At 61.8% G+C, this 229,781-nt stretch carries 216 protein-coding genes and 2 pseudogenes (2 of these 218 only partly in view); 110 read left to right on the top strand and 108 right to left on the bottom strand.

Annotation, left to right across the window (positions count from 1 at the left end; translation table 11 throughout):
- The 3 genes from AC3D24_RS22025 to AC3D24_RS22015 all read right to left on the bottom strand — a co-directional run.
- Positions 1-457: the beginning of an FAD binding domain-containing protein gene (locus tag AC3D24_RS22025; protein ID WP_489033685.1), read on the bottom strand. It extends 563 nt beyond the left edge of the window; only the first 457 of its 1,020 coding nucleotides appear in the window; the start codon lies at positions 455-457; its stop codon lies off the left edge, out of view.
- On the bottom strand, positions 457-1,065 hold the full coding sequence (locus tag AC3D24_RS22020) for a (2Fe-2S)-binding protein (RefSeq protein WP_489033683.1): 609 nt from the start codon (positions 1,063-1,065) through the stop codon (positions 457-459). Before AC3D24_RS22020 ends, AC3D24_RS22025 begins: the two co-directional genes overlap by 1 nt.
- A gap of 219 nt (positions 1,066-1,284) precedes the next feature.
- Complete coding sequence (locus AC3D24_RS22015; RefSeq protein WP_489033682.1) at positions 1,285-1,545, bottom strand: DksA/TraR family C4-type zinc finger protein; 261 nt, start codon at positions 1,543-1,545, stop codon at positions 1,285-1,287.
- 144 nt (positions 1,546-1,689) lie between these two features.
- On the opposite strand from AC3D24_RS22015, the gene AC3D24_RS22010 reads away from it, so the two are divergent.
- The 4 genes from AC3D24_RS22010 (at position 1,690) to AC3D24_RS21995 (ending at position 4,793) form a co-directional block, all read left to right on the top strand.
- Positions 1,690-1,995: a hypothetical protein gene (locus AC3D24_RS22010; protein ID WP_489033681.1), complete on the top strand. Its 306-nt coding sequence runs from the start codon at positions 1,690-1,692 to the stop codon at positions 1,993-1,995.
- A 130-nt stretch (positions 1,996-2,125) separates the two neighbouring features.
- Complete coding sequence (locus AC3D24_RS22005; protein ID WP_489031911.1) at positions 2,126-3,325, top strand: IS256 family transposase; 1,200 nt, start codon at positions 2,126-2,128, stop codon at positions 3,323-3,325.
- Positions 3,326-3,407: 82 nt separating this feature from the next.
- Positions 3,408-4,208 carry a catalase family protein gene (locus tag AC3D24_RS22000; protein WP_489033679.1) on the top strand — a complete coding sequence of 267 codons (801 nt, stop codon included), beginning with the start codon at positions 3,408-3,410 and terminating at the stop codon, positions 4,206-4,208.
- A 105-nt stretch (positions 4,209-4,313) separates the two neighbouring features.
- Positions 4,314-4,793, top strand: a complete 480-nt coding sequence (locus tag AC3D24_RS21995) for a GFA family protein (protein WP_489033678.1) — start codon at positions 4,314-4,316, stop codon at positions 4,791-4,793.
- An 81-nt stretch (positions 4,794-4,874) separates the two neighbouring features.
- Here AC3D24_RS21995 and AC3D24_RS21990 read toward each other — a convergent pair whose 3' ends face one another.
- Genes AC3D24_RS21990 through AC3D24_RS21970 form a run of 5 tightly spaced genes read right to left on the bottom strand, consistent with a single transcriptional unit; the run spans position 4,875 to position 10,774 of the window.
- Positions 4,875-5,873, bottom strand: a complete 999-nt coding sequence (locus tag AC3D24_RS21990) for an SDR family oxidoreductase (protein ID WP_489033676.1) — start codon at positions 5,871-5,873, stop codon at positions 4,875-4,877.
- Positions 5,870-8,134 carry a xanthine dehydrogenase family protein molybdopterin-binding subunit gene (locus AC3D24_RS21985; RefSeq protein ID WP_489033675.1) on the bottom strand — a complete coding sequence of 755 codons (2,265 nt, stop codon included), beginning with the start codon at positions 8,132-8,134 and terminating at the stop codon, positions 5,870-5,872. The genes AC3D24_RS21990 and AC3D24_RS21985 overlap by 4 nt, the downstream gene beginning before the upstream one ends.
- 10 nt (positions 8,135-8,144) lie before the next feature.
- Entirely contained in the window at positions 8,145-9,158 is a 1,014-nt protein-coding gene (locus tag AC3D24_RS21980) for an FAD binding domain-containing protein (protein WP_489033674.1), read from the bottom strand.
- Positions 9,155-9,682, bottom strand: a complete 528-nt coding sequence (locus tag AC3D24_RS21975) for a (2Fe-2S)-binding protein (RefSeq protein WP_277983593.1) — start codon at positions 9,680-9,682, stop codon at positions 9,155-9,157. The genes AC3D24_RS21980 and AC3D24_RS21975 overlap by 4 nt, the downstream gene beginning before the upstream one ends.
- 9 nt (positions 9,683-9,691) lie before the next feature.
- Positions 9,692-10,774 (bottom strand): catalase family protein, encoded by a 1,083-nt coding sequence (locus AC3D24_RS21970; protein WP_489033672.1) that lies wholly within the window; start codon positions 10,772-10,774, stop codon positions 9,692-9,694.
- A 241-nt stretch (positions 10,775-11,015) separates the two neighbouring features.
- Between AC3D24_RS21970 and AC3D24_RS21965 the strand changes: the two genes are divergently transcribed.
- The 3 genes from AC3D24_RS21965 (at position 11,016) to AC3D24_RS21955 (ending at position 13,179) form a co-directional block, all read left to right on the top strand.
- Positions 11,016-11,315 (top strand): hypothetical protein, encoded by a 300-nt coding sequence (locus AC3D24_RS21965; RefSeq protein WP_489033670.1) that lies wholly within the window; start codon positions 11,016-11,018, stop codon positions 11,313-11,315.
- A 159-nt stretch (positions 11,316-11,474) separates the two neighbouring features.
- Positions 11,475-12,452: an SDR family oxidoreductase gene (locus tag AC3D24_RS21960; RefSeq protein WP_489033669.1), complete on the top strand. Its 978-nt coding sequence runs from the start codon at positions 11,475-11,477 to the stop codon at positions 12,450-12,452.
- A gap of 100 nt (positions 12,453-12,552) precedes the next feature.
- Complete coding sequence (locus tag AC3D24_RS21955) at positions 12,553-13,179, top strand: class I SAM-dependent methyltransferase (protein WP_489033668.1); 627 nt, start codon at positions 12,553-12,555, stop codon at positions 13,177-13,179.
- Positions 13,180-13,278: 99 nt separating this feature from the next.
- Here the strand turns inward: AC3D24_RS21955 and AC3D24_RS21950 are convergent, their stop codons facing one another.
- Positions 13,279-13,644, bottom strand: coding sequence for a DUF4440 domain-containing protein (locus AC3D24_RS21950; protein WP_489033666.1), 366 nt, complete (start codon positions 13,642-13,644; stop codon positions 13,279-13,281).
- A 237-nt stretch (positions 13,645-13,881) separates the two neighbouring features.
- Between AC3D24_RS21950 and AC3D24_RS21945 the strand changes: the two genes are divergently transcribed.
- Positions 13,882-14,406, top strand: coding sequence for a DUF937 domain-containing protein (locus AC3D24_RS21945; RefSeq protein ID WP_489033665.1), 525 nt, complete (start codon positions 13,882-13,884; stop codon positions 14,404-14,406).
- Positions 14,407-14,777: 371 nt separating this feature from the next.
- Here AC3D24_RS21945 and AC3D24_RS21940 read toward each other — a convergent pair whose 3' ends face one another.
- From AC3D24_RS21940 to AC3D24_RS21920, 5 genes are all read right to left on the bottom strand, one after another.
- Positions 14,778-15,605: an IS5 family transposase gene (locus tag AC3D24_RS21940; protein WP_489033663.1), complete on the bottom strand. Its 828-nt coding sequence runs from the start codon at positions 15,603-15,605 to the stop codon at positions 14,778-14,780.
- Positions 15,606-15,681: 76 nt separating this feature from the next.
- On the bottom strand, positions 15,682-16,767 hold the full coding sequence (locus AC3D24_RS21935; RefSeq protein ID WP_489033662.1) for a catalase family protein: 1,086 nt from the start codon (positions 16,765-16,767) through the stop codon (positions 15,682-15,684).
- A 43-nt stretch (positions 16,768-16,810) separates the two neighbouring features.
- Positions 16,811-18,493, bottom strand: a complete 1,683-nt coding sequence (locus AC3D24_RS21930) for an FAD-dependent monooxygenase (RefSeq protein ID WP_489033661.1) — start codon at positions 18,491-18,493, stop codon at positions 16,811-16,813.
- Entirely contained in the window at positions 18,490-19,053 is a 564-nt protein-coding gene (locus tag AC3D24_RS21925; protein WP_489033660.1) for a MarR family winged helix-turn-helix transcriptional regulator, read from the bottom strand. The genes AC3D24_RS21930 and AC3D24_RS21925 overlap by 4 nt, the downstream gene beginning before the upstream one ends.
- 184 nt (positions 19,054-19,237) lie before the next feature.
- The gene (locus AC3D24_RS21920; protein WP_489033659.1) at positions 19,238-20,008 is read right to left on the bottom strand and encodes an IS5 family transposase; all 771 of its coding nucleotides are present in this window, start codon (positions 20,006-20,008) and stop codon (positions 19,238-19,240) included.
- 158 nt (positions 20,009-20,166) lie between these two features.
- Here AC3D24_RS21920 and AC3D24_RS21915 point away from each other — a divergent pair, with 158 nt between their 5' ends.
- On the top strand, positions 20,167-21,591 hold the full coding sequence (locus tag AC3D24_RS21915; RefSeq protein WP_489033657.1) for a carboxylesterase/lipase family protein: 1,425 nt from the start codon (positions 20,167-20,169) through the stop codon (positions 21,589-21,591).
- Between the two features lie 12 nt (positions 21,592-21,603).
- Here the strand turns inward: AC3D24_RS21915 and AC3D24_RS21910 are convergent, their stop codons facing one another.
- Positions 21,604-22,152 (bottom strand): DUF3237 domain-containing protein, encoded by a 549-nt coding sequence (locus AC3D24_RS21910; protein ID WP_489033656.1) that lies wholly within the window; start codon positions 22,150-22,152, stop codon positions 21,604-21,606.
- Between the two features lie 97 nt (positions 22,153-22,249).
- Between AC3D24_RS21910 and AC3D24_RS21905 the strand changes: the two genes are divergently transcribed.
- Genes AC3D24_RS21905 through AC3D24_RS21885 form a run of 5 tightly spaced genes read left to right on the top strand, consistent with a single transcriptional unit; the run spans position 22,250 to position 27,750 of the window.
- Complete coding sequence (locus AC3D24_RS21905) at positions 22,250-23,638, top strand: aldehyde dehydrogenase (RefSeq protein WP_489033654.1); 1,389 nt, start codon at positions 22,250-22,252, stop codon at positions 23,636-23,638.
- Positions 23,639-23,661: 23 nt separating this feature from the next.
- Positions 23,662-24,498 carry a p-hydroxycinnamoyl CoA hydratase/lyase gene (locus AC3D24_RS21900; protein WP_489033653.1) on the top strand — a complete coding sequence of 279 codons (837 nt, stop codon included), beginning with the start codon at positions 23,662-23,664 and terminating at the stop codon, positions 24,496-24,498.
- Entirely contained in the window at positions 24,495-26,630 is a 2,136-nt protein-coding gene (locus AC3D24_RS21895; RefSeq protein WP_489033806.1) for an acetate--CoA ligase family protein, read from the top strand. Before AC3D24_RS21900 ends, AC3D24_RS21895 begins: the two co-directional genes overlap by 4 nt.
- Positions 26,631-26,641: 11 nt before the next feature.
- Positions 26,642-26,989, top strand: a complete 348-nt coding sequence (locus AC3D24_RS21890) for an MFS transporter (protein ID WP_489033652.1) — start codon at positions 26,642-26,644, stop codon at positions 26,987-26,989.
- The gene (locus AC3D24_RS21885) at positions 26,965-27,750 is read left to right on the top strand and encodes an MFS transporter (RefSeq protein WP_489033651.1); all 786 of its coding nucleotides are present in this window, start codon (positions 26,965-26,967) and stop codon (positions 27,748-27,750) included. Before AC3D24_RS21890 ends, AC3D24_RS21885 begins: the two co-directional genes overlap by 25 nt.
- Here the strand turns inward: AC3D24_RS21885 and AC3D24_RS21880 are convergent.
- From AC3D24_RS21880 to AC3D24_RS21870, 3 genes are read right to left on the bottom strand one after another with little or no spacing between them, the layout of a single operon-like run.
- Positions 27,724-28,677: a PhnD/SsuA/transferrin family substrate-binding protein gene (locus AC3D24_RS21880; protein WP_489033649.1), complete on the bottom strand. Its 954-nt coding sequence runs from the start codon at positions 28,675-28,677 to the stop codon at positions 27,724-27,726. The two genes, AC3D24_RS21885 and AC3D24_RS21880, sit on opposite strands and share 27 nt — an antisense overlap.
- 5 nt (positions 28,678-28,682) lie before the next feature.
- Positions 28,683-29,681 (bottom strand): cupin domain-containing protein, encoded by a 999-nt coding sequence (locus AC3D24_RS21875; RefSeq protein WP_489033648.1) that lies wholly within the window; start codon positions 29,679-29,681, stop codon positions 28,683-28,685.
- The gene (locus AC3D24_RS21870) at positions 29,678-30,589 is read right to left on the bottom strand and encodes a VOC family protein (RefSeq protein WP_489033647.1); all 912 of its coding nucleotides are present in this window, start codon (positions 30,587-30,589) and stop codon (positions 29,678-29,680) included. The genes AC3D24_RS21875 and AC3D24_RS21870 overlap by 4 nt, the downstream gene beginning before the upstream one ends.
- Before the next feature lie 125 nt (positions 30,590-30,714).
- On the opposite strand from AC3D24_RS21870, the gene AC3D24_RS21865 reads away from it, so the two are divergent.
- The 9 genes from AC3D24_RS21865 to AC3D24_RS21825 all read left to right on the top strand — a co-directional run bounded on the left by AC3D24_RS21865 (position 30,715) and on the right by AC3D24_RS21825 (position 41,816).
- Positions 30,715-31,599, top strand: coding sequence for a LysR family transcriptional regulator (locus AC3D24_RS21865; RefSeq protein ID WP_489033646.1), 885 nt, complete (start codon positions 30,715-30,717; stop codon positions 31,597-31,599).
- Positions 31,600-31,772: 173 nt separating this feature from the next.
- Entirely contained in the window at positions 31,773-33,317 is a 1,545-nt protein-coding gene (locus AC3D24_RS21860) for a bifunctional 3-(3-hydroxy-phenyl)propionate/3-hydroxycinnamic acid hydroxylase (RefSeq protein WP_489033804.1), read from the top strand.
- A gap of 27 nt (positions 33,318-33,344) precedes the next feature.
- A complete protein-coding gene (locus tag AC3D24_RS21855; RefSeq protein WP_489033645.1) occupies positions 33,345-34,172 on the top strand; it encodes a fumarylacetoacetate hydrolase family protein in 828 nt (275 codons plus the stop codon).
- Between the two features lie 51 nt (positions 34,173-34,223).
- The gene (locus AC3D24_RS21850; protein ID WP_489033643.1) at positions 34,224-36,578 is read left to right on the top strand and encodes a TonB-dependent receptor; all 2,355 of its coding nucleotides are present in this window, start codon (positions 34,224-34,226) and stop codon (positions 36,576-36,578) included.
- Positions 36,578-38,215 carry a carboxylesterase/lipase family protein gene (locus AC3D24_RS21845; protein WP_489033642.1) on the top strand — a complete coding sequence of 546 codons (1,638 nt, stop codon included), beginning with the start codon at positions 36,578-36,580 and terminating at the stop codon, positions 38,213-38,215. Before AC3D24_RS21850 ends, AC3D24_RS21845 begins: the two co-directional genes overlap by 1 nt.
- Positions 38,212-39,087 carry an alpha/beta hydrolase gene (locus AC3D24_RS21840; protein ID WP_489033641.1) on the top strand — a complete coding sequence of 292 codons (876 nt, stop codon included), beginning with the start codon at positions 38,212-38,214 and terminating at the stop codon, positions 39,085-39,087. Before AC3D24_RS21845 ends, AC3D24_RS21840 begins: the two co-directional genes overlap by 4 nt.
- Positions 39,084-40,394, top strand: coding sequence for a family 1 glycosylhydrolase (locus AC3D24_RS21835; protein ID WP_489033640.1), 1,311 nt, complete (start codon positions 39,084-39,086; stop codon positions 40,392-40,394). The genes AC3D24_RS21840 and AC3D24_RS21835 overlap by 4 nt, the downstream gene beginning before the upstream one ends.
- The gene (locus AC3D24_RS21830) at positions 40,391-41,353 is read left to right on the top strand and encodes an alpha/beta hydrolase (RefSeq protein ID WP_489033639.1); all 963 of its coding nucleotides are present in this window, start codon (positions 40,391-40,393) and stop codon (positions 41,351-41,353) included. Before AC3D24_RS21835 ends, AC3D24_RS21830 begins: the two co-directional genes overlap by 4 nt.
- A gap of 1 nt (position 41,354) precedes the next feature.
- Positions 41,355-41,816 carry a hypothetical protein gene (locus tag AC3D24_RS21825; protein ID WP_489033638.1) on the top strand — a complete coding sequence of 154 codons (462 nt, stop codon included), beginning with the start codon at positions 41,355-41,357 and terminating at the stop codon, positions 41,814-41,816.
- On the opposite strand, the gene AC3D24_RS21820 is transcribed toward AC3D24_RS21825, so the two are convergent.
- A complete protein-coding gene (locus tag AC3D24_RS21820; protein ID WP_489033637.1) occupies positions 41,753-42,763 on the bottom strand; it encodes a helix-turn-helix domain-containing protein in 1,011 nt (336 codons plus the stop codon). The two genes, AC3D24_RS21825 and AC3D24_RS21820, sit on opposite strands and share 64 nt — an antisense overlap.
- Before the next feature lie 127 nt (positions 42,764-42,890).
- On the opposite strand from AC3D24_RS21820, the gene pobA reads away from it, so the two are divergent.
- From pobA to pcaF, 8 genes are read left to right on the top strand one after another with little or no spacing between them, the layout of a single operon-like run.
- Entirely contained in the window at positions 42,891-44,072 is a 1,182-nt protein-coding gene (gene pobA / locus AC3D24_RS21815; RefSeq protein ID WP_489033636.1) for a 4-hydroxybenzoate 3-monooxygenase, read from the top strand.
- Positions 44,069-44,779 (top strand): CoA transferase subunit A, encoded by a 711-nt coding sequence (locus AC3D24_RS21810; RefSeq protein WP_489033635.1) that lies wholly within the window; start codon positions 44,069-44,071, stop codon positions 44,777-44,779. The genes pobA and AC3D24_RS21810 overlap by 4 nt, the downstream gene beginning before the upstream one ends.
- The gene (locus AC3D24_RS21805) at positions 44,779-45,423 is read left to right on the top strand and encodes a 3-oxoacid CoA-transferase subunit B (RefSeq protein ID WP_489033633.1); all 645 of its coding nucleotides are present in this window, start codon (positions 44,779-44,781) and stop codon (positions 45,421-45,423) included. Before AC3D24_RS21810 ends, AC3D24_RS21805 begins: the two co-directional genes overlap by 1 nt.
- Positions 45,420-46,133 carry a protocatechuate 3,4-dioxygenase subunit beta gene (pcaH, locus tag AC3D24_RS21800; RefSeq protein WP_489033631.1) on the top strand — a complete coding sequence of 238 codons (714 nt, stop codon included), beginning with the start codon at positions 45,420-45,422 and terminating at the stop codon, positions 46,131-46,133. Before AC3D24_RS21805 ends, pcaH begins: the two co-directional genes overlap by 4 nt.
- Positions 46,126-46,818 carry a protocatechuate 3,4-dioxygenase subunit alpha gene (pcaG, locus tag AC3D24_RS21795; RefSeq protein ID WP_489033630.1) on the top strand — a complete coding sequence of 231 codons (693 nt, stop codon included), beginning with the start codon at positions 46,126-46,128 and terminating at the stop codon, positions 46,816-46,818. The genes pcaH and pcaG overlap by 8 nt, the downstream gene beginning before the upstream one ends.
- A complete protein-coding gene (locus AC3D24_RS21790; protein WP_489033628.1) occupies positions 46,815-47,954 on the top strand; it encodes a lyase family protein in 1,140 nt (379 codons plus the stop codon). The genes pcaG and AC3D24_RS21790 overlap by 4 nt, the downstream gene beginning before the upstream one ends.
- Before the next feature lie 3 nt (positions 47,955-47,957).
- Complete coding sequence (pcaDC, locus tag AC3D24_RS21785) at positions 47,958-49,157, top strand: bifunctional 3-oxoadipate enol-lactonase/4-carboxymuconolactone decarboxylase PcaDC (protein ID WP_489033626.1); 1,200 nt, start codon at positions 47,958-47,960, stop codon at positions 49,155-49,157.
- Positions 49,157-50,359, top strand: a complete 1,203-nt coding sequence (gene pcaF, locus AC3D24_RS21780) for a 3-oxoadipyl-CoA thiolase (RefSeq protein ID WP_489033625.1) — start codon at positions 49,157-49,159, stop codon at positions 50,357-50,359. The genes pcaDC and pcaF overlap by 1 nt, the downstream gene beginning before the upstream one ends.
- A 62-nt stretch (positions 50,360-50,421) precedes the next feature.
- On the opposite strand, the gene AC3D24_RS21775 is transcribed toward pcaF, so the two are convergent.
- The gene (locus AC3D24_RS21775) at positions 50,422-50,811 is read right to left on the bottom strand and encodes a hypothetical protein (RefSeq protein WP_489033624.1); all 390 of its coding nucleotides are present in this window, start codon (positions 50,809-50,811) and stop codon (positions 50,422-50,424) included.
- 64 nt (positions 50,812-50,875) lie between these two features.
- Here AC3D24_RS21775 and AC3D24_RS21770 point away from each other — a divergent pair, with 64 nt between their 5' ends.
- Positions 50,876-51,331, top strand: coding sequence for a MarR family winged helix-turn-helix transcriptional regulator (locus AC3D24_RS21770; protein WP_489033622.1), 456 nt, complete (start codon positions 50,876-50,878; stop codon positions 51,329-51,331).
- A 333-nt stretch (positions 51,332-51,664) separates the two neighbouring features.
- Here the strand turns inward: AC3D24_RS21770 and AC3D24_RS21765 are convergent, their stop codons facing one another.
- Both AC3D24_RS21765 and AC3D24_RS21760 read right to left on the bottom strand, forming a co-directional pair.
- Positions 51,665-52,624, bottom strand: coding sequence for an IS481 family transposase (locus tag AC3D24_RS21765; RefSeq protein WP_489033621.1), 960 nt, complete (start codon positions 52,622-52,624; stop codon positions 51,665-51,667).
- Between the two features lie 177 nt (positions 52,625-52,801).
- A complete protein-coding gene (locus AC3D24_RS21760; protein ID WP_489033620.1) occupies positions 52,802-53,698 on the bottom strand; it encodes a LysR family transcriptional regulator in 897 nt (298 codons plus the stop codon).
- 91 nt (positions 53,699-53,789) lie between these two features.
- On the opposite strand from AC3D24_RS21760, the gene AC3D24_RS21755 reads away from it, so the two are divergent.
- Positions 53,790-54,284, top strand: a complete 495-nt coding sequence (locus AC3D24_RS21755; RefSeq protein ID WP_489033618.1) for an ester cyclase — start codon at positions 53,790-53,792, stop codon at positions 54,282-54,284.
- Positions 54,285-54,559: 275 nt separating this feature from the next.
- Here the strand turns inward: AC3D24_RS21755 and AC3D24_RS21750 are convergent, their stop codons facing one another.
- On the bottom strand, positions 54,560-55,453 hold the full coding sequence (locus AC3D24_RS21750; protein WP_489033617.1) for a LysR family transcriptional regulator: 894 nt from the start codon (positions 55,451-55,453) through the stop codon (positions 54,560-54,562).
- 92 nt (positions 55,454-55,545) lie between these two features.
- On the opposite strand from AC3D24_RS21750, the gene AC3D24_RS21745 reads away from it, so the two are divergent.
- A complete protein-coding gene (locus tag AC3D24_RS21745; protein ID WP_489033615.1) occupies positions 55,546-55,929 on the top strand; it encodes a nuclear transport factor 2 family protein in 384 nt (127 codons plus the stop codon).
- 362 nt (positions 55,930-56,291) lie between these two features.
- Here the strand turns inward: AC3D24_RS21745 and AC3D24_RS21740 are convergent, their stop codons facing one another.
- Complete coding sequence (locus tag AC3D24_RS21740; protein WP_489033613.1) at positions 56,292-56,852, bottom strand: TetR/AcrR family transcriptional regulator; 561 nt, start codon at positions 56,850-56,852, stop codon at positions 56,292-56,294.
- 139 nt (positions 56,853-56,991) lie between these two features.
- Between AC3D24_RS21740 and AC3D24_RS21735 the strand changes: the two genes are divergently transcribed.
- The 3 genes from AC3D24_RS21735 to AC3D24_RS21725 all read left to right on the top strand — a co-directional run bounded on the left by AC3D24_RS21735 (position 56,992) and on the right by AC3D24_RS21725 (position 58,894).
- Positions 56,992-57,456, top strand: coding sequence for an SDR family NAD(P)-dependent oxidoreductase (locus tag AC3D24_RS21735; RefSeq protein WP_489033611.1), 465 nt, complete (start codon positions 56,992-56,994; stop codon positions 57,454-57,456).
- A gap of 87 nt (positions 57,457-57,543) precedes the next feature.
- Positions 57,544-58,008: an Rrf2 family transcriptional regulator gene (locus AC3D24_RS21730; protein WP_489033609.1), complete on the top strand. Its 465-nt coding sequence runs from the start codon at positions 57,544-57,546 to the stop codon at positions 58,006-58,008.
- The gene (locus AC3D24_RS21725; protein ID WP_489033802.1) at positions 57,998-58,894 is read left to right on the top strand and encodes an NAD(P)/FAD-dependent oxidoreductase; all 897 of its coding nucleotides are present in this window, start codon (positions 57,998-58,000) and stop codon (positions 58,892-58,894) included. The genes AC3D24_RS21730 and AC3D24_RS21725 overlap by 11 nt, the downstream gene beginning before the upstream one ends.
- Positions 58,895-59,116: 222 nt before the next feature.
- Here AC3D24_RS21725 and AC3D24_RS21720 read toward each other — a convergent pair whose 3' ends face one another.
- The 3 genes from AC3D24_RS21720 to AC3D24_RS21710 all read right to left on the bottom strand — a co-directional run bounded on the left by AC3D24_RS21720 (position 59,117) and on the right by AC3D24_RS21710 (position 60,181).
- Positions 59,117-59,278 carry a hypothetical protein gene (locus tag AC3D24_RS21720; protein WP_489033608.1) on the bottom strand — a complete coding sequence of 54 codons (162 nt, stop codon included), beginning with the start codon at positions 59,276-59,278 and terminating at the stop codon, positions 59,117-59,119.
- A 184-nt stretch (positions 59,279-59,462) separates the two neighbouring features.
- A complete protein-coding gene (locus tag AC3D24_RS21715; protein WP_489033606.1) occupies positions 59,463-59,714 on the bottom strand; it encodes a GCG_CRPN prefix-to-repeats domain-containing protein in 252 nt (83 codons plus the stop codon).
- A 161-nt stretch (positions 59,715-59,875) separates the two neighbouring features.
- Positions 59,876-60,181, bottom strand: a complete 306-nt coding sequence (locus tag AC3D24_RS21710) for a hypothetical protein (RefSeq protein WP_489033604.1) — start codon at positions 60,179-60,181, stop codon at positions 59,876-59,878.
- A gap of 239 nt (positions 60,182-60,420) precedes the next feature.
- Here AC3D24_RS21710 and AC3D24_RS21705 point away from each other — a divergent pair, with 239 nt between their 5' ends.
- The 6 genes from AC3D24_RS21705 to AC3D24_RS21680 all read left to right on the top strand — a co-directional run bounded on the left by AC3D24_RS21705 (position 60,421) and on the right by AC3D24_RS21680 (position 64,909).
- The gene (locus AC3D24_RS21705; RefSeq protein ID WP_489033602.1) at positions 60,421-60,852 is read left to right on the top strand and encodes an EF-hand domain-containing protein; all 432 of its coding nucleotides are present in this window, start codon (positions 60,421-60,423) and stop codon (positions 60,850-60,852) included.
- Positions 60,853-60,888: 36 nt separating this feature from the next.
- On the top strand, positions 60,889-61,458 hold the full coding sequence (locus tag AC3D24_RS21700; protein ID WP_489033601.1) for an RNA polymerase sigma factor: 570 nt from the start codon (positions 60,889-60,891) through the stop codon (positions 61,456-61,458).
- The gene (locus AC3D24_RS21695; protein WP_489033599.1) at positions 61,442-61,837 is read left to right on the top strand and encodes a hypothetical protein; all 396 of its coding nucleotides are present in this window, start codon (positions 61,442-61,444) and stop codon (positions 61,835-61,837) included. The genes AC3D24_RS21700 and AC3D24_RS21695 overlap by 17 nt, the downstream gene beginning before the upstream one ends.
- Positions 61,838-61,840: 3 nt before the next feature.
- Complete coding sequence (locus AC3D24_RS21690; protein ID WP_489033598.1) at positions 61,841-62,287, top strand: periplasmic heavy metal sensor; 447 nt, start codon at positions 61,841-61,843, stop codon at positions 62,285-62,287.
- A gap of 62 nt (positions 62,288-62,349) precedes the next feature.
- Positions 62,350-63,756: a DUF1800 domain-containing protein gene (locus AC3D24_RS21685; RefSeq protein WP_489033596.1), complete on the top strand. Its 1,407-nt coding sequence runs from the start codon at positions 62,350-62,352 to the stop codon at positions 63,754-63,756.
- Positions 63,757-63,760: 4 nt separating this feature from the next.
- Positions 63,761-64,909, top strand: coding sequence for a DUF1501 domain-containing protein (locus AC3D24_RS21680; protein ID WP_489033595.1), 1,149 nt, complete (start codon positions 63,761-63,763; stop codon positions 64,907-64,909).
- Positions 64,910-65,149: 240 nt separating this feature from the next.
- On the opposite strand, the gene AC3D24_RS21675 is transcribed toward AC3D24_RS21680, so the two are convergent.
- Together AC3D24_RS21675 and AC3D24_RS21670 are read right to left on the bottom strand one after the other, a co-directional pair.
- A complete protein-coding gene (locus AC3D24_RS21675; RefSeq protein WP_489033593.1) occupies positions 65,150-66,181 on the bottom strand; it encodes a cache domain-containing protein in 1,032 nt (343 codons plus the stop codon).
- Between the two features lie 37 nt (positions 66,182-66,218).
- Positions 66,219-66,581, bottom strand: a complete 363-nt coding sequence (locus tag AC3D24_RS21670; RefSeq protein ID WP_489033591.1) for a response regulator — start codon at positions 66,579-66,581, stop codon at positions 66,219-66,221.
- A gap of 376 nt (positions 66,582-66,957) precedes the next feature.
- Between AC3D24_RS21670 and AC3D24_RS21665 the strand changes: the two genes are divergently transcribed.
- From AC3D24_RS21665 to AC3D24_RS21650, 4 genes are all read left to right on the top strand, one after another.
- A complete protein-coding gene (locus AC3D24_RS21665; RefSeq protein WP_489033589.1) occupies positions 66,958-68,040 on the top strand; it encodes a hypothetical protein in 1,083 nt (360 codons plus the stop codon).
- A 454-nt stretch (positions 68,041-68,494) separates the two neighbouring features.
- Positions 68,495-69,004: a GAF domain-containing protein gene (locus AC3D24_RS21660; RefSeq protein ID WP_489033587.1), complete on the top strand. Its 510-nt coding sequence runs from the start codon at positions 68,495-68,497 to the stop codon at positions 69,002-69,004.
- Positions 69,001-71,061 (top strand): putative bifunctional diguanylate cyclase/phosphodiesterase, encoded by a 2,061-nt coding sequence (locus tag AC3D24_RS21655; RefSeq protein WP_489033585.1) that lies wholly within the window; start codon positions 69,001-69,003, stop codon positions 71,059-71,061. Before AC3D24_RS21660 ends, AC3D24_RS21655 begins: the two co-directional genes overlap by 4 nt.
- Before the next feature lie 18 nt (positions 71,062-71,079).
- Positions 71,080-71,865 carry an EAL domain-containing protein gene (locus AC3D24_RS21650; protein WP_489033583.1) on the top strand — a complete coding sequence of 262 codons (786 nt, stop codon included), beginning with the start codon at positions 71,080-71,082 and terminating at the stop codon, positions 71,863-71,865.
- A gap of 128 nt (positions 71,866-71,993) precedes the next feature.
- Here AC3D24_RS21650 and AC3D24_RS21645 read toward each other — a convergent pair whose 3' ends face one another.
- The gene (locus AC3D24_RS21645) at positions 71,994-72,437 is read right to left on the bottom strand and encodes a BLUF domain-containing protein (protein WP_489033581.1); all 444 of its coding nucleotides are present in this window, start codon (positions 72,435-72,437) and stop codon (positions 71,994-71,996) included.
- A complete protein-coding gene (locus tag AC3D24_RS21640; RefSeq protein WP_489033579.1) occupies positions 72,427-74,052 on the bottom strand; it encodes a putative bifunctional diguanylate cyclase/phosphodiesterase in 1,626 nt (541 codons plus the stop codon). The genes AC3D24_RS21645 and AC3D24_RS21640 overlap by 11 nt, the downstream gene beginning before the upstream one ends.
- A gap of 344 nt (positions 74,053-74,396) precedes the next feature.
- On the opposite strand from AC3D24_RS21640, the gene AC3D24_RS21635 reads away from it, so the two are divergent.
- Positions 74,397-74,537 (top strand): hypothetical protein, encoded by a 141-nt coding sequence (locus tag AC3D24_RS21635; RefSeq protein WP_489033577.1) that lies wholly within the window; start codon positions 74,397-74,399, stop codon positions 74,535-74,537.
- A 153-nt stretch (positions 74,538-74,690) separates the two neighbouring features.
- On the opposite strand, the gene AC3D24_RS21630 is transcribed toward AC3D24_RS21635, so the two are convergent.
- On the bottom strand, positions 74,691-74,867 hold the full coding sequence (locus AC3D24_RS21630; protein ID WP_489033575.1) for a hypothetical protein: 177 nt from the start codon (positions 74,865-74,867) through the stop codon (positions 74,691-74,693).
- 214 nt (positions 74,868-75,081) lie between these two features.
- On the opposite strand from AC3D24_RS21630, the gene AC3D24_RS21625 reads away from it, so the two are divergent.
- Positions 75,082-77,478, top strand: coding sequence for a bifunctional diguanylate cyclase/phosphodiesterase (locus AC3D24_RS21625; RefSeq protein WP_489033573.1), 2,397 nt, complete (start codon positions 75,082-75,084; stop codon positions 77,476-77,478).
- Here AC3D24_RS21625 and AC3D24_RS21620 read toward each other — a convergent pair.
- Complete coding sequence (locus AC3D24_RS21620) at positions 77,468-78,394, bottom strand: GGDEF domain-containing protein (RefSeq protein ID WP_489033571.1); 927 nt, start codon at positions 78,392-78,394, stop codon at positions 77,468-77,470. The genes AC3D24_RS21625 and AC3D24_RS21620 overlap by 11 nt on opposite strands.
- 353 nt (positions 78,395-78,747) lie before the next feature.
- Here AC3D24_RS21620 and AC3D24_RS21615 point away from each other — a divergent pair, with 353 nt between their 5' ends.
- Entirely contained in the window at positions 78,748-79,458 is a 711-nt protein-coding gene (locus tag AC3D24_RS21615) for a hypothetical protein (RefSeq protein WP_489033570.1), read from the top strand.
- 18 nt (positions 79,459-79,476) lie between these two features.
- On the opposite strand, the gene AC3D24_RS21610 is transcribed toward AC3D24_RS21615, so the two are convergent.
- The 3 genes from AC3D24_RS21610 to AC3D24_RS21600 form a co-directional block, all read right to left on the bottom strand.
- Positions 79,477-80,364, bottom strand: coding sequence for an amidohydrolase family protein (locus AC3D24_RS21610; protein ID WP_489033568.1), 888 nt, complete (start codon positions 80,362-80,364; stop codon positions 79,477-79,479).
- Positions 80,364-81,386, bottom strand: a complete 1,023-nt coding sequence (locus AC3D24_RS21605) for an amidohydrolase family protein (protein WP_489033566.1) — start codon at positions 81,384-81,386, stop codon at positions 80,364-80,366. Before AC3D24_RS21605 ends, AC3D24_RS21610 begins: the two co-directional genes overlap by 1 nt.
- 80 nt (positions 81,387-81,466) lie before the next feature.
- Positions 81,467-82,717, bottom strand: a complete 1,251-nt coding sequence (locus AC3D24_RS21600) for a LysR family transcriptional regulator (RefSeq protein ID WP_489033565.1) — start codon at positions 82,715-82,717, stop codon at positions 81,467-81,469.
- A 105-nt stretch (positions 82,718-82,822) separates the two neighbouring features.
- Here AC3D24_RS21600 and AC3D24_RS21595 point away from each other — a divergent pair, with 105 nt between their 5' ends.
- From AC3D24_RS21595 to AC3D24_RS21565, 7 genes are all read left to right on the top strand, one after another.
- Complete coding sequence (locus AC3D24_RS21595) at positions 82,823-83,494, top strand: 4-carboxy-4-hydroxy-2-oxoadipate aldolase/oxaloacetate decarboxylase (protein WP_489033564.1); 672 nt, start codon at positions 82,823-82,825, stop codon at positions 83,492-83,494.
- The gene (locus AC3D24_RS21590; RefSeq protein WP_489033562.1) at positions 83,487-84,557 is read left to right on the top strand and encodes a 4-oxalomesaconate tautomerase; all 1,071 of its coding nucleotides are present in this window, start codon (positions 83,487-83,489) and stop codon (positions 84,555-84,557) included. The genes AC3D24_RS21595 and AC3D24_RS21590 overlap by 8 nt, the downstream gene beginning before the upstream one ends.
- Before the next feature lie 32 nt (positions 84,558-84,589).
- The gene (gene dctA, locus AC3D24_RS21585; protein ID WP_489033560.1) at positions 84,590-85,906 is read left to right on the top strand and encodes a C4-dicarboxylate transporter DctA; all 1,317 of its coding nucleotides are present in this window, start codon (positions 84,590-84,592) and stop codon (positions 85,904-85,906) included.
- Between the two features lie 95 nt (positions 85,907-86,001).
- The gene (locus tag AC3D24_RS21580; RefSeq protein ID WP_489033559.1) at positions 86,002-87,474 is read left to right on the top strand and encodes a carbohydrate porin; all 1,473 of its coding nucleotides are present in this window, start codon (positions 86,002-86,004) and stop codon (positions 87,472-87,474) included.
- A gap of 140 nt (positions 87,475-87,614) precedes the next feature.
- Complete coding sequence (locus tag AC3D24_RS21575) at positions 87,615-88,991, top strand: transposase (protein ID WP_489033557.1); 1,377 nt, start codon at positions 87,615-87,617, stop codon at positions 88,989-88,991.
- 197 nt (positions 88,992-89,188) lie between these two features.
- A complete protein-coding gene (locus AC3D24_RS21570; RefSeq protein ID WP_489033556.1) occupies positions 89,189-89,773 on the top strand; it encodes a recombinase family protein in 585 nt (194 codons plus the stop codon).
- Between the two features lie 101 nt (positions 89,774-89,874).
- Positions 89,875-90,390, top strand: a complete 516-nt coding sequence (locus AC3D24_RS21565) for a DUF1697 domain-containing protein (protein ID WP_489033555.1) — start codon at positions 89,875-89,877, stop codon at positions 90,388-90,390.
- Here the strand turns inward: AC3D24_RS21565 and AC3D24_RS21560 are convergent.
- On the bottom strand, positions 90,387-90,839 hold the full coding sequence (locus tag AC3D24_RS21560) for a DUF3224 domain-containing protein (RefSeq protein WP_489033553.1): 453 nt from the start codon (positions 90,837-90,839) through the stop codon (positions 90,387-90,389). The genes AC3D24_RS21565 and AC3D24_RS21560 overlap by 4 nt on opposite strands.
- Before the next feature lie 144 nt (positions 90,840-90,983).
- Here AC3D24_RS21560 and AC3D24_RS21555 point away from each other — a divergent pair, with 144 nt between their 5' ends.
- A complete protein-coding gene (locus AC3D24_RS21555) occupies positions 90,984-91,370 on the top strand; it encodes a hypothetical protein (RefSeq protein WP_489033552.1) in 387 nt (128 codons plus the stop codon).
- 702 nt (positions 91,371-92,072) lie between these two features.
- Here the strand turns inward: AC3D24_RS21555 and AC3D24_RS21550 are convergent.
- Complete coding sequence (locus tag AC3D24_RS21550; RefSeq protein ID WP_489033551.1) at positions 92,073-92,495, bottom strand: hypothetical protein; 423 nt, start codon at positions 92,493-92,495, stop codon at positions 92,073-92,075.
- 331 nt (positions 92,496-92,826) lie between these two features.
- Between AC3D24_RS21550 and AC3D24_RS21545 the strand changes: the two genes are divergently transcribed.
- From AC3D24_RS21545 to AC3D24_RS21535, 3 genes are all read left to right on the top strand, one after another.
- Positions 92,827-93,237 (top strand): hypothetical protein, encoded by a 411-nt coding sequence (locus AC3D24_RS21545; protein ID WP_489033550.1) that lies wholly within the window; start codon positions 92,827-92,829, stop codon positions 93,235-93,237.
- 71 nt (positions 93,238-93,308) lie between these two features.
- The gene (locus tag AC3D24_RS21540) at positions 93,309-93,491 is read left to right on the top strand and encodes a hypothetical protein (RefSeq protein ID WP_489033549.1); all 183 of its coding nucleotides are present in this window, start codon (positions 93,309-93,311) and stop codon (positions 93,489-93,491) included.
- Positions 93,481-93,954, top strand: coding sequence for a type II toxin-antitoxin system death-on-curing family toxin (locus tag AC3D24_RS21535; RefSeq protein WP_489033548.1), 474 nt, complete (start codon positions 93,481-93,483; stop codon positions 93,952-93,954). The genes AC3D24_RS21540 and AC3D24_RS21535 overlap by 11 nt, the downstream gene beginning before the upstream one ends.
- Before the next feature lie 474 nt (positions 93,955-94,428).
- Here AC3D24_RS21535 and AC3D24_RS21530 read toward each other — a convergent pair whose 3' ends face one another.
- From AC3D24_RS21530 to AC3D24_RS21520, 3 genes are all read right to left on the bottom strand, one after another.
- Positions 94,429-94,614 carry a hypothetical protein gene (locus AC3D24_RS21530; protein WP_489033547.1) on the bottom strand — a complete coding sequence of 62 codons (186 nt, stop codon included), beginning with the start codon at positions 94,612-94,614 and terminating at the stop codon, positions 94,429-94,431.
- 157 nt (positions 94,615-94,771) lie between these two features.
- Positions 94,772-95,671: a hypothetical protein gene (locus AC3D24_RS21525; RefSeq protein WP_489033546.1), complete on the bottom strand. Its 900-nt coding sequence runs from the start codon at positions 95,669-95,671 to the stop codon at positions 94,772-94,774.
- Between the two features lie 57 nt (positions 95,672-95,728).
- The gene (locus AC3D24_RS21520; protein WP_489033545.1) at positions 95,729-96,043 is read right to left on the bottom strand and encodes a hypothetical protein; all 315 of its coding nucleotides are present in this window, start codon (positions 96,041-96,043) and stop codon (positions 95,729-95,731) included.
- A 261-nt stretch (positions 96,044-96,304) separates the two neighbouring features.
- Between AC3D24_RS21520 and AC3D24_RS21515 the strand changes: the two genes are divergently transcribed.
- The 4 genes from AC3D24_RS21515 to AC3D24_RS21500 all read left to right on the top strand — a co-directional run bounded on the left by AC3D24_RS21515 (position 96,305) and on the right by AC3D24_RS21500 (position 99,921).
- Positions 96,305-96,598, top strand: coding sequence for a hypothetical protein (locus AC3D24_RS21515; protein ID WP_489033543.1), 294 nt, complete (start codon positions 96,305-96,307; stop codon positions 96,596-96,598).
- Positions 96,599-97,488: 890 nt separating this feature from the next.
- The gene (locus AC3D24_RS21510; RefSeq protein WP_489033542.1) at positions 97,489-99,021 is read left to right on the top strand and encodes a putative bifunctional diguanylate cyclase/phosphodiesterase; all 1,533 of its coding nucleotides are present in this window, start codon (positions 97,489-97,491) and stop codon (positions 99,019-99,021) included.
- A 28-nt stretch (positions 99,022-99,049) separates the two neighbouring features.
- Complete coding sequence (locus AC3D24_RS21505; protein WP_489033540.1) at positions 99,050-99,553, top strand: flagellar basal body-associated FliL family protein; 504 nt, start codon at positions 99,050-99,052, stop codon at positions 99,551-99,553.
- Positions 99,554-99,675: 122 nt separating this feature from the next.
- A complete protein-coding gene (locus tag AC3D24_RS21500) occupies positions 99,676-99,921 on the top strand; it encodes a hypothetical protein (protein WP_489033539.1) in 246 nt (81 codons plus the stop codon).
- 461 nt (positions 99,922-100,382) lie between these two features.
- Here AC3D24_RS21500 and AC3D24_RS21495 read toward each other — a convergent pair whose 3' ends face one another.
- Entirely contained in the window at positions 100,383-101,117 is a 735-nt protein-coding gene (locus tag AC3D24_RS21495; protein ID WP_489033537.1) for a TonB family protein, read from the bottom strand.
- Between the two features lie 544 nt (positions 101,118-101,661).
- On the opposite strand from AC3D24_RS21495, the gene AC3D24_RS21490 reads away from it, so the two are divergent.
- Together AC3D24_RS21490 and AC3D24_RS21485 are read left to right on the top strand one after the other, a co-directional pair.
- Positions 101,662-101,874, top strand: a complete 213-nt coding sequence (locus tag AC3D24_RS21490; protein WP_489033535.1) for a hypothetical protein — start codon at positions 101,662-101,664, stop codon at positions 101,872-101,874.
- Between the two features lie 18 nt (positions 101,875-101,892).
- Positions 101,893-102,462, top strand: coding sequence for a recombinase family protein (locus AC3D24_RS21485; protein WP_489033534.1), 570 nt, complete (start codon positions 101,893-101,895; stop codon positions 102,460-102,462).
- Positions 102,463-102,607: 145 nt separating this feature from the next.
- Here the strand turns inward: AC3D24_RS21485 and AC3D24_RS21480 are convergent, their stop codons facing one another.
- The gene (locus AC3D24_RS21480) at positions 102,608-103,114 is read right to left on the bottom strand and encodes a Ros/MucR family transcriptional regulator (RefSeq protein WP_489033533.1); all 507 of its coding nucleotides are present in this window, start codon (positions 103,112-103,114) and stop codon (positions 102,608-102,610) included.
- Between the two features lie 238 nt (positions 103,115-103,352).
- Between AC3D24_RS21480 and AC3D24_RS21475 the strand changes: the two genes are divergently transcribed.
- The 4 genes from AC3D24_RS21475 (at position 103,353) to AC3D24_RS21460 (ending at position 122,158) form a co-directional block, all read left to right on the top strand.
- On the top strand, positions 103,353-105,545 hold the full coding sequence (locus AC3D24_RS21475) for a type I secretion system permease/ATPase (RefSeq protein ID WP_489033532.1): 2,193 nt from the start codon (positions 103,353-103,355) through the stop codon (positions 105,543-105,545).
- Positions 105,542-106,936 carry an HlyD family type I secretion periplasmic adaptor subunit gene (locus AC3D24_RS21470; protein WP_489033530.1) on the top strand — a complete coding sequence of 465 codons (1,395 nt, stop codon included), beginning with the start codon at positions 105,542-105,544 and terminating at the stop codon, positions 106,934-106,936. Before AC3D24_RS21475 ends, AC3D24_RS21470 begins: the two co-directional genes overlap by 4 nt.
- A gap of 43 nt (positions 106,937-106,979) precedes the next feature.
- On the top strand, positions 106,980-107,465 hold the full coding sequence (locus AC3D24_RS21465; RefSeq protein WP_489033529.1) for a toxin-activating lysine-acyltransferase: 486 nt from the start codon (positions 106,980-106,982) through the stop codon (positions 107,463-107,465).
- Positions 107,466-108,361: 896 nt separating this feature from the next.
- Positions 108,362-122,158 (top strand): calcium-binding protein, encoded by a 13,797-nt coding sequence (locus AC3D24_RS21460; protein WP_489033528.1) that lies wholly within the window; start codon positions 108,362-108,364, stop codon positions 122,156-122,158.
- Between the two features lie 116 nt (positions 122,159-122,274).
- Here the strand turns inward: AC3D24_RS21460 and AC3D24_RS21455 are convergent, their stop codons facing one another.
- Positions 122,275-123,618 (bottom strand): alpha/beta hydrolase, encoded by a 1,344-nt coding sequence (locus tag AC3D24_RS21455; RefSeq protein ID WP_489033526.1) that lies wholly within the window; start codon positions 123,616-123,618, stop codon positions 122,275-122,277.
- On the bottom strand, positions 123,615-124,610 hold the full coding sequence (locus tag AC3D24_RS21450; protein ID WP_489033524.1) for an acyltransferase family protein: 996 nt from the start codon (positions 124,608-124,610) through the stop codon (positions 123,615-123,617). The genes AC3D24_RS21455 and AC3D24_RS21450 overlap by 4 nt, the downstream gene beginning before the upstream one ends.
- 499 nt (positions 124,611-125,109) lie before the next feature.
- Here AC3D24_RS21450 and AC3D24_RS21445 point away from each other — a divergent pair, with 499 nt between their 5' ends.
- On the top strand, positions 125,110-125,814 hold the full coding sequence (locus AC3D24_RS21445; RefSeq protein WP_489033523.1) for a hypothetical protein: 705 nt from the start codon (positions 125,110-125,112) through the stop codon (positions 125,812-125,814).
- A gap of 252 nt (positions 125,815-126,066) precedes the next feature.
- On the opposite strand, the gene AC3D24_RS21440 is transcribed toward AC3D24_RS21445, so the two are convergent.
- On the bottom strand, positions 126,067-126,717 hold the full coding sequence (locus AC3D24_RS21440; protein ID WP_489033521.1) for a recombinase family protein: 651 nt from the start codon (positions 126,715-126,717) through the stop codon (positions 126,067-126,069).
- A 476-nt stretch (positions 126,718-127,193) separates the two neighbouring features.
- On the opposite strand from AC3D24_RS21440, the gene AC3D24_RS21435 reads away from it, so the two are divergent.
- Complete coding sequence (locus tag AC3D24_RS21435; RefSeq protein ID WP_489033520.1) at positions 127,194-128,537, top strand: DUF5623 domain-containing protein; 1,344 nt, start codon at positions 127,194-127,196, stop codon at positions 128,535-128,537.
- 121 nt (positions 128,538-128,658) lie between these two features.
- Here the strand turns inward: AC3D24_RS21435 and AC3D24_RS21430 are convergent, their stop codons facing one another.
- The 3 genes from AC3D24_RS21430 to AC3D24_RS21420 all read right to left on the bottom strand — a co-directional run bounded on the left by AC3D24_RS21430 (position 128,659) and on the right by AC3D24_RS21420 (position 134,295).
- The gene (locus AC3D24_RS21430) at positions 128,659-132,477 is read right to left on the bottom strand and encodes a hypothetical protein (RefSeq protein WP_489033519.1); all 3,819 of its coding nucleotides are present in this window, start codon (positions 132,475-132,477) and stop codon (positions 128,659-128,661) included.
- Between the two features lie 217 nt (positions 132,478-132,694).
- Positions 132,695-133,474 carry a trypsin-like peptidase domain-containing protein gene (locus tag AC3D24_RS21425; RefSeq protein WP_489033518.1) on the bottom strand — a complete coding sequence of 260 codons (780 nt, stop codon included), beginning with the start codon at positions 133,472-133,474 and terminating at the stop codon, positions 132,695-132,697.
- A complete protein-coding gene (locus AC3D24_RS21420) occupies positions 133,471-134,295 on the bottom strand; it encodes an AbiJ-NTD4 domain-containing protein (protein WP_489033517.1) in 825 nt (274 codons plus the stop codon). The genes AC3D24_RS21425 and AC3D24_RS21420 overlap by 4 nt, the downstream gene beginning before the upstream one ends.
- A gap of 41 nt (positions 134,296-134,336) precedes the next feature.
- Here AC3D24_RS21420 and AC3D24_RS21415 point away from each other — a divergent pair, with 41 nt between their 5' ends.
- Together AC3D24_RS21415 and AC3D24_RS21410 are read left to right on the top strand one after the other, a co-directional pair.
- Entirely contained in the window at positions 134,337-135,404 is a 1,068-nt protein-coding gene (locus AC3D24_RS21415; protein WP_489033516.1) for a hypothetical protein, read from the top strand.
- Positions 135,401-136,201 carry a hypothetical protein gene (locus tag AC3D24_RS21410; protein ID WP_489033515.1) on the top strand — a complete coding sequence of 267 codons (801 nt, stop codon included), beginning with the start codon at positions 135,401-135,403 and terminating at the stop codon, positions 136,199-136,201. The genes AC3D24_RS21415 and AC3D24_RS21410 overlap by 4 nt, the downstream gene beginning before the upstream one ends.
- 252 nt (positions 136,202-136,453) lie before the next feature.
- Here AC3D24_RS21410 and AC3D24_RS21405 read toward each other — a convergent pair whose 3' ends face one another.
- The 4 genes from AC3D24_RS21405 to AC3D24_RS21390 form a co-directional block, all read right to left on the bottom strand.
- Entirely contained in the window at positions 136,454-138,145 is a 1,692-nt protein-coding gene (locus tag AC3D24_RS21405; RefSeq protein ID WP_489033514.1) for a hypothetical protein, read from the bottom strand.
- A gap of 57 nt (positions 138,146-138,202) precedes the next feature.
- Positions 138,203-139,258, bottom strand: coding sequence for a dsDNA nuclease domain-containing protein (locus AC3D24_RS21400; protein ID WP_489033512.1), 1,056 nt, complete (start codon positions 139,256-139,258; stop codon positions 138,203-138,205).
- Between the two features lie 248 nt (positions 139,259-139,506).
- Positions 139,507-139,995 carry a hypothetical protein gene (locus tag AC3D24_RS21395; protein WP_489033510.1) on the bottom strand — a complete coding sequence of 163 codons (489 nt, stop codon included), beginning with the start codon at positions 139,993-139,995 and terminating at the stop codon, positions 139,507-139,509.
- Positions 139,904-140,185, bottom strand: a complete 282-nt coding sequence (locus tag AC3D24_RS21390) for a type II toxin-antitoxin system Phd/YefM family antitoxin (RefSeq protein ID WP_132834004.1) — start codon at positions 140,183-140,185, stop codon at positions 139,904-139,906. Before AC3D24_RS21390 ends, AC3D24_RS21395 begins: the two co-directional genes overlap by 92 nt.
- A 416-nt stretch (positions 140,186-140,601) precedes the next feature.
- Between AC3D24_RS21390 and AC3D24_RS21385 the strand changes: the two genes are divergently transcribed.
- From AC3D24_RS21385 to AC3D24_RS21355, 7 genes are all read left to right on the top strand, one after another.
- Positions 140,602-141,657, top strand: coding sequence for a site-specific integrase (locus AC3D24_RS21385; protein ID WP_489033507.1), 1,056 nt, complete (start codon positions 140,602-140,604; stop codon positions 141,655-141,657).
- Between the two features lie 616 nt (positions 141,658-142,273).
- On the top strand, positions 142,274-143,464 hold the full coding sequence (locus tag AC3D24_RS21380; protein WP_489033505.1) for a DUF2252 family protein: 1,191 nt from the start codon (positions 142,274-142,276) through the stop codon (positions 143,462-143,464).
- Positions 143,465-143,654: 190 nt separating this feature from the next.
- Positions 143,655-143,894, top strand: coding sequence for a DUF6894 family protein (locus AC3D24_RS21375; RefSeq protein ID WP_489033504.1), 240 nt, complete (start codon positions 143,655-143,657; stop codon positions 143,892-143,894).
- Between the two features lie 37 nt (positions 143,895-143,931).
- Complete coding sequence (locus AC3D24_RS21370) at positions 143,932-144,636, top strand: Crp/Fnr family transcriptional regulator (RefSeq protein WP_489033502.1); 705 nt, start codon at positions 143,932-143,934, stop codon at positions 144,634-144,636.
- Between the two features lie 165 nt (positions 144,637-144,801).
- Entirely contained in the window at positions 144,802-146,313 is a 1,512-nt protein-coding gene (istA, locus tag AC3D24_RS21365; RefSeq protein ID WP_489033500.1) for an IS21 family transposase, read from the top strand.
- Positions 146,300-147,028 (top strand): IS21-like element helper ATPase IstB, encoded by a 729-nt coding sequence (gene istB / locus AC3D24_RS21360; RefSeq protein ID WP_489033499.1) that lies wholly within the window; start codon positions 146,300-146,302, stop codon positions 147,026-147,028. The genes istA and istB overlap by 14 nt, the downstream gene beginning before the upstream one ends.
- A gap of 570 nt (positions 147,029-147,598) precedes the next feature.
- The gene (locus AC3D24_RS21355) at positions 147,599-147,823 is read left to right on the top strand and encodes a DUF6894 family protein (protein WP_489033497.1); all 225 of its coding nucleotides are present in this window, start codon (positions 147,599-147,601) and stop codon (positions 147,821-147,823) included.
- A 40-nt stretch (positions 147,824-147,863) separates the two neighbouring features.
- Here the strand turns inward: AC3D24_RS21355 and AC3D24_RS21350 are convergent, their stop codons facing one another.
- Genes AC3D24_RS21350 through AC3D24_RS21340 form a run of 3 tightly spaced genes read right to left on the bottom strand, consistent with a single transcriptional unit; the run spans position 147,864 to position 150,367 of the window.
- On the bottom strand, positions 147,864-148,229 hold the full coding sequence (locus AC3D24_RS21350) for a hypothetical protein (protein ID WP_489033495.1): 366 nt from the start codon (positions 148,227-148,229) through the stop codon (positions 147,864-147,866).
- 6 nt (positions 148,230-148,235) lie between these two features.
- Entirely contained in the window at positions 148,236-150,170 is a 1,935-nt protein-coding gene (locus AC3D24_RS21345; RefSeq protein WP_489033491.1) for a hybrid sensor histidine kinase/response regulator, read from the bottom strand.
- Positions 150,167-150,367: a ribbon-helix-helix domain-containing protein gene (locus AC3D24_RS21340; protein ID WP_489033488.1), complete on the bottom strand. Its 201-nt coding sequence runs from the start codon at positions 150,365-150,367 to the stop codon at positions 150,167-150,169. Before AC3D24_RS21340 ends, AC3D24_RS21345 begins: the two co-directional genes overlap by 4 nt.
- A 94-nt stretch (positions 150,368-150,461) precedes the next feature.
- Between AC3D24_RS21340 and AC3D24_RS21335 the strand changes: the two genes are divergently transcribed.
- Positions 150,462-151,049, top strand: a complete 588-nt coding sequence (locus AC3D24_RS21335; RefSeq protein ID WP_489033487.1) for a YciE/YciF ferroxidase family protein — start codon at positions 150,462-150,464, stop codon at positions 151,047-151,049.
- A gap of 83 nt (positions 151,050-151,132) precedes the next feature.
- Here AC3D24_RS21335 and gntA read toward each other — a convergent pair whose 3' ends face one another.
- The 3 genes from gntA to AC3D24_RS21320 form a co-directional block, all read right to left on the bottom strand.
- Positions 151,133-151,846 carry a guanitoxin biosynthesis heme-dependent pre-guanitoxin N-hydroxylase GntA gene (gntA, locus tag AC3D24_RS21330; protein WP_489033485.1) on the bottom strand — a complete coding sequence of 238 codons (714 nt, stop codon included), beginning with the start codon at positions 151,844-151,846 and terminating at the stop codon, positions 151,133-151,135.
- Between the two features lie 137 nt (positions 151,847-151,983).
- Positions 151,984-152,814: a Brp/Blh family beta-carotene 15,15'-dioxygenase gene (locus AC3D24_RS21325; RefSeq protein ID WP_489033483.1), complete on the bottom strand. Its 831-nt coding sequence runs from the start codon at positions 152,812-152,814 to the stop codon at positions 151,984-151,986.
- 96 nt (positions 152,815-152,910) lie between these two features.
- Positions 152,911-153,720 (bottom strand): bacteriorhodopsin, encoded by an 810-nt coding sequence (locus AC3D24_RS21320; RefSeq protein WP_489033482.1) that lies wholly within the window; start codon positions 153,718-153,720, stop codon positions 152,911-152,913.
- 135 nt (positions 153,721-153,855) lie between these two features.
- On the opposite strand from AC3D24_RS21320, the gene AC3D24_RS21315 reads away from it, so the two are divergent.
- Complete coding sequence (locus AC3D24_RS21315; protein WP_489033481.1) at positions 153,856-154,935, top strand: sodium:calcium antiporter; 1,080 nt, start codon at positions 153,856-153,858, stop codon at positions 154,933-154,935.
- Between the two features lie 101 nt (positions 154,936-155,036).
- Entirely contained in the window at positions 155,037-155,891 is an 855-nt protein-coding gene (locus AC3D24_RS21310; RefSeq protein WP_489033479.1) for a manganese catalase family protein, read from the top strand.
- Positions 155,892-155,968: 77 nt separating this feature from the next.
- Here the strand turns inward: AC3D24_RS21310 and AC3D24_RS21305 are convergent, their stop codons facing one another.
- The 3 genes from AC3D24_RS21305 to AC3D24_RS21295 all read right to left on the bottom strand — a co-directional run bounded on the left by AC3D24_RS21305 (position 155,969) and on the right by AC3D24_RS21295 (position 161,876).
- On the bottom strand, positions 155,969-157,054 hold the full coding sequence (locus tag AC3D24_RS21305; RefSeq protein ID WP_489033477.1) for a catalase family protein: 1,086 nt from the start codon (positions 157,052-157,054) through the stop codon (positions 155,969-155,971).
- Between the two features lie 58 nt (positions 157,055-157,112).
- Positions 157,113-159,233 carry a PAS domain-containing protein gene (locus tag AC3D24_RS21300; RefSeq protein WP_489033475.1) on the bottom strand — a complete coding sequence of 707 codons (2,121 nt, stop codon included), beginning with the start codon at positions 159,231-159,233 and terminating at the stop codon, positions 157,113-157,115.
- 96 nt (positions 159,234-159,329) lie between these two features.
- Positions 159,330-161,876, bottom strand: coding sequence for a response regulator (locus AC3D24_RS21295; RefSeq protein WP_489033474.1), 2,547 nt, complete (start codon positions 161,874-161,876; stop codon positions 159,330-159,332).
- A gap of 262 nt (positions 161,877-162,138) precedes the next feature.
- Between AC3D24_RS21295 and AC3D24_RS21290 the strand changes: the two genes are divergently transcribed.
- Positions 162,139-163,407 carry a GAF domain-containing sensor histidine kinase gene (locus AC3D24_RS21290; RefSeq protein ID WP_489033472.1) on the top strand — a complete coding sequence of 423 codons (1,269 nt, stop codon included), beginning with the start codon at positions 162,139-162,141 and terminating at the stop codon, positions 163,405-163,407.
- 515 nt (positions 163,408-163,922) lie between these two features.
- Here the strand turns inward: AC3D24_RS21290 and AC3D24_RS21285 are convergent.
- Positions 163,923-164,366, bottom strand: coding sequence for a hypothetical protein (locus AC3D24_RS21285; RefSeq protein ID WP_489033470.1), 444 nt, complete (start codon positions 164,364-164,366; stop codon positions 163,923-163,925).
- A 106-nt stretch (positions 164,367-164,472) separates the two neighbouring features.
- A complete protein-coding gene (locus tag AC3D24_RS21280; RefSeq protein ID WP_489033800.1) occupies positions 164,473-164,610 on the bottom strand; it encodes a DUF5818 domain-containing protein in 138 nt (45 codons plus the stop codon).
- Here AC3D24_RS21280 and AC3D24_RS21275 point away from each other — a divergent pair.
- The gene (locus AC3D24_RS21275; protein ID WP_489033813.1) at positions 164,569-164,700 is read left to right on the top strand and encodes a hypothetical protein; all 132 of its coding nucleotides are present in this window, start codon (positions 164,569-164,571) and stop codon (positions 164,698-164,700) included. The two genes, AC3D24_RS21280 and AC3D24_RS21275, sit on opposite strands and share 42 nt — an antisense overlap.
- Before the next feature lie 85 nt (positions 164,701-164,785).
- On the opposite strand, the gene AC3D24_RS21270 is transcribed toward AC3D24_RS21275, so the two are convergent.
- Entirely contained in the window at positions 164,786-164,968 is a 183-nt protein-coding gene (locus tag AC3D24_RS21270; protein WP_489033468.1) for a hypothetical protein, read from the bottom strand.
- A 372-nt stretch (positions 164,969-165,340) separates the two neighbouring features.
- Between AC3D24_RS21270 and AC3D24_RS21265 the strand changes: the two genes are divergently transcribed.
- Positions 165,341-166,249 carry a tyrosine-type recombinase/integrase gene (locus tag AC3D24_RS21265; RefSeq protein WP_489033467.1) on the top strand — a complete coding sequence of 303 codons (909 nt, stop codon included), beginning with the start codon at positions 165,341-165,343 and terminating at the stop codon, positions 166,247-166,249.
- Positions 166,250-166,255: 6 nt separating this feature from the next.
- The gene (locus AC3D24_RS21260; protein WP_489033465.1) at positions 166,256-167,449 is read left to right on the top strand and encodes an IS91 family transposase; all 1,194 of its coding nucleotides are present in this window, start codon (positions 166,256-166,258) and stop codon (positions 167,447-167,449) included.
- Positions 167,450-168,145: 696 nt separating this feature from the next.
- Here the strand turns inward: AC3D24_RS21260 and AC3D24_RS21255 are convergent.
- From AC3D24_RS21255 to AC3D24_RS21240, 4 genes are all read right to left on the bottom strand, one after another.
- Positions 168,146-174,166, bottom strand: coding sequence for an AAA family ATPase (locus AC3D24_RS21255; protein WP_489033463.1), 6,021 nt, complete (start codon positions 174,164-174,166; stop codon positions 168,146-168,148).
- 214 nt (positions 174,167-174,380) lie between these two features.
- A complete protein-coding gene (locus AC3D24_RS21250; RefSeq protein WP_489033461.1) occupies positions 174,381-174,794 on the bottom strand; it encodes a hypothetical protein in 414 nt (137 codons plus the stop codon).
- A gap of 180 nt (positions 174,795-174,974) precedes the next feature.
- Positions 174,975-175,355 carry a hypothetical protein gene (locus tag AC3D24_RS21245; RefSeq protein WP_489033460.1) on the bottom strand — a complete coding sequence of 127 codons (381 nt, stop codon included), beginning with the start codon at positions 175,353-175,355 and terminating at the stop codon, positions 174,975-174,977.
- Positions 175,356-175,373: 18 nt separating this feature from the next.
- Entirely contained in the window at positions 175,374-177,842 is a 2,469-nt protein-coding gene (locus AC3D24_RS21240; RefSeq protein WP_489033459.1) for a hypothetical protein, read from the bottom strand.
- Between AC3D24_RS21240 and AC3D24_RS21235 the strand changes: the two genes are divergently transcribed.
- The gene (locus AC3D24_RS21235) at positions 177,816-177,944 is read left to right on the top strand and encodes a hypothetical protein (RefSeq protein ID WP_489033458.1); all 129 of its coding nucleotides are present in this window, start codon (positions 177,816-177,818) and stop codon (positions 177,942-177,944) included. The two genes, AC3D24_RS21240 and AC3D24_RS21235, sit on opposite strands and share 27 nt — an antisense overlap.
- On the opposite strand, the gene AC3D24_RS21230 is transcribed toward AC3D24_RS21235, so the two are convergent.
- The 4 genes and pseudogenes from AC3D24_RS21230 to AC3D24_RS21215 all read right to left on the bottom strand — a co-directional run bounded on the left by AC3D24_RS21230 (position 177,941) and on the right by AC3D24_RS21215 (position 181,088).
- Positions 177,941-178,804, bottom strand: coding sequence for an AAA family ATPase (locus tag AC3D24_RS21230; protein WP_489033456.1), 864 nt, complete (start codon positions 178,802-178,804; stop codon positions 177,941-177,943). The genes AC3D24_RS21235 and AC3D24_RS21230 overlap by 4 nt on opposite strands.
- Positions 178,805-179,330: 526 nt before the next feature.
- On the bottom strand, positions 179,331-180,053 hold the full coding sequence (locus AC3D24_RS21225; protein WP_489033454.1) for a DUF2252 family protein: 723 nt from the start codon (positions 180,051-180,053) through the stop codon (positions 179,331-179,333).
- A 104-nt stretch (positions 180,054-180,157) separates the two neighbouring features.
- A pseudogene (locus tag AC3D24_RS21220) lies at positions 180,158-180,460 on the bottom strand (DUF2252 family protein); the annotation flags it as partial.
- Positions 180,461-180,839: 379 nt separating this feature from the next.
- Positions 180,840-181,088 (bottom strand): response regulator, encoded by a 249-nt coding sequence (locus AC3D24_RS21215; RefSeq protein ID WP_489033452.1) that lies wholly within the window; start codon positions 181,086-181,088, stop codon positions 180,840-180,842.
- A gap of 139 nt (positions 181,089-181,227) precedes the next feature.
- On the opposite strand from AC3D24_RS21215, the gene AC3D24_RS21210 reads away from it, so the two are divergent.
- Complete coding sequence (locus AC3D24_RS21210; protein WP_489033450.1) at positions 181,228-182,475, top strand: HD-GYP domain-containing protein; 1,248 nt, start codon at positions 181,228-181,230, stop codon at positions 182,473-182,475.
- A 190-nt stretch (positions 182,476-182,665) separates the two neighbouring features.
- On the top strand, positions 182,666-184,411 hold the full coding sequence (locus AC3D24_RS21205; protein ID WP_489033448.1) for a sensor domain-containing diguanylate cyclase: 1,746 nt from the start codon (positions 182,666-182,668) through the stop codon (positions 184,409-184,411).
- A 165-nt stretch (positions 184,412-184,576) separates the two neighbouring features.
- On the opposite strand, the gene AC3D24_RS21200 is transcribed toward AC3D24_RS21205, so the two are convergent.
- Positions 184,577-185,242 carry a VC0807 family protein gene (locus AC3D24_RS21200; RefSeq protein ID WP_489033446.1) on the bottom strand — a complete coding sequence of 222 codons (666 nt, stop codon included), beginning with the start codon at positions 185,240-185,242 and terminating at the stop codon, positions 184,577-184,579.
- On the bottom strand, positions 185,239-186,636 hold the full coding sequence (locus AC3D24_RS21195) for an 8'-apo-carotenoid 13,14-cleaving dioxygenase (protein WP_489033444.1): 1,398 nt from the start codon (positions 186,634-186,636) through the stop codon (positions 185,239-185,241). The genes AC3D24_RS21200 and AC3D24_RS21195 overlap by 4 nt, the downstream gene beginning before the upstream one ends.
- A 54-nt stretch (positions 186,637-186,690) precedes the next feature.
- On the opposite strand from AC3D24_RS21195, the gene AC3D24_RS21190 reads away from it, so the two are divergent.
- Both AC3D24_RS21190 and AC3D24_RS21185 read left to right on the top strand, forming a co-directional pair.
- Positions 186,691-187,227: a TetR/AcrR family transcriptional regulator gene (locus tag AC3D24_RS21190; protein ID WP_489033443.1), complete on the top strand. Its 537-nt coding sequence runs from the start codon at positions 186,691-186,693 to the stop codon at positions 187,225-187,227.
- A gap of 290 nt (positions 187,228-187,517) precedes the next feature.
- Positions 187,518-187,703: a hypothetical protein gene (locus AC3D24_RS21185; protein ID WP_489033442.1), complete on the top strand. Its 186-nt coding sequence runs from the start codon at positions 187,518-187,520 to the stop codon at positions 187,701-187,703.
- Positions 187,704-187,785: 82 nt separating this feature from the next.
- Here AC3D24_RS21185 and AC3D24_RS21180 read toward each other — a convergent pair whose 3' ends face one another.
- The 4 genes from AC3D24_RS21180 to AC3D24_RS21165 are packed head-to-tail and all read right to left on the bottom strand — an operon-like array spanning position 187,786 to position 189,390.
- Positions 187,786-188,076 carry a hypothetical protein gene (locus AC3D24_RS21180; RefSeq protein WP_489033441.1) on the bottom strand — a complete coding sequence of 97 codons (291 nt, stop codon included), beginning with the start codon at positions 188,074-188,076 and terminating at the stop codon, positions 187,786-187,788.
- A 5-nt stretch (positions 188,077-188,081) separates the two neighbouring features.
- On the bottom strand, positions 188,082-188,369 hold the full coding sequence (locus AC3D24_RS21175; RefSeq protein WP_489033440.1) for a hypothetical protein: 288 nt from the start codon (positions 188,367-188,369) through the stop codon (positions 188,082-188,084).
- Between the two features lie 27 nt (positions 188,370-188,396).
- Positions 188,397-189,068, bottom strand: a complete 672-nt coding sequence (locus AC3D24_RS21170; RefSeq protein ID WP_489033439.1) for an SOS response-associated peptidase — start codon at positions 189,066-189,068, stop codon at positions 188,397-188,399.
- Positions 189,069-189,120: 52 nt separating this feature from the next.
- Positions 189,121-189,390, bottom strand: a complete 270-nt coding sequence (locus tag AC3D24_RS21165) for an HU family DNA-binding protein (RefSeq protein ID WP_489033438.1) — start codon at positions 189,388-189,390, stop codon at positions 189,121-189,123.
- A gap of 41 nt (positions 189,391-189,431) precedes the next feature.
- On the opposite strand from AC3D24_RS21165, the gene AC3D24_RS21160 reads away from it, so the two are divergent.
- Entirely contained in the window at positions 189,432-189,608 is a 177-nt protein-coding gene (locus tag AC3D24_RS21160; RefSeq protein WP_489033437.1) for a hypothetical protein, read from the top strand.
- On the opposite strand, the gene AC3D24_RS21155 is transcribed toward AC3D24_RS21160, so the two are convergent.
- On the bottom strand, positions 189,605-190,051 hold the full coding sequence (locus AC3D24_RS21155) for a hypothetical protein (protein WP_489033435.1): 447 nt from the start codon (positions 190,049-190,051) through the stop codon (positions 189,605-189,607). The genes AC3D24_RS21160 and AC3D24_RS21155 overlap by 4 nt on opposite strands.
- A gap of 276 nt (positions 190,052-190,327) precedes the next feature.
- Between AC3D24_RS21155 and AC3D24_RS21150 the strand changes: the two genes are divergently transcribed.
- The 5 genes from AC3D24_RS21150 to AC3D24_RS21130 all read left to right on the top strand — a co-directional run bounded on the left by AC3D24_RS21150 (position 190,328) and on the right by AC3D24_RS21130 (position 196,702).
- Complete coding sequence (locus AC3D24_RS21150; protein WP_489033798.1) at positions 190,328-191,008, top strand: ImuA family protein; 681 nt, start codon at positions 190,328-190,330, stop codon at positions 191,006-191,008.
- Positions 190,923-192,707, top strand: a complete 1,785-nt coding sequence (locus AC3D24_RS21145; protein ID WP_489033433.1) for a Y-family DNA polymerase — start codon at positions 190,923-190,925, stop codon at positions 192,705-192,707. Before AC3D24_RS21150 ends, AC3D24_RS21145 begins: the two co-directional genes overlap by 86 nt.
- The gene (locus AC3D24_RS21140) at positions 192,704-195,967 is read left to right on the top strand and encodes an error-prone DNA polymerase (RefSeq protein ID WP_489033431.1); all 3,264 of its coding nucleotides are present in this window, start codon (positions 192,704-192,706) and stop codon (positions 195,965-195,967) included. The genes AC3D24_RS21145 and AC3D24_RS21140 overlap by 4 nt, the downstream gene beginning before the upstream one ends.
- On the top strand, positions 195,954-196,259 hold the full coding sequence (locus tag AC3D24_RS21135) for a hypothetical protein (RefSeq protein WP_489033429.1): 306 nt from the start codon (positions 195,954-195,956) through the stop codon (positions 196,257-196,259). The genes AC3D24_RS21140 and AC3D24_RS21135 overlap by 14 nt, the downstream gene beginning before the upstream one ends.
- A gap of 68 nt (positions 196,260-196,327) precedes the next feature.
- Positions 196,328-196,702 carry a hypothetical protein gene (locus tag AC3D24_RS21130; protein ID WP_489033427.1) on the top strand — a complete coding sequence of 125 codons (375 nt, stop codon included), beginning with the start codon at positions 196,328-196,330 and terminating at the stop codon, positions 196,700-196,702.
- 33 nt (positions 196,703-196,735) lie between these two features.
- Here the strand turns inward: AC3D24_RS21130 and AC3D24_RS21125 are convergent, their stop codons facing one another.
- Positions 196,736-197,545: a SirB1 family protein gene (locus tag AC3D24_RS21125; RefSeq protein WP_489033425.1), complete on the bottom strand. Its 810-nt coding sequence runs from the start codon at positions 197,543-197,545 to the stop codon at positions 196,736-196,738.
- Positions 197,546-197,814: 269 nt separating this feature from the next.
- Between AC3D24_RS21125 and AC3D24_RS21120 the strand changes: the two genes are divergently transcribed.
- The 6 genes and pseudogenes from AC3D24_RS21120 (at position 197,815) to xth (ending at position 203,901) form a co-directional block, all read left to right on the top strand.
- A complete protein-coding gene (locus tag AC3D24_RS21120; protein ID WP_353468476.1) occupies positions 197,815-198,306 on the top strand; it encodes a nucleoside deaminase in 492 nt (163 codons plus the stop codon).
- A 107-nt stretch (positions 198,307-198,413) separates the two neighbouring features.
- Positions 198,414-198,929 (top strand): YciE/YciF ferroxidase family protein, encoded by a 516-nt coding sequence (locus AC3D24_RS21115; protein ID WP_056415662.1) that lies wholly within the window; start codon positions 198,414-198,416, stop codon positions 198,927-198,929.
- 66 nt (positions 198,930-198,995) lie between these two features.
- Complete coding sequence (locus AC3D24_RS21110) at positions 198,996-199,262, top strand: hypothetical protein (protein WP_489033423.1); 267 nt, start codon at positions 198,996-198,998, stop codon at positions 199,260-199,262.
- A gap of 338 nt (positions 199,263-199,600) precedes the next feature.
- Positions 199,601-200,590, top strand: coding sequence for an ATP-dependent DNA ligase (locus AC3D24_RS21105; RefSeq protein WP_489033421.1), 990 nt, complete (start codon positions 199,601-199,603; stop codon positions 200,588-200,590).
- Positions 200,587-203,078 (top strand): annotated as a pseudogene (ligD, locus tag AC3D24_RS21100) (DNA ligase D). Before AC3D24_RS21105 ends, ligD begins: the two are co-directional and overlap by 4 nt.
- 25 nt (positions 203,079-203,103) lie before the next feature.
- The gene (gene xth / locus AC3D24_RS21095) at positions 203,104-203,901 is read left to right on the top strand and encodes an exodeoxyribonuclease III (protein ID WP_489033419.1); all 798 of its coding nucleotides are present in this window, start codon (positions 203,104-203,106) and stop codon (positions 203,899-203,901) included.
- 194 nt (positions 203,902-204,095) lie between these two features.
- Here the strand turns inward: xth and AC3D24_RS21090 are convergent, their stop codons facing one another.
- The 6 genes from AC3D24_RS21090 to tnpA form a co-directional block, all read right to left on the bottom strand.
- A complete protein-coding gene (locus tag AC3D24_RS21090) occupies positions 204,096-204,296 on the bottom strand; it encodes a DUF3606 domain-containing protein (protein ID WP_489033417.1) in 201 nt (66 codons plus the stop codon).
- A gap of 240 nt (positions 204,297-204,536) precedes the next feature.
- Entirely contained in the window at positions 204,537-204,821 is a 285-nt protein-coding gene (locus AC3D24_RS21085) for a hypothetical protein (RefSeq protein WP_489033415.1), read from the bottom strand.
- A gap of 34 nt (positions 204,822-204,855) precedes the next feature.
- Positions 204,856-205,086, bottom strand: a complete 231-nt coding sequence (locus AC3D24_RS21080; RefSeq protein WP_480966409.1) for a hypothetical protein — start codon at positions 205,084-205,086, stop codon at positions 204,856-204,858.
- Positions 205,087-205,088: 2 nt separating this feature from the next.
- On the bottom strand, positions 205,089-206,738 hold the full coding sequence (tnpC, locus tag AC3D24_RS21075; protein ID WP_489033413.1) for an IS66 family transposase: 1,650 nt from the start codon (positions 206,736-206,738) through the stop codon (positions 205,089-205,091).
- 75 nt (positions 206,739-206,813) lie between these two features.
- The gene (gene tnpB, locus AC3D24_RS21070; protein ID WP_056489367.1) at positions 206,814-207,161 is read right to left on the bottom strand and encodes an IS66 family insertion sequence element accessory protein TnpB; all 348 of its coding nucleotides are present in this window, start codon (positions 207,159-207,161) and stop codon (positions 206,814-206,816) included.
- Positions 207,158-207,505, bottom strand: coding sequence for an IS66-like element accessory protein TnpA (tnpA, locus tag AC3D24_RS21065; RefSeq protein WP_489033411.1), 348 nt, complete (start codon positions 207,503-207,505; stop codon positions 207,158-207,160). The genes tnpB and tnpA overlap by 4 nt, the downstream gene beginning before the upstream one ends.
- Positions 207,506-207,597: 92 nt before the next feature.
- Between tnpA and AC3D24_RS21060 the strand changes: the two genes are divergently transcribed.
- On the top strand, positions 207,598-207,927 hold the full coding sequence (locus AC3D24_RS21060) for a hypothetical protein (protein WP_489033410.1): 330 nt from the start codon (positions 207,598-207,600) through the stop codon (positions 207,925-207,927).
- Positions 207,928-207,929: 2 nt separating this feature from the next.
- On the opposite strand, the gene AC3D24_RS21055 is transcribed toward AC3D24_RS21060, so the two are convergent.
- The 21 genes from AC3D24_RS21055 to AC3D24_RS20955 form a co-directional block, all read right to left on the bottom strand.
- Entirely contained in the window at positions 207,930-208,547 is a 618-nt protein-coding gene (locus tag AC3D24_RS21055; RefSeq protein WP_489033409.1) for a hypothetical protein, read from the bottom strand.
- Positions 208,483-210,702 (bottom strand): conjugal transfer protein TraG N-terminal domain-containing protein, encoded by a 2,220-nt coding sequence (locus AC3D24_RS21050; protein ID WP_489033407.1) that lies wholly within the window; start codon positions 210,700-210,702, stop codon positions 208,483-208,485. Before AC3D24_RS21050 ends, AC3D24_RS21055 begins: the two co-directional genes overlap by 65 nt.
- Positions 210,703-210,714: 12 nt before the next feature.
- The gene (locus AC3D24_RS21045; protein ID WP_489033405.1) at positions 210,715-212,070 is read right to left on the bottom strand and encodes a conjugal transfer protein TraH; all 1,356 of its coding nucleotides are present in this window, start codon (positions 212,068-212,070) and stop codon (positions 210,715-210,717) included.
- Between the two features lie 104 nt (positions 212,071-212,174).
- Entirely contained in the window at positions 212,175-213,101 is a 927-nt protein-coding gene (locus tag AC3D24_RS21040) for a conjugal transfer protein TraF (protein ID WP_489033403.1), read from the bottom strand.
- Positions 213,082-213,432: a hypothetical protein gene (locus AC3D24_RS21035; RefSeq protein WP_489033401.1), complete on the bottom strand. Its 351-nt coding sequence runs from the start codon at positions 213,430-213,432 to the stop codon at positions 213,082-213,084. The genes AC3D24_RS21040 and AC3D24_RS21035 overlap by 20 nt, the downstream gene beginning before the upstream one ends.
- 34 nt (positions 213,433-213,466) lie before the next feature.
- A complete protein-coding gene (locus AC3D24_RS21030; protein WP_489033400.1) occupies positions 213,467-215,260 on the bottom strand; it encodes a conjugal transfer protein TraN in 1,794 nt (597 codons plus the stop codon).
- The gene (gene trbC, locus AC3D24_RS21025; RefSeq protein WP_489033399.1) at positions 215,261-216,001 is read right to left on the bottom strand and encodes a type-F conjugative transfer system pilin assembly protein TrbC; all 741 of its coding nucleotides are present in this window, start codon (positions 215,999-216,001) and stop codon (positions 215,261-215,263) included. It abuts the gene before it with no gap.
- Positions 216,002-216,013: 12 nt separating this feature from the next.
- Positions 216,014-217,003, bottom strand: a complete 990-nt coding sequence (gene traU / locus AC3D24_RS21020; protein ID WP_489033797.1) for a conjugal transfer pilus assembly protein TraU — start codon at positions 217,001-217,003, stop codon at positions 216,014-216,016.
- Positions 217,004-217,026: 23 nt separating this feature from the next.
- Positions 217,027-217,305 carry a hypothetical protein gene (locus tag AC3D24_RS21015; RefSeq protein WP_489033397.1) on the bottom strand — a complete coding sequence of 93 codons (279 nt, stop codon included), beginning with the start codon at positions 217,303-217,305 and terminating at the stop codon, positions 217,027-217,029.
- On the bottom strand, positions 217,305-217,943 hold the full coding sequence (gene traW, locus AC3D24_RS21010; RefSeq protein ID WP_489033395.1) for a type-F conjugative transfer system protein TraW: 639 nt from the start codon (positions 217,941-217,943) through the stop codon (positions 217,305-217,307). Before traW ends, AC3D24_RS21015 begins: the two co-directional genes overlap by 1 nt.
- Positions 217,940-218,452, bottom strand: a complete 513-nt coding sequence (locus AC3D24_RS21005) for a S26 family signal peptidase (protein ID WP_489033393.1) — start codon at positions 218,450-218,452, stop codon at positions 217,940-217,942. Before AC3D24_RS21005 ends, traW begins: the two co-directional genes overlap by 4 nt.
- Before the next feature lie 19 nt (positions 218,453-218,471).
- On the bottom strand, positions 218,472-219,125 hold the full coding sequence (locus tag AC3D24_RS21000) for a TrbI F-type domain-containing protein (RefSeq protein ID WP_489033392.1): 654 nt from the start codon (positions 219,123-219,125) through the stop codon (positions 218,472-218,474).
- A complete protein-coding gene (locus tag AC3D24_RS20995; protein ID WP_489033391.1) occupies positions 219,122-219,463 on the bottom strand; it encodes a hypothetical protein in 342 nt (113 codons plus the stop codon). Before AC3D24_RS20995 ends, AC3D24_RS21000 begins: the two co-directional genes overlap by 4 nt.
- A 5-nt stretch (positions 219,464-219,468) precedes the next feature.
- Positions 219,469-222,051, bottom strand: coding sequence for a type IV secretion system protein TraC (gene traC / locus AC3D24_RS20990; protein WP_489033389.1), 2,583 nt, complete (start codon positions 222,049-222,051; stop codon positions 219,469-219,471).
- Complete coding sequence (locus tag AC3D24_RS20985) at positions 222,048-223,001, bottom strand: TraV family lipoprotein (protein WP_489033388.1); 954 nt, start codon at positions 222,999-223,001, stop codon at positions 222,048-222,050. Before AC3D24_RS20985 ends, traC begins: the two co-directional genes overlap by 4 nt.
- The gene (locus AC3D24_RS20980; RefSeq protein ID WP_489033387.1) at positions 222,998-223,864 is read right to left on the bottom strand and encodes a DsbC family protein; all 867 of its coding nucleotides are present in this window, start codon (positions 223,862-223,864) and stop codon (positions 222,998-223,000) included. The genes AC3D24_RS20985 and AC3D24_RS20980 overlap by 4 nt, the downstream gene beginning before the upstream one ends.
- On the bottom strand, positions 223,851-225,188 hold the full coding sequence (locus AC3D24_RS20975; RefSeq protein WP_489033385.1) for a TraB/VirB10 family protein: 1,338 nt from the start codon (positions 225,186-225,188) through the stop codon (positions 223,851-223,853). Before AC3D24_RS20975 ends, AC3D24_RS20980 begins: the two co-directional genes overlap by 14 nt.
- 3 nt (positions 225,189-225,191) lie before the next feature.
- Positions 225,192-226,010: a type-F conjugative transfer system secretin TraK gene (locus AC3D24_RS20970; RefSeq protein ID WP_489033384.1), complete on the bottom strand. Its 819-nt coding sequence runs from the start codon at positions 226,008-226,010 to the stop codon at positions 225,192-225,194.
- The gene (locus AC3D24_RS20965; RefSeq protein ID WP_489033382.1) at positions 226,007-226,579 is read right to left on the bottom strand and encodes a type IV conjugative transfer system protein TraE; all 573 of its coding nucleotides are present in this window, start codon (positions 226,577-226,579) and stop codon (positions 226,007-226,009) included. The genes AC3D24_RS20970 and AC3D24_RS20965 overlap by 4 nt, the downstream gene beginning before the upstream one ends.
- 1 nt (position 226,580) lies before the next feature.
- Positions 226,581-226,871: a type IV conjugative transfer system protein TraL gene (gene traL / locus AC3D24_RS20960; RefSeq protein ID WP_031439148.1), complete on the bottom strand. Its 291-nt coding sequence runs from the start codon at positions 226,869-226,871 to the stop codon at positions 226,581-226,583.
- Positions 226,872-226,930: 59 nt separating this feature from the next.
- Positions 226,931-227,251 carry a TrbC/VirB2 family protein gene (locus tag AC3D24_RS20955; protein WP_489033380.1) on the bottom strand — a complete coding sequence of 107 codons (321 nt, stop codon included), beginning with the start codon at positions 227,249-227,251 and terminating at the stop codon, positions 226,931-226,933.
- Between the two features lie 345 nt (positions 227,252-227,596).
- On the opposite strand from AC3D24_RS20955, the gene AC3D24_RS20950 reads away from it, so the two are divergent.
- The 3 genes from AC3D24_RS20950 to repC all read left to right on the top strand — a co-directional run.
- On the top strand, positions 227,597-228,076 hold the full coding sequence (locus tag AC3D24_RS20950; RefSeq protein ID WP_489033378.1) for a hypothetical protein: 480 nt from the start codon (positions 227,597-227,599) through the stop codon (positions 228,074-228,076).
- 81 nt (positions 228,077-228,157) lie between these two features.
- Positions 228,158-228,676, top strand: coding sequence for a hypothetical protein (locus AC3D24_RS20945; protein ID WP_489033376.1), 519 nt, complete (start codon positions 228,158-228,160; stop codon positions 228,674-228,676).
- 536 nt (positions 228,677-229,212) lie between these two features.
- Positions 229,213-229,781, top strand: the beginning of a protein-coding gene (gene repC, locus AC3D24_RS20940) for a plasmid replication protein RepC (RefSeq protein WP_489033375.1). The gene runs 781 nt beyond the window's last position; only the first 569 of its 1,350 coding nucleotides appear in the window; the start codon lies at positions 229,213-229,215; its stop codon lies beyond the right edge, outside the window.

Raw genomic sequence — 229,781 nt, 5'->3', positions numbered from 1 at the left:
GTCCACCGATTGCCGCGCAACCCGAGCCTGGCTCCCGCTTGTTGCAGGGGTAGGTGTTGCCGACCGACGTTCCGCCCGCACCGTTTCGGAAATAGAGACAGCGGGTCCGCTGGAGCAGGTTACCGCCGACCGTCGCCATGTTGCGCAACTGCTGCGAGGCAGCCTTCCACAACGCCTCGGCAAGGACGGGGTAATCGCGTAGAACGACCTTGTCGGTGGCGACCGCGCTCATTGGTGCGAGTGCCTCGAAGCGTAGCCGCTTGCCGTTCGTCTCAATTCCATCGAGCCCTCGGATCGCGGTGACGTCGATGAGGTGCTGAGGCTTCTCGATGTCGAGCTTCATCAGGTCATAGAGCGAGGTGCCGCCTGCGATGTAGCGCGCACCGGCTCCCGCGGCTGTGAAGGCCTGGACTGCCGCTACGGCGCTTTCGGGTCGTGCATAGGTGAAGGGGCGCATCAGGCTTTCTCCCTTCCCGCAAACTGCTCGATCGCCGCGACGATGCCGACATAGGCCCCGCAGCGGCAGATGTTGCCGCTCATATATTCGCGAATGCGGTCCTTCGATGTGGCGTTGCCTTCGCGCACGCACGCGACTGCCGCCATGATCTGCCCCGGTGTGCAATAGCCGCATTGCAGCGCATCGTGATCGATGAAGGCCTGCTGCATCGGATGCAGCGTCTCGCCATCGGCAAGCCCTTCGATCGTCGTCACCGCACGTCCGTCGACCTTGGCTGCTAGCGTGAGGCAGGACGCTACGCGCCGACCATCGACGTGAACGGTACATGCGCCGCACTGGCCATGGTCGCAGCCCTTCTTGGCGCCAGTCAGATGCAGTTGCTCACGCAGGAGATCGAGCAGCGATGTCCGCACATCGATCTCTACCGGTACCGCCTTGCCGTTGACCGTCGTCCGGATCGCCAATCGGACGCCCACAGGCTTGGCTGCACGCGGAGCGACTGCAGCATTGCCCTCGGAAATAAGCGTAGATGCTGTAAGCACTGCAGTGCCACCCAGTGCGGTGCGCCGCGTCAGCGGCACTCCCAGCAAATGATCCATATCAGCCATCTACATCTCTCCGGACGGGCGCCTGCCTCGCCGGGCATTCGTAGCCTAAACAGATGGTTAGCCAAAGCGCTCAGATGGGTCGTGCAGCCGTCGCTACCATCGACGCGTGCCAGCTAAGGGGGCCAGCTCCGGAAGCTTCGCTTACATTCTCAGAGGAGTCTGACCTTGTCGATACGCGGCGCAGTTGTGAGAAGGGTACAACCCTGCGGTGTGCCTAAACTATTTCAGTTGGCTGTCCTTGCTCCCACGTCGGTTCATGCCGGTCGCCACGGGGCGGTCCCGGCCGCTCTGACAGGCTACGCAGGTGTGTACGCCCGGTAGCGCGCGTCGGCGCCCTTCGGGAATATCGTCCCCGCACAAGGTGCAGGTCAGCCGGCTTTCACCCGCCGGCATCTGCGCGCGGGCCGCCAGAACGGCATCGGTAATGGTATCATCAATCTGGTCCTGCACCGCGCCGTCGCGGCTCCATCCACCGGCCACTTATCTTCTCCTGTTACTGTACCTCACCATGTAGGAACGGTTCGCACCCACGCCATGAATGTCGCGAGCCAGCGGAAGCACAAAAAACACCGTTGGATGAGGGAGTTTATGCGTCCATGGACGATCCCAGAACGTTTCAAGTGAATGAGCAAAACCCAATTTCCGCTTCGCTTCGACCCTAGTTTCGAAAACGTGCCGGATGACGAGGTGGAGACGCAGCGCGGCCTTACCGAGGCGATGCTGGCGATCCAGCGCAAGACGCACGCAGATACAGGTTATGCTCACCGGGCGGTACACGCCAAAGCTCACGGCTATCTCAAAGCCAAGTTCGAGGTCCTGCCCGATCTTCCGACATCTCTTGCGCAGGGACTGTTCGGGAGCCCTGCTACATACAATACCATTCTGCGTTTCAGCACGACACCAGGGGTCGTGTCCCCGCTGGTGGTGTAGCTCAGCGGTAGTGAAGCTGACCGGCCGCGCGCTATCATCCAGCGCCGTAGCGGCCGGTCAGGTTCACGGGTGGCCATCGAAGATCTTCGGATAGGATTGGGTTGCAAGACTCAACCAACGGAGACCTTCGATGACCGACGATACAATGAACCTGCAGGCGCTTGTGGGAAAGAGCGCGGATGCGGAATTTCTACGTGAGATGATTGGCTTTGCCGCGCAGCGGCTGATGGATCTGGAGGTCGGCAGTCTGACCGGCGCTGGCTATGGCGAGAAGAGCAGTGACCGGCTCGCCCAGCGCAACGGCTACCGCGAGCGGGACTGGGAAACGCGGGCTGGCACCGTTGAGCTGCGGATCCCCAAGCTGAGAACCGGCAGCTACTTTCCCGCCTTCCTGGAGCCTCGGCGCCTTTCGGAGAAGGCGCTGACCGCGGTTGTCCAGGAGGCATACATCCAGGGGATCTCGACCCGGTCGGTCGACGACCTGGTGAAAGCGATGGGAATGTCGGGCATCTCGAAAAGCCAGGTGAGCCGGCTGTGCGAGGAGATCGACGTCCGCGTGAAGGCGTTTCTCGACCGGCCTATCGAGGGCGACTGGCCGTACGTGTGGATCGACGCGACGTACCTGAAAGTGCGTCAGGCTGGTCGGATCGTCTCGGTCGCGGTCACCATTGCGGTCGGCGTGAACAGTGACGGCAGGCGCGAGGTGCTCGGCATGGCAATCGGTGCGTCGGAGGCCGAGACGTTCTGGACAGACTTCCTCCGCGGCCTCGCGCGGCGGGGCCTACGCGGCGTGAAACTCATCATCTCGGATGCCCACGAGGGCATCAAAGCTGCCGTCTCACGCGTGTTCAGCGCCACGTGGCAGCGGTGCCGCGTACATTTCGCGCGCAACGCTACGGCCCATGCCGGCAAGAGCGGGCGGCGCGTCGTCTCGGCCTTCATCGCCACCGCGTACGCACAGGAGACGCCCGAAGCCGCCAAGGGTCAGTGGCGCAAGGTCGCCGATCAGCTCAGGCCCAATGTCCCCAAGCTCGCGAAGCTCATGGACACTGCCGAGGAGGACGTGCTCGCGTACATGTCGTTCCCGCCACAGCATCGCACCAAACTACATTCGACCAATCCGCTCGAACGCCTCAACGGCGAGATCAAGCGGCGCACCAATGTCGTCGGCATCTTCCCCAACGAGGATGCCATCACCCGGCTGGTCGGGGCCATTCTGCTAGAACAGAATGACGAGTGGGCGGTCCAGCGGGGGCGCTACATGACACTGGAAAGCGTGACGCAATTGAGCGATGATCCCACCGTCACGTTGTCGTCCATGGCGGCGTGATCGACCCGGCCATGTCCGGAGATCAAAGCGGCTACGCCGCTGAAGCTACACCACGCGGTGGGACACGATCACACCAGGCGACGTGCTCGACGACAATGTTTCGACCCCGCGCGGTGTGGCACTGAAGGTGTTAGGGGTAAGCGGCGCACGTTTGCCCGGAAGCGAAAGCGATACGACGCAGAACTACGTTCTCGGCAATTCGCCATCGTTTCAAGTGGCAACTGCTGCCGGCTTTCTAAAGCAATTGAAGGTGTTGGCTGCCACGACGGGGCATGCCGAGCCGGTCAAGGAAGCACTCTCTGTTATCTCACGTACGACAAATGCTGGCTTGGAGAAGGTCGGCCTGAAGTCGGCAACATTGACCACCCTGGCCGGCCAAGCGACCACCGAATTGCTTGGTGACAGTTTCTATTCGCAGGCAGCAATCCTCCACGGCGATTATTTTGCAAAGGTGGTTCTTGCACCCGTGGCGACCGAGTTGGTCGCACTATCTGGCAAGTCGCTTGAAGTTTCCGGCCATCCCGACGCAATCCGAGAGTCGATTCAGCGCTACTTTGCCACGCTTCCAGCAGTATGGGAGTTAAGGGTTCAGTTGGCGACGGACATCAAGACGATGCCCGTCGAAGACTCCTCTACCGAATGGCCCGAGGACGAAAGTCCTTACGTCGCTGTAGCCCGCGTTACTGCCAACCCGCAGCAGTCATGGTCAGAAGAGCTGTGGGCCGAGGTCGAAAGCGGATTAGCGTTCAACCCCTGGATCGGTTTGGCCGCGCATCGGCCGCTGGGATCGATCATGCGTGCTCGGAGACCAGCCTACGCCGCAGCGCGAGAATATCGTGGGCAAGCGAATGGCATCAGGATCGAAGAACCTACGATACCATAGGCATTTGGCCCCGCTGGCAGGCAAGCTGGAGTGATGGTCGCTCTGCTCATGCCTTGGTGAACGATTTGGCTTCTCAAGCGGTTGGAAGGTCAAGGAGATCTATCAATGCGCGACGCTGACGGGACTTACGCAATCACGGGCGGTTGCCGCTGCGGGGGCATCCGATACCGCATCACGAAGGCGCCGCTATTCGTTATGGCCTGCCACTGCACAGACTGCCAGGAGCAGACGTCGAGTGCCTTCTCGCTGGGCATGCCTGTAGATAAGGACGGCTTTTCGCACACGGGTGAACCAGTTGTCATCACCAAGACGGCCGAAAGCGGAAACGAGAGCCGCGCATATCGGTGCCCCATGTGCGCAGTGTGGACGCACACGATAACGGACGGAACTCCGGACACAATCGTGGTGCGTCCCTCGACCCTTGACGACGCAGAGTGGGTCAAACCAGTTGCTCAGATTTTCGTCCGAAGTGCGATGCCTTGGGCAAAGCTCGACGTACCGCACAGCTACGAGAAGGAATTCGATGATCCGACCGAGATCGTGGAAACCTTCCAGTCATCGGGGATCCTCGACAAACTGTCATGATCTGCCGCAGGAGATAAATCTCGTGCCGCTCAAGTCTCAACTCATGGCGGCACAGGACAAATCACGACCCTGCTAAGGTAATCATTCGCGCTTCGAGCCTAACGTGGCGAGGATGGCACCCAGACCAAACAAGGCAATGGCGCCTATCGCAACCGGATGGCGCTCCGCAGCAGTATAGAGGCTCGTACGTCGTCCAGGCTGGACCCCAGACCGTTCCTGGCCGAGCTGGTTCGGCTCGAAGATCGACGTCTCCGTCGTTTTCTTGGCTGTGGGATCCGACATGGCAGGTGTGAGGATACCGGAGAGTTTGTCGAGGATCGCTGGAAAGTGCGTGCCAAGCAGGACTTGGAGCCGTCCCATACCGCCTACCGTGATATCGCGGCGAACGTGCTGCGCGGCGTCCAGGATTGCTTCCGCCACTAGCGTTGGATCGTAGACGGGCGGTGGGATCAGCGCTTCACCGTCGACATGGTTCGCCGCGTGCTGGGCGATGGGTGTGTCAATGCCAGCTGGCTTGATAAGCGTGATCGCGATCGGCAGTTTGTCGGCGGTGATCTCCATCCGCAGCGCATCGACGAAGCCCTTCACCGCGTGCTTCGAGGCCGAATAGGCGCTGAGGACTGGAGAAGGGAGGTCCGATGCGATCGACCCGATCGTGATGATCGCGCCGCCCTTGTTACGCAGATGCTCGATCGCCGTCAGACTGCCGTGGACGGCACCGAAGTAATTGGTCTGAAACAGTCGCCGATGTTCGTCGAGCGGCGTGTCGATGAGCTTGGCGTAGATCGCGGTACCTGCGTTATTCACCCAGGTATCGATGCGGCCATAGCGAGCGATGGCGACCTTTGCGGCCGCTTGGACCTCCTCAATAACACCAACGTCTGCGACCGCGAAGCTCGCGTCACCACCCTCGGCCCGAATGTCCTCGACGGCTTTCTCAAGTGCTGCTTCGTTGCGCGCAACGAGTACGACCTTGGCCCCCCGACCGGCTGCCAGCTTTGCCGTGACCAGCCCAATGCCCGAACTGGCACCGGTGATCACGACGATCTGGTCCGCGAGGGATTTTAGCGAGACGGTCATGCCGAGACCTCCGTTTTGAGCAGCTTGTCGATTGTAATGGGTAGGCTGCGAACACGCTTGCCGGTCGCGTGATAGATTGCGTTGGCGACCGCTGCAGCCGTGCCGACGATGCCGATCTCGCCTAGTCCCTTGACGCCAAGCGGGGTGACTTCGAGATCCGGTTCGTCGACGAAGATGACCTCGATATCTTGAATGTCGGCGTTCGCAGGCACGTGATATTCGGCATAATTGTGGTTGATCCACCGGCCCATCTTCACGTCGGCAAACGTCTCCTCATGTAGTGCCATGCCAATCCCCATGACGACGCCGCCTAGGATCTGACTCCGGGCGGTCTTGGGGTTGATGATCCGGCCGGCTGCGACCGCGTTGACCACCCGGGTCACACGGACGACGTCCAGCTCTTCGTCGACCTTCACTTCGACAAAGACGGCGCTGTGCGTGTTGCGCGCCTTCTGCATCATGCTGATCATGCCGGAGATTCCAGGAGAAGCGGTCTCCTCCTCTTCAATTACGGTCAGATCCGCAGCACGCATCACGTCGGTGATCGACACGCGCTTGGTGACGTCGGACTTGAGCGACATATGACCGTCGGCAAACTCAATGTCCTCGATCGACTTGGCGCCCCACAATGGCCGGTTCTCGACCTTGTCAGCCGCTTTCAGCAGCTTCTTGGCAACCGCTTGGCAGGCGAGCTGGACCGCTGCGCCGCCCGACGCCGCGCCCCACGATCCGCCCTCGACAGGAGAAGTTGGCAGGTCGCTGTCGCCGAGCTTTGCCGTGATCTGATCCACCGGCAGGCCAAGCGTGTCAGCAGCTACCTGCGTCAGCACGGTGTACGTGCCCGTGCCGATGTCAGATGCTGCCGTCGCCACCTCAAGATGGCCGTTTGCAGTCAGCTTCGCGCTGGCGGCAGTTTTGCTGAATTGTGCGTCCCACATGCCGGTGGCGACGCCCCAGCCGATCAGTTCCTTGCCCTCGGTCATTGATCGCGGTTCGGAGGTGCGCTTCGACCAGCCGAACTTGTCCGCACCTTCTCGGTATGCCTCGCGCAGCGCCTTTGACGTGAAGGGCAACTCGTTCATTGCGTCGATTTCCGAATAGTTGATCATCCGGAACTCAAGCGGATCGACCTTCGCCTTATACGCCATCTCGTCGACCGCGATTTCGAACAGGGCCATGCCGGTCGCCGCACCCGGAGCGCGCATATCCGCCGACGTGTAGGTATCGCGCGGCGCGATCGTGTATTCGCCGCCTGCGTTGGGACTGGCATAGTTCATAATGCCCCAGGTAACGATATCCTCCATGTTGTTCTCGAACCGTGACGTCGACGTTGTTGCGTCGCCGTAGATCGAGGTGAACATGCCGGTCGTCTCGGCGCCAAGCTTGATACCGTAGGTACATTCCGGCCTGTGAGCGTGCGTAAACATCTGCTGGCGCGTCATTACGACCCGCACCGAGCGCTCGAGCTTCTTGGCGGCGAGTACCGCGAGCTGCACCTGATATTGCGGCCGCAGCCCCGAGCCAAAACCGCCCCCCACATAGGCGTTGACGACGCGGACGTCTTTCTTCGAGAAGCCGAACGCGCTGGCGATATAGGCCTGGACGCCCTGCGACCCCTGCGTCTTGTCATAGACGGTAATCTTGCCATCGCCGTGCCATTCGACGGTGGACGCATGCATCTCCATCGGATTGTGATGCTCGGGCGCTAAATGATAAGTCTCGCTCAGCTGCAGGGCCGAGGCTTCGAAGGCCGCATTGGGCTCGCCCCGGGTTTTTGGCGGATGGTAGGTGTTGCGCTTCTTCTTGGGCAGAAACTTCTCTTCGAGCGATGCCTCGAAGTCGATATTGTGCGCCTCGTTCTCGTACTGCACACCGAGCAGGCTGGCCGCATAGCGGGCAGCCTCGAACGTCTCGGCGAGAACCAGAGCGACAGGTTGGCCGCTGAACATGATCGTCTCGTCATGCAGCGCCTTGAACGGCTCACCTGGGATATTGAGTTCGTCCTTGTAGCTATGGTCGAACCATGCCTCCTTCGGACGGTTCTCATGCGACAGGATCTCGACGACGCCGGGCACACTGCGCGCTGCAGCGTCATCAAAGCCGGTGATCTCGCCCTTCGCGATCGCGCTAGAGACGATCACGCCGTAGAGCATGTCCGGGACGGCATATTCAGCGGCATATTTGGCGGCGCCGGTGACTTTATCACGGCCGTCGACGCGGCTAAGCGGGGTGCCGATACCGACTTTCATTTGAGTTGCCATGTCGGGTTCCTTACGCGACGCGCTTGTCGATCTGGGATTGCGGGGTGCCTGCAGCGGCCTGTTCGAGCGCACGGACGATCGCCTTGCGGGCAAGCGCGACCTTGAAGTCGTTCTCACCCTGGCCGACGGCACCTGCAAGCAGAGCGCTTGCTGCCGTCTCGAACGCCTGGACCGTGGGGGCTTCGTTCTTGATCGCCTCTTCGACTTGGCTGCGGCGCCACGGTTTGTGCGCCACGCCGCCAAGCGCGATGCGGACGTCGGCGATGCGGCCGTTCTCCAGTTTCATCGCTACCGCGACCGAGACAAGTGCGAAGGCATAGGACAGCCGGTCGCGAAGCTTCAGATAGGTGTAGTTGGTGCTGAAGTCCTCGGATGGCAGGTCGATCGCGGTGACAAGCTCACCGGGTTTCAAGGTGTTGTCGCGCCAAGGCTCGTCGTCCGGGAGGCGATGGTAGTCCTCGAATGCGATCGTCCGGTCACCTTCGGGCCCCGTGACCTGCACCTGCGCCTGTAGCGCTGCGAGGGCGACGCACATGTCAGACGGGTGCGTAGCGATGCAGGACGAGCTTGCGCCGAGGATTGCGTGGATACGGTTCACGCCTCCGATCGCACCGCAGCCTGATCCCGGCTCGCGCTTGTTGCACGGTGCTGCAGTGTCGTAGAAATAGTAGCAGCGGGTACGCTGATTAAGGTTGCCACCATTGGTCGCGGCATTGCGTAGCTGCGGGCTTGCCCCTGCGAGGATCGCGGATGCAAGCAGTGGATAGCGCTGCTCGACCCGCGCGTCGTACGCGGTATCTGCATTGGTCGCGAGCGCGCCGAGACGCAGTCCGCCATCGTCACGCTCGGTAATCCTGTGAAGATCAAGCCGGTTGATGTCGACGATGCGGGAAGGGCGTTCGACATTCTCCTTCATCAGATCGATCAGGTTAGTGCCACCAGCCAGGTAACGGACATGATCCCCCGATCCTTCACGGACTGCCTCGGCAACGTCCCCGGCGCGGGCATAATCGAAGCGGTTCATCGCGCTGCCTCCGTTTCGAGCACGTCCATCACTGCGTCGGTGATGTTCGTGTACGCACCGCAGCGGCATAGATTGCCGCTCATGAGTTCGCGAACATCCTCGCGCGATTTGGCGCGGCCTTCGTTGATGAGGCCTTGGGCGGAGCAGATCTGCCCGGGCGTGCAATAGCCGCATTGGAATGCGTCACGCTCCACGAATGCGGCTTGCAGCGGGTGGAGTTCGCCGCCTGTTGCCATCCCCTCGATCGTGGTGATCTCGGCACCGTCGCGCACTACCGCGAGCGTTAGGCACGAGTTGATCCGCTTGCCGTCGATAAGGACGGTGCAAGCGCCGCACTGGCCGTGATCGCAGCCTTTCTTCGTACCGGTCAGATCAAGCTTGTCGCGAAGCAGGTCGAGCAAAGTTGTCCAGGGTTCGACCTGCAGAGCACGCTCTTCGCCGTTGATTGTAAGCGTGATCGGGAGGGTGCCTATAGGTTTGGCGGCATCCTGATGAGACGGGCGTGGGGGAGCAATGGTGGCCATGACGGATCCTCAGGCTGGAATTTGGCTGATATCGGCAGTGTTCTGTGCAGCGACGCCGTTCTCGCGGTGACGGAAGTCGGACAGGGCATTGTAGACCTGCAGCCGCGCTCGCATCACCGAGCCCAGCGGACGGTGCGCCGCGAGGCTATGCGCCGGGCGAAAGGTCATCACCTCGTCGAAATAACGGACGCGCTTGGCGCTGTATGCTTCCTGGCGCGGAATACGGATCGTCGCGACGGTGCGATACTGGCTGTCGTTTGCCGGCCATTCGACCGACGTATCTTCGATCGGCTGGCTTTCCGCGTTCGCCCAGAGCTGTACGCGGACCTCAAATACCGCTTCGTGCTCGCTGAAATACCGGACGGTGGCATGACGAAAGCCATCCTCGTCCTCGTGCGGATCCAGCAGCCAGTCCTTCAATTGATCCTGATAGACCGAAGCCGGGAACGCCGCGAGCTTGGCCACGTAATCACCGTAGCGGACAGGTGCCTGGCTGAAATAGCTGTCGAACAGCGGGTGACTGTAAGGATGCCCGAAGAAGTCCGCCTTGGGGCTTGGCGTCGCCACCTTCGTCAGCACCTTGTTCATGTTGCGCGCGAGGCTGGAGACCACACTCTTGAACCCTTCCGGCAGCGGCGTCGCGGCACCGATCTGCTTTGCGTCGCGCAGGAAGCCTTGAGCGGTACCCGATGGAAAGGTTGGTCCGGTCGCAAACACAAAGTCCTGCGTATTGGCGTCGTGGCCAAGCAGCTTCTCTCCATCCACGCCGAACACCTTGATCGCCATCCCGCGGTGGGTGGACACGCGGTCGCCCAACGTCTCGCCGGGGCCCTGCGCGAGCCGGATAGCGACCGGATGCGTGCCGGGCTTGGCGAACAGGCCTTGTGCAAGTTCGGGGGGCAGGTCGTTCGCGATCGTCAGTTCGCCGGTAACGCATGCAGAGCTTTTCGCGTGGCTCGCGCGAACGGCATGGCGTTCTCGCTTCTCGACCGTCTCGGTCTGCTGGGTCATGCCCTTGATGATGCCGTCGATTGACTCTTGCTCGTCCGGCTGGATCGTCTCGATGTCGTCGCTATACCGCAGATATGCCAAGCTATGCCTCCCAGATCTCAATGCGAGAGGAAGGCGACGCGTGTGGACGCCTACCACAGTCGCAAACAATCAGAGCGGTAACCATTTTCAGTACGGATCCGTTCCCGACAACCTACTGATCTCACGCCGAAAGGCGCTGATTCTGAGATCGGCTATTTCCACGATGAAATCGGAGAACTCGTTGAAGATCGGGGAGACTATATCCGGTTGAAGGGTTTTAGAGCGAGCAGAGGAGATCGACATGGCAATTGAACAGCCGAAAATTGCACCTGACGAAGAGAAGCCGGAGCCGAACGACGCGGATAGCGCTGCGACTGTTTTAGACGATGCGCAGTTGACCAAAACGCCTGGTGGTGGGGGGCTGGGCGGTGCCGATGCCGCGGATGTGTTGAGCGGATGGGGAAAGCTCAGCGGTGGTGCGACGCCGAACAGCGCTATCGATGTGCCAGTTCCCCATGGCGGTGGTGGTGACCCAACTCGCGAAGCGCAGCTCAGATCTTTGAACGATGGCCCCAAGGAGCCGCACACCAATCCGAACTGATCATCCGGGGATCTCTTTTAAGGAACATCGCGCGGTCTCGGGGGACACCCCGGCGCCTCCGAGACGTTGAGTGCCTATGCATGATGATAGGACAGTTCGTCTAATGCGACCGCGTTGTCTTCCCGTAGGTGTAGAGGCAGCCGCCTTGAGCATTGTCCGATGAGCGCTAATCGTAATCTGGCCGGGCGCCGCGTGGTAATTACCGGTGCATCGAGCGGCATCGGCGCGGCAACGGCGGTGGCTTTCGCAAAAGCGGGAGCACGACTTGTCCTGGGGTCTCGCGGCAAGGAAGGGCTGGACGACGTCGCGCAGCGCTGCGTCGAAGCTGGCGGTAGCGCAATCGTCCGACAGGTAGATTGCACCGACGCAGGCGCAGTGGCCATATTCGCCGCTCAGGCGCGCGATCTGCTCGGCGGCATTGACCTGTGGTTCAGCTGCGAAGGCGTCGGTGTGCTTGGCCGGTACGAAGACGTCCCGATCGCGGATCATGCCCGTGTCGTCGATGTGAACCTCGTCGCCCACATGAACGACGTCCATGCAGTACTGCCGATCTTTCTCGCGCAGGATCACGGCACTTGGGTAAACATGATTTCGGCGGGCGGTTTTGTCGCCACGCAGTATGCTGCGGCGTATTCGGCGAGTAAGTTCGGGTTGCGCGGGTTCAGCGCGGCTTTACGCGGTGAGGTGTCGAAGCGCCTGCACATTCACATATGCGACGTCTGCCCGACCTTCGTCGATACGCCCGGCGTGGACCATGCTGGCAACTATACCGGTGCCCGGCTTTCGCTTCCCCCCGGTTCGCTCGCACCGGAGACGGTGGCGAAGGCAGTCGTGCGGCTTGCCACGCACCCTCGTAACCTTACCGCCGTCGGCGCGCCGGCAATCGCATTCAAACTCGGCGAGTTCGCGGCGCCGAACCTGCTGGCGGCGATCATGAGTGGCTTCCTCGACACCTGGTCGGCCCGCGCGGCCGACGGCAACGACAACGATGGGGTGTTGTTCGAACCTGGCGTCCCCGCCGGTCCAGATGGTGGCCGGCGCGATCCACACCGGGGGCGCAAGGTGGCAGCCGCGGCGGGCGGTATGGCGGTTCTTGGCCTTGCGGGGGTCAGTGTATGGCTCGGCCGTCGTCGGTGATTGAGGACGATCGCTACCTCGCGTTGCGCTCGGGCATACGGGTACGAACGGACGCTGCGGTTGCAAATACCGGCTGGTTTACTTGGCAGGGGTTCACCGCGTGACCGAAGCGATCGAGTTGGGACTGCCGGCGCAGGCCTTCGACCGACAGGATGATGGCGACGACCTTGGCTTCTACGCGCCCCCGCGTTTGGTCACGCACATTGACGAGGCAGCAGTAGATGCACTGACCAGCCTGTACCGCGAGGCGATCCCCGCTGGCGGGCGGGTGCTCGACCTCATGTCGAGCTGGGTCAGCCACCTGCCGGACGACGTCGCCTATGGCGAGGTCGTCGGCCACGGCATGAACGCAGAGGAACTCGCCGCCAATCCGCGCTTCGATCGCTGGTTCGTCCAAGACCTTAACGATGTGCCTGACTTGTCCGAAGGGGACGCGCGCTACGATGCCGTACTGATCTGTGTCGGGGTTCAATATCTGCAACACCCCCTGGCGGTACTGCGCGAGGTTCGTCGTGTGCTGAAGCCGGGAGGCCGCGTCATCATAAGCTTCTCAAACCGCTGCTTCCCGACCAAGGCCGTGGCGGTCTGGCGCGCTCTCGATACGCAGGGCCACGCCTCGCTTGTCCGCCTCTATTTGGAGACGGCAGGGTTCCGCGATGCCACGGCTTCCCTACTAGCAGACGGTCGCCTGGGCGATCCATTGGTCGCGATAACTGGTCGCAGTTGAGGCTGTCGGGATCACACCCGCAATGGGGGAGCCGACTTCCCGGTTTAGTACCGTTGCGCCTGTTACAGGTATGTATCAGGCGCAACGGCAAGCCCGCGGTCAGGCTTCGACGCTGGCGGTCAAGGGTGGTGTCTGCTGATGTTGGACGACCAGCCAATCGTCGTGTCCCCGCATCCGCAAGGTCGAGGTGCAATGCGCCTCGTACTTCTCGTCGCCGCTCGCGCATCGCGCGGTGTACGCAACGACGATGAGGCCCTCTTGAGGGCGTGACACTCGTCGATCCGATAGGTCGATCGTATCCCAATCGGGCGTAGCCTTGACCGCATCCTTCGCTTCCTGCCCCTGGAAGACATAAGGCGGCCGGGGCAAGACCATGACGATCTCCTCGTCGATCCGGTCCTGGTAATGCTCGTCGCTGGCATCCCATAGGCTGCCTTCGAATTCCCACACGCGCTGGTCGTCCATGCCGTCTCTCCTTCATGGCTCAAGCGCGAGAGGATGGGGGAGGGTTCCGGTGTCTCGGCACCATCGCGTCAAGATCTACCGACGGATAAGACGTTTTGGCGCCCGTACGCCCGAGCTCCCTGACTAACATTGCGCAGACAGCGCATGCCTGCCGATCCAAGGTCCAAGCGCGATTGAAGGGGACCGGACCTATAGGTCGCAGCATCTGTTGGTACCCGTCGCAACAAGGGAGCTGACATGAACCTCAATGACCTCCTCCCAGATGGTGGCATCGATGCACTCGCCGCCCAACTAGGCATACCGCGCGAGCAAGCTCAGCGCGGCGCAGAGGCGCTGCTGCCGTCAGTTCTGGGCGGCATGGGGAATAACACGACGCAGTTAGACGCCCATGTGAACACGCTTGGCGGCGCAGACCTTGCTTCGAACGTGTTGGGCAACGAGCCGACGCAGATCGATCGCGGTAATCAGATCCTCGGCGGTATCTTCGGATCGAAGGACGGCAGTCGGGAGGTCGCCGACAACGCGGCGCAGAGCAGCGGCCTGGCGCCTGAGCTTCTCAAGCAGATGCTGCCGATCCTGGTCATGCTGGTGGCCGGCCATCTGACAGGGCGCTCGGGCGGGCAGCAAGGTGGCCTTGGCGGAATCCTTGGATCTGTACTGGGCAGCCTGGGTGGCGCTGGAGTCGCAGGCGCTGCGCCCGGGGGCGGTCTTGGCGGTGGCCTCGGGGGTATTCTTGGTTCGGTCTTCGGCGAGCGGCGATAGAGACGTCCGGACGTAAGACCGTCTTGCCCGATCAAACCGGTGGACTTGAGGTCCACGATCATCTCGTCGCCACGTGGCTACGGCACGGTGATAACATCGATGGCATGACTGGGGAGCGCATGTGATGCGGAGACGAGGAAACAAGCGAGCCGGTCCTGTGGCAATTGCCACCTTCGTGATGATCGTGGCACTCGTCGTCACGATATGCTGGCTCGCCGCGCGTGGCTTTCAGAAGCAGCCGAATGGACCACCGCGTGGTAGTCAGACGCTGCCAGCTCAGGCAGCGCAGGGGAGCGTAGCTGCGACGCCTCCGAACGCTAGTCCAGCTCGCTAAATTGAGGACGGTTAAGCCAGCAGTCTAAGAGCCCGACTCATAATTCGAGTTTAGCTATACGGCGCGTCATTCGCCGGATGGATGAGACGACCATCCAGGCTTCGGACGAGGCGATGGAGGCTCCCCAGTCCTTGGCGAGACGCCGGCATCGGCTGAGCCACGCCAGGGTGCGTTCGACGACCCAGCGCCGGGGCAGAATGACAAAGCCCGTCAGGTCGGAACGTCTGATGATTTCGATTGTCAGCCGATCAATGTGCGCGACCGCTGCTTCAAGCTTCTGGCCGGCATAACCGCCATCGGCGAACAGTCTGGTGAGCGCGGGATACGCGTCGCAGGATCGCTCGATCAGACCGGGCGCCCCGTCGCGGTCCTGCACATCGGCGCCATGCACCACGCCTTCGAGCATGTTGCCGAGCGTGTCGGTCACGATGTGGCGTTTACGCCCCTTGATCTTCTTGCCCGCGTCGTAGCCGCACGGCCCACCCGCCTCGGTGGTCTTGACCGACTGGCTATCAATGACGCCTGCGGTCGGCGCCGGCGTGCGACCTTCCGATACCCGCACCCATGCCACCAGCACTGCGTTGATGAAATCGAGCAGGCCGTTGTCGCGCATCCGGTAGAAATGGTACTGCACCGTTGTGAAGGGCGGAAAGTCCTTGGGCAGTTGCGCCCACTGGCACCCGGTCGCCGCGATATACTGGATCGCATCCCACAAGGTCCGCGCCTTGTGCTTGCGCGGCCGTCCCACCCTAGAGGTCCGCCTCAACAACGGGCGGACGACAGCCCATTCTTCATCGGTGCAGTCGCTTGCATAGCGCAGCCTGCTTCTGTCATGCTCGCGCCGAGCGGTTTCAGTCCAGCTCATGTGATCCTCGTGGTCTTCGCACCCCCCGGTGAATCACAAGCTACTGAAATCGCTCAACTCAATTTTCGGTCGGGCTCTAAGAAGGCACCTCGTCCAAGGAACGAGGCTCTGCTGGGGCAGCGCCGTTCTCGAATCTACGGAACGCAGTCGTATGTTTATATACCTCCATCCGTGCGCGCATTATCGACCCCAACGGGCGGTGTTCATCAAGCGCATTCGCTGGATTGAATGACAGCCGATCGTCGAAGTACTGCTCGCGGGCGGCACTGAAAGCCACTTGCCGAGGAATAACCAGCCTTCCAACCGTCCGGTATGGGCTTTCGGTTTCGGGCCACGTAACACTTGCATTCTCGATAGGCATTGCATCAAGATCAGTACATAGCTGAACCTTCACGTCGTACATGGCTTCGTGAGTTTGGTAGTAGGCCTCGGTAACGTGCCGAAATACATTGTCATCGGAAACGTCTACGTCTTGTTCGCCGACGTTCTCCAGAGTTTCTTCAGATGGAAAGACCGCGACTTTCGCCACATAATCCCCGAACCGGATAGGTGCTTGACTATAATACGGATCGCTCACCGGGTGGCGCGGTGGCCGGCCAATGAACTTCAGGTTCGAACTCTCCAAACCTACCGCTTCCAGCAAAGCCTCTGCACCGCGTGCGACGTGCGATAGCGCAATGATGCCGCGCTCAGGAACGCGGGGAGCCTGCGCGCCAGTCAGCCGAAAGGCTTTAAGAAAGCTTTTCGCGGTCGACGCATTGAATGCGGGATCGACTGCAAGCACGAAGTCCTGAGTAGTCGTTTCGTCGCTTTCCGGTAAACGATGTCCCGCGACGTTCAGGACTTTGATGGACATGCCGCGTTGCCCTGATGCTTTGTCAGAAAGCTTCTCAGGCGGGCCCGGTGCGTAGCGAACCAGTGCTTCAAAGGTGTGCGGGCGGGCGAACAGACCTTGAGCCAGTTCCTCCGGCAGATCCGGATCAACGGTTAGAAAGGCTTTGACGAGCCCGACCGCCTTCGCGTGCGTCCCCTTCATCGCCATACCATGCTTCTGACGAACCCGCTCCGCAAGTTGCAGCATCATTTCACGGATTTGATTGATCGTCTCTGCCTCGTCTGCAGAAATCGTCTCGATGTCGTGCCTGTAGTGAACGTATGTCATTACGCTGCCGTCCCCTTGAACAACGGACTGTGATCGGAGACGCTCACGCGTCGGGCTCAGAGGTGCTGTGGAAAACGCGTCTGCAGTACTCGACTAGTGCATCAGGCTGATCAAGCGGGGCTCGAAACGCTATGTGTCCGTCCGGCCGGATCAAAACGTAGGCCGGTCGACCATCCAAGCCAAATGCCCGATGTGCCTGTCCGTCTAGGTCGAAAAGTGTCTCGACGCCCGGCTCTGGGATGCCCTTGCCATATCCCATCACCAGCTTTGGACGCACAAACGGCCATGGCCCTACTTGATTGACAAGGATCCGAGGCTGCGCAGACCGCTCTTCCTGCCGACCGTCGAAGACAAGCAACGACCAACCCCAACTGCGGCCGTCCGGGTTGTATATGTGCTCGAACAACGAAACCACTGCGCCATCCTGCTGGGTTACTTGAGCGTCAGGCGCACGGTCGCCCGACCTTGGTTCGTTCCGGTGCAATACCTTGTCCAAAAATCCCATTCGATCAATGCTCAACGGACTGTCTGGATAGCTCACGTTGATCTGTTGAGGATCAGTAGTCCCTTGAATGAAAGTACCCATGTACGGGACGATATGCGATGATGCGCGAAGCGCCGCATCGCCTATCGCGCCGCGATACATGATTTGCCGGAAGCCCTGGGCCTGCTGTTTGTCGAGGCGGGCGTGCTCGTTCTGGCGTTCCCCCCCGTAGGATTCCAGTACAGTCTTTGCGGAGGAGCCGTTGATCTCCATTGCCAGCCTCCAGGCGATCTCCACGGCATCGTGGAACCCGGCGTTCATACCTTGCCCTCCTATGGGCAAGGTGAAATGCCCAGCATCTCCCACCAGGAAAACGCGGCCCTCGGCATACTTGGGTGCGACACCGTGTTTGAACCTGCTGTGAGTTAGCCAGATCGGATCGGTGAGGGTCACGGTATTGTCGCCGGTTACCTTACGGGCAAGGTCCTGTATCTCCCCGATCGTTGGATCGCGGTCCGGCACGCCCTCGTCATTCTCGAGAAAGAACAGCCTGTGATAGCCGCCCCATACGGGCATCACGCCGCAGAAGCCTTCCTTATAGTAGAAAAACCAGAGCTGATCGGGATCCGTCGGACGTCGCCACGACAGTTTGGCGTCGGCTTGGCGGTTCATCCGTCCCTCGAACGCTGTAGTCTCGTGCTCAGCGTCAATCGAGCGGCGGATCGTGCCTTCATTGCCGTCCGCCCCAACAAGATAACGACATCGCAGCTTCTGGTTGGGCTGGTCGCTATCAAGATCATCAGTGATATGAACCCATACCCCGGTCTCATCCTGGTCTACAGCAAGGACCTTCACGCCACGCGTTAATCGACCACCTCGCGCGACATACGTGTCGTTAAGGGTCGTCTCGATGACATCCTGACCACTGTAGATCACGTGACCAAATGGACTCGACTGTTCTTCGACTGGCATGGGCTTGTCGGGTCTATCGAACACAAACGTGCTGATCTTATCGACGACATAGGATTTCTCGACGATAGCGTCACGCAAGCCGATGCTATGCAAAAGCTCCTGCGGTCTCGCCCATACATTGTTTGCGCGGGAGTTAGCCTTGGGGCCGTCACGTTGTTCCAAAACAATGCAATCAACGCCATGATGGCGTAACGCACATCCGGTGGTCAGCCCAATCGGTCCAGCCCCCACAACGATAACATTAGCGTCGAACTTTTCGTTCGGACTCATCGGGCTTCCTTAGACATTGTGGAGTATTTCGTTCTTCCGCTGTGGGCTAGCGCCAGGGAAAGATCTGAGTTCGAGTCATTGGGACAAGCGAGTTCGGCCATTTCGCACCGGCGCGCTTCTAGACGATCGCGCACGCCGGCCAGAAGACGGCTCGTCACCTCGATAGCCTCTGCGGAAAATTCAGCGAGCAACTCGTTCGCGGTCGACAACCATTGTCGATTTGCCTCGTTTAGCACAGTGCGTCCGGTGGACGTTAGTTGTACAAGTTTGGCGCGGCGATGGTGAGGATTGTCGGTAAACTCCGTAAAACCTTCGGCGGTGAGTTCATCGGCCAGGCGCTGCACAGATTGACGTACAAGCCCCATATTTCGCGCGATCCCGGCTACCGGTAAGGAACCGTTCGCCTCCTGAATCGCGCCCAACACTTGCCAACGCGCACTTGTCAGGCCGAGCGGACGCACGAGCTCATCGCCATAAGCGATCATGGCACCATTTGCGCGAAACACGGCGAATGAGAGCACGCTGCCCAAATGCGTATATGGGTCGGCAGAGTCGGTCATAATGGGAGTCTGCTGTCATGTAAGGGAGCTACCCAAACTCATGTACCGCCCTCCGGTTCCAATATTTTAAAGGAATAAGCATCGCCGACCATGGCGTTCGCAGTAAGTGGGTAGCTAAGAGCCCGACTCATAATTCGAGTTTAGCGATACGGAGTGTCATTCGCCTGATGGATGAGACGACCATTCAGGCCTCGGACGAGGCAATGGAGGTTTCCCAGTCCTTGGCGAGACGACGGCACCGGTTGAGCCACGCCAGGGTGCGTTCAACGACCCAGCGCCGGGGCAGAATGACAAAGCCCGTCAGGTCGGAACGTCTGATGATTTCGATTGTCAGCCGATCAATGTGCGCGACCGCTGCTTCAAGCTTCTGGCCGGCATAACCGCCATCGGCGAACAGTCTGGTGAGCGCGGGATACGCGTCGCAGGATCGCTCGATCAGACCGGGCGCCCCGTCGCGGTCCTGCACATCGGCGCCATGCACCACGCCTTCGAGCATGTTGCCGAGCGTGTCGGTCACGATGTGGCGTTTACGCCCCTTGATCTTCTTGCCCGCGTCGTAGCCGCACGGCCCACCCGCCTCGGTGGTCTTGACCGACTGGCTATCAATGACGCCTGCGGTCGGCGCCGGCGTGCGACCTTCCGATACCCGCACCCATGCCACCAGCACTGCGTTGATGAAATCGAGCAGGCCGTTGTCGCGCATCCGGTAGAAATGGTACTGCACCGTTGTGAAGGGCGGAAAGTCCTTGGGCAGTTGCGCCCACTGGCACCCGGTCGCCGCGATATACTGGATCGCATCCCACAAGGTCCGCGCCTTGTGCTTGCGCGGCCGTCCCACCCTAGAGGTCCGCCTCAACAACGGGCGGACGACAGCCCATTCTTCATCGGTGCAGTCGCTTGCATAGCGCAGCCTGCTTCTGTCATGCTCGCGCCGAGCGGTTTCAGTCCAGCTCATGTGATCCTCGTGGTCTTCGCACCCCCCGGTGAATCACAAGCTACTGAAATCGCTCAACTCAATTTTCGGTTGGGCTCTCAGGGAATCCCAAGCGTCAGTTTTGCAACAAAGCCCTCTGCCTCCAGCCGGGCGTCGCGATCGCGCAGGACGCGACCCGCGTGAATGCACCCGCGGGTGCGCTTCAGGGTTTCGCAGCGGGAGATGCCGTCGCGTTCGAGGGCATCCCCTATGCTGCGCCGCCGGTCGGCGCGGACCGGTGGCGCGCCCCGCAGCCGGCCGCGCGCTGGTCGGGCGTGCGCATCGCGGACCATTACGGCGCCGACTGCGCGCAGGCGCCGTTTCCGCAGGCTGCCGCCCCGATCCGGACGCAGCCGGCCGAGAACTGCCTGTACCTGAACGTCTGGACACCGCGTGGCCCTGCCACGGGGCGGAAGCGGCCGGTGATGGTGTGGATTCATGGCGGCGGCTTCGTCAACGGCGGCAGTTCGCCCGCGATCTATTCGGGCGAGCGGTTCGCGCGCGATGGCGTCGTCTTCGTCAGCTTCAACTATCGGCTCGGCCGGTTCGGCTTCTTCGCGCATCCTGCGCTTGCGGCCGAGGGCGGCGGGGGAAATTTCGGGTTCATGGACCAGATCGCTGCGCTGAAATGGGTGCAGGCAAACATCGCGGCGTTCGGTGGCGACCCCAACAACGTCACGCTGATCGGCGAGAGCGCGGGCGGCATGTCCGTCAATGTCGCGATGACCGCGCCGGGCGCACGCGGGCTGTTCGCTAAGGCGATCATTGAATCCGGCGCCGGGCGTGACGGCGCGCTGCCGATGCGGCCGCTCGCGGTGGCGGCGCAGGCGGGGCAGGCCTTCCTGCCGGGCAGAACCGCCGCCGCGCTCCGCGCACTGCCGGCCGATCAGGTCGTCGCCGGGCTTAGCATGACGACGATGATGAGTCCGACCTTTTCCGACCCGATGATCGACGGCAAGACGATATGGCGCACGCCGTTCGCCAGCTACCTTGCGGGCGACTATGCCCGCGTGCTGCTGATCGTCGGCGCGAACAGCGCGGACGGCAGTCCCTTCGTCACCGACAAGGCGGCGATCTTCGCGTCCTACGGCAAGCTCGCCGACGAAGCGCGCGTGCTCTACGATTCCGGGGGCGCCGTGTCCGGGCTGCAACTCGGCATCGCGACCTGGGCCGATTGCAACATGATCGAACCCGCCCGCGCGATCGCGCGCGTCGCGAGCGCCACGCAGCCGGTCTATCTCTACCGCTTCGGCTACGTAACCCCGGCGCTGCGGACCGAGGTGGCGGGCGCGTCGCATGCAAGCGAGATCCCGTACGCGTTCGATACCGTCGACGTGCGGCGGCAGCCACCGTTCGCCGCGTCCGATCGGCCGATCGCTACCGCGATGCACCGCTACTGGGTCTCGTTCGCCACGACCGGGCGTCCGGTCGAAGACACCGCTTGGCCGCGGTACGACGCAGCCAAGGGCCTAGTGCAGGCGATCGACGCCGGCCATATCGGCCAGGCCGCCGATCCGCTCCAGCCGCGCCTCGATCTAAACGAACGCGCGTCGGACGGCGGCTGACGCGCGCCGCGATCAGGACACCGCGAAGACGCGGATGATCGCCCGGTCGGGCAGCCGCGCGCCAACGCCGACGAACACCGTCTCGTTCAGCCAGCGGTGCGGGCCGTCGCCGACCTCGAACTGCGGACTGGTCCGGAAATAATAGTCCTTGGCCGACACCGGCTCGCCGGCCATCAGCCGCTGCATCACCGCGGCGGGCGCGCGGCGGATGCCGGCATTCTCGATCCCGATCACGGCGCCGTCGTCGGCCTGTATCCAGTAGCGCGCCCACACCCGTGTCAGCCCGTCGCCCGGCCGGATCCCCTGCCAGTCCGCACCCCCGGGCAGTACGATTGCGCTTAACCGCGGCCCTGCGACGGCGCCACCGACAATCGGCACGATCCGCCGCCGCACGCCGTCGATCGTACCCAGTTCTTGGATCGGGCCGAGCAGCACATCGGCCTGGAAGGCGAAAGTGAGGCGTGGTTCGGGATAGTCGGACGGGATCGCCGCCGTGGTCGCTGCTCCGCTTGCGAGGCCGATGCCGGTTGCACCGGCCGCCAAAATATCGCGTCTGTTCATTCCCGTCCCCCCTGGTTGCGGCGCGTTTATACACTCGAAAGCCGCTTGCAGCCGAATACAACATGCTATTATACATAGCAATAATGGAGGAGTGTCTATGGCCGAAGCGGATCATCAGGACGCCATGTTCGCGCGGCGCAATCCCGTGAGCGGGGCGATCGCGACACAGGCATGTGCGATGACCCCGGCCGAGGCGAGCGCCGCTTGCGACGCGGCGGCCGTCGCGCTTTCCGGATGGTCGGCGCTCGGTCCCAATGCGCACCGGGCGATGCTGGGCAAAGCCGCCGAAGCGCTGGAAGCGCGTGCCGACGCGTTCATCGCCGCGATGATGGGCGAAACCGGCGCGACCGAGGGTTGGGCACGTTTCAACCTGATGTTGGCGGCCGGCTTGGTGCGCGAGGCCGCGGCGCTGACGACCCAAATCGGCGGCGAAGTGATCCCGTCGGACAAGCCCGGCTGCATCGCGATGGCGCTGCGCGAGCCCGCAGGCGTGGTGCTCGGCATCGCGCCGTGGAACGCGCCGATCATCCTCGGCGTCCGTGCTATCGCGGTGCCGCTGGCGTGCGGCAATACCGTTGTGCTCAAGGCCTCCGAACTGTGCCCGCAGACGCACACGCTGATCGTCGAGGCGTTCGCCGAGGCGTTGCCGCCAGGCACGATCCAGCTCGTCACCAACGCGCCTGCCGATGCTGGCGACGTCGTCGGCGTGCTGATCGACCACAAGGCGGTGCGCCGGGTCAACTTCACCGGATCGACGCATGTCGGGCGGATCGTCGCGCGGCGCTGTGCCGACAATCTGAAGCCGGCGTTGCTCGAACTTGGCGGCAAGGCGCCCTTGCTGATTCTAGAGGATGCCGATCTCGACGAGGCAGTGAAGGCGGCGGCGTTCGGCGCGTTCATGAACTCGGGGCAGATCTGCATGTCCACAGAGCGGATCATTGTCGTCGACAGCGTCGCCGATGCCTTCGCGCAGAAGTTCGCGGCGAAGGTCGTCACGATGGCGGCGGGCGCGGTGATCGACCGCAAGACGGTGGAGACCGTCGCGTCGCTGGTCGAGGACGCGCTGGCGCAGGGGGCGACGCGACTGACCGGCGGCGACGCGGATGGCGTGGTGATGGCGGCGCAGGTGATCGACGGCGTCACGCCCGCCATGAAGCTGTTCCGCGACGAAAGCTTCGGCCCGGTCGTCGGCATCGCCCGCGCGCGCGACGAGGCGCACGCCATCGAACTCGCCAACGACACCGACTATGGCCTGTCCGCCGCGGTGTTCACGCGCGACACCGCCCGGGGGCTGCGCATCGCGCGCCAGATCAAGTCGGGCATCTGCCACGTCAACGGGCCGACCGTGCATGACGAGGCGCAGATGCCGTTCGGCGGGGTCGGCGCGTCGGGCTATGGCCGCTTCGGCGGCCGCGCCGGGATCGACGCCTTTACCGAGCTGCGCTGGATCACGATCGAGACGCAGCCCGGCCATTTCCCCATCTGATTTTCCGCGGAGCCTTACCCTACATGACCGACCGTATTGAAGAAGACACCGTCGCCTACATGATCGAGGACGGCATCGCCTGGGTCAGCTTCAACCGCCCCGAAAAGCGCAATTGCATGAGCCCCAGGCTCAACCGGCAGATGATGCGCGTGCTCGACTTGCTGGAATATCGCGACGATGTCGGCGTGCTGGTGCTGACGGGCGAGGGCAGCGCGTGGTCCGCGGGCATGGACCTGAAGGAATATTTCCGCGAGACCGAGGCGCAAGGGCTCGGCGCGTCGCGGCAGGCGCAGCGCGAGAGCTATGGCTGGTGGCGGCGGCTGCGCTGGTATCAGAAGCCGACGATCGCGATGGTCAATGGCTGGTGCTTCGGCGGCGGCTATGGCCCGCTGTTCGCGTGCGACCTGGCGTTCGCCGCGGACGAGGCGCAGTTCGGGCTCAGTGAGATCAACTGGGGCATCCTGCCCGGCGGCGGCGCATCGAAGGTGGCGGTGGAATTGCTGCCGTTCCGCAAGGCGATGTACCACGCGATGATGGGCGAGAATGTCGACGGCAAGACCGCGGCCGAATGGGGCCTGGTCAACGAGGCGGTGCCGCTGGACGGACTGAAGGCGCGCGTGACCGCGGTCGCGAACGTGCTGCTCGGCAAGAACCCGGTGGCGCTGAAGGCGACCAAGGATGCGATCCGCCGCGTGCGCGAAATGACCTATGACAATGCCGAGGATTTCCTGATCCGCGCACAGGAGGCCGCCAACAGCTACGACAATGAGGGCCGCAAGGAGGGCATCCGGCAGTTCATCGACGACAAGACGTTCAAGCCGGGGCTCGGCGCGTACGACAAGTCTAAGCAGCAGGCCTGAGCGTGACGGGGGCGGTCGAGGAGTGGGTTGGAGCGCGGGTCGGGATCGAGCGGTTGCTGCGGCCGCGATCGGTCGCGGTGGTGGGGGCGTCGGACAAGCCGGGTGCGCTCGGCGCGTCGGTGATCGCCAATCTCGACCGCAACGGCTTTGCGGGCGAGGTCTATCCGATCAACCCGAACCGAGAGACGATCGCGGGGCGCCCGTGCCTCCCGCACATCGCCGAATTACCCGACGGCGTCGACGTCGCGGTGCTGGCGATTCCCCGCGCGGGCGTGCTGCCCGCGGTGCGCGAGCTCGCGGCGCGGGGCGTGGGCGCGGCGGTGATCTTCTCCGCGGGCTTTGCCGAAGGGGGCGAGGCGGGGCTGGCCGAGCAACAGGAGATCGCCGCGATCGCTGCCGAGGCGGGGATGGTGATCGAGGGGCCGAACTGCCTGGGGCTGGTCAACCATCTGTCTGGCGCGCCGCTGACCTTCGTCGAGACGCGCGTGTCGCCGCCGGCACCGGGGCAGCGCGGGATCGGCATCGTCTCGCAATCGGGGGCGATGGCGGCGGTCCTGGGCACGGTGTTCCAGGCACGCGACCTGGGGCTGACGGTATCGGTATCGACCGGCAACGAGGCGGCGAGCGGCGTCGAGGACTATGTCGAATGGCTCGTCGAGGAGCCCGGGACGCAGGTGATCGCGATGATCGTCGAGCAGTTCCGCAAGCCCGCGCGCTTCCTGGCGGCGGCGCGCGCGGCGCATGCGGCGGGCAAGACGATCGTGCTGCTCCATCCCGGCCGATCGGGCGCGGCGCGCGAGAGTGCGGCGACGCATACCGGCGCGATGGCAGGCGATTACGACCTCATGCGATTGCTGGTCGCGGGCGCGGGCGTGGTGTTCGCGGAGACGCTGGAGGAACTCGCCGACATCGCCGAGATCGCCGCGCGATGCCCGATGCTGCCCGAGGCGGGGGTCGCGGTGCTGGGCGAATCGGGGGCGTTCAAGGCGCTGATGCTCGATCTGGCCGAGAACCTCGCCTTGTCGCTGCCGGCGCTGGGCGATGCGGATTCGCCGGCGCTGCGCGCGGCGTTGCCTGACTTCGTAGGGGTGTCGAACCCGCTCGACATGACCGCGCAGGGGCTGGTCGAGCCGGACCTGTACGCGCGGACGCTGACGGCTCTGCTCGGCGACGCGCGTATCGGGACCGTGGTGATGGGGATCATCCAGACCGATCCGGTGACGACGGGGATCAAGGTGCCGCCGCTGCTTCGCGCGCTGGGTGAGGGAGCCGGCAAGGCGGTGATCTTCGCCGGACTCGACGAGGGCGCGCCGATCCCGGCCGCCGACGTCGCCGCGTTGCGCGCGCTGTCGGTGCCGTATTTCCCGTCGCCCGAACGCGCGCTGCGCGCCGTCGCACGGCTGGTGGCGCGGACCGCGCCGGTTATGACGGACGACGCGGCGGGGCCGATGCTCGACCTGCCGATGGCGGGGGGCGTGGTGCCCGAATATTGCGGCAAGGCGCTGCTGGCCAAGGCGGCGTTCGTGTTTCCGGTGGCGCAACTGGCGACCGATATGGCCGGCGCGCAGGCCGCCGCCGCGGCGATCGGCTATCCGGTGGTGCTCAAGGCGCAGTCGCCTCAACTCAGCCACAAGAGCGATGCCGGCGGCGTCGCGGTGGGGATCGCCGATGTGGGGGCGCTGGCGGCGGCATGGGAGCGGATGACCGCGGACGTCGGCGCGTATCTGCCCGGCGTCGCGCTGGACGGCATCCTGGTCGAGGCGATGGGTGCGCGTGGGCTGGAGATGATCGTCGGCGCGCGGCGCGACCCCGATTGGGGCGCGGCGGTGCTGGTCGGCTTCGGCGGGGTGCAGGCCGAAATCCTGAAGGATGTGACGCTGGTCGCGCCGGGAACGACGCGCGAAAAGATCGTCGCGGCGATCCGGGGCTTGCGCAGCGGCGCGCTGCTCGACGGCTGGCGGGGCGGCCCGAGGCTCGACGTCGATGCGCTTGCCGCGCTGGTCGAGCGGCTGGCCGCGGTGATGCAGGCCAATGCAGACGTGCGCGAAATCGACCTCAACCCCGTGATCCTCTATCCGCAGGGGCAGGGCGCGGTCGCGCTCGATGCGCTGATGCTGGTCGATCCGGCCTGAAGGAGCCCGCCATGACCGATCCGCGCCGCCTGCTCGACGAAGCGCCGATGACGGCGCCGCAGATCGTCGCGATCGGCCTGTGCGTGCTGCTCAACGCGCTCGACGGGTTCGACGTGCTGGCGATCAGCTTCGCCTCGCCGGGGATCGCAGCGGAATGGGGCATCGACCGCGCGGCCTTGGGCGTCGTGCTGTCGATGGAACTGATCGGCATGGCGGTCGGATCGGTGGCGCTGGGCGCGGTCGCCGATCGCGCGGGGCGGCGACCGACGATCCTCGGCTGCCTGATCGTCATGGCGCTGGGCATGGCGGCGACGACGCAGGTGGCTGGCGCAGCGTGTTCGCGCTGGGCGCGGGGATGACGGCGGTGTGCCTGCCGCTGGCGCTGTGGCTGCTGCCCGAATCGATCGGCTTCCTGGTGCAGCGCAGGCGGGCCGATGCGCTGGCGCGGGTCAATGCGGTGCTGGCGCGGATGCGGCATGCGCGGGTCGAGGCGCTACCGGTCGCGACGGGGACGGGCGGGGTGCCGGTCGCGGAGCTGTTCACGCCCGTACTCGCGCGCACCACGATCCTGCTGACGATCGCCTATTTCGCGCAGCTGATGACATTCTATTTCATGCTCAAATGGATCCCGAAGATCGTCGTCGACATGGGGTTCAGCGCGGCGCGCGCCGGGGGCGTGCTGGTTTGGGCGAATATCGGCGGGTTGGCGGGCGGCGTCGCGTTCGGGCTGGCGACGGTGAAGGCCGGGGTGAGGCCGTTGATGGCGGTGAGCCTGCTTGCCTCCGCGGCGATGGTGGCGGTGTTCGGGCGGGGTTACGGCGACCTGGCGACGCTGGCGCTGGTCGCGGGGATCACGGGGTTCTGCACCAATGCCTGCATGGTCGGGCTGTATGCGCTGGTGGCGCAGGGATTTCCGGCGGCGGTGCGCGGCGGCGGCACCGGCTTCGTCATCGGGCTGGGGCGCGGCGGCGCGGCGCTGGGGCCGATCGCGGCAGGCGCGATGTTCCAGGCGGGCTGGAGCTTGCAGGCGGTGGCGGTGGCGATGGCGGCGGGATCGCTGGTCGCGTTCGCCGCGCTGCTTATGCTGCCGCGGTCAGGCGAACAGCGCGTCCGGGGTTAGCCGCCGCGGCGTCAGCCCGTCGGCCTCGGCATAGCGCAGCATCGTCGCCAGCGTCGCGCGGTTCGCCTCCAGCCCATAGGTCCAGGGATCGCCGCCGAGCGCGGCACGCGCCGCATTGGCGTGATCGGACAGCCAGGGCAGCGCGACCTTGGGGAAATCGCGCGCGATCAGATCGGCGGCGGCGAGGCGGCGCGCCTCCTCGAACGCGGCGTGGAGCGCGTGCGGCAGGTCGGGATGCGCGTCCACCAGCGCGCGCCGCACGACCAGGACGTGCATGATCGGGAACAGCCGCGTGCGCCGCCAGTAACCGAGTTCGGCGATGCGCGGCTCGGGCCACATCCGTGCGACCGGCGCGGTGCCTTGGAGGAAGCAGCGCGGCGCGCCGGGGCTCATCACCGCGTCGATTGCGCCCTCCGCGAGCAGCGCGTCGAGCGTCCCGGCCGAGCGCTCGACCCGGATACCGTCTGGCAGCATCATCGCCGCACGGTTCTCGAGCACCGGCGCGTGGAGCCCCGCCGCGACCCAGTCGATCGATCCGCGGGTGACGCCGTGATCGTCGGCGAGCATCCCGCGCAGCCACAGCCCCGCGGTCTGCTGGTAATCGACGGTGCCGATGCGGCGGCCGGCGAGATCCTCCGGCCGGTCGATGCCGCGATCGGTGCGGACGTAGAGGTTGGCGTGGCGGAAGCTGCGCGACAGGAACACCGGCACGGCGACGTAATCGCGCTTGCCCGCCGCCACGCGCGCGATGTGCGATCCCATCGACAGCTCGGCGACGTCGTACGCCGCCTCGCGCATCACCTGGCGGAACAGCGTCTGCGCCTCGACGATGCGGATCTCGGCCGCGTGGCCTTCGATGGCGACGCGGCCGTCGAGCAATGCCTCGACCCGGTCGGAGAATGTGGTGCCGATCGAGAGCGTCGCCATGGCCGTCAGCCGGCCGTCACGTCGATGCCGTCGAGCCCCGCTAGCCGATCGCGATCGGCGGCAAGGTCGCCATCGAGCGCGAAGCTGAACGCGCGGCTCTCGGCGCCCGCGGTCCAGAAGGTGCCGCCATTGCCGCCGCTGCTCGTCGCCAGCCAGCGCGCGGTACCGCCCAGCACCTCGGTGGCGTAAGCCGTCCCCGCAGGGATGTTGACCGCATCGCCGCCCGAAAGGTCATGCGTAAGGCCGTCCAACGTGACGCTCAGCCGCCCCTCCAGCACGTAGACGAAGACATGGGTCGAGCTATGTCTGAGCGTCGGCAGCGCGGCACCGCGCCCCCCCTCGATTACGCGCATGTCAACCTTGCCGTCGCTCTGCGCCCCCGTCAGGATCGCGGTCGACAGATGACCGAGCAGACTGTGCCGCGAGCCGAATCCGGCCTCGAGGAAATAGGGCGACGGGCCCTCGGGCAGCCGCTGGTCACCCGCGCCGATCGGTGTCGCCTCGGCATAGACGGCGTCCTCGACGCGCATGATGCGGTGCTTGCCCATCGCCGGGCCCATGCGAGAGAAATCGAACGGATGGCCCTCAGGCGGCAGGCCGGTCATGCCCCAGACTTCGCCCGCATCCGCAAAGAACTGTTCCCAGCCGCCGGGTGCCACGATGCCGAAGAACTGCGTGCGCGGCGCGACGCTGCGATAGCTGTGGTGTACGCGCGGCGGGACATAGGCGAAGTCGCCGGGCGCGAGGACGCGCGATTCGCCGTCGCCCCATACCTGCAGGCGGCCGCGGGTGACGAACCAGGTGTCGTGCTCGCGTTCATGCCAGTGCATCGGGATGGGGCCGCGATCGAGCGGGCATTCGGCCACGACCGCGCCGAACCCGCCGGCGGTCTGATCGACCCCGGCGAGCGTGCGGATCACCTGTCCGGCGACGAGATGCGACAGGCCTTCGCCGGCGCGCAGAACATAAGGGATAGTGCCGGGTAGGGTGGTGGTGTCGGTCATTGTCTCTCTCCTTCGGGTCGGGCGAACGGGATGGCGAGCTGCGCCGCCTTACATTCCACCGTCTTGGGCGGGGCGATGCCCCATTGGTCGGTGCGGCCGGCGGGCCAGGTCCAGTCGTCCGGTCCTCCCGCGCGATAGCCGTCATCGACCTGCAGCACGTCTGCGGTATATTCGACAACGAAGCCGAACGGGTCGACGAAATAGGCGAACACGTTGTTGCCGGGGCCGTGGCGGCCGGGGCCCCAGCCGATCGGGAAGTGATGGCCGACCATTCGTCCGGCGGCGCGCATCACGCCCTCCCAGTCGGGAAGTTGGAACGCGATGTGGTTGAGCGTGTTAACCGGCGCGTCGGCGATCACGACCGAATGATGGTCACTGTTGGTGCGCACAAACGCCATCATCTTCGAACGGTCGGTTAGCGTGAAGCCCAGCGCCCCGGTATAGAAGTCGGCATCGCGCATCACGTCGTCGCTGTTGATGTTGACGTGCGCCAGCCGCTCAGGGCGATCCGGGTCGGGTGCGAGCGGTACGGCTAGAATGTCGTCATGGACGATGCGGATCGTGCGGCCCTGTGCGTCGCGCACCGCCAGGATCGTGCCGGCACCCGGCTCATCGGCTGTTTTACCAGCATCGAGCCGCTCTGCACCGCGGGCGACCATCGCGGCGACGAGCACGTGCGGATCGGTTTCCAGCGCGGCACGGAAGGTCATCGACCGGATTGCGCTCTCATCACCCGCATGCAGCGCGAAGATCTGCGCGTCGCCGCCGGTGCCGCGCAGCCAGACGCTCGTCCTGGTGCGGTCAGCGACGGTCAGGCCCCAGACATCGGTGTAGAATGCGGCTGCGGCGGCGAGATCGGGCACCATCACATCGACGCTGCGCAAGCCCGCGACCGGAAACTTGGCCATTTCAAATCCTCTCATCCTCGCCGTCGTCTGCGGCGCGGGCACGGTATGGCGTGCCGCGGCCATATCTGGCAAATACGCGATTCGTAGGGAAGCATAGGAATTGCCTATGCCTTCAGGAGAGCATGATGATCGATCCGCGGATCCTGCGCACGTTCCTGGCGGTATGTCGCGAGGGATCGATCAGTGGAGCGGCGCGGTGGCTCAACATTTCGCAGCCATCGGTGTCGGTCGCGATCGCGCAGCTCGAGCGGAGCCTGGGTGGCGGGCTGTTCGAGCGCGGGCGACAGGGCATCTCGCTGACGCCGGCGGGCGAGGCGCTGCTCAGGCGCGCGGAGATGATGGAGGTGCTGCTCGCCGATGCCGAGGAGGCGGTGGCATTGGCGCGCACCGGCATTCGCGGACCGCTCAGGATCGGCGGCACGCCCGGCGCGCTGGTCAGCCTGGTGCCCTCCGCGATCGCGCGGATGGAGCGCGCCGATCACATGGCGCTGACGGTGATCGAACAGGCCGATGCGCAGCTGACCGACCTCCTCCGCCGCGGCGAGATCGAGGTCGCGGTGGTGACCACGGGGCTGGAGCCGCCGCCGTCCGATATGATCGAGCGCTCGATCGCGCGCGATCCCTTCTCGCTGATCGTCGGGCGGGCGCATGCGCATCTGGGGCCGGTCGTATCGCTTAAGGAAGTGGCGTCGCTCGGCTGGGTGTTGCCGCAGGCGGCGGGCGCATTCCACCGCCAGATCGACGCGTTGTTCCTCGCCGCGGAGACGACCTTGCCCGCCGACGTGATTCGCTGCGATTCGCTGCTGACGTCGAAGGCGATCGTCCGTCGCGGCAAGCGCGTGACCGTGCTGCCGCGCGGCGTGGTGGAGGCGGAGCTGTCGATGGGCCTGCTCCGTGCGATCCCGATCGCCGACGTGCCGATCACGCGGACGATCGGCATCCGCACGCTGGCGGGGCGGCAATTGTCGGAACTCGGCAGCCAGTTCGTGGCAGCGATCGTCGCCGACTGACATAGCCTGATCCTATGGCCGTGCTAAAAACCAGTATTTTACATTATTGCTATGCCGGATCACACAGGCTCCACCGCCGGGAAGAGCGGATCTGGAGGGGTTTCGATGTCGTTCGACCATCACATTGCGAAGCGCTGCATGCGCCTTGGCCATAGCCGGTGAGCGACGCGTCCCTGTTCGATCTGGCGATCATTGGCTGCGGGCCGGTCGGTGCGCTGGCCGCCAACCTCGCCGCGAAGGCCGGGCTGTCGGTGCTGGTGATCGACCGCGACGCGACCGCGCATCCGCTGCCGCGCGCGGTGCACCTCGACCATGAGATGATGCGGTTGTTCCAGGCGGCGGGCCTTGCCAAGGCGATCGCACCGGGCATGCGCGAGACGCAGGGCCATCTGCACGTCGGTGCCGATCACGGCGTGATCCGCTATATGGGCACCGCGGGACGGCCGAAACCGTTCGGCTGGGCCAACGACTATTTCTTCTATCAGCCCGAACTCGAACAGCGACTGCGCGAGGGGCTGGCGCGCTTTCCGAACGTCACGCAGGCGATGGGCGTCGAACTCGCCGCGTTCGACCAGGATGCCGACGGCGTCACGCTGCATCTGAGCGGCGTCGATGGCCCGGCACAGATGCGCGCGCGCTGGGTGATCGCCGCCGACGGCGCGCGCAGTCAGGTGCGCAAGCTGCTCGGCATCGCGCTCGACGATCTCGATTTCGAGGAGCCGTGGCTGGTGGTCGATGCCGAGGTCGACGGGCCGGTGCGCTTCCCCGATCTGTGGGGCGTGCCAGAGGCGGCGGACATCCAGCAGCTGTCGGTGATGATGTGCGATCCGAAGCGGCCGGCGACGATCGTGCCGGGGCGTGGCAACATCCGCCGCTGGGAATTCATGCTGCTGCCCGGCGAGGACGATGCCGCGATGATGCGTGCCGACCGCGTCGCCGCGCTGATCGAGCCGTATCTGGGCGGCGTGCCGCACCGCATCGTCCGCGCGACGACCTATCGCTTCCACGGGCTGATCGCCGAGCGCTGGCGCGAGGGCCGGGTGTTCCTGGCGGGCGACGCCGCGCACCAGACCCCGCCCTTCTTCGGGCAGGGCATGTGCCACGGCATGCGCGATGCCGCGAACCTGGTGTGGAAGCTCGACCTGGTCGTGCGCGGGCTGGCCGATCCGGCGCTGCTCAACAGCTATCAGCCAGAACGCGATCCGCATGTGCGCAGCGTCGTCACCGCCGCGGTCGATGCCGGGCGCTATATCTGCGAACTCGATCCCGGCCTCGCCGCTGCACGCGACGAGGCGATGCGCGAGCGCGCGCGGTCCGGCGCGACCGGCACCGCGGCGGACCTGATCCCGGCCTATCGCGACGGCGTGATCGCCGCCGGCACGCCGGGCGCGGGCGAGCGGTTCGTCCAGCCCTGGGTCGACGGGCGATTGCTCGACGATGTCGTCGGCGGCGGCTGGCGGCTGTTCGTGCAGGGCAATGTCGCCGCCGCGCACACCGCCGCCGCACGGCTCGCGCCGATCGCGGTGTCGGTAGTCGACGTGGCCGATATCGCCGACGACGGCACGCTCGCGCGCTGGCTGGCGGAACGCGCCGCGACCGCGGTGCTGGTGCGCCCCGATTCCTATGCGTTCGGCACCGCACCGGGCGACGCCGCCGCGCTGATCGACGCGGCGCGCAATGCGCTTGCCCTCGCCCCGCTGGCGGAGATGGCGGCATGACCCAATCACCAGAAGGAACTCAGTAACATGGCGTATGTCAGCTTCCGCCGCGCGGACGGCACGGCGAGCTTCGGCCGCCTCGACGGCGACCGCATCCTGGACCTGGGGCACGCGGCGGCCAGCCTGAAGGCGGCGATCGTCGCGGGGGACCTCGACGCGCTTGAGGGCGGCGACACCGTCGCGCTCGCCGACGTCACGCTGCTGCCGGTGATCGCCGATCCCGCCAAGATCCTGTGCGTCGGCCATAATTACGAGAGCCATCGGCAGGAGACCGGCCGGGCGAAGGTGGAGCATCCGTCGATCTTCACGCGCTTCGCCGACACGTTGGTCGCCGATGGCGCGCCTATCCTGCTGCCCAAGGTGTCGGGCAATCTCGATTTCGAAGGCGAGCTCGCGATCGTGATCGGTCGCGGCGGGCGTCATATCAAAGAGGCCGACGCGCTGGACCACATTGCCGGCTATGCGTGCTTCAACGACGCCAGCATCCGCGACTGGCAGTGGCATACGACGCAGTTCATCCCGGGCAAGAACTTCCCCGGTACCGGCGGGTTCGGGCCGAAGCTCGTCACCGCCGCCGAGGCGGGCGACCTGAGCGACGTGCATGTCACGACCCGGCTCAACGGCGAGATCGTCCAGGATCAGCCGATCCGCGACATGATCTTTTCTATCGCGAAGATCATCGCCTACGTCTCCGCCTTCACGCCGCTGTCGCCGGGCGACGTGATCGCCACCGGCACGCCGGGCGGCGTCGGCGCCAAGCGCACCCCGCCGCTGTGGATGAAGGCGGGCGACACCGTGACCGTGGATATCGGGCCTGTGGGAACGCTGACCAACATCATCGCCGCCGGGGACTGAACAACGAGGGCGCCGCCGCAGAGTGCCGCCGACAACCGAAGGGAGAGGATTATGAAGATGATTTCGATGATGCCGCTGCTGGCCACCGCCAGCATTGCCGCGCTCGCGATGCCCGCGGCCGCGCAGACCGCGCCGACGCCCGATGCCGCCGCGCCCGGGCCGACCGCCGAGGTCGCCGCTGCGCCCGACAACCAGGGTGGCGATATCATCGTCACCGCGCAGCGCCGCGCGCAGCGCCTGCAGGACGTGCCGCAGTCGGTCACCGTGCAGACCGGTGCCGAGCTCGAACGCCAGCAGGTCAACACCGTGTCCGACCTGGCGCGCGTCGCGCCCTCGCTGGAAATCTCGGGCGCGCCGGGGCAGGGCGTCGGCGGCGGCGGTCAGATCCGCGGTATCGGCACGCAGTCGTTCCAGCAGGGCGCGGTCGGTGCGGTCGGCATCGTCGTCGACGGCGTCAGCCAGGGCAACACCAACATCGGCGATCTATTCGACATCAACCGCGTTGAAGTGCTGAAGGGGCCGCAGGGCACGCTGTTCGGGCTGACCACCTCGGCGGGTGTGATCAACATCTCGACCACGCCGCCCGAGTTCGGCGTGTGGTCAGTCCGTGCGCGCACCGAATTGTCGGACGCCGGCAAGGCGGGATCGGATTTCGGCCGCCAGCTGGTGCAGGCCGTCGTCAACGTGCCGATCGCCGCCAACGCCGCGCTGCGCGTGTCGGGCAACGTCAATCTGACGCAGGGCGTCGATCGCAACACGCTGACCGGCGACTATGATCCGCACCACACCTATAACGGCCGTGCGCGGCTGCGCTGGGAGCCGACCGACAAGGTCAGCGTGAACCTGATCGGCGATATCAGCCGCGTGCGCGACAAGGGCGTCGACTTCTTCGTGCTGTACCGCGGCGACACGCAGGCGATCGCGCCGGGCAACCCGATCTTCCCGCCCGGCACGGTCAGCGTCAACGCCGCCGCGGCAAGCTGTGGGGTGACGCCGGGTGCGGGCAACCGCGACTATTGCAGCGCCAATCCCGGATTCACCCGGTCGACGACCTGGGGCACTTCGTTGCAGGTCGATTACGAGGCGGCACCGTTCACGGTCACGTCGATCTCGTCCTATCGCCATCAGGATAGCTCGGGACTGCTCAACATCTTCCGGCTCGATCCGCTGCTCAGCCGCATCGGCGTCACGACGGTTCCGAGCCTGGGGCTGGTCCCCAATCCCGGTCCCGGCCAGATCCTCGACGGACCCAAGCCGTTCCAGAGCTCGCTCCTCACGCAGGAGTTGCGCGTCGCTTCGCCGACCGGCAGCACGGTCGAATATACCGGCGGCCTGTTCTATTCGCGCTACCGGCAGCATAATGATCCGGAGCGGGTGCTGGTGACGATCCCGATCCCGTTCGCGCCGCCGATCCAGTCGATCACGCCGGGCAACAACAGCGACATCTCCGACGATTCGATGGCGATGTTCGGGCAGGCGACGATCCATGTCGCGCCGCGCTTCAACCTGATCGCGGGCGGACGCTTCACCGCCGAGCGGCTGGGCGTCGAGGTGACGACGCTGGGCGCGCTGGCACCCTCGCGGCGGCCCAAGCTGAACACCACCAACGTGTCGTGGAAGGGCGGCGCGCAGTATGAATTCTCGCACGACCTGACCGCCTATGCGACGGTGTCGCGCGGCTACAAGGGCGGGCAGATCGCGCTTGGCGATCCGACCGACGTCAATGCCGTGCCGGTGATCATCCGGCCCGAGATCCCGACCGCCTACGAAGCGGGACTGAAGGCCAGCACGTTCGGCGGCAGGCTCGGCGCGGACCTCAGCGGATTCTACACGACGCTGAAGGACTATCAGGGTCAGCAATGCGTGCCTGCCGCTGCCGGCGGCATCAACTGCCTGCCGCAGAACATCTCGGGCGTGCATTCGCGCGGCGTCGAGATGAACCTGTTCGGTCGGCCGACGCGCCAGCTGTCGCTCAACCTCGGCGGGATATGGAACAAGGTGACCTATCCCGGCGGGTTCGCCGGGCAGGACGGCTCGCAGCTCGGCGGCCAGCAGCTGGCCAACGCACCCGAATGGAAGGTGACCGCGACCAGCGAGTTCACCCAGCCGATCGGCGGGCTGGAGGCGTTCGTCGCGGCGGATGCGGTCTACAAGTCCAAGCTGCGGCTGGCGGCATCGACCAACGCGGCGGCGATCTATGGCGATCACGCGACGGTCGGTGGCCGCGTCGGCATCCGCGATTCGGATGGTGCCTGGTCGCTGGGCGTGTTCGTCCGCAACCTGACCAACAACCACGAACCCGCGATCCGCTTCCTCAACTTCCCCGACGGCACCGCGGGCGTCGGGCAGATCCTGACCACCCAGTCGTTCCGGCAGGTCGGTCTGCAGGGCGAGGTGCGGTTCTGATGCGCGTGGCAGTTGGCATGATGAGCGTGGCCGCGGCACTGCTGGGGGCGGCGGCCGGTACCGCCGCGCCCGACAGCAGGCCGAGCCTGGTGGCGTCGGCGGATGTGGCGGTCGTGTCGACGGCGTCGGGTCAGGTGCAGGGCTTCGTGCGGCGCGGCGTATCGACGTGGCGTGGAATCCCCTATGCCCGCGCCGAGCGCTTCCTGCCGCCGCACGCGCCCGCGCCGTGGCAGGGCGTGCGCCCGGCCTTGTCCTACGGCAATATCTGCCCGCAGCCGGTGAACCCAGAGCTGCGCGAACCGCAGACGTTCATCTCCGACACGCATTTCTGGCCCGCGTCGGAAGCGTGCCAGAACCTCAATATCTGGTCGCCCGCCGCGGACGGGAAGAAACGCCCGGTGATGGTGTGGCTGCACGGCGGCGGGTTCTTCAGCGGATCATCGAACGAACTTGGCGTCTATGACGGCACCAATCTCGCGGCCAAGGGCGACGTCGTCGTTGTGTCGCTCAACCACCGGCTGAACGCGCTCGGCTTCATGGACCTGTCCGCCTATGGACCGGATTATGCCGGATCGGCGAACGTCGGCATGCTCGATATCGTCGCAGGGCTGCAATGGGTGCGCGACAACATCGCGCGGTTCGGTGGCGATCCGGCGAACGTCACGATCTTCGGCCAGTCGGGGGGCGGCGCGAAGGTGACGGCGCTGCTCGCCTCGCCGCTTGCCAAGGGGCTGTTCGGCAAGGCGGTGATCCAGAGCGGCGCACCGGGCGGCTTCGGCCCCGCGGCGCTCGACCAGGCGACCGCGCGGCGGGTCGCGGCGCTGACGCTCGCCAATGCCGGGCTGTCGGCGCGCGACGTCGGCAAGCTCGCGACGCTGCCGTACGACGCGCTGGTCGCGGCGTCGGACAAGGCGCTGCGCCAAGTCAGCGCCGAGCAGAACAAGGGCGGCGCGCCGCTCGGCTTTCCGACCGTCAACTGGTCGCCGGTCGTCGATGGCGGCTTCCTGACCGAAGCGCCGTTCGCCGCCGGCGCGCCCGCCGCGTCGAAGGGCGTGCCGCTGATGGTCGGCAGCACGCTGTCCGAATTCGGCAACGTCCCGAACCCGATGATCGCGGGGCACGAGCGGTGGACCGAGGCGGACGCGCTCGCCTGGCTGCGCAAGACGCGCGGCCCCCAGGCGGACGCGTCGGCGGCGGCGTATCGCAAGGCCTATCCGACACTTGCGCCGGGCGTCTGGCCGACGATCGACACGGGGCTGCGCGGTGCCGTGCTGCGGACCGCGGCGGCGAAGGCGGCGCAGGGCGATCCGGTCTATACCTATCTGTTCGCGTGGCGATCGCCGGTGCTCGACTATACATGGGCGGCGGGCCATTCGTCGGAGATCGGGCTGGTGTTCGCCAATCCGGACGAGGAGGAACAGGCATTGGGCGGCGGTCCCGTGGTCGGTCGGCTGGCGGATGAGATGAGCAGCGCGTGGATCGCGTTCGCGCGCACCGGCGACCCCAATGCGCGCGGCGTGCCGCGCTGGCCGCGCTACACCGCCGCGCAGCCCGCGACGCTGGTGTTCGATACGAAGAGCGAAGCGCGGATCGGCCACGATGCCGATCTCGTCCGGCTGTCGGCCCCGCCGCGATGATCGACGCGCCGGTGCCCGAGCATATTGCCATCGCGGCGATGGGCCGCGTGCTGGGCCCGGCGATGCTGGCGGCGGTGTACGACCTGTACCGCGAGGAGCAGGACCGGCTGGCCGCGCGCCAGCCGGTCTCCGCGGCGGACCTCGGCTATGGCGACGATCCGCGGCAGACGCTCGACCTGTACCGGCCCGACGGCAACGGCCCCGCGCCGATATTGCTCTGGGTGCATGGCGGCGGGTTCGTGCGCGGCGAGAAGCGCAGCGCGGACCATCCCTATGCCGCCAATGTCGGGCGCTGGGCGGCGCGGCACGGCATGCTGGGTGCAGTGATGAACTATCGTCTCGCGCCCGACCATCGCTGGCCCGCGGGGGGCGTGGATGTCGGTGCGGCGGTCGACTGGCTTGCCGAGCATGCGGCGGAACATGGCGGTGATCGCGCGCGGATCGTCGTCGCCGGCACGTCGGCGGGCGCGGTGCATGTCGCGACGCATCTGCGGCTGCGCGGCAGCGAAGCGGGGGTCGCGGGCGCGGTGCTGATGTCGGGGCTCTACGGGTTAACCCCGCTCGACGATCGCGACGGCGTCTATTACGGCGAGGCCGACGCCTATCCGACGCGCTGGCCGCGCGAGGCGGTGATCGAGACGACGCTGCCGCTGTTCATCGCCTGTGCCGAATATGATCCGCCGCGGTTCCAGGCGGAGACGATCGGGTTGCTGGCCGCGCGGCTCGAACGCCACGGCGCGCTGCCGGCCGCGCAGATCGTCGCCGGCCACAATCATTTCAGCCTCGCCAGCCATATCGGCACCGCCGATACCCGGCTGACCGACCAGATCCTCGGCTTCGTCGCCGACCTGTCTTCCAAGGAGCCTGCATGACCGTCGACCGTCGTACCCTGATCGCGGGGGGGCTTGCCACGGGCGGTGCGCTCCTCGCCGCGCCGGCCTTCGCGCAGGCGCGCAAGCGCTTCCCCACGGGCTTCCGCTGGGGTGCCGCGACCTCGGGCATCCAGACCGAGGGCAACATGGTCAACAGCGACCTGTGGCTGCTCGAACATACCAGACCGAGTGTGTTCGCGGTGAAGTCGGGCGATGCCGACAACAGCCTGGAACTCTGGCCAGCCGATCTCGATCTGGTAAAGGCGATGGGGCTGAACACCTATCGTTTCTCGATCGAATGGTCGCGGATCGAGCCCGCCGAGGGCGAATTCTCGGTCGCGATGCTCGATCACTACAAGGCGATGGTCGATGGCTGCCGCAAGCGCGGGATCGCGCCGGTCGTCACCTACAGCCATTATGCCGCGCCACGCTGGCTGGCGGCGAAGGGCGGCTGGCTGAGCCCCGACGCGCCGGCGCTGTTCGCGCGATTCTGCGAGCGCGCGACGCGGCATTTCGGCGCGGGGATCGACCATGCAATCACGCTGAACGAGCCCAACATCATGAGCGTACTGGGCGTCGTGCTGCCGCCCCAGGCTGCGTTCGGCATCGCAGCGATGCTCGACAGCGCGGCGAAGGCGCTCGGCACCGATCGGCTGGCGGTGTCCAACGCCACGAAGACGCAGGATATCCCCGCGCTGTCGGCAGCCCTGCTGGCGTCGCATCGCGCCGCGCGGAAGGCGATCAAGGCGGTGCGGCCCGATCTGCCGGTCGGCTTCTCGCTGTCGATGTTCGATGACGAGGCGGTGGGCGATCCCGCCGGCCGCGATGCTGCGCGCGCGCGGCTCTACGGCATGTGGCTCGACGCCGCGCGCGACGACGATTTCATGGGCGTGCAGAATTACGAGCGCGTGCTGTGGGGGCCGGAAGGGCGGCTGCCCCCGCCCAAGGGTGCGGTTCTCAACCAGAGTGGCGCGGAAGTGTACGGCCCGTCGCTCGCGAACGCCTGCCGTTATGCCTATTCGCGCGCGAAGGTGCCGATCCTGGTCAGCGAACACGGGGTGTCGACCGAGGACGACGCCGTCCGCGCGACGCTGATCCGCCAGGCGCTGCCCGAACTGCTTCGCGCGATCGACGAAGGCGTGCCGATCAAGGGCTATATCCACTGGTCGCTGCTCGACAATTGGGAGTTCGTCAGCGGCTATGAGGGCAAGCTCGGCCTCGTCGCGGTCGATCGCACCAGTTTCAAACGGACACCCAAACCTAGCGCCGCCGTGCTCGGCGCGATCGCCCGGAGGAATGCCCTGTGATTAAGACCGTCCGATACGCGCTGCTCGCCGCCGCGCTGACGCTGCCGACGCTGGCTGTTGCGCAAGGACCCGGGCCGGGGCCGCGTTTCGACATGAAGCCTATTCCCGTGCCGGCACAGCCCGATGCGATCGCGCTCTATCCCGGTGCCAACCTGCCCAAGATGCCGGTGCCCGAAAGCTGGGCGCGGCTGACTGCCGATTTCCCGGATGGTACGCATATGGACGCGCGCACCGCGCGCAACGTCGCGGTCCCGACGATGACACCGGTACTGCCCGATCCTGCCAAGGCGACGGGCGCGGCGGTGGTGATCGCGCCGGGCGGCGCATTCCTGTCGCTATCGATGGATTCCGAAGGGTTCCAGATCGCGCGCTGGCTGGCGGATCACGGCATCGCCGCGTTCGTGCTGAAATACCGGCTGAACCCCACGCCCGCCGACACGGGCGAGTTCATGGCGCTGGTCGGCCGGACGATGGGCGCCGCCGCCAGTTCGGACAAAGTGCCCGATCTCACCGCGCCGTATGCGGCCAAGGACGCGCTCCAGGCGCTGAAGCTGGTCCGCGACGGCGCCGCAAGGTGGAAGGTCGATCCTGCGCGCGTCGGCATGATGGGCTTTTCCGCGGGCGCGATGACCGAGCTGCAGGCGGTGCTGACCGGCGAGGGCACGGCGCGGCCGGCGTTCATGGGTTATATCTACGGGCCGATGGTCGCGGTGAAGGTGGCCGCGGGCGCGCCGCCGATGTTCGCGGCTCTGGCGATGGACGATCCGCTGTTCGGCAAGCAGGGCTTCGGCATCGTCGAGGCGTGGAAGAAGGCGGGCGTGCCGGTCGAGCTCCACGCCTATCAGCGCGGCGACCACGGCTTCGGCATCGGACGGCCCGGCACCACCACGACGCTGGTGATGGACGAATTCCGGCTGTGGCTGGAGACCAACGGCCTGCTCGGCCCCGTGAAGCACTGACGTGATAGCCGCGCCGCACCGGGGCTATGTCGCCACCGAAATGGCCGTCGCCGCGGTAATCAGCGCGGTGCTCAGCATCGTCTTCCTGCTGCTGGTGTTCGGCCTGCCGGTGACGATCCCGGTCGCGGGGCGCGGCGGGCTGGTAATGGATGCGGTGCCGCAGAGCGCGGTGATCGCGCTGATGAGCAGCCTGGTGCCCACGCTGCTCACCCGCCGGCGGGTGCGGGCGGGGGCGGTGGCGCCGCTGCCGGGCACGAACTGGCTGCCGCGTCATGCGCTGGTGCGGGCGCTCGTGATCGCGGTGACCGTCGCGGTGCTGGGGGTGGCGGCAAATGCGCTGCTGCTGCCGCTCGGCCCCGCGCACTGGCGGTTCGCCGCGGTGCTGGCGTACAAGCCGCTCTATGGCGCGCTGCTGGGGGCGGCGGTCGCGCGGATGGCGACCATCGCCGCGCTCAAGGACTGAGGGTCCGGCCTCCGCGCCTCACCGTCGCGGTCGTTCTCGCTCGCGATGGGTGGGCGATCGGCGGACGGCTCGGCCTGCGACCGCTCCCGCCGATAGCGCCGCGGCGAGACGCCGGCGTGGCGCGAGAAGAAGCGGGTGAAATAGGCGGGGTCGGCGAACCCCACCGCATAGCCGATCTCCGCCACCGACAGGTTCGAATAGAGCAGCGCGCGCCGCGCCTCCAGCATCGCGCGCTGGTCGAGCATCGCTGCGGGCGACAGCGCAGCGATCCGCGCGCAGGCGACGCGCAGGCTGGTGGAGCTGGTGCCAAGCGCGGCGGCGTGGCTGGCGATACCTTCGCGCAGGCGAAAGCGCTGTTCGATGCGCGCGCGGAATCGCGCGACCAGCGCGGCGTGCTGGCCGGGGGCGGGCGCGGCGTCGGCGCTGTCGGCGGGCAGCGCCCGCAGCGCGGCAACCAGCATCACCAGCAACGCCGCCTCCACCGCGACATGGTGCCCACGCGTCGACCAGCCAAGCTCGCGGCGCAGCGTCTCACTCGCCTGCGCCACCGCGGCGACGGTAGCCTCGTCCGGGTGCACCGCTAGCGATCGCGCGAACACCACCGCCAAGTCGGGGTGGCGGCCGACGATCTCGTCCAGATACGATCGCGCCAGCGTCAGCACCGCGCCGGTCGATTCGCTGGTCCACGCGAAACCGTGGACCACCCCGGCGGGCACCAGCAACAGCGCCGGCGCGTCGAAGAGCAGCGTCTTGTCCTCGACCTGCATCGCCCCGCCGCCGGTGTCAATCACGAACAGCTGCACCAGATCGGCATGGGCGTGCGGGCGGATCGTCCATTCGCTGGGGCGCGACCGATCGTCCAGCTGCTCGAGGTGGATGAACCCCTCGGCGACCGCTTGGTGAGGCTCCCCATAGAGATAGAAGCGGGGAACGGCGTCGATCGTCACGCTACCTGCATAGCCGACCCGGTCGGATCGTCCAAGTGTTCGGATGGGATCGGCATGGCGCGTCCGCCTGCCTCCGCGCACCTTCGAATCGCAGGCGGACGTACCGCCGACGGGAGGATGACGGACGGTGCGCACTCAAGTGGCGATTATCGGGGCGGGCCCCGCGGGCATGTTTCTGGCGCATCTTTTGCGCCGCGACGGGATCGACGCGGTGGTCATCGAACGCCGCGACCGCGACTATGTCGAAGGCCGGGTCCGCGCCGGCGTGCTGGAACAGGTGACGGTCGATCTGATGCGGCGGCTGGGGCTCGACGCGCGGCTGGACCGCGAGGGGCTGGTCCACCGCGGCACCAACATCGCGCTCGACGGGCGGCTGTTCCGCATCAATATGGCGGCGCTGACCGGCGGATCGACGGTGACGGTCTATGGCCAGCAGGAGGTGATGCGCGACCTGTTCGACGCCGCCGAGGCGCGCGACTTGCGGATCGTTTGGAACGCCGAGGAGGTCGCACTGGCGGGGCTGGACGGCGATCGGCCGAGCGTCGGTTGGCGCGAAAACGGCGTCGCGCAGACGCTGGACTGCGATTTCGTGGTCGGCTGCGACGGCTATCACGGGGTCAGCCGCGGGGCGCTCCCGGCATCGGTGCTGCGGACGTTCGAGCGGGTCTATCCGTTCGGCTGGCTTGGCATCCTCGCCGACGTGCCGCCCGCCGACCACGAACTGATCTACGCCAACCACGAACGCGGCTTCGCGCTCGCCTCGATGCGCTCGCCAACGCGCAGCCGCTATTACATCCAGTGCGGCGCCGACGAGGATATCGCCGACTGGTCCGACGACCGCTTCTGGGACGAACTGTGCCTGCGCCTCGGCCCCGATGCCGCGGCGAAGGTGACGCGCGGGCCCTCGTTCGACAAGAGCATCGCGCCGCTGCGCTCGTTCGTCGCCGAGCCGATGCGCTGGGGCCGGTTGTTCCTCGCCGGCGACGCCGCGCACATCGTGCCGCCGACCGGCGCCAAGGGCATGAACCTCGCGGTGTCGGACGTCACCATGCTGGGCGAGGCACTCGCCGAACATTATGCAGAGCGATCGAATGCCGGGATCGACGGCTATTCGGCGCGCGCGCTGGCGCGGGTGTGGAAGGCGGAGCGCTTCTCGTGGTGGTTCACCTCGGTCACCCACCGCTTTCCCACGATGGATGGCTTCGACAGGCGTATCCAGATGGCCGAACTCGATTATATCCGGGGATCAGAGGCCGCGCAGCGCACGCTGGCGGAGAATTACGTCGGACTTCCGCTGGAGGCAGCATGAAGAGCAAGATCTACGACAGCCCCGCCACCGCGCTAGACGGTGTGCTGTTCGATGGCATGACGATCATGTCGGGCGGGTTCGGCCTGTCGGGCAATCCCGAAAGCCTGATCCCCGAGATTCGCGCCGCCGGCGTCGGCAATTTGACGGTGATCTCCAACAATGCCGGGGCCGACGGCTTCGGCCTGTGGATGCTGCTGAAAAGCGGCCAGATCGCCAAAATGATCTCGTCCTATGTCGGCGAGAACAAGCTGTTCGAGCAGCAGTATCTGTCGGGCGACCTCGCGCTGGAGCTGACGCCGCAGGGCACGCTCGCCGAGCGGATCCGGGCGGGCGGCGCGGGCATCCCGGCGTTCTTCACCAAGACGGGCGTCGGCACCGTCGTCGCCGAGGGCAAGCCGGTCGAGACCTTCGACGGCGAGGAGTATGTCCGGGAAAGCTGGCTTCGCGCCGACCTCTCGATCATCAAGGCGTGGCGCGCCGATCCTGCCGGCAACCTGATGTTCCGCAAGACCGCGCGCAACTTCAATCCGGTGATGGCGACCGCGGGCAAGGTGACGGTGGTTGAGGTGGAGGAGATCGTCGAGGCGGGCAGCTTTAACCCCGATTGCATCCACACCCCCGGCATCTACGTCGACCGCGTCGTGCTCTGCACCGTCAACGAGAAGCGGATCGAGAAGCTGACCGTCCGCCAGCGGGAGACTGTGTGATGAGCTGGACCCGCGAGCAGATGGCGCAGCGCGCGGCGCGCGAGCTGCAGGACGGCTTCTACGTCAACCTCGGCATCGGCATCCCGACGCTGGTCGCCAATTACATCCCCGCCGGCGTCGACGTCACCTTGCAGTCGGAGAACGGCATGCTCGGGATGGGACCGTTCCCGTACGAGGGCGAGGCCGATCCCGACCTGATCAATGCCGGCAAGCAGACCATCACCGCGCTGCCGACCTCGAGCTTCTTCTCGAGCGCGGACAGTTTCGCGATGATCCGCGGTGGCCATATCGATCTCACCGTGCTCGGCGCGATGGAGGTGAGCGTGGCCGGCGACATCGCCAATTGGACGATCCCCGGCAAGATGGTGAAGGGGATGGGCGGGGCGATGGACCTCGTCGCCGGCGTCAAGCGCGTCGTGGTGGTGATGGATCACGCCAACAAGGCCGGCGAGCCCAAGATCCTGGAGCATTGCAGCCTGCCGTTGACCGGCAGGGGCTGTGTCGACCTGATCATCACCGATCTGTGCGTGCTGGCGTGCGACAAGCCTGGGCTGCGGCTGGTGGAGCTCGCCCCCGGCGTGGCGCTGGACGAGGTGCGGGCGAAGACCGGCGCGCCGTTCGCGGCCGAGGGCGTGGCGGCATGACCGAGGTGACGCCCTATCTCCGCGACGACGCCGCCGCGCCGCCGTCGCTGTTCGGCGACTATCGCTCCACCGTGCTGCGCGCGCCGGGCCAGCCGCCGGTGCGCGCGCCGCAGACGCTGACCGAGACGACCGGTCCTGGCGGGATGTGGGAGCGGCTGATGGGGCCCGCGCTCGCCGATCTCACCATCCAGCACCGGGGCACGCCGATCGGCCAGCGGATCGTCGTCTCGGGCCGGGTGCTCGACGAACAGGGCCGCCCGGTGCCCGACACGGTGATGGAGATCTGGCAGGCCAATGCCGCCGGCCGCTACGTCCATGTCCGCGATCAATGGGACGCGCCGCTTGATCCCAATTTCACCGGCGCGGGGCGCGTGGTGACCGATGCCGAGGGGCGCTATCGCTTCGTCACGGTGCGGCCCGGCGCTTACCCTTGGGGCAACCACCGCAACGCCTGGCGGCCGGCGCACATCCACCTGTCGCTGCTAGGCCCTGCCTTCGCGACCCGGCTGGTGACGCAACTTTATTTCCCCGACGATCCGCTGATCGAGATCGATCCGATCGCCAATGCCGTGCCGATGCCCTACCGCCAGCGGCTCGTCAGCCGGTTCGACATCCACACCACCGAGCCCAACTGGGCGCTCGGCTATCTGTTCGACGTGGTGCTGAAGGGCCGCGAACAGACCCCATTCGAGGACGACCACCATGACTGACCTCGAGTCGCTCGAGACGGCGCCGCGCCAGGACAATCTCGATCCTGCCCTGTTCGGTCAGACGCCCAGCCAGACGGTGGGGCCGTTCTTCCACTACGGCCTGCCGTGGAAGGGCGGCGCGGACCTGGTCGGCAAGTCCGACATGGGGGCGCGGCCGGAGCTGTTCGACGAGGCGCATTGGGTGCTCAACCTGTCGTCGCCCACCGGCACGCCCGCGGGCGAGACGATCGAGATCGCCGGCCGCGTGCTCGATGCCGAGGGCGCGCCAGTGATCGATGCGATGATCGAAGTCTGGCAGGCCAATGCCGCCGGCCGCTATCGCAGCGCCGACGATCCTCGCGACGATGTCGCGATCGACCCGCATTTCGTCGGCTTCGGTCGCGCCTCGACCGACGCCGGGGGTGTGTACCGGTTCCGCACCATCCGTCCCGGCCGCGTGCCGGGGCCCGGCCACAGCCTCCAGGCGCCGCACATCGCGCTGTCGGTGTTCGGGCGCGGGGTGATCAAGCGGCTGCCAACCCGGCTCTATTTCGCCGACGGCGAGGGGCTGGAGACCGATCCTGTGCTCGCCTGCGTCCCCCACGATCGCCGCGCGACGCTGATCGCCGAGCGCGGCGATGACGACGCTTGGTGGCTTGACCTGCGGCTGGGCGGCGCGGGTGAGACGGTGTTCTTCGACCTGTGAGCCTGCTCCGCACCCGGCCCGTTGCGACGCCCGCGATGATCGCGGTGTTCGACGATGCGCAGACGATCGCACACGCGCTAGCGTTTGAGACCGCGCTGGCCGACGCACAGGCGGCCGAAGGGGTGATCGACGCCGACAGCGCACGGGCGATCGCCGCAGCGGTCGAGGCGATCGTGATCGATCCCGGAGCGCTCGCCGAGGACGCAGCACTGGCCGGCACACTCGCCATCCCGCTGGTCAAGCAACTACGCGCGGCGCTGACGGGCGAGGCCGCGGCGGCGCTGCATAGCGGCGCGACCAGCCAGGACATCGCCGACACCGTGCTGATGCGTCAGGTCCGGGCGGCCGCGGCATTGCTGCTCGCCGACGTGGCGCGGGTCTCCGGCGCGCTCGCCGGGCTGGCGCGCGACCATGCGGCGACCCCGGCGATCGGGCGGACGCTGCTCCAGGACGCGCAGCCGATCGGCTTCGGCCTGCGGATCTCCCAGTGGCAGGCGGGGGTCGCCGTCGCCGCCGCTCGGCTGAGCCGGGAAGTCGCGACCGGCGCGGCGCTGCAATGGGGCGGGGCGGCAGGCACGCGCCCCGACCAGCAGGGCAAGGCGGCGGCGGTCGCGGCGCGGCTGGCGACGGCGCTCGACCTCGCCGACGCGCCGCCCTGGCACGCCCGCCGCGAGGGGCTGGCGGGGATCGCCGCCGCGCTCGGCATCCTGATCGGCGCACTCGCCAAAATGGCGCGTGACGTCGCGCTGCTCGCGCAGAATGCGGTCGGCGAGGCGCGCGAGCCCGCCGTCGCCGGGCGCGGCGGATCGTCGGCGATGGCGCACAAGCGAAACCCCACCGGCTGTCAAGTCGCGCTGTCGGCCGCCACCCGCGCGCCGGGCCTCGTCGCCGGCATCCTCTCCGCGCTCCCCGCCGAGGAGGAGCGCGGCGTCGGCGGCTGGCAGGCGGAGGGGCCGATGCTCACCGATCTGTTCCTACTCGCCTCCGGCGCCGCCGAGGCGATGGCGGCGGTCGCCGGGGGGCTGGAGGTCGACGCCGCCGGAATCGCGCGCAATCTCGCCGCGGCGGGGCAGGGCGACGATATCGGCGACAGCGTGGCGCTGGTCGCCGCGCTGCTCGCACCACGGGAAGACTAAACCATGCCCTTTGTCACGCGCGACGCCGTGCGGCTCTACTGGAAGCTGGAGGGCGACGGGGATGCGCCGCCGCTGGTGCTGCTTAACTCGATCGGCACCGACATGGCGCTGTGGGACGCATGCCTGCCCGTGCTGCGCCGCCGGTTCCGCCTGTTGCGGATCGACACCCGCGGCCATGGCGCCTCCGATGCGCCGCCAGGCGATTACGACCTGCCGATGCTCGCCGCCGACGTGGTCGCGGCGATGGATGCGGCAGGGATCGCGCGCGCCGCGGTGGCCGGGGTTTCGCTCGGCGGCATGATTGCGATGCAGATGGCGCTCGATCACGCCAATCGGGTCGCGGCGCTAGCGCTGGTCTGCACCTCGGCGACGATGGACGCCGCCGCCTGGGCGGACCGGATCGCGACCGTGCGCGCGCGCGGCACTGGGGCGATCGCCGATCTCGCCATGGGCCGCTTCCTGTCGCCGGGTTTCGTCCGCGCGCAGCCCGGCGTCGCCGCCTCGATCCGCCGCGGGCTGATCGACATGGCGGACCAGGGTTATGTCGGCGCCGGTGCGGCGATCCGCGACATGGCGGTAATCGACCGGTTGCCCGGACTGACGCTGCCGGGGCCGGTGCTGGTGGTGGCGGGCGACCGCGACACCTCGACGCCGTTCGCGGGCCATGGCGATCGCATCGCCGCCGCGATTCCCCAGGCGCAGGTCGCGCATCTCGCCGCCGCACACCTCGCCCCCGTCGAGGCGCCCGATGCGCTGGCGGCGCTGCTGGTCGGCTTCCTCTGCGCCGACGCCGCCACCGATGACGCCGCCGCGGCGCTGTTCGATGCCGGGCTGGCCAACCGCCGCCGTGTGCTCGGCGATGCCTGGGTCGACCGGTCGCTGGCGGCGCGCACTCCCTTCAATGCCGATTTCCAGGCGATGATCACCCGCATCGCCTGGCACGAAATCTGGGGCCGCCCCGGCCTCGACGACCGCACCCGCCGGCTGCTGGTCGTGGCAATCACCGCCAGCCTCGGCCGGTGGGAGGAATTCGGGCTGCACGTCCGCACCGGCCTGGCGCGCGACGGCTTCACCCGCGACGATCTCAAGGAGGTATTGATGCAGACCGCGATCTACGCCGGCGTCCCCGCCGCCAACACCGCCTTCGCCGAGGCGGGGCGGATCATCGCCGCGCTTGACGGCCCCGCCGGGGGCGCTGCGTGATGGCCGACGCCTTCATCTGCGATGCGATCCGCACGCCCGTGGGCAAGCTGAACGGCGCGCTATCGACGATCCGCGCCGACGATCTCGCTGCGCTGCCGATCAGGGCGCTGGTCGATCGCAATCCGGGCGTGGACTGGGGCGCGGTGGAGGATTGCCTGCTCGGCTGCGCGAACCAGGCGGGCGAGGACAATCGCAACGTCGCGCGGATGGCGACGCTGCTCGCCGGGCTGCCGATTGAGGTGCCGGGCGCCACCGTCAACCGGCTGTGCGGGTCGGGGCTCAACGCGGTCGGCATCGCGGCGCAGGCGATCCGCAGCGGCGATGCGGCGCTGATGATCGCCGGCGGCGTCGAGCAGATGACTCGGGCTCCCTATGTGCTCGGCAAGGCGGCGACGCCGTTCGACCGCGCGCAGAAGATCGAGGATACGACGCTCGGCTGGCGCTTCGTCAACCCGGCGATGCGCCATGCGTACGGCGTCGATTCGATGCCCGAGACTGCCGAGAACGTCGCCGCCAAATGGCAGGTCGGGCGCGAGGAACAGGATGCCTTCGCCCTCGCCAGCCAGCAGAAGGCCGCCGCCGCGCAGGCGAGCGGCCGGTTCGCGCGTGAGATCGTCGCGGTGACGATCCCGCAGCGCAAGGGCGACCCGATCGTCTTCGACACCGACGAGCATCCGCGCGCCACCAGCCTTGAGGCACTGGCAAAGCTGAAGCCGGTGGTCCGCCACGACGGCACCGTCACCGCTGGCAACGCCTCGGGCCTCAATGACGGTGCCGCCGCGATGCTGGTCGCGTCGCACGACGCCGCGATCCGCCACGGGCTGACGCCACGCGCGCGGATCGTTGCCATGGCCTCGGCGGGCGTCGCGCCACGGGTGATGGGGGTCGGTCCGATCGAGGCGGTGCGCAAGGTGCTGGCGCTCGGCGGGATCGGCACCGACCAGCTGGACGTAATCGAGTTGAACGAGGCGTTCGCGGCGCAGGCGATCGCGGTGCTGCGCGGGCTGGGGGTCGATCCCGCCGACCCGCGCGTCAATCCCAACGGCGGCGCCATCGCGCTGGGCCATCCGCTCGGCATGTCAGGCGCGCGGATCGCCATGACCGCGGTAGAGCAGCTTGCGGTCACCGGCGGCCATTATGCGCTGGCGTGCATGTGCATCGGCGTCGGGCAAGGGATTGCGCTGTTGCTTGAGCGCGCCTGACGAGAGACACGCTTCTGAACCGGGAGTAAATGATACACCGTTCGGACGGACAAAGCGTGTCTTCAGTAATTGCTCGCTGCTTCGCGTAGCCAGCGGATCAGCGCCAGATTGGCCTCGTCGACGGTAAACGCCGAGCGTTGGTAGTCATCATCTTCCGTTGCATCGGCCGCAGCAAGCCTCACCGCCGACCAGTTCGCCTGGTGCAACGCCAGTCGTGTCAGCAATGTCGAATACAGCCCGCTGAACGTCGACTGCGCCGCATAGTCCCTCTTGTCCAGCATCGGCCGCACGATGCCGGCGATCGCGCTTACCTCCGCCGACATTTGGCGACGCAACGACACCAGCGCCTTGCCCCGTTCGGCGTCGTGCCGGGTGCGGATGGTCGTCAGGTCGGCCATCAACCGTTCCAGCTTCACCGCTTCGTCGAGAAACAATCGTCGGTTGGCCTGCATTGGTCGCCTCCTATCTTTGGCGCAACAATGGACCAAGCAACGGCGTCTTGCTACAGCGCATAGCATGTCGCGACCGCATGAACTCGAGGCGCTGATCGGTTACCACCTGCGCCGGGCCTCGAGCGTTATGATGGCCGATCTCGCCGAGCGCCTTTCCCGGATCGGCCTCACGACCACCGAGGCCTCGATCCTCGTGGTGCTCCATGAGGAGGCTGGCATCTCGCAGAGCGAGATCGGTCGCCGTCTCGCCATCAAGCGCGCCAATATGGCGCCGCTAATCGCCGGGCTCGTGGCACGCGAGATTATCGGGCGGGGCGATCGGGTCGGACGCATACACCCGCTAACGCTCACATCTGCAGGAGGGAAGCTGGCGGCGGAGGCGCGGAAACGAATGGATGAGCATGACGCCAATTTCTTCGGTGAGTTGTCGACGGACCGTCGTGCGCAGTTTCAGGAGTTCCTGTCCGAACTGTGGCAGCGGCCGATAGTGCGTACGGTCGAGACGAACGCCAAGGCGTAGCGGCCAACGTACGCCGCTTGGCCCCAAGGACTAAGCAGCATGTCCGTGATCGCCAATCCACCTGATGCTGCCGATCACCGCGTGCTGCTACTATGAGCGACGCCTAACAGGCTGCTGAAAACGGCCGCTCCGGCCGGCGGCGAACTCGCCTTCTTCAAGACATGATGTCTGCCGACACGACCATAAAAACCATTGTTGGCGTGGAAGGGCATCGCTGGCGGAGCCGACAAAGTTCCAGTGATGCGTAGCACCGTTGGAATACCCGGCGGAAGGCATCGAGGACAGCTTCGGGCTCAAAGGCTGGCGATCACGACATGTCGATGCCCAAAAGAATTAGTTGTTTAGTCCCGGCATCTGGTGGATCGGATTGACGATGAACCGCTCAGGCTCTGAAGTCCAGATTTTGGCGATGTATTCGTAAGGCGTGAGGCCGCTGAGCGTTTTGAGCCGACGGGCGAAGTTGTAGGCAGCCATAAAGTCAGCGAGGTGCGTCCGTAGCTGTTCGTGGTTTTCGTAGTGGAAGCGTTTGACGGTCGCCTCCTTGATGGTGCGGTTCATCCGTTCGACCTGTCCGTTGGTCCACGGATGGTTCGGCTTCGTGAGGCGGTGCTCAATGTCGTTTGCCTCGCAGATCATGTCGAAGCGCATCTGACGCGACCAGGCGGTGTTACGGTTGCGCGGCTGGTCGGCGAACTGGATGCCATTGTCGGTCAGGATCGTGTGGATCCGGTACGGCACCGCTTTCAGCAGGTGCTCAAGGAACTCCCACGCCGTTCGCCTGTCAGCCTTGTCGACGAGCTGGGTGACCGCGAATTTACTCGTGCGGTCGATGCCGACGAACAGGTAGAGTTTGCCTTCGGCTGTCTGAACCTCGGCGATATCCATGTGGAAGAAGCCGATCGGGTAGCGCTTGAAGCGCTGTCGCTTCGGCTTGTCGCCCTCAATGTCCGGCAGACGGGATATACCGTGCCGCTGCAGGCATCGATGCAGCGCCGATCGGGTCAGATGAGGGATCGACGGCTGCAATGCGTAGAGGCAGTCGTCCAGCGGCAGCAACGTGTGACGCCGGAATGCGACGACCGCTGCCTCCTCGGCTTCGGTTAGGGTCGTGGAGTGAGGGGCCTTCGGCCCGGTCTTCAGATCCTCGACCGTCGCCCGCTTACGCCACTTCGCGACCGTCTTGGGGTTGATCCCCAGTTCCTGGCTCAACGTCGCGAGCGAAGCTTGCGATCGCTGTATTGCTGCTCTGACGGCGTGCGTGGTCGTGGCGCTCCCGTGACGTACCTGTCCCATATGGCTTCCTTCCATTCCAACGAAAGGATCGCACCATCAAACCGTGGGATCAAACATCTAGCGTTGGTCCAACCCAATCGACTGCCCGCTCGCATTCTCACCGAGGATGGTTGATCGGGAATGTAGCGGCATTCTCAAAAGCTACGGTTCGGGCGAAGTGAGAATAGACTAGCCGCCTCACGCAGCAACGAGCCCGTTGCGCGCTAGCTCTATGAGCGCGCGTAGCGCAGGCGGGGGCTGGCGGTGTCCGGGGTAGTAAAGACTTAAGCCAGGCTCGGGCGGACACCAATCGTCTAACACTGACACCAGCCGCTTCTCAGCCAGCGCCCGCCCTACGAGGCTTTCCATAACGTAGGCGAGGCCCGCTCCAGCCAACGCGGCATAGACCATCAACTCTGCTCGGTCCAACGTCAGCCGTCCGGGCACATGCACCGTCCGCTCCTCGCCAGCCCGCTCGAACTGCCAGCCATACAGCGCACCGGAAGGCAGCCTGATGCGGACGCACCTGTGCCGCGCCAGATCATCGGGGGTCTGCGGAACACCCGCGCTCCCAAGGTAATCAGGGGTGGCCACAACGATGAAACGAATGGGCGGACCGAGCGGCACTACGATCATGTCGATCGGCACGGCATGGCGTAGCCTAATGCCCGCGTCGCACCCGTCCGCGACGATATCCACGGTCCGGTCTTCGGCGCGCAATTCCAGGTTCACGTCGGGATAGCGTTCCTGAAATAGGGGGATCACCTCTTGCAAGAGCAGGCGAACGGCCGTTGTCGGCGCACTGATCCTAAGGGCGCCACTGACATGATCACCGGCCTCCGCCGCTGCCACTAACGCCGCGTCAATGACGTTCAATCCAGCAGTCGCCTGCTCGAGCAGACGTTCACCCGCTACCGTAAGAGCGACGCTACGGGTTGTCCGGTGCAGAAGGCGGACGCCGATGCGCTCTTCCAGGCGCCGAATGACATGGCTGGCCGACGATGGGGCCAAGCCGAGCGAGCCTGCCGCGCTTCTGAAGCTTCCCAACTTCGCCACGGCTGCCAGAAGGCGCAGTTCTTGAGGGTTCCAGTCCACCGATGGCGTTCCTCGAACAGGCTATACGGTCCGCGTGCCATAGTGCCCGCCAGCCTTTGATAGCACATGTCTTCCATCAGGAGACAAACCCATGGATACGTACATCAGTCCGGATGATCATCAGTTCAGCGAGCGTGCTCGCGGCCTTGTTCGGATCGGCAGGGAAGCGATAGCAAAACCAGACGACGCGGCTCTGAGTCGCTATTTTTCAGACAACTACGTACTGCACGGGCCGAGTGGTGATGCCGACGTGACGAGCGCCAAGGCGTTCTTCGCGATGATGCGCTCAGCATTCCGCAACTTCGCGTGCGAGCGGCTCCTGCTTGTGGAGCAAGGCCAAATGATTGGGGCACGCACGGTTATGACAGGCGTATTTACCGGACCATTGCAGGGGACGGCTGCCGGTACGATCGAGCCGAATGGCAAGCCCGTGCGGCGCGAACTGCTCAACTTGTTTAGGTACGACGACGATGGTCGTCTGGCAGAGGAATGGGTCCAATACGACGATCTCACCTTTCTGAGGCAACTCGGCATCGAAATGAAAGCCTTGAACCAAAGTTCAGCAGCCCGACCACCGTCGCCATAAGCAAGGTGGAGCGGCATTGCCGAGGAGGGCACGTCGCCTCAATGGCTCTTCTGGGCCCCGCCTTCGCAAAACCCGCTTGATTGCGATTTCGCGACGGAGATGGTGAACACTACCCGCCGCGTATATTCTGACATCTGGCCAGTTAGAGCGACGTCCGTTTCGCAACACAAGCCTCCCAGTGGGTTGACACTGTTTGATTACGCAACATATGATGTTGCATGACGCCGCCTTTCCTGAAATCCGAGGGTGTTTTGGGAATTCAGCACCGTGGCAACTTATTGACGATGGATGGCGCTAAGCCGCTCGCGTAGCCATCGATGTGCCGGATCTGCGTCCACCCTGGCATGCCATGCTGCGGCCAAGGTAAAAGACGGCAGCGACAAGGGCGGTTCGAACAGGCTTAGATCGTGTCTCCTTGCGGTCAACAAGGTATGCGGTAGCGTTGCCACCATGTCGCTCGTCGCAACCGCCTCGATCGCGAGAAGATAGTTCTGAACTGAAAGCGCAACCCGTCGCGCGCGGCCCTGGGCGGCAAGCGCACGGTCCACAAGGCCCTCGAAACCCCCTCCGTTTCCAGAAACGAGGACGTGGTCGCGTGCGCAATAATCGTCGAGATCGCTAACGCACGGTCCGTCGGCTCGCACCGCCGACACGAAGTGATCGCGTACAATGGTGCGCGCAATCAGCGCGGGCATGCGGTTGAACTGCGTCGGGGCGCCAAGCGCCAGGTCGATCTGGCCAGTCTCTAGATCGCCCAGCCGCGCTGTATCGAACTGATGAAGGGCGCTGCGGATGTTCGGCCCCGATCCGGCCCGCACGGCCTCGACGAGTGGCAGGCCGACTATCGCTGCGGCGTTATCATTCGCCATGATCGAGAAGGTCCGCGTGGCGTTCGCGGAATCAAAGACGCGCCCGGCGATGGTCGTGTCCAAATCGGTCAGCATCTGGCGCGCTGCCTCTGCGATACTTCTTGCCCTATCGGTTGCAATCAGGCCGCGCTTTCCGCTTGCTGACACCAACACCGGATCGTTTAAGGTCTTACGCAAGGTCGCGAGGCGCGCGGACATGCGAGGCTGGCTGATGCAGAGCCGCTTCGCTGCACGTCCGACACCGCCGTCCTCAACAAGCGCAACCAACGAGGGCAAAAGGGGTAACAGCGCATCATCCATCCGAATTGCGGATAACATGTATTCGACGGATCAGTATAGGCGATTGACGTAGCGCGACATACCTTTGGGCGACGTTGTCGAGGAGATCGTTCATGTTCACGCCCGAAGATATTGCCAAGGCCTTCCACGCGACGCTGGTAAACCGCGACTGGTCAGCGATGCGTGCTCTATTTCACGATGACGCCACGTGGACGCTGCCGGGCGACAACACGATCTCGGGCACCGCTGTTGGTGGCGATGCGGTTGTGAAGCGGGCACAGCTGATCGCAAGTTACGAGCTGTCGTTCAGGTTGGAGAACATTCTGCTGAGCCGTGACAACATGGCGCTTGGCTTGCACAACACCGCCGAACGGGACGGCGTGCGGCTGGACGAGAAGCTTGCCACTGTCTGCCGCCTGCGCGATGGGCGGATTGGGGAGATAGAGACGTTCCTGTCCGACGTGCCCGGCATGAACCGTTTTTTCACACGGAACTGATTGGCGGACACCTTCCGGCCGAAGCAGCAGAGGTGACCGTCACATCTCAAAAGAGCAAGCAGCAGTCACGATTAAACTATCCCATAAACGAAAGTCGAGAGGGGAAACCCAGCTTAACGCCCTGAAAAGCACTGGTGTTGGATGCCGTTTTCTCGAAACTGTTCCCAAATCGATTTACCCGAAATGGCCTAAACGACAGAGGAAAACGGGAATCCTTAGCTGACCGGTTTTGGCGACACGGAACGACGCCCAGTTTCGAACCTGACCGTCCTTCGTTGAGCGATCGCTGCCCTGCTTCAGTCGCGTATCTCCTGACTTCCGGACGTCGCGTATGTCCCAACCTTCTGCGACAGATCGCTTCCTCAGGCTGCTGCTTCCCTCAGATATGAGCGGCACATCAGCAGCAGCTGGACCTGCAAGGCATCATTCGCAGCCGCAGCCAGGTTCCGCTCAAAGGCGTTGCGCACGGCACCAAAGATGACGGTGACAAAAGTTAGGTTTACGCTCTGAATGTCGGCGAACGATGCGTCGGCCGCGCTGGCCAGCATGGCGGCGGTCGACGCATCGACGCGCCCTGCGAACGCCTCGATCAGCGCCGCATTGTCGAGCTCCACGACGGAGCGGTAGAGCGCACGGGTCACGTCAGCTCGCTCAGTCTTGGCCTGCCAGTAGGTGTCGATCAGCGCCTCGACCATTTCGTCGATCTTCGTGCCTTGATGAGCACGGCATGTGGCCTCGATCTTTAGCGCCAATGCCTCCAGGTAACGCTGGTTAAGTGCGTAGATCAGCGCCTGCTTATGGAGGAAATACTGGTACATCGTACCAACCGACACGCCCGCGCGCTTCGCCACGCGCGTCGTGGTCAGACGCTGGGGACCATCGGCCACTAAAAGCTGAATGGTCGCCTCGAAGATGGCGTCCAACGTCGCTGCCGCACGTGCCTGACGCGGCCTTTTGCGTGGGTTTAGATGGGCAGGCGCAACCGATCCCATATGCGAATCCTCAAACCGAACGATCCTTCATATCTTAGGTCTTGTGAAAACAGGATCGGAAGGATTGCTCATGACCGACAATATTCGTGTCGCCCTCGTTACCGGGGCCAACAAAGGGATCGGGCTGGAGATTGCCCGTCAGCTCGCCCAGGCTGGCGTTCGCGTCCTCATCGGGGGACGCGACGATGGCCGCGCACGCGCGGCCGTGGACGATCTGGCCTCACAGGGGCTGGTCGCGCATTCCGTACGGGTCGACCTCGACGACGAGGACAGCATCACGAACGCGGCGGCAACCATCGCTCAAGAGCATGGCGAGCTCGACATCTTGGTCAACAATGCCGGCATCTTCGACACCGCCGATGGTCCACCCGGCACGGCGTCGCTCGCCGCGGTGCGCCGGGTGAGGAAGGGGCACGGCTTCCGGTTCGCTATGCGCTCGGCGGCGACGAGTCCGGCCAATGGTTCGAACCCGAGGGGAAGACTCCCTGGTGACGTCGCCAATCTGATTACGGTGCCCCTGTCGCGAAACTGCTGAGTTTCGGATGTCACGAATATCGTCACTTTTGCAACATCGACCTGCCAGCGGATTGATTCTTTCAGGTCACGCAATATATGATGTTGCATGAAACGTGATAGCAAATTGTCGGGCGTGCTGCACGTCCTCCTCCACATGACTGAGGCAGCAAGGCCGGTCACATCGGAAACTATGGCAAAGGCGATGAACACCAACCCGGTGGTCATACGCCGAATCATGGCGGGCCTGCGCGATGCTGGCTTCGTCCGTTCGGCGAAGGGGCATGGGGGCGGGTGGACGATCGCCCGCGATCTTACCTCGATCACGTTACGCGATGTCTATGCTGCGCTTGGCAGTCCCGAGTTGTTCGCGCTCAGCAACCGCACGGACGCGCCCGGCTGCCTCGTTGAACAGGCGGTCAATGCTGCGCTGAACGAAGCTTTTCAGGACGCCGAAGCACTGCTCCTTGAACGCTTTGGTGCAGTGACGCTCGCTGAGCTCAGCGCCGACTTCCACGCCAGCATGATCGCGAGCGGCAAATCCATTGATCTGGAGATTGTTCATGCAGCATGACGCTATCGTCATTGGCGGCAGCTATGCTGGCCTGTCCGCCGCCATTCACATCGCTCGCGCACGCCGGTCCGTCTGCGTCATCGACGCCGGGTCCCCGCGCAACCGCTTTGCCGACGCCTCGCACGGCTTTTTCAGCCAAGATGGCGCAGAGCCGCATGCCATGATCGCCGGAGCGTTAGCGCAGCTTCAGCGCTACCCTTCCGTGCGGGCCGTGACAGGCGAAGCGATCGGCGCATCAGCCATCGGCGACGGGTTCGAGGTGAAGCTTGCTAACGGTGAGACGTTGACTGCGACCAAGCTGGTGCTGGCGTTTGGCATCTCCGACATACTGCCCGACGTGCCCGGTTTGGCAGAACGTTGGGGCAAGAGCGTGCTGCATTGTCCTTACTGCCATGGCTTCGAATATGGCGGTCAGCGACTGGGCGTCCTCCAAACGATGCCAATGTCGGCGCATCAGGCGTTGCTCATCGCTGACTGGGGGCCGACGACTTTGTACCTCAACGGCGGCGAGGTGCCGGATGCCGAGGTCCGGGCGAAGCTGGCGCGTCGTGATGTAACTATCGAACCTGCGCAAATCACGGCGCTTCACGGCAAGGGCATCGCCTTGTCATCACTCATCCTTGGCGACGGACGGGAGGTGCTGATTGATGCACTGTATCTCGCTCCGCGTTCCCGGCTTAACAGCCCCATTGCCGAACAGCTGGGTTGTGCGCTGGATGATGGCCCATTCGGACCGGTGATCCGCACCGATGCAGCCAAGCTGACGACGGTACCCGGCGTCTATGCCGCGCGCGCGCCGCACAATGCCAGCTGGGCGGCTGCCGATGGCGTAACTGCAGGCGTCTCGCTCCATCAGTCGCTGGTGTTCGAACCGCTCGCAGCCTGATGGAGGACGAGACATTGTTCTTCCGGACCTGATGCACATGGCGCTAGTCGTCTGGCTCTAGGCTAACGCGATGCCGCGCATAAATTTCAGACTGATAAGATCTATTTTGACCGATGAAGTAAGCCGATAGAAACGGAAACTCGGGTATAGAGCCCCACCGAACGCCTGAGGCTGATACATTAGACGGAGGTATGTTGCTGCACCATCGGCAATGTGCCGCTACTAGAATCTTTGGCTTTTCATTTCAGCAAGGGCGCCCATATCGCGGACCGCACTGATGATCTTCTTGGTAGTCACGCCGCGTTCTACGAAGGTCACGCTTGGCATCCTGCCGGTTTTCGCGAGCAGCTTGTTGATCGTACCCGTCACCGTACCGGTTGGCATCGCGAACATCCTGGCGCGCTCCTCGCAGATCCTGACGAGCATTTAGCACGTCGCCGCGTGTTGTGCATGCCGAGGTAACCGTAGCGATAGCACCCAGCGCAATCAAAGTGGCAATTCGTGTCATGCTTTAGCCTCTGCTCATTTTTGAGAATGAGTGAGGCTATGCGCCTCACTTTCTGGATGATCACCGATAACGCCAACCTCCGTGCCACCGGTAGCGGTTGGCATAATAGCGCCGCCCACCCCAGTACCCTCGACCGGGATAGAAAACTCCGATCCGCAGGGCAGGGCCACCAACAAAACGCCCACGGTTAGGCCGGCAGTAGCCGCCGGGACCGCGATGGGCGCCGACGCCGCAGCCTTGGCGGGCTTCTGCCGGCACGCTGATCGTCAGCGCCGCACCTGCAGCGAGGGTTGCGAGAATGATGCCTCTCATGTCTTTTTCCTTTTTATTATATTCTGTACTGTCGATCTGATCCTCGTCAGCCTGGATGGGCAATTCCGTCCGCGGCTTCGTTAGGGCGGTCGTCGCATATGTGACGAGTGCGCCAGATCCCGTGTCAGAACAGCTTCGACGCTACAGCTCGAAGGTTGATCTCAGTAGCCGCGACGATCATGCTTGTTCCGATAGATGCGGCCACTCGCCCGATCCTGCCGCGATTGCAGCCGTGATTTTTGCGTGTGCGACAAGCGACCACCGTTACGGTCACGCATACGGTCTTCGGTGCGGGCGATCCGGCCCTGCTGACGTTCGGCATGTGCCGCTTCGCCAGGGGTCAGTCGACCGCTGTTTACGCCATTGGCGATGCGGTCCTGCTGACGATCCTGACGCTGATTTACACTCTGTGCGTCAGCTGTGCCTGCCATCGTCAGTACGGCCAGTGCGGCAAGGATGAACTTCATGGCTGATCTCCTATTCTGAGAAGTCCGATCGCGCTTGATCGGACATATCCTCGCGACTTACACGCACGGGATCGCCGCTTCCGTCGTACCGTCGGCATTTTTTCGCTTGGGTGGGAAGTCGGTACAGCGGAGCTCCGTCTCGCCAGATATTGTCAGAGCGAGCGACGGATATCAGCGACGACGACGTTCAATGATCGTCGCTGGAGTATTGCGGCAGCAATCGCGAAAGGACCGAATTCATGATCATATCAAAAGCGCCCCAGCTGGGGACTTTGGTTGGTCTACTGCTGCTGCTACCCGCAGCAGCGTGCGGCCAGAGCCGACAGCTATCTGGCAGTATGAAGGCGGCAGTCGCAAAATCGACAGCGGGCATGACGGTGACGGACTTTACCGCCAGGCGCGAGCAACGGATACTCTCTGCTGATACCGATGGCGACGGCAAGGTGAGCAAGGCGGAGTTTCTGGCTTCCAGAAACTCCGGCAAAGGCGATCCCGCCCGGCGCTTTGGCCGGCTCGATCGTAACGCCGACGGTTGGCTCGACAAGCAGGAGATCACATCGGCGATGGCGCGCCGTTTCAGTCGATTGGATACGAACGGCGATGGCGTGGTGACCCCGGCAGAGCGGGCCGCAGCCAAGACAACCAAGAACGGGAATGATCCAGAAAGCTGAATTTGTAGCGGATGATGTTGGTAGGATATTTCAGGTTTGAGCGGGCACGATCCGGATACCGGACTAGTCAAGCGGATTGGACAGGGCGACCCGGTCGCGACCCGGCTGCTGGTCGCGGCCAAGTTGCCCCGCATCCTTGGACTGGCCACGCGGGTACTGCGCGATCCGGTTGCAGCGGAAGACGTCGCGCAGGAGGCCTTCGTCCGGATTTGGCGAACCGCTGGTCGGTGGCAGCCCGGCGTTGCACGGTTCGACACCTGGCTGCACACGGTCGTCCTCAATCTATGCCGCGACCGATTGCGCCGCCAGCGCGCCCTGACGGGCGAACCGGTGCCGGAGATGACGGACCCGGCACCGAACGCAGAGGCGGTACTGATCGAGGCCGAGCACGGCCGCGACGTGGCCGCTGCCATTGCAAGTCTGCCCCAGCGACAGCGCCATGCGATCCTGCTGGTTCATTATCAGGATATGTCGGGAGCGGATGCCGCCGCAATGCTGGACGTAAGCGTCGAAGCACTGGAGTCACTACTTGCCAGAGGACGGCGCGCACTGCGCGTCCGGCTATCGTCCATGCAGGAAGGAGAGACCGATGACCGAACCGTTTGACCCCGCACGCTTCCTTGCGTTGGCCGACGCCTATGGTGGCGTCGTGGCGCGCTGGCCTGAGCGTGAGCGCGAAGGTGCCGCCCGCTTCGGTGCCACGCTTGAAGGTGCGGCGGTGCTGGCACGAGCATCGGCACTGGATACGCAGCTGGATGCATGGCGATTACCGAGGCCATCGACTGAATTAGCGGCGCGTATCGTGGCAGGGGCCCCGGCGATAGCTGGTAGTGTGAGAGTCCAGCTACGTTGGTGGTGTTCGGGGCTGGGGTTCGCCGCTGCTTTGGCGGGAGCCGTTGCGGGCACGGCTGCGGTTGCGATGGTCGCGCCTGTTGATGTCAGCAGCAGCACCTCGTTCGGTGACGTCGCCGGCACGGACGGCTAGACCATGTCGAAGCTTCATTTCAGGCTTGTCGCCTCAGTCGTCCTCAACCTGTTCCTCGCAGGCGCGCTGATTGCTGGTTACGCGTCGCTCCGTACCGGCAAACGAATGCTGAATGCGGGGTCGCTCCGCATCGCCGGCGCCGAGCTGCCGGCGAGCGAGCAGCGTTCTTTTCGCCAGGCGCTTCGCCAAGCCCGGCAAACGCAGCGTTCGAGCATTGTCGCCTCGAGAATAGCCAAAATACGTGCGGCTGCACTTCTGCGAGAAGCTACGGTGAACCAATCAGCGGTGGTGGCCGAGCTCGACCGTGCCCGCGTCGCCGACATGATCGTCCGGGCTGCGGTAGAGCGACGCGCCGTGGCGTTTACTGCCAATCTTCCCACCAGCGACCGGGCCAAACTTGCCGATGCAATGGAACGCCGGGCGAAACGCCGCATGCCTGGCGCAGAATGATAGTGCGACGGAAAGCGGCGGGTGCGGCGTTCAACTGAGTACAGACGCCGTAAGGAATACCAGTGCTCAATCAGATTACCAAGCTGTCGACCGCTGCCATTGCGCTCAATCGTTTCGGGCTTGGTGCGCGGCCCAGCGATCCACCACCTGCCAATCCACAACGCTGGGTGATTGACCAGTTCAGTCGTTTCGAGGTCCGGCCCGCCCGCTTTGCCGTTCTTGATGATGCCGGACAGATCGTCGCTCGCTATCGCGAGCAGCAACAAGCGAACCGGCGCATGGCAAACGGTGCTGTTGCGACGGACATCAAGGCGACACTGAGGGCTGGGCGCCAGGACTTCCGGCAGGACGTGCAAGCGCTCTACGGCGATGGCGTACAGGCGCGCGCCGATGCAGCACTCGCAACCGAGGCGCCTTTTGTCGAGCGAATGGTGCATTTCTGGTCAAACCACTTCTGCGTGTCGGCCGACAACCCTCGCGTTACAGCTTTTGCCGCCGCATTCGAGCGCGATGCCATCAGGCCACACGTTCTGGGATGCTTCGCCGACATGCTGCTCGCGGTCGAGCGGCATCCGGCGATGCTTCTCTATCTCAATCAGGTTCAGTCGGTCGGGCCAGACAGTGTGGCCGCTGCACGCACGCCGATGCGAAAGCGCGGGCTGAACGAGAATTTAGCGCGCGAAATTATGGAGCTGCACACGCTCGGCGTCAGATCCGGATACACTCAGGTCGACGTGACCGAGTTTGCGCGCGCGTTGACCGGCTGGTCGATCGATGGCCTTGGTAGCCGGGGCGGACGAGGCGGTACGAATTACTTCGTCTTCCGTCCTGCACAGCATCAACCCGGCGTCCGCACCATCATGGGCAAGCGTTACGCCGATGGTGGCGAGGATCAAGCGAAGGCCGCGCTATCGGAGTTTGCGTTGGCGCCCGTAACCGCGACGCATGTTGCCACCAAGATTGCGCGACATTTTGCCGGGGACGAGCCTCCACCCGCGCTGATCGCACGGTTGGCGGCAACCTTCACGGCCACCAAGGGCGATCTGCCATCGCTGTACCGCACGCTTGCCGCGTCGCCCGAGGCGTGGGTGGCGGCGCCGACCAAGTTTAAGACCCCGTGGGAGTGGACTGTCTCGGCGCTGCGCGGGATTGGTTGGAGGAGTGTCGGCAAAATGCAGATCGCTGCGCTCCAAACGCAGCTCGGCCAGCGCGTGTGGAAGCCCGGGGCGCCTGCCGGCTGGGATGATGTCGCGGCAAGTTGGGCAGGCTCGGACGCACTGCTCCGCCGGGTCGAGATCGCTCAGCGTTTGGTGGCGCCGCTTGGCGAGACGGTGGATGCGCGGATCCTCGCCCCCAGGATCATGCCAGCGTCGCTTTCGCCTTCAACGGCCGACCAGATTGCCCGCTCCGAAAGCCCGGCAGGCGCCGTCGCGCTGATGCTGGTCTCCCCCGATTTCCTCAGGAGATGATCCGATGATCGCCCGTCGCCAGTTCCTCTCAACCGCCGCATGTGGTGTCGGCGCGCTGTTCGTCGCGCCTGGTCTTGCGCTCGCCACGGTGCCGACCGAGCGCCGTTTTGTATTCATCATCCAGCGCGGCGCGGCCGACGGCCTGGATATCCTCCGCCCGGTCGGGGATCCTGCCTTCGCTGGCTTACGTAGCCAACTGGTCGGTAGTGGCGTACCCGGCACCAAGCTTGACGCCATGTTCACGCTGCATCCGGCGCTCGACCAGATCGGCAGGATGTACGGGACGGGACAAGCACTATTTGTCCATGCTGTCGCCTCGCCGTACCGAGACCGGTCGCATTTCGACGGGCAGAACGTTCTCGAGACAGGCGGCATGCAGCCCTACGTGGTCCGCGATGGGTGGATGAATCGCCTCGTCGCGATGTTGCCGCGCACTACAGACGAAGCGATCGCCATTGCCTCGACGGTGCCGACCGCGCTGCGTGGGGCCATTCAAGTGGCGTCGTTCGCACCGTCCGCGTTGCCGCACGTCGCCGACGACCTGATGACGCGGGTGACCGCGCTCTACGATGCCGATCCGCAGCTCCACGCGCCATGGGCCGCTGCGCTCGAGACCCGGGGCCTTGGTGGCGATCTCGGCGCTAGGCAAGATCCGGCTAGCCTTGGGCGGCTGACAGCAAGCTTCCTGACCAAGCCGAACGGTCCGCGGATTGCCATGCTTGAAACGCTCGGCTGGGACACGCACAGCGCGCAGGCCAGGCGCCTGAGCAACCAGCTGAAGAACCTTGATGCGCTGGTGGCGGCACTTCGTGACGGGCTTGGCACTGCTTGGGCAACCACCACGGTGCTCGTCGCGACGGAGTTCGGCCGGACCGCCTCGGTGAACGGCACCGGTGGCACCGATCATGGGACGGGCTCGGTCGCGATGCTAGTGGGCGGGGCGGTTAAGGGTGGTCGCGTGATCGCTGACTGGCCGGGCCTGACCGCGTCCAGTCTTTATGAACAGCGAGACCTGCGTCCAACTAGCGCGCTTGACGCGCTGATCGCCGGCGCTGTTGCAGAGAGCCTTATGCTCGACCCAGAACGGGTCAGACGCGGCCTGTTCACGCAGGTAACTGGCGAGCGGCCAATGGGTGGGTTGCTCCACGTTTAGGCTGGCAGCCCTGTCGCATATGTCCTGTGTTTCGAACGTCGCGAAAATATCGCTCTTGCGACAGGAATGTCGAAAAGAGGGCCGTAGCCCCGCCTATTTCACGGGAACAGTATGAAATGCGAACACTTCCGACCTATATTGGAGAGTGCCGTGTCTTGTCCGAGAACGCACGCCTCAGCCGTAACATAACTCAACCGTCCGCCTTCTGCCAGCCTCAGCGGCGATGTGTTACGAGGCTGGTTACCTCGCCGTCAGTGCTGTGGCTATTTCGTCCTCCGTGGCAACACGATCCTCGATAACGCACCGGTATGCGAGACCCGGCATACCGAGGTCCGACGGGACCTTGGCCTGCGCGATGATCAAACCATCATGGGTGGCGAGCTCAGGTTTTGTCGACACGATGGCGTGCGGGTGGTGGGCGTGGAAGGCGTAGTTGCCCGTCGAAGCGACCACGCGCCCCGCTTGATCGACAATGGAGATAGTCGAGCAATCACCCTCACGGCGTGATACGTCCATGATCCGCTCGACTTGCCCCTCGAAGTCGTATTCGAGGTAGCAGACGCCGACGATCATGCCATTGACGATGACAGGCGCGACGTAGACGAGCACCTTGCGGTGGTTGGACCAGGGATTGTCCCAGACCTCGTCCGTCAGCCAACCATCCCGCTGGTCAAGGTGGCGGGCGCGCTCGAACTGCGCCTGTCCCTTGAAGTCGACCGATCGGACTGAGGCGTTCTCATGTGCACAGACGGTCACCGATCCGTCGGCGTCGACGAGAAATGCATTGAGGAAATACGGAGACAGACGGAGCAAGGATCGGAGCCGTTCCAACGCCTCCGCTTGATAGCGCCCCCCCGCACCCTGCATTACCAGCGCGTCCTGAATGGAACGATCCGCCGCCAGCATGCGGAGGTCGATCGAGCGATCGTATAGCGTGCGAGAAAGGCTGTCGGCGATGGATTGGGCGAGTTCGCGCAAGCGGCCGCCCTCGAACTCCTCAAGCAACTCATTGGCGATCGCGGCGCCGAGTTGCAGCCTGTCCATGACGCCGGCCCGGAAAGCGACGGATGCCTGCCGAGCGCTGCCGGCAAGCGATTTTACTTCTGTCGCGACAACTCCAAAGCCGCGCCCCGCCTCGCCGGCGCGAGCCGCCTCGATGGCGGCGTTTAGCGCCAGCAGGTTGGTCTGCGCAGCGATTGCCTCTGCCTTGCTGGCATGCGCGTCGACATCGCTGCCGAGCGCTGAAATGAGAGAGCGTAGACGACGAGGCATAATCCAGGCTGCTTAGCCAAAATTGATTAAAGTCCGATTAGGCCTTTCTGCTTTGCCACGTGGCTGCCTTTCGAAGAACGCGCGAAAGTTGCTCTACTGAATAGGGTTTATGAAGCAGCTCAAAGCCGTGCTTGTCGTTCTGCGCGGGCACATGACTATAGCCGCTTGTCAGGACCACCGGCACGGTTGGATGATCCATCCTGATGCGGGCGCCGAGCTCCAGGCCACTCATGCCGGGCATTACCACATCCGAGAAGACGATGTGGAACCTGCCGCAATCCGTATCCAGTTCGGAGAACGCCTGCTCGGCATCGAGCGCCAGCACACTGGCATAGCCCAGCTCCTTCAAGGCCTCGGTGGCGAACTCGCCGACGCTGACATTGTCCTCGACCACGAGCACACATGGGCCATCGCCTCCAACGGCGGGCTTAGCCTCGTCCAGTTCGATCGCCGGCCCTCCGGATTCGCACGAGGCAGGTACAGGGTGAACGTCGTACCCTTGTCCGGTTCGCTCTCGACCCGAATGTCCCCGCCGGACTGTTTGGCAAAGCCGATTATCTGGCTAAGCCCCCAACCCAATACCGCAAGGGCATGAAGCAACCGTAGCTCGCCTTTAATTCGACCACCACCTGCCAACCGCAGGAGATTCCTGGAGGGGTGTCCGGTTCAGGCCGCAGACCTCGCTGCCTCATTTACGCAATCCGCGCACTCACTCGGTAAAAGCATCTTGTTGGGGCTGAGCTTCGTACCTTGCGTGTAGCGCGAAGGGTGCGGCGATGAACGGCAGACTTCCGACGCGATTTACGGGCGCACTGCTCGCAGCACTGGTCTGCGCGCCCGGTGTGGCAGAGGCGCACGTGAAATGGTTTTGCGGGCCCATCGACGGCTCGGCACCACCACAACCCTTTGCTCAGGTCGTGACGCCGTTCTTCCTTGAGTTGCTCGCCGTGTTCCTCGGCCTCGTCATGGTTGGTGCAATGCTCGATGCCATGATCGCGCGCTTTGCCCGAACACCGATCGTCCCCATCGATCGTGCCGCAATGCTGAGCGATCCGCTCGTTCGGATTGGCGTCGCACTTTACGGCTTGTGCCTGTGGGGTAATCTTGCCGTCGTCATGTGGGCAGATCCATCGAGCGGATCGGTCCTGACGCCGGACCTGTACGGGACCAATCGCATGGTCGGCTACCTGCAGCTGTCAATGGCGGCATCGGTTCTAATCCCGCGCCTGTCGATAGTCGCGGCAGCGGTGCTCGTCGGTCTATACGCGGTGGGCGTCGCTAAGTTCGGCCCGTTCTACATGATCGACTATCTCTTCTTTCTCGGGCTTGCCGCCTACATCGCATTGAGCGATCCGCGGCTCGGCCGGTTCTCCGTCCATCATTTCCGTGTCTCCATCCTCATCGGTTCGCTCAGCTTCAGCCTGATGTGGACGGCAGTCGAGAAGTTCCTGTTTCCACAATGGACGATTGCCGTATTGCTGCTTCATCCCGGCGTCACCGCCGGGCAACCATTCCCCACCGTCGCTACCATTGCAGGCTTCGTCGAGTTCTCCCTAGCGTTCTATCTGCTGGCTGGACGGGAGATACTCGGCCGGGTTGGAGCAGTGTTGCTGGGAATCGTGTTCGTCGCCGCGATGCCGGAGTTCGGCATGCTTGACGTCGTCGGCCATATTCCCGTCCTTTTGATCCTATTGGTCGCGCTGATTACCGGCGAGACGCCATTGCAGGCCCTTTCACGGGGGATCCAACCGGGCATCCTCGTCTCTGGGTGGAGGGTTGGTCTCGCATATATCGTCGTGCTGACGACGCTGATGGCACTCTACTACGGGCTACATGCTTTGTCGGTTCGGCTCATCTGAACTGGGCTCGTCGCCTCGGCGTACCTTGCGCGCGCCGCCAGTCGATCGCGCGGTTCCGTGCGATCGTGCAAACCACGTGATCAGGCTCGATCTTCGCGGCTTCCATGCGTCCGCGGTGTGGATCGGCACCGAAAGCAGGACCCTAGAAAGTTTTACTTAAGCTGTTGTATTCGCGTCGAAGCTTGACGTAGCAGGGGTCCCGATCGGCGCCGATCGCGACCCCTTTCATTACCCATACTTCCCGAGAGGTAACAGGGTGTTGGCCCGCTTAAAACGGGGGGCCAGCTTTCGACGCCGATCCAAATGTCCTTAGTTCCATACCACCACCGGTGCGGCCAGGCATACAGTGAAACCACGTCAGGCGATCCGGCAGTCTGCGTCTGCCAAGGAGATAAGAACTCGCTAACCCTTTGCAGGATATGGAGGGTGCACCGAAGCTGTATAGTGGACGCCGATGTTCTGGAAAATGTTACGGGAACGCTCGCGCGTACGTGCTGTCAAACAGCTCGATATCGTAGGCAACCCAGCCGAGCCGGGGTTCGAGCGTTTCGTTCAACATGCCGCTGACGCCTTCGCCGCACCCATCTCTCTTCTCACCTTGATCCATGATGACACGCTATGGGTGAAAGCCGCCCTTGGTTTCGATCTGCGATGCGTGCCGCGTGAGAACGGCTTTTGCAGCTATGCCGTCGACCTTGGTGAACCGCTCGAAGTTTGCGATGCACGAGTGGATCCGCGCTTCAAAGAGTTTTCCTCTGTTACTGGGCCGCCGTACGTCCGGTACTATCTCGGCGCGCCATTGACGCTGATGAACGGCATTGATGTCGGAGCGCTGTGCGTCCTCGATACGCAACCGCGCCAGCCGGCATCACGCGATCAACGCGCCTACCTGATCGGCCTTGCGCGCCAGGCCACGCAGGCGCTGGAGCAGCGTGCTCATATCAAGGGCAGCCTGGCAGCATGATGGAAGTCGCAACCTGTATTGTGCAGGAACACGACCTCAGGCTTGTCGCGGTGGCCATCATCGTCGCCCTGATCGGCTCGGCCGCGACCGTGCAGCTGTTCTCCCGCATTCTGACCGCTCGGGGCAAGAGTAGGGCAGGGTGGATCGCACTATCGTCGGTGGGAACCGGCACGATGGTGTGGTGCACACATTTCGTGGCGATGATGGGGTTCAAGGCCGGCGTACCGGTCATGCTCGATCCCGTACTCACGCTCGGCTCGCTGGGCATTGCGATCCTGTTCGCAGCACCCGGGCTGGTGCTCGCTGCTGCGCGCAGGCGCAGCCTTGCGGTGCCAGGAGGCGCCATCGTCGGTATCGCCATTTCGGCGATGCATTATACCGGGATGGTTGCCTATCGCATCGATGGCTTCGTCGAGTGGCGCTGGTCCTACGTCGTCGCGTCGATCCTGCTCTCCTCAGCGCTCTCGGCTGCCGCGTTTCGGACGTTCCGAAGCGAGCGCCCACGGCGACGCATAGCGGGCGGTCTGCTGCTTGGCCTCGCGGTCGCGGCACTGCATTTCACTGGCATGGCCGCGATCAAAGTCGCCGCCTTGTCCTTACACCCAGAGCAGGGGCTTAGGGACACCGCGATGACCCAGCTTGCGCTGGGGACCGCCTGCGCGGGGCTGCTGTTCATCGGCTGCGCTGCGATCAGCGCACTGATCGACGGAGAGACACAGAACGATGCCTACCGGCGTATGCGACGCATGGCGCTGCACGACGGGCTGACCGATCTCCCGAACCGCCTGTGCTTCAACGAAGAGTTGGCTCTCCGCCGCGAGCGCAAGGGCGGCACACCGCACATGGCGGTGGTCATGGTCGACCTGTCGCGCTTCAAAAACGTCAACGACACCTACGGGCATCAAGCTGGCGACCAGCTGCTGATGGCCTTGGCCGCCCGAATGACCAGAGCCCTGATGCCTGGCGAGTGCATCTCTCGGCTTGGCGGTGACGAGTTTGCCGCCCTGGTATCCTATACTGATCGCACTGAACTCGATGCGTTTCTGACGCGGCTTGGGTCGGTGTTCGACGATCCGTTCGCATTCGAGCGGTTCTCGGCTTCTATCAACGCCAACATCGGCATTGCTCTGGCGCCTCAGGACGGCACCGAAGCCGATATGCTGCTCGCCCGCGCTGACCTCGCCATGTATCGTGCCAAGAGCGAGCATTCAGCCGTTCCGTGCTTCTACGATGCCGCAATGGATGAGGCCGCTCGTGATCGCCGCGAGCTTGCAAGCGAACTCCGCGACGCGGTCGCCAAAGGCTCGTTCGAGCTGCACTATCAGGTGCAGGCCTCGGTCGCGACCGGCGAGATCAGTGGCTATGAGGTTCTGGTCCGCTGGCGGCACGCTTCCCGCGGACTTATTCCTCCGGTAACATTCATTCCGCTGGCCGAGGAGATCGGCGAGATCATTCCGCTCAGCAACTGGATCATCGCGCAGGCCTGCTTCGAAGCCGCTTTGTGGCCGAACCGGCACCCCATTGCAGTAAATCTCTCCCCGCTGCATCTCTCCTATCCAGGGCTTGTGGACACGGTCCGCCGGGCGCTCGCCGACAGTGGTTTGCCGCCGGAGCGGCTCACGATGGAACTGACCGAGAGCGCGATCATACGGGACCGTCACTATGCACTCGAACAGCTTCGCAGCCTCAAGGCCATGGGGGTGGGGTTGGCGCTCGACGATTTCGGCGTTGGCTACTCGTCGCTGGACGTGTTGCGGTCCTTCGCGTTTGATCGAATCAAGCTCGATAAGTCGTTCGTAGACGAGATCGAAGATGATGAGCAGGCGGTAGCGATCCTGCGCTCGGTCGTGGCCCTTGGGACGACGTTACACATTCCCGTGCTCGCCGAGGGCATCGAGCAACCGGGTCAGCTTCGCATCATCGAACGTGAGGGCTGCTCGGCGATCCAGGGATATTTGATCGGCCGCCCATCTCGGGAGCTTGCTGACCCGCATTATGTGCGATCCATTATGGCCCGCTCCGCGCCGAAGGCCGGCGAAGTCAGCCTGGTCGCCTAGAAACCCAACGGATTAGTCATGAAACATGTTTCTATCTCGACCGCCGGTGCCACGCCCCTGATGAATGTCATGTGTGCGGGTTGTCGAACCTCCGCGCCGCTGCCGCAACCGTTCACAATGGCGTTTCAGCCCATTGTCGATCTCACGACCGGCCGCGTTTTTGCCTATGAGGCGCTCGTCCGTGGCACCGATGGACAATCCGCGGGCGAGGTGCTCGGCCAGATCGAACCGAACATGATCTACAAGTTCGATCAGGCTTGCCGTGTGAAGGCGATCGAGCTTGCCGGGCGGCTGTTCGATCCGGCGGCCGAAACCCGCCTGTCGATCAATTTTATGCCCAACGCGGTGTACGAACCTAAAGCCTGCATTCGCGCTTCTCTCGCCGCTGCACGTCGTGTCGGTTTCGACCCTGGCCGATTGATGTTCGAGTTCACTGAGAACGAGCCGATGCGCGATATCGCGCATGTTCGACGCATCGTGGAATCCTACCGCGCCCAAGGCTTTACGACCGCGATCGACGATTTCGGTGCAGGTTATGCCGGGCTTGGGCTGCTCGCCGACCTGCGACCGGACCTGTTGAAGCTCGACATGGCGCTGATACGCGGGATCGACACCTCCACATCGCGGCAGACAATCGTGGCAAGTGTGGTCGATATGGCCAGGCAGCTCGGCGTGACATGTATCGCCGAGGGGATCGAGACCGCGGATGAGCTTGCTACCGTTAGCCAGCTCGGCATCCGCTTGTGCCAGGGCTATCACTTGGCGAGACCGGCGACGGAAGCGCTGCCAACCCCTTCCTGTTGATGGTGGAACGCGGAATAGGCCTATGATCCGTACAGGTGAGTTATCAGCGCTTACCTATTGCCGCTTCTAGTAGCTGCTGGATGAGCCTGGGATACCGTCATGCCGTGCGATCGTGCATGCGTGGCCAATCAGGCAGCCCCGCGCTCCTCCTCTACCGCCAGATCCCGCAGGATCGAATGCAGCTTATCGCCGCTGAAACGAGACGGATCGAAGTTGCTCGCCGTTGCCACATCGGCAAAACGGGCTGCATTATCGTCTGACATGCCGACGAACCCCATCGCCCAGTTCGGGAAACTCCGCGCCTCGATCGGCTCCATTGCAAGGAGGGAGACTTCGCTATGGCGGTCATCCTGTTGGATACGCTCAAATGCGAGTTCCACCACGTCGAGAGGGCCTTCGAGCACCTGAGCAAAACAACCCGCGTTAAACATCAGCGCGCCAGTGATGCCGTCGCGTTCATTGTTGGCGCGGCTCGTCGCGAGGATATTGTTCACTTCTGCTGCGAACGTGTCAGCGTCACAGGTCGTCAAATTATGGCTGTAATACACCAAACGATAGGTCTCAGCGGACATCACTGTCTCCTTCAATTTTCCTGCCAAGGAAGGACTGCACGCTGGCCTGCGCCATCGGTCGTCCGGTGAGGTACCCTTGAACGTGGGTACAATTTTGATCGCGTATGCGCTTGAGCTGTTCAGCCGTCTCGACGCCCTCGGCGGTAATCGCCATGCCGAGGCTGGTGCCAAGGCTTGATACGGCTTTCAGGATCGCTTCACTATCCGGATCGTCGCTGGCGACGAACGATCGATCGATCTTGATCTTGTTGAACGGGAATTTCTGCAGATAGCTCAGCGACGAGTACCCAGTGCCGAAATCATCCATTGAGATCTTGACGCCCAAGGCGCGCAGGGCGTGTAGCGTCGCCAGAACGTTGTCCGTATCAGCGAGAAGAGCGCCTTCGGTGATCTCGACCTCGAGGCGTTCCGGATTGAGCCCCGATCGCTCAAGCGCCAACGACACAGACGCGAGCAGCGTGTCCGCCTTGAACTGTAGCGGCGAGACATTCACCGCCACAACGAGGTCCCCTGGCCACGCCGCCGCCTCCATACATGCGGCCAGCAGTACCCATTCGCCTATCTTGACGATCAGTCCGTTTTCCTCGGCGACGGCAATGAAGTCGAGCGGAGGCACATTGCCGCGGACAGGATGCTGCCAACGCAACAGGGCCTCAAAGCCCATCACCGTATCGGTCGAGAGATCGAGAAAGGGCTGGTAGTGGAGTTCGAACTGTTTGAGCGCCAGTGCTCGGCGCAGGTCGATCTCCAGCTCGCGGCGCTCATGCAGCAGCGTGTCCATACCGTGCTCGAAAAAGCGGTAGCGTCCGCGGCCCGCACGCTTTGCTTCGTAAAGCGCCAGATCTGCATTGCGGAGAACATCGCGAGGCTGCATCGAGCCTGACCCCAGCGCCACGCCGACGCTGATGCCGATGTTCACCGTATGCCCGCCTAGCACATAGGTCCGCCCGATCAGGTCGACCAGGCGTTCGGCTAAAAGCTCTGCATCGCGAGGCGAACGAATGCCGCGCTGGAGGATAACAAATTCGTCGCCCCCAAGCCTCGCAACGAGATCATCCTTGCGTGAAGCCTTACGCAGTCTGTCCGCCACCTTCTTGAGCAGCTGATCGCCGATGCCGTGCCCCAGCGTGTCGTTGATCATCTTGAAGCGATCAAGATCGAGGCAGAGCAACGCGACTGGCTCGCCACCCTCGGCGGTCCCGGGCAGTGCGCGCTCAAGTGTAGCCATGAAGGTGTTGCGCAAGGCGAGCCCTGTCAGATCGTCTGTCCGAGGCTGCGCCTTTTCGGCGGTGGCAATGGCAACCGGCCAGAGGCTGATGCAGATGTTACCGCCGCCAATCGGATTTAACAGCGCTTCATATGCTTCGGATTGCCGCGTCATCAGCCTCATGCTCGACGGGCCGTCGCCGATCGACACCGGTCGCAGATAATCGGCGAAAATATCGGGTAGCGTCAGCCCGACGATCCAGCCACCAAAGCTGGCTGCGGCGGTCGCGTTGGCATAAGTTATTTCACTGTTGGCATCGACGACCAGGACAGGATGCTGGAGCGATTCCAGTATCCGCGCGGAGGAGGCCGATGCAATCTCGGAGTTCTGCATTAGGTTTTGAAACATCGATCGAAGTGCTCCGGGAACTGCCCGAGGCAGTACCGGCTACAAGCAAACAATACGTTAAAGCCCAAGCTCTCCCTGCTTGATGCAGCTGACTTCGTGGGCACTCCCCGCCCTTTAGCCTATGACAGAAAGACGGCGATCTACGTGGCCCATAAACCTTGGACGATGAGCAGGCGAGGGAAGGGCGGCCTATCTGAGCCGCGGTCATCTCGAAACTCATGCTTACAGTTCAAGCGTCGCGTCAGCCACGCTGACTAAGTTAGAAGAGACCGTCCTACACATCCTAAGTTTCGAACGTTTCGAATGCCCCCACTCATGCAACACATTGCTTTTAGAAAATACGCATGAAGCTGATCAAGCGAGTTCTGGTCAGCGAAATCGCCGGCACGGTCGAGCTTGACTATCAAATGACTGGCGTGATTTTTACCGCGGTTGCGCCCCTGCCTGATATCTGCACTAAGGGTCAACTGGAGAACAGGGTTTAACACAACGAAGGACCCGCTCAATCGATTTTGCTGAGATTGGGCGCAAGAGATCAGGCGTCGGAAACTTTTATTTATGCAATCTTGGCGTTCGAAAGGACCGAACTTTCCTCGAGCAGGAACCGCAACAGCTCGCCAACTTCTTCTGGCCCAAACCTAAAGATCAAGGTCGTCCATTTGAATAGATATCGCCTTCCTCTCGTCCGGTGCCAGATTAGCAACGATATCTGCGCAGTCTTCCAATGTGCCTTGTCCCACCACATCTGACTGGACGTCGCCATCTCCTTCCACAAAGTAGATCGTAGCCAGCTCGCTCAGTGGGTAGGTCGTCATTGTCGCTCCAATCGCTTGTTCCGACACTAGAACGTCCGCATGGTGATGCCGGGTGCGTTGTCCCGTGCCAGTAACTGGATTGCACCAGCATCGGCGCTGCGTACCCGATCATCTAAATCGCTTATACATTGGAATAGTAACTAACGTTACCATTGGCGGTCATGCGTACCGCAAGGCGAGAAATTTGTTAATCTAGCCAATGCATTATGGCGGGATGATCGGTTCCTTGTCATCTGTGTTTGCGTGCATTCGTCACGCGCACCACGCCCGCCTTATGGTTGTGGCTGGCGTGGTCTGCGCTATCGGCATCTATGCTTCGTTCGCGCTCGCCTATCACGCGGCGCGGCACGAGGGGCGGGTGCGGACCTATTGGGGCTTGGTCAGCGTCATCGCCAGCGGCTGTACCGCGTGGGCAACGCACTTTATCGTACTGCTGGCCTTCAAGCCCGGCATGCCAGCGGCATTCGACCCGGTATTGACGTTCATATCGCTGTCGTGTGCGATCATCGGCATCGGAACGGGCGTATCTATTGCGATACGCGCACGCGGAACCGTTAGACAGTTCGTTGCCGGTTTGGTTGTCGGCATCGGTGTCGCAACGCTCCACTATATCGGGCAAGCCGCCTATCTCGTCAAAGGTAGCGTCTCTTGGGACCTCGGCCTGGTACTACCCTCCATCGTTGCCAGCTTGCCGATCTCGGGGTTGGCTATGGTGGCAGCTGCCAGTCGCAACCGTCGTATCCGCGCTTGCGCCGCGCCGCTGCTGCTCTTCTCGATCGCGCTCCTCCACTTTTGCGGCATGGCGGCCATGACGCTGCATTTCGATCCTGCCGCACGCTTCCCTGCCGACGCGGTGTCACCCCAAGCGATCACACCGGTGGTGGCCGGAGTATCGTTTGCGCTCATCCTGCTGGCCGTTCTCGGCTGGCGCTTCGATATCGCGGCCAAAGTGCGTCTTCGCCGCGATCGTCGCCGACTCCGCGAACTCGCTGACGTTGCCCTGGAAGGGCTGCTGATCTGTCAGGGCGATAGGATCGTGACGGCCAATACCAGTGTAGAGCGCCTCTCGGGATATGAGCCAGGACTGTTAACAGGTAGCTTCGTTAGTTCGCTTTTACCCGGGCTGGATATCGCAAGCCTGCCCGAGCGCGAGGAACGTGAAGTTCAGCTGATCGATGCCGCGGGGCAGGCGCTACCGGTGCGTGTACTGCGTCAAGAAGTTGCGCTAGGGCATAAAGTTCAGACCGTAATCGCCGTTCGCGATCAACGCGAGCGCCTCAGAACTGAAGCGCAGATCCGTACGCTTGCCTTTAGCGATCCCTTGACAGGGCTTCCCAACCGAACACGCTTTTTCGATCTCCTTGCAGTCCACGCAGCATCGCGCCGCGAACGCGATCAGGGATTTGCCGTGCTCATGCTCGATCTCGATCGGTTCAAGTTGATCAATGATACATTGGGTCACCCAGCTGGCGACCTGATACTGGCGATGGTTGGTGATCGTCTGAGCACAACGTTACGCGAAGGTGACGTCGTGGCACGCCTGGGCGGCGACGAGTTTGCGGTTCTGCTACTTACTGTTGGCGACCCGGAGGCGGCTGCAGCGCTCGCGACGCGCATCATCCGGGCGATTGAAGCGTCTCCGTTCATGCTCGATGGTCAGTACCTCTATCTCGGCGCCAGCGTCGGCATCGCCATCGCGCCAAATGACGGTGACGATCCAGCAGAGCTCATGCGTAATGCGGATCTCGCATTGTATGCCGCCAAAGCGGACGGCAAGGGGGTGTGGCGCCGGTATGACGTGTCGCTCGACGACAAGGTTCAAGAGCGGCGGACGCTTGAGGCTGGCCTGCGACGCGCGTTGATCGAGGGGCAGCTTGAGCTCCACTACCAGCCCCTGATGGACGCGCGGTCAGGACACATCACGTCAGCTGAGGCTTTGGTTCGCTGGAACCATCCCGAACGCGGCATGATTCCACCAATCGAGTTTATCGGCCTGGCAGAGGAAACCGGCCTGATTTTACCACTTGGCGACTGGGTACTGCGCACGGCCTGCCTCGAAGCAGCGACCTGGCCGAATGACATCAGCGTTGCCGTGAATCTGTCACCGGTTCAGTTTCGCGAACGCTCGCTGCTGGCCAATGTATCTGCGGCACTGGCAGCTGCCAACCTGTCTCCCCACAGACTCGAGCTTGAGATCACAGAAGGTGTTTTGCTCATCGACGAGGAACGAACGTTCGCAACGTTGAACGAGCTGAAGGCGTCTGGCGTGCGGATATCGATGGACGATTTCGGGACTGGCTATTCGTCGTTGAGTTACCTGCGCAAATTTCCGTTCGACAAGATCAAGATCGATCAGTCATTTGTTCGCCAGATACCCCAGGATCCCGAAAGTGCCGCCATTGTGCGTGCCATCATTACGATGGGCACATGCCTGGGGATGTCCACCACCGTAGAGGGCGTCGAGACGTTGGAGCAATTCGATTTCTCGGTCGCAGAAGGATGCGGCACGATTCAAGGATATCACATCAGCCGTCCGCTCGAACCGACCGCGCTTGCAGCGATGCTGGAAGCTGAGGGCGGCAACATCGGCTTGGTTTCGGCTATACCTTAACAGGTACCAAGTGGGTTTGCGGATTGCGCAAAGGCGCTGGATCAGCTCGTCTGATGAGCCGAATCGCACTCGGTGACACCGTGGGCGCCCCTACATCGGCCACGACAACAGATGCCTTCACGTTACGCTTTGCCGCATAAAGTAGCCCGTCGGCGCGGAGCAGCAGTGCATCGTAATTGAGGCGGTGACCTGGCGGGGCTATGACAGCGCCCATGCTGATCGTTGTCGGCGCAGGCAGGCTGATCAGCGTCTCGTTGATGGTGCGATGGAAGCCGATCGCGAACTGCTCACCGCTGCCTACATCTGGGAGCGCTGCGATAAACGCGAACTCATCGCCCCCCATACGACCGACAAATCCATAGCTCCCCAGACCGCGTACAGCGGCGCGCGAAGCTGTTCGTATTGTATCGTCACCGACGGCATGACCATGATGGTCATTGATAGACTTGAAATTGTCGAGATCCATAACACCGACCATTACCGGCATTGTCGTCGACGACAGCATCTTGACCATCGCGGCTTCAAAACTCGATCTGTTGAGCAAGCCTGTCATACCATCGAGCCGTGCAGACGCACGTTCACGGTCATAAGCGCGCCGTAAAGCCCACATCGTCGCCACGACAAACGCCAGCACTGCGCAGCGAAGGCCTACCCTAAACAACGTTATCGTGGTCGTCGTTGGGATACCCGTTTGAATGGTGGCGCGCGTATTCAACACGATCGCAATTACCGTGGCAAAAACCGCTGTACGGCGACTTAGCCGCCACGAAACCAAGCCCAGCAATAAAACATAGACCGGCCCCATGCCGATTGCGGGATAGATGATGTCAACGATTTGCAGATTGAGAGCTATCAGTAGGGCGGAGGCTGTGACCGTTATCGTCGACGCGGATTCAAGGCGATCTGCCATCGTCATGCTCTTTACTCCTGACATTTACGTACAGCTTTTTTCTTATCCGACACGTAAAAGCGGACTCGACGCGTATGCCCCAGAATGGTTTACAGCTTGATAATCAAAGACTTAATTGAAATATTGAGTGACGTTGTTCGTCGCCGTTACAACGTCTGGGAGCGGCGCTGTCGCGGGGGGGCGCCTTGGCTTGATGATAACCGTTTGACAAACGGTCGCGTCGCAGAAGTTCTGAGTTTCGGACGTCTCGTATATCTTGACTTGCGACACCGGCGCGCTTTCATCGTGTCGCTCTTAAGAACTCCATCCCGGTTTTGGTAAATTGGAACGGCCGCCATGGCACAGAAGGAGTCAACGTTTTGCGCAGTCTGGACTTCAGTTCCTGGCAGAGCCTTCTGGCCACGCTGTTTGGCATCGTCCTGGTCACGCTACTCGGTGTCGGCATCCGTCTGCTGACGCAGATGACGTTCCAGCAGCGTCGCGAGCGAATGAATCGGCAGATCAACGAGCGTTTGCGCACCTTGATCGCGGCGTACAAAGTGTTGGGCGGATCATTCACGGGCGATCTCACCGTCGATCCGACGCACAAACGGGACCTCAGAAGCTTCGATCCTCCTGCACCTGCCGAGCCGATGGCACAGCTCGACCTCAGCGCCGAGACAGCGTCGAAATCGGACCGCACGCGGCGAATACGCGACGCGGTCGAAGCCGCACTTTCCGACATCATTCTTCTGGGTACGGAAGATCATGTCAGGCTTGCCGACAAAGCCGTTCGAGAACTGGTAGCCGGGCATCCGGTGCACACCCACGATCTCGTAGTGTCGCTCCGCAATTTCGTTCGCGAGGCCCTCGACCTCGATCCCATCCCGAGAGACCTCGCGATACCGATGCAGGGCCCGACACGGCCGGCGTCATCGGGAGGAGGGGCTAAGAACGCTAGCGGAAGAAGCGAAGGCGCCAAAGCAAGTGGTGGTGGCGGTGGCGGTGGCGGGATGGGCGCGGGAGGATCAGGTGATGCGGGTATCGGAGGTCCAGAAGCGTCTCATGCCGAACCACATCATCAAGTGTGAGCTGATCCTGCCAGCCGGCTAAGTCCAGTAGAGGCGCATTGGATTATCGACCAACAGCTTGTGCTGAAGCGCGGCATTGGTGGCGATCCGCGGTATGATGTCGACCAGCGCGCCATCGTCCGGTGCGTGCGTCGTCATGTTGGGGTGGGGCCAGTCGGTACCCCACAGGACGCGGTCGGGAAAACGTTCGACGAGCGTGCGTGCGAAGGGCACGACGTCGTCATAGCCAGGCGGACCGACCTTTGACAGGCGTTCGGGGCAGCTCACCTTGGTCCAGACGTTGTCGTGCTCGGCCATCAGGCGGATGAACCGGCCGAATTCGGGGCCGTCGACGGGCTGCGTCACGTCGGGGCGACCCATGTGGTCCACCACGACGATCGTCGGCAACGACGTGAAGAAGTCCCAACGCTCTTCGAGATCCGCGGCTTCGAAATAGATCACGACGTGCCAGCCGAGCGAAGCGATCCGGTCGATGATCGCGCGGTAATACGCGTCGGGCTTTGGATCGACGAGACGACGGACGAAGTTGAAGCGTACGCCGCGCACGCCGGCCGCGTGAAGGTCGGCGAGTTCTGCATCGCTCACCGTATCGCGAACGGTCGCGACGCCGCGAGCGCGGTCGCCAGCGGTCCGCAGGGCATCGACCAACGCGCGGTTGTCCGCACCGTGACAGGTCGCCTGGACGATAACGTTGCGGGCAAAGCCCAGATGGTCTCGTAGCGCGAACAGCTCGTCCTTGCCGGCATCGCACGGTGTGTATTTCCGTTCCGGCGCGTAAGGGAACACATCGCCTGGCCCGAACACGTGGCAATGCGCATCGACCGCGCCCGCGGGCACGGTGAAGGCGGGTTTGCTGGGGGCGGGGTGGTAGCAGATCCAGGCGGGATCCATCGGGAACGCGGACATCAGAGTCCCCGCGCCGCAAGTTGCGCGTCGAGGCGTGGGTAGACGCGGCGGGCGTTGCCCTCGAACACCTTGCGCTTGTCGGCATCGGAGATGTTTAGCGCGTCGACATAGCGCTTGGTATCGTCGAAATACTGGCCGGTCTCGGGATCGATACCGCGCACCGCGCCGACCATCTCGGACCCGAACAGGATGTTGTCGACGTCGATCACCTCGAACAGGAGATCGATGCCCGGCTGATGATAGACGCAGGTATCGAAGAATACGTTCTTCATGACGTGCTCGGCAAGGGGCGGGCGCTTCAGCATGTCGGCAAGCCCGCGATAGCGTCCCCAATGATAGGGCACCGCGCCGCCGCCATGGGGAATGATGAAGCGCAGGTCCGGAAAATCCCGGAATAGGTCGCCTTCGAGAAACTGCATGAACGCGATCGTATCCGCCGCGATGTAGTACGCGCCTGTCGCATGCATCGCCGGGTTGCAGCTGCTGGAGACGTGGATCATCGCGGGGACGTCGAGCTCGACCATTTTCTCGAAGAACGGATACCACGCCCGATCGGTCAGCGGCGGGGAATCGAACTTGCCGCCCGACGGGTCGGGATTGAGGTTGCAGCCGATGAAGTCGAGCTCCGTCACGCAGCGTTCGAGCTCGCCGATCGAATGCGCGATCGAGATGCCGGGCGATTGCGGCAATTGGCATACGCCTGCGAAGGTCTCGGGGTACAGATCGATGACCCGTTTGATCAGGTCGTTCGAGCGCCGTGCCCAGATATGCGCGACCGCTTCGTTCCCGACATGCGGCGCCATCGCCGAGGCGCGGGGTGAGAAGATCGTCATGTCGGCGCCGCGCTCACGCAGCAGGCGCAACTGGTTCGCTTCGATCGTCTCGCGGATCTCGTCGTCGGATATGGCGGGGTAGGCCGGGTCTATGTCGCCGCCCGTTCCGATCGCTGCGACCTGCGCGTCCCGCCATGCATTGTGGCTGGCAGGAGCGGTCGTATAGTGGCCGTGGCAGTCGATGATCATGGCTGCGTTCCCGGGATGACGAGGGCTGGCGTGCGCCTTACCGGCGATGTGATGCGCGGTATTTAACCGCCCGTGGCCCATCAGGCGTATCGAAACGGCTGTCGGTCCATTGCTTTTCCTGAAGTCCACTCGGAGCAAGTGAATCGGAAGATGCGCAGGAATTCGTGCTGAAGGTGGGTGGGGCGCCAATCCGCGCGCGTCGTCATCCCGATCTGCCGGCGTAGCGACGACCCGGCGCCGGCCACCTCGCTCAGCAGCCCTGCGCGGTCTTCGAGAAGGAACTGGTCGCGTGACATGAGCGTCAGCCAATCGTCCTCCAGCATGAGCCCTCGCACCACCATCACGGACCCACACTCGATCCGCGGCCCTGGCGGTTCGAGCCCGTGTTCCGTGAACATCTGTTCCCAGCGCCGTCGTACGGGAGCCCCGGGCGCGGCGATTACCCAAGGAAAATCCAATAGGCGTGCAAATACGAAGCCCGCCTCGCCGAGCAGAGGGTGCCCCTTGCGTCCCACGATGACGGGATCATCGTCGAACAAGGGTTCCTGCACGACGTCGGCGACGGGCAAGGGGTCGCGCATCGCCCCGACCACCACGTCGATCGCGCCTTCGCGCAGCGCGGAGAGCACTTCGATATAGGGCCCTTCGACGACATTGACGGAGGCTGCCGGGTAGGCGCCAGCGAAACGCGCGAGCGCCTGCGGCAGCAGGATCGCCCGCGCCAATGGCATGACGCCCACTGTTATACGTCCTGCGCCTTCGGAATGCAGCGCCGCCAGTTCGTCGAAGCCCGACTCGAGTTCGGCTTGTGCCAGTCGGGCAAATCTCAGCAGCCGCGCCGCGGCCGCCGTCGGCTGGACCGTTCGTCCCTGCCGGGCCAGGAGTGGCACCTCGAGCACCTGTTCGAGATCGCGCGCTGCACGGTGAACGGCGGGCTCGGACAATCCGGTGTGTCTGGCCGCCAGTGCAAAGCTACCCGCACGGTCGACCGCCATCAGGGCAAGCAACTGGCCAAGCGTGATGCGGCGCTCGACGTTGGGCAAAGGCGGCAAGCGTGCCCCGCGCCGTACGCTGCGTCCACCCTGCGCGACGTACGTCAGGGCATACTCGATCCGGCCGGTCATCAGTCGTCCAGCCTCGGTCACGACCACGCCGCCCGGTTGCCGGTCCAGAAGCCGGTGGCCGAGCAAGGCCTCGACCTTGGCAACGGCCTGCGTCAGCGCGGGCTGCGACAGGTTCATCGCGTGCGAGGCTGCGCTGATGCTTCCCAGGCGAGCGGCGGTGGCGACCGCATCGAGATGGCGCAGGTTGAGTTCGCGAAGACTTGGCATGGCGGGGACTTCAGCACAGCTTATGCCTTGTGCGCAAATCCGTTTTGCCTTTGGGCTATCGGCGGTTCCTAGGGAGGATAACGAAAAAAGGATCGAGGATCAGAGATGCCCAGCGTCGTCACTCATATCGAACGCGCCGAACCGTCGGTCATCGACGGCCTCGCCAAGGTCGGCGTCGCCACCGTGCATGAGGCGCAGGGCCGGATCGGGCTGCTCGGCAGCCGCCTTCGTCCGATCTATGCGGGCGCGCGTATTGCCGGCTCGGCGGTTACCGTCTCCGTTCCGCCGGGCGACAACTGGATGATGCACGTTGCCATTGAACAAGTGAAGGACGGCGACATCCTCGTGGTCGCGCCCACGTCACCGTGTGAAGACGGCTATTTTGGCGATCTGCTCGCGACGTCGGCGATATCGCGTGGTTGCCGCGGACTTATCATCGACGCCGGCGTTCGCGACGTGCGCGACCTGACCGAGATGCAGTTCCCGGTCTGGTCGAAGGCGATCTTCGCGCAAGGCACCGTCAAGGAGACGTTGGGGTCGGTCAACGTCTCCCTGGTCTGTGCGGGCGAACGGATCGAGCCGGGTGACGTCATCGTCGCCGACGACGACGGCGTCTGCGTCGTCCGCCGCGCGGACGCGGCCGCCGTGCTTGCGGAGGCACAGGCTCGCGAAGCGCGGGAGACGGAGAAGCGTGATCGAATGGCCAACGGCGAACTCGGGCTCGATATCTATGCGATGCGCGAGCGGCTTGCTGCCAAGGGACTGAAATATGTCTGATCAACCGAATGCCGATGGCGTCCGCGCGATGTGGATGCGCGGGGGCACTTCCAAAGGTGGGTTCTTCCTCGCGGACGATCTTCCGCGGGATCCGGCAAGGCGGGATGCGTTCCTCCTGCGGGCATTCGGTTCACCCGACCCGCGGCAGATCGACGGGATGGGCGGCGCCGATCCGCTGACCTCGAAAGTCGCGGTCGTCTCGCGCTCGACGCGGGAGGGCGCCGATGTCGACTATCTGTTCCTGCAGGTCTTCGTCGACGAGGCGATCGTCAGCGATGCCCAGAATTGCGGGAACATGCTGGCCGGGGTCGGACCGTTCGCGATCGAACGCGGCCTGGTCGAGGCCAAGGACGAGAAGACGAAGGTTTCGATCTTCATGGTCAACACGGGCAAGCTCGCCACCGCGAAGGTGCAGACCCCATGTGGCGTCGTCACCTATGAGGGTGACGCGCGGATCGACGGGGTTCCGGGCACGGGCGCACCTGTCCCGCTCGCCTTCGCCGACATCGCCGGTTCGAGTTGCGGGGCGTTGCTGCCGACGGGCAACGCCGTGGATGTTATCGATGGCGTCGACACGACGCTGATCGACAATGGCATGCCCTGCGTCGTTCTGCGCGCGGCCGATGTCGGTATCAACGGGTACGAAGACCGCGCGATGCTCGATGCCGACGATTTCTTGAAGGCGCGGATCGAGGCGATCCGGCTCAAGGCCGGGCCCTTGATGAACCTTGGCGACGTCAACGATCAATCGGTGCCCAAACTGATGCTGGTCGCCGCGCCGCGCAACGGCGGTGCGATTAGTGTGCGTTCGTTCATTCCGCATCGCTGCCACGCCTCGATCGGCGTGCTGGGCGCGGTGAGCGTCGCCACTGCCTGTCTGATCGAAGGGTCGCCTGCGCATCGCCTCGCGGTCGTGCCGGAAGGCCAGGCGAAATCGCTCGACGTCGAGCATCCCAGCGGCGCGACTGGTTGCGTGATCGACCTCGACGAGAACGGCAACGTCGTCGGCGCGGCCATGCTCCGCACCGCCCGCAAGCTGTTCGACGGCATTCTGTTCGGCTGAGACCGCCGAGGCGTCACAACGAAAGAAAAACGATGACGGACCTAGGAGAGACTACCAGCAAGGTGAGCCGCTTCGGCGTCTTCGGCCAGCTCTGGTTCCAGGTGTTGGCGGGGACGGTGCTTGGCATCCTGCTCGGTCACTTTGCGCCCGCGACCGGCGTGGCGATGAAGCCGTTCGGCGACGCCTTCATCAAGCTGATCCGGATGATGATCGGGCCGGTGATCTTCGTCACCGTCGTCCACGGGATCGCCGGGATGAACGACATGAAGAGCGTCGGTCGCGTCGCGCTGAAATCGATCCTGTATTTCGAGGCGGTGACGATCCTGGCGCTGATCTTCGGGTTGGTGATGGTCGATCTGTGGCAGCCGGGCGCGGGCATGAACATCGACGTCGCCGCGATCGATACTGCCTCGATCAAGACCTATGTCGCGACGGCGCACGACCAGTCGATCACCGGCTATTTCATGGGGATCATCCCCGACACCTTCGCCAGCGCGCTGACCGAAGGCCATGTCCTCCAGGTGCTGTTCGTCTCGGTGTTGTTCGGCATAGCGATCGCGGCGATCGGCGAGCGCGGCAAGCCGGTCTACACGCTGATCGACAGCGCCTCGCAAGGGTTCTTCCGGATCATCGGCTACATCATGTACTTCGCGCCGCTCGGGGCGTTCGGCGCGATTGCCTTCACGGTCGGCCAGTTCGGCACGGCGTCGCTCTGGTCGCTGGGCGAACTGATCATCGAGTTCTTCGTCGTCTGCGGCCTGTTCACCGCGGTCGTGCTGGGCGGGATCGCGCATTGGTGCGGGGTCAGCCTGTGGCGCCTGCTTGGCTATCTGTGGGACGAGATCGTGATTGTCGCGGCCACTACCTCGACCGAGACGGTCCTGCCGCGGCTCATCCAGAAGATGCGAAAGGTCGGTTGCGAGGAGAGCGTCGTGGGCTTCGTCATCCCGGCAGGATATTCCTTCAACCTCGACGGCACCTGCCTGTACCTGACGACCGTCGCCGTGTTCCTGGCGCAGGCGACGAACACGCACTTGACGCTGTGGCACGAACTCGGGCTGATCGCGGTACTGCTGTTGACGTCCAAGGGTGCCGCGGGCGTTGCCGGTGCGGCGTTCGTGGTCCTTGCAGCGACGCTCAACACGACGGGTACTATCCCGGTTGCCAGCATCGCGCTCATTCTCGGCATCCACCGTATCCTCGCCGAGGGCCTGACGTTCGTGAACCTGATCGGCAATGCCCTCGCCACCGTCGTGATCGCCAAGTGGGAAGGCAAGCTCGACGAGCGCACGCTCGCAGCGATGATCGGGAATGGCCGGCTGCGGGCGAAGTATCCGGTAGCCGCCTGAAGCCGCGCGGCGATCACCAAGCGTGATCGCCGCCACAATCACCGTCCTACGATAACAGCCGGCTTAGCTAGTTTGCGGCCGGGCAGGAGACCGTCATGTCCATCGCTATTGCCATCGCGCTGACCGCAGCGGTACAATCTGAGCCGTCCCAAGCTCAACCGTCTCGGGCAATCACCGCACCTACTGACGCGGCCATCCCGACGACAGAAACGGACCAAGGCGTAGCGCAAGGCAAGCCCGACGACCGTCACCTCCCAGTTTTTTACCCCAATACCAAGCAGGGTACTGCGGACCAGCCAGCGCTCTCCGGCATCGCGCGTTTCCAGCGCAATAATCCGATCGGCAAAGAACTTCGCGCACTGAAGACCGCGGGCGTAGACTTAGTTCTTGATCTCGTTGGCAACGTTGCAGCCAACCCAGTCGGCGGTATTCGTCAAGGCAGTGCGGAGTCACATTGGGTATCGACCGCGGCTGACATCGATCTCGAAAAGCTGATTGGGCTATCGAACACAAAGGTTCATATTCAAGGCGCTTGGTTCAGCGGAGACAGCCTGGGTCGCGATTCAATCGGCAACTCGATCAGTTTTCAGCAGACTTGGCGCCCGGTGGCCGGACCACGGCTGACCCAGTTTAACATCGAGCATGACTTCGGTAAGCTCAACGTTCTTGTCGGCCGCGCAGCCGTTAACAGCTACTTCAACAATTCGCCGCTCAACTGCGTATTCATGAGCAACACGAGTTGCCTTACGGCGTATGGCGGGATCAGCGACATCGGCATCACCGCGTTTCCCAACTCGTCGTGGACCGCCAAGGTGCGGTACGCGATCGACAAGCGCTGGTATGTTCAGACCGGCGTGTTCGAGTACGACAACGACCTTAACCTCAAGGGGAAGGGCGGCCTCGATTTCTCGCTCGGTAAGGGCACGGGCGTGCTTATCGCCAACGAAGTGGGGTATCAAACGACGTTCGCAGACGAACGGTTGCCGCGCCGCTACAAGGCCGGTGCCTATATCAACACCGATGGAGGCCAGAGCCCGTATTACGATCGCAACGGCGGGTCGGCAGCGGTGTCCGGGCTCGCACGTGTTGCACAAGGTGGCAACCGCGTTGGTCTGTATGCGATGGCAGACCAAACGATACAACGTGGGGCCGGCGAGAGCACCCGCAACCTCGCGCTATTCGGGCGGGTCTTCTACAATGTCGGCAACGTCGCCCAACTCGATTGGTTTGCCTCTGCCGGTTTCGTTAAGACAGGCACGTTCAAAAACCGCAACGCTGACACGATCGGTTTCCTGGTCAGCAACACGCATTTTAGCAACCAGCAGATAAATTATCTTCGCGATTTGCGTACGAAGGCTGGCGGAACAGGTTCGCCAAAATCGAACGAGATTATCGGTGAGATCAACTATGGATTTGCAGCCATGCCTGGCGTCAGAATATTGCCGAATATTCAATACGTCATCAACCCAGATCCAATATTTGCACCGAACCGTAAAACTGACATTTCGTCCGCAATCGTATTAGGCTTGCGGATGGATGTACGCCTAGCTCAAGTTCTTGGAGGGTAGCGGCTGCAAGTCTTGGCTCCTTAGTAATGCTAAGCGCCCACCACCACTGTCGGAAAACACATGATTGTGTTGAAAAAGTCGGCCTTGCAGTGGTGTCGGCGGTCTGATTCAATCTTCGCAAGGTGAGCGGAGACGGGCCGATGATGGGCGATCGGACGGTAGCGCAGGAAGCGCTGTTTTACAGCTTCAGCCTGGAGCGGCACGTGCCGGCGGACCACATGCTGCGGTCGATCGACCGGTTCGTGGACCTGTCCGGCATTCGCGAACATCTGAAGCCGTTCTACAGCGAGATGGGACGGCCATCGATCGACCCCGAGCTGATGATCCGCATGCTCATCATCGGCTACTGCATGGGGATCCGTTCCGAGCGCCGGTTGTGCGACGAGGTGCATCTGAACCTGGCCTATCGCTGGTTCTGCCGGCTCGGGCTGGAGGGCGACGTGCCCGACCATTCTACCTTCTCGAAGAACCGCCATGGCCGTTTCCGCGACAGCGACCTGCTGCGCCGGCTGTTCGAAACGACGGTCGAGCGATGCATGGCCGAGGGGCTGGTCGGTGGCGAAGGCTTCGCTGTCGATGCCAGCCTCATCCGGGCCGATGCCAATCGTCAGACTGGCGGCCCGGGTAGCGAGGGCCTGCCGCCCGACGCCGACACGCGTGCCGTTCGCGAGTATCTTGCCGTCCTCGACGATGCCGCATTCGGGGCGGCCACGCCGGTGGTGCCGAAGTACCTGGCGCCGGCGGATCCTGCGTCGCGCTGGACCTGTGCGCACGGGGGGCAGGCCTATTACGCCTACTCGACCAACTACCTCATCGATCTCGATCATGCCGTCATCATGGACGTGGAGGCGAGCACCGCGATCCGGCAGGCCGAGGTGACCGCGTGCAAGCGGATGATCGAGCGCGTGCAGGACCGCTTCGGCGTCTGGCCCGAACGGCTGGCGGCCGACACTGGTTATGGCTCGGCCGAGATGCTGGCGTGGCTCGTCCACGAGCGCGACATCCAGCCTCACATCCCCGTGTTCGATAAGTCGGTCCGCCGTGACGGCACGTTCGAGCGCGCCGACTTCAGCTATGACATCGAGCGCGATCTCTACACCTGCCCGGCGGGAGAAGAGCTGCGGCGTTACTGGCATGAGGGCCGCGCCGCAAAGGAGCAGCCGCCAGTCGATGGACTTTACAGATACCGCACTCGCAAGGCCCTATGCGACGCCTGCGACCTGCGGCCGCGGTGTTGCCCGAATGGGCCGCACCGGAAGATCCTGCGTTCCGTCCATGAGGGCGCCCGCGATCTGGCCCGCGATATCGCCACTACGGACGCCTATGTGACGTCTCGTCGACAGCGCAAGAAAGTAGAAATGCTGTTCGCGCACCTCAAACGCATCCTGAAGCTGGACCGCTTGCGCCTGCGGGGTCCAAACGGCGCCAAGGACGAGTTCCTACTCGCCGCCACCGCCCAGAACCTCCGCAAGATGGCCAAGCTCGTTCCGATGCCGGCGCAGATGGCACCCGCCTGAAAAGGCAGGTAGGCTTGCCTTGATTTTAAGCCGGTGCCAGCCGGCGCCGAGGCCGACTTCTTCAACACAATCACATGATTGGCGACACCCCCGACCTGCGCTTTTGATGAACCATACTCACCTCAGTCCATAACGGTCGACAAACCCTGTCGCTTTGATAGGATGTTCGAGAACATGCTTTTGAGGGTTTGTCGTACATGCTGGTCGGATATATGCGGGTGTCATCGGCCGATGATCGCCAAACGGTCGATCTCCAGCGGGACGCGCTGGTCGCAGCCGGGGTCGATCATCGGCATCTCCATACCGACAAGGCATCTGGCGCGCGCGACGACCGACCAGGCCTGAAAGCCTGCCTCGACTATCTGAATGCGGGCGACACACTGATCGTGTGGAAGCTCGACCGGCTTGGACGCTCGCTGCCGCACCTGCTGACGATCGTTATAGACCTGAAGGCGCGGGGCATCGCGTTCCGGTCGCTGACCGAGCAAATGGATACGACTACGCCGCACGGCGAATTGCTGTTCTCTCTATTTGGCGCATTGGCACAATATGAGCGTGCGCTGACCCGCGAACGGGTGATGGCAGGACTGGCCTCGGCCAAACGCCGGGGACGCCAGGGTGGCCGACCGCCGATGATCGACGCCGAAACGCTTGAACGGATTACCGCCGCGCTGGAGGGAGGGGCCAGCAAGGCATCTGTCTGCCGAACCTTCAAGGTGCCGCGCTCGACTTTGCTCGGCACGCTTGGGCGGATCGGTTGGACCGCGCAGGCCAAGATCTAACGAACCGGCGCAACGTGCCATTTATCGCTGACAGAACCATGCCAATTAGCTCTGACATCTACAGTATCGTGATGACGATCCAAGGATAAGGGGGTGCGAAGTTGACCGGATATGTAGCCCTGCTTCGCGCTGTGAACGTCGGTGGCACCGGCAAGCTGCCGATGACGACGCTGGCGCAAATGTGCGAAACGGTCGGGTTCGAGAAGGTGAAGACCTATATTGCCAGCGGCAACGTCGTCTTCCGAAGCGACAGGTCGGAGGATCAGGTGCGATCCGCCCTTGAGAATCAGCTACACGCTTACGCTGGCAAGAGCGTCGGCGTGATCGTCAGAACCGCGTCCGAGATTGCCGATGCGCTTGTCCGTAACCCTTTCGCAGACGCGCCGGGCAACCGCGTCATGGCGTTGTTCGTGGACCGGGCGCTTCCCGCCGGTCCTCTCGATGGCGTGACCGGAATCAAGAACGAAGAAGTCCGTCTCGGGGAGCGGGAGCTGTTCGTTTTCTACCCGGAGGGTATGGCGAACACCCGCCTTCGCATTCCCAGCGAAAAGCACGGGACGGCTCGCAACATGAACACCTTGGCGAAGCTCGCCGAGATGACCGGAGCGGTCGCTTAATCCGGTAGCGTATAGCGGAACTGGTAATCGTGCCGGCCCGGTGTGACGACGATGTTCATCGTCCCCGTCAGTCCCGCCAGCCCGCCGATGGCAGAGTCCGGCACAACGACGACCGTTAGCGATGGCGCGCCCTTGTCCATCAGTCCGCTATGCTGGAGGGTGAATGAGCCTTCCCGGCCGCCCAGGGTGCCGGTGACGCGTTCCATTGCGACGTAGCCGGCGGACCCTTCGACACCGCTACGGAAGGCCAACATCTGGCCGATGCTGGTGCCTTGCAGGTCGCCGTGGAAGGTCTTGTCGATCGACATGCTGCCGATCGGGCTTTCACCGGAGCCGACCGGCGTGAGATTCACGTCAAAGGTGCCGATCGCTTCAACTTCCATCATGTCCCCCTGCATCCGTTCGCTACTGAATACCTCCACGATGCTCGGTTTGAAATGGCCGAACATGGGTGCCTTTCCGTCAGCGGCCATTCTCGAAATAGCATCGAATTTCGGGAATGGCAGGCATGGCGAACGCCCAAAGTAGGCCTTTCAAAGCCAGTCCCCGGCTTCCCGATTGCAGACGGTCGTTCAGGGATGCACTGTGCCTACATGGAGCACGCAACCCTCGTAGGATATTTATCCGGGACCCTGTCGACAGAGGTGCTGGCAGGTGAAATCGCTACCGAAGTAGCGGCCTGCAACGCCGCCTGCCAAGCAGGTGGAAGTGGCTACATCATCATCACGGATGGACCATCTTACGAAGTGACGAGAGAGGGAGCGAGACGGCTGCTCGCCGCTATCGCTGAAGAACGATTGTCCTTTGAACTCGCGAACTATGTCGCAGATTGCCTAATCATGAGCGACGACTTCGATTTCGCCGACGATGCCGTGCGAGACGCGATCCATTTCGCCGAGGATGACAGCAGACCACCGACACAGGCCGAGACGATCAAGGCACTTGCGGTGCTGGCAGCGTCCGACAGCGCTCGATTTTGACGGGTTGCCGGATAATAAGAGCGGGAGACAGGTTTTCGGACACGTTCTGGTCGCTCCTGGCGTACGGAAAACTCACTTTGGTGTAGTGACCCCTACTAGATTGAGGAGTCTGCTCCGGTAGGTGTCGCAGATGATGCAACTGCGACACCGGCCGTAACCCTTGCCGAGTAGCGATTGCATATCAGCAGTGTCATATGCCCATGGTAGTACGAATACGCGAACCGACGTTCTGCTTTATCCGTCCACGTCGTGCCTAGAAGTATTCGAAAGCTGAGTGTGGCGCTTCCAACAATAGGTCTGAACCAAACCGCCTTACCGACCATCTGATTGGACGTGTGCTTAAAATCGCCGTCGCTATCGACCTTCCAAGTTTCTACGTGGCCCGCGGCAACATCGGCCTTCATCGCGTTAAGCAGAACCTGAGGGCTGGCTGTTGGTATTGTAAGCACGTTCGTTGCTCCCCTGATTCGTGATCCGCCGAGTGTCATGTCATTGGGTCCAAACGGCAACCGAAACCGAACCTGATCATCGGGCACGATTGTTACCGGCCACTCCACTAAGGCCGTGTCGCCGCTAATGGCTGGGACGATGACGATTCTCCAGCAGCGCCACGGGGCGGAGAAGGCGATCGAGCACATGACGCTAGCCATCGACGTGGCGGGCGTCGGCGTCCGCAAGAATATCCACGGGGACCTACCATAATTACTTAGGCTTGTTCGCAATGCCATCGATTAAGGTATGAATAGTTCTAACAACGAATCCATCGATGTACCAAAATCCCAAAGCACAGACAATCACTAGAAAGCCAAAAGCTGCTAATCGTTGCCATTTCCTCTCGACATGCACACGTTCTAAGCCCCACCTAATCACGGGGTAAACTTTGGCAGTAGCCGACGTCGAAAGCCAAAGCGTAAGCAAAAGCCGGAGTGCGGCGCCAATAAAGGTTAGAGTAGTCTCAACGGTCGATCCGGGTACTGCGCGCGTAGTTGCGTACTGGATACCGGAGACAATGATTACCCGTTGCGCGACCTTGAAGAGGAAGTCGGCGTCGCTGGCGAAACCTTCCGCAACTTTGACGTATGTCTTAGCGGTTTCACTTTCACCGGATGCCAAGGGTCTGGTCATTTAGGTCTCCGAGGGAAGCGGCGGCATCATTACCACGATGTCTCGTCTGCGCCATGCCCACCGTATGACCGCCAGCGCTCTCGGCCTTCAGACCCCTTGGGTCCTTCCCGGCATCCTGGGGAATACGGGGGGCAAAGGCGTGTGTGTTCTATAGCTATGAAAACACCCCTGGGGGGGTGTGACGTAGGACCGCTCAAACCCGCACGAAACTGCGACTTCAACAAATCCGTTCATAATTGGATAGACCGAAATGGCATCTCAGGCCGAAATTGCGAAGCACCTCGATCTGTCGTAGCAAGCCGTATCGAAGCTGCTGCTTTCCGGCGTCCTTGTGCCGCGCAAGCTGGGCGAAACGCTAAGCATTGTGGATTGCCGCGTTGCCTATATCCGCCATCTTCGCGAGGTCGCAGCTGGGCGATGCGCCGGCGATCCCGACGCGCCAAACCTTGTGCTCGAGCATGGGCGGCTTGCCCGCGCGCAAGCGGTCGCCGCGGAACGAAAGAACCTCCACGCCGATGGCGACCTCATCGAAATGGAACGCGCGGAAAGCCTATTCTTTGAAGCCGCTCGGACTTCGCGTGATGCCTGGCTAAATTCGCCGTCGCGCGTTTCGCCCCTGCTGGCCGCAAAGCTGGGTGTCGCATCCAAGACCTTGTTCGGCGAATTGACCGAGCACGTGCACAAGCAGCTATCGGACCTGAGCGATCCTGACTTGACGACCGCGATGCTGGAACGCGCGTAGGCGAACCGTTCATTGAAAGTTGACCGGCGGTCCTATATTGACGGGACGGTCAATAGGTAACGGAGGTGACGATGACAGTACGCAAGCGCGCCTCTGAGCGTGGCCCGCTTCGGGCGGTGATGGCGCTCGCGACCTCGCCCGTTCGCATGCCAGCGGCTTATTTCTCAGGTGCAGAGCCTCCCATCGACGTAGATGCCCTGTTCGATGACACGATGAAGCGCTTTCCCAAGACGATGGCCCGCCTTGCCGAGTGAGCCGCGTTGGCTGACTGCTGACCACGCGATTCGCTTTAACGAACGGGCGGTAGAGGCGACCGGCGAACCATTCCAGGTACGCGATCGCGGCTTGCTCGAAAGTGCGATGGATAGCCCGAAAAACCATTGGCACCATGGCGAGCATCGCGTTCCATACCTAGGGGCGCACTTATTGCTATCCGTGGCTCGCAATCACCCGTTTGCCCAGGGTAACAAGCGGGTAGCCCTGTTGGTCGCTGACGCCTTTCTGACCGTCAATCAGCATCGCCTCCAACACCCTGACGAAGGGTTCGCGGATCTGATCCTTAGCACGTTGACGCGCGAGATCGCTGAAGGCGAATTTCTCGACAGGTTCGCTCGCGCGGTGGCGTCACCGGTTCCGCCTGCTGTCCGGCGTGCGAGCGAGATCGAGCGGGAGATGCGGTCTGGATTGTTCAGCCGAGCTCCTACCAATAAGAAGTAAGCTCCGACGAAATTCGTCGGGACAGGGACGCCAAACTAGCCGCGGCGGGTTCGAGACCCCTCAAAGAGCAGATGCGGCCGGCCGGGGATACCGATGTCAATGCCGATGGCCCACTTACGGTAGCCGACGAACGACGAACTCCAGGCGCTGTGTGTTCGTGGATCATTACACGAACCTGCTCACAGGCAGGCTCTGATCGTCCCTAAAACGTGTTCGGCAGGCGTAGACGGACCGGGTTAAAGAGACGTAGCCTGTGGACTGGTTTTGGCAAACTGGCGTGTAGATGTCAGCGCTAATTGGCACCCTCTGTCAGCGGTAAATGTCACAGCGCGACATGGCACAGGCGTTCTCGAAATTCGATCGCATATCGAGAACGCCAGCGGTTTCCCAAAAATCATCTCTTGCTAGCTATTTAGAGAATATGAGGGACGGCCTAAACTGCAATAAGTGGTGGAAGGCGGACATGGCTCCACGCTAGTCGAGAAGCACGTTCCCGATGAATTTACCCGGCAGTTCAGGTTCTGCCATGTCGATGCCAGCCGCACGGAGAAGCGGCTCAACCTGCTGCGCGATGGATGGTTGGTAATGCCGGTACCAGTCCGGATGCTCGGCGATTGAAGCACTTAATGCAAACTGCCAACTTGCCCAACCGTTACGCATCTTAAGCTCAGGAAGCCTAGCTCGAACGTCTCGTACGATCATGCGATCATGCGATCATGCGATCATGCGATCGGCATCTTTGCGGTACATCGTCTGATGATAGCCATTATCCGCACGCCCACAATTGGGCGTAAGGCGCATGGCGTCTAACGAATGGCTAGGCCCTCCATGGGTAACCAGTAGCGACTGCGAAGGCAGCAAGGTCATGTGCTCCGCCTGTCCGGTAGTTTGGAACTCCGTGTTTTATGAATTCCCGACTAAGCCGCTCGAACTCCCCCCGCAGGTCGTGTCGTTGGTTGAGAACGCTTCGAAGGGTCTCACCTGCCAGAATCAAATCGCCGGTCGATAGGAAGTAGGTCAAAACGCTTTCGAGAGACAGCCAATCTCGATCCACTAGCCGTGCGATATCGTCGGTTCCTGCTTCAAACATCGAAAACAGCGAGTAAGCGCCTGCCCGAATTGAGGTTACTAAATCCTCCGCTACGAGTATCCTTCGGGAGGTGTTTGCAAAATCCCATTCCATCCATGCTGCGGGCTCGGAAAGGTAGCCAAGCTGAGTGGCAAAAACAGGCAAGGGGAAAGGTGCGTTAGGTCGTATCCAGCTACTGCTATGCTTCTTGCTCCAATTTGTGAACACCCGAGAATAGACTGCCGCGTGAACCCATACCGCTGCCCTCTGAGCTGCCACGTTATTACGATCAGATTGAATGCTAATTTGGAAGGTAAAATCGCCGTGCTTTCGCACAAACTTTGGACCCGAAGGCAAAAAAAGGTAGCCATCTTCGGCAATAGCTTCACCTACGATTTTGAGGCCGTCAAGGATCGCTTCTCGCGGCTTCTCTGCCGTGGCATCTGGGCTTTGTCTTCCGCGAGCCGCAGCCAACTTCTGCTTTGCCGTGGAGACAACAATGTTAGAAAATGAACGAGGTTCAGCCATCAGCCCTTTAACCACTAGCCTGTAATTTTCGCTAGCGGCGTAAGCTGACCCACCGTTTGTCTCGCTACGCAGATGCAAAACTTTTGAGACGTACATCGCAGACCCTCGCAGGTTGGCCATCTTCGGCGCGATGCAAATCCCGTGAGTTTCGCATCACGCCTGCGGGAGAGCGAGTGGTTAGCTGCCGTTCCGCGAAGCGCGTTTAGACAGAAATCTGATCGTGAGGCGACTGGCAATCAGCGCGATAGGCGTGACTACCACAAGCGCGACCAAGCTCCCGATCATGACATTACCGGGCGCGGTGTCGTCCGCTTCCATCGTCATTATCCAATCAACAAATGAGGCGCCGATTAGAACTGGCATACTGAGAGTCCCTAATGTCAGAGACAACGCATTGCTCTTAGTGAGCAGACGGCAAACAGCGGCTACTGCGCCCGCAATCAGGGCAACACCCAAAATGATGCCAACGATGACGAACGGTAAAATCAGCATTTGATCGTCATGCAAGGGCTATTGAATGCCTGCAAGTGGGGTCAGCACACCGGCGGTTTTGCCCTACTGATTTGATGTAAAACTTTTGATTTTTGCACCACGTCACGGCCGAGCTGGCATCATCGTGATGAACGGATGTCCGCTTTCGAAACTGCGAGTTGCCAGCCGGAACGGCCGACTCTGGGCGGAAGCGGAATGGCCGGTATGGGGAGGATAGTGGACGCTGAGGTCGACGCTTATACAAGGTAACTGGAGGTCACGATGCGGCAGAACGATAGCTACACATCGATAGTCTTTGGGGAACGCACGACCCGCATCATTATCGTGGGCTTGCTGTTTCTCAGCGGGTTCCAGTTTCTTGCCGCTGCGGTGGTCTATCGCACACTCAGCACAGGCGAAGACGACAACTTGATCTTCGCTGGTAGTCTCCTTTTCGCTGGGTTGGCTTTCGCGCTTGCCCGAGCCTTCTGGAAGTCAGGGGCACCCACATGGAAGCACAAGGCGGCGGTGGCTTTCGTTGCGTTGCCAGCGGTGTGGAGTCTGATCATTCGCTAACGTTCGACTTTGGGCGGAAGCGGAATGGCCGCTTTGGGCAGGGAAGCTGCCCGTCCGCTTTAAACCAACAACTATGGTAGTTCTGCCCTAATCCGCACCAAGCGTGTAATCGCATTAACGCATTTTGAGATGCTCTTCTCGTAACAAACGCCAGTGTGCGCCGCGCCGCGGCTCTCGCCCCGAAAAACATAAACAGTGTAAATCAACACGGTTCGACCGCTCAATTCATCCCAATCAGCATTGCTGTCACTTTCGATCGATATAGCGTCTCGGTCTCCAAATGTCGCTGGCCGCAGGACGGGATTTCGTTGTAATTCGTTCCGAAGCCCTACGGTCAGCTTCTGGGTAAGCCCGTCGTCACCGACAAGACGTATCGTAACGGGAATACGCTCCACTTGCTGTGAAGCAAACGCCGATGAACCCGCGAGTGCGGCCAGTAATGCGGCGAGGGGCAAAACCTTCATCCGGCTATCTTCTCAGACTTTACGAATGTCCGCAATCGGGTGCGCAGTAGGACCGGCGGAATGACCGGGATTGGGCGTTCGTGTCCGATCCGGCTTTCTCGCGAGGGATCGAATTTCGAGAAAGCAGACCTGTCCTCGGAACCTGGGGCTGGTGAGAACCCGTGATCGCACTCAAATCTCGGACTCGCTAGGTGTTGATGAATGCGCGTCGACGGGAATAGCGTGACGCATCTCTCACAGCGATGTTGGGCGAACATAAAACGGTATGTGTCAGGGCTTCAAGGTCGAAATCTTATAGGATCAGTAATCATGTTCTAGTACCTGTTGCGCATGAAAGAGTGGATGGCCATGGCAATATACACTGCTACGTTGTGGGCTCGGCTGGTACGGCACAGGCTGAAGATGCTAGACGGATCGGCTGTAATCTTGTTCACCTGCCTTGCGGGATTCTACTGCTTCGAAGTGGATGTGTTCGCTTCGGACGAGGCAGCGTTCGCAGTCAAGACCATCACGCTCGAGGAAGTGATGATCATTGCGGCCATCTTCTGCGGCGGATCGACGATCTTCGCCATGCGGCGCCTGAAGGAGGCAAGGCGGGAGACGAACCGCCGTATTGCAGCTGAGCGCGAAGCGCGAACACTAGCGCTTCATGACGCCCTTACCGGTTTGCCGAACAGGCGTAACTTCGATGAGGCATTGCAAGTTGCCATTGCATCGCCTGCGCGATCGGGTGGAAGCCATGTGCTCTTGTTGATGGACCTGAACGGTTTCAAAAGGATAAACGACCTTTACGGCCACCAGGTTGGTGACGAAGTGCTGGTACAAGTCGGGGGGCGGCTTGGTCGCGCTGTCCGCGACGGCGATCTGGTGGCGCGTTTAGGCGGCGATGAGTTTGCCGTACTGGCGCTGCACACCTCCGGGGTGGAATCAGCGACCGGTCTATCAACGCGTATTATGGACGCAGTATCGCAGCCAATCTCGACAGGAGAAAGTCGTCACGACGTAGGCATTGCGATTGGCGTCGCTCTAATTCCCGACGACGGTGATTCCGCGGATACGCTACTGCGTAAAGCCGATGTCGCTCTCTACCGTGCAAAGGAGGAAAAGCAGCGTTCACTTTCTGCTGTGCGCTTTTTCGAAACGGCAATGGATGCGCAGGCGGAAGAACGAGATCAGCTCGAGCGTGAGTTACGGCAAGCAATCAGGGACGAGTGTATCCACCCCTTCTACCAGCCCTTGATCGCCCTGGATGGTAGCGGCATCGTCGGGTTCGAAGCGCTGGCCCGTTGGACGTCGCCGCAACTGGGGGAAGTGCCGCCCGAACGGTTTATCGCAGTCGCCGAAGATGCAGGACTTATTCGCGATTTAACCGTCCTGTTGCTGAGAGAAGCGTGCACGGATGCAGTGGGTTGGCCACCAAATATCACTTTAGCGTTCAATGTATCTGGTGCCGCCCTGCAGGACCCTCTTTTTGGGTTGGGCATCATGAAAATCCTGACAGAAACAGGGTTTCCGGCGCAGCGGCTAGAGTTGGAGATTACCGAAAGCGCCTTGGTAAGGGATCTTGAGGCGGCCCGTACCGCACTGGATATCGTACGGGGCATCGGTGTTCGTATTGCGCTTGATGATTTCGGTACGGGCTATTCCAGTTTGTACCATCTACGCGCGTTCAAGCCAGACAAGATCAAGATCGACCGCAGTTTTGTGGATGGCATGGAGCATGATGTCGACAATGCTGCGATCGTCAAGGCTTTGATCGGTCTCGGTTCAGGACTTGGAGCGAAGGTCACGGCTGAGGGTGTCGAAACCCAGGCACAGCGCGTTCTGCTCGAAGCGCAGGGCTGCGATCAGGGTCAAGGGTATCTATTTAGCAAAGCTATAGACGCTGAACGCGTTACGGCGATGCTGAAAATGTCAGAGGTCGAGCACCGTAAGGCTTCCCACCAATATAGAATATGAAGTCCGAGCCATTAGCAGTCGAGTTGGAATGACACGAAAGATCAAGATTTTGGCGGCGGTGGCCGTGATACTGCTGATTTCGGGTGCAGTAGCGCTCGGCGTTTGGCTGTCGCGAGACGGACTCGTGGCCCGTGTCGACGAGGACGCCGGCGCGATCGCCTCGGATGCCGAAGCGGCACCGCAGGATCTCGTTCGCCAGGACCAGCCCATTTATTATGCATTTGATCCGCCCATTTCGGTAAATATGAAGGACACGGGAGGGATCCTTCAGGCAGGCATTTCCGTCAGCACCCACTATGCCGCTGTGAATGATGCGCTGAAAAACGATGACCCAGCGCTGCGTTCGACTATTCTAACCGCTCTCGCCGATGCCGATCCGACCACCGCGATGACCGATGAGGGTAAGGAACAGCTCCTATCCCGCGCAAAGGCGGCAATTAACCAGCAGCTGCGAACAGATGGCTTCAAGGGTGCGGTTGAAGGCGCGTACTTCACCAGTTTCATCGTTCAAACTGCCGAAGACGGAGATTGAGGACTATGAAATGCCTAGTCAGGGTTCTGGTGCGGTGCGCCCTGCCCGTAAGCGTGCTGCTAGCTCTTTCTTCCTGCAGCCAACTTGTAGCAACCAACGATCAGGCGGTCGTTGAAAACGCGATGGACGCCGATCAGGCCATCACAGATGCCGACAATGACCGTGCCGACCATCTCGATGAGAAAGCTGAGGAATTACGATCCGCCGCGAATATAACAGACCTGAAATCTGCGGCGAGTCTTCGTCGAGAGGCCGAAAATGACACCGAGACAGCCGCACAAATCCGGCAGCAAGGATATGCTCAAGGCGCTTCCGCCGAAGACAATATAGACCAAAGGGCCGGTTTGTTGAATACTGAATCTCGATGATTTACGATTGCCTAGGGTTCAAGTGTTATAGTTCATAGCCAGAATATAGAGGTAGCGGCCAAGCTGATGGCGGAGAAGAAGACTGTTGGGCATCGATCAAAGAGAATAGCGACGCGGCGCTAGTCCCTCGGGTGGCCGAATATGATTTTGATGCGGCCGCGGCCCCTGTACCGTCGCTGTCATATCTGACCGGTTCGTTGCGGGATTCCGATCCGGGATGGCCCTGGCTTCAGCGCACTCCTGATTAGTCGCTAGCATAGCCGCGATAACCGAGCAACCACTGCACCTTCCGGGGGTCGTCGAGCAGGGCTACCGACCCAGTGGGGTTGCTGGTCTGCTCGTCGGTCATGACTCAAGGACCGTCCATATGCATCGCGTAGCCAATCGCCCTTCCCAAAAACGAACGCCAATTGAGAAGCCTCTGGCGTTCCCAATCAGGAACGCCAGCCAGGCAGTGCTCGTTACCGGGTGCTCTTCGGCGGAAGCTTGAACTTGACCCGCTGAACACAGCCTCGACGGCCTGAATCGCTTTCTACTACCCGGGCATTGGAAAGCGCATTGCGCGCGGTATCGCCGAACGCTTCGTCCGGTTCAGAACCGAGAACCCTTACGTTGCCTACCGCTCCCCATGGCGCTGTATCGTAACCAATTACGGCCGCCCCTTCGATTCCGCGGCGCGAGAACGCCCTGGGATAAGCGCTGCCGTCGAGAAGGCCCGGGATTGACTTGGGATCCACGATGCAACCGGGCTGGTCTCCAGTATCCAGAGGCGTGTCTGGCACCGGTACGGGTGCCGCAAGGTTGGCGCGTCCGTTATGGTAAAAGTGATAGGTGCATCCGTGAAACCCCGCTCCCGGCTCGTAGCGATTGGCGAGCAAAGCTTCTTGGCCGGCGCGATCGAGCTCCGTATCGCCGGACGTCCCCAATGCCTGGACGTTGCCAGGCTTACCCGCGGCGTTAACGTCGAATGCCAGAAACACCCAGGCTGGTCGGCGTGCCGGTTGCGACAGTTTTTCGAAGGCCGGCAGGTTAAGACGCCGGTACTGGCCTGGCTCGCGGGGGCAATTTGAACCTGCAGGGCGAACTCGTTCAAACAGGGCAGGCGCGAACCCTGTGGAATCCGGACGGCTCGCCAGCTCGTACAAATCCGGCATCGACGCCTTCTCGATCGGCGTGACCGATACTTTGAAGGACACGCTGCATTTCGCTTGCGGCATTCCGGTTGGAAAGCTCGAAGCCGCCAGCGCAGGGGAAGATCGCTTGTGTCGACATACCAACCCGGCGATTCCGTCATATCACGGCGGATCGTGCGGGCACGCCCCTGCGCGTCGATTACGAAGGAGAACCGATATGTGGGTGAGGGGCTTTCGGTAACAGCGGGACCGTAACGCGTTGCAACGGCTGTGAAAGGCCGAACGATGTTAGCGGCTACTATCGGCTGCCCTGAACAGGTAAGATCGCTTGCGGTGAACGACACGACCTCCGTCCGCTGTGTGGCGAACGGTAACGGGGGGGCAGGGACACTGAGCAGCGCGAGCATCGCAACAGGCATGGCGTGATCTCCAAATTTACGACATCGGTTATCCCGCTGGCGGCAACGTGCCTAGCGATCTCACCAATGAATGATCCTCGGCGAGCAGAGCTCATAGCTGGCCTGTATTTCCACTTTCTCAAAATATGTTCTCATTGTTCATTCTCATTGAACGCCAGCTTCGTTGGCTAACTGAGAAGGGTCGAACCATGACGATCGACGACGCGCTGCGCGCCTATGCCTCAGGACACAGCTCGGCCAAGGAGACGAAGGACCGCACCGGGCTGGATTATGCTCAGGTCCTGGATGGTCTCGGCCGGCTGAACCTTCGCGTACCACCGCCCGCCTTCGACGGCCCCGACGGCGAAGCGCTGCGTGAGAGCGCAGATCGCTTCACCGCGTTCCTGAAGCAGGCGCGCTGACATGGCGGATCCCCGCTGATGCTCATTGGATATGCCCGGGTCTCGACATCGGACCAGAATTTGACGTTGCAAACGGACGCTTTGACCGCTGCGGGATGCGAACGGATCTGCAGTGGCACGGCGAGTGGCGCGAAAGTCGACCGTCCGGGTTTGTCGGAAGCGTTGAACGTCGCTCGCCGGGGCGACACGCTCGTCGTCTGGAAGCTCGACCGCCTTGGCCGTTCGATGAAGGGCCTTGTCGAACTGGCGGCTGACCTTGCTACCCGCGGTATCGAGTTACGGTCCCTGACCGACGGGATCGACACAGCGACGCCGACCGGTCGGTTGCTCTTTCACATTCTGGCGTCGACCGCGGAAATGGAACGTGAGCTGATCCGCGAACGAACAATGGCCGGGCTACTGGCAGCCCGTCGCACGAACGGGCCGGGCAGGGGGTGCAAGTCGGTCCTGACACCAAAAAAAAGGGTCACGGCTATGAAGCTGCTCGCTGCGGGCGATCGTCCGCGAGACGTGGCCGAGGCGATCGGCGTCTCGGTCGCACCCTTTTACAGGCATTTTCCGGCGGGTGGCGGCGAGCCGGCATCGTGAAAACCCGCTACCTACACATCGCGCCCTTTGACGGCCATGATCGCCGTCTGACGACCCTGGACGCCCTGAGCAGCCGCCTGCAGGCGACATAGACGGCATTCCACAGCGGCCCGGCTTCCCGTTCTCCAGGAAGCCAGGCCATGGCTTATTCGGCTGCCGCTTCTTCGGTCTTGCGCTTGCGCGGAGCCGGGGTGGGCTTGGCGTCCGCCTTGGCTGCATTTGTTTGACCGGGCTTGCGACCCAGGCCAATGCTTTTCGCCATCGTGCGACGTGCTTCCGAATAGGTCGGAGCGACCATGGGGTAATCAGCCTTCAGGCCATAACGCTCACGATACTCCACTGGCGTCATGCCGTTAGTGGCAAGGTGGCGACGCAGCGTCTTGTACGGCTTGCCATCGATCATGCTGATGATGTGATCAGGGCTGGCAAGCGACTTACGCGCCGTCACGGCCGGGGTGTATTCTTGAGCAGGTGCCTCAGGTTCAGCAGCTGCAGCGGTTCCACCGACCAGCACCGAAACAGTTTCGTACATTTTGTTCAGGAAGGCCGGAACGTCGTCAGCGTCGGTACGCGTGTTGGGGTTTGCCAACCAGGCAATCGTCAATTCCGTTGCGAGCTCGACAGGGCTTTGATCGAGGATGGTATCAGACATAAAGGGACTCCATTTCCAAAGCGGAATATAGGTATTATATTGGTATATGACAATTCAAGACTGTTCAAGATAACCATTTGAAGGAGTTGCATAAAACGGCCTCAAAATGTGGTCTTACGACTATGCTCTGAGATGTTGACGGAATTTGCTCGTTCGCCCTTCTGCCCCCCCAATAAAAGAATTGAGTCCGAAACGGTAGTTTCCTTACAAAGTGTTTGACCGGCGCTAGTCGTGCGATATGGTCGAGTTGCACCCCAGTTGGACTTCGGTGCGGGGGAAAATACGCTTGGGCAGCGTGCAGGCTAGGTTCGCGGGCAATTCGGAGACTGGATTAGTCGCTTTTGCGACTGTCCTGGCGATGCACAAAATTGCCGTCGACCCCGAGCAGCTCCGGCACGAGCTTGGTCACGAACGCCCGTTGATCGCCGACGACATCTTGCGATTGGCGAAGCGACAGGCCGGCGTCCGCGCGAAGGTCATTCAGACCGATTTTGCGAGATTGAGCCGCCTCCCCTTACCCGTCATGGCGGATGGTCCATCGGGTTGGTTCGTGATCGGACGCATTGCCGGGGGTGAAGCGCTGATCCAGCGTCCCGGGCATCCGATCGAAAAGCTCGGCGTCGACGCGCTCGGGGAGATCTGGTCCGGGCAGATCGTCTTGATCACGACGCGGGAGGGCGTGGCCGGCTCGTCTGGACGCTTCGACGTCAGCTGGTTCATCCCCCAGATCGTCCGGTATCGCCGCCTGATCGGCGAAGTGCTGATGATCACGCTGGCGCTGAACCTCCTGGGTCTCGCCGCACCGCTGTTCTTCCAGAACGTCATAGACAAGGTCCTCGTTCACAACACGCTTGCCACGTTGCAGGTGCTGTCGATCGGCTTTCTGGCGGTGTCGCTTTGGGAGACCATCTTCGGATGGCTTCGTACGAGGTTGTACTCGGAGACCAGTCAGAAGCTAGACGTGGAACTGGGCGCGAAGCTTTTCCGACACATGCTGGCGTTGCCGCTCTCGTACTTCGAGGGGCGTCGTGTAGGTGACACGGTAACGCGTGTGCGGCAGCTGGAATCGATCCGCGAGTTCCTCACGAACGCCTCGTTGTCAGTACTCGTCGACCCTGCCTTCACGGTCGTATTCCTGATCGCCATGTGGATCTACTCGTCCACTCTGTTCTGGATAGTCGCCGCCACCATCCCGGCCTACATAGTCGTCTCGCTCCTGGTCACCGGACCGCTGCGTCGTCGGCTCGACGAGAAGTTCGAGCGCGGCTCCGCAAACAACGCGCTGCTCGTAGAGAGCGTATCAGGCATGCAGACGATCAAGGCTGCCGCAGTCGAGCCGCAGTGGCAGGATCGGTGGGAGCGGCAGTTGGCCGGTTACAGTGCTGCGAACCAGCGTGTGATAAATCTCGGAAACACCGGCAGCCAGGCCGTCCAGCTGATATCCAAGATCAGCCTCGCCGCGATCCTGTTCTTCGGTGCGCGAGAGGTCATAGCCGGGGCGCTTACCGTAGGCGGTCTCGTCGCGTTCAACATGTTCGCACAGCGCGTATCTGGCCCGGTCATACGCATGGCTCAGCTCTGGCAGGATTTCCAGCAGGTACGCCTGTCGATCGATCGGCTCGGTGATGTGCTCAACACCCCCGTTGAACCAGGCGCCGGATCACGTGTCGCGTTGCCGGCAGTCAAGGGCGAGATCCGTTTCGACGCGGTGAAGTTCCGATACGCGCTCGATGGGCCTTGGACGCTCGACGACATCACGTTCGACCTGCCACCGGGCGGCACGCTCGGAATCGCGGGTTCGTCGGGGTCCGGCAAATCGACGCTGACCAAGTTGTTGCAAAGGCTCTATACCCCCGCCGGCGGGCGCATATTCATCGATGGCGTCGATGTGGCGCAGATCGACCCCGCATGGTTGCGCCGACAGATCGGCGTGGTGCTGCAGGAGAACCTACTCTTCAACCGCTCGATCCGCGAGAACATCGCCCTCGCCAATCCCGCGATGCCGCTGGAAAACGTCATGGCCGCAGCCAAGCTTTCCGGCGCGCACGACTTCATTCTGACATTGTCCCAAGGTTACGACACCGTGATCGAGGAGCGAGGCGTCAACCTTTCGGGCGGGCAGCGGCAGCGGATCGCCATCGCGCGCGCTCTCGTCACCCAGCCGCGCATCCTGATCCTCGACGAGGCGACTTCGGCACTGGACGCCGAGAGCGAAGAGATTATTCAGGCCAACCTCAAAGCCATGGCTCGGGGCCGCACCGTGCTGATCATCGCTCACCGCCTTTCGGCGATCAGACAGTGTGATCGGATCATGACCCTGGAGAAGGGGCGGATCGTCGAGGTAGGTAGCCACGATGAGTTGCTTCGTCTCGATGGCCGCTATGCTAGTCTGCATCGCCGCCAGATGGGTTCTAGCGGAGGAACCGCATGAGCACGATAGCATATCACTGGGGGTCGATCCGTGCGGCGCTTGCTGACGAGAAGGCTCGCGCCAAAGGTTTGGTTCGTGCAGAAGAAGTGTCATTCCTCCCGGCTGCGATGGAGATCATCGAGCAACCGGTCTCACCTACGGCACGGGTAACGACCTGGGCGCTTCTCGTTCTTCTAGCGTTTACCATTGTTTGGCTGACGCTTGGGCGTGTCGATGTCGTCGCGTCGGCACAGGGCCGCTTAATACCCGTCGACAACGTTAAGGTTATTCAGCCCGCCGAACCGGGCGTAGTTCGTGCAATCCTAGTTCGAGACGGTCAGCGGGTTCGCAAAGGGCAGCCACTCGTCGAACTCGATCCCACTGTTTCGGGGGCCGAGTCCGTTCAAGCGGAACGTGCGCTAGAAACTGCGGAACTGGACGCAGCCCGAGCGCGAGCGATCCTATCGACCTTGAACGGCGGAGCACTTTCGTTCGTCGCACCTCCGAACATCGCTCCCGAGATAGCGGCGAACCAAGCGGCGCTCGCTCGAGCACAACTGGACGATATCTTGGCGACCGCTGCGACCCATGTTGCGGATCGACAGGCCGCGATCGCTGCCCGAGGAGAGGCAAATGTCCAAGCTGCCAAACTGTCAGAGACGCTGCCCCTCTTGGACGAACAGATAGCTGCCAACGAACAGCTGCTCGCCAAGGGTTTTGTTTCGAAATTGAAAGTGATTGAAATGCGACGCCAAAGGCTTTCGGCGGCCCGAGATCGTGACATTGCAATCGAAACGTCCAGCAAGGCTAGCGCTCAGATGGCTGCAGCAGGCAGTGGAATGGCGCAATCGCGAGCGGAGGCGCGCTCCAAGGTCCTGATCGATCTAACCAAGGCAGACGCTGACGTTCGTCTTCGCCGAGAAGAGCTGACCAAGGCGAAGCAACGGTCAAGTCTGCAATTGCTGGTTAGTCCTGTTGACGGAACCGTCGCCCAGTTGGCGATCCACACGGTGGGCGGCGTCGTAGAGGCTGCGAAGCCGGTTATGATGATAGTACCGAGCAGCGGTGCCGTAGTCGCTGAAGTCAAGGTTCTGAACAAGGACGTTGGCTTCGTTCGAATAGGGCAGTCGGTGGCTGTGAAAATCGAGGCTTTCCCCTTTACCCGCTATGGAACAGTACCCGGTCGGATGATCAGCGTAGGATCGGACGCTGTGGACGACGACAAGTTAGGGCTTGTGTATACGGCACGCGTAGAACTGTCGCGCTCGACGATTGATCGAGATGGCGAGCAGTCCCCATTGACGCCTGGGATGTCGGCCACAGCTGACATTCGTATCGGTCGTCGGACGATTGGTAGCTACCTGATGAGCCCCGTGACGCAGACCAGATTGGAAGCGGCACGCGAGCGATGATTTTCGCGACAAAAAATAAGATTTCTTTTGATGGGACTATATCGTGACCAGCAGCCAAGAAAAAAGAAACCCTGCGACAATCAGCCAAGTGCTTGGCGAGATCACCTGGTTGCTGAGCAATTCATTAAAGCATAGCGACCTTAAGGTCGTGGAGCTCAATTGGTTAGTCATGCCTGCCATAGTGCTCAAACAGTTTCATCTCTTCTACAGCGGGGAAAAGCCGATCGGGGCGGCACTGTGGGCGATGACTGATGCTGCTGGGGAGGAAAAAATCATGAACGGGACATTCCGCTACGGCGCCGCAGGCGACGAGGAGTGGAGTTCAGGAGACCGTTGTTGGCTTGTCGAGTTGATCGCCCCATTCTCGAACGCCGAAAACAAGCAGGCCGAGTTGATGTTCGCCGATCTGTTGACTGGCGTGTTTCGAAACAAGCCGTTCAAGATGATGACGGTCGATCCAATATCGGGAGAACGGAAGCTTAGCGCAATCGCTGCGGATACGGAAGCTTGTGCAGCATCTGCAGCTTGAGCATCCGTTAACGGATTCAATTTCTGCGTGCCCAGGTCGGGCTCGTGTTATACGCAAAAAAATGGGCTGCCGTATGTTGTTCTAGCGCTTGCTTTGTCGACGATACTTAGCACCGCAGGCGCAAAAGGCCGGGAAGACTGCTGCAAATCGAGGGAGATAAGCACGCAGCATTTGAACTCGGCGCAATGAGCGTGGCGAGCAATGTGCGGCGATCGCAAAACATTGGTATGGACGTGCTGCTCGTGACTCGTTCCAAGAGCCAAATCCTTTTCTTATACTGCGCCTGTCGGTGCTCAAAAACGGGAGAATTATTCGACTTGGGTCGCTTGAGACTTCCAGGATTGATTGAGGCGAAAGAGTGGCTTGAGTTATTAAGATATTCAAGCTGCGGACATCACAAGTCCAAACATAACTAACAAAAGGTTTTTATTATCCCTTTTGGGCTGAGCTAAGTTTGTGTCCAGGAGTAAAACCGTCGCCCTACTCTCCAGTTTACTAATTGGCATCCTGCTCAGCGAATAAAGAGGTTAATGTCTTTACCGCAAAGGTCGATGGCTTTGACATAAAGATGAGACCAAATCGGGTAGTATCTTACAAAACGGAGCGGAAACTTTGCGATTTTTTTGGCACGTTTGACTGGCTTGGATTCAAGACTTCAGATTCATACTGAACCTGACTTTATGTCGGTGGTGCCAACGGGTTATGGAAATGGCAAAGTAAAGCAATTAGGAAGATTTAGGTTGCTATGCATACACCCAACAGCAGATTTTATGCACTGCTATAAGTTCGATTGTTAATGGCAAATATGTCGTGCTGATATTTGATAGTCCTCCAGTAAATGCTGATGAGGTTTCACGAGCTACAGACGCAGTTTCTTCATTTTTGGGGGGATTTTCATGCCTGATTACGGAAGCTTACCAAAGCAGAGCAAAGACGAGCAGATTAAGTTTCTTCAGGACCTGCTCCGGCAGAATGAAGGCAACCAAAGCGCCTCGAGCCTGGCTGACGGATACGAATATATCCGGTGGCAAATACAGAACGATCCGGCTTGGGATTATGAAATTGTAAATTGGCTTCAGGTAGCCTCCGAAATCAATGGCCCTGGTAGGCCATTCATGAAGCAGTTCGTCTTCGGTATGAATGATGAGGCGGCTGTTTGGGAGGATGGGCGGCATATCTCCTGGGAGGAAAATCAGGCCGCGTCAAACGATCTGGCTAGGGTAGTCTTTGACTCGTACATCAAAGATCTTCAGAATAACGAGGTTATAAGCAAAGATGATATTTTTCAGGTTGACGTTAATTCTGCGGTCCGAGGTCTTCATTTAAATCCGTCTTCATGGGCTGGGGGACCCCTTGGTTCTATTCTATATGGCTTTGACGTTTCGACTATCTATCCGATCGGTGATTTGAATCAGCGGCTGCATGAGTGGTTCGTTCGCGCTGATACTGTGGCAGGACGAATTACTTACGATGGTGTGAGCTCGGCTCTTAAATTTGCATACGACGGCCTCAACGGGTTGATATGGGGAAGCGACGAAACAGGCTCGCCGTACACCGCGATCGTTCAGGCTAAATCTGATAGCTTGTACATTCAGCAGGTTACCCAACTGCCGGGCGGCCAGATCAAACTTACGGACAATACGCAATCGGAATCCGATATCATCGTCGTCGCCGACAGAAACCTGAAGGCTACTACGATCATACTTCAAAGCAATGTGGGTCCTAATGGCGCCCGATTGACTTTCACTGACGAGTTGGCGGCGGAATTTTCTCGTGCATTCGAAGAATTGCTACGCGCCGGCCCTATCGAGTTCAATGGCAGCTCTGGTGGAGCGTCGACCGCGCCGTACTCAGGGAAAAGTACAGGGAGCTATGCGAGCGGAAGTACGGATGGTACCGGGTCTGGCGGAGTTAGTCCGACAATAGACGCAGGACAGTCGCGCGTTCTTCCAACAGTCAACTTCGTTCAGAACCCCGACGGTTCGGTTGTGATCAACGGTAGAAGAGCTCGGCAGATCGCAGCCGATCCGAGGTCGGGTGTGGCGCTTGTCAGCATCGATGCCGGTGTGGATGCAAATGGCGATACGGTTTCGGTAGATGCGATATTCGACGGCAAAACCCTCAGCCCGACCGGAGGAAAGCGAAATGGCAACGGCCAGATTGAAATTTTTGCGAAGCCCGGCGAGCCCACGACTATTCGACTTGCAACTCGGCCGCAGACTGGGATCGACTTTGTCGATGCAGGTGAAGCGATCGGCAGCGTATTTGGACATTACCTCGCCGGTAATAATGTACTCACAGATGTAGTCGCGACCGCGGCGCTGACAACTATTGGATCTAATTTAGGAGATGTGCTGAATAGCGTCGTATTCGGAAGTGATGAGCAGATAACATCAAACATAAGTAAGGCGTTTGATGGTATCGATACAGAGTTCCTCACCAATCTCGAAAACGCGGGAATTGGAGCGGTAAGCTCTTTCCTGACCGCTCAGTTGATTGGAACTCTGGGAGTAGATGGACTAGCTGGTCAAGCGCTGAACTCGGCAGCGGGATTTGCGCTTAATACGATCCTAACGAACGTCGTTCATGGAGCGACGACGGCTCAAGCGATATTTAATGGCGTCACTGATATAACAAGTCTGACGAACCTGGCGGCGAGCTTCATCGGCAATCAATTGGCATCTGCGATAGCCAACTGGGACGAAGTCGGGGAGCAGCTAGGGGCTTCGGTTGGGGGAGCACTTGGCGCATCGGTAGGTACGGCCCTTTTGCCCGGTTTAGGTACCGCGGTAGGTGCTTTTTTGGGCAACTTGATTGGCGGTTTCATTGGTGGCCTGTTCACGGGCAAGCCAGAGTCCGGTGCAATAGTTGGGTATGATGCTAATGCAGACCGTTTTGCGGTCGCTTCCGTTTGGAAGAAAGACGGAGGTAATAAAACCGCGGCCCGTCAGCTCGGCGAAAGTGCAGCAAATAGCCTAAACGGTATACTTTCAGCAGTCGGGGGCGATCTATTGAACGGCGGATCCGTCGACGCTGGTTCCTACGGATTGCGAGGCAAATCGTTTACGTACTGGAAGGACGATACGAGTAGCGACAACCGTGTTTCATTGGACGACCCTCAGGGTCTGGTCGAATATGGGGTGTTGCTGGCGGCCCGCGACATGAAGATCGTTGGCGGCGACGTATTCGCAAAGCGCGCATTCAATAATACGCTGTCATCGGAGCTTCCTGAGAAGGGTGGATTGGGCGTACTGCTCGGGAACCTAACGGTTGCGGAAAGGCTGCAGGTCTACCTTAGGTCTTCGACTGCGATCAACGCATTGATAGCAGCGGAGCCAAACTCCGTGTTTACCGCTGATTGGATATTGGCTCTCGCCCAGGCCAGCGAACTCGGTCTGCTAAAGCGGAGTAGTCATGACTGGGACGGTGGGTTCTCATATCTTCTGTCGAAGGGAGATACTGCAGCACGTGATGTGCAATTCCGTTTCGAGACGCTCGCAGACCCCAGAAATGGCAAACGAGCAATGTATCTCGATGGGACCCTGCTTCGGGACACTGTGGATAGCGATGCCAAGACAATAATTGAAGGAGACCGTTCTGACGATATCTTGGATGCGTCGATCGGCGGGGTCCGTAGCGGACTCGCGCTGAACGACCCCAAGCATATCGCAAACGTGTTTCACGGCGGCAACGGGAACGATCGGATAACGGGCGGGAATAGCGGAGACGATATCTTTGGGGAGGAAGGCGATGATCGGCTGATCGGCGGCGCGCTCGACGACTGGATTTTTGGTGGCGACGGGAACGATCTTATCGTTGCGGGCGGGGGCAGCGGCAACGTGCTCTCGGGAGGAAGCGGCGACGACGTGTTAATCGGTGCGTCGGGCGTTTCTGCGGACGTATTTAATAGCGGCTCCGATTGGCTTGCAGGCGGCGACGGTGAGGACCGACTCATCGGACAGGGTGGTGACGACTACCTCGAAGGTGGCGCAGGAAACGATCGTCTGGATGGGGGCGAGGGCGGTGATACCTACATCTACAGGACAGGTGATGGACACGACCTTCTGAACGACAGCGGTCAATTGTCCGCAGCTGATCACGACGTGTTGGAATTCGGCAAAGATATTCGCTCCGGCGACGTTACGGCATTGGCTAGCTCCGGAGGCGGGAGGCTCGCCTTGGCCATCGGCAAGAATGCCAACGATACTGTCGAACTTCGCGGAGCCGCTTTCTCACGAGATATCGGAATAGAGGAAATCAACTTCGTCGACGCCGTTTGGAGCCGCGGAGATATTACGTCACGCGCTGTTCTCGGCAAAACCGGTGGTTCAGTCATCGTCGGAACCGCCCGCAATCAAACGTTGAAGGGAACGGTATCCGACGACACGCTAACGGGCGGTGGCGGCACGGATGTGATCGCGGGTGGTCGGGGATCGGATACATATCTGTTCGGTCTTGGCGACGGCTCTGTCACGATCGACGATACGGGACTGGATTCGGATCTGGACGCGATTGCTTTCGGTCCCGGAATTTCCGCAGCGGACATCCGCGTGGAGCGTGATGCTTTCTCGGCCGACGCATTGGTGATCCGCGTCGGAGCGGGGGGTGACACCCTTTTTCTGCCGCATAGTCGGGTCTCGGATGGAAGCGCTTCAATCGAGGAGTTCCGCTTCGCAGATGGCACAAGCCTTACGCTTCGTGACATCGTCAATTTGGGAATGTCGGGTCGCACGACGGACGGCAACGACACGTTGCTTGGCCTTGACCGCAGCGATTTCCTCTATGGCGGAGACGGCGATGACGTACTCGACGGGGGTCTAGGAAACGACAATCTCGAAGGGCAGGCGGGCGCGGACACCTATCGCTACAGTCTGGGAGGGGGCGACGATCGGATCTACGACCTCGGACATTACGGCAGCCCTACGGCCGGAGATCGGCTGGTCTTCGGTGCCGGGATAACAAAGAGCAACGTTCGGTTCGAACACGATCGCGCCGATGGCAATGCGCTGCGCATAACCTTTGCTGGCGTGCCCGGCTCGGTCGTGATCGAGTCGCAGTTCGCCGGTAACGACAACCACGGAGTCGAGACGATAGTCCTGGCTGATGGAACGACGTTTGATCGCGCCGCGATTATCGCGAAGATCCTCGCTGACACGATCTCCGATGGGAACGACGTCATCGATGCCGACAACGGCGCAAACGTCATAAACGGCGGCGGTGGCGACGACCGTATCGCGGCCTGGAGCGGCGACGACACACTGATCGGCGGGCGAGGAAACGACAACCTCGAGGGCGGGGCTGGATCGGATACCTATTCCTATTCGCAAGGCGACGGTGCGGACCGGATCTATGATCTCGGTGACTACGGATCGCCGACCGCTGGCGATCTCCTGGTGTTCGGCCCCGGCATCACAACCGAAATGCTCGGGCTCGAGCGCGAATGGATCGATGCGCGAAACCTTAAGATCAGCATCGGGCCGGCCGGCAATTCGATCCTGATCGACGACGAGTTCGATTCTACGTACGCTGGAATCGATAGCTTCGTATTCGATGACGGAACGGTCTGGGATCACAGCGCAATGGCTGCGGCCGTCCTGGCTCAGAACAGCACTCAACTGGGCGATCGGATCGTCGGCTATCACGGGAACGACGTCATCGATGGCGGCGCGGGTGACGACCGGATCGCGGCTTGGGCTGGTGACGACATCATCCGGGGCGGGGCTGGCGACGACGATATACAGGGTGGTCAAGGCGCGGACACGTACGTCTATGCACTGGGCGACGGGAATGACCGCATCTTCGATCTCGGGGACTACAATGCGGATACCGCGGGCGATCGCCTTGTGTTCGGCGCCGGGATCGCCGTCGGTGATATCGTTCTCGAGCGCGATCACGCGGATGGAAACAATCTCCGTGTTCGGTTCAGCACCGCGGGCGGCTCGATCCTGCTCGAACGTCAGTTCGTCAATGCAAACGGCGGGGTTGAGACGTTCGAATTCGCAGACGGCACAGTTTGGGGCACCGCGCAGATCATCGCCCAGACAATCTCGCAGTCGGTGTCCGAATTAGCGGATTGGGTAGAAGGTTCGAACGTAGGTGACACGATCGCGGCCGGGGCTGGCGACGACTACGTCTACGGTTGGAGCGGAGACGATGTCATCACCGGCGGCGGCGGCGACGACAACCTGGAAGGTGGTCAGGGCGCTGACACCTATGTTTACAATGCCGGCGATGGCAACGACCGGATATTCGATCTGGGCGACTACAACGCTTCCACGCCGAACGATACGCTGGTGCTGGGCGCCGGAATCAGCGCTGGCGATCTGCTGCTCACGCGAGATACGGCAGACAGCCGCAACCTGATCATCCAATTCGGCAACGTCTCCGGGTCGATCATGATCGACGACCAGTTCAATGACGGCAACGCCGGGATCGACCGCATACAGTTCGCCGATGGGACCATCTGGGATCGTTCGTCCATAACGCAGGCAACGGCAGGCGGATCGCTGAACGCGGTAAATGGCGGCGAGCAGGCGGATGTCCTCACCGGCACTGCCGGCGGCGATCTCGTAAGAGGGAACGGCGGGAACGACATCCTGACGGGCGGTGCGGGCAATGACCGGCTCGAGGGTGGATCCGGCGACGACGTGTACATCTTCAATCGGGGGGACGGTTCGGACTCCGCATATGACGAGAGTGGTGGCATTGACGTCTTGAGGTTCGGCGCGACGATCACCGCGGAGGATGTGGTAGTCAGCCGTCGGCGGCTCGACGGCGACGGTTATGGTGTCGTATTCAGCATCGCAGGCACTACGGATGAGATATATTTTCAGAACTTCGATTATCGAGACTACGGTGCCGATCGTGACGTCGAGCGTGTCGAGTTCGCCGACGGGACGGTGTGGACCTTTGCCGACGTAGCGTCGCGCCTGCTCGCCAAGGCGACGGATGGCGATGACGTTCTGGCCGCCACGAGCTACGGCAACGATGTCATAGACGGCGGGTCGGGGGATGATCGGATCACCGGCAGCAACGGCGTCAACACGCTGATCGGCGGGAAGGGTAACGACCGTATCGACGGCGGGGGCGGAAACGAAACGTACTTGTTCGCGCGTGGCGATGGCATGGATACGATCAGCGATCGCGGCGGCAACGATACTCTACGGTTCGGCGCGGGAATCTCCACGTCCGACATCCGGGTCGAACGTCGTGCAGCAGGCGACAACATGGGCATCGTGTTCGTGATCGCCGGAGCTGGCGGTCAGCGGGACTCGGTCTACGTGATCGGCGCGAACTACAACAGCTACGGCGCCAACCAGACCATCGAACACGTGGCGTTCGCGGATGGGACGGTCTGGACCGATGCCGACGTCCGGGCTCGACTGGCCGCCGACGCGATGACCGCGGGTGACGACTACATTCTTGGGTCCACGTTCAGTGGTGACATGCTTTCCGGTGGAGCGGGCGACGACCAGCTGACCGCGTTCGACGGCAATGATACCTTGAATGGTGGAACCGGGCAGGACCTCCTCGAGGGTGGTACAGGTAACGATACTTACATCTTTGCTCGAGGCGACGGGCGTGACGTCGTCCGTGAGGATGGCGGGGAAGACGTACTGAAGTTGGGTGCCGGCATCGGCGTGGACGACATCGTCGTCACGCGTCGCAATGGCGACGGCGACACATATGGAACCGTCCTGTCGATCCGCGGGACCGGCGACGAGATCTACATCGTAGGTGCGGACTACCCGCATTACGGTGCCGACCAGGACATCGAACGCATCGAGTTCGCGGATGGCACAATCTGGACCGACGCCGACATTCGCACCCGGATGCTCGCCCAGGCCGCAACGGGCGGTGACGATGTGATCTCCGCATCGGGCTTCGGTGGGGACGTCCTCTCGGGCCTAGGAGGGGACGACCTCCTGTATGGGAACGGCGGCAACGATACGCTCGAAGGCGGTGCCGGAAACGACCGGGTCGAAGGCGGGGACGGGGACGATACTTACATCTTCGGCCGCGGCGATGGACGCGACGTGGTTTCGGACAACGGGGGCGGTAGTGACATCCTTTCGTTCGGCCTCGGAATCACCGAGGCGGACATCAGGGTCGAGCGTCGCCTTGCCGGCGTGGACGCCAACAGCGTGGTCTTCTCGATTACCGGAACCACGGACTCGGTTTCGGTACTTGGCTGGGATAATCGCGACTATGGGGCGGAACTCGATCTCGAAAAGGTCGTCTTCGCAACCGGCGAGGTCTGGACACCGGATGTCGTCCGCCAGCTTCTGCAGGGTACCGTCATTGGCGGCAGCTTCGTGACGGTTACGATGGGCGACGACACGATCAACGGATCAAACGAAGCCGATACGCTTCGTGGGATGAAAGGCGACGACGTTCTGCGGGGCGGCATGGGCTCCGATACATACTTGTTCCGGCGCGGCGACGGATACGACACGATCTATGACGCGAAGGACGCAGACGCCAACGATCGACTGATTCTAGAAGGCATCGATAGCACCTCCGTCACCGCGTTCGTTTCTCCTACGGATCAAGACGATATCGTTCTCTATGTGGACGATGGCAACGTCGTCTATCTCGATCAGCAGGTGGCCGGCGGCGGGTCCGGTATCGAGGAGGTTCAGTTCGCCGACGGCGTCGTATGGACTCGATCGCATCTGCAAGCGTTGGCGACTGCGGGAGGGGCGACCGCCGGGGCGGATAAGCTGCTCGGTACCAACTTCGCCGATACCTTGACGGGTGGTCTTGGTGATGATCTTCTCGATGGCCGCGGCGGCGGCGACACCTACCGGTACTCGATCGGGGACGGCAACGACGTCATCGACGAGTCGACCGGAATAGTTGTCAAGACCGGTGCCGAGACGAACGACGGCGATCGCATCCTGTTCGGCTCAGGCATCTCCTTCTCCGATCTCAGGCTGGCTTCCGCAGCGGACGGAGACCTGCTGCTCACTATCGCCGGGCAATCAGGGTCGATCCGGTTGAAGGGACAGGAGGCAGGCGGAACCGGCGGCGTAGAGACGCTCGCGTTCGCCGATGGAACATCGGTTGCTTTCTCGGCATTGCGAACGGCAGCCATCTCGCGAACCGTTACGGACGGGGACGACAGGGTCATCGGCTTCGCGTTGAATGACATAATGCGCGGTGGGCGTGGTAACGACACGCTCGAAGGCGGAGCCGGCTCCGATACCTACACATTCGCGTTGGGCGACGGCAGCGACATCATAATCGAGGCTGGATCAGGCGGGCTGAACGTGCTCGCCTTCGCCGCCGGCATTGGAACCGATGACCTTCGATTGACGCGCCGAGCGGACAATCCGGCCGACCTCGTCCTGCTTTTCGCTAACGGGACGGACCAAGTGGTCATCCGCGACCAGTTCGGTGCCGGATCTGCCGGAATTCAGCAGATCACCTTCGCCGATGGTACAATGTGGGATCGTTCAAAGATCATCGAACGCATGGTGGCTCAACCGGCGACTGCGGGCGACGACTTTCTGGTGGGCAGCGACGTTGCAGACACGATGGATGGCCTGGCTGGGGCAGACACCGTCTATGGCGGAGCTGGAGCCGACGTTCTGATCGGAGGGGCGGGAGATGATCATCTCTACGGCGGTGTCGGTGCCGATACGATCGCGGGTGGCGATGGCGACGACGTCATTTCAGGCGACGAAGGTTCGGATACCATGGACGGCGGTGCCGGGTTCGACACAGTCGATTATGGGTTCTCGCTCGATCGCTGGTCGATCGATCTTTCGACGGGAACAGCCGCGATCATCGGTAGCCCACAGTCTGCCGTTGAAACCATCGCGAACTTCGAAGCCGCAACGGGCGGTCTGGGCGGCGATACTATCGTGGGCAGCGCAGCCGCGAACACGATCCGTGGCGGCGCAGGCGACGACAAAGTCGCTGGCGGGGCCGGCGATGACCTGTTCCTGGTGGATGGGACGGACGATGGTGTCGATACGATCGATGGAGGCACCGGCTTCGACCGTATCGAGGCTCTATCCGACGAAACCCAGATCGGCATCGCCAGCCTTACGAGCGTCGAGCGCATATCGGCTGCCGGCCATGTCGGCGTCACCATTGCTGGAACTGATGAAGACGACGTACTCGATCTAAGTAGCGTCCAATTAATTGGTATCACCCGCGTCTTACTAGGTGCGGGCGACGATCTGGTCGTGTCATCGACGGCCGACGATGCATTCGACTTAGGCGACGGCAATGACATCGTCCGTTTCGGCGCTGCGGCTGGTGGCGCCGATACGATTGACGGCGGGCAAGGCGTCGATCGCATCGAAGCCCGCGAGGACGATGCCGTCATACGTCTGGCAGGCTATACCGGGATCGAGACGATCTCCGGTGCCGGCTTTGCGGGCGTCGTTCTGGCACGGACCGATGCTGCAGAAGTAACTGACCTTGCAACGGCGGCCTTCAACGGCATCACCAGATACGATCTCCTCGGAGGCGACGACGGCTTCGTAGGTTCGAACGACGCCGACACCGTGCGGGGTGGTGCTGGCGACGACGCGTTACGCGGCTTGGGCGGCGACGACGTGTTTGAATACGGTGGGACAGATACCGGACGCGACAGCGTGGACGGAGGAGCCGGATACGACCGACTGACTGCGACCGAGGACGGGACGCGGATAGGCATCAGGTCCATTATGGGCATCGAAGCGATCACGTCCGGGGGGCACAACGATGTGACCGTTGCGCTCACCGATGGTGATGACATCCTGGATCTTGCCAGCGTGACGATGACGGGCATCACCGGCATTGCGGGCGGACAGGGCGACGATACTTTGCGCGGAAGCGAAGGCGATGACGTGTTCCTGGTGGGAGGGACCGTTGACGGAGTCGACGAGGTAGATGGGCGTGGTGGAACCGATCGGATCCAGGCGACCGCGACCGATACGGTGGTTGGCCTTCGTGGACTGGCACGCGTCGAGCGCATCGATGCGGGTGGGTTTGCGAACGTTTCCGTCCGGTTTACGCAAACGGACGACAGCATCGATCTGACTGAAGTCGCGTTGACCGGTATCGCATCCATCGATCTCGGCGCGGGCAATGACGTTCTTCGTGGGTCAAGCGGTGCGGACACGATCATAGGCGGAACCGGAAACGACGTTTCGTTTGGCGGGCAGGGTGATGACGTCTACGTCTTCAACATCGGCGACGGCCGAGATACGATCAGCGATCAGAGTGACCGGCAGGCGGGGGGCGGGTTCGATTGCGTTCACTTCGGTGAAGGCATCGATCCCGAAGACGTGGAAGTCACTACCACAAACGACGGTCGGGATTTCGTGCTGACGATCGGCACGACCGGCGACGCCATCACCATCACCAACGGCGCATCCGCATCGCAGAACTTCTGGATCGAAGAGGTCAGGTTCGCGAACGGCGTGGTCTGGACGCGGGATCACCTGTCGGGAGCAACCCTACCGTATTCGAACGGCAACGACGTAATCACGGGAACCGACGGTATCGATGCACTTCGTGGCGGCGGTGGTGATGATACGATCTACGCTCAAGGCGGCGACGATGACATCAGAGGCGACGCCGGCAACGACGCACTCTTCGGGCGTGGCGGTAACGATGTGATCGACGGAGGCGAGGGGAACGACGTTCTTGGCGGAGACGCTGGCGACGACGTATATCGTTTCGGCCGCGGCGACGGTCAGGACGTGATCTACGAATGGTCGGGTCAGGGGGGCTCCGGCGGTTTCGATACCGTGGAGTTCAAAGCTGGCGTCGCAGCGTCGGATGTTGCGGTCAGGCGAGGCAACGGCGGCAAGGACCTTATCCTTACCATAGCCGGAACGGCCGACAGCATCACGTTGGGCGAGACCAACTGGCGCGACTACAACCATGTCGAGCAGGTGCGTTTCGCAGACGGTACTATATGGGACCAGGCGGAACTCGCACGACGCAGCGAGTCCACGGAAAGTGTGAACGTGGTAACGCGCACGCAGATCGTTGGCGACGGCAATTACAACGAATTGTACGGCACGGCTGACAATGACCTCATCGATGGCAAAGGCCAAGGCGACTATCTCGAAGGGCGTCAGGGAAGTGACGTGTACGTCCATGCGTCGGGAGACGGCGGTGATCGCATCAACGACGTCGGGAGTACGAACGACACCGACATACTCAAGCTGACCGACCTAAATGCGGCCGACGTCTCGTTCCGTAGGGATGGATCGCATCTCTACATGCGTGAGATCGCCACCGGCGAGGAGTCCCGGATAGATAACCAGTTCTACTCCGACGCCACCTACGGCGTGGAACAGATCCAGTTCGCCGACGGCACCGCATTGGATCGCGTCGGAATCCAGCAAGCGGCATGGATCCGGGGCAACGGCGGCTACAACGAGTTGTACGGTTCCGATCTGGCGGAGACGTTCGAAGCCAATGGCGGCGGCGACTACATGGCGGGTGGCAACGGAAGCGACCTGTACCGCTACTCCTCCGGCGACGGCGGCGTACGGGTCAACGAGGCGGGCAGCGCGAACGACACCGACATACTTAAGCTGACCGACCTGAACGCTTCTGACGTCTCGTTCCGCAGGGACGGGTCGCACCTCTACATGCGGGAGATCTCCACCGGCCAAGAGTCGCGGATAGACAACCAGTTCTACTCCGACACCACCTACGGCGTGGAGCAGATCCAGTTCGCCGACGGCACCACTTGGAACCGCTCGGCGATACAACAGGCGGCGTGGATTCGGGGCAGCTCGAACTACAACGAGTTGTACGGTTCCGATCTGGCGGAGACGTTCGAAGCTAATGGCGGCGGCGACTACATGGCGGGTGGCAACGGAAGCGACGTGTACCGCTACTCCTCCGGCGACGGCGGCGTACGGGTCAACGAGGCGGGCAGCGCGAACGACACCGACATACTGAAGCTAACCGACCTGAATGCGGCCGACATCTCGTTCCGCAGGGACGGATCGCACCTCTACATGCGGGAGATCGCCACCGGCCAAGAGTCGCGGATAGACAACCAGTTCTACTCCGACGCCACCTATGGCGTGGAGCAGATCCAGTTCGCTGACGGCACCACTTGGAACCGCTCGGCGATACAACAGGCGGCGTGGATTCGCGGCAGCTCGAACTACAACGAGTTGTACGGTTCCGATCTTGCGGAGACGTTCGAAGCCAACGGCGGCGGCGACTACATGGCGGGTGGCAACGGAAGCGACGTCTACCGCTATACCTCGGGAGACGGCGGGGTACGGGTCAACGAGGCGGGCAGCGCGAACGACACCGACATACTGAAGTTGACCGACCTGAATGTTTCTGACGTCTCGTTCCGCAGGGACGGGTCGCACCTCTACATGCGCGAAATCGCCACCGGCCAAGAGTCGCGGATAGACAACCAGTTCTACTCAGACTCGGTATATGGCGTGGAGCAGATACAGTTCGCTGACGGCACCACTTGGAACCGCTCGGCGATACAACAGGCGGCGTGGATTCGGGGCAACAGCAGCTACAACGAACTTTATGGTTCGGATCAGGCTGACACGTTCGAAGGCAATGGCGGCGGTGACTACATGGCTGGCGGCAATGGCAGCGACACGTATCGCTACACTGCCGGCGACGGGGGTGGACGCATTCAAGATCGGGGTTTGCCCTCAGAAAGCGACGTTCTGAAACTGACGGATATCAACGCGGCGGACGTTTCGCTGCGGCGAGATGGGTCTCACCTCTACCTGCGTCATATTGCCACCGGACAGGAAACGCGGATCGATGACCAGTTCTATTCCGATGCCACTTACGGAGTAGAGCAGATCAAGTTCGCCGACGGTACCATGTGGGACCGGACTGCGATCCAGCAGGCGGCGTGGTTCCGGGGCAACGGCAGCTACAACGAGCTTTATGGTTCGGATCAGGCGGACACGTTCGAAGGCAATGGCGGCGGTGACTACATGGCAGGTGGCAACGGAAGCGACACCTATCGTTACACCGCTGGTGACGGAGGCGGGCGGATCCAAGATCGCGGGACCGCGATCGATACCGATACCCTGAAGTTGACGGACCTGAACCCTGCGGACATCACACTAAGGCGTGCTGACTCGCATCTCTACGTCAGCGATCTCACGACTGGACAGGAAACTCGGATCGACGACCAGTTCTACTCAGACGCCACATATGGTGTCGAACGGATTGAGTTTGCCGACGGCGAGACGTGGGATCGCGCCGCCATCCTCGCAAACACCGGGGTAATCGGGTCGACGAGAAACAACACGCTTTCGTCTTCGGCCCGCAATGGACGCTCTCTCTCGGGTGAGGATGACCGCAGCGCGCCTTCGGTTGCCGAGGGTACCTATAACGCTATGTCGTTTGACTCAGAAAACACTGCATCGGCACGCGAGGCGGATTACGAGATGTCAGGGCCCATTGATCAAAATGGCGGCAGCCATCTTAACAGCGGGATTTCCGCCTGGACCGATGGATCGAATGAGACCTTTGGCGACACCGTTATGTCATTCCAGTGGGGGGGGGCACCGTCCGGTGTTAGCGATGCGGCTGCTGCAGCAAGTCGTCTAGTGCAGGCAACGGCGGCATTCCGCCCGTTTGGTGCAGGAATGATTAACGATATCGCCAACGACAAAGGCTTCGACACTATCAACGGGCTTATCGCTTTCGGCAACGAAGTTGCGGGGGCTCGATAGATCTGATCGGAAAATGCGCCCGGCCTAATTCGGCCGGGCGTTCATGAATGGGCGGAATAGAGAGAGAGAGAGAGAGATAGGGAGAGAAGCGGACTTTGTGTCTTCAGGGGGCTTACTCAGGAAACCTGCCATGGAATGCGCGCGTCGAATGCATCGGACTTTTGCATTGGCGGATGCATATTTTTTACCATTCGTGGACTTCTAAGAAATCCGTGAGATTCGCGTAGGTAACGACTAGCAATCGTTTCCGACGGCAGCGCGATGCGAGAATCCGGGCCTACGTTATTATCGGTCAGGAAACGGGCGACGACTTGGATTACGGTCTGGTTCGTGATGCTGTCGAACGTCGTGTTGAACTCATGTCCTGAGTAAGGGAACATCACTAGGCGGGCTTCGCTGCCTTTGTCGGCTAACCGACGCGCAAAGTCTTCGATTGCCGTAGCCGGTAACAGCGGATCGTTGGCACCGGCTAGGAGCAAGGTAGGCGGGTTCGTTGATCCGATGTAGCGGCGCACGTCCACCGCGGCATAACGTGTGGGATAGCGCTGCGGCGACCCTCCAAGATAATTTGACATGTACGATCGCTGCAAATCTCTTAACTCCCCTGGATGCTCCCACGATCCTAGCGCATCAATGAGTGGGGCTTTGGCTACGACGGCTGCCACACGAGGCACACGCGGCCCGCAACTCGCATCTTGAACGCGGTGGTCGGCTGAATAGGCTGCCGCGATTGCGAGGCTCCCCCCCGCGGAAGCGCCACTGAGAGTTAGTCTGGAAATATCTATGTCGAGTTCGGCAGCATGGGCTGCTGTCCAGGCCAACGCGCACCGTACATCGTGAGTCGCTAGATCCCAGGTTGGCCGATTAGGACGCGCTAAGCGGTAATCAATACTGATTACCGTCCAGCCGGCGTCAGCGTAACTGCGTCTATTAGCTGCACCCATCTTGCGCGAACCCTCAACAAAGCCACCACCGTGAACAAACATTATAACTGGGCTTGGTCGATGTGGCAGTCTCTGACGAGGACGATAGATGTCGAGCCATAGTGGTTCGCCGCGCGGTGCAGAATAGACACGACTTTCGTCAGGGGCTGCATTCTCACTGGTGTTACGCGTCGAGAGCGTATCGACCAAGTTGATACGTGCCCCATTGCTGTGAGCTATGTAGAGGAAATGGGCGAGCACCCCACTGGCCAGCAACGCTGTAAACGATGCCGTTGCGATCAATCCCTGTGCAGCAGGGGTCGCCCGGCGGATTTGCGCGATAAGGCCGGCGGCGAGCGATGCCAGCGAGAACAAAAGAAACCAAGATGCTCGGTTGGGAACAACGTCGATCGCGTAGATCCGAACCCAGGGTATGACCGGCACGATCGCCGACATCAGCAAGATAAAACATGGGAGGATGAGTAACCAGGCACAGGTTAGTGTGCCCGTCCGGAGCAATTGCCAGATCGTCGTCATTGAACGGGCTCGTGCAATGGAGTCATAAAGGGTGATGCGGTAGTGATCGTCACCGGCTGCGGACGTGGTGAAAGCCCGAATATCTGGGCGGCGCGTGGTAGGCTGCCTAATAGAACCCGTGCAGCCATAAGTGTCAGCAACGAGAACATCAGCATCTGCAAACCATGAACGCCGCAGGCTGCCCACAGACCGAACGCCATAGGATGCCACAGATAGAAGAACAGACTGTCGCGTCCGACAGCGGCGATCGGAGCCACCGAAAGCGACAACCTTCGTACCCAGGGCAGCAGGCAGATCAGCGGCAAGCACGAGGTCAGTTCGGCCGCCACCTCGGCGGTAAGGCTAGGCGCCTGATATAACGCGCACCACCACGCAAAGCTGATCAACGCGAGCACCAATGCGGCACGTTCTTTCCAAGGGTCGGGTTCGCGGCAGGCGACCCATAAGCCGTAAAAGAAGTAGATTGGGTAGATGAAGAAGCGCCTATCAGGCATCCAAGGCGGCATCTGCGCAACCGAGTGCCCTACACCGAACAAATACATGGCCGAGATGCTGATCGGTATGGCGATGCCCAACAAAACCAGCGGCGGGCGAGGGACAACGGTGGCGGCGACAATGAACGCCATCATGACTGGTACGAACCAGAGATGGAACGGTGGTTGGACGAAAATCGAAAAAGGGGTGAGAATGTCGAGCTGCTCAGTGACCGTTAGGTAGACGATGCACGCTACTAACCAGGGTAGAACGAGGCGGCGCTGATATTTGCGCAGATGCAACAGCGGAATAGCCCGCGCGCGTTCCAGATTGAATAAGTACCCGGTGAGGCCGATGAAAAGGGGCATGCGAAGCCCTGCACCCACCCAGGTCAGGAAACTTTGCCGTTGCGTCAATTCGGAAAAATGACCGAGGATGACGGCCAAGACAAGCAGTCCCCTAAAAAGGTCAATCCCGGAATTGCGTCTTTGTGTCGTAACGTCACCGATCACTAGCATGCTGCGCCCCGCCGCATCCCGCCCTAGCAGGGAGAATGTCAGCGCACAGTTAATGCCGCTCCATCCAGTTCGTTTATTTTGGTCCCCAGCATGGTCGCCATCATCCGTCCGCGAGGTGTATCGACCTCGAACGTCATGCCGCTCATCGCAACTACCGACACGCGCCAACCCGACAGCTGGTTGAGAGTATCAAGCAGGTCCTGCGTCGAGCGCCCTCAGCGGCTGAGTTCGGTGACGAGGATCGCGTCGATGTGCCGCGCCTGCGCCAAAATGATAGTCCTCATAAACTTTCTCTACCCAATAATCGTTCGGAAGTAGGCTTCTAACAGTGACTTTCCAAAGCGTTTTAGTTGTCAGATTATTCATGATTCAGTGGTTCCATAATCGGTAGGCAATTGTCCAAATTGCACAACGTAGGTGACCTATAAATTTATGCTGCAATTTGAGACCCAGATATTACGGAGGAAAGAATATGAGATTTGGGACGCGGAGCGACAGAATGCCAGAAAAAGTAGCCGCTCTTTCACGATACAATGTGCCATATGTCTACTTCGGGTTCAGCAGAACCGCCAACCGGTGGGCGGCCACTAGGGGGCAGCTATATCTCGGAAAGATTGGCTACTCGGGCGGGAGCGGCACTGCTTGTTTTGATCGTGTGGGTTCGCTTATCGAGGGATTCCACAAGGGAGAGCTGGACGAGCCAAGCGAGCGCTGGATAAGAAAAAGCGGCCCTTTGCTGGGAGCTTGCGACTGGGATGTCTTCGCGATGGCAATGTTCGACACGATAAAGTGGGCGAAATTGGTAGAGCGTGAACTTCACGCTGTTTGGCGAGGTCTTGGGATGGGCGAGTTCGATACCCAACTAGCTGACGAATTCATCGAAAGCGGCATGGAGCCGAATGGCGTCAATGACATCGTCAGGATCTCGCCAGCGTGGCTGTCCGTGAACTGCAGCGGTTACGACGAGCTTGTCGCGAAGCACCGAGGCAACCCCTTAGCGGATCCAGTGCTTAACGCTGTGTGCGGCGTCATGCACGATCTATTCGTATCGGTATTGCCGCGGATTGGTGCGGCACATGCGCCAATGGAAAGCGTGCCAACGATGATCGCAACCATGGCCGAAAACCCGGACGGTGAGGTTCGACTGCACGATCGAGGGCCATCGCTGATAGTAAGGCTAGCTGAAGACGGCGTGCTGAACTGAATTCCGGTGGAAGCTGGAGTACTAGAGCAGTCGATAGCCGAGCGATGGCTTCCGGTAATTCTGCCAGCCTCGAGCCGCGCATGCCGACCGACTGGCGAATCGCAAACGGGACGATGCCTAAGGATGCTAACACGTCATTCTGGGTATACCCTGAGTGGGCATGGGCTTTGGTACACAAAACCCGTTCAAACAGGGTCGGTAGCAGAGAAATCGTACACCTCATTATGAGGGTCTAGAGTCTGCCTGAACACATTAGGGGTGCGCGTCTGACATTGCTGCGTCAGCCTCTGCCTGTCGACGGCGATCACGAGCAATCTTGGCGAGGAGCGTTCGACTGCACCCAGTCGCATCCATTATATCGCGCCAGCTTCGGCCATCGCGAAGAAGGCTCGAGATAGCAGCGTTGCGGGTCTTGTTCTCGGGACGGCCCTTATAAAGGCCCGCTGCCTTGGCTTTTGCAGTGCCTTCGGCTTGTCGACGACGGCGATCCTCATAGTCCTTACGGGCAACCGCGGCGAGTACGTCCAACATCATGGCGTTGACCGCTGCGAACATTCGGCCGGTGAAATCATCCGTCGGTGCCGTCAGGATCCACGACGTCGGCAGGTCGAGTGCAACAACCCGGACCTGCTTGGCGTCGATTAGATTGCGCAGCTTGATCCAGTCTGGTGAGGTGAGGCGGGAAAGCCGATCAACCTGCTCGACCAGAAGCACGTCTCCCGGCTCGCAATCCGACAGCAGGCGGAACAGCTCTGGCCGGTGAAGCTTGGCTCCACTTTCGTTTTCGACATAGCGGGCCGCAATCCGAAGCCCGTGCTCGACCGCAAACATGTCGAGGGCGCTCTTGGCGCGCGACGCATCCTGTTCGGAGGTAGAAGCGCGTAGATAGGCTCGGATGAACATCCCGTAGTCTGCTATATGTGGTGCTTATTAGTCTAGTCCTTTTTACGCCATCAGGACGGGATTAAAGTACCAGCTATTGAGAGGTCTTCGAAAGGCATACCCAAGAAGGACCAGGCGGTTCTCTTAACCGCTGCCAGATGCAAGGCAGAAGAGGCGCTCACGAAGTACAAGCCGTTTATTTCCCGTTCGCAACATCCGAGCACGCCTAATGTCGTCGAAAGCACGAAGTCGGCGAGGCTGACAGGGCCGGTAGTTCAATAGAGTCAGCGGCAGTGCCGGCGATGGCGGCGCCAGAGTGGCGCCGGTGGGATAGCGGCTTCTCGGGTCGAACTTGCAGCGTCTTTGTATCTATACTACATTAGAAGTGTTCCTGGCAGGAGCATGGCACTCGCCGTTCCGAAGCTGTTGACAGCACTGCCGCGATAAGACTGTGCACCCTTTCAGCAAGCATCCGAGCTTGAGAGGGCGGTTGGCGAGTGACGCACCGTATTCAAGCCAGGAGACCTGCTATGTTGAATGGTGACGTCCGACCCTCGACGATTGAAGGCGTCAAGCGCCTCGCAACTCAGTACCGTAAAGCGCGCGACATTAGACATGTTGAGGCGCTCGATCTGGCCGCTCAGGCTGCCCAATGCGCCAATTTTCGACACGCGCAACGCATTCTGCCTGGGCGAGATAAGCCAATCGCCCAGCCCTATGTTCTGCTGACCGTTTATTGGGTCGAGGAAAAGGGCTGGGGCGGTGGCCGCGAGACGTTCGAGGTCGCGCTTTCGAAACCGATCCTCGATATCTGTAGCAAGGCACAGCTCAAACGCCTACGCGGCTTCGGCAACATGCGCATGGTCGCTCCAGACCATTTCGTCGCCGACGAACTCGCCCGGGACCAGGACGGTGCCCGCGACCGGATCTGCAAAGCAGTGCGCTCGCTGCGCTTCGTCGAGTATACCGGGCTTCGCCCTTCGCGTGATTACCGCAAGGCCTATGCGGGCGGTACGGCCGACACCCAACTGCCTGGCAATGATCACGCAACGGAATGGGTCGATTCGGCGACGAGCCAGTTCATAGTCATCGACGAGCCATATCAAGGCGTGCCAGACGAGGCGAAGCGCGCCGCCTGGGCAGCGCGCTATGGCTGGCGCGTGGCGAAGACGGCATCGCCTGGTATGTATAACCCTTATTGTTGCGACCTGTATGTCGCGACCGATGATCGACACGGCTATGATCTTGAGGGGCTGATCGCAAAGATCGATGCTCTCCCCGCCCCGCTGGTCACAGACGATTGGTCGGGAGTATCCGCTCCCTCGCTGGACGTCTTCGTCAGCCCCGCAGCCAAGACCCCACAGGACCGACGCCGGGCGCGTTCACGAGGCACGATCTTCCCCGAGCCGAGCGCCACCACCATCCCCTATCGCATGATGTTTGGCAGCGCGGAGCGGCGCCCAGCAGGTGGGCCGGGGGTCGAAGCGCACATCGAATTCGGGCGGATGATCAAGGCGGTGCTTCGGTCGTCGCAGCGGCCGTACGGCGTTTATAAGCGCATGAACTCTTTGCGCTCGACGCTCGAGGATTGGTTGGCGCTCGAGATCGGGCGCGGCCAACTCGAGGGCCCCGAATTCTTCGACGTCTACTATCACGAGGAAGATGACGACGCGACCTATGCCGACGCCTCGAGGTCCCGGACAGGCTTGCTCGGTATCCTCGACGACCTGCGCGTAAAGCTCGCCGGTGCGTACCCCGATTGCGGTCCGCTGCGTCGGCAACTTCACAAGATCGATATGTCCGCCTCCTTTATCCGAAAGATGAAAACGAAGACCGGTTAAGCAGCCGTGGTTTCCTGCGACTTACCCGTCCTGCGCGATTGCGGCCAATCACTCGTGGTTGGCTGCTACGCGCCAATCGACTTTGCGCCGATCCAAACCCAGCCGATGGCGCGTGACCTGATCAGTTTTCGTTGTGATTGCGCTCTAGAGACCGATTCACATTTTCGAGCATCGTTCCTGCCCAATCGCCAAGGGCTGGATCATTGATCCACGAAGCAAGCGGGGCCTTGAAGCTCGTTAGGTGTGGGTTGAGCGAGCCGCCCCAGGAGCTGGGGTAGATACGCAGGCGCAGCGCCTCGCCAAACCGCTTGCTACTACCATATAGCGTGGCGAGCTTCTGGAGTGCGGGATGCCAAGTCCATTCATCGTCCTTCTGTTCGAGGATCGGGAAGAAGGTGAGGAGGAACGCAATGCGGCCATCGGGATCGATGGCAACCCAGTCGAGCATGAGCTTGAGCGGCGTTTCGAATAGGGCCCCAGCGCCGATGCGCGAGACATCATAGGCAAAAAGCTTGGTCGCAGAAGTGATCGCGTTGAGCCGCTCGCGCTCGATCCGTGTCGCGATCTCATAGAAACTGGCGAGTATGGGCCAGAGTTCTGCTGGCGCTCGCTGGGTGATTATCGCGAGCGCACCGCGTAGTACGTCCGAAGGGCGGCCTCGCCGCGGACCAGTTGTGCGGCAGGCCTGCACAACCTGCAGGGCAAAGTGGTGAACGAAATCGGCGTCGATCCCGCCTGCGGTGTCGATCAGGCGGAGCATCCGATCGTAGGTATAGTCGGAGTTGGAAGCGCTGCCCTCGGCATCGTCGGCGATCGATGGGGAGAGAATTGCCAGCTTCGCAAGGTCGACGATCTCTGGCGCAATGGCCTTCTGGCCATGGGTCACCATCGAAAGAATCTCGAGCGCGGCCCATGCGCCACCATCGTCGCGGCGATCGATGAGCGCGATGATGAACCCCGCGAGCGCGGCGTAGCCTACCTCCTCGAGGCCGCGTCCATAGGAAATTGAGACGCTTTGAGCCGGTGTAACGCGGCCATCGCGGACATCGTTCGTGAAAGCGTCCAGGCGATCATCGGTGACACGGAGCGAGGTCACGATGTGCATCGGGTTGGCAGCGAGCACGTCCGATGTCTTCGCGATGGTCTCAAGCGTGCCGACGTCGTCGGGCCGGTCCTGAAGCTGGCGATCGAGAGCCGACAGGAGTGAAGCAACGAAGGTCGCGCCGGCGCGCGTGCCACTCGCGTCCAGCGCGGCCACTGCCTGCGCAAAGGTGTGGAGCGGATCGAGCAGTTCCGATGCCAAAGCGTGCGCGAATACCTGCGGCGCGTTCATTTCTTCGCTCGCCATCAGCCGGATGGCGCGTGCAAGCTGATCCGGGTTTCCTGCGATCTCGGGCACAAGCGCTTGCACTCGGCGTGTCGAATATTCGTAGTCGGGATTCTCCTGATCCTGCGCGTAGCGTTTGTCGGGATCGCGTAGGTCCGACATCCAATATCGGCTATGGAGACGGACCAGATCGACCGGGTCGGTCGGCAGGGTCGTGTCGAACAGCGCACGCACGGCGAGGGAGAAGTTAGTCGGCTTTTCGGGCCGGTCAAAATAGAGCCAGTCGCCGATGCCATGAGTCGCGGCGAACCAATGACCCGAAGCAGCGACCACATCTTTGACGAAAATTTCGAGGGTGGGTAGCAGTTCGGGCGAGATGAGATTGCGAATTCCGCCTGCGACATGCTCCTCAATTACCGGTCGCAGTTCGATGTCCTTACGCCAAAGACCGAGCAGGCGCTCAAGCGCCCAGTCGAAATAGGCGTTGATCGTGCCGTGATCGTCGGGCGCCCATTCCGGATGATAGGCTTCGGCACCAATCTGCTCGAACTCTTCTGACCGAGAAATATGGGTCTGAATCATCGCCCCGAGTGCTTCGACACCGACGCGGCGGATGCGCGGATCGTCCTCTTCGAGTGCCTCCTTCAGTGCGGCACGCCGACTGCGATCGTCGGCCTGTGTACCGGCAAGCGCTACTTGGAAGAGCTGGCGCAACAGCCGCATGATTGGTTGTAAAGGCTCCGTCGGTGCAACAGCAGCGAGCCGCAACACGATCTGCGCGGCAGGGCGGAAGCTGTCCTGACGCGAGGCGAGGAGACGCAGCGCGTCGACGAGTTCGTCAGTAACCGCGATGGCCTCGACATCGGCAAGCGGGGCACGGACGATCGCCCAGTAGAGGGCTGATCCCGTCCGGTCCGGTTCGACATGAACGAAAGCCGAGAGATAAGATGCTACGTCGGAATGCACGATGTTCATACCAGCAAACGAGTCGCGCAGCAGCAAAACGATCACTTCGCTAAGTGTCCGGGAACGCGCAAGGAAGCGCCAGCGCGCGAGCATGGCGTTTCGGTGCAATGGTTGCGCGCTGACAAGAAATGAGATGAGGGTTGAGGGGCGTAGATAATCGAGGCGGCGCAACGCGAGGAAGTCGGCAATCGGACGGGGCTGCGCCGTCATCGTGCCACGATTGCGTTCCACGAGGTGCTGCCGGCCGGCGATGACGAGGTTCTCGTACACTAGCTCACCCTTCATATGGACTAACGTTTCGGCAAGGTCATCGAAGGCGGCCGGAGTGTCATCCGGCGAGAGACAGTCGAAGAGCGAAAGGCATTCGAGAGCCCGGACAGTCTCACGCTCGGCGCCGGCCGCATCCAGAATCTGCTGCGCGACGTCGTCAACAGACTTCAGGATCGCGTTCTTCTCATAGCTCGCTGTCGCGAGCACGGCAATTCGAGGGAAGCCGTCGCAAAGTTCTGCAATGTAGTCGAGTTCGTCGCCCTTGGCCTTGGTGAGCTTCGCTTTTAATATCCCCCTAATTGTCGCCCGATCGGCTTTGGTGGGCCGGATCATGACGCAATGATCATCATGGTCGACACCTTCGGCGCCGACCGTGATCACGCGAAGCTGGCTATCTTCTGTACGGGCAAGCGCGTTCAGCCTGCGAGCCTTGTCGAGTGGGCATCCGTCAACAACGAGAACTGCGGCCGCTCCTTCCTTTACAATCTGATTTGCGACATCCCAAAGGCGGTCCCTGACCTGGCCGAAATCGCAGAAGATGAAGTTGGCGGAGGTAACTCCTCCAAGGAGATCGGTGCTCGTGCTGAGTGCATGATAGAGCGCGCGGGTCTTGCCTATCCCCGAGGCGCCCCAAATGCGAACGGAAGCGCCGGGCTCGTCCAGCTCCGCCGAAAGGCGTGCGGCTAGCTGGGAAAACTCGATCGCGTCGGCCTCATTGCGGCCGAGCGAGAATTTGCGGTCGGGGCTGTCAACGAACGGGGGCGCGGCAACGTCAGTGCGTTTTCCCCAATGATCGAGCGTCGAAAAGCCGGCGAGGTCAATCGCGGCGTGCCGCTGCTTGATCCAGACGGCTACGCCGGGGTGTACGCTGGCCCAAGCCGCAAGCTTGTTCCCCTCATAGATATCTACCGTGGCAAGATCGGCGGGGTTGCCACCAGCGGTCGTTATGCCCTTCTTGATCGCGGTTACCCGGTCAGCCGGTTTGTCGCCGACAAGCGCCTTGGCAGTGATGCCAACGTAGCTGCCGCCGCGCGCGAGCACGTCGCGCACTGCATCATTGAGGATCTTGACCGGGACAGTCTTCTTTTGAGTCGGTTTGGTCCAGACCTCCTGTTCCCACTGTACGTTGCCGGTGTCCTTCGCCTTGCATTGAAAGACGATATCGCGACCGGGGAAGTAATCGGTCGAGGCCTCGCCTCCGGTCCAGATAATGCTGGCGTCCTGCCCGCCATCAGCAACAGTGATTTGGAGAGGAACATGAACCCCACGCATCGGAACGCCCGCCTTGCGAGCCTCGGCGTACAGGAGGCGACGCAGTAGCTCGACAAGCTCATCGCCAGTGAAGTCTTTGATCTCGTTGGGATGGACTGTGAACATGCCACCTTCCTAGCGTCGCCGCCTCGTCAGCGAAACGACCGTATTGCCAACAGGGGAGGGGCGGATACGCCTCGTTAAGTGACGGTATTGAACTTATACCGTCCGGTATCGACGATCGTTCCAATGCTGCCAACTTTTGAACTAGTGATCATACCGCCAAACGCGAGTAGCCCGCCGGCTTGGCTTCGCGGCCTATGGACGGATATCGGGAGTTTGCTTAGAGCCGGGCTGAATTTACGATTTCTTCGACGAGTGTGGCGGGCCACACCCGCCCAAGCTGCGCGTCGCCAACGTCGTTGGTATGAAACCGACCGGAGTAGATACCGACGAAGCGGCACCCACCGTCGCCGGCAGCCATTCGACCGTGGGCGTCTTCAAGCTCGATCTCGCCGTGGGCGCGCTGAATCACTGGTGATCCCGACATTCCTGGCCGCGATGCTGTATCAACGATCAAATAGCGTTGCGCATCGTGGCCCGTGAAATAAGGCTCGCTTGCGAAGCTCCCCTGCTTCCAGACCGGCAGACCTAAACCTTGCCGGCCGAACGGGAAGCCGAGGATGAAAAGCGGAAATCCGACACGCTGCTTGAGGGGAACGGTACGGATAGCGTTCATTGGCATCGTGGCGATGACGTCGGGCCGCGGCAATGATATCGGCAGCGCGACGACATCTACCGTACGCCCGTGTCGCTGGTGCTCACTCCATAACGGTTCGCCATCGCTGGCCACAGTGGGGATGTCGATGATAAGGGGCGGGATCGCACGATCTAAATACGGCATGTGAAGCCGGAGGTGATCAGGAATACCGCCCATTTGAGATAGGCACTCGTTCGTCTCGGGGTTTCGCCCTGCCACCACGTGCCAATTCGTCACCAGGGCAAGCTTGCCGTCGTACCTCAACCATAAAAACGCGGTTGCTTGGCTGAGCTGTGTCTCACGAAAATGTGGCTCGACATAAAGCGGGACCAGCGAACAGGGATCTATTCCTGGGGCGGTCATCGCCGTTCGGCCAACGCGGCACTGCGGAGAAGGTAGACGCTGACGGCAGAGGCGACTGTCACGACAAGTTCGGCCTCTTCGAAGCGTGGCTCACGACCCTCCTGGATGTGGCGTCCCTGTTCAGACGCGAAACCCCACAGCCGGTGCAGAGCGCCGTCCAGGGGAGCAGGAAGCGTCAATCTGGGGATGATCTTCCCGAGCGTATCCTTGCTGCTGTCGATCTCCCGGGCGACACATTCGAGCGCCGCCATCGCATGTTGGATTGCGCCTGTAACGTCGGCATTGGGACGGCGCGAGATGTCGATCAGCGCTTCGTGGATCTCCGTCGCGGCCGTCACTTTGCCCGCGTTGCGCATGGTTGAAACCGCCTCCTTCGACGCGATTGTAAAAGCTTCCGAGCCTCGCGCGATGATGGAGCCGTTCTCCATTTGCCAGCCGACGCCATGCTCGCGGAACAACTGGTTCAGCCGTCGCTCGAATTCGACCTGCTTGGTACCAGAATAATCGTCTTTCCGTATTTCGCCATGGAGGCGCTCAGCGATGTCATAGACATTGTACCAGGGAGCCTCACCGATCAGACGCGAAACCTCGCCCTCCACATTCCCAGGCGACCAGTTGCCGGGGTCTGGCCGCTTGAGCAGCACTTCGCAGATCATGGCTCGAAGTCCTGATGGACCCATGCCGCCCGCGTAGCCGAGCATGAGGACCCCCGCTCGGATTTCCTCCGGCGCATCTTCGCGAATGGTGATTTCGCGCTCGTCACCGTGGTAGCCGTGCCGGTCCGAAAAGCTTGATCCGAAATCGTTCATGACGACCGCCATAGCATGGCGATCCCTGCTCGCCGACCTTACCTAATACGACGATGTCGTTTCTTCACACCATCTTTACGTCCGACCAGATAAAGGCGATCGATGCAGCGCCGCTTTTTGCGGGCGATCGGCATCCGACATGGAGCGCGCTGTTCCAACAGCAGGCCAGCGCGACGGATTTCCTGACGCGGAAAGCGGCCGATGCCCTTGCTTGCCTGCCTGACCAGCGCGAAGCGATGCTCAACGTCATCGAAAGGGCGGCGGGTACTGAGAACATTCCAGACGCAGCGGCCGCATTGGCTGAATTGCGTGCGTTTGGCGCGATGCTGGAGGCGGGGTTTAGTGTCCAGCCGATTACTGCCGGCGGTAAACGCGGTGCAACCCCCGATTTCGTAGTCAATGCCGGCGACGGAGAAGTTACAGTTGAAGTGCATGCGCGGCACGAGGCGGGACAGCAGACGACGTTTCGCCAAGCTGTCGCGAATGGCAAAGAGCTACCCGGCGTCGATCGCCGATCAGAGAAGGTCGGAGATCACACAGTCACTTTCACTACGACGGCGTTGTATCCGGGCGGCAAGCCCGATCCGAACAATCCGTTTGACTCGATTCAGGCAAACGTGATCAGCAGGCTATGCCGGGCCAAGGATAAAGAGGCTCAGCGTCGGGAGGGCGTGCCCTCAGTTCTGTGGCTTGACCTCAGCCGTTTCGGAGCGATGACGCACACGCTGCTCGAGCAAACGATCCCGCTGGTTTCGGGCCACGTTGGTCTGACTTCCGGTGCGATCTGGCACGCTTTTTATGGATGGAAGGGGGCGCCGATCCTCGAAGAGGGAAATCGTAAGCGTATCGAGATGGGCCACGAAGGCCGCTTCCGTCTCACAGGCACTAAGAAGAGCCACCTTGCTGCAGCTATCATCTGTTTCGAGAAGGGTCTGGTCCTATTTGAGAACCCTTGGGCGGATATCCCCCTACCACATATGTTCCGCCGTCGTTGTGAGCGGCTTCCTTGGTTCAAGCTCGGCCACAGTGTCGCTGATTGGGCGCCGGGAGAAACCGAAACTCTAATTACGCTGGCCGCGAAGCGGATTGCGGCTCTCGCAGCCGAAAGGCACTCTTCGTGATCGACGTCTGGGACATCGAGACGTTCGACGCCGAGCTTCGTTCGTTTCTGGAACAGCATGCCGAGTTGATCCGCAACTTCTGGGCGGAGTCGCGGCGCTTGTTCGAGGAACGGGAGAAGCAGACGGTTCGGGGCTTTCATGAGCAGAACGTGTTCGGGCCTCCGCACAGCGCCCTATACGCCGACGTTACCGTCATGATGGCCGAGCGCACTATCCGCGCCTGGCACTACACCCGGCTGACCGATGGTGAGGCTGCGATGATCAAAGCGAAGGGCATGCACCCGATGTCGCTTAATTTGATACGACGAAGGCTCGACGCGATGATCGAGGCCGGTGAGCTTTCGTCCACGGTCGGCGACAACTTGTTCGCAGCTAGCCCCTACCACGAGCAGATCGACGGCAATCGGAACGGCAAGATTTGGCTGTCATCGCAACCGTTCGAGATGGACGACAGCATGGTGACCGGGCTGGTCAACGGTTGGGGTGGAGAATCTCTCAACTTTGCCCATCAAGAGGGGCCAATTGCCGACCTGCTGGGATCGATCGGACGACCCCGCGTCATCGAGTTTGCGTTGCCGTTGCGGATCACCACGAGGATCGAGAGTGCTGCCAAGGATGTCGTCGACACATATTCGTTTGCGCTCGACTGTCAGGGGGCCTGGGGCGGTGGATCGGATATCGTTGTGGTCGAGCCGATTCCGCCCGAGCTGATACTCGCCATCCATTCCCCTGCGGAAACGGACTATGAGAGGTTTGGCCGGGGCTACCCCGCTCGTTGGGCGTCTCACCGGCATTAAGATTTAATGAGGCACGGCGGAGGTGGAAGTGGCCCTGTCGGTGAGCATCGCGCTCACAACCTTAACGTTATCGTTGGGCACCTTTCCCTTTACTTTATCTCCATAAGGCCATTTCGAAAAATTTTCTCGGGAACAGATTTCGAGAAAAGCCCGCATAGAAAGAGCCGGGTTGACTCAAAGACACCAGCTATTCCACGATTCTTCGTTTGCACTCAGTAAACCACTGACCGCGACGCTCCGTATTCCAGCCTCTTAAGCGGTCATTTGGTTCAGGTATGGGCGGAGCGACGCCGATACAGCTTCAAACTCCAAGGTCCTGAGGACCGACTTTTTCTCGGTCAAGTCTATCACTTTTCCGTTCTCCACCTTCCGGCCATGTAGTGATACTGTCCCGAGCACGACTTGGGCCTGTTCGGGTCGTTCGGAAATGATGAGGTCGATCATCTTGGCGACGTTCGTGTCGTCCTGGTCTTGCTGATTGGGGCTATCGACGACGATCGGCCCAAAAACTGAAGAGGAGTACTTCGAGATCGTCTGGATTATCGCAAGAAAATATGAAAGGACAGCTCGCGGTAGATCGCTGCCGGTTTCGCGGATCCTGGCGGGGATCTTGATCACCTCGTCTGCACTAAAATTCGTCACGTCCAGACGCCTGAGATATCGCAACATTAACTCTGAGTAGAACCTCACGATTGTATCGCGCCGAGCCTTGTCTTTGAGTTTTTCAAGACCTGTGGCGATGTCTTTGATGTCGCCGACAATTTTCCCGATCTGCGAATTCAGATCGTTGATCTGTTCGTCGAACATGTCAGATGCTATCCTGCGCCCTCGACTTTCGATTACCTCAAACAGGCTTATGTCCCCCTTCTTTGACTCGATGGACGTCTGGATCTCCACGATGGCCCGATCCGCGAGGCGCACTTCGGCCTCCGCCTTCACTGCCTTCGAAGTGAGCTCAGTTACCCGGCTTCTTGCCTCTGAGAAAAACTCGAAACAGGACTCGCGATCCTGAACGATGCCATAGCGGTTAGCGAAGTCGTTTTGATGGTTCGTACCGCACGTAGGGCAGAACACTTCCTCGGGAAGTTCGGCAGCGAAAGTCGCATCCTTCTCTAGTTCGACTATCGACGCCCTTACGATCTGGAGCTGCTGCTCGATTAGCATCCTCTCGTCCTGAGCGGCTGCCAATTGCTTCGCCCGTTCCTGACGCACAGTCCGGACAGATTGGATACGGCCGAGGAGTTGTTCGATGGCCAGCTCGTGCCCTTCGATGGAAAGCTCTAATCCATCGAACTGAACCTCCAGCTTGAAGCGCTCGACAGCTTTTTGAATAACCCTACGATCCGCCTCGAGAGTGCGCTGATCGAGCTGCAGTCGACGCTTCTCTGCCTCCAGCCGATAATATTCATTCGGAAGGATGCCGGTGTGAAACTCTAGCAGCGGCTTGCGGAAGTCGGCGTACTGGCCAAGGCTGTCGAAGGAATCTAACGGTTTCGTCCAGCCGCTATCCTGATCGATATAGAACGGCAGGAACGCGTAAGCCGGTGGCGGGATCTCCGGTGCGCCCTGTCGGTTCGTTAGAACCAAATGGAAGTCGAGCAGATCTGCGAGGTACGGCGCAAGCTCCTTGGTGATCTGACCTGTGACGAGCAGCATCCGTCCGCCCTCGTCGAATACGCCGATCGAATTGTGATCGCGTACGATCCGGTAGCGGGTGTTGTTGACCGTGAAGGTGACCATCGCCTTCACATTGGCTGCCGACCACGTCGGATGGGTTATGGCCGGCGATGCTCCGAAAGCCCAATAGAGGCTCTTGATGACTGACGACTTTCCAACGTCATTCGTCCCCGTTATCACCGTCATCAGAGGGTGAAAGTCGATCTTGCGGCCCTTGCGTTCGCGAAGAGACAACAACTCCAAGGACTCGAAGCGCAGTACTTTCATCATTTTTCTTTCGAAGATTTCTGACAAGTAGCGAGTATCGGCGATATCGATTGTCGCTCATCGTTTCAGCTCGTAGAGAATTACAGCGCTGATGAAGTGGGTATCTGCGCCCGGTCGCCAGGCTCTAACGATCGGGCCGACAGTCGTAGCGACAGCCTCGATGAGGCTGGCGTAGTCCTCGGCGTCCTCCAGTGCTGGATCTATGATCGAACGCACCTTCTCCGTGAAGGCGATCGTCGCGGCGTTAGCACGCGAATGGAGCAGCACCTCGTATTCGCGCCAAGCGCGTTCGATCTTCACTTTGTCAGCGAACGCCCCTTTAAGCTCGGCCGCGACCGGCGCCCATTCGGGCCGACTGTCATGCTGATCCCGAGCCTGAGACAGCCACTTGACCATATCGGCCCTGGTGACGAACTTAGATGACTTAAGCTGCTCGAAGTCGGAAACGTCCGCGAGCTTCTTAGAACGCTTGCGGCAGTGATCATTCAATGCGAGCGCAAACGGCTTGGTTGGAATGTGGGAGCCAAGCTCCGAATCGAGGAATTCAGCAATCTGTCCGATGACCGTATTCTCGTAGCTTGTTAGATTGAGATGAGAGAACACGAAAAAGAACAGGCTGGTGTGCTCGGTGTACTTAAACTCGGGTGATTCAGCTGACAGCGCCGTGACGAACTTCTGCAGCTTCGCCTGCTCCGAAGTCGAAAATCCCTTCTCGCCGTGCACCGCGATTACTTCTGGCAGAGGCTGGTTGCTGACAAAGGCGAGCTTCACGACAGTCGCCCCAAACCGCGAAAAATTTTCGAACATCCTACCAGCAAACGATGGCTTCTTGCCAGTCTTTGAAGAAGTTCGCATCGTGATCTTGGCAAACGACCAGTTGCCGGTCTCTTTGGTTTTTACTTGATAGAATGTGGCGCTACTTGGTTTATCAGCGTCGTCCAAAGAAACGATATCATCATGGAATTCGAATGCGACGGCATAGTTTTCCCCGGCTTCGTGCAGCTCAAGCAGGCGAGATAGGCCCCATGCCGTCTGGTAGTCGAAACGGTCATATGCTGTCCGCCCTCCCTCCTCACGTTGGGGAACGGTAAGCAAAGCGTCTTTGATCGGCAAAATGACCCCCCCGTTGATCGGGAGAAGACTACACGTTTCCGTATGGTGCTCAACGGCATGAATGCGACAGCTGATCCTGAGACGCTGTACAGGTAGGATACCGGCTACGCCCGCGTTTAAAACGCTTTGCCTACCGTCCGCGTTGGAGAGACTAGGCTGCCAACGACGCAAACCTACCCATCCGCTGGTTAAAGAGCATCATCCTACATGGTCCGCTTCCGCGCGAAGCCGCCGTTCGCCAAGCGCTCTCATTCATCGCGGTCAACAGGACGCCCGATACCAGCTGCGACGATCGCGTCGCGGACGCGCCGAAAGAAGCTTGCGGGCAGATAGCCATAGCTGACAGAGGGCTCGCGGCCGGGCACAGGGCGAATATCGTAGCCGGGCCAGGCAAACCGGTTCCACTCAGTGATGATGATCCACGACCGATCGCTCGACAGACCCAAGTCGCGGCGAACGGCTTCCGGCACTTCGATCGCTAACTGATCGCGGGTAGGGGCCTTGGTGGTGAGCGGCACGACGTGCACCTGATCGATCCCATCCTTCTGACGGGTCACCAGAACAACGGCGACGGGCCGGTCCTTTATACCTTCATCGCGGCCTTTAACGTACTCATATTCCCACAGGTAGCTGTAGTTAAGGACTTCACCCGGTTGCGGCAGCGTTGAGCCTTTTTTCGGCGTCTTGGGCGCCGCGGCCGGGTTCGACGCCGCGGATGGCTTCGAGGGTTTCGTCATCAAGATCCTCCACGCGGCCGGCGATCCGTTCACGACGGCGCAGACGCTCATATTCATCGACGGGGACCATGACGAAGCGCACGCGGCCGTTCCGGCTAACGCCGACCGGGCGGATCATTGCCTCGTCGGAATAGCGGCCGAACTGCTTTTGCAATTCGCCCGAGGGTACGATTTCCATGCTCGTCGCCATGAGCGGGTGTTCCTGTGCTGGATGCGTTGCAGGCTGCTGCCTTGCGCGGCGGGATCTCGATCGCATGCCGGCTGCTGCCTGTACGCGAGGGGCTCGGTCGCGCGTGCGGGTTCAGCCTGCACTCGCGGATCGTGGTAAAAGCACGACCGGCTTAAAGCCGATATCGATGAAATAGGGAAAACAGGGATAAACGTCAAGACACGTCAAGCTTGGAGAGCCCGTCGAAAAGGCGAAGAAGGAATGAAGTGGAGAACGCGAAATATTCGGCAAATCATTCTAGCGATAAACCTCATTCCTGCTAGAAGATGCTGGCGTGAAATTGGCCATTCGCGTACCCAACCAGTGCCGCAAAACGTGGCCTCTGGGCTATTTCGATGATCGAGCGAACCGACGTGTCACACGATGCCGAAACTGACATGAGCCGGGCCACTGGCCTCGTCTTGGCCGATCAAGTCAGCGCGCTCGCCGCATACCTACCCGATCTCGCACCGGATGATCGCGAGCGGGTCGATGGCTATGTCGCTCGCGCGTCGGCGGAAGCGACGCTGCGCGCCTACCAATCCGACTGGCGGCTCTTTTGCGCCTGGTGCGAGGAAAGCGGATATCAATCGCTGCCCGCGATGCCGGCGATCGTTGCCGCCTTCCTGACCTTACTGGCTGAGCGCGGGTTTGCGCCACGGACGCCGCATCGGGCTCGTGGAGGGCGCGAGGCTTTGGCGAAGCCGCTCGGGCGTTCAACGATCGGTCGACGGCTATCGGCAATCGTCTTTGCGCACCGTGCAGCGGGGTTCGATCCGCCGACGCAACAGCCAGACGGCGCGCGGCTGGAAAAAGCCATGCGTGCCATCCGCCGCGACAAGCGCGACGATCCGTCGGGAAAGAAGCGCCCCGCAGACGGCGACGTGTTGCGTGATATGTTGCGGACGATCGATGGCGGGGATCTTCGGTCGTTCCGTGACCGAGCCTTGTTGGCGATCGGGATGGCCGGGGCGTTTCGTCGCTCCGAGTTGGTGGCGATTACCGTGGGCCGGGTGTCGGACGATACGCGCGGGCTGCTGATCCGCGTACCGACGTCGAAGACCGACCAGGAGGGCAGGGGGCATAGCGTCGCCATTCCCGATGGCCGGCGCCTCGAGCCGGTGCGCCATTATCGCGCCTGGCTGGCGAAGGCCGGGATCGAGAGTGGGTCTGTGTTTCGCAAGCTGACACCACAAGGGCGGCTGACCGCACAGCCGATGAGCGCGCAAGGTGTGGCGCTTGTTGTGAAAGCTGCCGCTCGATCCGCGGGCTATCCGGAGGCCTTATTCTCCGGGCACTCACTGCGAGCTGGGTTTCTTACCGAAGCAGGGCGGCAGAATGCCAATCTGTTCAAGATGCGTGAGCATAGCCGCCATGCCTCGATCGACATGGTCGCCGAGTATGTCCGCGATCACGAGCGCTTTCGGGAACATGCGGGCGAAGGGTTTTTGTGATTGCGTCAGCCGTGGAGCGGTGAGAACGAATGCGAGGGACACCAAAGTTCGTGCTTTCGACGACACTCCCGCTGCTCACCGCTTCGTCATCCTAAAATACGTCCGGGTTAAACTCGACGATTCGAGAATCAGGTATCGCCGTCCCAGTCGATGCCGCGGCCCGCTGAACGACCTTCGTGTCGCCGGTTGTTTCGTCGTGCAAAATAAGATTGATCTCGTTGTCGGAGACAGGGGTCGGCGCACAGAACGGAGCCAGCTACCCGCTAACGATCGATAGTGACGGAAAACCTCCAAGATCGGGTTTTCGCCTACTCTGGCAAAGCGACACGGTTTGTCGCCCAGGCTGATCCTCAATTAATGGCTAGGTCAGTGGCCACGGGGGTGCCATCGGAAATCATGTGTTTTCCGACACCTAAGATTGTCTCATTTGTTCATCGATCTGGACTATTCGGGAAAACGCAATCGCAGTTATGCGCGTCAGCTGCTGCTCCCAACGCCTCATGTATCTGGCGCTTCTGCTGCTGGCACCGCATCTCGTGTTAAGCGCGCTGAACTATGGAGCTGGAACGTAGGATGCGCCCGAACGCTCTTGGCTTGGAACATCACAAGGAACCTCATGGCCAGCCCGACCCGCGATGAACGTCATGCGCTTCTTGTATCCAAACGCGCACTAAAAATGGCCCGTTCGACCCATGCCTATGTACGAGGCAATACCGCCAAATTCTACGAATGGTTAGAAGGCTCGCCAGCGGCGAAACGTGTTCCGCGCGGACCGGCAATCTGGATTTGTGGCGACTGCCACCTCGGCAACTTAGGCCCGATCGACGATGGCAACGGCCGCATTGAGGTACAAATCCGCGACCTCGACCAAGCAGTGATCGGCAATCCGGCCCACGACCTCATCCGGCTTGGCCTGTCGCTGGCAACAGCCGCGCGCGGCTCGGATCTCCCCGGTGTCACGACTGCGCGGATGATGGAGGCGATGGTCGATGGCTATGCCAAGGCCATGGCCGATCCGATCAGCGGGGACGCCGGCCCAGAACCGGACGTGGTACGCAGCGTAAAACGCCGCGCGCTGGGCCGCAAATGGAAGCATCTCGCGAAGGAGCGGCTGGAAAGCCCCGATCCCGTCATCCCGGTCGGCGACAAGTTCTGGGCTTTGGAGGATGATGAGCGCGTCACCCTTCGCGACATGCTCGGCGCGCCCGATGTCTCGAACCTGATTTTGTCGCTCGATCACAAAGACCGGAACCGCAGCGTCAGGATGGTCGATGCCGCCTATTGGATGAAGGGATGCAGTTCGCTTGGCCTGCTGCGCTTTGCCGCCCTGGTCGGCCTGAAGAACGCGAAGGGCCGATCGGATTATGCACTGCTCGACCTCAAGGAAGCGATCGCTCCGATCGCGCCTGCATCACCCGGAGCGATCATGCCAGCCGATCCAGCGGAGAGGGTGGTGGCAGCAGCGCGCGCCTTATCGCCGCATCTCGGCGAACGCATGGTTGCGACCAGGGCATTCGGCCGGTCGCTATTTATTCGTGAGCTGTCGCCGCAGGATCTGAAGCTGGAGGTCGATCAATTCAGCAATGGTGAAGCGGTCAAGGCCTCAAATTATCTCGCCTTTGTCGTCGGCAAGGCACACGCCCGCCAGATGGATGACACGACGCGGCGTGATTGGGCCGATATTCTCAATGCCGACCGCCGCGGCGCCATCGACGCGCCTACATGGCTATGGGAGAGCATCGTATCCTTAGCCGGCAGTCACGAGGCCGGGTATCTTGACCATTGTAGGCGGTATGCCCTGGCTTGATTTTTCGGTCGCATGGATCAAGGAGCACCCATCCAAAGGGACGGGCCCTTCCACAATCTTTGTCCGTTGCCGGGATTGGCCGCAAGCCAACTAATCTAAATCAGCGTGAATCTACGGCAACTCCATGTGTTTATACAGACATTTTCTGTAAGAGAAAAAGCTCCCGGCCTTCATATAAACGAATTTTGTTATGCGCTACTTCTTCAACTTACATGAATGCGGCCATATTACTTTTGACGATGATGGTGTGAATCACGACGATATTGGATCGGTTCGTCTATCGGCTATTCAAGCGGCAAGAGACATTATGGCGGCGGAGGTTCGGGTTGGGCAGCTATGTCTGAGCTGTCACATCGAGGTTTTCGATGTTGAAGGGCATCAGGTGCTGAAGCTCCCTTTCAAGGAGGCGATCGGCGTGACCGGATACTGAGTATATCGCAGATATTTAACTCATGTTACGGCGTCGCATGGATGCCATAATCGACAAACTACAAACCCTGGGCGAGTTGCCCGCGGCCGACAAATCACTAATCAAAACCGTTTTGAATGACATTCGATTGATTGGCGCCCGCAAAGATATCTTACGAGAAGGCGATAGGCCTACTCACGTCCATCTTCTGGTTTCCGGATGGTGCTGTCGATACAACATCGTCGTGAGCGGTGCTCGCCAGATTACCGCCTTCCTGCTGCCAGGCGATCTCTGTAATTCTCGCGCCACTCTGCTGCGACAAATGGATCATGGGATCAGCACTCTTACGCCAGCTAAAGTTGCTTTTATTGCCCCTTCGGACATGGACGAACTTCTCGCTCGGCCGCTGATCGCCCGCGCCTTATGGCTGGCGGGCTTGGTGGATGAAAGTGCGTTACGAGCCTGGATGATCAGCTTGGGAAAGCGCGACGCGGCCGGGAGAGTTGCCCACCTGATATGCGAACTTTTCGTCCGCCTTGGCATTGCTGGAAACACTCGGCCCGATGGCTTCGATCTTCCGCTCACGCAGGAGGAGTTGGGCGATGCCCTTGGCTTAACCCCTGTCCACGTCAACCGCGTCGTGCGCCACCTGCGCGAGGCGGGGATGATGTCCATCAAGAACCGCACTGTCGAGATTACGGACTTTCCCAAGCTTCAAAAAGCGGCCGGGTTTGATTCAGGCTATCTGCACGCCATAGGATAAGTGCGTAGACGGATCACAAACTGGCCTGTTGATTGGCATAGGTCGGGACTGTGGATCGGCGTGGAAAAAGGACCCCGGTAGCGGGGTGATCGGCGTCGAAAAAGGACCCCTCATTCCGTTGGTCTAAGGCTGTCCGCTTGGCAGATGTCAGGCGGCGAGATCGGGATGTTGGTATTGGAGACGGTATTGAGGATCCGGCGCGAGCACGCGTCGGGCAAAGCCATCAAGGCGATAATGCGAGACCTGCATTTGTCACGCGGTGTCGTGCGCAGGGCGATCCGGGCGCCGGAGGCGGACACCAAGTACCGGCGAGAAGTACAGCCGTTGCCAAAATTGGGGCCGTTTCAGATGCGGCTCGATGCGCTGTTGGAAGAGGATGAGGCGCGGCCCCGGCGCGAGAAGCTGCGCATCACGCGTATCCACGATCTGCTGCTGCGTGAGGGGTTCGACGGCTCGTACGACGCGGTGCGCCGCTACGCTACCCGCTGGCGGCAGGCTCGGCGTCGCGACGTAATGGACGCGCCAGCGTTCATCCCGCTGCTGTTCCGGCCGGGCGAGGCCTACCAGTTCGACTGGAGCCACGAAGACGTCGAGATCGCGGGCAAGCCGATGCGGGTGAAGGTTGCGCATGTGCGGCTGTGCGCATCGCGGGTGATGTACGTGCGAGCCTATCCGCGCGAGACGCAGGAGATGCTGTTCGACGCCCATGCGCGGGCATTCGCCTTCTTCGGTGGCGTGCCGACGCGGGGCATCTACGACAACATGAAGACTGCCGTGACGAGCGTGTTCACAGGCAAGGAACGGGTTTTCAACCGGCGTTTTCTGGTCATGGCGAACCACTACATGGTCGAGCCGACCGCATGCTCGCCGGCAGCCGGCTGGGAGAAAGGCCAGGTCGAAAACCAGGTCCAGACGGCACGCGGTCGGTTCTTCCAACCGCGCCTGCGCTTTGTCAGCCTCCAGGAGCTGAACGGCTGGCTGGAGGCGGAATGTTGCCGCTGGGCCGACCTGCACCAGCACCCTGAGCAGAAGGAACTGACGGTTGCCCAGGCGTGGGCTGCCGAGCGCGGTGTGCTCCAGCCGGTCGCCGCGCCCTTCGACGGGTTCTACGAGAGCGAGCATGCGGTGAGCGGCACGTGCCTGATAAGCTTCGACCGCAACCGCTATTCCGTCTCGGCCAAAGCAGTGCGGCGCACGGTCCAGGTGCGTGCCTATGCTACCCGCATCGTCGTGCGCCTCGGCGATGAGGTACTCGCCGACCATCCTCGGTTCTTTGGTCGCGACCGCACCATCTACGACCCGTGGCACTATCTGCCGGTGCTCGTGACCAAGCCCGGCGCCTTACGTAACGGCGCGCCATTCCAGGACTGGGAGTTGCCGCCTGCGCTGTCACGACTGCGGCGCAAGCTCGGCGCTGGCGATGATGCAGACCGGCGGTTCGTGCGCGTGCTTGCAGCGGTGCTCGACGACGGGCTCGATCTCGTCGAGGCGGCCGTCCGTGAAGCATTGCTGGCCGGTATCACCAGCGACGACGTCATTCTCAACATCCTCGCCCGTCGGCGCGAGCCGCCACGACCGTTGGCCATCGCCACACCCGAGGACCTGGCGCTGCGCCATCCACCTCGTGCCGACTGCGGTCGCTACGACAGCCTGCGAGGTTTCCATGCAGCGGCATGAGATGATGACGGCCATGGCCGAGTTAGGGCTCAAGGGCATGGCTGGTGCCTTCGACGAAGCGGTCACCACCGGCCTGCAGCGCAAGCGTATGACGATGGAAATCCTGACCGACCTGCTGCGGGCAGAGACGGCCCATCGCCATGCAGCGTCGGTCCGCTACCGGATGTCAGCCGCCAAGCTGCCGGCGGTGAAGGACCTCGACGCCTTCGTATTTGACGGCACGCCCATCAACGAAGGCCTGGTGCGCTCGCTGCACAGCGGCTCCTTCTTGGCCGGCCAGCGCAACATCGTGCTCGTCGGTGGTACGGGCACCGGCAAGACGCACCTCGCCAGCGCCATTACCGCCAACGTCGTGCGAAACGGCGCCCGCGGCCGCTACTTCAACACGGTCGACCTGGTGAACCGGCTTGAGGAGGAAACTCGCCTCGGCAAGGCCGGCGCGCTTGCAGCTCAGCTGTCACGCCTTGAGGTCGTGGTGCTCGACGAGCTTGGTTATCTGCCGTTCGCCCGCTCGGGCGGCCAGCTGCTCTTCCACCTGGTCAGCAAGCTCTACGAGCGGACCTCGGTCATCGTCACTACGAACCTTGCCTTTGGCGAATGGCCGACTGTCTTCGGCGACCCCAAGATGACCACCGCGCTGCTCGACCGCATTACGCACCACTGCGACATCGTCGAAACCGGCAACGGCAGCTGGCGCTTCAAGCACCGCAGCTAGCCCTCGGGAACCCGACAGAGGAACGCTTCGCGCTGGTTACGCCTCCGGGCGGGCTACGCCCGCCCTACGCCGCAACCAGCGCGAACGGCGCGTCCGTTACCGTCACGCCGCCCAACGAAGGGGTCTCTTTTGGACGCCGATAGGGGGTCCTTTTTGGACGCCGATTGACAGGTCGGGACTGATGCGACCGGATTAGGCGCTCCTTCACCTGCGCCAGCTTGGCTTCCAACTCCTCCTAGCCGGCTTCAGTTTTTCCGACACGCAGATGCTAAATAGCGGTGACTGTTAAAACGAGCGAGAGCGGCGGAGAGAAGACGGGGGCGACCGTTTGGATCAAGGTGCTGGAATTTGGATAGGCGTTGAAACGTGCCCCGCTGCGGGGGAGACAACTAGCTGAAATGTTCTGAAAATCGTAAATTTGGAGGGGCCGGATCAGCATAGATCAAGACCCCCGTCTATTGTTATCATCATGGTAAACCGATGGTCTATCGAAACCTTACCGGGGTTCTATCTTCAGTGTCGATCCACCCTGCAAAATAACTGAAGTATATCGTCTTGCCGAAAATCCACATGAATTCGTACAATGACATTGATGCGATCGACGTTGAAGGCGTTGATCGTGTAGATCTGGAAGAGACTAAAAAAGAAGCGGTTGCTGGTGCGCGGGATCTAATTGCCACCCGCATTACTTCCAGCCAGTCGATATATAAAAGCCATTGGATTGAAATTACCGATGATCAAGGAGACATTCTTCACGTCGTTCCATTTGGAGATATATTAGATATTATACTTTAATTACTTGCATTAACTATCAAGCGATGCATCCTATCCAAATCTACAATTTTGCATCACGAATGCGAGAGGTTTGCGCCGCTATAACCGCTAGACTGTAACCTGCGAACCATGCTTGAGATGCCTCGTAATTCGAGGGTAGCCACGGGCAACCCAATGGTGTCGCGCCCGCTTTCGCGGCTTGTATCCCTTGCATGTGAGCTATCGCAGTTAGATGAAGGCTTTCTTGCATTGGGTGCGAATGACGATTTTTCTCAATGAATTCAATGGAAAAAGGCAGCTGCCTTGATGCGCAATACTTAGTGGCGACGCCGATAGGCAAAGAACTGGCGAGTTTTGAAACATTTTCCAATTGGAACAGCGCTGCCGTCGCTACCGGCGTTCGTCTGGGAGAGACGACGATTGTCACTCAGCACTATCTAGTCGTGGACGCCTTCTTCAGCATATCCGCAACCTTGGTTGACAACGCTTCGAGCGTGAAAGGCTTTGTAAGGAGTTCCATGCCCGGCTCCAAATGGCCGTTTCCCACTGCGGCGTTTTCGGCGAATCCGGTGATAAATAGCACCTTTATGCCCGGCCGGAGCCTGCGCGCCTCGTCTGCGACCTGACGACCGTTCATTCCGTTTGGCAGACCGACATCGGTGATAAGCAACTCGATCCTGGCACTCGATTGCAGCACCTCGATCCCCGCTGCACCATCGGCCGCACCGACCACGGTATAGCCGAGATCGTCCAGCACCTCATCGATGAGATGGCGTATGGTAGCTTCATCGTCGATTACCAGAACCGTTTGTCCGTCGGTACTTTCGGTCAATGTCGCTTCACCATCGTGATCGTCGATTTGCGCAGGGCCATCATAACGCGGTAAAAAGATGGAGACGGTCGTGCCCTGATCCATCTCGGAGTGGATGCGGACCTGACCGCCCGATTGTCGGGCGAAACCATAGATCATGGACAATCCCAAGCCGGTGCCTTGACCAATAGGTTTGGTCGTGAAGAACGGTTCGAACGCACGGCGGATTGTCTCGGCCGACATACCTGTGCCGGTGTCGGTGACACACACACAAACGTACTTACCTGGTGGCAGGTCACGCTCTTGCCCGGTATGATCGTCGATCCACGTGTTGGCCGTTTCAATCGTTAGCTTGCCACCCCCTGGCATGGCGTCGCGACCGTTCACGCACAGGTTTATAATTGCGTTTTCCAACTGTGGTCCGTCAATCTGCGTCGTCCAAAGCTCGGCAGCTTGTACGACTTCGATAGCTACGGTCGCGCCTACCGTCCGATTGAGCAGTTCGTGCAACCCGACTAAAATGCGGTTGACGTCAGTCGGCTTGGGATCAAGCGTTTGCCGACGCGAAAAGGCGAGCAGGCGCTGCGTCAGCGTGGCGGCGCGACGACCAGCCCCCTGAGCAGCGTTGATGAAGCGGTCGAGATCATCGAGACGCCCACGCGCGACCCGCATCTGGAGCAGTTCAAGATTGCCCATCATGCCAGCAAGCAGATTATTGAAGTCGTGCGCCAGTCCGCCAGTAAGCTGGCCCACTGCTTCCATCTTCTGCGATTGGCGAAGCGCCTCTTCGGTCTGCCGCTGGCGCGTCATTTCAACGCCCACGCCGGTGCGCCGGACGGGTTTGCCTTGCTCATCATGGTAGGTATGGCCGCGTGAGAGCACCCAGCGGATGGAGCCGTCGGGGTGTTGAATCCGGTACTCCAGTTCGAGGTCACCTGAGACCGACAGTCCGCCAGCCATCGTGCTCTTCAGGCTCACCTGATCGTCCGGATGCACGTTGGTGAGAAACTCGCCACGGGGAATGCCGCTAGGTCCTCGTACGGGATCGATGGCGTAGAGATCTGCAATATCGGCGTCATAGAAGAACAGGTCGGTCGCCACTTCGTAGGTCCATGCCCCTACGCCGCCAACTGCGGACAAAGCGAGGCGCGCGAAGTCCTGTGCGTCACGAAGGATCGCCTCACGCTCATGGTCGCGCGTAACATCACGACCGCTCGCATAGACCATGCCGTTTTCGAAAGCGCCGGTCCAACCGAAGCAACGATACGATCCATCCTTGTGGCGCAAGCGGTATTCGTACGGCACCACCAGCCGCTGTTCGAAGATGCTGGCAAAGGCGACAAGCGTTGCATCCAAATCGTCAGGATGGGTGAGAGCTACGAACCGCTGGCCGATCACCTCATGTGGCTCCCAACCCAGAACCTCGGTCCACATTGGGTTGACGGCCTCGATCGTTCCGTCAGGCAAAGCAACCGCTAACAGCTCTTGGGAAATTTGCCATGCACGGGCAAGGTTCACCGTGGCGTCAATAACTTGCTGCCCAAACGTTTCGTTCATGTTGCGCGACCGTCGTTCTCGGTCGAGTTGATCGTGCTTTTCGTAGCCGAGTTCCTGAACGCCGCCAGGGTTGACGCTTCATCACGCTCGAGCAAGCGCAGTGCGCAGCGCAAAACCTCGCTAATGCTGCGGTAGCGGCCCGAGGCAAGGAGCTTGTGAAGGAGCGCGTCCTGTTCAGGGGTGATCGAGACGGTCACGGTGCGGCGAGCAGACATAAATACGCAGTGCCCGCTAAGATTTGTTCTTACAAGCGGGCGTGGTTCCATAGGCGAAAAATGATGCACCGGTAAGGTGCTCGGTCGCTGGGAACTTGATCTCGGCTTCAACCGCTTCATCCGTGCCGATGCCCCTCACAGTCGGCAGGAGATTGCGATGTCGACGCCTGAAACTCTCGAAGATGTATACGCTGATGAGCTGAAAGACCTCTGGTCAGCCAATGATCAAATGAAAAAGCTGTTGAAGAAGATCGCGTCGAAAGCGACTGATTCAAGCCTGAAGGAAATGCTGACCACCTCACAGGACGGGATCACCAAGCATACCGACCTTCTGAAAGAACTCATCGAAGGTCAGGACGAGAAAGTTTCGAAAGAACATTGCAAGGGTATGGAAGGCTTGGTAGCCGAAGCGACGAAGCATATCCTTGAGGAAGGTCCCGATAAGGGCCCGGTTCTCGACACGATTATTATCGCTCAATATCAGCGCATGACGCATTACGGCATTGCCGGGTTCGGAACCGCAGCAGCTTATGCCAAGGCGCTCGGGCTGAAAGACGATACCAAGAAGCTCAAGGATGCCACTAAGGAAATCCAGAGCGGCGACAAAATGGCGTCGCAAATCGCTGATGCAGCGGTCAATGTGAAAGCCGAAGAAGAAGCCTGATGGCTGTAACGGCGTAGCTAAGCCGGGTCGGGAATTATAGAGGTGACGGTCGGGTTGACCGTCACCTTGCCTGTTTAGTGGTCTCATTCCGCAGAACCGTCACCTCCGGTATACCGAAACGGGCACTCCCACATGCCATCTACAGCCCGGCCACTATACTGACGTGCTTCGCTATTTTCGCCGTGACGGGCCAGCATTGGGTTACGCGAGCCGGCCAGTGCCTCGTCGCGCACCATGATCTTCTCGCGCATGCTTTCGTACCGACCAGCATCACGAAGTTGCACGAATTGATCGTGTAGGTTGAACACCATCGTCGGCGTCACGAACCGCCGCGCTGGTCTGCTCGCATGAGGATGCAGGCCAACGACGAAGAAGGCCGCTCCGCCGAAGCTCAGCGAAAAGTGCGGACTGTCTGGATCCTCGCTGACAGTCGCATCGTACGGCTGTCCTCGCCACACATCCTTGTCAGAGAGCGACTGAATCCGTGTCCACATCGCATGCTCGAACTCTGGTTCTGTTAGGTCCAGCGGACCTTCAAAAACGACGGCTAGGCTGCGGAACAGCCCAGGATCACGAAGGTAATCGGCGGTCCAGCCCAGCAGGCGATCATGGATGCGTAGATCGTCCCATGAACTGGTCAAATCGCGACAGGTGAAGACCGCGAGCGTTCCCTTCGCCTGAGCGGCCTTGGCACCGACACAAGGAAAATCGGCTGCTCCAACATGCGTCTTAAGTTCACTGGCTAAATCTTCATGGCTTGGGCGCTGCCACTGCGCATCAGGAAAAAGCGAGCTCATGAAACCGTGCCGTTATTTGTTGTTACGTAGCGATCAGGCGTGACGATGGCTGACGCTATCCTCTTTCCTGTTGTCGTGGGTACGGACCTCACTCAAGGCGATTTCGCACACGCAACGATTGTGTTTAACGACCGCTCCTACGAGATTGCCGTTCGAGTGGGAAGTTTCCTCGCGCCATACTCGAGTGCCATGTGCGGCACGGTCAACGCGCTCAACAACATAAAGCTCGTGCGAACGACATTTGCATCGAAATCGATTTTTTGCCCGGTGTAGTAGATGCAGATGCCCAGAAAGAATGCCATCGCCGTCAGCGTCAAACTCTGGCGCATGGCTGGCAGCGAGCCTCGGCGATGCTGTGATACAAACGCACGTGGAGTATGCAGCAACGCGAAGTAAAAACCGAACGCCACCAGCGGCTGTGCAACGGCAAAAAGCGTGCTGGTCAGCCCCAGGTCGAGCAACGAGGCTATTGGCTTACCCGCTTCTGAGGCCCGATAAACCACTACAGCGACGGCGACTACCCATATGCCAACGGCTGGACCAGCGATCAGCCACAGGACGGTAGAACCGCCTTGCTTGGCAAGTATGGTAAAGAGCCGCTCTACCTCCACCGTGTGAAAAAGCGCAGGCACCACAATTGGCGCCCCACCATGGGCGACCACGTCGAACCATGACCCGGATGCTCGCTCGCTCTCACCGTCCTGCATTCCAAAATGTATCACTGACAGAACTAGGAATGTAGCGAGCATGAAGGTTGGCCGCGCAGCCCACATGCCGAGGACCAAAGCGGCCAAGCCGACATAGGCCGCGAGAAACGGTACCCACCAGGTTGAACCGAAAAATCGGAAAACGTGCCGACCTACTACAGCGTCCGTTGCACCATGAGGCAGGCCGGCGACGACAGCGAGAATGAGTACGATCGACGTTGCGACATGCCCAGTAAGCGCTGCGGCTCCGACAACGAGCATTGTCCAAACGTTTGCAGGCGATATCCGCCAACACGAGGATGGGCAGATCGCAAACAATCCGCCCAGTCGCCGAACCGTTGTCGCCGGCATGATCAATCAGCGACGATTGAGAGCGGCGTATCCTGACGGCTCGGCCAGCTCAGTACGGCCTGGCGCCTCCACGTGATGGTACGCCACGGGCGCTGGACGCAGATCATGATCGGGCACTTCCCCTGCAGCTAGGTCTGCTGTGACCTTTGCCTTGGTGCCAGCCATTGACCAGATGCCATAGACGACCTTCGCGAATACATCGAAACAGGTGTACAGGGCGGCGGTCGCAACTGGATCGATCGCCTTGATCCCTTCCGAGCCGAGCAAGAAGATGATCGGGTAGGCGAGCCAGGTCATCGACAGGATCGTAGCGTTGGTTCTGTAGAGCTTCGAGGCGCGGGGACCGGACTTCTCTGCTTCGAGGCGGAGCGGCCCCCATAGACCGATGTAGATGAACGCAAAGGCACCCGAGCTGATCAGAAACCACATCCACTTGGCCGACGACCCCGTTGGACTGAACCCGGCCACCACGCCTGTCGCGATCATGTAAAAATCAGCAAACAGCAGGCCGAGCATCAGCGCCCATCGGCGGAAAGGCGAATGCATCGCGGTCAGACAGAGGCCGGCAAGGAGCATGGGCGTGGTCATCGCCCAATCGACGTAGCGGGCAACGTAGAAGTCACGCCCATCCGCGAGGATCAGCGATCCTTGGCCAAGCGCCATAGCGAGATAGGATGCCGTTGCGGTTAGCGTCACGAACAGGTGGAGAAGGTAGTGGTTCTCCTCATCACGGGTTCGCCGGTTCCAGCAGGATTGCCGATCCCACCGCCATGGCGATGAACCCGAACCATAACCACTCCGACGTCGACATTGCATAATCTCCTACGACACTTCGCGGGAACGCGCGATCAGGGTTAATGGCGCATTCATTTGGAAATTTAGCAACGAGTGCCTACGAGCGTCCTATCGGACCGACGATCCGCTCGGCCGACCTTTGTTCAGTGAGGCTCGATGCTCGACGGATTAACTCTTCCTGTGTTGCTCGCTATCTTTGCGGCCTGTGCAGGCGTGATCTGGGTTGCCGGCGTGAAGCTCGCAGATACGACGGACATCCTTTCATCGCGTCTGCACCTCGGGAAGGCACTTGGCGGGATCGTCGTCTTGGCGGTAGCTACCAATCTTCCCGAACTCGCGATCACCGTCAGTGCGGCTCTCTCAGGGGATCTCGGCGTAGCCGTCGGCAATATCCTTGGCGGCATTGCCATCCAGACACTGGTGCTGGTCGCGATGGATGTTGCGATGAAGGAAGACGTGCCGTTAACCTACCGTGCCGCCAGCCTGACGCTGGTGATCGAAGCAGTATTGGTGGTCGCTGTCCTGATCGTCTCGATCATGGCGACCCAGTTGCCGGGCAGCCTGATCGCTGCGCGGTTGACGCCCGGTGCAGTTATGATCGCAGTGTTATGGCTAGGGGGGCTGTGGCTCTCGAGCCGCGCCAGCAAGGGCTTACCCTGGCACGACAGCGCCGGGGATGCACCGGATACGCAAGGCGAGCCAAAGGGTCATTCACAAGGCAAGAAAGACGCGAAATCAACCGAACGGGGAGAAAGCACGATACGCCTGGCGGTCGTCTTCGGGGGCGCTGCGCTTGCGACGCTCGCTGCTGGCGTACTGCTCGAGCGTAGCGGTGATGCCATCGCCGGCCACATCGGGTTGAGCGGCGTGCTGTTCGGCGCAACCGTGCTTGCTGCCGCCACCTCGCTGCCTGAGCTTTCAACAGGGATAACGTCTGTACGGATGAAGGACTATCAACTCGCGATCAGCGATATCTTTGGCGGCAATGCCTTTCTGCCAGTGCTGTTCCTCCTCGCCGTTATCATCTCCGGGAAAGCCGTGCTTCCGCAGGCGAAGGCAAGCGACATCTATCTAGCCGGTCTCGGCGTACTCCTGACATGCGTCTATGCAGCTGGGCTGATATTTCGGCCAAAGCGACAGATCCTGCGCATGGGCGTGGATTCGCTCGCGGTGCTCATCCTCTATGCGATCGGCGTTGGCGGACTGTTCGCGATCTCGGCTGGGCAATCTGGCTGACGTATACGGTCGCATCGAAACGCCTGCACAACAAACTTAAGTCCGGGTCTTTCGTTTAACGGTGGCTGGCCGCGGATGGCCTGCACACTATGGAGACTCCGATGTATTATCATGACAGCCGCCTCCAATATCCCGTTACCGTCGACAAGCCGAACCCCGCTTTTGCGACGCTGCTCCAGCAGGCAATTGGCGGCGTTGAGGGTGAGATCCGTGTCTGTATGCAGTATTTCTTCCAGGCATGGGGTAACCGCGCGCCCACTTCCAAATACCGCGATATGTTGCTCCATACCGCGACTGAGGAGATCGGCCACATCGAGATGCTGGCGACCGCCGTGGCGCTCAACCTCGATAAGGCGCCGACCTCGCTCCAGGAAGAGGGCGCATCGGACGGCGTCGTTGGAGCAATTATGGGCGGCGGCTCGGGCAAGGGTGCGATCGAGGGTATGATCCACAAGAACCTCCTGTCGGCAGGTCTGGCGGCAATGCCGATGGACTCCGATGGCGTGCCGTTTAACATGAGCCATATCTATGCTAGCGGGAACATCGCGGCCGACATGTACTGTAATGTTGCTGCTGAGAGCACGGGCCGTGTGCTGGCCGTACGCCTGTTCAACGCGACCGACGATGACGGCATGAAGAAGATGCTCCATTACATGATCGCCCGCGATACGATGCATCAGCAGCAATGGCTGGCAGTGATCGAGGAACTGGGTGGCGATGCAGGTACGCTGCCGATCCCTAACTCTTTCCCACAAAGCCAGGAAGACCAGCAGAACAATTACAACTTCTACGCGACGGCGATGGACAAGTCCGTGCCCGAAGGGCGTTGGACGAGCGGACCGTCGATTGACGGGAAGGGCGAATTCACTGTGTTCCAGAACGAGCCGCTTGGCGATACGCCGGTACTGGGCGCGGCCCGCCCCGACAGCGGTGCCGAGACCCAGCAGATCGGCTGACAATCAGGTCGGGCGCTGCGAGGCGCCCGACCGCTTTACAATTCGACCTTCGGCTGATTACCCGAACGCCTTTGTCGTTACGCGGGAATGGCTTCGATGCTGGACGTATTGGCAGCGGTGACGCCGTTCTCACGGTGGCGAAAATCGCTCAGAGCCTTGTAGACCTGAAGCCGGGCCCGCATCACCCCGCCAAGTGGTCGATGTTCGGTCAGACTGTGCGCCGGCCGGAAGGTCATGACCTCATCGAAATATCGCACTCGTTCAGCGCTGTAGGCATCCTGGCGAGGCAAGCGGATTGTGGCGACCGTACGGTACTGACTATCTTGCGCAGGCCACTCGACCGACGTGTCCTCGATCGGCTGGGTTTCGGCATTCGCCCAGAGCTGTGCGCGCAGTTCGAAGACCGCATCGTGCTCATTGAAGTAGGCGATAGCCGCATGGCGAAAGCCGTCTTCGTCCTGATGCGGGTCGAGTTGCCAGTCGTTGAGCGCGAGTTGATCCGGCGCGACCGGAAACGTGCCTAGCTTGGCAACATAATCGCCGTAGCGGACGGGGCACTGACTGAAATAGTAATCGTCCAGCGGATGGCTGAAAGGATGGCCATAAAAGTCCATCGTCGGGCTTGGCCCACCCGTGACCGCGTTCAGAACTTTGTTGATGTTACGTGCGATCGAAGAAGCTGCGCTTTTCACGCCTTCCGGCATCGGCGTCAAAGCGCCGATCTTCCCCGCCTGGCTAAGGAAACCCGCCGCTGTGCCGGCCGGGAAGGTCGGACCGCTGGCGAACACGAAATCCTGCGTCGGCGCGTCGTGGCCTGGCAGCTTTTCGCCCTCAACACCAAATACCTTGATCGCCATGCCACGATGCGTCGACACGCGGTCACCGAGGTTCTCACCCGGCCCCTGCGCAAAGCGGACCGCGACCTGGAATGTGCCACCACTAGCGAAAAGACCCTGCGCCAGTTCGGGCGGCAGATCGTCGGCAACGATCAGTTCGCCGATCACACAAGCAGTGCTTTTAGCGTGGCTGGCGCGGACGGCATGGCCTTCACGCTTTTCGACTACTTCACTTTCCTGCGTCATCCCCTTGATAATGCCGTCGATCGACGCTTGCTCGTCTTGTTCAGGCGTCTCGATATCGGGGGCGTAGCGCAGGTAGGTCATCGATGCGTCTCCAGTTCAAAATTCGTACCGATTACAACGCATTGGTCGACCGATCGTTCTATGGAAGCGGCGCAGAGGGTTTCATCATATCTCCGACCTTCACAACCAGCGCTTCCATCGAGAACGGTTTGGTAAGAAGCTCCATGCCGGACTCAAGATGACCGTTTCCGACAGCTGCGTTTTCGGCGTAGCCGGTGATGAACAGTACTTTCAGGCTTGGCCGGAGAGAGCGCGCGGCGTCAGCAACCTGACGCCCGTTCATGCCGTTCGGGAGACCTACATCGGTAATTAACAACTCGACGCGCGCACCGGACTGCAACACTTTGAGCCCAGCCGCCCCATCCGCTGCCCCGATGACAGTGTAGCCTGCTTCATCCAGCACCTCATCGACCAGATGACGGATCGTAGCCTCGTCGTCCACGATAAGCACGGTCTGCCCGCTCGCGCTCCCGACGATGGGTTTAACCAACTCATTCTCGATTTCGCCAGCTTCGCCGACATGGCGCGGGAGATACACGCACACCGTCGTACCTTCAGCGATTTCGGAATAAATGCGAACCTGACCCCCGGACTGCCGGGCAAAGCCGTAGATCATCGACAGGCCAAGCCCCGTTCCCTGCCCAATGGGTTTGGTCGTGTAGAAGGGTTCGAACGCCCGCTCGATCGTCTCCGCAGACATACCGCAGCCTGTATCGGTGACACAGATCGAGAGGTACTGGCCAGGTGGTAGATCTCGCTCGCGTGCCGTTCGATCGTCCAACCATTTGTTTGCCGTTTCGATTGTGATCCGGCCGCCATCGGGCATGGCGTCCCGCGCGTTGATGCACAGGTTCAACAGCGCGTTTTCAAGCTGGCCGGCATCAATGTTGGCTACCCACAAACCGGCCGCACCGACGACTTCGATCTGGGCCGTGCCCCCGACGGTCCTGCGCAGCAGGTCTTCCATGCCGAGGATCAGCCGGTTTACGTCGGTTGGTTTTGGATCAAGTGTCTGCCGTCTGGAGAACGCCAGCAACCGCTGGGTAAGCGACGCCGCTCGCCGGCCCGCCCCCTGTGCGGCGTTGATAAAGCGGTCGATGTCGTCGAGCCGTCCACGCGCAATTCGCCCCTGGAGCAGTTCAAGATTGCCCATCATGCCGGTCAGCAGATTGTTGAAGTCGTGTGCCAGGCCGCCCGTAAGCTGCCCCACTGCCTCCATCTTTTGCGCCTGTCGAAGCGCGTCGCGAGCAATCGCAAGCTGTTCCTCCGCGTCTGCCTGTTCGGTTACGTCGACCCCGTGCTGGACGGCGCCGATGATCCGGCCGTCCGCCGCGCGGAGCGGATTGTAGAAGATCTCCCACATCGGACATGCAAGATCGGGGTGTCCGAACCGTTCAGTAATGGTGAATGCCTCGCCAGCGAGGGCTCGATCTATATAGCCACGGATCACATTGCCCTGATCCGGCAGGAAAAGAGCTGGGAACGTTTCACCGATCTGAGCCCGGTGCTCGTACACGCGAAAGAATTCGTCGCTGAACGCCTGGTTGAAGGCGACGATGATCTGGTCCGCGTCGAAGGCACAGGCGGGGTTCGGATCGGACTGGAATACGTCCTGATAGAGCAGCAAAGCCTCAGAACGTTCTGCGACGCGCTCCTCCAGCGTAGCATTCAACGATCGCAACTGCTGCTTTGACGTCGTTTCGGAAGCGACGTTCAGGAAACCCGCGATATTGCCCTCATCATCGCGTAACGGACTGTAACAGAAGGTCCACCAGGTTTCTTCGGGATACCCATGACGATCCATCGTCAGCGGCAGGTCGTCAAAGGCGACCGTTTGGCCGGACATTGCCTGGACTATAAAAGGCTCGATATCAGCCCAGACATCGCTCCAGACGGTCGCCATTGGTAAGCCCAGGGCAACAGGATGCTTCAGGCCCAGAAAAGGAATGTAGGCGTCATTGTAAAATAGGGTCACATCGGTACCCCAACCGACGCACATGGGGAAACGGGACGCGAGCATCGTGTCGACCACAGTCGTCAACGATTGCGGCCAACCGGATCGGTCGCCAACGGGCGTCAATGACCAGTCATAGGCCTTTGTCAGCGCGGTGAGCTCATCTGAACCCCTAAGGTGACCGCGGGGGGCCATCGAATTTTCAACCATCATTGTTGAATACAGTTGAGCCAGATGGTCCTGCAAGCCTCCCTTGAGCAGTAAACTCGCCTCCGCCAGAGAGCGGTTTGCGATGCCGCTGCCTGTACTCAGGGCGTAGAAATCGGGTTTGTCGTCAGCAGTTTAGGGCCGATGCTGACCCTCAAGGGCTTGCCGGGGCCCATCCGCGTTCGGTCCCCAAGCCGTCTGGTCGATGATGTCCTTCACGCGCTTTCGCAGATCATCCATTGCGAACGGCTTCGTGAGCAATTCCATTCCAGGTTCCATATGCCCGTTGCCGACCGCGGCGTTCTCCGCATAGCCCGTGATAAACAAGACCTTGAGCGCGGGCCGCAGCACGCGAGCTGCATCCGCGACCTGGCGACCGTTCATACCCTTGGGCAAGCCGACATCGGTAATCAGCAGATCGATACGGGCGCCAGATTGCAACACCTTCATGCCCGCAGGCCCATCCGCTGCGACCAGCACGGTATATCCCATCTCGTTCAGCACTTCGTCGATCAGGTGGCGGATCGTTGGCTCATCATCCACGACCAGAACGGTCTCACCGTGGCCATCGCCCGGTGACGTAACGGTAGGGACCGCTATGATGTCGTCTGCATCGCCGTGATGGCGTGGCAGATAGATGCAGACCGTCGTTCCTTGCCCAACCTCGGAATAGATACGAACCTGTCCGCCTGACTGGCGTGCGAAGCCGTAGATCATCGACAGGCCAAGCCCCGTGCCTTCACCGATCGGCTTGGTGGTAAAGAACGGGTCGAAGGCGCGGGCGATTATTGCCGCACTCATTCCGGTGCCAGTGTCTGTGACGCAGAGACTGAGATACTGGCCCGGTGGCACCTCACGTTCAACAGCGGCCCGCTCATCTATCCACTTGTTGGCGGTTTCGATCGTCAACCGTCCTCCATCGGGCATCGCGTCGCGACCATTGATACATAGGTTGAGCAGCGCATTCTCGAGCTGGCCGGCATCGATCAAAGCAGGCCATAGGCCCGCTGCGCCGACGACTTCGATCTCGATCATTGTGCCAACTGTCCGGCGCAACAAGTCTTCCATGCCCGCGACAAGGCGGTTCACGTCAGTAGGCTTCGGATCGAGCGTTTGACGCCGTGAGAAGGCGAGCAGCCGCTGCGTGAGGGCAGCGGCTCGACGGCCTGCACCTTGTGCCGCGTTTACGAACCGGTCGACATTGTCGAACTTGCCTTGGCCGATCCGCATCTGAAGCAGTTCCAGATTGCCCATTACGCCGGTCAAAAGGTTATTGAAATCGTGGGCGAGCCCGCCAGTCAACTGACCGACAGCCTCCATCTTCTGGGCCTGGCGAAGTCCATCTTGCGCGACTTCGAGGTCTAACTGAGCCTTGATGCTGGCTGAAATGTCATTTGCATGATGAAAAGCACCGAAAATCTCGCCTCCGGCATTCCGCAATGGGTAGTACGAGATTTCCCAAACCGGTTTGGCCAGATCCTCGTCGCCGAACTTTTCGGTCACGGTGTAGCTTTCGCCAGTCAGCGCTCGCGCCATAAGCCCACGCATCGTTTCGCGTTGGTCGACCGGTAATAACTCTGGAAACACCTCGCCAAGTTGTACGCGGTGCCCTGTGATGCGGAAGAACTCGTCGCTGTGAGCCTGATTGAAGGCTATGAGGCGATAGTCGGTATCGAAGGCGCAAAACGGCGAGCTGTGCGATTGAACGATCGTTTCATGAAGCAGTAGCGATGCGGTTCGCTCGGCAACCTGGATTTCCAACGTTTCATTGAGAATGCGGAGGCGATCTTCAGCCTCTTTTTGTGGCGTGATGTCCTGGACCATCCCGAACATCTTCACAGCTTTTCCAGTGGCATCGAGCTGCGGTGCGCTATGGGCACATATCCAGCGAATCTGATCGTCGCTGGCGCGCTTGATGCGACAGGAAAAATTCCAGCCTTTCCCGGTATCCGCTGCTTCCTTGAAGGCATTCGCTACCGCGGGCCGATCTTCCGGCACGACATGACTGAGCATCTTCTCGATGCCCCATTCTGGGAGCAGGTCGGAATACCCGAAAATCTGATCGTGTCGACGTGCACGGACTGCGGTGTCGGTGACGAGATCGAGCTCCCATTCACCGATGCTACCAGCTTCAATCGCAAGCCGCAGCCGAGCCTCTTTGGCTGCCAGTTCGCTGACGGCACGAGAACGATTGACGATCAGCGCGGCCGATCGCGTGACAAGATCGACCAGTTCGAGATCCGCGGGCTGAGGCTCGCGCGGCTCGTGATAATACATGGCAAACGTGCCGAGAATGTTCCCGCTGCTGTCGCGAAACGGCGTCGACCAGCATGCTTGAAGCCCATGCGACAGTGCCAGTTCGCGGAAATCCGCCCACAAGGGATCATTGGCGATGTCGGTTACATACACCGGCCGTCCTTCCGCAACAGCGGTGCCGCATGACCCGACACCCGTTCCAACCGGGATGCCATCGACAGCCTGATTGTAGGGAATGGGCAAACTTGGTCCTGCGCCGTGACGAAGGTGTTTTCCGTCTGCATCGACGAGCAGGATCGAACCGATCATGCCGCTTGGCGACTGCGCCTCCACGGTATGGACGAGGACATCCAGAATTTCCGGGAGAGGCCGATCTTCGATCGCGAGTTCGAGAATGCGGTTCTGTAGGGCGTGTATGTCGTTCAAAACGGGCGTCCGCTGCTAGAGCTGCGGCAATCGATTTCACAACGAAATCACTGCTCTGCCCGATGTCATCAGGTCCTCAACCGACGAGCCCGCAATAGCGATCCATGTCGATCATTCTATCCGGTATGTCCCAACGTCCTTGCGCCCTCGGCCTATCGATGGATCGTACCGTCGGACAATTCTCATCAAGTGAAATTTGCGCTAAATATAGAGCTTGCAACCAAGCTGTGATGGACGTTTCCGTAAAGCTACGAACCGGTCTATGATCGCCGGTGGTAGCTGTCCGCAAGAACACAGCATGGCGGAAGGTGGCTTAGTGTCGGACGTGGATTTTCATACAGCGGACGTTGAGCTTGTAAGCCGCATCGACATCATCCCAACCATACTCGATACCGTGTGCCAGGCGACAGGCATGGGCTTCGCCGCCATCGCACGCGTGACCGAGGAGCGTTGGGTCGCCTGCGGCGTCCGTGACACGATCAATTTCGGCCTTGAGCCGGGTGGTGAACTCGATCTAAAATCGACGATCTGCCACGAAATTCGGCAATCCGGCGTACCTGTGATCATCCCCGATGTGCCGTGTGATCCGATCTTCGGTAATCACCACACGCCTGAACGCTATGGATTTCGCAGCTACATCTCTTTCCCGATCTTCCTTCCGGACGGCGACTTTTTCGGCACGTTGTGCGCGATCGATCCTCATCCGCACGACCTCGGCAGACCCGAAATCCAGGGCATGTTCACGATGTTCGCCAAGCTGATCGGCTTCACGCTGGATCAGTCGCGCAAGCTGAATGAGAGCCAGGCCAACGTTGCTGCCCACGACGAGGCAGCACAGCTTCGTGAGCAGTTCATCGCCGTCATGGGCCATGATTTGCGCAACCCGCTGGCGGCGATCCAGGCGGGCATTACCTTGCTCGAAAAGCAGCCATCCCCCGAACTAGCTGCCTTGTTGCTTGGGCAAATGCGTAGCAGCGGGGATCGGATGGCGGCGTTGATTGCCGACGTTCTCGACTTGGCGCGTGGACGGCTAGGCGATGGCATAACGTTGAAGCGCGAGCCCGTTCATATCGAGCCGGTCATCAATCATGTTGTGGCCGAACTCGCGAGCACGCATCCGGATCACACAATCACAGCCGAATGCACGACGAACGAGACGATCGAATGCGATCCCGATCGTCTCGCGCAGTTGCTATCCAATCTACTTGGCAACGCGCTTACGCATGGTGCATCTTCTGAACCCGTAAGAGTCCGATGTGCGGCGCAGGACGGAATGTTCAGCCTGCAAGTGAGTAACGGCGGACAGCCGATTCCTTCCGGCGCCATGGACCGACTTTTCCAACCTTTCGTTCGAGGAAACGAGAGCGCCGATCGCGAAGGGCTTGGTTTGGGCCTCTACATCGCCGCCGAGATCGCAAAGGCGCACAGCGGTAGTCTGTCAGTAGTGTCGACGACGAAAGAAACGTGTTTCAGTTTCAGAATGCCTCTCACGGCGCAAACTGAGAGAGCGGAAACCTTACTTAGCGCGTAAGGCCCCGGCATACGGCATCACCGCCCCACGTTAAATCGCTTGTTGCGGTGATGATCGCTGTCGAGAAGGCTGGCCCCGCCTTACCCGTCCGCTGAGACCCGCTGCAACGCCGACAAGGTCGATTGTCAGCCAGTGTACGACAAACAGGTGTTTTGCGACGCCTCAGTGAACCTGCCGGCGCTTAGCGTATCTGAGTCTGTTCAAGGTACTGCCCTCCGAACGAAGCGTCAGCGGTGCTGTTTGAATGGGTGCCGTATGGTCTTCTTTGGTTAGGGCTTCAGCCGGACTAGGCGAGTAAATTGACTAAAACTTGATACGCCGTTTTTTAACGTAAAATAGACCAGCCTGAAGCGGTGAGCTAAGGTCATACCCTAAAAGCACTGTACTGCAGACGGACGTTTCGCACCGGCTTAGATATCGGGCAGTGGGGTGGGCGCGCGGTATCCCGTTGAAGTTCGTGCTATCAATGACACCGTTTCTATAAGGCTGGTCGTGCGACGGCGTCAGCTAGATGATCATGCCGTCCGAGGGATGCCGGTGATCGAGGCCGTCACTGCCGTGGCGTTTTGGATGTCCGATGTCTTCGTCGCTGCCGCCATCAGATCGACGTCCGTCAGATCGCGGTAATCGATCCACCATTTGGCGTCGGTGACGTGGAGGCAAGCGTAACGGTCGGCGTCGCTGTTGGAACTTGTCAGCGCTGCGAGCCGCTTGGTCCTGATCGTCGAAGCCCAGCTAATTTGCCGATCGGTCCCAGTCAGCGGCGGAAGAACAAGGTGTGAGACAGCGGCGCTGCTTAACGCTGCCGCTGCGACCTCCTCAGCCCGCTTCGCCGCAACGAAGCAGTCACGACAGGTAGTCGTCTTTAACCACTTGGCCTTACGTTCCTGCTGGCTTTCAAAGCCGGTGAGATGATGAGCCTGCTCATGGCCGCAGGCATGAATGATCCGCTGTTCCATGGCATGGATGATGCCCGCTCGTGGTTTGTGTGCAACACCAATGAGTCAGGTTGAATCAGAATCGCGGCCAGTGGCTGACGACTGAACGGGACAAATGTCCAGCCAACTAAGCTGGCGCAACGCCGTCAGCGTTCACCAGATCCGGGCCAACCAATGTGCCGATGAGCCGGACGCGCTTCTCTACTAGATCTACGGGGGTTCGATGCAATTCCAGCTCGTAGCGGCCACCGACATCGCGGCGCAGATAGAAGGCCCCGCCATCGCGGACCAGAGTGCCTATCTCATTGATCCGGGTGCCAATCGCTACCATCGCCGCGTCGTCGCCTTATTATGATCGTGTAAAGTTGCGGGAGATCCTTCGCGTAACCGATGTGCCTCGGTGGGACACAGGATTCTGCTACTCCGTTCCCGACGGGCGCTCAGAGACTGATATTCCGACGCGCCATTTCCGCGAACGCCATATCCCCGATTGGCGGGCGGGGCTTGGCTTTAAAGATGTCAGCCAAATCGAGCAGATCCTCGTTGGAAAGGTTCGCGATCGAGGCTTCGATCTCGGCAAGGCGCCGCACGGCGTGATCGCCGCGATCGGCGACCCGCTTCATTCTTGTCTTGAGCATGCCGCCTTCTATCATAAACGTCGCGGGGGTGGCAGGGGCATTTACGGCCGGTTGGCTGAGATCATTCGGCCAAAATGTCCGCTAACAGCAGGCGGAAGAGGCTTCTCTAATGGAAAACCGCACCGCGTTGTGGCAGCAGATCCCAAAGCGGAAGGAACGCACAGTTTCAAAGATTGAGCAGCGCCATCACGGTGCATGCGGACCGTCCGCCTTTACGGTAAAACTGGTGGAAGCACGAACCCGCTGCGCGGGAGGGTCGTGCGGGGCGCGGTTGAATTGATATCGCGGGTGTAGCGCATCGGTTGAGCGCTACGAGAAGCAGGCAGAGCATCGGGGTTCCACGAAAGGAGCCCTGCCATGACTATCCTCATACCCGTTGTTGCCGTCAGCCCGTTACGCCAACGTCTCATTGACGAGATGGACATACGCCGCTTCGGTCCTGAGACGCGTCGGAACTACATTCGCGACGTCGGGCGGTTCGCGACGTTCCTCGGGCGCTCGCCCGACACAGCAACGGCGGAGGAGGTTCGGCGCTTCCAGATCGAGCAGTGTGACCTGGGCGTGCCTGCGCCGACCATGAATGCTATCGTATCGGCACTGCGGTTCTTCTTCATCCAGACGCTCGACCGGCCGGATCTTGCCCGTAAGCTGGTCCGCATGCGGCACGTGCGCAAGTTGCCGGTGGTCCTGAGCCAGGACGAGGTGGCGCGGCTGTTGGCGGCAACCACATGCCTCAAACATCAGGCGGCGCTGTCGGTCGCCTATGGCGCCGGACTGCGTGCGGCCGAGGTCGCCGCCCTCAAAGTGCGCGACGTCGACAGCGAGCGCATGCTGCTGCGGGTCGAGCGCGGCAAGGGCGGGCGATATCGCAACGCCATGCTCCCGGTCGGGCTGTTGGCGTTGCTGCGGGAGTGGTGGCGAGTGGGTCGGCGTGAGGGCGTATTGCACGTCGACGGGTGGCTGTTTCCCGGTCAGCACTATCTCAAGCCGCTCAGCACGCGGCAGATCTACCGGGTGGTGGTCGAGGCGGGGCAAGCAGCGGGCATCGACAAGCGGGTCGGACCGCACACGCTGCGACACTGTTTCGCCACGCACCTGCTCGAGGACGGAATCGACGTTCGCATCATTCAGACGCTGCTAGGGCACGCCAAGCTGGAGACCACCGCCTATTACACGCAGGTCGCCACCCGGGTGCTGCGCAACGTGACCAGTCCGTTCGACAGGCTGGCGATGACCGCTATGGAAGCAAGAGCGCCCAGCGGCTGAGCGAGGATGCGTGCCTCCGTCGAGGTCGCCGACATCTTTCGCACCGCTGGTTCTGCGTACCGGGCCGCCCGCGCCGGACACCTGAGCTTCGACCAGCTCAAGGTCATGTCGGCGATAGAGACCTGCCGCACCGCGGTCATGGGCGGTCACGTCGAAGCCTGCACCGACTGCGGGCACTGGCGGGTTGCCTACAACTCCTGCCGGAACCGGCACTGCCCGCGATGCCAAGGCGCCGCGGCACGCACGTGGCTCGCCGAGCGCGAGGCCGACCTTCTGCCGGTCGGCTACTTCCATGTCGTCTTCACGCTGCCCGCCGAGGTTGCCGATGTCGCGTGGCAGAACAAAGCGGCGGTCTACGGCCTGCTGTTCCAGGCGGCGTCAGAGACGATGACGACCATCGCCGCCGACCCGAAGCATCTGGGTGCGCGCATCGGCATTACCGCGGTGCTCCACACCTGGGGTTCGGCAATGACCCACCATCCGCACATCCACATGATTGTCCCAGGCGGCGGACTTTCGCCCGACGGTAGTCGCTGGGTGTCATCACGACCCGCGTTCCTCCTGCCGGTACGCGTCCTGGGTAAGCTGTTTCGTCGCCTGTTCCTGACCCGGCTGATGTCGCTGCACGAAACTGGGCGCCTCGCGTTTTACGGCAGGCTCGCGCACCTCGCCGACCGGCGTGCATTCCTGCGGCACCTGTCCCCGGTCAGGAAGAAGCGCTGGGTCGTCTACGCTAAGCCGCCGTTTGCCGGCCCCGAGACGGTGCTCGCCTATCTGTCGCGCTACACGCACCGCGTTGCGATTTCGAACAGCCGGATCCTGCGCTTCGACCAGACCGGCGTTACCTTCCGCTATAAAGATTATCGCCGGGGTGGCGCCGACCGCCAGCAGGTTATGACGCTGACCGCCGACGAGTTCATCCGCCGCTTTCTGCTCCACGTCCTGCCGAAGGGCTTCCACCGCATCCGCCACTACGGCCTGCTCGCCGGTGCCACCCGCAAGGGGCATCTCAAACGCGCCCGTGAACTGCTCGAGGTAGCGCCGCCCGCCGCGGCCGATGCACCGGTCGAAACGGACGACATCCGGCCGCCATGCCCGTGTTGCGGCGGGCGTATGGTAGTCATCGAGACCTTCCTTCGCCACCGCCAGGCCCGCGCTCCACCGATTCCTGCGCCGTTATCCGGGATACAGGCGTCGTGACCCGGCACGGCCAAGGAGTTATCTATCTCGCAGGGCTCGTGCTTGCGGAGACGATGTTACCTGCACCAATAGCCATCAGAGGGGCGGCAACATCGAGCAATGCCGCGCTGTCAGCGCTCGCGAACCCATCATGCCCACCGGAATCCGGACAGTCTGCTCCCAGGCTCGCGCCCACATCCGCCATGGCGCGGGCCACCAAAAACGGCCGGAAACCGAAAACCCCATAGCGCAGCGCCTGCGGCCCGCGGGTTCGGGCTTCCAAGACTTTCGTACGCCTGCCGGCATCCGAAACTCTTCAGGAAAGCCGCCGGTCCGTTTTCGGGCAGCGATCGGCGTTAGCGGACGTTCGTTCAGTTATTGCGCCGTGTGAATAACCTGGACGGTTCGAGTTGAGCGCGGCCCGGCCGCTTTCGGGATTGTAGAGCCGTTAGCGGCCGCTCTATCATCAAGCCAAGCGGCGATGTGCGCGCGATACGATCAGCAGACGTGCGGCTTTCTGTCGCGCACGGCACATGACTTCCGTTCGGCGACGCGCACCGGATTCGAGGAGGTACCGGAGGGCGGTGTAGCTCGTCGTAGCGCCTGCTGCCGTGACTTAAGGTCAGTTTTTCGGTTTGCCATGAAGTGCGCGAAGCTGGTCGGCTCTGAAGCACCGCCGCACCGTTAAAGTCTAGCGGGCAGATCACGTCGCCCAATCTACGTCGTCGCGTCGCTCCTCCAGCTGGAACTGCTGCGTTTCTCCGGATGCCGGGTGTCGAGCTGCCGCCAGCGCAGGTGTTGGACTTCAGGCAGGGGGCCGCGCCGTAGCATCTGCGCGCGTCCCGCTTCGGTCAGTTCGACACGCTGCCCCTCCGCCCAGCGCACTTCGTCGCCGCTGCGCATTTCCTGCTCCCAGCCGTCACGCCAAAACATGGTCGTCACCATTGGCGACCCGCCGCCGTCGACGAACGTGAACTTCCCGTCGCCCGATGGCCGCCACCCGAGTTCTTGCGCCAGCACAGGATCGAACGTTAGTATTTCTGAGCGCTCCCCGATGAGCGACACGCGGAGGACCCGGATCGTCGCCTGTGGATTGGCGTCATCCAGCATCATGTTTCCGCAGGTCCAGAAGGCCTTCGGCAGCTGCCCGATCGCGGCGTCGAGATTGGCCGCTTCGCCGATCGCCGTACCTCGCGCGAGGAGCGAATGCTCGCGGAACAGCGAACGGGACTCGACGCGCGAGAAGCTCGCCCACTCTCCGACCACGCGATCCGAGCCGTGCGGGCGCTTCAGGTTCTGCGCCTGGAGCCAGTCGTCGGCGCGGACGTTCCAACTTTCTTCAGGCGGCGATGGCCAGTCGCTGTCGGCTGGGCGCGCGCTGGCGGGGGTCGCGGTCGGGAGAAGCGGACTCCCGTCCAGCTGGTGTAACAACAGGTCGAATTCCATCCGCGAAAGTCTTTCCGCTCGCAAGAGGTCGCCAACGATCACGCGCAGCGCTCGGATGCAGGCACCGATGTGCGGACGCACAAAAGGAATGAGCAGGCCGAGCGGATCGATGCGCCGTCGTAGTTCTTCGGTCGCTTTCGCGCCGAAGTGTTCGGCGCCGCCCCAGTCGTTGATCAGCTGGGCGACGCGACGGCGAAGGTTCTGGATGGACACGCCGGAGAAGCCTTCGGCCATCTCAAGCCAGCTCTCGAAGCCCTCGGTCCAGGCGCCCGGATCGTCGATTACGGGGCCGAGCGACTCGGCGTCGCGCAACGTCCCGCGCGTCGTCGTGTCGAGAGGCGGCAGCCGCAGCGAGTAGATCGGTGAGAGGTCCACTTCCGGGATCGGGGCGGCGACGCCCCATGCGCGGCTGAGCATCTGCGCGAGCACCGCGATGCCACCATCAGGGTGGTCCAAGAGCCGGATCACGTCTTGGCCCAAGGCGGCGGCGACGCCATCGCGTTCCCTAGCCTCGAAGAGCAGTCTGAGGCCGAACAAAGTGGTCGACGGGTCGGCGAGCAGATCCTGGCATGCCCGCTGAAAGATCTCGGCTGCGCCCGACTGCGCTAGCGCGGCCAGGCCTTCGCCGGCCTGGGCGCGGGAATCAGAGATGCCCAGCTGCGCGGCGTCGACGAAGAGGCGGGCGATCAGGTCGAAGTCGTCGCCGCCGTCGGCTTCGTCGTGCGGGACGGGGGCCTCCTTTCGGTAGTCGTGGTATTCTACTATCTGCTCCTTGAGTCGCGACCAGAGGGTGGGCCAGTCCACCTCCTCGAACAGCAACGGGAAGATGTCATCCGCGCCCGCGAGCGCCGAACCGGTGCCATGGCCCCCAGCGGCGAGGTCGCGCAGGAAGTCCCGCCTGGCGTTCCGGTGGGCGGCGGCGTCGCCGAGCAGGTGTCGCGCCCGATGGTGGTTCAGCAGGTTGCTGTCGGCCCAGCCGCCCCAGCCCTGTTGCTCACCGTTGCTCTTCGGGAACAGCGCCTCAGCATAGGCGCGGTCGCCCGCGGCCAGCGCGGCTTTCGCGAGGGCGTTCCTGACCGGCTGGTCCCGGACGACCTTCGGATTCCGCGCGGCGAAGGCTTGGACCTCGTCCCAGGGGCTGCCAGCGATGATCCGGCCGATCCGCTTGCCGAGCGTCCGATTCACGAAGTCGCCGTAGCCGGTACTGGTCTGCGCCTCCCGCCATTCGCGGACGGCGGTGACGGCGCTCTCCACCTCGGCGAAGCTGTGCAGCTGGTAGTAGTCCGCCAGCGGCTCGTCGTCATATGCGAACTTGCCGTTGTGCGCGTTCTCGTCATTCCAGCGCCGCACGGCCGCGTTGACGAGTGGGGAGTCGCGGCCCCGGTCGGCAAGCCCGTCGCGAAACGTCCTGAGCAGCTTCGACCGCATCGAGGGCTTCGCGTCGCGCTCGAGCACGGTGACCACCGCGCGCTCGATCCAGGGAAGCTGGTCCGGTTCCGCCTCCGCCGCGAGATCGCAGAGGAATTGCCCTTCGTCAGTGAGGCTGTGGTAGGTCTCCTCGTAATAAGGCGCGCAGAGCGCCCCCCAAGTCATAGCGAGTGGCAGTGCCAAGTCTGGGCGGCGCCTGAGCATGCCCCGGGCGACCGCGTCGACAAGGGCGTCCCAGTGCCACACGCCCGACGACTTCGCCCAGCCGTAGGCTGCCCAGGCCGATGCCGGCCCGCCGGCCATCGCCTCGACCAGCACGGACTTCGACATCCGCCGGCCCTGGTCATGGGCGTCGCTGTTTTCGACGCCGGCGGTGAACCGGAGCATCTTGAAGGCGCGTTCCGCCGTCTTTTCCGGATCCAACCGGTTGGCTGCGGCTAGCAGACCCTCCCAGAGCTGGTACTGCCCGTCCTTCTTGGCCGGCAGGTACGCGCCCAGCGTCCGCGAGCGCATCTCGCGGAGCAGCGCAACGCCCCGCTCAGGAAGGCCGACGTTGGCGAAGGCTATCGCGATCTCGGCCAGCAGGTCGACGGCCTCTTGGGGCGAGCGGACCCCGTTCAGCCATGAATGCATGCGCTCAAGCCGGTCGACGGCCTGCGCGGCGTCGCCGTCAAACGCGAACATTGTCTCCGCGAACCGGCGATGTAGGTGCGCGTTGTCGCCGAAGCTGCAGACCGGTGCCAGCAGGCACGCCTCGAACGCGGTCGCAAAGCCGGGCGCGGCGTTGGGCACCAGCCGGACCAATTCGCAGAGCGCGCCGAAGATCGGCTTGTCGACGTGCCGGATGCGGTAGGCGAGTAGCGCGTCGTCGCGCCGGTCGGCGACCGCACCCGCGAGGAAGTTCAGCGACGACTTGATCTGGCCGGACACCTCTGTGACCGGGATTGGGCGTCCCGCCCGGGTCGTTCCGATCAGGCCGCCGAGCCTGACCGCATGGCTTTGTGCGCCCCTGAACAGCGTTTCCTTGGGGGAGGCGGGTTTAATCGGCTCCAGCCCGAGGTGGGCGGCGGTTGAGGCGAAGCGAAGGAGAGTGCTGGTCGCCTCCTCGACCTCCGTTGAGCTGTGTTCGAGACCAGCCAGATCCGGCACCGCCACCTTAGCAAAGAGCCGGTGTGCAAGTGCCATGTCCTTCGCGGCGATGGCGATCCGCGCGGCGTGGACGTCCCAGGAGTCGTGCAGCCTCGCGTTTCGGGCGGCGGCCTCGTAGTCGGCCACGCGCTGGACCGCTGCCCCTTGCTGCGATGCATCGAGGCTGGCCTCCGCGGCTTCAAGGTGGAGGATGGCGACGCGATCGGGGCTGATGCCGTGGCGCGCCGCAACTTCCGCTACTTCCTTGTCCGCATCGTCGCGGAGGATCGCGCGAGCCAGTAGCTGACGCAACTCGGCGACGTGCTGGTCGCGCGTCTTGCCGGAGAACGCGTCTTGGTCGTCTCCCCGCCTGCCCGTCGGAATGCGGATGCGTCGTTCGATCTGCTCGTCGTCGAGAAGCACGACCGCGAGGTTCGCCCAACTCTCCATCGCCTCGCCGGTGTCATAAGAGTGGCCGTCCTCGAACCACTTCCACGGGTTCTCGCCGTCGAGGAGGTGGCGGGCGCGGTCATACTGACCGCTATCCAGCAAAGCGCCGATCACCAGCCACTCGTCGCCGACGAAGTGGCTAGATTCGAGCTGCGCCACGGCCGTGTCTAGCTCGCCGACCGCGATCTGGGCGGGGACCAGCCGATCGGAAGTCGAGAGGACGTCCTGGCGACGCCAGACCTCGTCCGTCGCCAGCATCAGGTCGAGCAGCGCGTCTGGGGCGGGGTCTGGGCCGAGGCAGGCGACGGCGTCGCCGATGTCGTTGCCGACGTCGTGGTTGCGCCGCCCGTCGATGAACTGGTCGATGAAGTGGCGCCGGCTTGCAAGTGCGGCCGCCTCGCGGTGGTCGCCGGCCAGGAAGAGGTAGCGGAATTCGAGAAACCGCTGCGCGCTTGCGCGGGGCGCGACCCGCGCCAGTCCGGCCAGCCTCCGGTAGATCGCCGCGTCGCTGAAGTTGGGATCCGGCCGGCCGTAGAGCGTGACGCCCTGCTGGCGCAAGAACAGCCGAAAGCTGTTGTGGAAGATTCGCCAGGACTGACCATCGTGGTCGATTAGGTGGTGGGCGAGCCTGAATGCTTTGTCGACAGCGCCGCTGGACAGCCACTGCGCCAGCAGCTCCGGCTCGATCCGCCCGTCGGCGAAGCTGAGCGCGTACAGGACCCTCGCGATCTCATCGCCGGCGTCCCGCGCTTCGCGCCAGGCCTGACGGTAGACCTTCTCCAAATCGCCGTCGTATTCGAACCCCCCGGCAAGCAGCGCACCGGCTTGCTCCGGCGTGACCTTCAGCAGTTTGCCGAGGAGGTATCGGGTCACCAGCGGATGGCCCTGGCTCACCGCGAAGACCCGCGCGGGGTCGGTCTGCCGCGCATCGAGGCCAACCGACGCGGCCATGTCGGCGACGGCTCGCTCGCTCAGCGGCGCGATTGTGATCCTGCGTCCGTCCTGCGACGCCTGGTCGCGCACCTCAGGAGGAATGTCGGCAAGGTCGACCCGCTGGCTGCCGAGCAGGATGATTACACCGTCGGGCAGGCTCTGCGGCAGCGGCAGCCCGCGCAGGAAGCTGTCGGCCGGCTTCTCCTCGCGCGGGACGTGGTCCAGCCCGTCGATCACGATCACGGTCAGCTTGGCCGAGTTAGCATGCTGTTGCCCGGCCTGGCTCAGGAGCCGCTCGAACGTCTCGCGCTTCTGTTCGACCGTGTCGTCCTTGGCGCGTCCCGGCTGGTGCCCGAGGCTGGCAAGCTGGCTGTTCACATCGTCGAGGAAGTTCGCTTCGACGCCGCGGCCCTGTCCCTGCGCTTCGCCGGGAACGAAGGCGAGGTAGCGCGCCACGTCACGGTCCGGTCCGGACCGCACGAAGCGCTCGAGCAGTGTCGACTTGCCAGCGCCGGGCGACCCGAGCAGGCTGATGTAGCCCGAAGCGTGGGTCGCGAGGGCCGTCTCGAGCTCGGCTTCGCTCACCTCGTTGCTCTGGACGTGGGCGCCGAGCGGGAAGCGGTGGTCGAAACGGAGGTGGAACCGGTCCGCCCAGCCGAGCTCGTCGAGCAGTTCGCGGCGGGTCCAGCGCGTCTTGCCGTTGCCGCGCCCGACGAGGTCGCCCAGCGTGAGCGCCAAGGCTTCGATCTGCGTCCGCGCGGCGGCATCGACGCCGTGGTTGGCCTCAATGTTGGCGGATGCGCCGAGCACAATCTCGAAGCGGTTGAAGAAGCGTTCGAAGTCGCACTCGGAAAGGCCAGAAGCCTGCAGCAGTTCTTCGACCACCGTTTTCCAGGAGCCAGCCCGCCACTCGGCGAGCGACCGGTCGGGATGGCGCCTCTTCTCCTCGAAAAAGTCGGCCGAGTCCTTGCCGGGCGCCCCGAGCTTTCCCCTGTCACCGGTCGCGGCGTAGTGGACGGAGACGTATCTGAGTAGGACGCGTCCCTCCGGAAACTGCTGCTCGAGCGTCGTGAAGGACTTGGCGCAGTCCAATATGACTGCGTCGGTGCCGAGGAGCAGGCCTCGTATGCCAACGGCCTTGGGCTTGCCCGATGACTTGTACTGGTGCCCGACAACCTTGCCCGCAATGCCGATGACGAAGTCGTCGAACATACCAGCGTGATCGTCAGCCAGCGCCACGAACGTGAGGCTTCCGTCCATGATGGCTCGGTAGGCGATAACCGCCGAGGCCCGGTCTTGGTATCGAAACCCACCGCGCGCGGCGCGCTCGCCTGCTCCTGGTGTTTGCGCCATCGCCCAATCCGTTCGCGGGGCTTCGGTCGCGCCCACTTGTTCACCGCCGGATTAGGGTAGAGCCGGGGCGGTCGCAACGTATTGCTTGCTTCGGTATTTCCGACCACGCAGAGGTCCGAAAAGCCGCGCCAATAGCACTCCCGTTTTTTATGATGGCCAATGGTCTTCTTCAGCGTTGCTCAAGCATTACTGCGGGCTTAGCTACGTCGATACCTCACCGCGACAACGACGCCTGTGCCGCCTCCTCTGCGCCATAGATCGCCGCGTCGAGCAGCCGCTCATACACATCCATCGCCCGCGATCGCGTCGCGCCATCGCTGCGTTGAAGTGCGATCGCGACGCGGACGAGTTCCTCGCCCACCCCCCATCGCGGGCCGCCATCAGTAATCAGTTCGGCCGCCTTCTCGACGATAGCCAGCACGATTTCGTCGAAGCCAGGATAGAGCAGCAGGTCCTGCAGCGCGTTTGAAAAACGATGCTCGAGCGCCTCTCGGAACACAGCCTCGTTCCCTATCAGCGCCGTCAGGAACTCCTTGGTTCGGGCGTCATGCGAGAAGGTCGACCGCCGGTTCACCGCACGCGCCAAAGCGCGCGCCGGCATGCCCTCAGCAGTGGGCAGCGCCGCCATGACAAGCTCGTGCGCGGCCGTATGGATCGCGGGGTCGCTGTCCCGCCAAGCCGCAGAGGCGCTGAACATCACTCCGGTCTCGGTGGACGCATCGCTGCGGTCCAGTTGCTTGAACAGGAGGCGATATAGCTCGGAGTCGGGGTCGACTAGGTGCGCCGCGGCCAGCAGCTCCCCTGCGGCCTATCTCTCGCGCTCGCCTCCCGCCGCTATCCAAATCGCCATGCCCTTGATCTTCACGTCATCCGATATTCTTGCACGCAGCTGCCACCAGAAGCGGAGGACCCGGACATCGAGCCAAGCCTCGGGAAATTTGTCCCAAAGCCGATCGAAGATTCGCGTGACCTGCTCGGCATCGGCGAAGCGGAGATAGTCGCCCCGCCACAAGAGGATGCCCGTCCAGACCGCGGGATCCTCGGGGAAGGCGAGGTGGCGCTCGAGGACGTTGGTCCAGGCTTGGCAGTCCGGCTCCTTGCGACATAGCAGCGCATTCGATATCGCCGACAGGATCGTGAAGTTGTCCTGCGGCAGAACCTGCATACCGAACCCATGACCGAACAGCATGGGCTCGCGCTCATCGGCCTAGCTCAGGCTCTGCCTGTTCTGCGCCTCGAATTCCAGGCGCCGCGTAACCTGTGCAGCGATCGCCTCGTGATCGATTTGAATCCAGCTCTCCAGCATGCTGACGATATCATCGCCGAGGCCCTTGCTGCCGATCGCCAGCTTCTGCAGGGCGCCCGCCGCGTCGTGCCTGAACTCCTCGGAAGCAAACCCTCGCCGATCGAAGTCGAGGATCAAGTTCAGCACCGCCTGCTGGTCGATGCCCTCCTCGCCAGCAATCTCGCGGACCAGGTCTCCCGCGGCGCGCTGGTGCCGCTCGCTGGCGAGCCTCTCCGCTAGCACGAAGGCACGCTGCGGGTTGGCCTTGCCAAACTCAGCGAACGCGCGCGCCAGCTCGCGGAAACCGCCGGACCGGCTTATCGGACGATCCCAACGGTGCTCGCCAGAATCGTCGTGGAACTCGTCCAGCTGCGCGAGGAGCTCGTCGTCACTGATCCCGGCCATCTCGTCGTGAGTGACGGGTGGACCGACCCAGCCGCCCATGGCGTCATCCTCCGCTGGACCGAGCGCGGGATTTTCCGCGCGCCACTGGGCGATCGCGTCGAGTCTCGCCGGCGTGAGCAGCCGCGGCGGCAAAGCCTCCAGCAGCGGGAAGCGTGCCTGATCGCACCAAAGCAGGCGACGGGCAATGAGATCCGGATCGTCGGTAACGATGGCCTCCGCGGTGTAGCACGACCATCCCTCGATCATGTCGCGCAAGGTCGCCAGTTGCGTGTCATCGAGCCCGGGCATGATCGCGCGGACGAGCTGATGGGAGTGCCAGCCGTCGACAGATGTGATCATTCCGTCGCGGGCGGCGATGATGTGCGAGATCTGCAGGCGGCGAGTGTCGGCGAGCAGATAGGCGAACGCTTCCTTCGCGAGGGCTTGGCCGGCCGCTGCCAAGCCAACCGCGATGAGCTCCTGGACCTCGTCGATCTCGGTTGGGGCGTAAGGCGCCAGCAGATACCAAAGCGCGGAGGGGTCCTGCTTGCCCAAAAGCGAGAGCGATCGGTTCAGCGCCTCAAAGGGGCTGCCCTGCTCACGCCGTTGGTGCCAGGAGTAAGGGAGCGAGTTCGAACGGGGGTATTGGGCGAATGTGGTATGTTCGGCGCGGACGTCCTGGGTGGCTAATCCGATGAACCACGGGAGAAGCTCGCGCGCAAGCGTCAGGGGCGCGGCGTCAGCGAGGCGCTCGAGCTCGTATATGCTGGGATGGTCGCTACGTCCGGCGTTCTGAGCCTCCAGCCAGATTACCGTCACCACCGCCGCGTCTTCGAAGCGCTGCTCAGCGCGCAACGTGCGCACCATGTGGGAGATGGAGTGATCCTCGATGGGCGTGCGCCCGAAGATCGTCCGGAGCCGGCCCTTGACCTCCAACCCGACGAAGTCGGACAACTCGAGGATCTGGAAGACGAGCCGATCGCGGGCGGGATCGTCCCAGTAGCGATCGATGAGGCGCGCCACGTGCGCGGCGTCGATACGCACCTCCTCCGCAAGCAGTCTCGCAGCATGCCAATGGAAAGCCTCGTTGGTCATCAGCGTCGGGAACTCGCCGCGCAGGCCGTCGCGCCAGCGCTCCCAGCGTGGGCCGATCTGCCGGATGGCACGTGATGCGAGCGGCGCGTCATTGTGAATCCAGTGCGCGACCCACGCGATCTCAAACGGCAGCGGGTCCGCGGCCGTTGCGATAATATCCGCGATCAGGTGAAGCAGATGGCGACGGGTTCGGCTGGACATTAGCAGGGTCTCGAGCGCGGCCCCGTAGCCGCGCACGTCGCGCACGCGGAGGCGTTCAAGTCCCCGCAGGACACTGGCACGGATGAAAAGACTGTCCTGCCGGTCCCAGGCATACTCGGCGAGATCTCGGCCGGTACGGAAAGTCTTCGCCTGGAAGTCGTCGAGCCAAGACTGGTGCGAGAAACCGAGTTTGTCGCCCGAGCGCACCACCAGCCCAGCAGCGGCGGCCCGCCGCACGGCCGCGCCGTGCCCGAGGTCGAAAGCGTCGGCCGGTCGCCAGAGGGTCTCTGTGCCGACCATCTCCTCGGCGAGCGCTAGCAGGAAGTCGCTGGTCTCCCGGCGCTCGGCGCCAACGCCGAGGTTGGCCGTTGCGAGCCAAGCATCGAGCAAGCCAGCGGGAGTGAGTCCGTCCGCGTCGCCGCTGCGGATCACGATGTCGGCGTAGAGCTTGAGGGCAAAAGGGCGGCGGAGCGTCCGGCGCAGCGCCGCATCAACCTTGTCCCCCGATATCTGAAGATGCGCGAGCATCGTCGCGACCTGATCCTCCGCCAACAAATCGAGCTGGAGCATCTCGGCCCTGAGCTGTTGGAAGCGGGCGTCATGGGCGGCCTCGAAGGGGCGTGACGAGACGACCACGTGGATCGACAGCGGCTTGTCGCCGGCACGCGCACGGGCTCCCAGTCGGTGGATAAGCTGCAACAGCAGCTGCATCCGGTGCGACTGGCGGTCCATGATGTCGCTGACCGCGTCAAGCTGGTCGAGCAGCAGGGCGACAGGCCGCTCGGCGGCGAGCGCCGCGATGCGGTCTTCTAGCCCCCCGTCCCACCAAGCGCCCGCGCGAGATCGGCGAGACTGGCGAGCGATGCCGGCAGCTGGTCTGCCTTGATGGCAAAGACAATGACCCCTTGGTCCTCGAGCGCCGGAGCGAGATGCGCGAGCAGAGCTGACTTGCCGCTTCCCGCCTCGCCGACGAGCAGCGTGCGGCCCGCGGGTTCGTCCCTAATCCGCGCAAGTAGCCGGCCGAGTGCTGGTGTCTCCAGGCGCAGCCCGTGGATGTCGCTCGGCCAGGCACGCATCTCGGCCGAGGCTACCGCCGCTTCCGCCAGCGCCCGGTCGACGTCCACCAACCTCGCTCGCGCATCCTCACGGTCCTCCTCGAGCAGTGTCAGTATGCGACCAACTTGAGATGAGGTGACCTCAGCTGTGTGGTAGTGCTGCGCCTCGCGCCAGTGCTCAGTCGCATAGAGCTCGTCCTTCAACTTCGCCAAGAAAGCCTCGAACGCGGAGACCAATTGTGCGCGGTCGGTCTGAAATAGGCGGATAAGGGTCGCATCGGAGCCCTCGTCGGCCGCAAAGCGCTCGACAAACATCGCGACGTACTCCGACGCCAGCGTTTCGGCATCGATGAGGGCAGACGAGCGCTCCAGCAAGCCACGCACCAGCGGCACGATCACGCCATCGCAGAAGCTTTGCGAACGCAGATCCTCCGCCAGAGCTGGAGCCTTCGCCGCAGCGGCCTCAATGGCGACGGCGCACGCCACGGCCAATGCCTGGCGCGCGGACTTGTCAGTGATACGCTTCCAGAGGCCCTTGCCGCCCTCGTCGATCGCCTTGTCCGCGAACTTCTCGACGAGGAAGCCGCCTACCGCGGAAGCTGCTGCTGTCAGGATCATCCTGCAAGAGGTCGCATCGGAGAGGGACACGGTCAATAGTGCGGTGTAACAACGGACCTAGCCCCAAGTACCCGTTGAACGGGCCGCTGCGGCATTTCCGTCGCGAACTCGAGATGTTGATATCGACTGAGCAGGATCGTCGCATCCGATACGCCGGTAAACTTGTTGGGGGAACTCATGGAGGTCCGAGAACGGCTGGGGAAAGGCGTAGATGCCATACGACCGAGCGTTTGAACTCCAGCAGTGCTCTCCATCGGATCTTAAACCTGCCTCTCGGCTATCCGACGACGCGGCTTCATCACAACACTCCTTCTCATCATGAGAATGATGCGTTGCGACCACCCGTTGAACCCACCCCATTTCAGCCCTTCACAGCCCGCTTCGCTCACTGCTCTACGGCCCGTTGCCGAGATGAACAGATGACCGCTTCCGGGGAGCGGCGATGAGCTCGCGAGTGTCGGGTATGGAGTCAAATACGGAAGGGGACATCTGGTAACTTCGACTTCCAAAATTTCGCAGGACCTAATCACTTGTTCAACGCGAAGCGGCGGCAATGTTCCAGATAGCCAACGTCATGAGCTCCAGCCATCGCAACGATAGATTGCCGTAGCCACGACGCCGCGTCGAGCTTGCCGTCGCGCGCCGTGAGCGTGTCGTGCCATGCCAGCCTGGCGCTGTCGCTCAATTGTCGGGCATGTGCCTCGCCTACGACGAGCGACAGATAGGAAGCCGCAGCAATTGCTTCTTTGCGGCTGAACTGATCGACCTTAATCTTGAGATCCTGCGGCGCCGGTTCGCGGAGGACGACCGGCTTGTCGAGAAGCTGTGCCGCAATCATGCGATTTCCTAGGTTAGGCGACAGGGCCTTGGCGCCCGCGAGTACGCGCTCGGCCGGGTCCCGCTGCGTTGGCGCCCTGTTCCTTGTTGGCACCACAGACGTAACAGCCTCCTTGATGTCGACCAGCGCGAGACGGTTATTCTTTGCCTTCCCATCTGAGACGCAGATCAGCACCGCAAAGCGGAGGCGCCCGAGCGAACTGCACCCTTTGCGCCAGTACGCAGCATCGACCACCCGAACACGTCCGTCGCCTGCCAAGCCGGCCAGCTCCAAGCTGCGCGCTCGGACCTTCTTTTCGGCGAACGACGCGACGATGCGTTCTCTTCCGGGCTCGCAAGCTTCCAGAAGCGCTTGTTGTGCGGGATCGTGGGTTTGACATCCTCCGACCGATCTTTCGCAAGATGCCGCCACCGCCTGCCGATCGCCTGCCGTCTCACCGACCGTATGACATCAGGTTCGCGCGGATCTTCGTCGACGGTCGGGGTCAGCGCACGACTATATTTATCGATCATCGCTTCGATCATCCGCGCGGTCGTGACACCCGGCAGGTCCGAGCTGCGCGCTGCGGTTTCGAGCGACAAGCCAAGGCGAATGAGGTCGTACGCGGGATTGGCGATCACGGTCTGATCGAGATCGCGGATCTGAATATCAACATGACGATCGGCGTCCGCCACGGGCCCCAGATTGCCGAGGTGGCAATCGCCGCAGATCCATACCGCCGGGCCTTCTGGAATGCTGGCGGCCACTGGCGACGCTTCGAGCCATTCGTAGAGTTGCGCCGTGTTGCCGCGAACATCGGCATGGACCGAGCGCGCCATCTTGAGGTCGCGGGTTCGCGCCAGCACGGCTGCGCGTTCGTTCGGGGTAACGGCCGTGGGTGAACTTTCAAATGGGGATGCGGACGGACCGATGCATGACCCGTCGAGCGGCGATGTCGCGATTACACAAACGGCAGCGCCAAAGCGACTGACACTGCCCTTGCCGTCCCCGGCCTGCTCGTCCGACGGACGCCATGCCGATAAAGGGCCTCATTCGAACGGGAAATGGCCAATCGTCGTTCCCGTCAGGACGAGAGGATATCCTGCACCTTGCGCGTAAGGTCAGCCATGGCAAACGGCTGGTCAACAACTCCATACCCGCTTCCATGTGACCGTTTCCGACCGCGGCATTCTCGGCATATCCTGTGATGAAGAGCACTTACAAACCGGGCAGCAGCGATCGAGCGGCATCCGCCACCTGCCGGCCGTTCAAGCCATTGGGCAGCCCGACGTCGGTGATGAGGAGATCGATCCGCGCCCCTGATTGCAGGACTTTGAGACCTGCCGCGCCGTCGGCCGCTCCGATGACGGTGTATCCGACGTCGTCGAGCACTTCATCCACCGAGTGGCGGATGGTGGCTTCGTCGTCGACCACGAGGATGGTTTCGCCCTTGCCTTGAATGGCCATTTCCACCTCGGCAAGGTCGACGACTTCATCCGCATCGCCGACGTGCTGCGAAAGGTAGATGCAGACGGTCGTGCCCTCGCCAATGTACCCAAACGGATATTTAATAAAATGTCTTTAAAGAGTGGCTTAGGAGGCGTCGGTGCTGAAACGAATCTCACGGGACCAAGTCACTGTCGGAATGTTCATTCATGCCTTCGATGGTCCGTGGCTGCAACATCCGTTCTGGCTGCCCCGGTTTCTGCTCAAGGCGCCGCAGGATCGGGATAAAATATTAACATCGGATCTGCAGACGCTCGTCATCGATGAAAGCCGGGGACGCGCCGCAAAAGCGGAATGCATGGCGATCGCGGGCGATCGCGCGCGGTCTCCGAAGCCCCTTTTTCTCGTCGCAGAGCAGGCCCGTCCGAACGCATTACGTAAGACCGCCAGCGCCTCCGACCGCGTTTGCAGCTTCGCCGAGGAGCGCGCGTCCGCGACCAAGCTTATCAAGCAGTCGACGCTGGAGATGCGACGAATTTTCGCGGATATTCGCTTAGGTCACGCTATCCAAACCGACGACGTTGCGCCGCTGGTGGCAGGAATCTCAGCGTCTCTCACGCGTAATACCTTTGCGCTTATACGGCTGACCCGACTGAAGTCGCGCGATGAATATACGTATGTTCATTCTATCGCGGTCAGCGCGCTCATGGTATCGCTAGGGCGCACGCTTGATCTGTCCCCCCAGGTGATCTTCGATCTTGGGATGGCGGGCCTTTTGCATGATGTCGGCAAAATCGTTGTTCCGACCCATATTCTCAGTAAACCAGAGTCTTTGACCGCCGAAGAGTTCGCACTCGTGCGCACGCATCCTGAGCAAGGCTACCGGTTGCTCAGCATTGCCCCGGGTATCCCGCCGATCGTTCTGGATGTTTGCCGGCATCATCACGAACGGATGGATGGAACGGGCTATCCATTCAAGCTGACCGGAGACGTCCTCAGCCTCCATGCGCGGATCGGCGCGATCTGTGACGTATACGATGCGCTGACCTCCGATCGCGCCTACAAGTCCGCGTGGACGCCGCAGGAAGCAATCTCTCGCATGCATGAATGGACCGGGCATTTTGACCCCGGCCTGTTGTTTCAGTTCATGAAGACGGTGAGTGTTTTTCCCGCTGGCCTGCTTGTGCTCCTTCGCTCGAACCGATTGGGTGTCGTGATGCCGAACGGCAGACGTGCTTCCCGCGTCATGGTTCGCGCTTTCTATTCCACGCGAGAGCGATGTGTCATTCCGCACGAGGACGTTCCGATCGGCGACACGCTCAGTCACGACCAGATCATGGGGGAAGAGGATCCGGCATCATGGGGGCTGGCTGATTGGAAATCGATGTCGGAACAGATCATACGCTGAGCACGGTGTAATCTTGATGCCCAATGAAAACCCTAAAGACATGGCGATGTGGAACGGCTTCCCGCCCGTTGATTACGGAGACGGGAACCGATGTCGGCCAAGGACGACCTCGGTTTCAGTTTTATCACGGTTTGTTGACGACTTGGGAGTATCGGCAAGATCTCGCGGGTGGTTTAGTGATTTGAAAAGTTTGACGTTCCTGACTTTGGCGTTTTTGGCTTCGGCGATTCTGTCGGTGCAGTTCGCCCGGTTCGACGGGGGTGTCGCGTATATCTGGGGCGCGTCGGGCATACTCCTCGCCTATCTCGCACAGGCTCCATACCTAAGATGGCCGCTGGTTACCGCACTATGTGGCGGTGCCTTAATGGTGGAAGTCGCTCTGTTCGGGATGGGCTGGCAGGCTGTCCCCATGCTTGTACCCGCACTGCTGCTCGAGCCCCTCCTGGCGGCCTATATCCTGCGACGCTTTGGCGGTTCCGGTATCGACACGCAAAGCCTGCGTGGCATGGCCTGGTTCCTGATCGCTGCAGCCATCGTGGCACCGGTATTTTCTGGGATAATTGGTGCATTGGCAGTTGCGCCATTCTCGACCGTACCCCGGCATCTGAATTTCATCCACTGGTATGCTGCGCATGCTCTGGGTGCGGTCGTGGCTACACCGATCGCATCGGGTCTGATCGGCGGCAATCTGCATGCGCGCGTGGCCGATATGGACAGAAAAACGGTAATCGAGACGGCGCTTCTGCTTGGAGTCGGGGCATTGATCGCGAGCATTGTCTTTACACAGACGACGTTGCCGCTTCTCTTCGTTCCCTTGCTACCCATGGTCTACGCAACCATGCGAGGTGGCCGGATGGCAGCAATTCTCAGTATCGTGATATTGGGCGTGATAGGCGGGTTGTGGACTGCGCGGGGCTACGGTCCGATCCAGCTCATCCACGCTTCGCACGGCGCCAAGGCTCTTTTCTTGCAGGCCTATATTGCAGCAGCGGCTTTGGTGGTTTTGCCGATTGCGGCCCTGCTGACGCAGCAGAAATTCTTGACCGAACGTTGGCAACTTAGTGAAGCTAGATATCGCGCGATCGCGGATAGTCTTGGTGATGCCGTCCTGGACATTTCGAGCGACGGAGTCATCCGTTATGCCTCTCCCTCCTTCGAAACATTGTTCGGGCTTCCCGGTACCGCTCTAACGGGTACGTTGGCCCAGAATTTCGTGCTCGACGCGGATCGGGCGCATGTCACCTCTGTGTATCTGCAAGCTGTTGCCGCCCCAGGGCGCGTACACCTCGTTCAGTTTCGTGGCCCTGAGCGAACCGGGTTACCGCCCAAATGGCTCGAGGCGTCGGTCCGTACGATCGTCGCCGAGAACAGAATGGACGGCTTGGTCGCTTCGGTGAGGGATATTTCCGATCGCAAGGCGCGGGAGTTCGAACTGGAGGAGGAAGCGTCGCTCGATCCTTTGACCCGTCTCGCCAATCGACGGCGGTTTATGGCGGATTTGAGCAGGCGGTGCCGACAGGTATCTGCCAATGAAGGCGAGGGTAGCCTGGCCATATTCGATCTGGATCATTTCAAGTTGGTCAATGACACCTACGGACATGCCGTAGGTGATCTTGTACTGAAAGCCGTTGCCGATGCAGCCAGCGGCTTAGTCCGATCACAGGACTGCGTAGCGCGTATTGGGGGAGAGGAGTTTGCGGTAATTTTCTGGAATCTACGCGGCGATCTCGCGGAGGTTGCGGCCGATCGGTTGCGGTACAGTATCGAAAAGCTTCGGATCACTACCGAAGCCGGGGACGTGGTTCGGGTGACTGCCAGTTTGGGTCTGGCGTCGTTGATCAAATCGGTAGATCCCGAAGAGGTCCTGCGGCAGGCTGATCTTGCCATGTACGATGCCAAACGTTCCGGACGAAACCGCCTTCGTGTCGTTGCGTAGTCCGCGGTACCATTGTGACATCGAAGAAGCTCGTAACATACGACAGGTTCGAGTAATCGCTCTTGACGGTGGCGAGCCCGATATGAACGAATGGCGGAAGTCGGCCGACGCGTAGGGTGCTCGGAAAGTACGTATCTGGTTCGTCTAAAAGAGTACTTCGGTGTCTCAACGCGCTGCGCGACGTTGGGCAAGCCGTCTGTACCATACCGTCCAAAGCGCGAGCGCGCCCATGGCGCCATAGCCGACGAACGGGCTGACCAGCATGTAATCGTGGATGCTGAGCACGAAGACGAGCACGCAGGCGAGTGCCGACGATGCGAGGAGGCCGATGCCCCAGACCAACGTCATGATCGTCATGACGCGGCGGAAGCGCGGCGTGTCCCGCTTGGCCTCGAACGCGGCGACCTCGTCCGGCGATTTCCGCGCAAGTCCGGCACGGGCAAGCTGATAGATTAGCGGGCGACCAATCGCGGCCGAGCCGAGGAACACCAGGCCGATCAGTGCCGAGACGAGGTTCTCGCGCAACTGGAGAAAGCGGACGGACCCGCCCCCGAGCATGGCGAGCAACGACAGAGCGATGCCTGCCAGGACCAGGATCGACAGCGCATCGACGCGACGACGGCGGGCGAACTCGACGAGCGACCAGATCAGTGGTGGAAGCGAGGACGCCATCAACGCGACCACGTCGCCCGATTGCGGCGCCACGCGATCGTAGATCAGCAGCGGCAATCCGAAATTGATGCCCGCTTCGATGGCGATGAGGCCGATGCGACTGCCGGTCTGGCGGTTCATTTCAATGCTGTCCTTAATGGTCGTGACGATCGTGTTCATTGTGCGTCTCCTCCGTTGATCCAGTTGCCGTGAAAGCCCGGCGGAATGCGGTGCGGCAGGCGTATCGTGGCGACCGGACCGCTCTCGAACTTGCGCGCGTCGAGGATCACCAGCTCGGTAGTGTCGCCCGGCTCGTCGATGACGAAGCCGATCAGCCATCCCTCGTCTTCACCCGCATTCTCGTGCGCGGGCACGAACACGAATTCGCCGGGATGGTGGCCGGCACCGAAGTGGTGCACCTCCCGTCCGCCCTCGACGAGATCGTGTTTGTAAAGGCGGCTCGCGCTCTGGAGCCGACGGTCCGATTGCGTGGCCACGACATAGGCGTAGCGGTAGGCCTGGCCGAACCGGCGCTCGTTCATGCGGGGAAACTCCTGTGGCGCGCCATCGATGGTCCGGATCGTGGTTGTGCGGGCAGCAGGATCGAGCGTCCAGCGCTCCAGCCCGCGCGAGGTCGCATCGGGCCCACCGGGCGCTCCGGCGAACATCGTCGGATAGGCACACACGTCCAGCACCACTCGACCATCAGGCAGGTCGAAGGCGTTGGCGACGTGGAAGACATACGCCGGATCGACGTCACACCAGATGATGGCGTGCTGATCGCCGTCGCGCGGCATCAGCCCGACACGGGCACGATGCGCGGGGTTCCAGGCATAGGGTAGCGGCTGACCGGAAAGATGGGCCGCCAGCGAGAAGGTCACAGGAAGGTCAAGGATGACGACGTAACGCGCGGTGATCGCGCAATCGTGGATCATCGGGCCATGTTCGACCGCGATCGGCGCCTCGCGCACCACTCTGCCCGTGACATCGAGGACGACGTGACGGATCTCGTTGGGGCATCGCCCTTCGTAGCAGATGCCATGATGCTCGCCGTTCAGCGGATCGCGGTGGGGATGCGCGGTGAACGAGCCGACAAGCGATCCACCGAAATTATCGTAGCGCTGCTCGTCGAGCGTCTCGGACAGTTCGACGGGGTAGCTGCCGCCTTCCACGACCGCAAAGGCGCGCCCGCCCAGATCGACGACGTTGGTGTTCACGGTGTCGCTGGAGCCGTGCCGCGGCCCCGGTGCCGGCGCTGTTCCACGGGCAGCCGCGTTGCTGTGCGATCCGATCCAGCGATTACGATACCACAATGCCTTGCCATCGCGGATCGCCAGGCCATGCACCATGCCGTCACCAGTGAACCAGTGGTACGAGGCGGAATCGGCGGCGACCGGGTTCGGCCCGGTTCGCAGGTAGCGACCGCGTAGTGCCTGCGGGATGGCGCCACGGACCTCCAACTCGGTAAGCGTCAGTTCGTCCTCCATCGGCCGGTGAATGCCCCACAGGAAAGGGTGCGCCGCCTGCTTGGCTTCCCCGGTCCCCTCATTAATCCGCGTCAGAACGCTAGCCATGCCCGCCTCCAATGTTTACACCGTGATCATAGGCGAGAAGGTAACAGTGTCAACATGGAAAAGCGATACCATCATGGCGATCTGCATGCGGCGCTGATCGAGGTAGGGCTGCGGCTGCTGGCGGAACGTGACGTGGAAGGCGTGTCGCTGCGCGAGATGGCGCGAGAGGTCGGGGTCAGCGCGACCTCGGTCTACCGGCATTTTCCCGACAAGGCGGCGCTGATGCGTGCACTTGCCCTAGAGGGGTTGGACCGGCTCGCCATCGCCCAGCGAGACGCCGCGAGCGGCAAGGACGGCGCCGCTGCGTTTGCGGCGACCGGCCGGGCCTATGTCCGGTTTGCACTCGCTAACCCGGCAATCTTCCGGCTGATCTTCACGTCGTCGGCGCAGTTGCAGGCTACAGGAGAAATTGAGGCATTGCGGATGTTACGCGCCAATGCGGCAGCGGCATCGCCGACTGACGCCGGTTCGGATCAAGTGGAGACAGACGCGCTCAGATCCTGGTCGCTCGTTCATGGTCTCGCCATGCTGATGCTCGATGGGCAACTACCCGCCGAAGACCACCTTATCGATACGCTGGTTCAAGGATGACAAGAGCACCTGACGTTCTCTCATTGAGACGGCCGTCGGTGGGGGCTAGGCAGCTGTATCCCACATCAGCATTCTGACCGAGATGAACGAGCGGCCGAAGTTGGGAAGCATTAAGTAGTCCGCGACTGTCTGCTTGTGGGTCATTCGGCTATCGGTCTTCTAAAGGTGCACCACGATCAGATTCACAAGGAACGGTAACGCGAACGCTCGCCGGCAGGTGTTAGATATCGTCCGCCGGTTCGCAACCGAGCGGTTTGCTGGATCGTTTCACTTGACGAAGGAGAGCGACCATGATGACCACCCCGCAAGACGAAGAACCCGGTTTTGAAACCGACGTCAACGAACTTTCGGACGGCAATAACGGGCCGGAAGATACGCTCGAGGATAAACCAATCGCTGACGAACAGAAGCCAGACGATCTGGAGGAAGCGCAGAAGGAAGGAGCCGAGGAGCGAGAAGAGGGCGGCTTATACTGAAAGAGGCATGTGGACGAGGTGAGCCCGGATCGTAACGCGTTCCGGGCGATTGGCCTACTTGAATTTCAAACGCGCTTTGGCGCTACAGAGCTACATCTGAAGTCGTCAGCAGGATTGGTGGCTCACCACCGAGGCGTTTAACAAATTCGCGCTGGGCGATGCGATGAATGTCGCTTTCAAACTCGATGAAGACCTCGATCGCAGTTTCCGGGTCAATTCCTTCTAGCTCTGGGTTCAGCATCTCGGCCAACGCTTCGCTGGTGATCAGAAACTCAACGGGGCCAAAGTCGGTCGCGCCGGTGAAGCCGATGCTGTCACGCTCGGCCACCCAATATCCGTCACCGCGCTCGAAACGGACGCTGGATTTCACCATAGTAATTACTCCTTTTCGGTTAAAGTGAGTGGCAGGTGCTCGGCGAGCGCTGCAATAGCTTCGCCAGTGAACGTCGTACTGGAAACCCCGTTGATCTGAACGGCATGATCCGTGGTCAAGGTCGCCGCTTCTCGATGTTCAGGGTCCAGCCTGACCCAATCCCGCACGGCTCGCTCGAGGTTCGTCACTTCGGCGATATCGGTGTCACCGTGGGGCACGTTCTCCAACGACGCGCTCATTCGCCAGTTGATGTCCGGGGTCTTGGCGCTTTTGCCCCATGTCGCTTCTGTCATTGTCAGTCATCTTTCGGGGTTTGATGCCTAGAATAGCACAGGCGATCGGGCATCCTCTGCGTCCGCCGATGCCATGCCCTCAACGCGCATCAACTGCGATGGGTAGGGCGCGACCAAGTCCTTCAGATCGTCCCAGGGGGCGGTAAGCCAACGATCATAATCTTCGTCGTGTAGGATGACGGGCATGGCCTTGGGGTGGATGGGCGCCACGATCGCGTTCGGCTCGGTCGTCAGAAAACCATAGGCGTTGCCACGCTCGGTCGGACGCCAGATCCCTGCAAACGCAAAGACTGGACGACTGGGCACGTCAAACCAGTGGAGCGGCTTCTTGCCGTCTTCGCCGGGCGCCGACCCATATTCCGAAAAGGCGGTGACCGGAACGAGACAGCGCCGCGCCGGCGTCATCAGCATCGATCGCCAGAAGCTGGAGTTTAGGTTCCGCACGTTCGTCACGTACTTGGTAAGCTTAACCGAGGGATCACGCGCGCTGGGCACCTGCGTTGGCACGCCCCATTCCATCCGCTCGAGCTTTCGCTCGTCACCGTTTTGCACAATCACCCTGCCGTAGAACGGGGTCTTCTTGCCGGTCGGGAAGATGTCACCGACGGGGTATTCCTCGTCCTTTTCATAAGGAGGTCGAATACCGAAGGTGACTGCAAGGTCGACCTCTTCTGCGGTCATACGATACCGGTTGCACACGAGTCTGTTCCTCGGGTTGGCGCCGACGAGACCGCTCGCCGGCGCACACGTCTTACATCTTGTCCTTCAGCCCCTTGGCGGCCGTGAACGCAACCTTCTTAGAAGCTGCAATCTTGATCGCTTCCCCAGTCGATGGATTACGGCCGGCTCGCTCTGGACGATCCTTGACCGAGAATTTGCCGAACCCTGGAATCGAGACCTCCTCGCCTTTCACAGCCGCTGCAGCGATCTGGTCGAAAACGGCCGTGATCGCCTTCTTCGCATCAGTTTCGTTCGAACCGGTCGCTTCCGCGACGCCCTTGGCCAGTTCACTTACGTTCATGCTATTCGTACTCCATTGGAAACACCGGCGGGATCTTAGCCGTGGCGAACGACGAGACAAAGACCGTACTGGACGACACGAGCGTTGCGGCGGTCCGTCTTATGCTGGGCAAGCTCGCGGATCACAGTGTCGCCGAAGTCTATGAGGCGACCGTAGGGCGGGGGCTGATCGCAGACCTTGCGGCCGAGGCGATGCGCGCCCGAAACATCGATATTTAGCGGCCAGCGATGCGTTCGCGCGTGACGCGGGGATCCTCGTAAAGATCGCGGATCGCCCGGAGCCGAAAGACATTCCACCAGCGCTGCCAGCGATGCTCGGCTGCATCGTGTATCATGTGGCAGCGCTGACATAGCGCCTTGAGGTTCGAAGACGCGCTGTTGCCTGGATCGTGATCGAGATGCGCGCAGGCCAGGACGACATAGGTCACCCGGATCGACGCCAGCACGAACCCTGTTTTCATGGAAATACGCTTGCCGCGGTCCGACCGCCAGCACCGGACATCGGCATCCCACCAGCGTCCGTCGCCCAAGTGAACTACACGGCGGAGATGTGGCCGGCCGCATCCCTCGCACTTGGCACCGGCGCGATCGAACCGGACGGTCTGCGAGAGTTGCCGCCAGTCGATCGGGTAGAGCCAGCGGTTCTCGGGTCGGATCGGCATGACGATTCTATGAGTCAGTCGCGTCCAGAACGAAAGCGAATTCGTTCCGGTCTGTTTACGGTTCGTTTCGCACCCGTTCCGTGCGGTGCTCAGCCGCGGTCAAGCGTAAAGAGTCCGGACCGTCGATATAAACTCGTTGACCAACGCCGGGCGGTAACGGAACATAAAGGGAACGAGTAGAGTCTAGCCACTATGTCATCCGTCGCCCACGAGTCCCCATCCCAAAGCATCGGGCATCTGCGTACGATCGCTACGCCGGTGGCCGACTACCGCATCATGCCGTTCGGCGTAGCCGCGATCGACGGCAGGCTTGGGGCCGGGGGCTTGCGTGCTGGCGCGCTTCACGAGGCGATCGCGCGCAGTGCGTCACCGGTAGACGATGCGGCAACCACGCTGTTCCTCGCCGGCATTGCAGCGCGTGAAGCCGTCAATGCCGGCGGTCCTGTCTTGTGGGCTACGGGCCGCACCGACCTCTACGCGCCGGCTTTGGCCCAAGCAGGTCTATCCTCGTCGGATGTTATCTACGCTCAGCCGTACGATGACGCGGCGTTGCTCGCCGTCATCGAGGACGCGGTTCGCGATGGCACCCCGTCGGCGATCGTCGCGGAAGCGAGCAAGGTGTCGATGGTCGCAACCCGCCGCCTGCAGCTGGTGGCAGCTGAAGCCGACATGCCGGTACTGCTCCTTCGTCGTCGACGTGGCCGTGACCAGGATCCTTTTTCTGAGCCTTCCGCTGCGTGGACGCGCTGGCGGATTGGCTCCGCGCCTTCGGCGCGGTTGGAAATCGCGGGTGTAGGACGAGCGAGATGGTCGGTCGAACTGACGCGGCAGCGCGGTGGTGAGGGCTTTTCCCTGATAGTGGAGGGCAGCGATGAGACGGGTCGTCTCGCTGTTCCTGCCGAACTTGGCCATCGAGCGGCTGAGACGGTTGGAACGGCCCGCTACGCGGCTGCCTGAACGGCTAGCCTTGCAATTACCGGTCGACGACGATCCGGGTGCCTGTTCGGTACCGCGGGGCGGCGGTTGGCGTCCTGGCGCTCGCTGGGCACGCGAGGGTGCACAATCCCGCGGGGATGTTGAGGCGCAGATCGCCGCGCTGCCAATCCATGCAAAGCCGCCCATGCGCGAGCTTGGCCGGCGATCAGAGGCGGCGAGCCACCCGTACAAGGCTTCGGCGCCTGCCATGCGTGCCATCGCGCCTGTAGTGCCGCCAATTGAGCACGCGCCGCTTGCGCTGGTCAGCAAGGTTGGCCGGCGCGAAGAGGTTGTGCACGCCTGCACCGGTGCACGAGCGCTCGGCATCCACCCCGGCATGGCCGCCACCCATGCACGAGCGCTGGTGTCGGATCTCGACTTCCGTCCAGCCGAGCCTGAAGCCGATGAAGCACTACTCGATCGCCTTGCGCTGTTGGCGGTCCGGCGCTGGTCGCCGATCGCGGCAGTGACGCCGGCCGACGGCCTTTGGATCGATCTCGCCGGCTGCGATCACCTGCATGGCGGGGAAGAGCGGTTCTGCCGTCGCCTGCTCGCCTTCTGCCGTCGCGCAGGCTTCACCGCCCGCGTGGCGGTCGCCGATACACCAGGCGCTGCGTACGCTCTGGCGCGCTTCGGCCGGGACGATCTGACGCGCGTCGAACCGCGTGGCACGGTCGAGGCGCTCAGCCCATTGCCTATTGCCGCGCTCCGCCTGACGCCCACAGCGCTGACTGCGGCGCGCAAATTCGGCTTCGAGCGGATTGCGGATCTCCTGCCGGTCGCACGCGGGCCGCTGGCGCGACGGCTGGGCCTACAGGCGATAACGCGGCTCGATCAGGCCTTGGGCGGGATGGCGGAGCCGATCACCCCGCGCGAGGATGCTGAGGTGCCGGCCGTCGAGCGTCGGCTACTGGAGCCGATCAGCACCGCCGAGGCGATCGAGCAGGTCATGGGTGACCTCCTGCGCGACCTCGCTGAGCTGCTACAGGCTAAGGGGCTTGGCGCCAGGTCGCTGCGCCTGACCGGTCTGTGTGTCGACGGTAGTGAGCAGATCGTCGCGGTCGGCACATCCCGGCCGACACGCGAAGTGACGCATCTCCTGCGGCTGCTGAAGCTGCGGATCGAGCGCATCGACCCAGGCATGGGGCTTGAGCAATTCTGGCTGGTGGCCCCACACACCGAGCCGCTTGATGCGGTCGACCTTGGTGCGGTCCTCGCCGGGGAGACATTGGTGCGCGATCCGTCGCGGCTGGTCGACCTCATCGCCGGACGGATCGGGGGGAACGCCGTCTTCCGCATAGCGCCCGTCGAAAGCCATGTCCCTGAACGGGCCGTTGTCCGCTCCGACCCAAACCTCGTGCCGGGAAGCTGGCCGAGTTGGCAACGCCCGATCCGTCTCTTTGCGCATCCAGAGCCACTACACCGGGTCATGGCACTGATGCCCGACCAACCGCCGAGACGGTTTGAGTGGAGGGGCAAGACGTACAAGGTCGTCGCCGGCGATGGGCCAGAGCGGGTCCACGGCGAATGGTGGCGACGCGATGCCGAGGTGTGGGCGGTCCGCGACTATTACCGGGTCGAGGACGAGGAGGGTGGTCGTTACTGGGTCTTCCGCCGCGGTGACGGCTTCGGGGACGATACCGGCGATCTTTCCTGGTGGATGCACGGGGTCTTTGGATGACCCATTATGTCGAGCTTCAGGTGCTGACGCACTTCTCGCTCCTGCGCGGTGCGTCCAGTCCGGACGAGCTGTTCGCGGCTGCGGCGCTGCTCGGCTATCCGGCGATCGGGGTCAGCGACATCGGCACTGTCGCCGGCGTCGTGCGGGCGTGGGAGGCGCAGAAGGCGACCGGCGTCCGCTCGATCGCAGGCACGCGTGTTGATCTGTCGTGCGGCCGGCGACTGCTGCTCTATCCCACCAACCGTCCGGCCTGGTCGCGGATCACGAGAATGCTGACCGTCGGCAAGAAGCGGGCAGGGAAGGGTGGTTGTCTGCTGCACTGGCACGACCTGGAGCCATGGTCAGATGGGATCATCGCGATCCTGCTGCCACATGAGGCGGACGAGGAGAACCTTGCTGCCTTGGCCGATCTGAAGGCGATCTACGGGCGTCGCGGCTACATGGCGCTGTTCCAGCGTCGTCGCCCAGGGGACGTGGTCCGCATTGATGCGCTGGCGCGCCAAGCAGGCGGTGTCGGCGTGCGCGCCGTCGTGACTGGGGACGTGCTCTACCATGCACCTGACGCACGGCTGCTGCAGGACGTGGTGACCGCGGTGCGGGAGAAATGCACCGTCGACGAGCTTGGCTACCGGCGTGAGGTCAACGCCGATCGCGCGCTGAAATCACCGGACGAGATGGTCCGGCGTTTCCGTGCCTACCCCGACGCGCTGCAGGCCAGCGTCGACATCTCACGCATTTGTACGTTCGATCTCGGGGAGCTTCAGTACCAATACCCACATGAGAAGCTGATCGACGGGCTGACCGCACAGGAGGCGCTTCGGAAGCTGGCGACTGAAGCGGTCGAGCGGATGTTCAACGGCGACGTGCCGCAGGCATATACTGACCAGATCACGCATGAGATGCGGCTGATCGGGGAGCTTGGTTATGCGCCCTACTTTCTGACCGTCTACGCGATCGTGCGCGAGGCGCGCAGGCGGAGAATCTTGTGCCAAGGGCGGGGCTCAGCCGCCAATTCCTGCGTCTGCTTCGTGCTCGGCGTCACCTCGATCGATCCGGTGAAGCATGAGCTGCTGTTCGAGAGGTTCGTCTCGGGTGAGCGCCGCGAGCCGCCCGATATCGACGTCGACTTCGAGCATGAGCGCCGCGAAGAGATCATCCAGTGGATTTACGAGACCTATGGCCGCAATCATTCGGCGTTGACCGCGGTGGTCACACGCTACCGGGCCCGCGGCGCGGTCCGCGATGTCGGCAAGGCGCTTGGCTTGCCGGAGGATCTCACGTCATCGCTGGCGGGCCTAGTCTGGGGCTGGTCGGCCGACGGCGTTGGTGAGAAGCAGGTCGAAGAACTTAATCTCGATATCGGCGATCGCCGGTTGCGCCTGACGTTGGAGCTGGCCCGCAAGCTGATCGGCGTACCGCGCCACATGTCGCAGCACCCGGGCGGGTTCGTCCTGACCCATGACCGTCTCGACGATCTGGTCCCGATCGAGCCTGCCGCGATGGAGGACCGGCAGATCATCGAATGGGACAAGGATGACATCGATGCGCTGAAGTTCATGAAGGTCGACGTGCTGGGCCTCGGCATGCTCGGCTGCATGAACCGCGCCTTCAACATGCTTGAGGCAGACAAGGGACTGCGCGTTGGCCTTGCCGACCTGCAGGACGATGATCCCGACGTCTACGCCATGATCTCTAAGGCCGACACACTCGGTACCTTCCAGATCGAGAGTCGTGCGCAGATGTCGATGCTGCCGCGCATGAAGCCGCGACGCTTCTACGACCTCGTCATCCAGGTCGCTATCGTGCGGCCGGGACCGATCCAGGGCGACATGGTTCACCCGTATCTTCGCCGACGCGAGGGGCTGGAGAAGCCGGAATATCCGCGACCGGAGCTGCGGGCGGTGCTGGAGAAGACGCTCGGCGTGCCGCTCTTCCAGGAACAGGCGATGAAGGTCGCGATCGTCGGCGCCGGCTTCACCCCCGCCGAGGCGGATCAGCTTCGCCGTGCCATGGCGACCTTCAAGGTGACGGGTGGCGTCTCGCATTTCAGCGAGAAGCTGATCGAGGGCATGGTCGAGCGAGGCTACCCCCGTGACTTTGCCGAGCGCACCTTCCGCCAGCTTGAAGGCTTCGGCTCTTACGGCTTTCCGGAGAGCCATGCCGCCTCCTTCGCCAAGATCTCCTACGCGTCGTCGTGGATGAAGCATCATCACCCCGACGTGTTCTGTGCGAGCCTGATGAACGCGCAGCCGATGGGCTTCTACGCGCCGGCTCAGATCGTCGGCGATGCGCGCACGCACGGCGTCGTGGTGCGGCCGCCCTGCGTCAACGCCAGCCGTTGGGACTGCACGCTGGAGCAGTATGGCGGGCGCTATCTCGCTGTTAGGCTTGGCCTGCGTCAGATCCGTGGCCTGTCGAACGCGGATGGTGCGAAGATCGTTGGCGCGCGTGAGTTGACCGCTTTCGAGAGCGTGGACGACGTGTGGAGACGATCGGGGGTGCCGCGCGCCGCGATCGAGAAGCTAGCTGACGGCGACGCGTTTCACAGCTTCAGCATCGATCGCCGGCAGGGTCTGTGGAAGGTGAGGGGCCTTGGTGACGCACCACTACCGCTGTTCGCCGCAGCCGACCGCGTAGCCGAGACCTTCAGCGCCGAAGGCATCGAGCCGGACGTGGCGCTGCGGCCGCTGACCGATGGTCGTGAGGTGATCGAGGACTACCGTGCGCTGCAGCTGTCGCTCCGCGCCCATCCGCTGACGTTCGTGCGTGACGAGCTGATGCGACGCGGCGTCACCAAATGCGCTGATCTCGCCAACGTTCGCGACGGCCGTCACGTCGAAGTCGCCGGGATTGTTCTGGTCCGCCAGAAGCCTGGGTCCGCGAAAGGCGTGCTGTTCATCACGATCGAGGACGAGACCGGGATCGCCAACGGCATCCTCTGGCCGGACCGCTTCGAGGCACAGCGGCGCACGATCATGTCCGCCTCGATGGTCGGCATGAAGGGACGGGTCCAGAAGGAAGGCGAGATCATTCATGTGATCTGCGACCGGATCATCGACCACGGCGACCTGCTCCACCGGGTGGGCGACATGTCGTTCCCGCACCGTACCGGCCGCGGCGATGCCGGTCAGCATCCGGGTTCGCCCGATCGCGGCGACAAGGACTGGAAGCCGGAGCCGCGCAACAGCTACTGGCCACCGCACGCGGAAGGCATGGACCCGGAGGAGGTCGTGCGGTTCAAGTCGCATGACTTCCATTGATCCCGTGTCCACGCTGCCAAGGCATCAGCGTGTCGTGATCGCGCTGTCCGTTCACATTCTGCGCTGTGGTGTGTCTCGGTGTTCCGAAGCCCGCGTCGATGTTCCGGAGATCAGGCTGGCCCTCAGATGCCTGCTGCCGCATTGCCCCGAGAAATGGCCACTCGCTCTCTACTGGGACTCTGGATCGCAGACGAACGAGATCGGTCGCGCCCAGGGCGTGACCGCGGCGTTCAACGGTATTGTCCGCCAGCTACGCCGCGCAGGCCGTTATGAAGAGGTGTCTGAACCGTGAGTATGAGACTACCGCGAGCGGCTGTTGCTCGCGTTCCGGAAGGCACGCGTATCGTCAGCACGGAGCGCATGTCGCGGGCGTTCACCAAATACCATCTTGATGACGGACGCGCACTCCACCGGTTCAAGATGGAAGAGCCGCACGCCGCGCCGCATGACCACCCCTGGAGTTTCGACACCGATATCCTCGATGGTGGCTATGTCGAAGAGGTGTTTCACCTGAATCTGAACGGCGGTTGGCACAGTGAACTGGTTCACCGGCTTCCCGGTGAAACCTACCACGTCGACGCTGCGCACATTCACCGCATCGTCGAGCTGCCAACAAGCGAATGCTGGACGCTCGTTCGTGCAGGTCCCCACACGCGGGAAACCCGGTTCTGGCGGTTCGGGGAGATCGTTCAGTCCCGGGCGTGGCATGAGCGGCGGTGGACGCGCTTCGCATAAGCCATCACAGTGAAAGCCAGTCCACCGCGACGTTCAAGACGGCGTTGGCCGGGGAAGGGCATCGAGTGCTGCCGATACCTGCAGCCGCAGATCCTCGTCGCGGGTGATTTCCAGCATCGCGCTAAGGCTACTGCGGGCGCCGGCAATATCTCCTGCGACCAGCCGAAGTCTGGCTCGCTCCCACCACCCATGGGCGTGCGTCGGCGCCACGATCGTCATGCGGTCGTACAGGACCAACGCGCGCGCGGGGTCGCCAGCCTGCTCGGCACGGGTCGCCTGGTTGAGCAGCAGTCGAACGAGCGCTGATCGGTTCGACAGGGGAAGCATTCCGTCGGAAAACCGTGCCTGGCCTGTCATCTGCTCCAGCAACGCTTGCACCTGTTCAGGGGCAACGATGCGACCATCATTGAAGGGATCGATGATCAGCGCATCCGATGCGTCGCCGAGGCGGACCAGGACGTGGCCGGGGGTATTGAGCGGCATCGCCGACCATCCAAGGCGTCGTGCCATTGCAACATAGAGGATTGAGAGACTGATCGGCAGGCCAAGCCGTCGATCGACGACAGCGATCAGATCCGCATTCTGGGGATCGTCGTAGTGCGTGCGGTCGCCGGAGAACCCGAACTCTTCAACCATCACGCTGCTCAGGGCCTGGGCCTGAGCGGCACTGCTCACGGCGTCGCCGTCAGCAGCGCGCAGGGCTATTTCCATGTCCGTGAGCTCGTCGAGATATTCATCGAGATCGATACCGGGATGATCAAGCCCTGCGAGTTCCAGGGCGGCCAGATCAAGCTCGATCTCCCCGTCTTCCATCAGCCCGAGATGAAGAATGGTATTAGTCATGAGGGACTAGATGGGGACTCTTCCGATCGTTCCTATGACACCGCAAAGCAAGGGGGCTCGGCGAACGTCGCGTCATTCGTCCGCCTTGGCCAAAGGCGGCGATCCGTTCGGAGCCATATCCGCAAGCCACGCACAGCTAACCTAGCCCGAAGGCCTCCAGCCAAGTCTTGCTGCCACGCCGCGTCGCCGGACTATGCGACCCATGTCATTGCCGAGTGATCCATGCTCGAGCATCGCGCGTTGTGCGACCGTAACAGGGAGCCAAAACGATGACGCAGGATGACGAACGCTGGATGCGCGAAGCCATTGCGATCGCCCGATCGAAGGGATCCGATCCATCGACGTCGCCGCTGGGGTGCGTGATCGTGCTCGATGGCAAGGTTATCGCGGGCGAGCGCAACCAGACGAAGGAATTGCCGGACGCGACGGCGCATGCGGAGATGATGGCAATCCGACGGGCGTGTGAAAGCACGGGGGAATTGGAACTGCGCGGTGCGACGCTCTACTCCACGCTGCAGCCCTGCGGCATGTGCACGATGGCGTCGATCTGGTCGAAGGTCGGCCGCGTCGTTTACGGGGCGGGCCGCGATGATGTTCATGCGATGTATTTCGAAGCGCAGCACGTCGACACGCTCGCGTTCATCGGCGACGCCTACCGTGACGACATCGTCATCGAGGGAGGGTGCCTTCGCGACGACTGCGCCAAGCTCTATTATGGTCCCGACGCTGAGCTACCAGTCGATGAGCAGGCAAATCTATAGCGTGATGAGGCGACGCTAAACCGAACGAAACTTACCCTTGAGTCGGCGCGTTACGGCGTTGCCGAAGCAGTTTGGTTCGCGGCTATCCGCTAAGCGAGGACACTATCATGGGTTTGTTTTCCAAAGACATCGTGACGTTCGACGACCTTTTCCTGCATCAGTTGCAGGACGTTTATTACGCAGAAAACCAGATCACCAAGGCGTTGCCGAAGATGGTCGACAAGGCGACGGCGCCAGCCCTGAAGCAGGGCTTTGAAACACATCTCCGTGAGACGGAAGGGCAGATCACGCGCCTCGAGAGCATCTTCGACCTGCTCGGCGAGAAGGCAAAGGCAGTGACCTGCCCGGCGATCGACGGCATCATCAAGGAAGCCAACGAAGTCGCCGGCGAGATCGAGGACAAGGCGGTGCTCGACGCCGCGCTGATCGCATCGGCACAGGCAGTCGAGCATTACGAGATCACGCGGTACGGTACGCTGATCGCTTGGGCCAACCAGCTCGGCCGCGCCGATATCGCTGCGATCCTGAAAGAGACGCTCGACGAGGAATATGCGACCGACGATAAGCTGACGGCGATGGCAACGTCGAGCGTGAACGCAAAGGCGGAAGCGGTCACCGCATAAGCGTTTTCGGTATCGGGGGGCCGAAGCCCCCTGACCATTTTACAGCTTTCATGAAAGGCACGTTCGATGGCCGATGATACCGCATTCACGCTTCCCGAAGCCTTGCGTGCGCAAAAGCACATGCGCGATGCGCTCGGCCTGGGCGAGGAGCGGTTCCCGGTGCCCGCCTTCATCAACATGGTAAGCGACGAGATCGAGCAGCTGCGCGACGCAGGCAGGACCAATGGCGAAATCGCCGCGCTCGTCAAAGAGTCGAGCGGTCATGCGCTCACCGAAGCGGATATCGCGCGCTACTACACGCCGGCCGAAGACCGGCACTCCAACGAGCATTGAAACCGCCCCTACCAGCTCAGCGATTGGGTCCCCTGTCGGGGCAGGGGGCACAGGTTTGCTGTTCTGAGCGGGACCACCGATCCCCGCGTCGGAGTAGCAGGAACAGATGGCGACCGGGGAGCTTTATAACTGAAAGCCGTCTGGAGTGACCTGATGCTCAAAGATGCCGTGATCAAATCGATTGAGTTAAACGGTCTGCCCAGTTCGGTTGGCATCGCTCCGCTGCCAAGTCGGCAGGAACGACGTCGCGAGGCTGCGAAGGCAAAACGGTTGGCTCCCAAGCAGTGTGCCTGCTGCGCCCCGAACCCGAGCTGATGTCCGCAGATAGGCCTTCGCCTATGGAAGCCAAGCTGGTCGACGCGCTGCCGGCCGAGCCGGGCTGGCAATACGAGCCCAAATGGGATGGTTTCAGGGCTATGGTCTTCCGTGATGGCGAGGTGGTCGACATCCTTTCCAAATCAGGAAAGCCGCTCGGCCGCTACTTTCCCGAGATCGTCGCGCTTGTCGCATCGGTCCCGCAGGAACGTTTCGTGCTCGACGGCGAGATCATCTTGCCGATCGCGGACATACTCTCGTTCGATGCACTTCAGGCACGGCTGCATCCGGCGCAAAGTCGGATCGACCGTCTGGCGAAGGAGACGCCTGCGCAGCTAATGCTATTCGATTGCCTGGGCGTCGAGGATACCGACCTCAGCAGTACGCCGCTTTCAGCTCGTCGAAAAGCGTTGGAGACGTTCCATGCGCGACATGCCCGCGATGGTCTCCTGCTGTCGCCCTGTAGCGACGATATCAACGACGCTACAGATTGGCTGGCGACGAGCGGCGGGGCGCTGGACGGCGTCGTCGCAAAACGGCTGGACGAGCCTTACCGTGGCGGGGAACGCGCCATGCTGAAGGTGAAGCAACATCGCAGCGCGGATTGCGTCGTAGGCGGCTTCAGACGGGTGAAGGAGGGTAGCGAGGTGGCCTCGCTCCTGCTCGGGCTTTACGATGATAGCGGAAAGCTCAACCATGTCGGCTTCACGTCAGGTATTGCCGTGGCCGACCGCGCGGCGCTTACCGCGAAGCTCGAGCCACTGATTGAAGCGCCGGGCTTCACCGGTAAAGCTCCTGGCGGTCCCAGTCGCTGGAACGACGGTCGTGAGAGCGAGTGGGTCCCCTTGCGGCCAGAGCTTGTCGTCGAAGTCCTGTACGATCAGGTGACCGCTGATCGGTTCCGGCACGGTACGCGCATCCTGCGCTGGCGTCCCGACAAGGCACCTGAGGCGTGCAAGAGGGATCAGCTGGAGCATGAGCTCCGCCCCGCTGAATTGGGCATAATGTCATGACCCGTTCCTCCTCCAGCGATACCCTGGCGAAATACCGGGAAAAGCGGGATTTTGCCAAGACCGCCGAACCTGAGGGCAAGATCGCCAAGGCGGGAGGCAACCGCTTCGTCGTGCAGAAGCATCCGCATCTCGGCTGCACTATGACTTGCGGCTCGAACTCGACGGCGTTCTCAAGAGCTGGGCCGTTACGCGAGGACCGAGCATCAATCCCGACGACAAACGGCTCGCAGTCCGCACGGAGGATCATCCGGTCGAGTACGCCACGTTCGAAGGTACGATCCCGAAATCGGAATATGGCGGCGGGACCATGATGCTGTGGGACACGGGGACGTGGGAGCCGCTCGCCGGCAAGGACCCCAGCAAGACGCTGCCTGAAGGGCATCTCCACTTCTTCCTTCATGGGCATCGCCTGAAAGGCGAATGGATGCTCTTCAGGCTAAAGCCCCGTGGGAAAGAGAAGGGCGAGAACTGGATCCTGCGCAAGGTCACCGACGACGAGATCGGCGGATCGGAGGACCTTGTCGGAACATACCTTACCGGCGTTGTTAGCGGGCTGACTATGGAAGAGATCGCCGCAGGCAAACGAGGCAAGTTGAGTGCGCCGGCGACGCCCGCCGCAAAGCCTGCGACGAAAGCTGCAAAATCTCGAGCGACAAGCCGTAAGAAGGCAGGCTCGCCCCCGCCATTCCAACCTGTCCAGCTCGCGACGCTTGTCGATCATGTGCCCGCCGGCAACGCCTGGCTGCACGAGATGAAATATGACGGGTATCGAACGCTGGTAGCCGTCGGTGGGGGGACGGGCCGGGCCTATACGCGATCCGGGTTGGACTGGACGGACAAGTTCGCCGGCATCGTCGCCGACGCTGCGGATCTGAACGCGTCGTCGGCCCTGATCGATGGTGAGGCAGTAGTCGTCGATGCCGACGGCAAGACCAACTTCCAGGCGTTGCAAGCTGCGCTCAAAGGAGACCCGGACGCGATCCTGTACTACGCGTTTGATCTGTTAGCGCTCGACGGTGAGGATTTGACCGGACAGCCGTTGTCCGAGCGCAAGGCGAAGCTTGCGTCGCTGCTCGCGGGCGGCACCGACCGGATCCGCTACTCCGACCACATTGTCGGCCGCGGCGAGGAGCTGTTCGACACGTTTTGCGCCGAAGGTCTCGAGGGTGTCATCTCGAAGCGCGCGGACGCGCGCTATGTCGGCTCGCGCTCCGGCAGTTGGTTGAAGACGAAGTGTATCCAGAGACAGGAGTTCGTCATCGTCGGCTGGTTGCCGTCCGACAAGCAGCGAGGGTTCAAGTCGCTCCTCTTGGGGGTCAACGAGGACGGTCATCTCCGCTATGCCGGCAAGGTCGGAACAGGGTATACGGGCGAGGAGGTCGGCAAGCTGATGGATCTGATGACGCCGCTTGCCGTCACGAAGCCGCTCATCGACGCACCTCGCGCAGCCGTACGCGGCGCACGCTGGATCAAGCCGCAGCTGGTTGCCGAAGTGGCGTTCATGGAAGTCACGAGCGACGGGGTGTTGCGCCACTCCAGCTATCTGGGGTTGCGTCAGGACAAGAAACCCGAGGCGGTTGTCGTCGAGAAGCCTGCGCCCGTTGCCAAGCTCCAGGCACCCGAGACCTCCGTCGTCCGAGTGACGAACCGGGAACGGGTGATCTTTCCCGAGTCCGCGATCACGAAAGGCCAGCTCGCCGACTATTACCAGGCCGTGTCCGGCATCATGCTTCCCTGGTGCGGGAGTCGGCCGATAAGCCTGGTCCGGTGTCCGCAGGGTAGGGGGAAGAAGTGCTTTTTCCAAAAGCATGACGCCGGCAGCTTCGGCGATCATGTCCACCATGTCGGGATCGCCGAGAAGGACGGACATGACGAACCCTATTTGTTCGTTGACGATGCCGAGGGTCTCGTCACTTGCGTTCAGATGGGGACGATCGAGTTCCACGGCTGGGGTGCGCGGATCGAAGACGTCGAGAAGGCCGACCGGCTGGTGTTCGATCTCGATCCCGATGAAGGCCTCGATTTCAAGGATGTCATTTCCGCGGCCCTTCATGTCCGCGACGTGCTGGCCCAGATGGGCCTTGAGACCTTTCCAATGGTGACGGGCGGAAAGGGTGTCCACGTCATCGCGCCGCTGACACCGAAAGCCGAGTGGCCGGCTGTGAAGGATTTCGCGCACCGCTTGGCGCTTGTCCTGGCCCAGTCCGAACCCGATCGATTTACCGCAGCCCTTGCAAAGGCCAAGCGAACAGGACGCATCTTCATCGACTATCTTCGCAATCAGCGCGGGGCGACGGCTGTCATGCCGTATAGTGCTCGTGCTCGCGAAGGCGCGCCCGTCGCCGTACCCATCACGTGGAAAGAGCTCGCTAAACTCGACCGCGCATCGGGCTGGCACATCGGCGATGCAGGCGCGCTGCTGAAGCGCGCAGCGTCAAAGGACCTGGTCGGTTGGGGACGCGCTGACCAAATTTTGCCCGACCTATGATCGTCTCTGTTCGCTTGGTGCCCCGATGAAGATCGCAACCTACAACGTGAATGGCATCAACGGTCGCCTGCCGGTGCTTCTACGGTGGCTGGAGGAAGCGCAACCCGACGTCGTCTGCCTGCAGGAACTAAAGGCACCCGACGAGAAGTTCCCTTTGAGCGCGATCGAGGCGGCCGGGTATGGTGCGATCTGGCAGGGCCAGAAGAGCTGGAATGGCGTCGCCATCCTCGCTCGCGGCACAGAGCCCGTCGAGACCCGGCGAGGTTTGCCCGGGGACCCGGACGATTTGCAGAGCCGATATCTCGAAGCGGCTGTGGGCGGCATCCTGATAGCGGGGTTCTATCTGCCCAATGGCAATCCGAGGCCGGGTCCGAAGTTCGACTACAAGCTCGCCTGGATGGAACGCTTGATTGCCCATGCGGCCACGCTGTTCGGCACCGATGCGCCGGTCGTGCTGGCCGGCGACTACAATGTGATGCCGACCGAGATGGACGTCTACAAGCCGGAACGGTGGATCAAAGACGCACTGTTTGCGCCCGAGGTACGAGCCGCGTTCTTTCGTTTGATCGATCAGGGTTGGCTGGATGCGCTACGGGCAAAGCATCCCAACGAAACGATCTACACGTTCTGGGATTACTTCCGGGACGCGTATGGCCGCAACGCCGGACTTAGGCTCGATCATCTTCTTTTGAACGCCCCCGCTTCCGCGCGGCTGGCGGATGCGCAGGTCGATCATCACGTCAGGGGCTGGGAGAAGTCCAGCGACCATGCCCCGGTATGGATAAAATTGAAGGCTACCCGACGGAAGCGTTCCGCAACCTGATTGTCGAGCCGACGCACGCGATCGTCACACTGTGGACTTCGATGATGCGCCGGCTTGGCAGCCCGTCCAACGCCGATGAGACCTGCAGGCGCAGGTCGCCGTCCCGCGTGATCTAGAGCACCGCGCCCCGGTTGTTGTGGGGCGCCGGTGACGTCTGCTCATTTTGACGTGACGCGGCTGCACCTTGCCTGAGGTCAGGCGCTACCGCGCTGACCGTTTACCTTGCCAGCAACAGCGTCGAGCTTCTCACGGTCGTTCCCGACCTCGGCAATCAGGTCACGCGCCTGCTGCGCACTCAATCCATGCTTCTGGGCGAAATACTCGACCTCGTAAGGTTCGCTACCCGAAACACGGCTGCGATCACGGCCGTCGGTCTTGCTCTTGTCGTCTGCCACTGCGTGTCTCCAATACGTTCTGATCCTAAAACGCTTGGCCCGCCGAGCGTTTCCTGCAGACGACGCATAATTTCACTGCCTGAGTTGGCTTCGGCATTCAGGCTGGGTCGCCCATCAGTGCCACTGAGTGACAGCTGTCGAAGCGCCGACACGGAAATGTACGGTGCAGCAGATAGCTAGTCAGATGATGCGCTCTCGTTATCAAGGCGGCGCGATCGGCGATGATGAGACAGTTCGGGATCATCCGCGCGGGATCGTTATCAGAACGATCGCTAGGGACATGACGAACAACGATAGCCAGATGGTGATCTGCCCGAAGATGTGAAGCACAAGGTCCATCCGGGAATAGCGACGGCGAAGGAGGATCGCGCTTCCAACAGCAACGAAGAATGCGATCGTCGTTGGCATCGTGATTGATGGCGAACGCGCCAACGATGCCTCGGCCAGGGGCATTAGCCCGATCGCCATCACATGCAGCCACGAGAGACTGAAGATAAGGCTTCCCGGCATGTCATTCGTATGCATTCGGTGAGCGCCCTCGAGGTTGGCGCAGATGGTGCTACGAGCCGTGGAGCCTGGTTTCGTCGATGATGTAGCGGAGGTTCTCGAGACCTTCATCAGTGAAGGCGGACGCCAGAGCCCAATCCTGGTCGCCGAAATCGCCGTCGATGATCTGGATGGCGCCATCCTCGGGAAACATGCTGATCGAGGCGTCGAAGACGGTGTCCTCGGTCTCGCCCAACAGTCTGGCAGCGTGTCGCAGGGTGTAGACGCGGCTTGTCGCAGGCACGGTTAGGCGGCTTGCGCGATGGCTTCGGGACGCTGCTGTCGCGCTTTCCATTCCCACGGCAATAGCTCGTGAAGTCGTGTCTGCGGGTGGTCGGAGATCTGCGCGATGACGTCGCGGAGCCAGGCATGCGGGTCGACGTCGTTCAGTCGGCAGGTCTGGATCAGAGTATACATGGCGGCTGCACGGTCACCGCCACGGTCCGAGCCGCAAAAGGTCCAGTTCCGGCGCCCGACCGCGACGGTTCTCACCCGTCGCTCGGCCGCATTGTTTGTCATGCAGATCCTGCCGTCAGACACGAAGCGGGCAAAGCTAGCCCAGCGTGACAACATGTAGTTGATGGCCTTGGCCAGATCGCCCTTGCGCGACAGGCGGCCATATTGCTGGCGCAGGAACTGCTCGAGGTCGGCGACGAGCGGGGCGACGTAGACCTGCCGCGCGGCGAGCCGTTCGCTTGCGTTCCGACCCCAGATCACGCGTTCGGCAGCGAATATCGCATCCATGCGGGTGACGATGTCGACCGCAAGCGGCGTCCGGCTCAGGCGAGCTTCCTTGAAGAACGGGCGACGGGCGTGTGCCCAGCACGCTGCTTCCAGGATGGGTCCTGGCTTGCGGCCCGCGGCGTAGAGCGCGTCATAGCCGCTATAGGCGTCAGCCTGCAGGATGCCGGCATACCGAGCAAGCTGCCGCTGCGGATGGGCGCCTGTGCGGTCGCGGGTGTAGTAATAGCAGACGGCGGGCGGGTCGGTCCCGCCAAAGGGGCGGTCGTCGCGGACGGTGGCCCAGATTCTGCCCGTTATGGTCTTGCCGGCCGCCATGACTGGCACGGTCGTATCGTCATGATGGATGCGCTCGCCGGCGAGGATGTGCGCCTCGATGAGATCGACCAGGCCGCGCAGCAGGACAGTGCCGTGGCCGACATAGTCGGCAAGCGTCGACACGCTGATGCTCATGCCTTCGGCGGCATAGGTCTCGCTCTGACGGTTGAGCGGCTGATGCAGGCCGAACTTGTTGAACAGGACCATCGCCAGCAGGTTGGGGCCAGCCGATGCACGCGGAATGGGGTGGAAGGGCGCTGGCGGCTGCGTGATGGTTTCGCAGGTCTTGCAGATGAACTTCTCACGGACCGTCTGCACGACGATCCACTGGCGGGGAACGACCTCACGGCTTTCCGTTATGGTCTCGCCAATCTTCCTCAGCTCCGCACCGTGGCAGCATGGGCAGCTCTCTGGGGCGGGTACGACGATACGGTGGCGGGGAAGGTCGGCAGATAGCGGAGCGCGGGTCGGCTTCTTGCGAGCGAACGGCACCACGGGAACGCCGGCTGCACTGGCTTTGGCGACCGCTATCTCAGCGGCGAGCTCATCCTCGGTCGCAGTGGCAACAACGTCCTCGAGTTGCATTTCGAGCTGGTCGAGCAACTGCCTGTTCCGCTCGGACGACTGCCCCCATTTGTCCTGGCGGGCCTTGGCGATGCGTAGCTTGAGATCTTCGATGATGGCGTGTGCATCGGCGACCTGAGCCTGGGCGATGGCGGTAAGTGCCTCGGCCTCGAGTAGAGCTACGCGGGCAATGAGGACGGTGTGGCGCTCGGCAATCAGCAGCGCTTTGAGCGCTTCGATATCATCGGGAAGGGCCTCGGCGCCGGTATCCATCGAGGCTCTTTTACAGCAGAAAACCGCCGATTTGTCGAGGCGCTTGATGCCGAAAGCCCAAGAAAACCGGGCATTTCAGCCCGCCAGTTCGGGCCTGAACGTGTATTGTGGATTTCGCCAGTCGATGCCTTCCAGCAGGAAGCCGAGTTGCCCCGCCGAGATCGAAATGACGCCGTCAGATGTCGCTGGCCAGGTGAACCGACCGCGCTCCAGCCGTTTTGCGTAAAGCGACATTCCGAGGCCATCGTGCCACAGAATCTTCAGCAGATCGCCGCGGCGACCTCTGAAAACATAAAGGTCGCCGGCATGCGGGTTGCGTCCGAAACCCTGCTGGATCTGCATCGCCAGCGACGACATGCCCTTGCGCATGTCCGTCTTGCCGGTGGCTATCCAGACCCGGGCCCCGCCCGGAACAGGGATCATGCTTTGAGCTCGCGCAACGCCGCCACCAGCAAGCTCGCAGACACGCCGCCAGCCGCACGGATGGTCACACCGCGGAGCTCGATGACCAGCATGTCGGACGCACCGTGGTCGATCTCGGGCGGATCCGCATGAACGGCCACGGCCGCAAAGCCGGTCGGCTGCGCAAGCTTGCTGCACAGTTTGCGTCGCCAACGGTAGATCGACGACGGCGAGACGTCGGCTTCGCGCGCGATAGTGGCAACCGACGCGCCGGGCACAATGGCTGCCTCCACGAGGGCAAGCTTGCGCTCGTCGCTCCAATGGCGACGCCGCTCAACGCCGGACAGTACAGTGATCTGGGTCATCGCCACGTCTCTAGCCACGGTGCAAACCACGGTGCTTGCACTGTGGCTAACATCTCAGCTCAGACCGTCACCCGCCAGATGCCCCTCACCGGATGCAGACTGTCATTCAGCGCCTGTGGGCGGTACTGCGTGACCGAAAATTGCCGCTGATCCCGCGTTGCCAAGATGTTCAAGTCGCTCTACCTTTATGGGTGAGGTGCACCATGCAAATTGATCCTAGCCAACCGATCATTTTCGACACTGATTCGGCTCCTGGCCGAGGCATCGGGTACTGGCAGAACAATTTCGATCATGGCCGCGAATGGGATGACGAGAATTCGCCTAGAGCTGACACAGCAACCGCGAGGGTCGCTCAACGCATCGTTTTTGCGATGATTGTTGGCGGCATTACCCTCGGTGCGCTGGATATGTTTCTTAGGTAGCGTCACCGATCAGGCCCTGCAGGACCATTCGCCAGCGAAACACGCGCATCCATGTCACGGCGATGTTTTTCACCCAGAAGATCGGCTGCCCCGGCAGTAACGAACCCATCCTCCCGTGCCGTCGAGGGTTTACTGCTAGCAACAGGCTGGGGCGAACGAAGCCCGCTACCACCCGAATAGCGACCGACGATGCTCGTCTCGGAGGCCACGCCGGGCAATTCCATGCCTTTCAGCGCTGGATTGCTGAGGGCGCTCTGAATGTCGCGCTCGATCGCTTCCGATCGTTGATTGGCCCACTTCCCGATAGCGGCGTTGCGCATACCCTCTTGCGTCGAACTGAGGTTCGTTTCCCACAGGCCGGGCAGGACGCCAGAAGGGGCATTTGCCACCTCCTTGTCATAATACCGGGCAAGATCTTGGCTGAGATCCTGCGTAAGGTTAAATCCTGAACTTTCGGCGAAACTGGCATGCTGCTCCAGCGACTGTGATAGTTCACGATAGTGACGAGCCTGCTCGTTGTAGGACTCGATGCGGCTGAGCGATTCCTCGATAGCTTTAAGTTCGGGATTCGCTTTGCTGCGAGCGTGAAAACTGCCCGGACTGACTGAAGGTCCCATCATTGGTGCTGACAGTCGTCCCGGTCGCATGGTCACGACTTACACCGTCGGTGACAGAGAGAGAGTTGTCCCGGTTGCTAGACGAGCTGTTACTCTTATTGCTGGTATCCGAGCGGGAATAGCTATTGTTGTAACCAGCGCTGGCCTCGCCTTTAAGACCGGCAGAACTTGCCACAGCACCAAGAACGCCTCCGCCCTTACCACCACCGCCATTTCCTACGCTGACTTTCGCACCAGCACTAACAACATCCGACCAGTTAGTTACTTTGCCCGTTTCCGACTGCTGCCGCGTTCCATTACCAACGCTCTGGCTGTTTTGGACGCCGTCGGTCCCGGTGATCGTATTCCGATCACTGACCTCGGTGTTACTCCCGCTACGAACACCGGAGCTTGCGTCGAAACCAGACGAGTTCTCGCTCGACCAAGAATGGCCGTTCCGAAGCGCATTAAGGTGCGAGACCTCGCGACGGCTTGCCTGCTCGAACCCGTCAGCGACGCGCGCTGCCATCGTCGACTGCCGGCTTTCAGTGGCAACAGAGCCTTGGCTAAGTTGCGGCTTGAACCCGATATTCGACATGGCGCGCGAGTTGTCATAGACATTCTGACCATCACCAAACGAGTTAGTCGTCGCACCGTTATCGTGACGGAAGCTAGACGCCATGCCGCCCGACGAAAATGTCGGCGCGTCCGACCACTGATTGCTCTGACGCATGTTGGACGTTGAATTAGCGAAGCTGGTGTTGCCGTAGCTGTAATTGCCGGTCGTCTGCTCCGCTGCGGCAGCTTCAGCAGCGTTTTGTGCCGGCGAAAGGACCGACGTCGCCTGACCGGAAATGCTCATGGCCCCCTTTGCGAGACCTGCCGCAAGGAAAGGCACCGACATGAGCATGAAGCCCGCGATAGTCGCGGTCTCCGCGTTGACCGCCCCGATTCCGGCATAGGTCCCAAGCGACATGCCGCCCTCCGCGACACCCTGCGCTGCGCTAGTCGCCCGCGTCATGCAAATCATGTGGAGGATGACGTAAAGCGGCCCCCATGCAGCGAGGTAGAAGAACCCGGTCAGATACCCCTTAAGGGCGCCGACGCCGGTCTGAGGCATCAGGAACAGCGGAAAGATGACGGGGAACATCGCGTAAAACACGACGGTAAGGACGATGTTGAGGATCGGGACCCAGCTCATCGCCTGTTGTGCGATCGAATTGTACGTATTGCGCGCCTGGATGTCTGCGCGCGTGGTCGCGAACGTATCGATCGACGCCGCGCCTGGACCACCGGCCATGCCGTCACGCGCCTGCATGAATGCATTAATAGCCGTGTTTTGGCGCAAGATCGTCTCGTAGTTCGCGCTGGAAGCCGTGAACGCCTGATTGACGATCGGCACTTCGCTGCGAAGCTTGGCAGAGGCGACCGAGGTGGACAGCTTAGGATAGGTTTCCTTCGCCCAAAGCGAGGTGTGAGCCTCGATCATGGTATGCCAAAGGCCATCGAGCATGCCGTAGGCTTGCCGGCACGGAATGATGCTGCTGGTGGTTGCGGCACCCGAACGATCGACCCAAGGTTGCGAGCGCGCAGCCGACCCAGGTCCCATAGCCGCCCAGAGATCCTTGGCCGAGGCGAGGTCCGTCATCGACTTCTGGCCGAGCATGATGTCGCCGAAGACGCAGTTCTTGAAGTGCGCCGACAGGTTCGTCGCAAACTCGGCGTCACGGATCTGGAAGTTGCGTGTCGCATCGAGTAGCCGCGCGCCATAGACCATGCCGTTGGTCGAGTAGCTAAGCTGGCTTGGCATCGTGAACACCGTTTCCGCGGTACGCGTCAGCCAGTCACCGACCTGGCTGGTGAAGCTGGCGATGACGCCGAGCCCAAGGGGCACGTTTGCCACGACGGCAGGCGCAAGCGATGGATTTACGCGGTCGGTAACCTTCACGGTGACGGTTGGCACCATCAGGCAGGTGTAGATCAACGACGAGCCGAGAAACCAGTTCAGCCATGCACGCACGTTCATCGTGAAGGCGACAGCTAGCAACGCGTAAATCAAGCCGAGGACCATCACCACACGGAGAAGCGATCGGTAGCCACCGCCTCCAGTCCATGCCGCTACCGCGTTGAACGTGTTGACGATGTATTCGCCACCGCCAATCGTGAAGACCTCGAGCATCGCCAATCGTCCTTAGTTGAGGCCCTGCGCGCTCAGGCCGCGCGAGAAATCGAGCGAGGCTGCCATCGCCGGCGACATGCTGTTTTGCAGGGTCGACTCCACCATCACCGACTGGTTGATGAGCGCGAGCGTCTGGTTGAGCACAGCCTTCAACTCGACGTTGCGCTGCGCATAGCGGTTACGCGCCTCGCTCAGCTGGTCGCGCCACATCTTACCCATTTCGGCATCGGCGGGCTGCACCTGCACGGTCGACTGGCTGATCCGGTCGAGCATGTTCTCGATCATCGCGGACAGGAGGTTGACCGAGACGATCTCGGCAAGCGCGTTGGTCTCACCGGGCGAGAAGCTCTGGTGCGCCATCGCCTGCACCGCGAGCATCTTGTAAAGCGGCAGCGTCGTCATGTTGAGGAGCTGCTGCTCCTGCGCATCCAATGCCGCATCGGTACGGATCTTGGTGTTGATAGAGTCGATCATCGTCTTGATCTTGGAGCGCAGACCAGGCCCCGGACGGAGCGTCTGCTCGGTCATATTCAGGCACTTCTCGTCGTCGTCGCAGTGCAGGATCTTGACCGGCGTTCCGGTGCCGGGACCGTCGAGGAGAGCGGTTACGACGGCATCCTCAGCCGGACCGACAAAGCCAACAATCTTTCCTTCCGCCGCCTTCGGGTTGATGACAATCGTGCCGACCAGCGTCATCAGAAACTCGGAAAACTCCTTGTCGCTGCCGAATTTGTTCGATTTCTTGATCGCATCCCAGGTGTAATTACGCGGCGCGCCCGGGATCTTGTCGGCCATCGTCGGATCGGTGTTCCCATCGAGCGTGGCGTCCTGCTCCCCGCCAGCGCCGCAACCCTGCCGGGAGCGTGCCCAATCGGAAAACTTGCCTTGCGAATTGCCGACTGCCGCGCAGACCGTCGAGCGTGCGCCCGCCATTTTCGGCCAGACCGATCCGACCAGACCTTGCGCTGCTTCACACGACGAGATGTTCATCTGGTTCATCTGCTGCGCTTTGTTGGCCATGCTATCCATGACCTTGCCGATCTCGGGCGAGACGCTGTCGATCGCGAGCTGGAAGGCGAAGCCCAGCGCGTTGTTAGCAGTCGCCTTCAGCATTGCGACCATCTCGGCGCCATTGATGAAGCTGAAGGAACCGGTGAACAGGTCGATCCCGCCACAACCCGCCGACACCTTTGGCATCTGCAGATTGAAGGGCTGGACGCTTTTCTGCGGGAATCGGCTCCAGACGTTGCCCATTGAGTAATAGCCAGCGGTCTGACCCTGGTAAGCGCTGGGGCCGGTGACGTTGGCGGCTCCACCTGCGTCCTGGAAGAAGTCATTCATCTGCCCGGCAACGTCGGCCCGGGCCATACCAGCCGGGATCATGCTGGCAGCACCGAGGCTCAGGGCGACCGCCGCGGTTCGGCGAAGGAAGGCGCGGAGAGGTGAGGGGCGAGGAAAGGGAGTGTGCGCCATCAGAAGTCACCTCCGGGCTTGGAGTTGGTCAGCATGAAAATGCGCTCCATCACTTCGTCAGCCGACATGACACCGAAGCCAACGGGGACCGTCTTGCGCGTCACAGTGTCGAACAGGACGAGCGCTGGCGTGGCCAAGGGCACGCCCATGCGCTGACGCTGCCCGCTGTCGACGACATAGTTGGGAAACTGGCGGCTCGGACCGCCATCCGTCGACACGGCCATGACGGTAATGCGGTGGCTTTCGGCAACCGAGCGCAGGATCGGCGAGAAGACCTCACAGGCAGCACACGACTGCGCGAAGAAATAGAACATGCCGTAGCGCTGACCGAGGCGCGACAGGACCTGGTCACGCGTCGCGGCGCGGTTGTCGGTCCAAGCGCGCTTGCCGACCGTCGAGACCGGCCGCTGCAGCGTGTAGTCGATGTCCGGGTTCTGCCAGAGCGCCCGCTGCCAGGTGTCGGAGAAGGTCGACGCCCGATCGAGCTGTTCGCGCTGGTAGCGGACATAGGCGATCACATTCGCTTCGCTCGGCTCGAGGATGGCGCGTGCCTTCAGTTCGTCGAGCTGCTTGGTGATTGCCTTCAGCTGCACCGTCGACGACTGCTGCGGCTGCGTGGACGCCTGCGGAGCGGTCGGTTTGGCCTTGGGCCGCTCGCAGTAGAACCACTGGCCGAGTTTCCGCTCGCCGCAATAGAAGTCGCCGCTCTGCTGTTGCTCCGGGGCGTCAGACGTCCGATCAAATTCTGGCTGGACCACAGCATTTGTGGCCTGCGCATCGTCGTCATCGATAGCCTCAGCCATCGACGCGCTCTGCAGATCGACGGCCTGCGCGAGCGCGGGCGTTCCGACAGGAGCGGTCGCCGCAAGCAGCATTAGGATGGTAGCGGTCAACCGACCGGCACGCTTAGTCTTGATCGTCGTCATCATCATGCTCCCCGTCGAGCTCAATCATTGCGAGTTTGAGAACTGACATCATCGCGGCCACGTCGAGCATCCTAGTGCCCTGATCGAGCATCCGGACGATGCCACGAAGGTGGCTCCGGCCGTGCTTTCGCCCCATGATCGTCGCACGCATTCCGGTTTCCCGGCGAACCAGCCAACCCTTGTCCACCATGCGCGGAAAGGCCTGTTCGACCTGGTGCGGATCGATGTCGCACTGAAACCAATGCGAGATGGTCTGTGCGACCTCACCGGCCGAGGTGCCCCGACCGGACCGGTGGATGCGGAGGAAAATGGCAAGATCGAGCACCGACATGTCGATCGAACATGGCCCCCCCGGACTGCTTGCATCATTTGCTCCCGTGAAGGTCATAGTACCCCTGAATCCTGGTTTGAATGTCGGCCATCACCGAGACTTCGCTGGGCAGCTTTGCTGCATCCATGAACTCCGCGTAGACTTCGGAAAAATCCATCTGGCTCAGGTCGAGGCGCTGAAACTCCTCGATCGTGAACCCCTTGCAGGTTTCATCCTTGGGCTTGGCCCAAGCTTTGGCGATCTGCTGACGGCCCTGCTCCTGGAGGATGCGAGAGAGCTTGCTACCGAAGCAGCAATAGGCGTCCTTCGACGTGACGCAGATGCCAAGCACCTTGTCGGAACAGTAGGATCCCACCTTGTGGCAGAGCCCCTTATCGTCCTTTTCGTCGAGCTGCTTTTCGGCCGAACTGCACAGCCACGGCGTGAGCAGCGGAACGCCGCTCCCCGAGCAGCAATTCGAAGCACCAAAAATCTTCTTGTTGCAGGTGCCCCGCTCACCGGAAAAGACGGTGAGGTTGTCCGGATCAAATTGCTTGCCGGCGTCGCCGATCGAATGGAGCGCGACCAGCGCGTCCTTGAACTCGGTAGACGCCTCGCGCTCGATCGTCTCACAGCTGCCATTCAGACAATAGACGTCGCCGCCACAGACATACTGCTTGTCGGCAGGCGCCTTATCGTCGGGCAGCGGGCAGCTATAGACACGCTGCGACACCTTGCAGGCGCCGCTCTGCGGATCGTCGAGGCACTCGTCGCGAAGGAATTTGCACAGCTTGTTGTCGTCGAGCGCGCTGCAATCGCTGGCCGGTGTGAGGCGCTGACAGGTGAAGGAGCGCGACCACGCCCAGCACGCCTGCGTCACCGACACACCGTCGATAATCCGGGTTTCAGGGCCTTCGGTGCAGACTTCGGCCGCTTGCGGAACGCAGGTCGTGTCGGCCGCCAGCGCCGGGCAGGTGCCTTCGTTGCGGGCGACGGTAACGCTGACTGTCCCTTCCTTCTTCAGATAGGCCGTACCAGTCGCAAAGTTGTGGTGGCTGGCGATCTCAGCGGCCGACAATTCGGCATTGCAGGAATACAGCTGCGCCGTGCCGCTGACATTCTTCTTGCAGTATTTGCGGTAGCCTTCGACGTCGTTAGCGCCACCGCCAAGATCGATCTGCGCGTCGCAGATGTGCTTGGAGACCGGTTCTGCCCGGCAAACGCCTGCATTGACCTTCGCCTGCATGACGCTGTTTTTGGCGAACCCGTAGCCCTCGTTTTTGTCGAGAACGCCGTAGTAGAACCAGCGCGCGGTGTTGACGACGGTAGGCACGACGTTTCCGCGGCAGGCCTCGACCGTGTCCGTAACTTTCGACCCCTTGTTGCAGGTAGCCTCGTAATAGCCCTTTGAGCCGACGGAAGGAGGAAGGGCCGTGCATGTTCCCTCCGCACCGCCAAGGCTTTGACCGCCCAGATAGGTGTCAGGGTCCTTCTCGATCGCGGTGCCGCGCGAGGTCGCCGCTAGGATCTCGGCATTGCTGAAGGTCGCCCGCGTGCGTGCGCGATCGGTCACCGTGCCGAACGCCTCGTCGGTGCCAGCTTTCGAGCCACCGTCGACTACCAGGCGGTCGGGATCGTCGAAATAGACCTTCTCTGCCAGATCGGTGCCGCCATATCCCGGCAGCTGCGCGAGCTTGGCATCGTTCGGGCCAAGGCTTTCGTCAGCACGCATCGACTTTCCAAGATCAGCGCCCTGCTTGCGTGCTTCCTCGATCGTCGTCTGTGCGACGACGCCGCTGGTGGCGCCCGCCAGGACGCTCAGTAGCAAAGAGAAAGCGACGCGCTTCACTCAGACGCCCTTGCTGAGGTTACGCAATGCGACGGATGCCACGCCGGCACCGGGGCCGTGCGCCGCGACGAAGGTGTCGAGCACATAGCGAACCGAGACGTTGCCGGTGATCTTGTCGTGTGTCGGCACCGAGGTGGTGCAATTCACGCCCGAGCAGAGATCGAAGTCGGTCGAGACGGCAACATAGGTCGGAACCGCCTCGACGTTGAATGCACGAAAGAGCCGCGGGTCGATGCCGACATTGGACAGCTGATCTTTGTCGGTGACGACCTTGCCCAGCATGGCGCTGAAGGCCTTCATCGAGTTGTTCGGGAAGCCCCGGAAGACAACCACACCGCCCGCCTTGGCCGTGTCGGCAATGAGCTGACGAAGGGCCGCGGGCGGCATCGATAGGCTGGCAAAGGCGATGAACTGCGGCGCGTCGCCCTTGGTGCCGGCGACGTTCTGGCTAGCCCCCTTGATGATCTCGTCGAAATCGAACGCACCGTCCCCGTTCACCGGCAGATCCGCCTTCGCGAGCGATGTGAGGTTGGCGCTGCTTTTTGCCTGAATGGCGACGGCTTCTTCGCGGAAGGCATCGCCGCGATTACGGACGTGTTCGGCAAAGATGTCGGCGTCACCCTGCATGGCGGCCGAGCTGCGCTTGATGGCCTCGAGATCGAGGCCATCGACGGTCTGGGCGATCGCCTGGATGCCGGCGAGCCCAGCGATTGCGGCGATAACGATGGTGATGCGGCGCATGATTGTCTCTCCTCAGAGCACGCAGCAGTTGCGTTTGCGCCAGACGAGGTAACCCATGTCCTCGCCCTTCACGGGGAAGGACCGGCCTGCCTGTGGTGGCATGGTCGAGGCCCCGAGCGGCGAACAGGCCATCTTGCCGCTGACCATCGGGATCGGGTTGACCATCTGGACGCGGTATTGCTGCTTGCGCAGCACCGGCATCGGGTACTTGTTGCACAGGCCCTTGGAGCCCATCGTGCCCCAAGCGAGACCTTCGCGGTGGATCTTGAAGGCGAAGCGAGCCAGTGCAAGGCGCGACGCCTGCACATGACCGATCGAGGCGGCGATGTTGCCGTTGACCGGATACATCGGACCCTGACAGCCGGCGCACCAAAAGGTCGCGTCGAGCGGCAGCTTGGCGGTTGCAGCGATGCAGTCGCCGGCGCACGCGGCTTGCGCGATAGGCGACGAGAAGAGCACGGCTTCGGGATTGATAAGCGCGGTCAGCGAGTCATCCTGCCAGAGCGGATCGACCTCGGTCATGTAGGCGATGTCGAACGATGCCTGCTCGAAGCACAGGAAGTCGGTCAGGATCTCCATCCAGTAGAGGAGCGGATAGACGTACCAGTGGACGTGCCACTTGGAGGTGTTCTGACCGTTCCCGCCGGTTTGCGAGGGGCCGGATAGCTGGCCCTGCCCGATGTCGAACCCGGGAGCGATCTTCGTGCCGCCCAGATTGACGAAGCACCATGGCTTGGTGGTGACGTCGGCAAGACGCACGGGTTCCCAGAAGCCGGCCGAAATGCCGATGCGCGGCACCGGACTGCCGCACGCGCAGACGGGGAGGGACGGGTTTTCCGTGTCGGCGCGATTGCTCGGCCAGATCTTGAGGCCGCCAACCGAGAGCGGGAAGAGGCACGACCAGCAGACGTCGGTGATCGGATTCACGAATTTGCCCGAGCACTTCGATTGCGCCTCCGCGCGAGGGCTAAGTGTCGTCGAAAGCACGAACGCAACCAGCAACAGCGTCAGAGAGCGCAAGAGCTTCACGCGTGCTCCTCCGACGACTGTGCGGCGTCGAGGAAGGCGTTGTCGGCGCGGTTCTTCCGGAAGACGTAGAGCGCGGTGTGTAACGCCGTCGTTGCCAGGGTCGCCGCCACGACGAACGAGGCGGGCCGCCCGAACAGGGCAACGAGCGGCGAGATTGCGATCACACCGATACCCGACAGGACGCAGAGCACCTGGAAGGTCCGGCGCATGGTGCGCAGGTCGTCGGTTTCAGGGGCCGCCATTGGCGTGCGCAGGAGGTCGAGCCACAAAGGCATCAGCTTATTCCCTTCAGCTTGATTTCGGAGAGCTTCAGGACGCGGCCATTCTGGACGGCAACGGCCGGGGTGTGCCGAATGCCGAGTTTGCCGGTGAGCCGACCTTCCTGATCGAAGTAGAAGCGCCGCTTGCGGTTGGTCATCTCCTCGATCGGCGAGCCGTTCACGAGGATGATCTTGGCTTTCAGGTCGCTATACTGCGACGTCGCCCATTCCATCTGTGCGGCGTCATCGCCGTCGACGAAAACAAGCGCTTGATGGACCGCCACGAAATCGAGCGGGTTCACGGTCTGGCCGGCACGAGCGATGTAATTGCCCTTCTGGTCCTGCACGTCTCGCTCGATGACGATCGTCGGATCATAGGCCCAGCTGCGTGGCTCCGTTGCCGCGGTGATACCGGCGACGGGCTTCGGCCGACGCACGCGCGCCTCGGACCGCTTGGCGAACTCCGCGTTCATGCGGTCGATCCCGCCGACGGCTTGGAGACGCTGCAGGCGGGCCTCGATCGTCGTCAGCAAATCTGGCTCGATGATCGGAAAGACCTGGCCGATGACGCCGTGATCGCTCGCGCGCGTTGCCGAGGTCAGCGAAATCGATAGGAGGGCGACGATTGCGAAGGAGTCGATCGCTCGCTTCACAGGATTGGCTGCCCAACGCCGACAATCTTGTCCGAGCAGGCGTAACCGATCGCGGCATAGCGGCTGTCGAAACCGTCCTTGTGCGGGCTGCCGACATAGTAGCAGCCCTGCGGGATCACGCCCGTCGGGCCAGCAACCAGAGGCTCGCCCAGTTTGGTGACAGGCTTCATGTGGCTGACGAGCTTGCCGGCGACGAACACATCCGCGCCGCGGTGCACGACGGTGTCACCCGGCATGCCGTAGACAATCTTGCCGAACATCTGCTTCTTCGCACCGAAATGCTTGATGACGAGCGGCACGGCAGGCGGCACGAAAAAGACGTACTCGCTACGCTTGGGCACTGCCGTCTTGTGAATCACGAATGCCCAGTTTGGCAGCGATTCCGACGCGTTGATGAGCAGCCCGTGCGTGTCGCGCCACTCGGCGATCGCGTTCAGCGAGATCCCACCGGCGACGAACAAGCCAAGCGCTGCCCAGAGGCGTTTGCGGGGACGGAAGCCCGTGGCCACTGCTGGCGCCGCAATTGCCTTACTGGCCACCGGGACCGCCAAAGCTCGAGACCATTGCGCCAGCAACCGACGGATCAACCGGTGCGACGTCCTGCGCAGTGGCGGGGGCAGGCGCTGCGGCAAAGGGGTTCGGCGCGGCGGGAACGGGTGCGACTTGCGCCATTTCGACAGGCGCGATCGCCGGCGCGGCAGGCACCTGACCCTGCATCATCGACCCCATCTGCGCGGGCGTCGCCGGCATCGGTGTCTTTACGCCAGACGCGTAAACGGCTCTCGCGACGTCGGCGGTGATGTCGGGCACGCTCTTGGACAGCACAGCCTCGCCGACGAGAATGACCTGGCCAGCCGCACCGCGACGCTGCAACTCAGTATCGAGCGATGCCATGAACGTGCGCATCTGCGCCTGGACCTGGTCGGGCGGGGTCGCGCTACGGGCCTGCGCCTGGACGTACTCGCCAACGATACGGGACAGGTCTGCCTTAACGATGTGCTGCGGCTTCTCAGCAGTCACAACCTTGGTGACCCACATGGCCCAGACCAGCGCCAGGACGAGGGCGGCAGCAATCAGCAACTGCGCGGCGGTGTAGCCGGCGAACACCGTCTTGCGCCGAACCGTCACAGCGACAGGCGAAGCCATGGGTTCGGCCGTGGGTGTGGTTATCGTCTCGGTCATGCGCGATGCTCCCGGCGAGCAGCGTCACGCGGCAAAATGGCGTGACGGCGAAAGAAGATGATCGCGCCGGTGATGACCATATGAACGATACCGACGATCATCTTGAACTGGTTCACGCGGTCGGCATCGGCCGCGAGGTAGCGGCTGGTCAGGTTCTGCAGATGGTTCATCATGCCATCGAGCGAGAAGCTGCCGATAGCCAAGAAGAAGAGGACGAATACGCCCCACGTCATCAGCAGCGTCGTGGCCAGGAAGCCGGCGAAGTGCAGGCCGAAATAGAGAAAATAGCCGTAGTCGACTTTGTGTGTCGTATGGAGAGGCTGAAGAACGGTTGCCATAGCTGTCACTCCGCTGCGATTCCGAAGCCTTCATCCGCTGCGGTCTCGGTCCATTTCTCAGGGTTGTCGGGGTAGGCGATCCGCTCGATCGCCTCTTCCATCGTCAGGCCTTGCGCGAGCAGGTCGTGGATCGCCGCAAACGTGCGCGGAGACGACGAGTAGACCGTCGCCGAATAGGGATCGAGGACGAGCCGACCGACCGCCAGCGTCTCCGGTCCCTTGATCATCACGTCGGAATACTCGGAGCCGTTCCGCTTCAATGAGCGGAGCAGCGCGTCGGTGTAGTCGTCCATCTCGAAGCGATCGTGCTTCTTGAAGTCGGCGATCGTCTCCGCCTTCTGCTGCAGGATGACGAACCAGTCGCTGTTCTCCAGCGCCGCCTTCGATCCGTCCGACTTGTAATAGTCGTTTAGGCTCTGCGTGGCGGTCACCAGCGACGCGCCGTATTTGCGGCAGGTACGCGCATAGGCTTCGATGAAGTCGGCCATCGAGCCGCCCTTCAGCATCTGCCACGCCTCATCGAGCAGCAGCGCCTTGGGAACCGAGCGGTCCTCGCGGCGCATCGCCTGTGACGCCATGAACATGATCGCCGTCAGCGCGACGCTACGAAGCTCCTCCCGTGACGAAAGGTCCGACAGCTCGAACACCGTCAGGTTGTTCTTGAGCTGGAAGGACACCTCGCCCTCGAAGAAGCGGCCATAGGTGCCGTCGGTCGAGAAGGGGCGCATCGCGATCGCGAGATTGATGGCGAGCGGGTTTGTGGTTACGTCGAGGGCCGCGATGACATCGTTAACCGAGCCCTGCCGGCCTTTCTCTGCCCAGACCTTGTTGATCGCGCCGTCGATCAGGCCGCGCTCGGTATCGTCGAGCTTGTCGATGTGACGGGCCATCTGGTTCACGATCGATTTCAGCATCGCGAAGCAGTCCATGAGGTAATCCTCATCGGTCTCCGCCAGCACCGGATCGATCATCGAGAACGGGTTGATGCAGAAGCCCGACGACATCGTGAACTCGACGAACGCGCCGCCCTGCAGCTTACAGGAGTGCTCGAACGACCGGCCGTCGTCGATCACGACGACCTTGGCACCGGCGCCGACCATCGAGGCGCACAGCTCCTGCAGTGCCACCGACTTGCCCGAGCCCGACTTGCCAAAAACCGCGACGTTGTGGTTGCCGGCGGTGTTCTCGAATGGCGACCAGAAGAAGGGCTGACCGCGCCGGCCGATCAGCATCAAATGCGGATTGTTGCCACCCAGATATTCGCCTTGGAGCGGCATGAGACTTGCCGCCGTCGTGGTCAGGACGGTGCGTAGCCGCTTCATGTTCTTGAGGTCGAACGACAGGCCATTGGCCATCGTCATTGGCATTGCGGCGAGGACGCCCTGGATCTGTAGATAGCGATCATCGAGCAGGTCCCAGCCTGCCGCGCGGTACACCGACTTCAAGACACGCTCGTTGGCGTCGCCCTTGCCCTTCGAGCTGAACGAGGTGACCGAGTAAAAAGCCTGCACCAGCTTGCGGCCCTGGCGCAGCTCGTCCTTCACGAAACGCCACTCCTCGGACTGGTTTTTCAGCTGTGGCAACATGCGCGCGGACTTGCTGTCGGCGAGGCTGGTCGTGCGCATGAACTTCCGGCCGGCGCGCTGCCCGGAGGCTTCGGCGTCCGGGAAGTCGAGGCACAGGTTGGTCGACACCGGGCAGGGCATGCGCAGCTTGTCGGCGAACATGTCGCCAATGAGCTTGGCCATGTCCCAGGGCGCCCAGCGCTGCGGCAGGTTGCGCACCGAGAAGGAGCGCACGTCAAACGTGTCCGGGTAGATCTCGCCGATCTCCGGGGCATGGTCGACGGTCTTGCCAGTCGGACGGAAGCGCTCGGTGCGTAGGAGAATGCGGTCCGGCTCGATCTTCATTTCGAGGTCGTGACGCACGGCCTGGTCGGCGATCGGGTCGAACGGATTGTAGGTGATCGTGTCGTCACCGGGTGCCGTCGTGGGCGAGGTGATGTCATCGATCCACGAGATGAGGCCCTTTGGGTCGACGGCACGGGCGTGAACGCCGAGCGACTCCAGCGCCGAGATCAGACCCTCCATGACCGAGGTGATTTCCTCGTTCGAGACGCGGCTCGATTCCGGGGTCGAGTAGGACAGGCCGAGGCGGTGATTGCGCAGGCAAAAGGGAGCTGATGCCGACAGCGAATTCCAGACGCCGCCCATCAAATACTCGGTGCGGTGCCGCGCCATGCGCTCGTAGATGCCCGACGCCGAATAACGCGGCATGTACCACTGCGAGAGCTTCTCGCTGATGCGTGGGCTCATCCAGCCATGGACCTGTAGCGCGCCGGGCGTAGGAATGCCTTCGGACAGCAGCTGCGCCAGCATCTCGTGGCTCTGCTCGGTCGCGCCAATCATTGGCGTGGCTTCGAGGAAGAACCCGCGCGAGGCGCTGTTGTAGTAGATCTGCGTCTTCGGATCGTAGCTGCGGTACGGCAGCCAATGGACAAACCGCGGGACAACCGAGTCCGGACGGCCGTTTTCAGGCTTGGCGGAGTCGCCGAGGAGCGTGGAGAGTAGGCCTTTGAAGATGCTCACTGGACAACTCCGGGGAAGGAGGACGCGCGCAGCACTGGCAGCGGGTTCGCCGTCTTTGCCGCCTCACGCGCTTCAGGTTCGGCGCGAGCAAGACCTGCACGAATCGCAGGGTTGGCGCCGACTGCGGCGATCGCGGTGCGACCAGCCGGAGTTACATACTTCGGCGCCGTGAGTGCCGAGGTTGACGTAACGGCCCGACGTACAGGCGCGGGTGAGGAAAGGGGCTTGGAGGCGGTGGTCACGCCAACCGCAACCGGCAAGTTTGGCGTTGGGGACGCTGACTTCGAGCCATAGGTCACCGCGGACTGGGTGAGGAGTGCCGATGGCGACACCGAAAGGCGCCGCGGCGCTTTTGATAGCCGACGCGCGACCTGATCCTTGATGTCACCAACCGGATCAGCCTGAACGCGAGCGGCAGCAACCGCAGCTGCGCTTGGCATGTCCGGATCAGCAGTCGCGGAATCCTCCATGAAGGGAGGATCCGCACGGTCGACAGCTGCAAGCAGCGTGTCGCCGCCCGTTGCCGCCTGAACCTGTGCCGGCGTCGTCGCGACAGCGTTGCTCGCCAGCGCGCGCTGCCATTCGCCGCGCTCGACGACGGCATGGACCGCGGTCTGTTCGTGCAGGCGGCCGGCACCATCGATCTGCGCCGGGAAGACGATGCGAAGGACGCGCTCCTGGCTACGCGCAGGCGCAGCGGCAGCGGTATCGAAACCGCGGCCGGCACTTTGCGGCGCGCTGTAGGGACCAGCGGGCGTAATCATACGATCGCCATCCTCTCCGGCGATCATCGCCAGAGCGCGATCATCGATCGTCGAACTGGGCGCGCAGATGCCGTCGGGCGCGACACAGGTGAAGCTGCCCTTGATGTTGCCGCCCATTGTCGTGCAGCCGGTCATCATGGTGCCGGAGGCAAGGGCGACAGCGAGACAAACATGAACCTTATTCACGACCGGCCTCCAGCGATGAAGGAGGCGAGCGCCTCCTTGGGACGATAGCCCTCGATCATTGCGCCATCGGCGCGGACGATGACGGGTGTGCCGTTCAGACCGTGCGAGCGAGCGAAGCGCTCATTGGCATCGAGGCCGGAGGTGTCGCAGGTGGCAGAGTTGCGCAGCGGCTCGCCGGCATAGGCCTGGTGGAGCGCGGTCTCGCGGTTCTTGGCGCAATAGACCTGATTGGCGAGGTCGCGGCTGCCGAGAACGGAGATCGGACGTTCGACGACACGCACGTTCATCGACCGCAGCGTGTTCGAGAGCGCACGGCAATAGCCGCAGCGGAAGTCGCTGAAGACCGTTACCGTCTTGCCCGACTGGTTGCCCCACACGATTGCGCCGTCCTTGGGGAGGCCATCGAGCGAAATGCGCGAAGGTGCGGCCGGGGCAGAAGCGCCGACAGCCTTGGCAATGGGAGGCTCGCCGCCCTCGGGTGCGTTGTTGGCCTTGGCTGCACCGCCAATCAGCGTGTCCGGATTGATCTCGAGGAGGCGGGTTGCGGTGAGATCCTGCCGCGTCTCCATGTCGTAGACACGACCGATGACGAGGTAGCGTCCCGAGCGATCGACGTAGAACAGGTTGTTGCCCGCCGTCACTTCGCAGAGGCCGTCGACGATCGCGCAATCGACCTTGCTGACCTGCGTCTTGGGCAGGCGAGCCTTCAGAAGGGCGATCACCGATGCGTCGGCGGGACGAAGCGCGGCATAGGCGGCTTTCGCGCCGATCGCGGCCGCGATGAACGCCGCGACGATCGCAAGAAGAACCAGCACCCGACCAACGGTCAGGTGCCTGTCGGCGCTGCTATCAGTTCCGAACATAAACACCCTCCAGGAAGACGATTTCGACGTCGACGCCGGTCGGCATTTCGATGACCGGCTGGTACTGTTCGGCACGCTCGATCAGATACTTCGAGACCATGTCGCCGGCCTCGCCGACGCCATTTCCGATCCCGCCTTGCGCAATGTCGCCCATGCCGAGCTGCGGGCGTTTGCCGTTGACCTGAACATTGTTGCCCTGCAGGAAAGAGTTCGAATTGGCTGCGAAACCCTTGCCGATCCCACCGACAAGACCTGCAATAAAGGCCTGGCTTACAAGCGACCCTTCACGGCTGACGACACGTCCGCGAACGCCGGTCTTGCCACCGAACGCGATGAAACCCTTCACCTCGGACACGGCATAGCGCCCGCCCGGCTGAGGGCAGGTCATCTTCTGTAGCTTCACGTAGACCTTCTCGCTCGAAAGCTCCGCGCGCGCCGCACCGTTGATGAGGCAGCCCTGGATCCTCGTCGTGAGCAGCTTACCGTTTTGCAGCACCGACCGCGCGGGGCCGGTGACGCGAAGGACGACGGGCAAAGGATCGGTCTGGCTGTTGGTGCCGGCTGCGGCATCGACACCAACGATCACCTTGGCGCTCGCAAAGCTGTTGGGTGGAAGGTAGTTCGGACTGTCGGTGTAGACCGTGCTGCCCTTGGAAACCTTCGAGGCATTACCGGCCTCGGGGGAGCCAAAGGAGACCATCTTAACTTCGCTGAGGCGCGCGGGCGGAAGGTCCGGACCGGCAGTAGCGCCTGCCGCGCTGGGGCGACCGTAGAGGGCGGCACTGCCAGGGCCGTACATCGCCTGCGGCCCGGGCATCGGGGCAGGCGCTGCGGCACGCTCGTTGACCTGCCGACGCAACTGATCGTTCTCGGCCTGATAGGCGGATACGACGCGCTGGCCATCGCTCGACATCGACTGGTTCTGCGCGCGCATCGCGTCGAGCTGCTCGGCTAGCTGCGCGACGCGAGCGTTGGTGCCCTCGACACCCTTCAGCTGATTTTCGTTGGACTGGAAGCGGTTTTCGGACTGCGCCATCCACTCCTGCTCGGACTTGGTCTTGTTGGTCATGTCGCTGACCGAGACCGTCTTCTTGTCCGCGCTATCGGGATTGATCTTCTTGACCGCGTCGTCACCGCCGAAGATCCAGAAGGACGAGGCCACTAGGACCACGCCGCACCCGGCAGCGAGCTTCATCTGCTGCTTCTTGCGGGTCTCAACGTTGCCATCCAGTTCCGATGCGATCGGGGATACACCGTCGATATCGCCGGCTTCGGGAGCGTCGAGCGGCTTGCGCTCGCGTGAGAAGATATCCTTGATGCCCATGGCTTAGTTTCCGTTCCGCGAGACGAGGTAAGCGGTCGTGACCCGACCGGGCGCGAGCTTGGGTTCGGCGATCGAGACCGCGAGCGCGCTCGATGGCGCCACGCTGGCCTCGGTCAGCACCGTTTCCTTGGTGCCCTTGTTTTCGATGCGCAGGACGCGGCCGGTGAGAGCGTCGCCGCGATATTCAGCGATCATCTGAACCTTGAGGTCGCCGACATAGACTGGCTTGAGCGAGCGCCGACGCATCTCGAAGCCGTCCACCGTCTTGTTGGCGTACATCGCCTGCACCAGCGTTACAGCGGCCTCTTCCGGCGAAGAGGTTTGTGCAACCTTGGTGGTCGTACCGGCTTCCGCAGCGTCGGCCTTGGCAATCGCGGGGTTCGAGACGAACACCTGCACCGCCTGGTCGCCGCTGATCCGGCACTGGAACTTGTAGACGTAGCCGCGCTTGCTGGTGCCGAAGAACGACAGGAGTTGGCGACCGAAGCCCTCCGGGACCGACAGGTAGATGTCGCCCCGGATCGGCTCGTTGACGACGGAGAAGTCGTCCGAGGGGTTGCCGGTATTGATCTTGGACACACCAGCGAACTCGTCACCGACAAGGCTGATCCGGGTGAGATCCTTGGCGGACGCGTTGCAGGATACCTGCGCACCGTCGTCGGCCATTAGCGTCTGGTCGCCAGCCGCGAAGGCGGGGGCCGCAAAGACGAAGATCGCCACGGCAATTAGAGCGGCACCGGCGATGCGGCTCAGCCAGCAAAAGTTGCGGCTGGAGAGGGCAGTGCCGAGCGCAGCGCTGCCAAAAGCGTAGATTGCGGTCACATCGCAGCTCCCGGACGGGTCTTGGGTTGGACCATGCTGAAGCCGACGAGCTTCAGGGTCATGCCGGCATATTCCCAGTCGTAGACAAAGGTCCGCTGCTCGGATGACACGATTTTCTGGCCGATGACGGTGTTGAGCTTGCCCGACACGGTGGACTGAAGCGCCTTGGGGTCGATCTCCATGCCCTCGAGCGTAAAATACTGCGACATGCTGGAGCCGCGCTGCTCATCGACGATCTTGAGGAGGTCGGCTTTGATCTTGCCCTGCGACTTGGGCGAGACCATCGCGAGAACCGACTTCATCCAATAGTCGAGGCTGCTCGGCGTGCGGTTAAGCGTCAGCACGGCCGTGTCGCGGGTCACAAGCTCCAGATACTCGCGCGAGACGCCCGACGTGGACAGCGTGACCGGCGAGCCAAGAACAGGCTGCAGCACGATTTCGCGGCTACGTGTCGCCGACATCAGGAGCAGAAGCGCAACAAAACCGGCAAGAACCAGTGCGGCTATACCGAGGACATTACGCTGGCGAAGGACGCGCTGGCTTTGCGCGTGCTGGTAGGAAAAATCCATGTCAGCCCACCATTAGTCGGAGGTAGGAAGGTGGCGTGGCGCGCAGCGACGGGAAGCCGCCTGGCAGATGCCAATACGCCAGATGAATCAGCCACGACGTTGCCCGTCCCGCCTTTGCCCTCCTAAGGGCCCACCAGCCTAGGACGGCTAAGCCGATCCCGATGACGATGTGTTGGGACAGGATCCCCCAAGTGAAGGGGATAACCATCGCGAGGAACTCGTCGAGCGTCCAGAACCCGATCAGCTCAGGATCGTCGAGGTGCGATGGGATCACGTACTTATCGGCTGACATCACGCCACCTTCAAAGACGGTGTCGGCGAAGCTGCTATCAACGCCAGCACCGGGTCGGGTCAGATGGTGGCGGTGACGGTCGAGGTGACGATCGGAATGCCGGTACCGGCGCCGACGCCCACACCGACCGGGATCGCGACCTGGCCGAGCGAGAAGCGGCCCGAGGCTAGGCCGACGACGCCGCCAGCGAGCGACAGGACGGTGATGATCTTGCCGCCCGAACCTTCGAGGAAGCCGGTGAAGGCATTGAGTGCCGTGTTGAACGTAGCGTCTGCACCGGCGAATGCTGGCGAAGCGAGAACAGCGGCTGCTGCTGCCGCACCAACGACCGCCAGGGCGGTCGTCTCGGCGCGACGGCCGATCTTGAACGTGGTCTTCATGATAAGGAGTCTCCTTCGATCGAGCGCTGTTCAGCGCGCCCAAGAGGAGATTGGCCGGCAGCAATCTTCAGTCGCAAACGGAAATCGTCGGAACATTGCTAACGCTTATGCATTTCTTAACATTTCGAGCCAATCTTGCCTTTTGCGAATCACCTTGCCCGACTGGGCCGGGCGCCCGCCCGGAATTTCAGGGCACCTGCCCGAAAAACGCGGGCGGCCTGTTTTGGGATACCCGGTCATCTAGTTTGGCACCCAGATCGTAACTGGTTTAGCTGTTACGCTGCAGAATGCGGTTTTCGCCTTTTGTGAGTATGCAAGGGTCCGGAGTGCACCCGGGATTGGAGGTTGACCAAAGTGACGGCTGAAAAGGCGTTTTATATTTCCGTCTCGGATCACTATTTCCGGCTGACCACTGAAGGTGTCAGACTTCTGTCGAACAAGCATCGTTCGTATTATTCTTTGCCTATGGTCATAGACGAACGCGCCGAGCGTGCTTCCGACTTGGTAAATAGCTATGACGCTGAGGACATGCGAAACCATCTTCGCATAATCTCGAGCGAGGGGGAGGTCGAGATCGACTTCTCTATCCTAGAGGCGAGCGCCAGCACGATCGAGGCAGCTGCACTCTCGCTTGGTAAGGCACTCGGGCAAAAGGTTCTCTTAGCTGACGCTGTGTCGCTGATACTTTTTGACCTCATTGTTGAACGGAATGCTACGGAGGTTCTCACAAAGCTTGGGCTTTCCGCTTCTGAGGCCGAAAATTATCGCGTTTCCCTAAAGAAGAAAGCTGCGAACGTCATCCCGTTGCGACCTAAACGGCCATAACCACTTGTTTCGAACCAGCTTTAGGGTTGCCTTTTACGATTTGGTGAGTCTACCCATAAGCCATCAGCCGGGAGAATGGCGATGGGCGAAGCGACGCGAAGTTGGGCGGAAAACCCAGCGGGGGCAATTCCGAGTTTCGAATTAGAGGATTACATCCTAGCCAGGATGGACCTTGCACGGGTAAGCGTCAGGGAACTGGCGACATTGACAAAAATCGGTCGGAGCCGTCTCCATGACGGGCTTCACCGTAAGGTCGAAAAGCGTGTCGCTCTTAAGATGCCTGAGATAGCAGCTATCCTCGAGGCATTGGGCATCAGCAAAATCGAAGCAATGTATGCTCAGGATCTGCTCCAAAAAAACGAGGCGGGAGTCGAACTAAGAGACCTCCTGAAGGTCATATCAATGGTACTCGGCGTCGTGACCGGCCTTCCTGAGCAGATCATTACCGTTGTAAGGCATGTTGACGGTCTCGGGTTTGACGATGTTCGACCTGAGCACGGCGAAGCTGCTCAAGAGCTAATAGTACGAGCCATAGAGGTGGAATACCAAAAAATCGGTATGCGCCGGTCCAAACGGCTCGACGAGTTTGGGGAGGAATAACGGGTCCCGAACGGCTCATTTGGTTATGCCGGGATGGCACCGTTTTCCCCCTCTCGCGGACTCAGTGAGATAGGGTAACTGAAAGCACGAGCGATACTTTAAGCTGCTACTCTCGGCGAGGGGGGGGCGCGTCGCGTGGCGACGTACCTCTCGTGCTTTCAGTTACTCTATCTAATGAAGCCCTTTTTTTGGTGCGTCCGACATACGGAAACTGAAAGCACGAGAATTTCCTCGTCAAAGAAACCGAAAGCACGAGCCAACGCGAGCGACTTCCCATGCCGCTGCCGTTTAGGCTGTCGCTATCGCCGAGTCCGGAATCACGGGAGGCGATCTCGAGGTCGCTTGGCCTCGCGAAACCTAATTGAGGGAATGCCGTGCAAAGAAGAAAAGCCCGGCAATAGGTCGGAGCTTTCGGAATTTCGGAAGTGCTGCGTAACAACAGCGGCATAGCCAAATTACGATGATGCAGCGGGAATGCGTGCCTAGCGCGCCACGGACTTCTGCGTCCGCACGGAAATCCAAAGGGGGTTCTCCGAATGAATGCTATTACCTTCGCTCCAGGGGCTGGCCATCGGCGAGTAGACGAACGCACAGCATCGACTGGACGGATCGCTGAAGGCTTTTCCGGGCTTCCCGAACGCGTAAGTCATCGGCATGTTCTTACAGCTTTTAAACGTGCGGCTCCCTATATTGGTGTACCATCTCGCCTTGTGCATGCGGTTGACACACTGATGAGTTGGTCGCGGGAGGTAGACTGGAGTGAGGGACAGCGCCCGATTGTCTTTCCCTCTAACGAAACGCTCAGTCAAAAGCTTGGAATTGGCATTCGGCAGCTTCAAAAGCTGCTGAATAGTGCAACGCGGTGGGGTCTGGTTGCACACCGCGACAGCGCCAATGGCAAGCGTATCGGAGCAAGGGGAAAAGACGGCCGGCTGATCTATGCTTACGGGATAGATCTTAGCCCGCTTGGCGTGCGCTACGATGAATTCGTCCGCCTAGCTGACGAGGGGACAGAGGCGGACTTGCGCATAAATGTTCTTCGAAAGCGTCTTACCGCAGCCCGCCGCCGCATCAGCAGCCTGGTGCAGCTTATTATCGACGAGGA

Source organism: Sphingomonas sp. SL1004 (assembly GCF_057815015.1).
Note: the sequence above shows the minus strand (reverse complement) of the source record. Positions and strands in the feature narration are given on the sequence as shown.

Bases quoted from the DNA above. Each gene is read 5' to 3' on its own strand.
- AC3D24_RS22020 (WP_489033683.1), bottom strand. From the start codon at position 1,065: ATGGCTGATATGGATCATTTGCTGGGAGTGCCGCTGACGCGGCGCACC.
- AC3D24_RS22010 (WP_489033681.1), top strand. From the start codon at position 1,690: ATGAGCAAAACCCAATTTCCGCTTCGCTTCGACCCTAGTTTCGAAAAC.
- AC3D24_RS22005 (WP_489031911.1), top strand. From the start codon at position 2,126: ATGACCGACGATACAATGAACCTGCAGGCGCTTGTGGGAAAGAGCGCG.
- AC3D24_RS21995 (WP_489033678.1), top strand. From the start codon at position 4,314: ATGCGCGACGCTGACGGGACTTACGCAATCACGGGCGGTTGCCGCTGC.
- AC3D24_RS21990 (WP_489033676.1), bottom strand. From the start codon at position 5,873: ATGACCGTCTCGCTAAAATCCCTCGCGGACCAGATCGTCGTGATCACC.
- AC3D24_RS21985 (WP_489033675.1), bottom strand. From the start codon at position 8,134: ATGGCAACTCAAATGAAAGTCGGTATCGGCACCCCGCTTAGCCGCGTC.
- AC3D24_RS21980 (WP_489033674.1), bottom strand. From the start codon at position 9,158: ATGAACCGCTTCGATTATGCCCGCGCCGGGGACGTTGCCGAGGCAGTC.
- AC3D24_RS21975 (WP_277983593.1), bottom strand. From the start codon at position 9,682: ATGGCCACCATTGCTCCCCCACGCCCGTCTCATCAGGATGCCGCCAAA.
- AC3D24_RS21965 (WP_489033670.1), top strand. From the start codon at position 11,016: ATGGCAATTGAACAGCCGAAAATTGCACCTGACGAAGAGAAGCCGGAG.
- AC3D24_RS21960 (WP_489033669.1), top strand. From the start codon at position 11,475: ATGAGCGCTAATCGTAATCTGGCCGGGCGCCGCGTGGTAATTACCGGT.
- AC3D24_RS21950 (WP_489033666.1), bottom strand. From the start codon at position 13,644: ATGGACGACCAGCGCGTGTGGGAATTCGAAGGCAGCCTATGGGATGCC.
- AC3D24_RS21945 (WP_489033665.1), top strand. From the start codon at position 13,882: ATGAACCTCAATGACCTCCTCCCAGATGGTGGCATCGATGCACTCGCC.
- AC3D24_RS21940 (WP_489033663.1), bottom strand. From the start codon at position 15,605: ATGAGCTGGACTGAAACCGCTCGGCGCGAGCATGACAGAAGCAGGCTG.
- AC3D24_RS21935 (WP_489033662.1), bottom strand. From the start codon at position 16,767: ATGACATACGTTCACTACAGGCACGACATCGAGACGATTTCTGCAGAC.
- AC3D24_RS21930 (WP_489033661.1), bottom strand. From the start codon at position 18,493: ATGAGTCCGAACGAAAAGTTCGACGCTAATGTTATCGTTGTGGGGGCT.
- AC3D24_RS21925 (WP_489033660.1), bottom strand. From the start codon at position 19,053: ATGACCGACTCTGCCGACCCATATACGCATTTGGGCAGCGTGCTCTCA.
- AC3D24_RS21920 (WP_489033659.1), bottom strand. From the start codon at position 20,008: ATGAGCTGGACTGAAACCGCTCGGCGCGAGCATGACAGAAGCAGGCTG.
- AC3D24_RS21910 (WP_489033656.1), bottom strand. From the start codon at position 22,152: ATGAACAGACGCGATATTTTGGCGGCCGGTGCAACCGGCATCGGCCTC.
- AC3D24_RS21905 (WP_489033654.1), top strand. From the start codon at position 22,250: ATGGCCGAAGCGGATCATCAGGACGCCATGTTCGCGCGGCGCAATCCC.
- AC3D24_RS21900 (WP_489033653.1), top strand. From the start codon at position 23,662: ATGACCGACCGTATTGAAGAAGACACCGTCGCCTACATGATCGAGGAC.
- AC3D24_RS21890 (WP_489033652.1), top strand. From the start codon at position 26,642: ATGACCGATCCGCGCCGCCTGCTCGACGAAGCGCCGATGACGGCGCCG.
- AC3D24_RS21880 (WP_489033649.1), bottom strand. From the start codon at position 28,677: ATGGCGACGCTCTCGATCGGCACCACATTCTCCGACCGGGTCGAGGCA.
- AC3D24_RS21875 (WP_489033648.1), bottom strand. From the start codon at position 29,681: ATGACCGACACCACCACCCTACCCGGCACTATCCCTTATGTTCTGCGC.
- AC3D24_RS21870 (WP_489033647.1), bottom strand. From the start codon at position 30,589: ATGGCCAAGTTTCCGGTCGCGGGCTTGCGCAGCGTCGATGTGATGGTG.
- AC3D24_RS21865 (WP_489033646.1), top strand. From the start codon at position 30,715: ATGATCGATCCGCGGATCCTGCGCACGTTCCTGGCGGTATGTCGCGAG.
- AC3D24_RS21855 (WP_489033645.1), top strand. From the start codon at position 33,345: ATGGCGTATGTCAGCTTCCGCCGCGCGGACGGCACGGCGAGCTTCGGC.
- AC3D24_RS21850 (WP_489033643.1), top strand. From the start codon at position 34,224: ATGAAGATGATTTCGATGATGCCGCTGCTGGCCACCGCCAGCATTGCC.
- AC3D24_RS21845 (WP_489033642.1), top strand. From the start codon at position 36,578: ATGCGCGTGGCAGTTGGCATGATGAGCGTGGCCGCGGCACTGCTGGGG.
- AC3D24_RS21840 (WP_489033641.1), top strand. From the start codon at position 38,212: ATGATCGACGCGCCGGTGCCCGAGCATATTGCCATCGCGGCGATGGGC.
- AC3D24_RS21835 (WP_489033640.1), top strand. From the start codon at position 39,084: ATGACCGTCGACCGTCGTACCCTGATCGCGGGGGGGCTTGCCACGGGC.
- AC3D24_RS21810 (WP_489033635.1), top strand. From the start codon at position 44,069: ATGAAGAGCAAGATCTACGACAGCCCCGCCACCGCGCTAGACGGTGTG.
- AC3D24_RS21805 (WP_489033633.1), top strand. From the start codon at position 44,779: ATGAGCTGGACCCGCGAGCAGATGGCGCAGCGCGCGGCGCGCGAGCTG.
- pcaH (WP_489033631.1), top strand. From the start codon at position 45,420: ATGACCGAGGTGACGCCCTATCTCCGCGACGACGCCGCCGCGCCGCCG.
- pcaG (WP_489033630.1), top strand. From the start codon at position 46,126: ATGACTGACCTCGAGTCGCTCGAGACGGCGCCGCGCCAGGACAATCTC.
- pcaDC (WP_489033626.1), top strand. From the start codon at position 47,958: ATGCCCTTTGTCACGCGCGACGCCGTGCGGCTCTACTGGAAGCTGGAG.
- pcaF (WP_489033625.1), top strand. From the start codon at position 49,157: ATGGCCGACGCCTTCATCTGCGATGCGATCCGCACGCCCGTGGGCAAG.
- AC3D24_RS21775 (WP_489033624.1), bottom strand. From the start codon at position 50,811: ATGCAGGCCAACCGACGATTGTTTCTCGACGAAGCGGTGAAGCTGGAA.
- AC3D24_RS21770 (WP_489033622.1), top strand. From the start codon at position 50,876: ATGTCGCGACCGCATGAACTCGAGGCGCTGATCGGTTACCACCTGCGC.
- AC3D24_RS21765 (WP_489033621.1), bottom strand. From the start codon at position 52,624: ATGGGACAGGTACGTCACGGGAGCGCCACGACCACGCACGCCGTCAGA.
- AC3D24_RS21755 (WP_489033618.1), top strand. From the start codon at position 53,790: ATGGATACGTACATCAGTCCGGATGATCATCAGTTCAGCGAGCGTGCT.
- AC3D24_RS21750 (WP_489033617.1), bottom strand. From the start codon at position 55,453: ATGGATGATGCGCTGTTACCCCTTTTGCCCTCGTTGGTTGCGCTTGTT.
- AC3D24_RS21745 (WP_489033615.1), top strand. From the start codon at position 55,546: ATGTTCACGCCCGAAGATATTGCCAAGGCCTTCCACGCGACGCTGGTA.
- AC3D24_RS21735 (WP_489033611.1), top strand. From the start codon at position 56,992: ATGACCGACAATATTCGTGTCGCCCTCGTTACCGGGGCCAACAAAGGG.
- AC3D24_RS21730 (WP_489033609.1), top strand. From the start codon at position 57,544: ATGAAACGTGATAGCAAATTGTCGGGCGTGCTGCACGTCCTCCTCCAC.
- AC3D24_RS21725 (WP_489033802.1), top strand. From the start codon at position 57,998: ATGCAGCATGACGCTATCGTCATTGGCGGCAGCTATGCTGGCCTGTCC.
- AC3D24_RS21720 (WP_489033608.1), bottom strand. From the start codon at position 59,278: ATGCCAACCGGTACGGTGACGGGTACGATCAACAAGCTGCTCGCGAAA.
- AC3D24_RS21715 (WP_489033606.1), bottom strand. From the start codon at position 59,714: ATGAGAGGCATCATTCTCGCAACCCTCGCTGCAGGTGCGGCGCTGACG.
- AC3D24_RS21710 (WP_489033604.1), bottom strand. From the start codon at position 60,181: ATGAAGTTCATCCTTGCCGCACTGGCCGTACTGACGATGGCAGGCACA.
- AC3D24_RS21705 (WP_489033602.1), top strand. From the start codon at position 60,421: ATGATCATATCAAAAGCGCCCCAGCTGGGGACTTTGGTTGGTCTACTG.
- AC3D24_RS21695 (WP_489033599.1), top strand. From the start codon at position 61,442: ATGACCGAACCGTTTGACCCCGCACGCTTCCTTGCGTTGGCCGACGCC.
- AC3D24_RS21690 (WP_489033598.1), top strand. From the start codon at position 61,841: ATGTCGAAGCTTCATTTCAGGCTTGTCGCCTCAGTCGTCCTCAACCTG.
- AC3D24_RS21680 (WP_489033595.1), top strand. From the start codon at position 63,761: ATGATCGCCCGTCGCCAGTTCCTCTCAACCGCCGCATGTGGTGTCGGC.
- AC3D24_RS21675 (WP_489033593.1), bottom strand. From the start codon at position 66,181: ATGCCTCGTCGTCTACGCTCTCTCATTTCAGCGCTCGGCAGCGATGTC.
- AC3D24_RS21665 (WP_489033589.1), top strand. From the start codon at position 66,958: ATGAACGGCAGACTTCCGACGCGATTTACGGGCGCACTGCTCGCAGCA.
- AC3D24_RS21660 (WP_489033587.1), top strand. From the start codon at position 68,495: ATGTTCTGGAAAATGTTACGGGAACGCTCGCGCGTACGTGCTGTCAAA.
- AC3D24_RS21655 (WP_489033585.1), top strand. From the start codon at position 69,001: ATGATGGAAGTCGCAACCTGTATTGTGCAGGAACACGACCTCAGGCTT.
- AC3D24_RS21650 (WP_489033583.1), top strand. From the start codon at position 71,080: ATGAAACATGTTTCTATCTCGACCGCCGGTGCCACGCCCCTGATGAAT.
- AC3D24_RS21645 (WP_489033581.1), bottom strand. From the start codon at position 72,437: ATGTCCGCTGAGACCTATCGTTTGGTGTATTACAGCCATAATTTGACG.
- AC3D24_RS21640 (WP_489033579.1), bottom strand. From the start codon at position 74,052: ATGTTTCAAAACCTAATGCAGAACTCCGAGATTGCATCGGCCTCCTCC.
- AC3D24_RS21635 (WP_489033577.1), top strand. From the start codon at position 74,397: ATGAAGCTGATCAAGCGAGTTCTGGTCAGCGAAATCGCCGGCACGGTC.
- AC3D24_RS21630 (WP_489033575.1), bottom strand. From the start codon at position 74,867: ATGACGACCTACCCACTGAGCGAGCTGGCTACGATCTACTTTGTGGAA.
- AC3D24_RS21625 (WP_489033573.1), top strand. From the start codon at position 75,082: ATGATCGGTTCCTTGTCATCTGTGTTTGCGTGCATTCGTCACGCGCAC.
- AC3D24_RS21620 (WP_489033571.1), bottom strand. From the start codon at position 78,394: ATGACGATGGCAGATCGCCTTGAATCCGCGTCGACGATAACGGTCACA.
- AC3D24_RS21610 (WP_489033568.1), bottom strand. From the start codon at position 80,364: ATGTCCGCGTTCCCGATGGATCCCGCCTGGATCTGCTACCACCCCGCC.
- AC3D24_RS21605 (WP_489033566.1), bottom strand. From the start codon at position 81,386: ATGATCATCGACTGCCACGGCCACTATACGACCGCTCCTGCCAGCCAC.
- AC3D24_RS21600 (WP_489033565.1), bottom strand. From the start codon at position 82,717: ATGCCAAGTCTTCGCGAACTCAACCTGCGCCATCTCGATGCGGTCGCC.
- AC3D24_RS21595 (WP_489033564.1), top strand. From the start codon at position 82,823: ATGCCCAGCGTCGTCACTCATATCGAACGCGCCGAACCGTCGGTCATC.
- AC3D24_RS21590 (WP_489033562.1), top strand. From the start codon at position 83,487: ATGTCTGATCAACCGAATGCCGATGGCGTCCGCGCGATGTGGATGCGC.
- dctA (WP_489033560.1), top strand. From the start codon at position 84,590: ATGACGGACCTAGGAGAGACTACCAGCAAGGTGAGCCGCTTCGGCGTC.
- AC3D24_RS21580 (WP_489033559.1), top strand. From the start codon at position 86,002: ATGTCCATCGCTATTGCCATCGCGCTGACCGCAGCGGTACAATCTGAG.
- AC3D24_RS21575 (WP_489033557.1), top strand. From the start codon at position 87,615: ATGATGGGCGATCGGACGGTAGCGCAGGAAGCGCTGTTTTACAGCTTC.
- AC3D24_RS21570 (WP_489033556.1), top strand. From the start codon at position 89,189: ATGCTGGTCGGATATATGCGGGTGTCATCGGCCGATGATCGCCAAACG.
- AC3D24_RS21560 (WP_489033553.1), bottom strand. From the start codon at position 90,839: ATGTTCGGCCATTTCAAACCGAGCATCGTGGAGGTATTCAGTAGCGAA.
- AC3D24_RS21555 (WP_489033552.1), top strand. From the start codon at position 90,984: ATGGAGCACGCAACCCTCGTAGGATATTTATCCGGGACCCTGTCGACA.
- AC3D24_RS21550 (WP_489033551.1), bottom strand. From the start codon at position 92,495: ATGACCAGACCCTTGGCATCCGGTGAAAGTGAAACCGCTAAGACATAC.
- AC3D24_RS21540 (WP_489033549.1), top strand. From the start codon at position 93,309: ATGACAGTACGCAAGCGCGCCTCTGAGCGTGGCCCGCTTCGGGCGGTG.
- AC3D24_RS21530 (WP_489033547.1), bottom strand. From the start codon at position 94,614: ATGCGTAACGGTTGGGCAAGTTGGCAGTTTGCATTAAGTGCTTCAATC.
- AC3D24_RS21525 (WP_489033546.1), bottom strand. From the start codon at position 95,671: ATGGCCAACCTGCGAGGGTCTGCGATGTACGTCTCAAAAGTTTTGCAT.
- AC3D24_RS21520 (WP_489033545.1), bottom strand. From the start codon at position 96,043: ATGCTGATTTTACCGTTCGTCATCGTTGGCATCATTTTGGGTGTTGCC.
- AC3D24_RS21515 (WP_489033543.1), top strand. From the start codon at position 96,305: ATGCGGCAGAACGATAGCTACACATCGATAGTCTTTGGGGAACGCACG.
- AC3D24_RS21505 (WP_489033540.1), top strand. From the start codon at position 99,050: ATGACACGAAAGATCAAGATTTTGGCGGCGGTGGCCGTGATACTGCTG.
- AC3D24_RS21500 (WP_489033539.1), top strand. From the start codon at position 99,676: ATGGACGCCGATCAGGCCATCACAGATGCCGACAATGACCGTGCCGAC.
- AC3D24_RS21490 (WP_489033535.1), top strand. From the start codon at position 101,662: ATGACGATCGACGACGCGCTGCGCGCCTATGCCTCAGGACACAGCTCG.
- AC3D24_RS21485 (WP_489033534.1), top strand. From the start codon at position 101,893: ATGCTCATTGGATATGCCCGGGTCTCGACATCGGACCAGAATTTGACG.
- AC3D24_RS21480 (WP_489033533.1), bottom strand. From the start codon at position 103,114: ATGTCTGATACCATCCTCGATCAAAGCCCTGTCGAGCTCGCAACGGAA.
- AC3D24_RS21475 (WP_489033532.1), top strand. From the start codon at position 103,353: ATGGTCGAGTTGCACCCCAGTTGGACTTCGGTGCGGGGGAAAATACGC.
- AC3D24_RS21470 (WP_489033530.1), top strand. From the start codon at position 105,542: ATGAGCACGATAGCATATCACTGGGGGTCGATCCGTGCGGCGCTTGCT.
- AC3D24_RS21460 (WP_489033528.1), top strand. From the start codon at position 108,362: ATGCCTGATTACGGAAGCTTACCAAAGCAGAGCAAAGACGAGCAGATT.
- AC3D24_RS21455 (WP_489033526.1), bottom strand. From the start codon at position 123,618: ATGACGACGATCTGGCAATTGCTCCGGACGGGCACACTAACCTGTGCC.
- AC3D24_RS21450 (WP_489033524.1), bottom strand. From the start codon at position 124,610: ATGCTAGTGATCGGTGACGTTACGACACAAAGACGCAATTCCGGGATT.
- AC3D24_RS21445 (WP_489033523.1), top strand. From the start codon at position 125,110: ATGCCAGAAAAAGTAGCCGCTCTTTCACGATACAATGTGCCATATGTC.
- AC3D24_RS21440 (WP_489033521.1), bottom strand. From the start codon at position 126,717: ATGTTCATCCGAGCCTATCTACGCGCTTCTACCTCCGAACAGGATGCG.
- AC3D24_RS21430 (WP_489033519.1), bottom strand. From the start codon at position 132,477: ATGTTCACAGTCCATCCCAACGAGATCAAAGACTTCACTGGCGATGAG.
- AC3D24_RS21425 (WP_489033518.1), bottom strand. From the start codon at position 133,474: ATGACCGCCCCAGGAATAGATCCCTGTTCGCTGGTCCCGCTTTATGTC.
- AC3D24_RS21420 (WP_489033517.1), bottom strand. From the start codon at position 134,295: ATGGCGGTCGTCATGAACGATTTCGGATCAAGCTTTTCGGACCGGCAC.
- AC3D24_RS21415 (WP_489033516.1), top strand. From the start codon at position 134,337: ATGTCGTTTCTTCACACCATCTTTACGTCCGACCAGATAAAGGCGATC.
- AC3D24_RS21405 (WP_489033514.1), bottom strand. From the start codon at position 138,145: ATGAAAGTACTGCGCTTCGAGTCCTTGGAGTTGTTGTCTCTTCGCGAA.
- AC3D24_RS21395 (WP_489033510.1), bottom strand. From the start codon at position 139,995: ATGACGAAACCCTCGAAGCCATCCGCGGCGTCGAACCCGGCCGCGGCG.
- AC3D24_RS21390 (WP_132834004.1), bottom strand. From the start codon at position 140,185: ATGGCGACGAGCATGGAAATCGTACCCTCGGGCGAATTGCAAAAGCAG.
- AC3D24_RS21385 (WP_489033507.1), top strand. From the start codon at position 140,602: ATGAGCCGGGCCACTGGCCTCGTCTTGGCCGATCAAGTCAGCGCGCTC.
- AC3D24_RS21380 (WP_489033505.1), top strand. From the start codon at position 142,274: ATGGCCAGCCCGACCCGCGATGAACGTCATGCGCTTCTTGTATCCAAA.
- AC3D24_RS21375 (WP_489033504.1), top strand. From the start codon at position 143,655: ATGCGCTACTTCTTCAACTTACATGAATGCGGCCATATTACTTTTGAC.
- AC3D24_RS21370 (WP_489033502.1), top strand. From the start codon at position 143,932: ATGGATGCCATAATCGACAAACTACAAACCCTGGGCGAGTTGCCCGCG.
- istA (WP_489033500.1), top strand. From the start codon at position 144,802: ATGTTGGTATTGGAGACGGTATTGAGGATCCGGCGCGAGCACGCGTCG.
- istB (WP_489033499.1), top strand. From the start codon at position 146,300: ATGCAGCGGCATGAGATGATGACGGCCATGGCCGAGTTAGGGCTCAAG.
- AC3D24_RS21355 (WP_489033497.1), top strand. From the start codon at position 147,599: ATGAATTCGTACAATGACATTGATGCGATCGACGTTGAAGGCGTTGAT.
- AC3D24_RS21345 (WP_489033491.1), bottom strand. From the start codon at position 150,170: ATGAACGAAACGTTTGGGCAGCAAGTTATTGACGCCACGGTGAACCTT.
- gntA (WP_489033485.1), bottom strand. From the start codon at position 151,846: ATGAGCTCGCTTTTTCCTGATGCGCAGTGGCAGCGCCCAAGCCATGAA.
- AC3D24_RS21325 (WP_489033483.1), bottom strand. From the start codon at position 152,814: ATGCTCGTTGTCGGAGCCGCAGCGCTTACTGGGCATGTCGCAACGTCG.
- AC3D24_RS21320 (WP_489033482.1), bottom strand. From the start codon at position 153,720: ATGCAATGTCGACGTCGGAGTGGTTATGGTTCGGGTTCATCGCCATGG.
- AC3D24_RS21315 (WP_489033481.1), top strand. From the start codon at position 153,856: ATGCTCGACGGATTAACTCTTCCTGTGTTGCTCGCTATCTTTGCGGCC.
- AC3D24_RS21310 (WP_489033479.1), top strand. From the start codon at position 155,037: ATGTATTATCATGACAGCCGCCTCCAATATCCCGTTACCGTCGACAAG.
- AC3D24_RS21305 (WP_489033477.1), bottom strand. From the start codon at position 157,054: ATGACCTACCTGCGCTACGCCCCCGATATCGAGACGCCTGAACAAGAC.
- AC3D24_RS21290 (WP_489033472.1), top strand. From the start codon at position 162,139: ATGATCGCCGGTGGTAGCTGTCCGCAAGAACACAGCATGGCGGAAGGT.
- AC3D24_RS21285 (WP_489033470.1), bottom strand. From the start codon at position 164,366: ATGGAACAGCGGATCATTCATGCCTGCGGCCATGAGCAGGCTCATCAT.
- AC3D24_RS21275 (WP_489033813.1), top strand. From the start codon at position 164,569: ATGCAATTCCAGCTCGTAGCGGCCACCGACATCGCGGCGCAGATAGAA.
- AC3D24_RS21270 (WP_489033468.1), bottom strand. From the start codon at position 164,968: ATGAAGCGGGTCGCCGATCGCGGCGATCACGCCGTGCGGCGCCTTGCC.
- AC3D24_RS21265 (WP_489033467.1), top strand. From the start codon at position 165,341: ATGACTATCCTCATACCCGTTGTTGCCGTCAGCCCGTTACGCCAACGT.
- AC3D24_RS21260 (WP_489033465.1), top strand. From the start codon at position 166,256: ATGCGTGCCTCCGTCGAGGTCGCCGACATCTTTCGCACCGCTGGTTCT.
- AC3D24_RS21255 (WP_489033463.1), bottom strand. From the start codon at position 174,166: ATGGCGCAAACACCAGGAGCAGGCGAGCGCGCCGCGCGCGGTGGGTTT.
- AC3D24_RS21250 (WP_489033461.1), bottom strand. From the start codon at position 174,794: ATGGCGGCGCTGCCCACTGCTGAGGGCATGCCGGCGCGCGCTTTGGCG.
- AC3D24_RS21245 (WP_489033460.1), bottom strand. From the start codon at position 175,355: ATGCTGTTCGGTCATGGGTTCGGTATGCAGGTTCTGCCGCAGGACAAC.
- AC3D24_RS21240 (WP_489033459.1), bottom strand. From the start codon at position 177,842: ATGCAGCTGCTGTTGCAGCTTATCCACCGACTGGGAGCCCGTGCGCGT.
- AC3D24_RS21230 (WP_489033456.1), bottom strand. From the start codon at position 178,804: ATGATCCTGACAGCAGCAGCTTCCGCGGTAGGCGGCTTCCTCGTCGAG.
- AC3D24_RS21215 (WP_489033452.1), bottom strand. From the start codon at position 181,088: ATGGCCATTCAAGGCAAGGGCGAAACCATCCTCGTGGTCGACGACGAA.
- AC3D24_RS21200 (WP_489033446.1), bottom strand. From the start codon at position 185,242: ATGAACACGATCGTCACGACCATTAAGGACAGCATTGAAATGAACCGC.
- AC3D24_RS21195 (WP_489033444.1), bottom strand. From the start codon at position 186,636: ATGGCTAGCGTTCTGACGCGGATTAATGAGGGGACCGGGGAAGCCAAG.
- AC3D24_RS21190 (WP_489033443.1), top strand. From the start codon at position 186,691: ATGGAAAAGCGATACCATCATGGCGATCTGCATGCGGCGCTGATCGAG.
- AC3D24_RS21185 (WP_489033442.1), top strand. From the start codon at position 187,518: ATGATGACCACCCCGCAAGACGAAGAACCCGGTTTTGAAACCGACGTC.
- AC3D24_RS21180 (WP_489033441.1), bottom strand. From the start codon at position 188,076: ATGGTGAAATCCAGCGTCCGTTTCGAGCGCGGTGACGGATATTGGGTG.
- AC3D24_RS21175 (WP_489033440.1), bottom strand. From the start codon at position 188,369: ATGACAGAAGCGACATGGGGCAAAAGCGCCAAGACCCCGGACATCAAC.
- AC3D24_RS21165 (WP_489033438.1), bottom strand. From the start codon at position 189,390: ATGAACGTAAGTGAACTGGCCAAGGGCGTCGCGGAAGCGACCGGTTCG.
- AC3D24_RS21155 (WP_489033435.1), bottom strand. From the start codon at position 190,051: ATGCCGATCCGACCCGAGAACCGCTGGCTCTACCCGATCGACTGGCGG.
- AC3D24_RS21150 (WP_489033798.1), top strand. From the start codon at position 190,328: ATGCCGTTCGGCGTAGCCGCGATCGACGGCAGGCTTGGGGCCGGGGGC.
- AC3D24_RS21145 (WP_489033433.1), top strand. From the start codon at position 190,923: ATGAGACGGGTCGTCTCGCTGTTCCTGCCGAACTTGGCCATCGAGCGG.
- AC3D24_RS21140 (WP_489033431.1), top strand. From the start codon at position 192,704: ATGACCCATTATGTCGAGCTTCAGGTGCTGACGCACTTCTCGCTCCTG.
- AC3D24_RS21135 (WP_489033429.1), top strand. From the start codon at position 195,954: ATGACTTCCATTGATCCCGTGTCCACGCTGCCAAGGCATCAGCGTGTC.
- AC3D24_RS21130 (WP_489033427.1), top strand. From the start codon at position 196,328: ATGTCGCGGGCGTTCACCAAATACCATCTTGATGACGGACGCGCACTC.
- AC3D24_RS21125 (WP_489033425.1), bottom strand. From the start codon at position 197,545: ATGACTAATACCATTCTTCATCTCGGGCTGATGGAAGACGGGGAGATC.
- AC3D24_RS21120 (WP_353468476.1), top strand. From the start codon at position 197,815: ATGACGCAGGATGACGAACGCTGGATGCGCGAAGCCATTGCGATCGCC.
- AC3D24_RS21115 (WP_056415662.1), top strand. From the start codon at position 198,414: ATGGGTTTGTTTTCCAAAGACATCGTGACGTTCGACGACCTTTTCCTG.
- AC3D24_RS21110 (WP_489033423.1), top strand. From the start codon at position 198,996: ATGGCCGATGATACCGCATTCACGCTTCCCGAAGCCTTGCGTGCGCAA.
- AC3D24_RS21105 (WP_489033421.1), top strand. From the start codon at position 199,601: ATGGAAGCCAAGCTGGTCGACGCGCTGCCGGCCGAGCCGGGCTGGCAA.
- xth (WP_489033419.1), top strand. From the start codon at position 203,104: ATGAAGATCGCAACCTACAACGTGAATGGCATCAACGGTCGCCTGCCG.
- AC3D24_RS21085 (WP_489033415.1), bottom strand. From the start codon at position 204,821: ATGCATACGAATGACATGCCGGGAAGCCTTATCTTCAGTCTCTCGTGG.
- tnpC (WP_489033413.1), bottom strand. From the start codon at position 206,738: ATGGATACCGGCGCCGAGGCCCTTCCCGATGATATCGAAGCGCTCAAA.
- tnpB (WP_056489367.1), bottom strand. From the start codon at position 207,161: ATGATCCCTGTTCCGGGCGGGGCCCGGGTCTGGATAGCCACCGGCAAG.
- tnpA (WP_489033411.1), bottom strand. From the start codon at position 207,505: ATGACCCAGATCACTGTACTGTCCGGCGTTGAGCGGCGTCGCCATTGG.
- AC3D24_RS21060 (WP_489033410.1), top strand. From the start codon at position 207,598: ATGCAGACTGTCATTCAGCGCCTGTGGGCGGTACTGCGTGACCGAAAA.
- AC3D24_RS21055 (WP_489033409.1), bottom strand. From the start codon at position 208,547: ATGATGGGACCTTCAGTCAGTCCGGGCAGTTTTCACGCTCGCAGCAAA.
- AC3D24_RS21050 (WP_489033407.1), bottom strand. From the start codon at position 210,702: ATGCTCGAGGTCTTCACGATTGGCGGTGGCGAATACATCGTCAACACG.
- AC3D24_RS21045 (WP_489033405.1), bottom strand. From the start codon at position 212,070: ATGGCCCGGGCCGACGTTGCCGGGCAGATGAATGACTTCTTCCAGGAC.
- AC3D24_RS21040 (WP_489033403.1), bottom strand. From the start codon at position 213,101: ATGACGACGATCAAGACTAAGCGTGCCGGTCGGTTGACCGCTACCATC.
- AC3D24_RS21035 (WP_489033401.1), bottom strand. From the start codon at position 213,432: ATGTCGGTGCTCGATCTTGCCATTTTCCTCCGCATCCACCGGTCCGGT.
- trbC (WP_489033399.1), bottom strand. From the start codon at position 216,001: ATGCGCCGCATCACCATCGTTATCGCCGCAATCGCTGGGCTCGCCGGC.
- AC3D24_RS21015 (WP_489033397.1), bottom strand. From the start codon at position 217,305: ATGCCTTTGTGGCTCGACCTCCTGCGCACGCCAATGGCGGCCCCTGAA.
- AC3D24_RS21000 (WP_489033392.1), bottom strand. From the start codon at position 219,125: ATGACCGAGACGATAACCACACCCACGGCCGAACCCATGGCTTCGCCT.
- AC3D24_RS20995 (WP_489033391.1), bottom strand. From the start codon at position 219,463: ATGGCAACCGTTCTTCAGCCTCTCCATACGACACACAAAGTCGACTAC.
- AC3D24_RS20980 (WP_489033387.1), bottom strand. From the start codon at position 223,864: ATGTTCGGAACTGATAGCAGCGCCGACAGGCACCTGACCGTTGGTCGG.
- AC3D24_RS20975 (WP_489033385.1), bottom strand. From the start codon at position 225,188: ATGGGCATCAAGGATATCTTCTCACGCGAGCGCAAGCCGCTCGACGCT.
- AC3D24_RS20965 (WP_489033382.1), bottom strand. From the start codon at position 226,579: ATGGATTTTTCCTACCAGCACGCGCAAAGCCAGCGCGTCCTTCGCCAG.
- traL (WP_031439148.1), bottom strand. From the start codon at position 226,871: ATGTCAGCCGATAAGTACGTGATCCCATCGCACCTCGACGATCCTGAG.
- AC3D24_RS20955 (WP_489033380.1), bottom strand. From the start codon at position 227,251: ATGAAGACCACGTTCAAGATCGGCCGTCGCGCCGAGACGACCGCCCTG.
- AC3D24_RS20945 (WP_489033376.1), top strand. From the start codon at position 228,158: ATGGGCGAAGCGACGCGAAGTTGGGCGGAAAACCCAGCGGGGGCAATT.